The sequence below is a fragment of the Shewanella sp. Koi 1 genome (assembly GCF_052907445.1).
On the sequence record NZ_JBREJM010000001.1, the window covers coordinates 1495767 to 1726452 of the forward strand.

General features: G+C 48.6%; 189 protein-coding genes and 4 pseudogenes (2 of these 193 only partly in view). 121 read left to right on the plus strand and 72 right to left on the minus strand.

Translation table 11 applies throughout. The features are described 5' to 3' along the window. The 3 genes from phoR to ACUZ8J_RS06615 form a co-directional block, all read left to right on the plus strand. Positions 1 to 337: the 3' end of a phosphate regulon sensor histidine kinase PhoR gene (phoR, locus tag ACUZ8J_RS06605; protein WP_446693392.1), read on the plus strand. Its footprint begins 962 nt before the window's first position; only the last 337 of its 1299 coding nucleotides appear in the window; the start codon falls outside the window, past its left edge; the stop codon is at positions 335 to 337. 226 nt (positions 338 to 563) lie between these two features. Beyond that, the gene (locus ACUZ8J_RS06610; protein ID WP_011626766.1) at positions 564 to 1535 is read left to right on the plus strand and encodes a PstS family phosphate ABC transporter substrate-binding protein; all 972 of its coding nucleotides are present in this window, start codon (positions 564 to 566) and stop codon (positions 1533 to 1535) included. Positions 1536 to 2005: 470 nt separating this feature from the next. After that, positions 2006 to 3823: a M1 family metallopeptidase gene (locus tag ACUZ8J_RS06615; RefSeq protein ID WP_446693393.1), complete on the plus strand. Its 1818-nt coding sequence runs from the start codon at positions 2006 to 2008 to the stop codon at positions 3821 to 3823. 599 nt (positions 3824 to 4422) lie between these two features. On the opposite strand, the gene ACUZ8J_RS06620 is transcribed toward ACUZ8J_RS06615, so the two are convergent. Next, a complete protein-coding gene (locus ACUZ8J_RS06620; RefSeq protein WP_011626764.1) occupies positions 4423 to 4908 on the minus strand; it encodes a glutathione peroxidase in 486 nt (161 codons plus the stop codon). Between the two features lie 147 nt (positions 4909 to 5055). On the opposite strand from ACUZ8J_RS06620, the gene ACUZ8J_RS06625 reads away from it, so the two are divergent. From ACUZ8J_RS06625 to ACUZ8J_RS06635, 3 genes are all read left to right on the plus strand, one after another. Beyond that, positions 5056 to 6426: a magnesium transporter gene (locus tag ACUZ8J_RS06625; protein WP_446693394.1), complete on the plus strand. Its 1371-nt coding sequence runs from the start codon at positions 5056 to 5058 to the stop codon at positions 6424 to 6426. 28 nt (positions 6427 to 6454) lie between these two features. Further along, positions 6455 to 6964: a GNAT family N-acetyltransferase gene (locus tag ACUZ8J_RS06630; protein WP_446693395.1), complete on the plus strand. Its 510-nt coding sequence runs from the start codon at positions 6455 to 6457 to the stop codon at positions 6962 to 6964. Between the two features lie 163 nt (positions 6965 to 7127). Continuing rightward, on the plus strand, positions 7128 to 7667 hold the full coding sequence (locus ACUZ8J_RS06635) for a YfaZ family protein (RefSeq protein ID WP_011626761.1): 540 nt from the start codon (positions 7128 to 7130) through the stop codon (positions 7665 to 7667). A gap of 57 nt (positions 7668 to 7724) precedes the next feature. Here ACUZ8J_RS06635 and ACUZ8J_RS06640 read toward each other — a convergent pair whose 3' ends face one another. After that, positions 7725 to 8576, minus strand: coding sequence for a DMT family transporter (locus ACUZ8J_RS06640; RefSeq protein WP_446693396.1), 852 nt, complete (start codon positions 8574 to 8576; stop codon positions 7725 to 7727). Positions 8577 to 8773: 197 nt separating this feature from the next. Between ACUZ8J_RS06640 and ACUZ8J_RS06645 the strand changes: the two genes are divergently transcribed. Beyond that, a complete protein-coding gene (locus ACUZ8J_RS06645) occupies positions 8774 to 10441 on the plus strand; it encodes a diguanylate cyclase (protein ID WP_446693397.1) in 1668 nt (555 codons plus the stop codon). Between the two features lie 105 nt (positions 10442 to 10546). Here the strand turns inward: ACUZ8J_RS06645 and ACUZ8J_RS06650 are convergent, their stop codons facing one another. The 5 genes from ACUZ8J_RS06650 to ACUZ8J_RS06670 all read right to left on the minus strand — a co-directional run bounded on the left by ACUZ8J_RS06650 (position 10547) and on the right by ACUZ8J_RS06670 (position 17269). After that, positions 10547 to 13672, minus strand: a complete 3126-nt coding sequence (locus tag ACUZ8J_RS06650) for an NAD(P)-binding protein (RefSeq protein ID WP_446693398.1) — start codon at positions 13670 to 13672, stop codon at positions 10547 to 10549. A gap of 241 nt (positions 13673 to 13913) precedes the next feature. Then, a complete protein-coding gene (locus ACUZ8J_RS06655) occupies positions 13914 to 14072 on the minus strand; it encodes a hypothetical protein (RefSeq protein WP_011626757.1) in 159 nt (52 codons plus the stop codon). A 288-nt stretch (positions 14073 to 14360) separates the two neighbouring features. Continuing rightward, positions 14361 to 15734 carry an RsmB/NOP family class I SAM-dependent RNA methyltransferase gene (locus ACUZ8J_RS06660; protein WP_446693399.1) on the minus strand — a complete coding sequence of 458 codons (1374 nt, stop codon included), beginning with the start codon at positions 15732 to 15734 and terminating at the stop codon, positions 14361 to 14363. 178 nt (positions 15735 to 15912) lie between these two features. Then, positions 15913 to 16581, minus strand: a complete 669-nt coding sequence (locus tag ACUZ8J_RS06665; protein ID WP_446693400.1) for a glutathione S-transferase family protein — start codon at positions 16579 to 16581, stop codon at positions 15913 to 15915. A gap of 61 nt (positions 16582 to 16642) precedes the next feature. Next, positions 16643 to 17269, minus strand: coding sequence for a glutathione S-transferase (locus tag ACUZ8J_RS06670; protein ID WP_446693401.1), 627 nt, complete (start codon positions 17267 to 17269; stop codon positions 16643 to 16645). A 155-nt stretch (positions 17270 to 17424) separates the two neighbouring features. On the opposite strand from ACUZ8J_RS06670, the gene ACUZ8J_RS06675 reads away from it, so the two are divergent. Next, complete coding sequence (locus tag ACUZ8J_RS06675) at positions 17425 to 18036, plus strand: TetR/AcrR family transcriptional regulator (protein WP_446693402.1); 612 nt, start codon at positions 17425 to 17427, stop codon at positions 18034 to 18036. A gap of 85 nt (positions 18037 to 18121) precedes the next feature. Here ACUZ8J_RS06675 and ACUZ8J_RS06680 read toward each other — a convergent pair whose 3' ends face one another. Continuing rightward, complete coding sequence (locus tag ACUZ8J_RS06680) at positions 18122 to 18829, minus strand: DUF2461 domain-containing protein (RefSeq protein ID WP_446693403.1); 708 nt, start codon at positions 18827 to 18829, stop codon at positions 18122 to 18124. 230 nt (positions 18830 to 19059) lie between these two features. Between ACUZ8J_RS06680 and ACUZ8J_RS06685 the strand changes: the two genes are divergently transcribed. The 7 genes from ACUZ8J_RS06685 (at position 19060) to ACUZ8J_RS06715 (ending at position 25695) form a co-directional block, all read left to right on the plus strand. Then, positions 19060 to 21273 carry a TonB-dependent receptor domain-containing protein gene (locus ACUZ8J_RS06685; protein WP_446693404.1) on the plus strand — a complete coding sequence of 738 codons (2214 nt, stop codon included), beginning with the start codon at positions 19060 to 19062 and terminating at the stop codon, positions 21271 to 21273. A gap of 134 nt (positions 21274 to 21407) precedes the next feature. Next, on the plus strand, positions 21408 to 21971 hold the full coding sequence (locus ACUZ8J_RS06690) for a PhnA domain-containing protein (RefSeq protein ID WP_011626751.1): 564 nt from the start codon (positions 21408 to 21410) through the stop codon (positions 21969 to 21971). Between the two features lie 177 nt (positions 21972 to 22148). Continuing rightward, the gene (locus tag ACUZ8J_RS06695; RefSeq protein WP_446693405.1) at positions 22149 to 22685 is read left to right on the plus strand and encodes a MarR family winged helix-turn-helix transcriptional regulator; all 537 of its coding nucleotides are present in this window, start codon (positions 22149 to 22151) and stop codon (positions 22683 to 22685) included. Between the two features lie 68 nt (positions 22686 to 22753). Next, positions 22754 to 23767 carry a succinylglutamate desuccinylase/aspartoacylase family protein gene (locus tag ACUZ8J_RS06700; protein ID WP_086902337.1) on the plus strand — a complete coding sequence of 338 codons (1014 nt, stop codon included), beginning with the start codon at positions 22754 to 22756 and terminating at the stop codon, positions 23765 to 23767. Between the two features lie 48 nt (positions 23768 to 23815). Continuing rightward, positions 23816 to 24442 carry a fumarylacetoacetate hydrolase family protein gene (locus ACUZ8J_RS06705; protein WP_089067374.1) on the plus strand — a complete coding sequence of 209 codons (627 nt, stop codon included), beginning with the start codon at positions 23816 to 23818 and terminating at the stop codon, positions 24440 to 24442. Between the two features lie 4 nt (positions 24443 to 24446). Next, on the plus strand, positions 24447 to 25055 hold the full coding sequence (locus tag ACUZ8J_RS06710) for a Crp/Fnr family transcriptional regulator (protein WP_446694908.1): 609 nt from the start codon (positions 24447 to 24449) through the stop codon (positions 25053 to 25055). 133 nt (positions 25056 to 25188) lie between these two features. Beyond that, complete coding sequence (locus tag ACUZ8J_RS06715) at positions 25189 to 25695, plus strand: YgjV family protein (RefSeq protein WP_446693406.1); 507 nt, start codon at positions 25189 to 25191, stop codon at positions 25693 to 25695. Positions 25696 to 25703: 8 nt separating this feature from the next. Here the strand turns inward: ACUZ8J_RS06715 and ACUZ8J_RS06720 are convergent, their stop codons facing one another. From ACUZ8J_RS06720 to ACUZ8J_RS06735, 4 genes are all read right to left on the minus strand, one after another. Further along, positions 25704 to 25946 carry a hypothetical protein gene (locus ACUZ8J_RS06720; protein WP_011626746.1) on the minus strand — a complete coding sequence of 81 codons (243 nt, stop codon included), beginning with the start codon at positions 25944 to 25946 and terminating at the stop codon, positions 25704 to 25706. 166 nt (positions 25947 to 26112) lie between these two features. Continuing rightward, positions 26113 to 27390: a sigma-54-dependent transcriptional regulator gene (locus ACUZ8J_RS06725; RefSeq protein ID WP_446693407.1), complete on the minus strand. Its 1278-nt coding sequence runs from the start codon at positions 27388 to 27390 to the stop codon at positions 26113 to 26115. Beyond that, complete coding sequence (locus ACUZ8J_RS06730; RefSeq protein WP_446693408.1) at positions 27380 to 29704, minus strand: ATP-binding protein; 2325 nt, start codon at positions 29702 to 29704, stop codon at positions 27380 to 27382. The genes ACUZ8J_RS06725 and ACUZ8J_RS06730 overlap by 11 nt, the downstream gene beginning before the upstream one ends. 44 nt (positions 29705 to 29748) lie before the next feature. Beyond that, the gene (locus ACUZ8J_RS06735) at positions 29749 to 31068 is read right to left on the minus strand and encodes an ABC transporter substrate-binding protein (RefSeq protein WP_446693409.1); all 1320 of its coding nucleotides are present in this window, start codon (positions 31066 to 31068) and stop codon (positions 29749 to 29751) included. Between the two features lie 319 nt (positions 31069 to 31387). Here ACUZ8J_RS06735 and ACUZ8J_RS06740 point away from each other — a divergent pair, with 319 nt between their 5' ends. The 6 genes from ACUZ8J_RS06740 to ACUZ8J_RS06765 all read left to right on the plus strand — a co-directional run bounded on the left by ACUZ8J_RS06740 (position 31388) and on the right by ACUZ8J_RS06765 (position 36749). Continuing rightward, positions 31388 to 32731, plus strand: coding sequence for an MFS transporter (locus ACUZ8J_RS06740; protein ID WP_197721452.1), 1344 nt, complete (start codon positions 31388 to 31390; stop codon positions 32729 to 32731). Positions 32732 to 32821: 90 nt separating this feature from the next. Beyond that, positions 32822 to 33865, plus strand: coding sequence for a porin (locus ACUZ8J_RS06745; protein ID WP_248966824.1), 1044 nt, complete (start codon positions 32822 to 32824; stop codon positions 33863 to 33865). A 99-nt stretch (positions 33866 to 33964) separates the two neighbouring features. Next, entirely contained in the window at positions 33965 to 34573 is a 609-nt protein-coding gene (locus tag ACUZ8J_RS06750; RefSeq protein WP_232015306.1) for a histidine phosphatase family protein, read from the plus strand. A 69-nt stretch (positions 34574 to 34642) separates the two neighbouring features. Next, positions 34643 to 35233 (plus strand): histidine phosphatase family protein, encoded by a 591-nt coding sequence (locus tag ACUZ8J_RS06755; RefSeq protein ID WP_089067381.1) that lies wholly within the window; start codon positions 34643 to 34645, stop codon positions 35231 to 35233. Between the two features lie 165 nt (positions 35234 to 35398). Beyond that, the gene (locus tag ACUZ8J_RS06760) at positions 35399 to 36208 is read left to right on the plus strand and encodes a hypothetical protein (RefSeq protein ID WP_446693410.1); all 810 of its coding nucleotides are present in this window, start codon (positions 35399 to 35401) and stop codon (positions 36206 to 36208) included. A gap of 124 nt (positions 36209 to 36332) precedes the next feature. Continuing rightward, positions 36333 to 36749, plus strand: a complete 417-nt coding sequence (locus tag ACUZ8J_RS06765; RefSeq protein ID WP_446693411.1) for a DUF3224 domain-containing protein — start codon at positions 36333 to 36335, stop codon at positions 36747 to 36749. A 148-nt stretch (positions 36750 to 36897) separates the two neighbouring features. Here ACUZ8J_RS06765 and ACUZ8J_RS06770 read toward each other — a convergent pair whose 3' ends face one another. After that, complete coding sequence (locus tag ACUZ8J_RS06770; protein ID WP_011623427.1) at positions 36898 to 37446, minus strand: BON domain-containing protein; 549 nt, start codon at positions 37444 to 37446, stop codon at positions 36898 to 36900. 272 nt (positions 37447 to 37718) lie between these two features. Continuing rightward, positions 37719 to 38183, minus strand: coding sequence for a hypothetical protein (locus ACUZ8J_RS06775; protein ID WP_446693412.1), 465 nt, complete (start codon positions 38181 to 38183; stop codon positions 37719 to 37721). 253 nt (positions 38184 to 38436) lie between these two features. On the opposite strand from ACUZ8J_RS06775, the gene ACUZ8J_RS06780 reads away from it, so the two are divergent. Further along, on the plus strand, positions 38437 to 39846 hold the full coding sequence (locus ACUZ8J_RS06780; protein ID WP_446693413.1) for a sigma-54 interaction domain-containing protein: 1410 nt from the start codon (positions 38437 to 38439) through the stop codon (positions 39844 to 39846). A 96-nt stretch (positions 39847 to 39942) separates the two neighbouring features. Here ACUZ8J_RS06780 and ACUZ8J_RS06785 read toward each other — a convergent pair whose 3' ends face one another. The 8 genes from ACUZ8J_RS06785 to ACUZ8J_RS06820 form a co-directional block, all read right to left on the minus strand. After that, positions 39943 to 41640 carry a diacylglycerol kinase family protein gene (locus ACUZ8J_RS06785; RefSeq protein WP_446694909.1) on the minus strand — a complete coding sequence of 566 codons (1698 nt, stop codon included), beginning with the start codon at positions 41638 to 41640 and terminating at the stop codon, positions 39943 to 39945. Positions 41641 to 41794: 154 nt separating this feature from the next. Then, a complete protein-coding gene (locus ACUZ8J_RS06790; protein ID WP_011623423.1) occupies positions 41795 to 41989 on the minus strand; it encodes a hypothetical protein in 195 nt (64 codons plus the stop codon). Positions 41990 to 42011: 22 nt separating this feature from the next. After that, positions 42012 to 42188: a DUF1328 domain-containing protein gene (locus tag ACUZ8J_RS06795; protein ID WP_011626732.1), complete on the minus strand. Its 177-nt coding sequence runs from the start codon at positions 42186 to 42188 to the stop codon at positions 42012 to 42014. Positions 42189 to 42849: 661 nt separating this feature from the next. Continuing rightward, positions 42850 to 44511 (minus strand): eicosapentaenoate synthase subunit PfaD, encoded by a 1662-nt coding sequence (gene pfaD, locus ACUZ8J_RS06800; RefSeq protein WP_446693414.1) that lies wholly within the window; start codon positions 44509 to 44511, stop codon positions 42850 to 42852. A 128-nt stretch (positions 44512 to 44639) separates the two neighbouring features. Beyond that, positions 44640 to 50567 carry a hotdog fold thioesterase gene (locus tag ACUZ8J_RS06805; RefSeq protein ID WP_446694910.1) on the minus strand — a complete coding sequence of 1976 codons (5928 nt, stop codon included), beginning with the start codon at positions 50565 to 50567 and terminating at the stop codon, positions 44640 to 44642. Between the two features lie 8 nt (positions 50568 to 50575). Further along, the gene (locus tag ACUZ8J_RS06810) at positions 50576 to 52996 is read right to left on the minus strand and encodes a PfaB family protein (RefSeq protein WP_446693415.1); all 2421 of its coding nucleotides are present in this window, start codon (positions 52994 to 52996) and stop codon (positions 50576 to 50578) included. Then, the gene (locus ACUZ8J_RS06815; RefSeq protein WP_446693416.1) at positions 52993 to 60927 is read right to left on the minus strand and encodes an SDR family NAD(P)-dependent oxidoreductase; all 7935 of its coding nucleotides are present in this window, start codon (positions 60925 to 60927) and stop codon (positions 52993 to 52995) included. Before ACUZ8J_RS06815 ends, ACUZ8J_RS06810 begins: the two co-directional genes overlap by 4 nt. Further along, entirely contained in the window at positions 60924 to 61793 is an 870-nt protein-coding gene (locus ACUZ8J_RS06820) for a transcriptional regulator (protein WP_374901440.1), read from the minus strand. The genes ACUZ8J_RS06815 and ACUZ8J_RS06820 overlap by 4 nt, the downstream gene beginning before the upstream one ends. A 380-nt stretch (positions 61794 to 62173) precedes the next feature. Between ACUZ8J_RS06820 and ACUZ8J_RS06825 the strand changes: the two genes are divergently transcribed. The 3 genes from ACUZ8J_RS06825 to ACUZ8J_RS06835 all read left to right on the plus strand — a co-directional run bounded on the left by ACUZ8J_RS06825 (position 62174) and on the right by ACUZ8J_RS06835 (position 64664). Then, positions 62174 to 63172: a 4'-phosphopantetheinyl transferase family protein gene (locus ACUZ8J_RS06825; protein WP_446693417.1), complete on the plus strand. Its 999-nt coding sequence runs from the start codon at positions 62174 to 62176 to the stop codon at positions 63170 to 63172. A gap of 168 nt (positions 63173 to 63340) precedes the next feature. Further along, positions 63341 to 63862 (plus strand): hypothetical protein, encoded by a 522-nt coding sequence (locus ACUZ8J_RS06830; protein WP_446693418.1) that lies wholly within the window; start codon positions 63341 to 63343, stop codon positions 63860 to 63862. 61 nt (positions 63863 to 63923) lie between these two features. After that, the gene (locus ACUZ8J_RS06835) at positions 63924 to 64664 is read left to right on the plus strand and encodes a sporulation protein (protein WP_109285372.1); all 741 of its coding nucleotides are present in this window, start codon (positions 63924 to 63926) and stop codon (positions 64662 to 64664) included. A gap of 94 nt (positions 64665 to 64758) precedes the next feature. Here ACUZ8J_RS06835 and queF read toward each other — a convergent pair whose 3' ends face one another. Beyond that, positions 64759 to 65619 carry an NADPH-dependent 7-cyano-7-deazaguanine reductase QueF gene (gene queF / locus ACUZ8J_RS06840; RefSeq protein WP_446693419.1) on the minus strand — a complete coding sequence of 287 codons (861 nt, stop codon included), beginning with the start codon at positions 65617 to 65619 and terminating at the stop codon, positions 64759 to 64761. A gap of 59 nt (positions 65620 to 65678) precedes the next feature. On the opposite strand from queF, the gene syd reads away from it, so the two are divergent. Further along, positions 65679 to 66329 carry a SecY-interacting protein gene (gene syd / locus ACUZ8J_RS06845; RefSeq protein WP_037430032.1) on the plus strand — a complete coding sequence of 217 codons (651 nt, stop codon included), beginning with the start codon at positions 65679 to 65681 and terminating at the stop codon, positions 66327 to 66329. 85 nt (positions 66330 to 66414) lie between these two features. Here the strand turns inward: syd and ACUZ8J_RS06850 are convergent, their stop codons facing one another. Next, positions 66415 to 67188, minus strand: coding sequence for a Zn-ribbon-containing protein (locus tag ACUZ8J_RS06850; protein ID WP_069454603.1), 774 nt, complete (start codon positions 67186 to 67188; stop codon positions 66415 to 66417). Beyond that, complete coding sequence (locus tag ACUZ8J_RS06855) at positions 67188 to 67571, minus strand: hypothetical protein (RefSeq protein WP_188871051.1); 384 nt, start codon at positions 67569 to 67571, stop codon at positions 67188 to 67190. Before ACUZ8J_RS06855 ends, ACUZ8J_RS06850 begins: the two co-directional genes overlap by 1 nt. Positions 67572 to 67718: 147 nt before the next feature. On the opposite strand from ACUZ8J_RS06855, the gene ACUZ8J_RS06860 reads away from it, so the two are divergent. Further along, positions 67719 to 68117: a DUF3192 domain-containing protein gene (locus ACUZ8J_RS06860; RefSeq protein ID WP_446693420.1), complete on the plus strand. Its 399-nt coding sequence runs from the start codon at positions 67719 to 67721 to the stop codon at positions 68115 to 68117. 49 nt (positions 68118 to 68166) lie between these two features. Here ACUZ8J_RS06860 and ACUZ8J_RS06865 read toward each other — a convergent pair whose 3' ends face one another. Further along, positions 68167 to 68400, minus strand: coding sequence for a DUF2789 domain-containing protein (locus tag ACUZ8J_RS06865; RefSeq protein ID WP_011623407.1), 234 nt, complete (start codon positions 68398 to 68400; stop codon positions 68167 to 68169). Between the two features lie 144 nt (positions 68401 to 68544). Here ACUZ8J_RS06865 and ACUZ8J_RS06870 point away from each other — a divergent pair, with 144 nt between their 5' ends. Both ACUZ8J_RS06870 and ACUZ8J_RS06875 read left to right on the plus strand, forming a co-directional pair. Next, the gene (locus ACUZ8J_RS06870; RefSeq protein WP_011623406.1) at positions 68545 to 69183 is read left to right on the plus strand and encodes a GNAT family N-acetyltransferase; all 639 of its coding nucleotides are present in this window, start codon (positions 68545 to 68547) and stop codon (positions 69181 to 69183) included. Further along, complete coding sequence (locus tag ACUZ8J_RS06875; protein WP_446693421.1) at positions 69176 to 69481, plus strand: Mpo1-like protein; 306 nt, start codon at positions 69176 to 69178, stop codon at positions 69479 to 69481. Before ACUZ8J_RS06870 ends, ACUZ8J_RS06875 begins: the two co-directional genes overlap by 8 nt. Positions 69482 to 71137: 1656 nt before the next feature. On the opposite strand, the gene ACUZ8J_RS06880 is transcribed toward ACUZ8J_RS06875, so the two are convergent. Together ACUZ8J_RS06880 and ACUZ8J_RS06885 are read right to left on the minus strand one after the other, a co-directional pair. Beyond that, positions 71138 to 71524: a DUF3301 domain-containing protein gene (locus tag ACUZ8J_RS06880; RefSeq protein WP_089067404.1), complete on the minus strand. Its 387-nt coding sequence runs from the start codon at positions 71522 to 71524 to the stop codon at positions 71138 to 71140. Next, entirely contained in the window at positions 71521 to 72534 is a 1014-nt protein-coding gene (locus ACUZ8J_RS06885) for a DUF3549 family protein (RefSeq protein WP_446693422.1), read from the minus strand. Before ACUZ8J_RS06885 ends, ACUZ8J_RS06880 begins: the two co-directional genes overlap by 4 nt. 146 nt (positions 72535 to 72680) lie before the next feature. On the opposite strand from ACUZ8J_RS06885, the gene ACUZ8J_RS06890 reads away from it, so the two are divergent. From ACUZ8J_RS06890 to ACUZ8J_RS06915, 6 genes are all read left to right on the plus strand, one after another. Next, positions 72681 to 73001, plus strand: coding sequence for a YqcC family protein (locus ACUZ8J_RS06890; protein ID WP_023267376.1), 321 nt, complete (start codon positions 72681 to 72683; stop codon positions 72999 to 73001). Next, entirely contained in the window at positions 72988 to 73842 is an 855-nt protein-coding gene (gene truC, locus ACUZ8J_RS06895; RefSeq protein WP_446693423.1) for a tRNA pseudouridine(65) synthase TruC, read from the plus strand. Before ACUZ8J_RS06890 ends, truC begins: the two co-directional genes overlap by 14 nt. A 395-nt stretch (positions 73843 to 74237) precedes the next feature. Continuing rightward, positions 74238 to 74702 carry a flavodoxin gene (locus tag ACUZ8J_RS06900; protein WP_011623400.1) on the plus strand — a complete coding sequence of 155 codons (465 nt, stop codon included), beginning with the start codon at positions 74238 to 74240 and terminating at the stop codon, positions 74700 to 74702. Next, the gene (locus tag ACUZ8J_RS06905) at positions 74654 to 76135 is read left to right on the plus strand and encodes a PTS transporter subunit EIIC (RefSeq protein ID WP_446693424.1); all 1482 of its coding nucleotides are present in this window, start codon (positions 74654 to 74656) and stop codon (positions 76133 to 76135) included. The genes ACUZ8J_RS06900 and ACUZ8J_RS06905 overlap by 49 nt, the downstream gene beginning before the upstream one ends. A 156-nt stretch (positions 76136 to 76291) precedes the next feature. Further along, positions 76292 to 77167: a formyltetrahydrofolate deformylase gene (gene purU / locus ACUZ8J_RS06910; protein WP_257748892.1), complete on the plus strand. Its 876-nt coding sequence runs from the start codon at positions 76292 to 76294 to the stop codon at positions 77165 to 77167. A gap of 209 nt (positions 77168 to 77376) precedes the next feature. Then, complete coding sequence (locus ACUZ8J_RS06915) at positions 77377 to 79305, plus strand: HD domain-containing phosphohydrolase (protein WP_446693425.1); 1929 nt, start codon at positions 77377 to 77379, stop codon at positions 79303 to 79305. Between the two features lie 152 nt (positions 79306 to 79457). On the opposite strand, the gene ACUZ8J_RS06920 is transcribed toward ACUZ8J_RS06915, so the two are convergent. From ACUZ8J_RS06920 to map, 4 genes are all read right to left on the minus strand, one after another. Then, the gene (locus ACUZ8J_RS06920; RefSeq protein ID WP_011626710.1) at positions 79458 to 79811 is read right to left on the minus strand and encodes a DUF3718 domain-containing protein; all 354 of its coding nucleotides are present in this window, start codon (positions 79809 to 79811) and stop codon (positions 79458 to 79460) included. Between the two features lie 222 nt (positions 79812 to 80033). Beyond that, the gene (dapD, locus tag ACUZ8J_RS06925) at positions 80034 to 80858 is read right to left on the minus strand and encodes a 2,3,4,5-tetrahydropyridine-2,6-dicarboxylate N-succinyltransferase (protein WP_011623395.1); all 825 of its coding nucleotides are present in this window, start codon (positions 80856 to 80858) and stop codon (positions 80034 to 80036) included. 18 nt (positions 80859 to 80876) lie between these two features. Continuing rightward, complete coding sequence (glnD, locus tag ACUZ8J_RS06930; protein WP_011626709.1) at positions 80877 to 83462, minus strand: bifunctional uridylyltransferase/uridylyl-removing protein GlnD; 2586 nt, start codon at positions 83460 to 83462, stop codon at positions 80877 to 80879. Positions 83463 to 83530: 68 nt separating this feature from the next. Continuing rightward, positions 83531 to 84328 (minus strand): type I methionyl aminopeptidase, encoded by a 798-nt coding sequence (gene map / locus ACUZ8J_RS06935; RefSeq protein WP_041408815.1) that lies wholly within the window; start codon positions 84326 to 84328, stop codon positions 83531 to 83533. Between the two features lie 308 nt (positions 84329 to 84636). On the opposite strand from map, the gene rpsB reads away from it, so the two are divergent. The 17 genes and pseudogenes from rpsB to tilS all read left to right on the plus strand — a co-directional run bounded on the left by rpsB (position 84637) and on the right by tilS (position 104466). After that, positions 84637 to 85365, plus strand: coding sequence for a 30S ribosomal protein S2 (rpsB, locus tag ACUZ8J_RS06940; RefSeq protein ID WP_011071784.1), 729 nt, complete (start codon positions 84637 to 84639; stop codon positions 85363 to 85365). Positions 85366 to 85484: 119 nt separating this feature from the next. Beyond that, the gene (tsf, locus tag ACUZ8J_RS06945; protein WP_011623392.1) at positions 85485 to 86336 is read left to right on the plus strand and encodes a translation elongation factor Ts; all 852 of its coding nucleotides are present in this window, start codon (positions 85485 to 85487) and stop codon (positions 86334 to 86336) included. A 69-nt stretch (positions 86337 to 86405) separates the two neighbouring features. Continuing rightward, complete coding sequence (gene pyrH / locus ACUZ8J_RS06950) at positions 86406 to 87134, plus strand: UMP kinase (RefSeq protein WP_011717690.1); 729 nt, start codon at positions 86406 to 86408, stop codon at positions 87132 to 87134. A 30-nt stretch (positions 87135 to 87164) separates the two neighbouring features. After that, on the plus strand, positions 87165 to 87722 hold the full coding sequence (gene frr / locus ACUZ8J_RS06955) for a ribosome recycling factor (protein WP_011717689.1): 558 nt from the start codon (positions 87165 to 87167) through the stop codon (positions 87720 to 87722). 82 nt (positions 87723 to 87804) lie between these two features. Further along, a complete protein-coding gene (uppS, locus tag ACUZ8J_RS06960; RefSeq protein ID WP_011623389.1) occupies positions 87805 to 88632 on the plus strand; it encodes a polyprenyl diphosphate synthase in 828 nt (275 codons plus the stop codon). Between the two features lie 20 nt (positions 88633 to 88652). Next, a pseudogene (locus tag ACUZ8J_RS06965) lies at positions 88653 to 89509 on the plus strand (phosphatidate cytidylyltransferase). A gap of 4 nt (positions 89510 to 89513) precedes the next feature. Beyond that, on the plus strand, positions 89514 to 90704 hold the full coding sequence (ispC, locus tag ACUZ8J_RS06970) for a 1-deoxy-D-xylulose-5-phosphate reductoisomerase (protein WP_446693426.1): 1191 nt from the start codon (positions 89514 to 89516) through the stop codon (positions 90702 to 90704). Positions 90705 to 90753: 49 nt separating this feature from the next. Next, positions 90754 to 92124 carry a sigma E protease regulator RseP gene (gene rseP / locus ACUZ8J_RS06975; RefSeq protein WP_446693427.1) on the plus strand — a complete coding sequence of 457 codons (1371 nt, stop codon included), beginning with the start codon at positions 90754 to 90756 and terminating at the stop codon, positions 92122 to 92124. 31 nt (positions 92125 to 92155) lie between these two features. Continuing rightward, positions 92156 to 94636, plus strand: coding sequence for an outer membrane protein assembly factor BamA (gene bamA / locus ACUZ8J_RS06980; RefSeq protein ID WP_446693428.1), 2481 nt, complete (start codon positions 92156 to 92158; stop codon positions 94634 to 94636). A gap of 65 nt (positions 94637 to 94701) precedes the next feature. Beyond that, the gene (locus ACUZ8J_RS06985) at positions 94702 to 95199 is read left to right on the plus strand and encodes an OmpH family outer membrane protein (RefSeq protein ID WP_023267391.1); all 498 of its coding nucleotides are present in this window, start codon (positions 94702 to 94704) and stop codon (positions 95197 to 95199) included. Positions 95200 to 95202: 3 nt separating this feature from the next. Then, positions 95203 to 96228: a UDP-3-O-(3-hydroxymyristoyl)glucosamine N-acyltransferase gene (gene lpxD, locus ACUZ8J_RS06990; protein WP_446693429.1), complete on the plus strand. Its 1026-nt coding sequence runs from the start codon at positions 95203 to 95205 to the stop codon at positions 96226 to 96228. Positions 96229 to 96260: 32 nt separating this feature from the next. Continuing rightward, positions 96261 to 96725, plus strand: a complete 465-nt coding sequence (fabZ, locus tag ACUZ8J_RS06995) for a 3-hydroxyacyl-ACP dehydratase FabZ (protein ID WP_039978282.1) — start codon at positions 96261 to 96263, stop codon at positions 96723 to 96725. Next, positions 96722 to 97492 carry an acyl-ACP--UDP-N-acetylglucosamine O-acyltransferase gene (lpxA, locus tag ACUZ8J_RS07000; RefSeq protein ID WP_023267394.1) on the plus strand — a complete coding sequence of 257 codons (771 nt, stop codon included), beginning with the start codon at positions 96722 to 96724 and terminating at the stop codon, positions 97490 to 97492. The genes fabZ and lpxA overlap by 4 nt, the downstream gene beginning before the upstream one ends. Before the next feature lie 116 nt (positions 97493 to 97608). Continuing rightward, positions 97609 to 98766: a lipid-A-disaccharide synthase gene (gene lpxB, locus ACUZ8J_RS07005; protein WP_446693430.1), complete on the plus strand. Its 1158-nt coding sequence runs from the start codon at positions 97609 to 97611 to the stop codon at positions 98764 to 98766. Then, positions 98766 to 99395: a ribonuclease HII gene (gene rnhB, locus ACUZ8J_RS07010; RefSeq protein WP_446693431.1), complete on the plus strand. Its 630-nt coding sequence runs from the start codon at positions 98766 to 98768 to the stop codon at positions 99393 to 99395. Before lpxB ends, rnhB begins: the two co-directional genes overlap by 1 nt. 117 nt (positions 99396 to 99512) lie before the next feature. Next, positions 99513 to 102989 carry a DNA polymerase III subunit alpha gene (dnaE, locus tag ACUZ8J_RS07015; protein ID WP_374922086.1) on the plus strand — a complete coding sequence of 1159 codons (3477 nt, stop codon included), beginning with the start codon at positions 99513 to 99515 and terminating at the stop codon, positions 102987 to 102989. A 79-nt stretch (positions 102990 to 103068) separates the two neighbouring features. Next, positions 103069 to 104466 carry a tRNA lysidine(34) synthetase TilS gene (gene tilS, locus ACUZ8J_RS07020; RefSeq protein ID WP_446693432.1) on the plus strand — a complete coding sequence of 466 codons (1398 nt, stop codon included), beginning with the start codon at positions 103069 to 103071 and terminating at the stop codon, positions 104464 to 104466. Positions 104467 to 104516: 50 nt separating this feature from the next. Here tilS and dgcS read toward each other — a convergent pair whose 3' ends face one another. After that, positions 104517 to 105407, minus strand: coding sequence for a diguanylate cyclase DgcS (gene dgcS, locus ACUZ8J_RS07025; protein WP_446693433.1), 891 nt, complete (start codon positions 105405 to 105407; stop codon positions 104517 to 104519). Positions 105408 to 105577: 170 nt separating this feature from the next. Between dgcS and ACUZ8J_RS07030 the strand changes: the two genes are divergently transcribed. The 9 genes and pseudogenes from ACUZ8J_RS07030 to ACUZ8J_RS07070 all read left to right on the plus strand — a co-directional run bounded on the left by ACUZ8J_RS07030 (position 105578) and on the right by ACUZ8J_RS07070 (position 118684). After that, positions 105578 to 107524: a monovalent cation:proton antiporter family protein gene (locus ACUZ8J_RS07030; protein ID WP_109285344.1), complete on the plus strand. Its 1947-nt coding sequence runs from the start codon at positions 105578 to 105580 to the stop codon at positions 107522 to 107524. A gap of 263 nt (positions 107525 to 107787) precedes the next feature. Then, positions 107788 to 109611: a DUF885 domain-containing protein gene (locus ACUZ8J_RS07035; protein ID WP_446693434.1), complete on the plus strand. Its 1824-nt coding sequence runs from the start codon at positions 107788 to 107790 to the stop codon at positions 109609 to 109611. 183 nt (positions 109612 to 109794) lie between these two features. After that, entirely contained in the window at positions 109795 to 113043 is a 3249-nt protein-coding gene (locus tag ACUZ8J_RS07040; RefSeq protein WP_446693435.1) for a DEAD/DEAH box helicase, read from the plus strand. 73 nt (positions 113044 to 113116) lie between these two features. After that, positions 113117 to 113875 carry a PHP domain-containing protein gene (locus ACUZ8J_RS07045; RefSeq protein ID WP_446693436.1) on the plus strand — a complete coding sequence of 253 codons (759 nt, stop codon included), beginning with the start codon at positions 113117 to 113119 and terminating at the stop codon, positions 113873 to 113875. Between the two features lie 37 nt (positions 113876 to 113912). Continuing rightward, positions 113913 to 115007 (plus strand): SDR family oxidoreductase, encoded by a 1095-nt coding sequence (locus ACUZ8J_RS07050; protein ID WP_446694911.1) that lies wholly within the window; start codon positions 113913 to 113915, stop codon positions 115005 to 115007. Positions 115008 to 115353: 346 nt separating this feature from the next. After that, positions 115354 to 116160, plus strand: a complete 807-nt coding sequence (cysQ, locus tag ACUZ8J_RS07055) for a 3'(2'),5'-bisphosphate nucleotidase CysQ (RefSeq protein WP_446693437.1) — start codon at positions 115354 to 115356, stop codon at positions 116158 to 116160. Between the two features lie 62 nt (positions 116161 to 116222). After that, positions 116223 to 117142: pseudogene (gene mak, locus ACUZ8J_RS07060) on the plus strand (fructokinase). Between the two features lie 143 nt (positions 117143 to 117285). Continuing rightward, the gene (locus ACUZ8J_RS07065) at positions 117286 to 117984 is read left to right on the plus strand and encodes a YdcF family protein (protein ID WP_446693438.1); all 699 of its coding nucleotides are present in this window, start codon (positions 117286 to 117288) and stop codon (positions 117982 to 117984) included. 4 nt (positions 117985 to 117988) lie between these two features. Continuing rightward, positions 117989 to 118684, plus strand: a complete 696-nt coding sequence (locus tag ACUZ8J_RS07070) for a DUF2982 domain-containing protein (protein WP_446693439.1) — start codon at positions 117989 to 117991, stop codon at positions 118682 to 118684. Between the two features lie 92 nt (positions 118685 to 118776). On the opposite strand, the gene ACUZ8J_RS07075 is transcribed toward ACUZ8J_RS07070, so the two are convergent. The 6 genes from ACUZ8J_RS07075 to galU all read right to left on the minus strand — a co-directional run bounded on the left by ACUZ8J_RS07075 (position 118777) and on the right by galU (position 125884). Beyond that, positions 118777 to 121065, minus strand: a complete 2289-nt coding sequence (locus tag ACUZ8J_RS07075) for an OmcA/MtrC family decaheme c-type cytochrome (protein ID WP_089067430.1) — start codon at positions 121063 to 121065, stop codon at positions 118777 to 118779. Between the two features lie 490 nt (positions 121066 to 121555). Then, on the minus strand, positions 121556 to 122560 hold the full coding sequence (locus tag ACUZ8J_RS07080; protein ID WP_446693440.1) for a LysR family transcriptional regulator: 1005 nt from the start codon (positions 122558 to 122560) through the stop codon (positions 121556 to 121558). 303 nt (positions 122561 to 122863) lie between these two features. Further along, on the minus strand, positions 122864 to 123310 hold the full coding sequence (locus ACUZ8J_RS07085; protein ID WP_446693441.1) for a bactofilin family protein: 447 nt from the start codon (positions 123308 to 123310) through the stop codon (positions 122864 to 122866). Positions 123311 to 123403: 93 nt separating this feature from the next. Then, positions 123404 to 123889 carry a ferredoxin-type protein NapF gene (gene napF / locus ACUZ8J_RS07090; RefSeq protein ID WP_446693442.1) on the minus strand — a complete coding sequence of 162 codons (486 nt, stop codon included), beginning with the start codon at positions 123887 to 123889 and terminating at the stop codon, positions 123404 to 123406. Between the two features lie 73 nt (positions 123890 to 123962). Then, positions 123963 to 124976: a UDP-glucose 4-epimerase GalE gene (gene galE / locus ACUZ8J_RS07095; RefSeq protein ID WP_109285331.1), complete on the minus strand. Its 1014-nt coding sequence runs from the start codon at positions 124974 to 124976 to the stop codon at positions 123963 to 123965. After that, positions 124976 to 125884, minus strand: a complete 909-nt coding sequence (gene galU / locus ACUZ8J_RS07100; RefSeq protein ID WP_011717661.1) for a UTP--glucose-1-phosphate uridylyltransferase GalU — start codon at positions 125882 to 125884, stop codon at positions 124976 to 124978. Before galU ends, galE begins: the two co-directional genes overlap by 1 nt. Before the next feature lie 322 nt (positions 125885 to 126206). Between galU and phhA the strand changes: the two genes are divergently transcribed. The 7 genes from phhA (at position 126207) to ompW (ending at position 133310) form a co-directional block, all read left to right on the plus strand. Continuing rightward, positions 126207 to 127022, plus strand: coding sequence for a phenylalanine 4-monooxygenase (gene phhA / locus ACUZ8J_RS07105; protein ID WP_011626687.1), 816 nt, complete (start codon positions 126207 to 126209; stop codon positions 127020 to 127022). An 82-nt stretch (positions 127023 to 127104) separates the two neighbouring features. Further along, complete coding sequence (locus tag ACUZ8J_RS07110) at positions 127105 to 127443, plus strand: 4a-hydroxytetrahydrobiopterin dehydratase (protein ID WP_069454624.1); 339 nt, start codon at positions 127105 to 127107, stop codon at positions 127441 to 127443. Between the two features lie 275 nt (positions 127444 to 127718). After that, positions 127719 to 129257, plus strand: coding sequence for a transcriptional regulator TyrR (gene tyrR, locus ACUZ8J_RS07115; protein ID WP_086902394.1), 1539 nt, complete (start codon positions 127719 to 127721; stop codon positions 129255 to 129257). 338 nt (positions 129258 to 129595) lie between these two features. Continuing rightward, positions 129596 to 130582, plus strand: a complete 987-nt coding sequence (locus tag ACUZ8J_RS07120; RefSeq protein WP_011717657.1) for a fumarylacetoacetate hydrolase family protein — start codon at positions 129596 to 129598, stop codon at positions 130580 to 130582. 84 nt (positions 130583 to 130666) lie between these two features. After that, complete coding sequence (gene maiA, locus ACUZ8J_RS07125; RefSeq protein WP_446693443.1) at positions 130667 to 131317, plus strand: maleylacetoacetate isomerase; 651 nt, start codon at positions 130667 to 130669, stop codon at positions 131315 to 131317. A 300-nt stretch (positions 131318 to 131617) separates the two neighbouring features. Beyond that, entirely contained in the window at positions 131618 to 132205 is a 588-nt protein-coding gene (locus ACUZ8J_RS07130; protein WP_446693444.1) for a nucleotidyltransferase family protein, read from the plus strand. Between the two features lie 457 nt (positions 132206 to 132662). Beyond that, the gene (gene ompW, locus ACUZ8J_RS07135; RefSeq protein ID WP_446693445.1) at positions 132663 to 133310 is read left to right on the plus strand and encodes an outer membrane protein OmpW; all 648 of its coding nucleotides are present in this window, start codon (positions 132663 to 132665) and stop codon (positions 133308 to 133310) included. Positions 133311 to 133394: 84 nt separating this feature from the next. On the opposite strand, the gene ACUZ8J_RS07140 is transcribed toward ompW, so the two are convergent. After that, positions 133395 to 134138, minus strand: a complete 744-nt coding sequence (locus tag ACUZ8J_RS07140; RefSeq protein WP_086902424.1) for an SDR family NAD(P)-dependent oxidoreductase — start codon at positions 134136 to 134138, stop codon at positions 133395 to 133397. 117 nt (positions 134139 to 134255) lie between these two features. Between ACUZ8J_RS07140 and ACUZ8J_RS07145 the strand changes: the two genes are divergently transcribed. From ACUZ8J_RS07145 to ACUZ8J_RS07195, 11 genes and pseudogenes are all read left to right on the plus strand, one after another. Beyond that, positions 134256 to 134690, plus strand: a complete 435-nt coding sequence (locus tag ACUZ8J_RS07145; RefSeq protein ID WP_446693446.1) for a YbaY family lipoprotein — start codon at positions 134256 to 134258, stop codon at positions 134688 to 134690. A 69-nt stretch (positions 134691 to 134759) separates the two neighbouring features. Further along, positions 134760 to 135701, plus strand: coding sequence for a homoserine O-acetyltransferase MetA (metA, locus tag ACUZ8J_RS07150; protein WP_086902400.1), 942 nt, complete (start codon positions 134760 to 134762; stop codon positions 135699 to 135701). A 391-nt stretch (positions 135702 to 136092) separates the two neighbouring features. After that, positions 136093 to 137283, plus strand: coding sequence for a thiolase family protein (locus ACUZ8J_RS07155; protein WP_446693447.1), 1191 nt, complete (start codon positions 136093 to 136095; stop codon positions 137281 to 137283). Between the two features lie 134 nt (positions 137284 to 137417). Continuing rightward, on the plus strand, positions 137418 to 138917 hold the full coding sequence (locus ACUZ8J_RS07160) for a CoA-acylating methylmalonate-semialdehyde dehydrogenase (RefSeq protein WP_446693448.1): 1500 nt from the start codon (positions 137418 to 137420) through the stop codon (positions 138915 to 138917). A gap of 164 nt (positions 138918 to 139081) precedes the next feature. After that, complete coding sequence (locus ACUZ8J_RS07165; protein ID WP_086902403.1) at positions 139082 to 140239, plus strand: acyl-CoA dehydrogenase family protein; 1158 nt, start codon at positions 139082 to 139084, stop codon at positions 140237 to 140239. Positions 140240 to 140303: 64 nt separating this feature from the next. Then, positions 140304 to 141077 (plus strand): enoyl-CoA hydratase, encoded by a 774-nt coding sequence (locus tag ACUZ8J_RS07170; RefSeq protein ID WP_446693449.1) that lies wholly within the window; start codon positions 140304 to 140306, stop codon positions 141075 to 141077. Beyond that, on the plus strand, positions 141077 to 142228 hold the full coding sequence (locus ACUZ8J_RS07175; RefSeq protein WP_446693450.1) for an enoyl-CoA hydratase/isomerase family protein: 1152 nt from the start codon (positions 141077 to 141079) through the stop codon (positions 142226 to 142228). Before ACUZ8J_RS07170 ends, ACUZ8J_RS07175 begins: the two co-directional genes overlap by 1 nt. Before the next feature lie 98 nt (positions 142229 to 142326). Then, a complete protein-coding gene (gene mmsB, locus ACUZ8J_RS07180; RefSeq protein WP_047539148.1) occupies positions 142327 to 143229 on the plus strand; it encodes a 3-hydroxyisobutyrate dehydrogenase in 903 nt (300 codons plus the stop codon). A gap of 19 nt (positions 143230 to 143248) precedes the next feature. After that, a pseudogene (locus ACUZ8J_RS07185) lies at positions 143249 to 144006 on the plus strand (SDR family oxidoreductase). A 207-nt stretch (positions 144007 to 144213) separates the two neighbouring features. Continuing rightward, positions 144214 to 144456, plus strand: a complete 243-nt coding sequence (locus ACUZ8J_RS07190) for a hypothetical protein (protein WP_086902407.1) — start codon at positions 144214 to 144216, stop codon at positions 144454 to 144456. 57 nt (positions 144457 to 144513) lie between these two features. Then, entirely contained in the window at positions 144514 to 146547 is a 2034-nt protein-coding gene (locus ACUZ8J_RS07195) for a prolyl oligopeptidase family serine peptidase (protein WP_446693451.1), read from the plus strand. A gap of 121 nt (positions 146548 to 146668) precedes the next feature. Here ACUZ8J_RS07195 and ACUZ8J_RS07200 read toward each other — a convergent pair whose 3' ends face one another. Next, entirely contained in the window at positions 146669 to 147058 is a 390-nt protein-coding gene (locus tag ACUZ8J_RS07200; RefSeq protein ID WP_086902409.1) for a Cu(I)-responsive transcriptional regulator, read from the minus strand. 137 nt (positions 147059 to 147195) lie between these two features. Between ACUZ8J_RS07200 and ACUZ8J_RS07205 the strand changes: the two genes are divergently transcribed. Continuing rightward, complete coding sequence (locus ACUZ8J_RS07205) at positions 147196 to 149472, plus strand: heavy metal translocating P-type ATPase (protein ID WP_446693452.1); 2277 nt, start codon at positions 147196 to 147198, stop codon at positions 149470 to 149472. A 486-nt stretch (positions 149473 to 149958) separates the two neighbouring features. Continuing rightward, positions 149959 to 151551, plus strand: coding sequence for an ABC-F family ATPase (locus ACUZ8J_RS07210; protein ID WP_083757913.1), 1593 nt, complete (start codon positions 149959 to 149961; stop codon positions 151549 to 151551). 137 nt (positions 151552 to 151688) lie between these two features. On the opposite strand, the gene ACUZ8J_RS07215 is transcribed toward ACUZ8J_RS07210, so the two are convergent. The 8 genes from ACUZ8J_RS07215 to ACUZ8J_RS07250 all read right to left on the minus strand — a co-directional run bounded on the left by ACUZ8J_RS07215 (position 151689) and on the right by ACUZ8J_RS07250 (position 163795). Next, positions 151689 to 152219, minus strand: a complete 531-nt coding sequence (locus tag ACUZ8J_RS07215; protein ID WP_248967164.1) for a lipocalin family protein — start codon at positions 152217 to 152219, stop codon at positions 151689 to 151691. 68 nt (positions 152220 to 152287) lie between these two features. Further along, a complete protein-coding gene (locus tag ACUZ8J_RS07220; RefSeq protein ID WP_446693453.1) occupies positions 152288 to 153184 on the minus strand; it encodes a DMT family transporter in 897 nt (298 codons plus the stop codon). 176 nt (positions 153185 to 153360) lie between these two features. Then, complete coding sequence (locus ACUZ8J_RS07225; protein WP_446693454.1) at positions 153361 to 156051, minus strand: FAD-binding protein; 2691 nt, start codon at positions 156049 to 156051, stop codon at positions 153361 to 153363. A gap of 59 nt (positions 156052 to 156110) precedes the next feature. Then, complete coding sequence (locus ACUZ8J_RS07230; RefSeq protein ID WP_446693455.1) at positions 156111 to 157130, minus strand: diguanylate cyclase; 1020 nt, start codon at positions 157128 to 157130, stop codon at positions 156111 to 156113. 458 nt (positions 157131 to 157588) lie between these two features. After that, the gene (locus tag ACUZ8J_RS07235) at positions 157589 to 157966 is read right to left on the minus strand and encodes a DP-EP family protein (protein WP_446693456.1); all 378 of its coding nucleotides are present in this window, start codon (positions 157964 to 157966) and stop codon (positions 157589 to 157591) included. A gap of 18 nt (positions 157967 to 157984) precedes the next feature. Further along, on the minus strand, positions 157985 to 161227 hold the full coding sequence (locus ACUZ8J_RS07240) for an nSTAND1 domain-containing NTPase (protein ID WP_446693457.1): 3243 nt from the start codon (positions 161225 to 161227) through the stop codon (positions 157985 to 157987). A gap of 368 nt (positions 161228 to 161595) precedes the next feature. Continuing rightward, positions 161596 to 162927 carry a DUF4785 domain-containing protein gene (locus tag ACUZ8J_RS07245; protein WP_446693458.1) on the minus strand — a complete coding sequence of 444 codons (1332 nt, stop codon included), beginning with the start codon at positions 162925 to 162927 and terminating at the stop codon, positions 161596 to 161598. 10 nt (positions 162928 to 162937) lie between these two features. Then, positions 162938 to 163795 (minus strand): hypothetical protein, encoded by an 858-nt coding sequence (locus ACUZ8J_RS07250; RefSeq protein ID WP_037416899.1) that lies wholly within the window; start codon positions 163793 to 163795, stop codon positions 162938 to 162940. Between the two features lie 496 nt (positions 163796 to 164291). On the opposite strand from ACUZ8J_RS07250, the gene ACUZ8J_RS07255 reads away from it, so the two are divergent. From ACUZ8J_RS07255 to ACUZ8J_RS07285, 7 genes are all read left to right on the plus strand, one after another. Next, entirely contained in the window at positions 164292 to 164639 is a 348-nt protein-coding gene (locus ACUZ8J_RS07255; protein WP_011626664.1) for a hypothetical protein, read from the plus strand. Positions 164640 to 164873: 234 nt separating this feature from the next. Next, positions 164874 to 165575, plus strand: coding sequence for a TetR/AcrR family transcriptional regulator (locus tag ACUZ8J_RS07260; protein ID WP_446693459.1), 702 nt, complete (start codon positions 164874 to 164876; stop codon positions 165573 to 165575). Then, complete coding sequence (locus ACUZ8J_RS07265; RefSeq protein WP_446693460.1) at positions 165572 to 166585, plus strand: HlyD family secretion protein; 1014 nt, start codon at positions 165572 to 165574, stop codon at positions 166583 to 166585. Before ACUZ8J_RS07260 ends, ACUZ8J_RS07265 begins: the two co-directional genes overlap by 4 nt. A gap of 95 nt (positions 166586 to 166680) precedes the next feature. Next, entirely contained in the window at positions 166681 to 167622 is a 942-nt protein-coding gene (locus ACUZ8J_RS07270) for an ATP-binding cassette domain-containing protein (RefSeq protein WP_446694912.1), read from the plus strand. Further along, complete coding sequence (locus tag ACUZ8J_RS07275; RefSeq protein WP_011626661.1) at positions 167612 to 168733, plus strand: ABC transporter permease; 1122 nt, start codon at positions 167612 to 167614, stop codon at positions 168731 to 168733. Before ACUZ8J_RS07270 ends, ACUZ8J_RS07275 begins: the two co-directional genes overlap by 11 nt. A 243-nt stretch (positions 168734 to 168976) precedes the next feature. After that, on the plus strand, positions 168977 to 170263 hold the full coding sequence (locus ACUZ8J_RS07280) for an acetyl-CoA hydrolase/transferase family protein (protein WP_446693461.1): 1287 nt from the start codon (positions 168977 to 168979) through the stop codon (positions 170261 to 170263). A 244-nt stretch (positions 170264 to 170507) separates the two neighbouring features. Next, a complete protein-coding gene (locus ACUZ8J_RS07285; RefSeq protein WP_446693462.1) occupies positions 170508 to 171338 on the plus strand; it encodes an SseB family protein in 831 nt (276 codons plus the stop codon). A gap of 91 nt (positions 171339 to 171429) precedes the next feature. Here ACUZ8J_RS07285 and ACUZ8J_RS07290 read toward each other — a convergent pair whose 3' ends face one another. Continuing rightward, positions 171430 to 172995: a S8 family serine peptidase gene (locus tag ACUZ8J_RS07290; protein WP_279775364.1), complete on the minus strand. Its 1566-nt coding sequence runs from the start codon at positions 172993 to 172995 to the stop codon at positions 171430 to 171432. Positions 172996 to 173261: 266 nt separating this feature from the next. Here ACUZ8J_RS07290 and ACUZ8J_RS07295 point away from each other — a divergent pair, with 266 nt between their 5' ends. Then, complete coding sequence (locus ACUZ8J_RS07295) at positions 173262 to 173414, plus strand: hypothetical protein (RefSeq protein WP_446693463.1); 153 nt, start codon at positions 173262 to 173264, stop codon at positions 173412 to 173414. Between the two features lie 75 nt (positions 173415 to 173489). On the opposite strand, the gene ACUZ8J_RS07300 is transcribed toward ACUZ8J_RS07295, so the two are convergent. Beyond that, positions 173490 to 174038 carry a DUF1415 domain-containing protein gene (locus tag ACUZ8J_RS07300; RefSeq protein WP_446693464.1) on the minus strand — a complete coding sequence of 183 codons (549 nt, stop codon included), beginning with the start codon at positions 174036 to 174038 and terminating at the stop codon, positions 173490 to 173492. A gap of 27 nt (positions 174039 to 174065) precedes the next feature. Then, positions 174066 to 174659: a LysE family translocator gene (locus ACUZ8J_RS07305; protein ID WP_011623319.1), complete on the minus strand. Its 594-nt coding sequence runs from the start codon at positions 174657 to 174659 to the stop codon at positions 174066 to 174068. Between the two features lie 308 nt (positions 174660 to 174967). Here ACUZ8J_RS07305 and ACUZ8J_RS07310 point away from each other — a divergent pair, with 308 nt between their 5' ends. Both ACUZ8J_RS07310 and ACUZ8J_RS07315 read left to right on the plus strand, forming a co-directional pair. Beyond that, a complete protein-coding gene (locus ACUZ8J_RS07310) occupies positions 174968 to 175570 on the plus strand; it encodes a DUF4136 domain-containing protein (protein WP_088210696.1) in 603 nt (200 codons plus the stop codon). Positions 175571 to 175873: 303 nt separating this feature from the next. Beyond that, positions 175874 to 176272 (plus strand): VOC family protein, encoded by a 399-nt coding sequence (locus ACUZ8J_RS07315; protein ID WP_088210697.1) that lies wholly within the window; start codon positions 175874 to 175876, stop codon positions 176270 to 176272. 212 nt (positions 176273 to 176484) lie between these two features. Here ACUZ8J_RS07315 and ACUZ8J_RS07320 read toward each other — a convergent pair whose 3' ends face one another. Further along, the gene (locus ACUZ8J_RS07320; RefSeq protein WP_446693465.1) at positions 176485 to 177309 is read right to left on the minus strand and encodes a DUF2797 domain-containing protein; all 825 of its coding nucleotides are present in this window, start codon (positions 177307 to 177309) and stop codon (positions 176485 to 176487) included. Positions 177310 to 177446: 137 nt separating this feature from the next. Here ACUZ8J_RS07320 and ACUZ8J_RS07325 point away from each other — a divergent pair. Continuing rightward, positions 177447 to 178037, plus strand: a pseudogene (locus ACUZ8J_RS07325) (alpha/beta hydrolase); the annotation flags it as partial. Between the two features lie 96 nt (positions 178038 to 178133). Then, entirely contained in the window at positions 178134 to 179021 is an 888-nt protein-coding gene (locus ACUZ8J_RS07330; RefSeq protein ID WP_446693466.1) for a DMT family transporter, read from the plus strand. Between the two features lie 60 nt (positions 179022 to 179081). Here ACUZ8J_RS07330 and ACUZ8J_RS07335 read toward each other — a convergent pair whose 3' ends face one another. Further along, positions 179082 to 179582 (minus strand): glycine cleavage system protein R, encoded by a 501-nt coding sequence (locus tag ACUZ8J_RS07335; RefSeq protein ID WP_011623313.1) that lies wholly within the window; start codon positions 179580 to 179582, stop codon positions 179082 to 179084. Positions 179583 to 179781: 199 nt separating this feature from the next. On the opposite strand from ACUZ8J_RS07335, the gene ACUZ8J_RS07340 reads away from it, so the two are divergent. From ACUZ8J_RS07340 to ACUZ8J_RS07360, 5 genes are all read left to right on the plus strand, one after another. Next, positions 179782 to 182040, plus strand: a complete 2259-nt coding sequence (locus ACUZ8J_RS07340; protein WP_446693467.1) for an ABC transporter permease subunit — start codon at positions 179782 to 179784, stop codon at positions 182038 to 182040. 59 nt (positions 182041 to 182099) lie between these two features. Beyond that, positions 182100 to 183758, plus strand: coding sequence for a phosphate ABC transporter permease PstA (gene pstA / locus ACUZ8J_RS07345; RefSeq protein ID WP_011623311.1), 1659 nt, complete (start codon positions 182100 to 182102; stop codon positions 183756 to 183758). A 33-nt stretch (positions 183759 to 183791) separates the two neighbouring features. Then, a complete protein-coding gene (gene pstB / locus ACUZ8J_RS07350; protein WP_011623310.1) occupies positions 183792 to 184610 on the plus strand; it encodes a phosphate ABC transporter ATP-binding protein PstB in 819 nt (272 codons plus the stop codon). 127 nt (positions 184611 to 184737) lie between these two features. Beyond that, positions 184738 to 185448, plus strand: coding sequence for a phosphate signaling complex protein PhoU (gene phoU, locus ACUZ8J_RS07355; RefSeq protein WP_011623309.1), 711 nt, complete (start codon positions 184738 to 184740; stop codon positions 185446 to 185448). A gap of 317 nt (positions 185449 to 185765) precedes the next feature. Continuing rightward, on the plus strand, positions 185766 to 186848 hold the full coding sequence (locus tag ACUZ8J_RS07360) for a DUF3137 domain-containing protein (protein ID WP_446693468.1): 1083 nt from the start codon (positions 185766 to 185768) through the stop codon (positions 186846 to 186848). A 258-nt stretch (positions 186849 to 187106) separates the two neighbouring features. Here ACUZ8J_RS07360 and ACUZ8J_RS07365 read toward each other — a convergent pair whose 3' ends face one another. Together ACUZ8J_RS07365 and ACUZ8J_RS07370 are read right to left on the minus strand one after the other, a co-directional pair. Then, complete coding sequence (locus ACUZ8J_RS07365) at positions 187107 to 187697, minus strand: hypothetical protein (RefSeq protein WP_446693469.1); 591 nt, start codon at positions 187695 to 187697, stop codon at positions 187107 to 187109. Between the two features lie 497 nt (positions 187698 to 188194). Then, positions 188195 to 189124: a DMT family transporter gene (locus ACUZ8J_RS07370; protein ID WP_446693470.1), complete on the minus strand. Its 930-nt coding sequence runs from the start codon at positions 189122 to 189124 to the stop codon at positions 188195 to 188197. A gap of 93 nt (positions 189125 to 189217) precedes the next feature. Here ACUZ8J_RS07370 and ACUZ8J_RS07375 point away from each other — a divergent pair, with 93 nt between their 5' ends. After that, a complete protein-coding gene (locus ACUZ8J_RS07375; RefSeq protein WP_446693471.1) occupies positions 189218 to 190117 on the plus strand; it encodes a LysR family transcriptional regulator in 900 nt (299 codons plus the stop codon). A 52-nt stretch (positions 190118 to 190169) separates the two neighbouring features. Here ACUZ8J_RS07375 and ACUZ8J_RS07380 read toward each other — a convergent pair whose 3' ends face one another. Further along, the gene (locus ACUZ8J_RS07380; protein WP_446693472.1) at positions 190170 to 190565 is read right to left on the minus strand and encodes a VOC family protein; all 396 of its coding nucleotides are present in this window, start codon (positions 190563 to 190565) and stop codon (positions 190170 to 190172) included. Positions 190566 to 190726: 161 nt separating this feature from the next. Here ACUZ8J_RS07380 and ACUZ8J_RS07385 point away from each other — a divergent pair, with 161 nt between their 5' ends. The 3 genes from ACUZ8J_RS07385 (at position 190727) to ACUZ8J_RS07395 (ending at position 194426) form a co-directional block, all read left to right on the plus strand. Further along, complete coding sequence (locus ACUZ8J_RS07385) at positions 190727 to 191332, plus strand: DUF502 domain-containing protein (RefSeq protein ID WP_011717603.1); 606 nt, start codon at positions 190727 to 190729, stop codon at positions 191330 to 191332. Positions 191333 to 191998: 666 nt separating this feature from the next. Continuing rightward, positions 191999 to 193975, plus strand: a complete 1977-nt coding sequence (locus tag ACUZ8J_RS07390) for a BCCT family transporter (protein WP_446693473.1) — start codon at positions 191999 to 192001, stop codon at positions 193973 to 193975. Positions 193976 to 194063: 88 nt separating this feature from the next. After that, the gene (locus ACUZ8J_RS07395) at positions 194064 to 194426 is read left to right on the plus strand and encodes a YajD family HNH nuclease (protein ID WP_011717601.1); all 363 of its coding nucleotides are present in this window, start codon (positions 194064 to 194066) and stop codon (positions 194424 to 194426) included. Positions 194427 to 194451: 25 nt separating this feature from the next. Here ACUZ8J_RS07395 and ACUZ8J_RS07400 read toward each other — a convergent pair whose 3' ends face one another. Continuing rightward, complete coding sequence (locus ACUZ8J_RS07400; protein WP_446693474.1) at positions 194452 to 194685, minus strand: DUF1289 domain-containing protein; 234 nt, start codon at positions 194683 to 194685, stop codon at positions 194452 to 194454. A gap of 309 nt (positions 194686 to 194994) precedes the next feature. On the opposite strand from ACUZ8J_RS07400, the gene ACUZ8J_RS07405 reads away from it, so the two are divergent. From ACUZ8J_RS07405 to ACUZ8J_RS07485, 17 genes are all read left to right on the plus strand, one after another. Then, positions 194995 to 196377: a methyltransferase gene (locus tag ACUZ8J_RS07405; RefSeq protein ID WP_446693475.1), complete on the plus strand. Its 1383-nt coding sequence runs from the start codon at positions 194995 to 194997 to the stop codon at positions 196375 to 196377. 254 nt (positions 196378 to 196631) lie between these two features. Further along, on the plus strand, positions 196632 to 197681 hold the full coding sequence (locus ACUZ8J_RS07410; RefSeq protein ID WP_011717598.1) for a 3-oxoacyl-ACP synthase III: 1050 nt from the start codon (positions 196632 to 196634) through the stop codon (positions 197679 to 197681). A 170-nt stretch (positions 197682 to 197851) separates the two neighbouring features. Continuing rightward, positions 197852 to 198814 (plus strand): alpha/beta fold hydrolase, encoded by a 963-nt coding sequence (locus ACUZ8J_RS07415; protein WP_446693476.1) that lies wholly within the window; start codon positions 197852 to 197854, stop codon positions 198812 to 198814. Continuing rightward, the gene (gene oleC, locus ACUZ8J_RS07420) at positions 198814 to 200625 is read left to right on the plus strand and encodes an olefin beta-lactone synthetase (protein ID WP_446693477.1); all 1812 of its coding nucleotides are present in this window, start codon (positions 198814 to 198816) and stop codon (positions 200623 to 200625) included. The genes ACUZ8J_RS07415 and oleC overlap by 1 nt, the downstream gene beginning before the upstream one ends. 140 nt (positions 200626 to 200765) lie before the next feature. After that, complete coding sequence (gene oleD, locus ACUZ8J_RS07425) at positions 200766 to 201929, plus strand: 2-alkyl-3-oxoalkanoate reductase (protein ID WP_446694913.1); 1164 nt, start codon at positions 200766 to 200768, stop codon at positions 201927 to 201929. Between the two features lie 71 nt (positions 201930 to 202000). Then, positions 202001 to 202240 carry a DUF3624 domain-containing protein gene (locus ACUZ8J_RS07430; RefSeq protein ID WP_446693478.1) on the plus strand — a complete coding sequence of 80 codons (240 nt, stop codon included), beginning with the start codon at positions 202001 to 202003 and terminating at the stop codon, positions 202238 to 202240. A 467-nt stretch (positions 202241 to 202707) separates the two neighbouring features. Beyond that, positions 202708 to 203685, plus strand: a complete 978-nt coding sequence (locus ACUZ8J_RS07435) for a TerC family protein (RefSeq protein ID WP_446693479.1) — start codon at positions 202708 to 202710, stop codon at positions 203683 to 203685. Between the two features lie 442 nt (positions 203686 to 204127). Then, positions 204128 to 204433 (plus strand): hypothetical protein, encoded by a 306-nt coding sequence (locus ACUZ8J_RS07440; RefSeq protein ID WP_088210709.1) that lies wholly within the window; start codon positions 204128 to 204130, stop codon positions 204431 to 204433. A gap of 271 nt (positions 204434 to 204704) precedes the next feature. Next, a complete protein-coding gene (locus tag ACUZ8J_RS07445) occupies positions 204705 to 206426 on the plus strand; it encodes a phospho-sugar mutase (protein ID WP_446693480.1) in 1722 nt (573 codons plus the stop codon). Between the two features lie 153 nt (positions 206427 to 206579). Next, on the plus strand, positions 206580 to 206963 hold the full coding sequence (locus tag ACUZ8J_RS07450; protein WP_279769228.1) for a VOC family protein: 384 nt from the start codon (positions 206580 to 206582) through the stop codon (positions 206961 to 206963). A gap of 182 nt (positions 206964 to 207145) precedes the next feature. Next, a complete protein-coding gene (locus tag ACUZ8J_RS07455) occupies positions 207146 to 207595 on the plus strand; it encodes a GyrI-like domain-containing protein (protein WP_446693481.1) in 450 nt (149 codons plus the stop codon). Between the two features lie 110 nt (positions 207596 to 207705). Further along, positions 207706 to 208383: a helix-turn-helix transcriptional regulator gene (locus tag ACUZ8J_RS07460; protein ID WP_446693482.1), complete on the plus strand. Its 678-nt coding sequence runs from the start codon at positions 207706 to 207708 to the stop codon at positions 208381 to 208383. Between the two features lie 348 nt (positions 208384 to 208731). After that, entirely contained in the window at positions 208732 to 209277 is a 546-nt protein-coding gene (locus ACUZ8J_RS07465) for an efflux RND transporter periplasmic adaptor subunit (RefSeq protein WP_446693483.1), read from the plus strand. A 12-nt stretch (positions 209278 to 209289) separates the two neighbouring features. After that, positions 209290 to 209805, plus strand: a complete 516-nt coding sequence (locus ACUZ8J_RS07470; RefSeq protein WP_446694914.1) for an efflux RND transporter periplasmic adaptor subunit — start codon at positions 209290 to 209292, stop codon at positions 209803 to 209805. Next, entirely contained in the window at positions 209805 to 212849 is a 3045-nt protein-coding gene (locus ACUZ8J_RS07475) for an efflux RND transporter permease subunit (protein WP_446693484.1), read from the plus strand. The genes ACUZ8J_RS07470 and ACUZ8J_RS07475 overlap by 1 nt, the downstream gene beginning before the upstream one ends. A 59-nt stretch (positions 212850 to 212908) precedes the next feature. Next, the gene (locus ACUZ8J_RS07480; RefSeq protein WP_446693485.1) at positions 212909 to 213562 is read left to right on the plus strand and encodes a MarC family NAAT transporter; all 654 of its coding nucleotides are present in this window, start codon (positions 212909 to 212911) and stop codon (positions 213560 to 213562) included. A 208-nt stretch (positions 213563 to 213770) separates the two neighbouring features. After that, entirely contained in the window at positions 213771 to 214700 is a 930-nt protein-coding gene (locus tag ACUZ8J_RS07485; RefSeq protein ID WP_446693486.1) for a hypothetical protein, read from the plus strand. A 73-nt stretch (positions 214701 to 214773) separates the two neighbouring features. Here ACUZ8J_RS07485 and ACUZ8J_RS07490 read toward each other — a convergent pair whose 3' ends face one another. From ACUZ8J_RS07490 to ACUZ8J_RS07530, 9 genes are all read right to left on the minus strand, one after another. Further along, positions 214774 to 215076, minus strand: a complete 303-nt coding sequence (locus ACUZ8J_RS07490; protein WP_088210713.1) for an AzlD domain-containing protein — start codon at positions 215074 to 215076, stop codon at positions 214774 to 214776. Further along, on the minus strand, positions 215073 to 215768 hold the full coding sequence (locus ACUZ8J_RS07495; protein ID WP_446694915.1) for an AzlC family ABC transporter permease: 696 nt from the start codon (positions 215766 to 215768) through the stop codon (positions 215073 to 215075). The genes ACUZ8J_RS07490 and ACUZ8J_RS07495 overlap by 4 nt, the downstream gene beginning before the upstream one ends. 138 nt (positions 215769 to 215906) lie before the next feature. Beyond that, on the minus strand, positions 215907 to 216743 hold the full coding sequence (locus ACUZ8J_RS07500) for an AraC family ligand binding domain-containing protein (RefSeq protein WP_446693487.1): 837 nt from the start codon (positions 216741 to 216743) through the stop codon (positions 215907 to 215909). 169 nt (positions 216744 to 216912) lie between these two features. Then, on the minus strand, positions 216913 to 217563 hold the full coding sequence (locus ACUZ8J_RS07505; protein ID WP_446694916.1) for a Vat family streptogramin A O-acetyltransferase: 651 nt from the start codon (positions 217561 to 217563) through the stop codon (positions 216913 to 216915). Positions 217564 to 217711: 148 nt separating this feature from the next. Beyond that, positions 217712 to 218605, minus strand: a complete 894-nt coding sequence (locus ACUZ8J_RS07510) for a bifunctional transcriptional activator/DNA repair enzyme AdaA (RefSeq protein WP_446693488.1) — start codon at positions 218603 to 218605, stop codon at positions 217712 to 217714. Between the two features lie 13 nt (positions 218606 to 218618). After that, positions 218619 to 219386: an SDR family oxidoreductase gene (locus tag ACUZ8J_RS07515; protein WP_047537685.1), complete on the minus strand. Its 768-nt coding sequence runs from the start codon at positions 219384 to 219386 to the stop codon at positions 218619 to 218621. A 142-nt stretch (positions 219387 to 219528) separates the two neighbouring features. Then, positions 219529 to 219903 carry a hypothetical protein gene (locus ACUZ8J_RS07520; RefSeq protein WP_126511601.1) on the minus strand — a complete coding sequence of 125 codons (375 nt, stop codon included), beginning with the start codon at positions 219901 to 219903 and terminating at the stop codon, positions 219529 to 219531. A 114-nt stretch (positions 219904 to 220017) separates the two neighbouring features. Further along, a complete protein-coding gene (locus ACUZ8J_RS07525) occupies positions 220018 to 220473 on the minus strand; it encodes a nuclear transport factor 2 family protein (RefSeq protein WP_446693489.1) in 456 nt (151 codons plus the stop codon). A gap of 35 nt (positions 220474 to 220508) precedes the next feature. Continuing rightward, entirely contained in the window at positions 220509 to 220973 is a 465-nt protein-coding gene (locus ACUZ8J_RS07530; protein ID WP_011623275.1) for a hypothetical protein, read from the minus strand. A 626-nt stretch (positions 220974 to 221599) separates the two neighbouring features. Between ACUZ8J_RS07530 and ACUZ8J_RS07535 the strand changes: the two genes are divergently transcribed. Beyond that, positions 221600 to 222448 (plus strand): hypothetical protein, encoded by an 849-nt coding sequence (locus ACUZ8J_RS07535; protein ID WP_446693490.1) that lies wholly within the window; start codon positions 221600 to 221602, stop codon positions 222446 to 222448. A gap of 738 nt (positions 222449 to 223186) precedes the next feature. Here ACUZ8J_RS07535 and panP read toward each other — a convergent pair. The 5 genes from panP to ACUZ8J_RS07560 all read right to left on the minus strand — a co-directional run bounded on the left by panP (position 223187) and on the right by ACUZ8J_RS07560 (position 230388). Then, positions 223187 to 224836, minus strand: coding sequence for a pyridoxal-dependent aspartate 1-decarboxylase PanP (gene panP / locus ACUZ8J_RS07540; RefSeq protein WP_446693491.1), 1650 nt, complete (start codon positions 224834 to 224836; stop codon positions 223187 to 223189). 254 nt (positions 224837 to 225090) lie between these two features. Next, a complete protein-coding gene (locus ACUZ8J_RS07545; protein WP_446693492.1) occupies positions 225091 to 226236 on the minus strand; it encodes a glycerate kinase in 1146 nt (381 codons plus the stop codon). A 58-nt stretch (positions 226237 to 226294) separates the two neighbouring features. Further along, positions 226295 to 227653 (minus strand): GntP family permease, encoded by a 1359-nt coding sequence (locus ACUZ8J_RS07550; protein ID WP_011623270.1) that lies wholly within the window; start codon positions 227651 to 227653, stop codon positions 226295 to 226297. A gap of 266 nt (positions 227654 to 227919) precedes the next feature. Then, positions 227920 to 228918, minus strand: a complete 999-nt coding sequence (locus tag ACUZ8J_RS07555) for a catalase family peroxidase (protein WP_446693493.1) — start codon at positions 228916 to 228918, stop codon at positions 227920 to 227922. Between the two features lie 237 nt (positions 228919 to 229155). Further along, on the minus strand, positions 229156 to 230388 hold the full coding sequence (locus ACUZ8J_RS07560; protein ID WP_446693494.1) for a sugar diacid recognition domain-containing protein: 1233 nt from the start codon (positions 230386 to 230388) through the stop codon (positions 229156 to 229158). A gap of 231 nt (positions 230389 to 230619) precedes the next feature. Here ACUZ8J_RS07560 and ACUZ8J_RS07565 point away from each other — a divergent pair, with 231 nt between their 5' ends. After that, positions 230620 to 230686, plus strand: partial view of a M4 family metallopeptidase gene (locus ACUZ8J_RS07565; RefSeq protein WP_446693495.1) — the beginning only. Its footprint extends 1436 nt past the window's final position; the window shows 67 of its 1503 coding nt (coding positions 1–67); it begins with the start codon at positions 230620 to 230622; its stop codon lies beyond the right edge, outside the window.

Sequence of the window (230686 nt, forward strand, 5' to 3'; positions counted from 1 at the left end):
AAGTGCTTGTTCTAATTTGATTTCGAATGCGATTCGCTACACAGAACCTGGCGGGAAAATTACCGTGCAATGGCGCAGTGTGGCAACTGGAGGCCTCTTTAGTGTGACGGATACAGGCGAGGGGATCGCGCCGCAGCATATTAGTCGCTTAACCGAGCGCTTTTATCGCGTCGACAGTGCGCGCTCAAGGCAAACTGGTGGCAGTGGCCTTGGTTTAGCTATTGTGAAACATGCCCTGAGTCACCACCACAGTGAGCTCAATATCAGCAGTGAATTGGGCAAAGGCAGCACCTTTAGCTTTGTTATCCCACACCATTTGATCGTTCGTAAAAAGTAACGGCCGCGAAGACTTAATTTATTTTTATATTTAAAACAGGCCATTAGGGCCTGTTTTGTTTTTATTAGTACTGGGTAATGACCTTTTTTGCAAAAAAATACGAAAAATGTGTTTTGTCATCTAAGTGTCACATCTTGGACATAGAATTGTCATTGTAGCGATTGATACTGGCTGCGTCTGAAGAAACTTAAGTTAGAAATTAGTTAGCTTATTACTGGAGCACATAATGAAACTGAAAAAGCTTGTCGGCGCGATGACCCTCACAGCCGCTGGTGTATTCTCTGCCACTGCAATGGCATCTGTTGATCAATCTCTGCCAACTTACGAGAAAGCAAGTGGTGTATCAGGCAACCTTTCGTCTGTAGGTTCAGATACTTTAGCCAACATGATGACTCTGTGGGCTGAAGAATTTAAACAGATGTATCCTAACGTCAACATCCAAATTCAAGCTGCTGGTTCTTCTACTGCGCCACCAGCGTTAACCGAAGGTACTTCACAATTCGGTCCAATGAGCCGCAAGATGAAGCCTAACGAAGAAGAAGCCTTCGAAAAGCACTACGGTTACAAGCCAACTGCAGTTCGTGTTGCGATTGACGCCTTAGCGGTATTCGTACACAAAGATAACCCAATCAAAGGGTTAACTGTTGAACAAGTTGACGGCATTTTCTCTTCTACTCACAAGTGTGGTAGCAGCGATATCCAACGTTGGGGCGAGTTAGGTCTTGACGGTAACTGGTCAGCAAAAGACGTACAACTGTACGGTCGTAACTCAGTATCTGGTACTTACGGTTACTTCAAAGAGCACGCTCTGTGTAAAGGTGACTTCAAGGCCAACGTAAACGAGCAACCAGGTTCTGCTTCTGTGGTTCAGTCAGTTTCTCAATCACTGAACGCTATCGGTTACTCTGGTATCGGTTACAAAACTGCTGGCGTGAAAGCCGTTGCTATCGCGAAGAAAGGTAACGAGTTTATCGAAGCGACTGCAGAAAACGCTGCTAACGGTACTTACCCATTATCACGTTACTTATATGTCTACGTGAACAAGCAACCAAACAAAGACTTAGCACCAATGGAAAAAGAATTCATCCGTTACGTGCTGTCTAAGCAAGGTCAGCAAGTGGTAGAAAAAGACGGTTATGTGACTCTGCCTAAGAGCGTAGTTGCTAAAGATTTAGAACAGTTAGGCATTCGCCTCTAATTCTTAATCGCTAAACCATTAAGGGTCTCTTCGGAGGCCCTTTTTGTTTTTGGGAAGATTCATTGCTGCTCAAGACTTAAAAAGGGGCATAAAAAAAGCAACCTAATAAGGTTGCTGTAAATTCCAATTCGGAATCCGGGGACGGTCGCGCTAGAAACCATCTAAAGGAGAATGATGATGAACGAAGAAACTCATTGCAAAGATTCGGTTCATAATATCTGACTCAAGGGCGCGAAATTAGTTCAGCAAAAATAGAAAATTTTTGAAAATATTTTTCCTTATAACCTTTATGCATTGAAAAATATGTAAATTTTATTTTTACAACTTCACTCAAGTCGATTCTGGCACGTTATCGACTTCAAGCGTTGTTACAAAATGCGGATGCGGGAAAGGTTTATTCGATTGCGCAGGAGTAAATCAGCGACCGATAATAGGATTAGCTCATTTACCGATAACAGGTCGCTTAACAGATGCCGCCAGAAAACCAACCAGTCCCAATTGAACCCCAAATCAGGGATCACAACCGAGATTACCATTCCTTTGCTAATAGCGACCAAGTACAGGTCACGCACTTATCCCTCGCGCTTAAAGTCGATTTTGCGGCTCGTCGTTTGCAGGGGAAGGCAACGCTGTCGCTGCGCTATCTTGAATCACTGGTTGGCGAGTTATGGCTCGATAGTCGCGACTTACACATTTTATCGGTCACGACTGAGGATGAAACGGCGCTGGCATTTCATCTTGAAGCGGCTGATGAGATTCTCGGGCAAAAATTAGTTATCCAGTTACCCCAAGAACAGTGTGAGCAAGTTTGCATTCGCTACCACACCTCGCCGGAGGCTGAAGGGCTGCAGTGGCTGACGCCTGAACAAACGGCGGGCAAAGCATTACCTTATCTCTTTAGTCAGTCTCAGCCCATTAATGCCCGCAGTTGGATCCCCTTGCAGGATACGCCAAAGGTGCGAATAACCTTCGATGCGCATGTTGAGGTGCCAAAGGGGATGCGTGCCGTGATGAGTGCGATGAATGACCCCGATACGCCGCTCGAGGGGCAATTCCAATTCGAGATGGAAAAGCCCATTCCCACCCATTTGCTGGCTTTAGCGGTGGGCGATTTAGCCTTTCAAGCCATAGGTCCGCGCAGCGGCGTGTATACCGAACCTTGCATGCTAGAGGCCGCGGCTACTGAGTTTGCCGATACCGAGCATATGCTGGATGTGGCGCAATCGCTCTTAGGTCCTTATGCCTGGGGGCGTTATGACATGATCATCTTGCCACCGAGCTTTCCCTTTGGTGGCATGGAAAACCCGCGTCTAGCCTTTTTAACCCCAACCCTGATTGCGGGGGATAAAAGCTTAGTGTCGACGGTCGCCCATGAGTTGGCACACTCGTGGACGGGCAATTTGGTGAGTAATGCCACATGGCGCGATCTCTGGTTGAATGAAGGTTTTACAACCTATTTCACCAATCGAATTGTCGAAGCCGTTTATGGTAAGGAGCAGGCCGAGCTGGAATGGGTCATTGAATTTGGCCGATTAACCGAAGAAATGGCCATGTTACCGCATCACAGGCAAACCCTGCCCGCCAATGTGCAGCAGGCCGATCCTAATTTGGCCTTTAACCGTTTTACCTACGATAAGGCATCGATGTTCGTCCATGAGCTAGAGCATCGCCTCGGCCGCGCCGAATTTGATAAGTTTCTGTTTGCCTATGTGCAGCAATTTGCCTTTAAGGCGATCACCACAGAAGTGTTTGTCGAATATGCGAAAGTCGCTTTAGTCGAAGCCTATCCCGATAAAATTAGCGAAGCTGAGCTGCTGGAATGGATTTATGGCGAAGGGTTACCGCAAGGTTATGTGGGGCCCACATCACGAAGTTTAGATAAGGTCGATAGCGCCTTGGATGACTTCTTACAGGGCAAAGCGGCCAGCGAGCTTAAGGTTAAGGGCTGGCGAGTCCATCATTGGCAATACTTTTTGACCCAATTGCCCGAAGTGGTGTCGCAGGTACAACTGATGGATTTGGACGATACCTTTAAGTTTACCGAGTCTACTAACGCTGAAATTGCCTGCGATTGGTTTAGGGTCGCTATCCGCAATCATTACGACCCCGTGCTGCCCGCCTTAAGTGCGTATTTACAGCGCATTGGCCGCGGTAAGTTTGTCCGCCCACTTTATGCTGAATTGCAGGTTGCGGGTTACCACGCGGAGTTACAACAAATCTATGCCAGTGCGCGGGCGGGGTACCATCCTTCGATTCAAGTGCAACTGGATAGAATGCTGAAGGGGTAAAATACAGATAAAAAAATGGCAACCTAAGGTTGCCATAAAAGAATCAAAGTAGGAGACAAAGGAATGCAGTGCGCTAGCGTGTATTCGATTGTTTCCCAAAAGGGAGATGATGATGAACGACCAACCAATTCGACTCTATGCAATAACTTGAAACTGTTTCATTGAATTAAACGGCGGGTTTTATCCATTTAATCCTTTGCTAAACTTTTCATTTAGCAATCAATTCTGCATCAAAGCGGATTTGTTAATCCTTACATATAGTCAGACTAAGACCTTTTGATAAAGTTCAGTTGGCGGCTAAAAAATTTTAAATTTATTTTTGGGCTTGCTGACATCAGCAAATTGAGTCGCTGGGGAGTAGCTACATTTATTTTACATATAAAACATAGACATAAAAAAAGGCAACCAATTGGTTGCCTAGTGACCTATTCCTAGGTCAAGGGGGCTGCGCTAGAAGCCCCAGGGAGAATGATGAACATGAAAAAGACATTCGCTGTTCAATATCTTTGAGGGGCTTATAGAATTAAAGTTCCATCGAAAATAAAAAATAACTTAAATTTTTTATTTAATAACAAAATTTCAATGGGATAGCGTGCGGATTATTTTAAAAGCGCTTCTATCTTGTCACTAATGGCCTCTGGTTTTGTGGTTGGCGCAAAGCGAGCGACCACTTCGCCCTGACGATTAATTAAGAATTTAGTGAAATTCCACTTAATGCGTTCCGTGCCTAATACGCCTGGCGCCGCTTTTTTGAGGTACTGGTATAAAGGGTGTGTGTGTTCACCGTTTACCTCGATTTTCGAAAACAGTGGAAAGCTCACGCCAAAATTGAGTTCACAAAAACTTTGAATACCTTTCTCGTCGGCTTTTTCTTGGGCGCCAAACTGATTGCATGGGAAGCCTAAAACCACCAATCCCTGCGCTTTATATTTTTGATAGAGCGCTTCTAAGCCCTTGTACTGTGGTGTAAAACCGCACTCACTGGCGGTATTCACAATTAAGATCACTTTGCCTTGATATTGCGCCAGTGCCGTTGGATTGCCTTGAATGTCGTTTGCGCTATGGCTATAGATAGTCGATGTCATCATTACCTCCTTAGGTGTGGTGATTAGCATAAATAATAGCTTGATTGTTATCAATTGATTTGTGCGCAATTTATTTTGCGGGTTTGCTAATCTTCTTCAATATCAATATAGTTACGCTAATTTTTATCTCAGCAGAAGGGCGTTTATGTGACTGAACATGAAGCCGAATACGAAACAAACACACAGGCCGATGTCGGGCAGGTTGTTCAGCAACTCACTGAAGTTGAAGGTGAAGAACAGGCTGAAGTGTTCAGTGAAATCTTAAATGAAGCTGAGCCTGGCACGGTTGCCTTAGTGCTGGAGTCTTTACCCTTAGACGAGCGTTACGAGCGTTGGCAACAGGTTGAGTTTAGTGACCGTGTGACAGTGCTGAGTTTAATGCGCGCCGATCCGCGTATGGGGATCCTAAAGCAGATGCCCGACAATGAGGTGGATCTGCTGTTTGCGCAGCTCAGTCCTGAGGATTTGATTGAGTGGAGTGATTATCTCCCTGAAAGTTTTACCGACCGCGCCTTGGCGCAAATGGGCGAACGTCAGCGGCAGCGCTTCGAGTTGTACGATCAATACTCGGAAAATGAGATTGGTCGTTATACCGATCATCAAATGTTAGTGCTCAGCGATAAGGCGACTGTGGCCCAAGCGCAGCGGTTTTTCAGGCGAATCGAACTCGACTGTAACGACAACTTATTTATCGTCGATGAGGCGGATAAATACCTAGGTACGGTCAAACGTTATGATATTTTCAAGCATGATCCCTCAGAGCCACTGATTTCACTGTTATCGGAAGATAGCCGCGCCTTAACCGCAGATACGACGCTACTCGATGCCGCCGAGGCAATTGAACACAGCCGCGAAATTGAGTTACCGGTTATTGATGAGGCTGGGGAGCTGATTGGCCGTGTCACCCTAAGGGCCGCTACCGCCTTAGTGCGTGAACATTACGAAGCCCAATTAATGGCAACCGCGGGTATGGATGAGTCCGACGACTTATTCGCCCCGATCATCAAAGGTGCGCAGCGCCGCGCCGTATGGTTAGGGATTAACTTACTCACTGCATTTTTGGCCTCGGCAACCATTGGCTTATTTGAGAACGTCTTATCGCAAGTAGTGGCACTTGCGGTGCTGATGCCAATAGTGGCGTCCATGGGCGGGATTGCGGGGAGTCAGTCGCTCACCTTAATGATCCGCGGTATGGCAATGGGGCAGATCTCTGCGGGTAACTTATTCTCGTTAATGAAGAACGAGTTAGGCATTGGCTTAGTCAATGGTACCCTGTGGGCAATTGTGATTGGACTCGTGGCGGGCTGGTGGTTTGCCGACAGCACCATAGGCATAGTGATAGGTTGCGCGATTTTGATCAATATGGCGGTCGCGGCGCTGGCAGGGGTGTTTGTCCCTATGGTGTTGCAGCGTTTTAACCAAGATGCGGCGCTCTCAGGCTCAGTGATTTTAACCACAGTGACCGACGTGGTGGGTTTTTTCACTTTCCTCGGCATGGCGACGATACTGTATCTCTAAGTGGATGTTGGTTGTTTAACTCAATTGTATGAATCAAAACGATATTCAATTTGTCCTTTGCCAAAGCGCAGCCGAATTAGCGGCTGCGGCGGCCTTAATCGATCAACGGGATGACAACGCGCATCCCCTCGACCATCAGGCCTTTGCTCTGTCCCGCGCTGTAATATTGGCGAAAACACTCGAGGGTGAGATGGTTGGCTGCGCGGCGATTAAGGCGGGGTCTGGCCCCGTAGGGGAACTAGGCTATCTGGTGGTCTCGCCTTTGTACCGCCGCCGTGGCATAGCCCAAGGGCTTACCCTTAAGCGGATTGAAGTGGCTAAAGCGCTGGGGATAGCCCTATTATTTGCCACCATTCGAGATGAAAACAACGCCAGCCGAGTGAATTTACTCAAGGCCGGATTTCACTTTTGGCGGAATTATTTAAGTATTAGAGGAACGGGGAATACCGTCGGTTGGTATTACTTAGCCCTCGAAGATGAGCTGGATATCGATGGCATAATGCAATCCCTCGTTGGAGATCGGGTTCCAGCAAGTTAAATGTTTCTAAATTGTTTTCTTTAAGTTTTGCTTGTGTTTTTTACCGGTTTTCGTTTGGTTTCAAATTCAAAAATCTTTTCGACTCTCAGCTAAATATGCAGATTTTCTTTTTTTATTCGGTATGATTCGCGCCATTACCCACAGTCATTATTGAGGTGTTTTTATGGCTAAGTTCAGAGTAGCAAGTGTCTTATTATTGAGTGCAGCCGCGCTGCAGGTGAATGCGTCAGAATTTAATCTTGGGTTAAACAACGATGTGGTTTCTACCGAGTTAGAGCTGCAAGTGAATAAAGATGTCAATGCAGTATTAGGATATATTTATTCAGACGATAGCGGTCATATTGCCCAAGGCGCAATGCACATGACCCATGATGCGGGTGTGCATCATTTTGAAGTTGGCGCTAAGTTAAGCCAGTTATGGGCAGATGATGCGCCAAATGGCAGCACAGTGTCAGTGGGTGGTCGTTATGCCTTGGCGTTAGGGCCAAACATCTCTTTGCATGCCGCTGCTTACTATGCGCCATCGGTATTGTCTTTCGGTAATGTCGATGGTCAATACGAATTGGATTCAAAGGTACAGTACCGTGTGAATCCTAATATGGCGTTCTATGTCGGTTACCGTAAGATTGCCTTCGAATATGATCACGCCCGTGATTTCACCTTCGAAGATGGCGTTTACATCGGCGGTAAGTTCCGCTTCTAATCTCGCCTTATTGAGTGGCCTTAACAGAGGCCACTTCGATGTCAAAGCCGGCCAAGGTTATCTTCGCCGGCTTTTCCATTTGGCTTTCAGTTCGCTGTAGCTTGGCAGGATGGAGGAGAAGATCACCAGTCCTATGCCAATACACACCACAATGCTTAAGTGCTCATCCAAAAACCACCAACCAAACAATGCGGCAAAAATAAGGCCTGTGTATTCCACGGGCGCCATTTGGCTGGCATCGGCACGCCGATAGGCGTGGATGATGAGGTAGGTCATGCCGATATAAAACAGGCCTAAGGTCAAACCAACTTGGGCGACGGGCAGGCTAAAGTCGGCGCCTTCGTACCAGGTTGCCGGTATCAGAAAAACCATGGCAAAGGCATTAGACCAAAAGAGTGTTGAAAAGGGATGCTCATGGGTTGAATATGCCTTCAAAATGAGACTGTTGGTTGCTGAGGTCATCGCTCCCAAAAAGGCTAGACCGATATAGAGGTTAAATTCTGTCGGCTGGCTTATCAGCAAAATCCCTGTAAAACCAATAATCCCCGCGACGGTGCGGCGATAACCAATACGCTCATTTAAAAAGAGGGCGGACATCAGCAACAGTAACAATGGGGAGGTATAAATGACCGCAGTCACAGTCGCCAGCGGTAAGTGCAGCACCGCTAGCATAAAGATGGCATTGCCTAAGCCGATTAACAGTGCTCGGCTCAAGTGCACCTTGTAAAAGGGGCTTAACTTAAGGTTTCCCTGTAGTCGCCAAACAAAGGGTAATACTAAGAGCGTGGCGAATAATTGGCGATACAGCACCAGTTGAAACACGGGGGCATTCGTTTCAAGCAATTTAACCAATAGGTTACCGCTGGCAATCAAAAACTGGGCAGCTAGAATCATCAATAAGGGTGCCATAGGTATCCAAGTTAACGGCTGAAATGGTGGCTAAGCTTTTACGCACTAAGTGAACGACTAAAATATCATCATAAGGTACCCGATTGCCGACTAATTTAGTCTAATCAATTGTAAAAAATAAAATGTAGTCATAAAGTTAACACTCTAAAATGATTTTCTGCCTGGAACTAGACGCTGGTATATAAACCAAGATACCTATGAGCAAAACTAACTTACACAATTTCTGGTGCTTTTTGCTGCTTCTTTGGACATTTAGTCCGTTTGCCTTGAGCGCTGAAATTGCGTTGGATTCCCCCTATTTATTCCACGCCGATGATAAACAACAGCCACCGGCTGATTTTAATCAAGTGACTCAATGGATGAGCCAGCTCGAAGAGGCCAGTTCGGTGAGCCTTGCGGGGGGCGATTATTGGATGGTGTCTCCTGTGATGGTCAACAGTCGCCAAAACCATTGGGTGGTGGATGCCAGTAATTCCATTGTCGAATCCGTCGATTATTGGTTGCTCGGCAGCGATGGTTCAGTGCAGTTTGCCCAGAGTGGTTACTATGCGCCCTATGAGTTTTTATTCGATTATGGCCGTAAAGTTAAGCTCAATATGGGGACGGATTATTGGTTAGTGACTCGGCTGAGTAGCCGATATTTTTCCTCTGCACCTGAGCTCGCTATTGAGTCGGAAGAAGTACACCAACTGACCACGGACCGCATGGCCTTGGCCATAATGATTTGTTTAGGTGGATTGTTTTTTATTGCGCTGTACAATTTGCTGATTTATATATCTATTTTTGATAAAGCCTTTCTATATTACGGCCTGTATGTGTTGACCTATTTTGGTGGTTGGGCCTTGACCTTCCATTTACCAGCGCATCTATTCAACTTTCATCAGCTTGAGTTGCATCATCTGTTTTTTATCAGTTTGCCGATATTTAACATTCTGTTCTACAAACACTTCTTACAGCTTCCCAGCTATTCGCCGCGATTATGGCGCCTTAGCAAGTACCTGTTAATCGCCTGCATTTTAGCCCTGCCAACCAGTGTGTTGTTATTGTCCTATACCGCGATTATTGCCTCAGTACTAATCATGCTGTGGATTGCACTGGCCATTACTTGCGGCAATGTCTGTTTAATGAAAGGTTTTGCGCCTGCCCGTTATTTTATTATGGCTTTTAGCTGCTTATTGCTGCCAGCGTTAATTATTCTTCCGGGCAATATGGGGATCACCCCCGATTTTATCGAACATGCCGAGTTTGCGACGCTGCTGGGCGGCACAGTGGATGCTCTGTTGTTATCCCTCGCCTTAGCGAACAAGCTTAAACTGCTATCCGAGGAACGTAAGGCGCATATCGAAGAGTTAGGAATCGCTTGGGAAAAGGCTAGGCTCGATGGCTTAACCCGAGTGGGTAATCGCTATGCCTTTGATGAGTTTATGAATTCACAATTGGCCTTTGGCAATAAAGTGGTTCAGCCAATGGCTTTGGTGTTACTCAATGTCGACAGCCTTAAAATGGTGAACGATACCTTAGGCCATCAAGAGGGCGACCGTTTACTGCAACACTTAGTACAGGTTTTGCAGGCGACTAATATTGCCCACCTTAAAATTTATCGGATCAGTGGCGATGAGTTTGTGCTGATCCTGCCCGCAAATGGTATGGCAACCTTAACGATCTGCTTGAGGGGGTTAACGACGCAATTTGCTGCTGAGGGGTTAAAGGATTGCCAGTTTAGTTTTGGTTTCGCAATTAATACCCATGTGGCAGAGCCCCACGAGTGGCTTCGCAGCGCCGATAGCAGTTTGTATCAGTCGCGGATGGAAAAGCGCCGTCAGGAATACGCCGATACCCGCGCGGGCGAGATTGTCTCGATTTAGAGTGTCTATTTAAAGGAGCCTCCATTTAATCGAGTGCCTCTTTCAATTTGAACAGATACAAATAGTTGGATAAAAAAGGGGCTGCATAATGCAGCCCCTTGGTATTTAGGCGAAGTCTTTTTCGCCTTTGATAATCGCCGGATGGCCGCAGATGGCTTTGGCAGTATGCATTCCCGCCATAGTCGCTGCTTCCACACAACCGGCGTTGAGCCCGGTTTTAATCCAATCTCCCGTCATATACAGATTGTCGATGCCCGTACCATCCGTGGTGATCCGATATTGAGAGCTGCCTTTCACTGACAGGACATAACGCTCAGAAGGATCCACATTGGCGCGCCAATATTGGCTATCGAATCGCGCCTCACCTTGGCGCTGCTGTTCATCGTGCAACCATTCCCAGGGGAAGCTGTCGCCAACCTGCTGCCACAGCTTATGAATTTCTGTATTGAGTTGATTGATGGCGCCAGCCTTGGCTTCGGCGGTTTTGCGCTGCTGGAAATCGATATCCGTACGCGGAGGATAAGCATCCACAGGCAACGCCGAGCAGAAATAGCTGGCATTTTTCGGCTCTATGCCCCGCCAGTCTTCTTTATCGAGTAATTGATCCATCGATGCCCACGTATCGTAGGGCTCGGTAAAGCCTGATAAGACGGGCTGCTCGCCATCCTCTGAATAATTGGGCCAACCTATACCATTAAGATCTTGATTCATCCACAGTTGATAAGCTTGGGTTGCGACTGTCTGCACTTTATCTACACAGGTTTTGAGCGCCGGACTCTGCGCCACGACCTCACTCGCCACATTGGGAACCGATCCTAATGACAGACCAAAAATCACTTTGTCGAAGTCCACGCCTTTTTGCAGACGTTTTTTCGGTAGCGCCTGACCAAATTGTGCCTCGTACAGATTGTCCCAATCGCTCCAGAAGTGCTCAAGATTAATATCATGGGCTTTTAGCAATGCGGCTTGATCAGGCTCGAGTTGGTCGTAATTTGGCGTGCTGGGCCAGCAGGCTAAGCCTTTAACATCAACGAGTGGATTGTAGTCTTTAACCGACGGTGCTAGTGCGATTTGCTCAGTTATTTCAATCGCTTGAATGCTGTTGTCGCGACATTCTAAATTATCAACCCGATTGAAGAAGTGGAAATTAACCCCGCGCCGCTTCAGCACTTCATAGTAGGGGGTAAAGACCACATCGCCCATACCCGCCTGCATTTTCCACATGACTCCGCCTTGATAACACAGGGCGATACGCAGCATGGAGCGAATAATCGTCCCCGCTTCGACATTGGGCTTGTCGAAGTTGCCTTTTTCGTAGGCAAACACCAGATCATAAAAACCGCGTACCGGCGCGCTATCGACCGTGTATTGTTGGCTGGCGCCGTGTTTAGTTAGCCATTCGCGGTAATCATAGTCGTTGATGGCATCGAAACCCTTTTCAAACACATCATCGGCAAACATTCCTTTTAAGATGCTTAAGCCTAAGTCGACGGCAATATACAGATGGCGTAACTCATCGTTAGTGTCTAAATGGTCGCTAAAGCGTTTAACCAACCTTTGGTGCAGGGCATCGACGGCGGATTCGACCAAACCATCGTCACTCTCGCTGTGAACATGCTCATCGCATTCGCGGCCAATCATTTGATTAAAATGGCATTCGAGCTTGTCACCTAGGGCGTCTAGGGATTCCATCGCATCATCGACCGAATCCTCTAACTTATCCTTCAGCCGTTCAAACCAGCCGATATCGAGCCAGTTTTTCGGCGTCGCCATGGCTTTTTCATCGGCTTCTAGCAGGGAGTCCATGTCCTTTAGCCATTCTTTTATCCAAGCAAAGGCGGCTTTAACTACCTTCCAGAAGGTTAAGGTTTCGGTGCCATCTCCAGGGATCCCTGGGAGTGTGGGGAAGGTGATTGGCCAGCTAACGGAGCGGCCATTAATTTCTTCCTGAAGCACAATAAAATTATGGGGTTTAAAGGCATCGAAGAAGGTCGCTAGCGGCGCTTCGGGCGGGCGGTCTAATTCTTCATAGGCTTTACGCATCAAGGCGCAGGCATTCTGGTAAAAACCAAACCAGATATGGAGGCCATGCTCTTCAATCCGTTGTCCCATTGCGGCATTACGGCCACTTGCGCCCTTGCCGCCGATTCGCCAGCCTAATTGATAGACATCAATCTCATACTGATTCTGCCAGCCGGGTCTGTCGGTGAGATAACAGGCGGCGGTCATGGCGGCGACGCCTCCGCCGAGAATGGCAATTTTTTGTTTTTTGATTTCAGAGTTATCGACCAGCACTTCGCCAGGTGGTACTTCAAAATCAAAGTTCACATGGTAGGGCAGTAATACATGCTGCTCGCCAACCTCGACACCTAGGGTCTCTTTGAGTGGGAAACTGGCGTTATCAAAAATGGTGGCGACAAAGTCATTTTCCAGCAGGGCAACACTGTGCACTTTGTTGACCTGTGCGGGCGCCGCCGTAATCGCCTGATAAACCGCTTTTTGGCCTGACGCATCTGGAAACTGTTTTAAAAACACTTGGTCGATGGCGGGCTTAAACAGCAAGTGAAACAGTTGCTCCTCACCTAGCTTATCCAGCTCTGGAATAAAATCCGTTTGTTCTTTAAAGAGTTGCCAGGTTTGGGCTATGGCTTCTAGCGTGGTGAGCTGCGCCTCGGGCTTAGCATTGCAATTCACTTCAATCAGCGGGTGCATGGCAAGTTCAGTGTCAGGACTAAAGTGTAAGAAGCTCTTTGTTGCCAAGGAGAGGCGAGTTAATGGCTCACCGACCGCGGGCATTGTGTATTCACACAAATACTTGGGATAACCGAACAACTCGCGGCCATTGATCAGGGCCATCGCATCATTCACCCAAATGTGCAGCGGCTGAAAATACACATGGCTGATGGATGCGCTGTTGCTATTGTCTTGGCGACCGACCATGACCCAAGTGATGATGTCGGTTTCTTGGATCCAACCCTTGGCCCTATCGGTCGGGTCTTCTGAATAGGCTTTCTCGATTTGGGTAAAGGTTGTCAGTACATAGGGCGACAGCACTTTAAAGTACATGGCGCTTCCGGCCACTTGGTTGAGCGTTTTATCGATGGAGCGCTGCAGGTTGGCGAGTTTTCCCTTGAGAAAAAAACCGTACATATCGGCTTTATTCAACACTAAGGGGGAGTGCATTAGCATACTGCCTGGGGGATAGATAAAATCGGGGCGTTGTTTTTCCATGGGATCATCCTTTAAACCCGTAAAGATATGTAAGGTAGTTTTTGTCGACAAAAAAGCATGAGTAAACCCTAAAGAGCATAGGGTAAATAGGCCAATTAGCCTATTGATTTTACAATTGAATTAAAAGATGAATAGAGGGAAAAACTTAGATTAACTAGCAAGTTGGATTAACTCCAACTTGCTCGGATTTGACTGGCTTATTAAAGCGCGAATTTGCTAAGGCAAACGGGTAGTTTATCGGTTACTTCGATTTATGCTGATAGAAATCCACCTCTGCATCATCTGAATAACGGCGCTTAGTATCCCTGCGACGTTGTTTTACGCGTTTGTTTTTTTGCTTACCTTTGACGTTATCGCCCCATGGCGCATCATCGTCGTCAAATTCATAGGAGTGTGACATGGTCAAAATTCCAAAAATACCTGTGCCATTCTCAGCACTCGATCTTTTTACCCAAAGGCGAGATTAAGCTAAAGCGAAATATTTCATCACTGATGGTGAAAAGTTTTGTCCAAGAAAGGGGGATACGTCTCGATGGAATTGGGTTGGCGATTTTACGCCGCAATCTAGGGTTTATCTTGATGATTATTAAATGAATAAGATAAAAAGCGCCTTCATATTGTGCGGAGGCAAAAAGAATGGCACTCAAGATATGAGTGCCAAGTTCTGATAAAAAATAAGGAGTTAGTGCTAGTGATTGCGCTGCATGCGCGCGACAAACATTCCATCTGTATTGGCTTCGAAGGGCCACACGGTCAACATTTCTGTTTGTTCACCAGTAAAGGGGTGGCGGATCGGCACTAGGCTGAACTCGGGATGTTGTTGTAAAAAGGCGGAAACCACTTGCTCATTTTCAACGGGTGACAATGAGCAAGTGGCATAGACTAAGCTTCCGCCCAATTTTACCGCCTTGCTGCTGCGGCTTAAAATATCCAGTTGGAGTGCTGCTTTATCAGTGACGGCCTCGATGCTATCGAGCCAGCGCATATCGGGATTGCGGCGCCATGTGCCCGTGCAGCTACAGGGGGCGTCGACTAATACCCCATCAAAATGGTTAGCTTCGACTGGCAGCGCATCACTGCGCCAGCGTGCAATGCTGATACCATCAAACTTTGCCCGCTGGGCACGTTTGCTGAGTTCTTCTAAGGCGTGGGCACGAATATCCGATGAGACTATGCTGCCCACGAATGGATTGTGCTTAGCCGCGGCCGTTTGCATCAGTGATCGCAATTGCAGAGTTTTTCCGCCTGCGCCACTGCAGGTATCCCACCAGTGTTGCCAAGGCTCTGGTGCACAAATTTGACCTATCACTTGCGAGGCTAAATCCTGGATCTCGATTTTGCCCTCTTTATAGAGTGATATTTCATTGAGATTCATGCTCTTAGTGCCAAGGTTTATGGCATCTTCAAAATAGAGGCTGAGGCTTGCATCTATCTCAAGTGCTTGCAGTTGTTTGACTGCTGTTTGGCTGTTGATTCCCTGCGCACGTCCCCAAATCGGTGGACGGCTAGACATGGCTTCGATGAGATTTGGACGCAGCTCTGGGGCAATTGGGCATACTTGCCAAAACCATTCGGGTAATAAATCCGTGAGTTCGAAGGACGCTTGGGGAAATTGCTGCCGTACCAGTGCCAATTTATCCGTTAAGCTGCTAACGCTAAGGGATTGAAGTTGTTGATAATCAACCGGCGATTGGGCGAGCTCATGCCAGGCACTGGCGATATCCTGCCATGGATGAGCTTCGATTAAGGCACTCACGCTGAGCATGGCAAAAAATTGTGACGCCTGTTGATGATCGCCAGTGGCTTTAAACCAGCCCCACCAACGGAACAGGCTAAATAAGGATTCGCGGATGACTTTGCGATCCTTAGAACCGTGCTTTTTATGTTCCCTAAAGTAGTTCGCGAGAACTCGGTCGGCGGGTTGCTTGGTGTTTAAAATCTCATCAAACAATAACTTAATGGTATTGGCATAACTTAATCCGCGTTTTTGCGCGAGGGTTTGTGGTTCGATATTCACTGTAGATGCCATGGTTGCTGATGATAAGCCGTTTGGATTGCCCATAAAGTTAGCCTGAAAAGGGGCTCGGCCGAGTGATGTGCATCCGATGGGATGAATATGGCCAAGCAAATCAATAAGTGGCGCAGAGTGTAGCAGTTTTACGTATCGCTAGCAGTAAAAAAGCCCCAATGCTGAGTTGGGGCTTGATGGGGAAAACGAATGCGCGAGAGGATAGGATGACCTACTTAGTCACCATCTTCTGGATTTGTTTAGCACGCTCTTCGTCACTCAAGACCGAAGGCGGCGGTGTCACTATGCCTTTTTGGCAAGCGGGTCTTAGGGCTAACTCATCTAACCAACGTTGTAAGTGAGTGAGTCCTTCCATGTTGATGCCGCTCCATTCATGGATGCGCACCCAAGGCCAAGTCGCGATATCGGCGATGGTGTACTCATCACCGGCCAGATACTGATGCTTGGCTAACTGAGTATTCATTACCTCAAACAAACGTCGACCTTCTTTTTGGTAACGTTCAATAGCCGCAGGGATTTTTTCGGGGAAGTAACGGTAAAACACGTTAGCTTGACCCATCATTGGGCCAACACCGCTCATTTGGAACATCAGCCATTGAATGACCTGCGAGCGTTTTTTTGGATCGGTAGGCAAAAACTTACCCGTTTTTTCAGCCAGATACAGAAGAATTGCGCCGGACTCGAACACCACAAAGTCATCGTTATCTCGGTCGATAATGGCTGGAATACGGCCATTAGGGTTAATGGCCAGAAACTCAGGCTGCTTCTGTTCGTTAGTGTTGAAATCTAATTTATGCACTCGATAGTCGAGACCCATTTCTTCGAGCGCGATGGAAATTTTAAAACCGTTCGGGGTCGCGGCGGTATATAAATCAATCATAGTTATCCCTTAAGTCTTAACTGGTTAGTGCTTAACTTGGCTGCCCAACAGGGCATCGCTGTCAGTTTTTCGGGGTAAGCGACACTATTGCTGGGCGCTGGGCCACTGTCGCAAACCAAGCTTGAATATGGGGCTGAGTGTTATCCACCAGAATATCTAAGTTTTTAATAAAGCTAATAAAAACGTATGCAGAAATGTCGGCAATCGTAAAGTTATCGCCCGCAACATAACTTGATTTGGCTAATTGTTGGTCTAAGGTCGGTAGGAAGTCAATGACCCGTTGGCGTGATTCTGCGCCCCAGGCTTCGACACAATTTTCCCTGTCTTTGTAGATGCCCGTTAGATTTCTAAAGGCTTGAAAACCTGCGGTAAAACCTTGTAACTCAATGATACGTTGCCACATTTCCACTTTAGCGCGCTCCAGTGGCGTGTTGCCAAATAAGGAAGTGTCACTCGGATAGATCTCGTCGAGATAACGGCAAATAGCGACGGACTCACAGATATGGTTGCCATCATCGAGTTCGAGCAGGGGAATGCGGCCGTTGACACTTTTGGCTTTGAATTCAGGGTTAAGGTTTTCACCGCCGCGAATGTCCACACTCACTCGTGGAATATCGATGCCTTTTTCTGCGAGGAAAATACTCACGCGTCTTGCGCTTGGCGTTGGGGCTAATTCATAAAGCTTCATGCTCTTTCCTTCTGTTAATCTGTAAGTTTGGCCAAATAGGGCTTTAACGGAACGATCGGTTAGGATAGAATTTACGCCATATCTAAACGGTCAGTCAAGAATGTCTTTGCCCTATGATATTCCGTTTAATGTAGGCATCAATGTAGGTTTGGACCATGGCACGCAGTTGTAAATTTGATAGACAAGAAAAGCTCGTTCAGGCGATGGAGCTGTTTTGGCGAAAGGGATTTGCCGAGACCTCGATTGCCGATCTGGTCGAACACTTAGGGATTAATCGTTTCAGCTTGTATAACAGTTTTGGCGATAAGCAGAGTTTGTATCGCGAATCCCTGCGCTTTTATCTCGACCACTATTCCTTCGGCGCGAAGGAGCAAATCCTGCACGCACAGGCAGGGCTGAGTGAAATCTTGACCTATTTAGCACGATTTGTGGCCTTGCAGCGCGAGCAAGAGTACGGCTGTTTTATGCAGAATGCGGTGATGGAAAAATGCCTCGACGATGACTGCGTGCAGCAGGAGTGCCAGCGCTTATTTGCCCAGTTACAGAGTCATTTCGCCGATGTATTAGGCTACAGCCAGCGACAGGGAGAGTTGTCTCAATCGGTTCAGCCTGAGTCGCTCGCGGCATTTTTAGTACTTCAATTACAAGGAATTAGAGTGTTAGGCAAGGCGAAGGAATATGCCCTGTTGGATAACGCATTTGAGGTATTAAGTGAATACCTTAAGAGTTTGGCGTTGACGCCACTTAAGCCCATCGATGTGAAATAGGGCGTAGGTTAAACCGGTAAGCATGAGGCCAAGTGAATGCTTAGCCTCGTTAACTGCAAAACTTATACAAACACTTATACAAAAACTAAAAGTCCAATTCGAGGGCAAAACACAAGTAGGCCATCAATTGACTACAGTGGGCGAATTGTTCGGCGCAATAGCGGGCGGCATCGGCTTGGCAGAGTCGCTCAAAGGGAATTGGCTTTAGTGCGATAAAGTCCTTACGTTTGAGCTCGTCCAGCATTGGGTGATGTTTATCGAATCCCTTTGGCGGGCGCGTCAAACTATCACCATCCATCACAAAGCCTTGACTGCTTAAGGTGTGCAGCGCCTTTTTATAGCCGTTGGGGTTTTCATCGATACAAGTCCTAATCGCATTAAGTACCTTGGATTCGGGATGCCAAATACCAGCGGCAATAAAACATCCATCTTCGGCAATGTGTAAATACAGCCCAGGTGCATGCACATCTTTACCCTGAAAATGCCGAAATTGGATCCCCACATTGGTCTTGTAGGGCGTCTTGTCGTTGCTAAAACGGCTATCGCGCTGCGGACGCATTAAGCTGCCACCGACTTTTTTGGCAACCGCCGTTAATCTTGGGGAAATAGCAACAATATCAGGCTGAATTTGCTCGATAAAACGCAGTGCGGGGGTTCTGACCTTATTTTCATATTCTTCTTGATGGGCTTTAAACCAGTCGCGGGAGTTATTGAGCGCCAGCAGTTTGAGAAAATCTAAGCTGGCGGCCGTAAATGCCAACTCGGTTTGGGGTTGTGCGGTTAGCTTAGTCATGTCCATAAAACCTTTGAGGTGCTTGAGACTGGAATTCCGATCGTTAATCAAAACAGGCTAGTGCGAGTTGAACAAATGCGCGTGGATATTGCAAATTCTTCGAGCATTTCTCTGTAGTGGCTATCAGGTTGCGATTTACATGTAAAGCTAGGTGAGAATCATTCTCATCTTAAGCTTTGATGCCTATAATGCCGCCCTATTTTTTACACTAGGTAACAGGGGATGGGGAGATGGGATATCAACCTAAGAGCAGGATAGCGAAAATAATGATGGGTTGTGCGGGTTTGACGGTATTGCCTGCGTTGCCACTCAATGCCAAGGAGGTATTGGGAGCGCCTAAGGTCGAGCCAATCGAGATATTACAAGTACATGGCCAGCAATATCGCCGAGCGACCACTATGACTAAGCCGGGCGAGGCGATCATCTCGATGGAGCAAATTGAAGAGATGCAAGCGACCACATTTGCCGAAGCCATCGATGATATGGCCGGTGCCCATGTTGATGGTGGAACTCGCAGTGGCGGCGAGCGCATTAACCTATGGGGATTTGGCGAAACCGAAGATTTCAATATTTATGTCGATAACGCCCCCGTGGGATTTGAGCAGTATCGCTATGGCTCGTTCTTCTTAGATCCCGATTTAATCAAGCGAGTCGAAGTGATTAAAGGGGCCCACGATGTCCGCTCGGGTAACGGCGGCTTTGGTGGCTCCATGTATGTAGTCACAAAATCTGCAGATGATTTTTTAAATTACAATCAAAGTGTTGGCGCAAGAGTTAAAACCAGTTACGCCAGCAATAACGACGCCAAAAGTTACACCGGAACCCTTTATGGCCGAGCGAATCGACAACTTTCAGGCTTGTTGCATATCACTCGTCGTGATGCGGGGGATGTGACGCTCGCTAATGGTGATGAATTTGAATACTCAGGTTATGAGCAAAATAATTACCTCGGCAAACTGGATTATGAGCAGGGCGATCATCAATTTATGTTGAGCCTGACCCATTACCTCGACGAAGGCCGAAAACCTTGGGCCAATCGCCGTGGTCCTATGCCCGCGATTTCTGACTACAACATCCGTAAATATGGCTCCTATGAGCAGGCGCTCTATGCCACCACGGCTTATAACACCTATGAAGACAATACTTGGTCGGCGAATTATCGCTATTCACCGAGTAATCCTTTAATTGATACCCAGATTGTGATTTCCCATTCGGCGAATGCGCGCCATTGGATCAGGCCGCCAATCGCGTGGGAGAAAATGACTGTCTCCGTCGGTAACTTCGGCCATGAATCTTGGCTGGATTACAAACGTGACTACATTGACATCAACAACTTAAGTATTGTTGGAGATCATGAGATCACCACAGGGTTGCAGTTCCGTAGTCTCGATAGGGATTCAATGGTCTTTAATAAAAGTTATGAGAAAAATCCTGAGAAAAACTACGGTTGGTACACCCCCTATTATCAGCCAGAAGGGCGTCAGGATACCTATGCAGTGTATTTACGCGATGCGATTAGTGTGACGGATGAACTGATCATCACCCCTTCACTACGGTATGACTTTATCTATAGCATTGGTCGCCCCAACATTGCCCCCGATTACAACGATATCGAGGCAGGGCACGACTACAGTTCGACCCATCATTCGGGCTTTTCACCGCGATTGGGTATCGACTACCAGCTAACAACGAATACTCGAGTGAATTTCGATTACGCCTACAGTCTACAGGCACCAGTGGTCGATGAAATCTATGCGGTGCAATACGCCAAGGCGAGCATTACCGGCACGAGTCGAGATATTGATGTTGAGCGTCTGCACGCCTTTAAACTGGGCTTGATGACGCAGCAAACCCATCTTTTTGCCGCCCAAGATACGCTTTCAACCCAAGTGACCCTCTTTGCTAACTTGGGGCGGGATGATATTGCCCAGCGCCGCGGGGCAAAGTCCGACCCAAATCAAGCGATTCAAAGTGGTTACACCAATCTTGACGGCTATGAGATCTACGGCGCCGATCTCGAGTCCCAATACCGTTATCAGGATTTCTTCAGTGACTTAGCCGTTTCTTGGTTACAGGGCGAGCATCGGGGATCGCTCAGAGACAGCCAAGGCGAGGATGAATACCTTGCTAACATTGCGCCGCTGGATATTCGCCTACGTGTGGGCATGTACATTACCGATGACATTTCAGTCGCTTGGCAAGGTACTTGGTACGATGCGCAGGATAATGTGCCTCAGGGGGATATCTTTAACGCTGAGACCCCAAGTGAGAATTACTTCTTACAAAATATATATTTAGCCTACGAGCCTCAAGAAACACTGAAAGGGCTAAGCGTGCGCTTAATGGCAAAAAATCTGACGAACCAGCAAGTGACGCCGTTTCTGTCGGATGGCATCCCCGCGCCGGGGCGAGATATCAGACTCAGTTTAGCTTATGAATTTTAAGGATTAAATGGCAATTTCAAGGATGGGTAAACAGATAACTCATATAAAAAATAGGGTTATCTTGCCTTCCCCCCTGCCGTGAAAAGCCAATTTATGGCATAATCCGCGTTTTATTACGCATGTAGACAGAAAAAATGACTGAAAATGAATTGCTAACTCGCTGTGGCGGCAAATGTGAACTCTGCGCAAGTGACGTCGAACTCTCTATTTATGACTTACCGGCTTCCGATGGTCATGAAAACGAGATCATGATTTGTGAAAATTGCAGCAGCCAAATCGCAGCGCCGGATACCATGGACATGAACCACTGGCGTTGTCTGAACGACAGCATGTGGAGCCAAGTCCCGGCGGTTCAAGTGATGTCATATCGCATGCTGAAACGCCTAAGCAGCGAAAGCTGGGCGCAGGATTTACTGGATATGCTGTATCTGGAAGAAGATTTACGCGCTTGGGGCGATGCCGAAGCGGCTGCCGCGAGCGATGATACACCACCGACCTTAGACAGCAACGGTGCAGTACTGAACGCTGGCGATACCGTTGTTATCATTAAAGATCTCAACGTTAAAGGCACCAGCTTTGTGGCAAAACGCGGCACCGCGGTTCGCAATATCTCGTTGACCAACAATCCAGAGCATATCGAAGGCCGTGTGAATGGCACGCGCATCGTGATCCTGACCTGCTTTGTGAAAAAGTCTTAATCGACTCGAGTTGAAGCTGTTAGCTTGATACCTGAACCGCCCAATTTGTATTAATTGGGCGGTTTTTTTATGCAGAATGCAATCTTATCTGCCCACGAAAGCCAGCGCATATACAAATCGTTTAATTAGGCGATAAAATGTGAGGCATGTGAAGAATCTTTATATAGAGATAAAGCTATGGTAAACGACTCGCAATCACCCGACGCAAAGCAACAGTCGACTTGCGCTGAAGACGGATTGGATAACATTCTTGGGCAGTGGCAGGCTCAGGGGGTGACAGAGGATCTAGTGCCTATGGCGGTGTTAGGGCGCATCGCGCGCCTGACCAAGTATATGGAAAACGCTATCGCCCTGTGCCATGGCGAATTTGGCTTAGGTCAGGGGGAGTTTGATGTGCTCGCGACCCTCAGACGTTCGGGCGAGCCTTATATGCTATCGCCTTCGCAGCTGTATCAGAGCATGATGTTAAGCTCTGGCGCCATGACCAGTCGCTTAGACCGGCTTGAAAATAAAGGGCTGATTGCCCGTGAGCACAGTAAGGAAGATCGCCGCGCCGTGCATGTGTCACTCACCACCGAAGGCAAGGCGTTAATTGATGCGGCGCTGCCCAAACATATTCAATGCCAAAGCGCATTATTGGCAGGGGTGCCGAGCGCCGAGCGCGAAATATTGCAGCAGATTTTAAAGAAGTGGCTTGCTCACTTTGAACGTTAATCGACCCAGTTTTTGGGCGGGAGACAAACTGTTGTATGGCGTTTTAGGGATAGCATCAGGGAGTGACTATGGTAAAAAAACGCGAAGCGTTTGAAATTGAAGGCAAGCGAGTCATTGCGGGCACGCAAATGGGGATAAAACTTCCCGCCGCTAAACTCTATACCGATACCCAACTCGATATTCATGTTGAAGTGTTCCATGGCCTCAAACCTGGCCCGACACTGTTAGTCTGCGCCGCCATCCATGGCGATGAGCTCAATGGCATAGAGATCTGCCGGCGCTTGCTTGGGCGCGTCAATCCTAAGAATTTGGCCGGCACCCTGATTGTGGTGCCCATAGTCAATGTGTTTGGTTTTATTCAACAATCCCGTTATCTCCCCGATAGACGCGATCTTAATCGTTGTTTCCCCGGCTCGAGCAAAGGTGCGCTGGCGAGCCGTTTAGCCAACCTTTTTGCCACCCAATTACTGGTGCATGCAACCCATGTGATTGATTTACATACGGGTGCTATTCATAGGGATAACTTGCCGCAGATCCGCTGCGACACCAGTGATGCAACCATGTTAGCCATGGCCAATGCCTTCGGCGCGCCACTTATCATGCACTCCAAGGCGCGCAGCGTGTCGATGCGTGGCTATGCGAATCAGCAGGGTATTCCCTGTATTTTGTATGAGGCGGGCGAGGCGCTGCGCTTTAGTGAACTGGCGATTAAGTCGGGTCTTAAGGGCGTACTCAATGTGATGCGCAGCCTTGGTATGCTCAAGGGGCGAGTCAGTAACAAAGTCGCCAGTGTCAGCGCAATACGCAGTTATTGGGTTCGCAGTGAGTCCGATGGTTTAGTGAATATGAAGCTTAAACTCGGGCAGCGGGTCAACAAGGGGTATATCATCGCCCATATTGTGAGCCCGCATGGGGGCGATAGCGTAGCCATTCGCGCGCCAACCGATGGCATTATCATAGGGATCAGCAATATACCTGTGACCAACGAAGGTGAGGGCATGTTCCACATTGCGCAGTTCGAGGGGGATGAAATTGAAATCGCCAACGAACAACTCGATGAATTTTTAATGGAATACGCCTGATATTAACTGTGCCTTAGCTTTACAGCCAATCGCGCAATGAGGAGTCAAATGAAGACTGTTAACGTCGGTAATAAACAGATTTGCCCGAGTAAAATTCTTTGTATTGGGCGTAACTATGTCGACCATATCCACGAGCTGGGTAATGACATTCCCGAAGATATGGTGGTGTTTTTCAAGCCCAACTCGGCGATTAGCACTGTGCTGCATGCTGAGCATTTAGGCGAAGCGCTGCACTATGAAACTGAGCTGTGTTTTATCTATCAGCAGGGGCGTTTTAGCCATGTTGGGGTAGGGCTGGATCTCACCAAGCGAGAGCTGCAAAGTAAACTGAAAGCCAAGGGATTACCCTGGGAAAAGGCCAAAGCCTTCGATGGCGCGGCGTTATTTAGTTCCTTTGTCGCTATCGATGATGCCAGCGCGGCATTTGAATTTAGCTTAACGATCGACGGGGCGTTAACCCAAGCGGGCCATATTGAGTTAATGATCTATAACCCGCAGACTATTCTAGAAGAATTACAACGCTTTACTACCTTGGAAGATGGCGACATGGTGATGACAGGCACCCCAAAAGGCGTCGGCATCATCGCGCCCAATCGGGTATTTAAGGTGGCCTTAGGCCTAAAGGATGCGTCACACCCAACGCCCTTGGTCGAATGTGAATGGCAAAGCCAGTAATGCAATGACGGCGCCCTCTGCATCGGCCCATCAGGCGACTACTGAGCAGGCAATCAACCCCCTTTGGCAGTACTTTCTCTCCTTAGGGGCCGAGCCTGAGCATTTAGCGCCGCTACTCACACAAGCAAGGGCGCTTTCATATCAGACTGGCGAGTGCTTGTTACCCCAAGGCGAGCACCAAACCTTTGCCTATTTTGTGGTGGATGGCATAGTGCGCGCTTGCCACTATACCCAAGAGGGCAGCGAGCGCTGCAAGGAGTTTTACTTCGAAGGTGAGCTTTGTTTCTTATATCGCAGTTGGTTAAAGCAGGATCTTGCGCCCTATCAGTTAGAAACCGTCAGTGCTTGTCGGTTAGTACAAATGCCACTTGCCGTGCTAAACGAGCCATCGATGCAGCGAGTGCAACTTGCGCTACTCAAACAGCAATTATTATATAAAGAACAAAAAGAAGCCTTTTTGCTGCTTAATACACCAGAGCAACGTTACTTACATTTACTCGAGCATTTTCCCCTCTGGGTTGGACGATTAACCCATGCGCAACTGGCTAATTATATTGGCATTACCGCGATTAGCCTGTCGCGGATCCGTAGACGTTTGCAAGATTCAGTATAAACAGCCATCCAATTAACTTAAGTTAATGCACTTTTGGGTCATCCCCTGCATGCTCCTCGGCTACCAGTCTGAGTCATAGCGGAATGTATCGGTTTATTTCATAGGCCGATATCGAACCCTAAAGGAGCCTATCTTGAGTGCTTTTACCCTGTCGCAACTATTGGTGGCAATCGCCATCGTTTTCGATTTGATCTCGTTTCAATTTAAGGCGCGTGAGCGCATCGTCGCCTGCTTATTCGTCTCGGGCATCTTAATCTCCATCCATTTTTGCTTATTGGCACAATGGACGGCCGCAGGGCTAATGGGGATTGCCACTGTGCGTTACCTCACCAGCATTTTTACGACGTCTAAAAAGGCCATGTGGGGTTTTAGCGGGGCAGCGGTGCTGATGAGCGGCTTGACCTACAGCGGGCTTGTGAGCGTGATAAGTTGTATTGGAACGCTGTTTCAAACCCGCGCCGCCTTTTGTCAGACGGATAAAAATCTGCGCTTATTGATGATAGTCGGCACCAGTTTTTGGCTATGCCACAATATCTTAGTCGGCTCACCCGTGGCGGTATTGATGGAGCTGCTGTTTATAGGCAGTAATCTCGTGGGATATTACCGCCACTATTTTCGAGGACAATTACGCTCATCCTAAAGGAAGGCTTAGATACCTGCCACGGCTTCCATATCTAGCTCGATATCGGTACAGCCCTTTGGGCAGAAAATACCCGCGGCTTGGTCGGCTTTAGCCGTCTCCGGCAAGATAACTTTGAGGGTTTGATTGCAGCTTGGACATTGCACAGGCTTGCCTTTAAAGACCCGTTTAATCAGGTTTTTCTGTTCATTAAACGAGTTTGCAGTGCTTTGGTTTAACACGGCAAAAGGGCTAGTCGATGCATTGGTCATAGGCAATTAGATCCTTAAGGATTCAACAGGGATTAACGATTTACTGTGGGGCTACGCAAGGACTTGCCTATCCACCAGAGTGGGGATTATAGCCTGAGTTGGAGCTGGATGGAAAAGCGCAAATCGGCTTACTCATCTGAGCGATGAGCAAGCCGAGGGCATCGATTTATGACTTAGGCTTAAACTTGTCTTTCTCCAAGTTCAGTTTTTTCATTCTTAGGTATAGCTTCTTACGTGGGATCCCTAAGTAATTAGCGGCGTCTGTTACCCTGCCTGAACACAAATACAGAATGTTCTCAATCACTTGCTTCTCATAGGCGTCGACGAGTTCATCGAGCGGTGCCTCGGGGGCTTGCACTAATTTAAGGGCTTCTTCGCCGGGGAGTTTGATAATGCCAACCGCATAGAGCTCGGCGAGGTTTCGCAGCTCGCGGATGTTTCCTGGCCAATGGTGGCGCTTGAGGATCTCTATGTAATTTAAGTCAATTTTAGGGATAGGGATGTCAAAGCGCTTACAGCTTTGGCTCAGGAAGTTACGAAACAGGGGAATAATATCGCTCTTACGTTCGGCCAAGGTGGGCAATTGGATCCGAGCCTGTGAGAAGTAGTAATAGAGCTCGGGCAACAAAGCGCCGGTTTTGACCTCATCGTCGGGATTAGTATCGAAGATACAAATGGTTCTATGACTTTTAGTGTTGAGTCTTTCTTGATCTAGCAGGCGGGTGCATAGCCAGCGTTGATGCTCGTGGCTCAGTTGAGTTAATGAACGCAGCACTAAGGTGCCGTTTTGGACTTTGGCAATGCTGGCCTCTAACTCGGTTAAGCTGGGGTACTCTTTACAATCATGGATTATTAAGCTGTTGTTTTTATGCTGACTTAAGCTATGAAGCACGGAAGCGACTAAATGGCGGCCCGTGCCGATTTGCCCCTCAATCATCACATCTTTATCGATTCTGGCAATTTGGCTCAGTTGCTGGCGGATCTGGTTGATTTGCTCGCTGGTGCCAAAGAGGTGCTCCTTAAAGGTGCTCGAAATCGCTTCCCGCTGTTCAATGATCCCTTGGCGGATCTGTTGTGCGCGCTTGAGCAGCTGTAAAAATTGCGCCGAATCGAGGGGTTTTTCGAGAAAATCGAATGCTCCCCGTTTAACCGCCTCGACGGCCAGAGGAATATCACCGTGGCCAGTGATCATGATGACTGGGATTTCGGGATCGATTTTTTTCACTTCATTGAGTAAATCCATGCCATTCATCGCCGGCATATAAATGTCTGAGACGACAACCCCATTCCAATGTTCATTGAGTAGGGCAAGGGCCTTAGTCGGCGAGTGGGTACCCTTAGCGCTGTAGCCCGAAAGCTGCAATAAATGACGGTATGCCGTCAGTACATCCTCATCATCATCGACGAGTAGCACGGTAAAGGGCGTCGAATTTTCAATCGGCATTGCGGAACTCCAAAATAATCATAGCGCCGCCATCTAAGTGTGATGCCAGATAAATGTCAGCGTTAAAACGTTCGAGAATCGAGCGGCAGATGCTCAATCCTAAGCCTAGACCAACGGCCTTGGTGGTGGTAAAGGGGGTGAAAATTTGCGGCAAAATACTTGGCGCAAATCCTGGCCCATTGTCGTAAATGGCCAGCGTCAGTTTGGCTGCGCTTTGTTCAAGCACAGTCACATAGATATGTTTATCGGTCTGGCTTGCGGTGGCATCCATGGCATTAATCAGAATGTTGAGCAACACTTGCTCGACTTGAACCGCATCCACTTGGATAAGATATTCTTTAGTCAACTCATTATGAATCATGATGTTTTCGTTTCGCGCGCGGGTTTCGACCAGTACCAGCGCGTTATTCACCAGTTGATTGATATCGATACTGACGCTCTCCACCTGCGTAGGGGACTTGCGCGCAAAGTTACGGATAGCCGAAATAATCTTCGCCATCCTGAGGTTCATCTTTTCCGTCTTGCCTAGCATCTCGGTAAGTAACTCAAGTTGATTGGTCTCAAGCGCCAAACGGCAACTGTATAAATAGGTGCTGACGGCCGACAGCGGCTGGTTTAACTCATGGGCAAGGCTGGTCATGGTTTGGCCGACCGCCGCCATTTTGGCCGCTTGGATAAGGTCCGCCTGCGCTTGATGTAAATGCGCTTCCGCCAGTTTGCGTTGCTCAATTTCTGCGGTTAACTCTTGGTTTTTCACCGTGAGGTTTAAGGTTCTGTCAGCCACTAAGCGTTCGAGTTCTCGGGTGTTTAGCTCCTGTTTAGTGATGTCGGTAATCGTCACCATATACTTGGCTTGGCGAGCGTGTTCGAAAGCCTGCAGGTGAAAATGTAAGTACTGCGGCGCGTTATGTTTCACTAAATTAAGGATGCATTCACTTTGTCCTGTCCGGCTCAATTCGCTATCGGCGGCGAACTGCGCCAATAATTGCGGTTGGCAAGCGGCAGGAAACGCCTGCCACAGGGTCAATTGCGGCGCGAGTGTGCTCAGACTCAATAATTGCAATGCATGGGGGTTAGCCGATTCGATTTCGCCATTGGGATGGCAGGTGATCAAGCTGGCTTGAGCGTTATTGATCAGCGTCAGCGCATTGCTTTTGACCATGGCCTGCATATCGACACAGAACTGCCGTAAACAGTCTCCCATGTGGCCGATTTCATCTTTTCCTTGGGTGGTGATTGGCCAATCTAAATGGCCGTCGGCCACATTTTTCAGGTCAATTTCGAGGGTGTTGAGGCGCTTTAATACCCGTTGGCGGATAAGCACAGCCAGCACTAATACACTGATCACAATAGAGATGATAGAGATAAGCACAATTATCAATTTGCCATTGATAATCATCGACTTAGTGTTGGTATTGAGCGAATTAAACGCTTGGCTCGATTGTTCGAGTGTCGCAATATTTTTGAGGTGAAATTGGGTTAACACTTGGGTTAAGGGGTCGGCTAATTGGGATAATGCCAACTGCGCCTGGGTATCCAATTTAAGTAGTCGGATCAATTCACCATTAGAACTAATCAGGGTGATGAGATTCTTCATGATCTGTCTATGGCTGATTGTCGAAGGGAAGCTAGTGAGTTTCTCCACTAAGGTTTCGATTTCAGCGATTTTTTGATCCAGATATGAGAAAGCACTGGTTAATTCCCGGGTGTATCTCTGGTCAATAATCTCATTCACTAGGGTAAATAGCTCAGTCTCCTTGGTGGATAACTCCTGCAGAATAAAGAACTCATTCATCAGGGCATTCGGCGATAGGTTATCGACTGGGTGCGAGAGTAACCGAGTGACGTGCCACTCGACTTCCTGCATCAAAGGTGTCATCTCATCATTCAAATCCTGATGCAACCAAGTGATACGTTTTTGAAGATTATCAAGCTCTTGGCTATAGGCTATTTTTTGCTTTAACAATGTGTCCTGTTGTTCGATTAAACGGGAAAAGTGCTCGAGTGCTAGCCGTTGCTCTGGGAGTAATTGGCGGTCGGGGTTGCTGCTGATATAGGCTTGCTTAATCGTATCGATTTCATTTTTTAAATCGTTCTCAAAATTTTGATAGCCGAGTTCATCATTAATTTTATAACTGTTAGAGATAATGCTTTGCAGGTTTCCACTAGAGCGTTCGAGCATATAAGCGCCATTTAACGGTGGCAGACTGTGCTCGACAATATGATTGATTTTATTACTCAGTTCCTCCCAAATGAGCACTGTCGTAATACCAATAAATAGATTTAAGAACGTCATGCTCGCAAAGGCGAGCATTAATTTGCCGCCTAGGGATGTGGGTATTTTAAAATAATTCGTTTTCATCGTTTTTGGGACGCTAGGCTATTCATTAAACTAATGGCTTGGTCTAATTGTGATTCACTTTCTTTACGCCATTGGTACATTATTTGTTCTATTTCGGTGGCGTGTTTATATTCATTCGCTTGCCGAATAAATTGATGTTGTAACTGTAATGATTCCGCTTCATTAATCGGCACCGCGCTGGCTAATTGCCGCGCTTGGTTGATGATATTTTGCTCATCTGGCGAAATATTATTTGTGGCTTCTGCCTGATGGATCAATTTCCAGGCGAGCTGCAGTTTAGGTAATTGATAGGTAATGACTTGATCAAATAAGGCATTAATAATGGTTGCCCGATTAAATAATAGGTCTTCATTAATCACGGGGTGGGAGCTTTGCGCTAGGCTAGCATCCGTGAGCGAGTGTTTAGCAATGGCGCTGGAGCTGATCAGGGTTTGGCCATTGTTAGAGAGAAAATATTGAATTAGCTTCGCGACATTGGCTTTATTTCGGCCGCGGGGAGTGACTGAAATATAGGTCGGTAAAATCACCGTGTTGGGTAAATAGTTAAAATCGGTGAAGGGGAATTTGTTTTTAGCATCAATCGCATAGCTATCAATCACCACCCCAGCCCCCACGAGTCCGCGGGAGATAGATTCACTCACCCCAAAGCTTCTGGCCGAGACTGAGGCCAAATTGCCGCCCACTTCACGCAGTAAGGCCCAGCCCTGTTGCCAACCTTTTTGCTGCAATACCCCTTCGACCATCATGTGTGTGGTGCCCGAATTGTTAGGGGTGCTCATCATGATATGCCCAGAAAATTGTGCTGCCGCTAGGTCTTTCCAGGTGTGGGGTATGGGTAAGTTGTTTTTCTCCAGGTAGCGCTGGTTATACATGATGGTGATGCCTGAGTAACCTAACGCAATGGTTTTATTGCTCTTTGTTAGGTCGTGTACAGTTAACCAAGCTGGCATCTCGTACTGCTCTAAGGGGGCGACAATCAGTCCCTCATTATCTAAGTCATGGAAGAAGGTTGGACTGGAGGAAATGATCATATCAACCGGATTGATTGATGATTGCTGCACCCATTTTAGGGCAGGGCCGGTGCGGCGGTATACCACTTGAATTGGAATATCGGGATTTAACTGTTTGAATTCTTCGAACAATGCTCCCATTGGTTCTTCAGAAAATGTGGTTAATACCACTATAGGTTCGGCCGCTCTGGCGGAATGAACAAATACGCTTAAGCAGAGGCTAGCGCACAACAATAATAGTGACCTTGAGATGTTAATTTTTATTTTCTGTCGTGGATTTTTTGTCGCCACTTTAATGTCACTCATACCTTTCACACCTTAATTGGTGACTCAACTCGCATATTTTTTAAATTTTTAAATTCTTACTTTGCGACGGTTGAGTCAAATTTGACTCGATTTTTTGGGGTTTGAAATAGCTTAAGTCATCTTTATCGATTTCGCTTTGTACTAACACATAGGAATTAGCTTTCTAAGGACGAGTTTGTGTCAAAACTAACCCGTTTTTACCAATTTGTTGCGAGTCTGACTGGGTATTAGTGTGTCTGTGAAAATGATGTTACATCGGGTTTTGGTATGTGCATCGTTATTTTTTGGCTAACTAGACTTCCAACTTTTGGAGCAAGCTATGATAAAAAAATTCTTCCAAACCGGTGCCGACCGACCAATTATGGACGAAACGCCCGAAAAAATTCGTTCGATTTATAAAAAATACCAGTGGCAAGTTTTTATTGGTTTAGTGTTCGGCTATGCCATGTTTTATGTAGTGCGTATGGCGTTGAGTGTGGTGAAAAAACCTATGCTCGACTCGGGTATAGTGACCATTGAAGAATTGGGCTTAATGGGCTCTGCGTTCTTCTTTACCTATGCCATAGGTAAGTTTTCCAACGGTTTCTTAGCGGACTATGCCAATATTGGCCGCTTTATGTCTGTATCGCTCATGCTCTCCTCCATTACCTGTATGGCCATGGGGATGGGCGTTGCCGGTTTATTCTTCGTGATCCTGTGGGGGATGAACGGCTGGTTCCAATCCGTGGGCTCTGCGCCTTCATGTGTATCGATTTTCCAATGGTATTCGCCTAAACAACGGGGCAGTGTGTACTCCATTTGGGGCGGTTCACGTAATATTGGTGAAGCCATCAGCTGGATTTTAACGGCATCATTAGTCAGTTTCTTCGGTTGGAAGATAGGTTTTATCGGCGCTGGTATTGCCGCATTTGCCGCCGCTGCCTGTATGTTAGTCCTGTTAAAAGACCGCCCACGTACCTACGGTTTACCCGATCCTGCAACGGCATATGGCGAAGAACCCGAATCAGTAAAAGGTCATGATCCCGCCGCTATTCGTAAGGCGCAATTCTTTGTATTAAGACAACCTGTGGTTTGGATTATCGCCTTGGCGTGTGCGGCGATGTACTCATCACGTTATGCCATGAGTTCATGGGCCGTGTTGTACCTGCAGTCTGAGAAGAACTATTCCCTGATCGACGCGGGGGTGGCTATGTCTTCTTACCCCATCGCGGGATTCTTCGGCGCCATCCTATCTGGGGTGATTTCAGACAAAATCTTTAACGCTAACCGTCACATTCCGACCTTCTTATACGGTCTGGCCAATATCATAGGTATGAGCTTGTTATTCTGGGGCTCAGATAGCCGCATGATGGATGCCTTCGGCCTAGGTTTAATCGGCTTCTCTATCGGTGGTTTGGTGGTGTTTCTCGCGGGTTTAACGGCCTGTGACTTAATGCCTAAAAACGCTGTTGGTGCAGTTAAAGGCTTTATCGGACTGTTCTCTTACCTCGCAGCCTCTATACAAGAGATTGTTTCTTCTAAATTAATCCTGGTTACTGAAGTGGCTGGTGTTAAGCATTATGACTTCGGTAGTGCGCAATATTTCTGGATTGGTACTTCCGTGCTCTCGATTGTGCTGGCCGCTTCGGTATGGCGCGCGAAAAAAGTCACTGTCGTTGATTGATTAGCCTGACGAGGTCATGGCTAATCACCATGACCTCTTTAAAAGCGTTTCTTCTCAATCATTAATCTCAAACTAAGTAAGAGAAACACGATGAAAAAAGTCATATTAACCGCTTCAGTGCTTGCTGTGTCTTCATTACCTGTAATGGCCGATGAGTCACCCGCAGTTTATGGTCGTTTGGATTTATCCGTGACCCATTCCGAATTAGGTTCAACCGTTTATAGCGGTACCAGTGGCGTTGATGTGGGGGAAAGCGGCACCTATCTTGAAAACAATTCTTCCAATATTGGCGTTAAGGGTAAATCGGCACTCAGTGATGGCATTAATGTCATCTACAAGATGGAGTTTGGCGTTAACAACACCTCTAATCGGGCGAACGATTCCAGCAAGGTATTCTCGGCGAGAAATACTTACCTAGGTGTCGAAACGGCCTACGGCACCTTGCTTGTCGGGCGCAACGATACGGTTTTCAAAACCGCCGAAGGCAAAGTCGATATTTTTGGAACGACCAATGCGGATATTAATCAATTGGTCTCAGGGCAGACGCGTAGCGCCGATGGTATTTGGTATTACTCGCCTAAGTTATTCGGCCTGATGGATATCAACGCAACTTATTTATTACAGGATAACTATGGCGCCGATAATGAGCTGTATGCCCTAAGTACCACGCTTGGGGATAAAGATCTTAAAAAGGCGCCTTATTATGTAGCCGCCGCCATCAATAAAGGGATCGCCAATATCGATGCCTATCGGTTTGTGACCCAAGTTAAGCTTGGCGACATGAAACTGGGCGGGATCTTTCAACATACCGAAAGCTTAAAATTTTCCAATATGGAGGGTAACTCCTATTTCATTAATGCCACCTACGACCTCTGGGGCACCACATTAAAGGCCGAGTTTGGCCAAGACAATGCGGGTTTGGGCGGTTATTTTTCTAAACTCGTTGGCCCAAATGAGCAGATTACGGATGTGGACATCAGCCAATTTACCCTTGGCGCAGAGAAAAAATTGACCAAATCGACCCGTGTGTACACTCATTACGCTATGTATGAGGGCGAGTATCAAATGTCAGGCATTACCCAAGACATTGGCGACGATAAGGTCTTCACGGTCGGTGTTCGCTACGTTTTTTAAGCGTTTCCGTTTTGTAAGCGTTTCAACTCAAGCCGAGTGCGTTAGCAAATAGGCACTCGGCTCACTTTCCAACTTAATGGCGTAGTAGAGGTGATTAAATTGGCCAATCTATATTTAATTAGTCAGGGAGACGCAGCAGTAGAAGCATTCCAACCGTCAGTACCTTCTCAGGCAACCTTGTCCAGCCTTGGGGAGGTGCATGTGAATATGCTGGCGCACTCCTTAAGGGACACACGTTTTGAGATGGTGTATGCCTGTTCTTCACCCTTATCGATGGAGACGGCTGAAATTTTAAACAGAAATAGAAAGCGCGCTATCTCTGTAATCAAACGATTAGCCTTAGCCGATTTTAAGTCCGACTTTGACATTAACGGCGAATGCTTTGATTTATCCCTGTGTATTTATACTATGATGGCGCAATCCCGCGGCTTTTGTTCTTCCATCCATGCGCAATTGAAAATAGTCGAAAAACGCCTGTTAGAGATTGTCGAAAATATCGGAGCCTTATACAAAGGCAATGTGCTTATTGTGATGGAACCCTTGATGGTGAAGTTATTAACGAACCATTTCTTAAGCGAGCAAAACGTTGAAACTAAGTGGAATTCCATCCGGCCAGCCAGTTTGAGCATCTTACATTCCGATGCCAAGGGATGCCATTTGATCCTCAATAACGATATATCCCACTATCAATGCCAAAGTGTTGCCTAAGGCATTGGTAACATTAGGTATTGGCAAAATACGCATTGACATCATTTATCTGATTTTTAGGTTATTACATTGACTAGCAAAACGATTTATTTATTACGCCATGGGCAAACACAGTTTAATGCAGAGCTACGTTTGCAGGGACATTGCAATTCGCCGCTCACCGAACTCGGTGAGTTACAGGCGAAAACCGTGGGTTATGTATTGAGTGAATATGTTCAAGAACCACAGGACTGGGCATTTTATGTGAGCCCCTTAGGGCGAGCGGTGCAAACCGCTGAAATCATTTGCCAACAAATCGGCTTTCCCGTTGAACGTCTACAACAAGATGAGCGTTTAAAGGAGCTTGGTCTTGGGGATTGGGAGCAGCAACGCGTGCCCGAAATCAAGCAAAACCAGCCTGAGTTAAATGCGCTGGCCGATTGGTATACCTATGCGCCGAATGCTGAGACGTTCGCCAGTATCAGTGAGCGCATTCAAGATTGGTTGCAGGATCCGACCGTACCCGAGCGAGTGATCATCGTATCCCATGCCTTGTCTGGCGCAGTGTTCCGCGGGATTTACGCTAATCTGGATTATCAGGCGCTGTGGTCGCAGGAGATGCCGCAGGACGCCTTTTTTAAGCTTGAAGATGGCAAGGTGACCAAAATTCAGTGCCTGTGATTGGAGCGGGCAAGATTAGCTGAACTTAACCTGACAAATTGCCAAATAGTGTTATTTTTTTACACTTTTCCCGCTCCGCTTTGACTCAGTATCTGTAATACTGCTCCGACATTCACAGAGCTTGAGTTAGGTAAAAAGCGCGTGTAAAGCGCATTGGGGGAGCGGATGAGTATGTTTGTTAAATTAACGATAGCGGCGACTATCCTTGTGCTCAGTATTCTTGCCGCGGGCATTTATCGTTTTAACATGACCAATGATGATATCTACATGGTCATGGAAGATGGCCAAGTACTGCAATACGATGAGGCCATGGCCCAGGCCGATGCGAAGGCAAAAGCCAAAGAGGCGGCATTATCTTCCAGCGAAGATGCCATCGAATCTGTGGTGCCAAGCGAGGTCAAACCGGTGGCGAATGCCTCCGAGGTGATGCTGAAACTCTTTAGTTTGAATACGGCCAATCCCTTTGAAGTAAAGCTGCCCGATAGCCAACTGTCAGTGGTATTGACGCACTTTATTAAAATCAAGCAAACGGAATTTGCGCTGGGGGATTATCAACAAGGTGAAGAAAAGGGTCGGGTATTGCTGGATTATATGCGGATTACGCCGCTTAATTTTGACCCAGCATTAGAGCCCGATACCCAAAGCGATGCGCCATTGCAGGACGATCCTAAGCAGCAAACCATGCCCTTTGTGGCGCCTTATATCGTCACGAACCAAGGTTCGGGGGTATTTTGGTACCTTGGCTTGTTTAGCTTAGATTATGCTCAAAATCGATTAGTGCACTTAGGCAGTGTGTTTATTGGCGATCGTATCGAAGTCGATAATATCGAGCCTGTGTATCCCTTTGAGACGCCGTATAAAGTTGCGATTACCTTCCGCGATAGGGCGGCGGGCCAACCTATGGCAGAGGAGCCTAAGGTGGCTAAAATCCTTGAAGTCGGTGTGAGTGAGTCGGAAATCAAAGCACTGCATTAGGTTTATATCTGGGCTTATGCTAAGTTAATTTTACCTCAGCTACGGCTGAGGTATTTATTTCACCTAGCGGCTGGGAAAGCTAAGGTTTTGGCATAAAGCATAAAATTAAAACAAGGAGCGTGTCATGGAAATGACCAAAGTCACGGGCAAATTTGATGTTAAGCTCAATCCCGAGAGTGCCTATGCCACAGGTGTTGGCGGCGTGAACTTGGGCAGAATGACCTTAGATAAAAGCTTTTATGGTGAGCTTGAAGCCCGCAGCCAAGGCGAAATGCTCAGTGCCATGACGGCGGTAAAAGGCTCGGCGGGATACGTGGCGATAGAGCAAGTCGTAGGTAAACTGTGCGGCAGACAGGGCAGTTTTGTGCTGCAACATTTTGGTATTATGACCGATGGGCAAAACCGCTTACACCTTGAGGTTGTCCCCCATTCTGGCGCGGGTGAACTGGTGGGGTTATATGGCACTATGGCGATAAGCATCGAAAATGGCCAACATTTTTATGAATTTAGCTTCTACCTCGAACAGGAAGCCGAAGCCTAAGGCACGATTAACATAACATTGCGCCAATAAAACAAAACCAGCCGAAGCTGGTTTTGTGGTTTTTGCCCGAGTGACTAATACCAACAGCTGAGTTACCAACAGCTGAGTTATCAAGAGCTGAATTAGCAAGGGCTGAATGTCAGGACCATTATGAGGTTTTGACTTTGATTTTATCGACGACCTTTTTCACATCATCGGTATTTTTAGCAATGGTCAGGGCTAATTGACGCTCGGCATCGCTAGCCACTTCACCCTGTAAGGTCACTACGCCATCGGCAACATCAACATTAATTTGGGTACCCGATACGTCGGTCGAGAACAACAGACGGGTTTTTACGACCGTTGCGACTTTAGAGTCGGTTAAGGTCTTCACCACCTCATTGGTGCCTTCGTCTTCTTTCATCACGGTTAACTTGTTATCGACCCCTTTTACGCCATCTAAGCTTTTGATGAGCTCAGCGGCGAGCGCCTTATCGACACTGCTCTCCACTTGACCGGTTAAGGTGACATGGCCGTTTTTCACGTCGGTCATAATGTCAAAGGAGTTGAGGTTAGTATTGAGCAACAAAGTCGTTTCGGCCTTGCCATCGAGCCAAGCATCTTTGGCATCGTCTTTCCAATCCTGTGCGGCGGCCACATTTAAACTGATAGAACCGACAAGTAAGGTGGTTAAAGCTAAAGTTGTCGTGTTTTTCATAATGATATCCTCCGTTGTTATCTCGAAGGAAATAAAGCGTGAATCGTGCCAATGTTTTTATCCTACTGATTTTAAATGTGATTAATTGGAAAGATGACTAGTTTTAGGTGTTTGGCTCAATCGGCAAATCGGCGCTTTTTACCGACAAAATGTAAATATTACCGAGGGTGATTAAGCGGTTTGGCTTAAGTGGGATAGGCGTTAAGCTCAAATAGATCGCAGGCAACAAAAACGCGGCTCAGTTGGCCGCGTTATTGGATGGCATTGCCGCCTTACAGGGCTTGGCTACGCAGGTGTAAGGTATCCAAATGGATTTGTAGCCAGGCAATATCCTCGGCCAATTGGCTGATTAACCTTGGGTGATTGGCCTTTTTAATTAGCTGTTTGAGGTGATTAAGGCGCTGACGCTCAAGCTCGCAGAGTACGGCGAGGGCATCGGCGAGTTGCTGTTTAATAAGTAAAGCATCGACATCGGCATAGGGCCGAGTCTGCGACGGCGGCACCGAATGCTGGCCCATTTGTTGTAATGTTTGGGCGAGCAGTTGCTTAAATCGCGCCTGCATCCCTTGATACGTCTTGATTTGGGCAATAAAAATGCGTTTTAGGCTGTAGTCATCGACAGTGGTATTGGCCCGAGTATAAAAATCCACGCCAGTTTGGGTCAGCTCGATTAACTCATTAACCAGCTTAATATCGGCGCTTAACTCGGTCTGATGTTGCGCAACATTAGACGTCATAACGACCTCCTGTGGTAGTTTGGGCTGCTCCGCCGACACGGATTGCCCAACATTTTATGGAAATTTCAGTTTCATTCAGCTTCTATGCATATTTCGTTCACTTTTTAATGATAAGTTAATGGATTGATTTAACTGATGATATTTATCCATTGTCGCCAGTGCCTCGCTTATTATCGGCAACTCTTACCGTTGAGATTGTTAAAATTTCACGGCTGGCATACAGTGGTGCTTCATTCACAGGGAGTGGCACAAGATGATCCGACCAACGCTTTTCTATCATCTACAGGACTTCGAGACCGAGCAGGCATTAGTGCAGCTCGAGGGCGCGCAGACCTACAACAAGCTACGCAGTACCGATGATTTATCTTGGATTAGTCAGCTGGAGGCCAATCGTATCGATGTGGCGATCATTGAGCTGCCCCGTCTAAGCCGTGAAGATTACTTAGCCTTACTCGAGTCCAGCGCCATTGCGGATGTGGAGTTTATTTTCCTCTCCGATGGCCTACCGAATCCTCACCTCGATAAACTCTTATCCAAATACGCGGGCTACCATTTCCGTAAGCCCATCGATATGTCGTTGCTGTGCGAAACCTTAGCGGATTTTGCCCAGCATTTGGTTGCCAATACTTCGACGCGCATTCGCCCCTTTGCCAGCGAATTAGACCAATATGGTCTGCTGGTGGGCTCCTCATTACCTATGCACCGTTTGTATCGCACTATCCGCCGCGTGTCGGCTGCCGAGAGCAATGTGTTGATTATCGGCGAGAGTGGCGCGGGTAAAGAACTGGTCGCCAATACCATTCACTTAGCTAGCCCGCGGGTGAATAAGCCCTATATTGCGATTAACTGCGGCGCCTTGAGCCCAGAATTAGTTGATAGTGAACTCTTCGGACATGTAAAAGGTTCTTTTACCGGCGCGAATCGTGATCATCAAGGGGTATTTGAGCAGGCTGAAGGCGGCACCTTATTCCTCGATGAAGTCACCGAAATGCCCCTAGAGCATCAAGTTAAGCTGTTAAGAGTGCTCGAAAATAATGAATATCGTCCCGTCGGCAGCCCTAAGGTGCTCAAGGCCAATGTGCGTATTGTGGCGGCGACAAACCGCGATCCTCTAGTGGCGATTGAGCAAGGACAACTGCGGGAAGATTTGTACTTTCGCTTAGCGCATTTCCCCATTCAAGTGCCGCCATTGCGGGAGCGTGGGGAAGATATTGTCGGACTTGCGAAGCATTTTCTGGCCTATCGCAATGCGGCGGAAAAACAGAGTAAAGTGTTCTCGCCCTCAAGTTTAGAGGCGATTGCGGCCCACGCTTGGCCGGGGAATGTGCGCGAGTTAAAGCATGCTATCGAGCGCGCTTATATTCTGGCGGACCATGAGATTACCCCTGAGCATTTACAGCTTACGCCCAGTTTGGATAAGGAGGCGGCTGCGGAGGAAAATGTCGTGATCCCCCAAGGTATGCGCCTTGAGGAGCTGGAAAAAATCGCCATTTACCAAGCGCTTGAAACGAGTCAGGGCAATAAGACCGACACCGCCGAGCAGCTTGGGATCAGCGTTAAAACCCTCTATAACAAGCTCAGTAAATATGAGCAGGAGTCAGACGCTCAAACTGTTGTTGATGCCATTAGCGAAGATTCCGTTAGCAATAGCGTCGCCAAGTAGTAACCTACATTAAATGCCTGAAAATAAGCTAATGCATTGATTCAGTTTTGATTCAGCTTTGATTCATAGTTTGATTCAGAGTTGATTTTAAAAGTGTTAGCTTATTTTTGATTCTGACTGCGGTTCAGCATTTTGTGCTTGATAGGGCACAAACACCTTCAAAGAGGCGGGCAGGATATCGATATTGAGTTCCTCCGGCTCACAAATCTCGCCATCAATCACATACTTGCATGGGGGCTGACTGCTGATCTTCACCCTTTTAGCATGGGCATGTTTCACTTTACCCGTGTTGGCCGAGGGCTCAGAGTCGCTATTGGCGGCCTCTTTAATCCAGCCGGTAAAAGCCAGTTCAGCCAGACTGATAAGCTGTTCATTCGGCTCATTATTTGAATCTAACCAAGTGATATCCAACAAGCCGTCGGTCATATTGGGTTCGCCCTTACCTTGGGCGAGTAAGCTGGTAAAAGGTGCGGCATTGGCAACCACTAGGCTGTGGGTTTGCACTGCCATTGGGGCTTGGTCATCTAAAGTCAGCTGCAACTCGAGGTTGGTGTCGGTGTTCACCGCGCGCCACAAACCATCGAGGTAGGCGAGTTGGCCGAGGGCATTTTTACGCTCACGGCTCGCCGACTCAATCATTTGCTGCTCAAACCCAATGCCGACCAGCAGTAACACCAGCCGCTCATTGCAACGCGCCGTGTCTATAGTCTGTGTCTGGCCTTGGATAATATTATCAAGGGCTTGGGAGACGGCATTGAGCTTACTGCTTAAACCAAAGAGGGCGTGTGACAGGGCATTAGTGGTGCCTAGCGGGATAATGCCTAAGGTGATATCGGTGTCGATAATCTCCGCCGCGACCTCTGTGACTGTGCCATCGCCCCCGCAAGCGATGATGATATCGGCGCCCTGAAGTCGGGCTTTTTTCGCTTGGGTTTGGGCGCTAATCTCTGGCGTGGTGAGCGCTAACTGCACCTCAAAATAGCGTTTCAGCTCAGTGCAAATTTGTTCGCCATGGCTCTGCCATTTACCCGCGCCAGAGACGGGATTGGCGATAATCCAGGCTCGCTTATGCAGTTTGATTTCCCCTTGAGTGTACATCTGCTCCAGCGCTTTAAGTTGCCAGCGATTTAACCCTGCGGTTTTACGAATGCTTTTAATCTGTTGCAGCACCTCGGCGAAGCTGAGCTCGGGACGGCGGCACACAAGATAAGCGGCCAGCACCATTACGGAGCGCCCGCGGCCGAGCGCACAGTGGATTAATACCCGCTTTTGGGCGCGTACTTGACGGTGTAACCAGTTAATCGCCTGATTTAATTGGGCGCTAGTTGGCACGCTGTGGTCAAGAATAGGCATATTCAGATAGTCGATATGATCCTCATACAGGGACACATCGAGGCCGTCGAATTCGGCGGTGACATCTAAAATGGCGGTAATGCCATAACGATTCAGTTTAGGTAAATCGGCAGCGCTTAAGCGGCTACCCAAGTACAGATATTTATCAATGGCTTGCATTGAAGGCACGCTATCGCTGCGCCGTGCCCAGAGATTATAGAGTCGGCATCCTAATAAAAATGGAATAAAGCCCCAACGGATATACCAGGGGATGGATCCATCCTGACGTTTTCTAAAAATACTGGCGAGATTAAACCAATAGGCCGAGCCGACAAGGGCGAGGGATAGGCTGCTCCATGCCCAAATAAAGGTGAGGATGGGAGAGTGTCCTGTTACGGCGAAATAGCCAAATAACAGCGCTCCGAACAGGTAGAAATACTTAATGTGGATCCTACTCAGCATTGGCATCTCCTCCATCGATAAACGGCGAGCCTCAGGGAAACCCACTTTATCGTGACCAATAGCTGTCACGATAAAGTGGCTCGGTAGTACTCAATTGAACTGTGGTTCCTCTGATAGGCTCGTTTGCGGGACTCACTACTCGCCGTCATCCGTTCTAGCAGCGGGTATCTTTCGCTTTAACGCCTTCTTTCAGTTCTTCACAGGCATCTTCAATCGCATTGCCGGTATCTGTGATGGCTTCATCGATTTTTTCGCCTGCGTCCTCGGCGTGGTTGTCGCTACAGGCTGACAGTCCAAAGGTTAATAATAGGGCTAAAAATGCAGTGGTAATCATGGTCATAGGTTTCATATCTATTCTCCTTTTATCCAATTTAAGCGCGTGGTGCCTTGCCCTTAAGGGCGTTGACCAGCAGGGAAATCACAAGTAATACAATAAATAAGAAGAAAATAATCTTTGCGATCCCCGCTGCGGCGCCAGCGATCCCCGTAAATCCAAACAGTCCGGCGATAATGGCCACAACCAGAAACATTAAGGTCCAACCTAACATAGCCACCTCCTTTGTCTTATTTCGGTTTTTCTGTCTACTTCACTCTGCATGTTTACGTCGAGTGAGCTAGTTGCTGGGGGAATTGAATAAGCTAGGTTACGTCTAATATCCCGTTATCACTCAATCCCGCAATAAACTCACAAAGGAGATATTGCGAGCTTAATGCCAACTTTGAGATTATTGGCTAATTTACTGATTATTAGTGTAATTTTTAAATGCTGTGTTGGCGGGAGGATTGGCTGATATAAGCGCGATAGGCAATTTTTACCTGCGATTCGGTAAGAGTTGCAGTGGGGAAATCGAGGGGAAATCGCGTCCATCAAAGTTCGTTTCTGTAATCCATTTTAAAATCAGGTCGTATGTATTTGATAGTTTGTAGGCGAGCATTGTCACGGCAGTGGACATCGGAAAAAGGGATTTTTCCGTTGAGCCCCCAAGGATGGGTTTACGGCGTGCCACTGAAGTGACAATGCAGAGCGGAAACGGAACTCCAATCGGCTTTTGGCATTATTTATTCGATTGATTGAAAGCGACAATGCCGAGCGGAACTAAACCCGTAATAGAGCCAAAAATGAAACCCCAAATTTATCCCCCCAATTTAACCCAAAAAAAGCGGGTTAAGTTTTCACTTAACCCGCTCGATAAGGTTTAGCAAAGCGAATTAGCAGCGTTGCAGTGGTTTCCAGCGTTGCAGGCTGACTGGAATACTTACCCCTTGGGATAACAACAGGTTAATCCGTGCTTGATAGGCCGCGCCCTGCATTAAATGTTTAGCCAAATCCACTGCATTGCGCTCGCGGTAATCATCTAAATAACTGCCTTTTGCCCAAGCATTAAAGGCGCCGAGGGCGGGTCCTGCCCAAATCTGGTAATCCATTTCGCGGCCAACTTCGCCCGTGTTTGACCAGCGGCTCGAAAGACCCAAATACCAGCGGAAAATCAGTGCCATTTTGCGTTTTGGATTATCCAGCGCGCGTTCAATTTGCTTAGGATCGCGCTCATTAAAGTGCGCCACAGTACCTGCCCAAATCTCATCTAGTGAGGCGCGAAACACTTGCTCTTCCAGCTTTTGTCTTTCCTCTGCCGGAATCGCCTCAATCGAGTCGTAGCGGGTGTAAATCTCGTAGAGCTTATTAGCGCGCATTGGGAATAGAGTGCCGCGCTTAACCACTTGTAACTTAACGCCCATTTCGAACATATCGGCGGCGGGCGCCATAGTCACATCGGCCATTTCTGTGGTGGCGAGTAACTTACGGGTATGTTCGCTGGCTCCCGCCTCAACACAGGCTTGATTGATTGAGCCAGTGACAATATAGGCCGCGCCCATATTGAAGGTCGCCAGCGCCGCATCGGGCGTGCCGATACCCCCACCTGCGCCCACACGGATCGGTGTTTTGTACTGGTACTTGGCTTGAATGGTATCTTTGAGCGCCAAAATGGTCGGCAATAATGTGACCAGAGGGCGATTGTCGGTGTGGCCGCCAGAGTCGGCTTCGGCGGTAATGTCATCGGCCATAGGGACAGATTGCGCCATTAGCATTTGATCTTCGCTGATAAGCCCTTCGTTCACTAATTGTTGCAGCATCTTAACCGGGGCGGGCTCCATAAACTTGGTCGCCACCTCGGTACGGCTGATTTTAGCAATCACTTTATTGCCAATCACAATCTCGCCGTTGGCGTCGCGACTCAGGCCTGCGGCGCGGTAATAGACGATTTGCGGCGTTAAGCCCAAGAAGGCCGAAGCCTCAACTGTATGCACTTGATGCTTGAGGAAGAGTTCGACACTGCCACGCTCAAGCGCTGGCTCGCTCGGGCTGTGAATGAGGTTAAAGGCGTAGGGGCCATTGGGCAATGCCGCTTGAATGCGTTTAATCGCGGCTTCAACGCGCGATGGAATTAACCCTGCCGCGCCAAAGGAGCACAGAATGCCCGCCTGACCTAAGGCGATAACTAACTCTTCCGAGGCGATGCCGTTGGCCATGGCGCCCGCGTAGTAGGCGTATTTCACCCCATGCACGCGGCGAAAATTACTGTCGCCCAAGCTTTGGGTGCCAAGGGCGGGGGCGAAGGCACTCACAGGATGCAAACCATTGCTTTTGTGTAAGCTATTGCTGGGTTCTGCAAGACCCACCACCTCGGCGCTTTGAGCTATGCCTAGGCCTTTTTCGGCATGATTGACTAAGTAACAGGCTTGATTGAGATCTTTAAGTTTTTTGCCAAGGGAATCGATATCGAAACTGATGGCGGCTTCATCAACCTGCCATGGCCAAGGACTGAGTTTTTTATTATCGAGAGAGTTATTATCGAGTGTGGTATTCGTCATTTGGGCTATTCACTTTTAGGTGTTTGGGGCCTGAATTTGTTTGCCGCAGTGGGGTTATTCCCTTGCACTGCGGCTGTTGTGTACTGTTTAAGCTAACTTTGGCTAATGCCGCAAGTTAGGCGCTAGCGCTATGCCTCTTCGATACAGATTGCGATATCGGTTACCTCATAAATGCGCAGGCCATCCTTACTCAGGTTGGCATCGCCTTTGATGATGCGTTTTCCGTTTTTATCTTCAATGCTGGTGATATGCACATCCAGCGACATCTGTTTGTTTAATGGATTAATTTGACCGCGATACTTCCATTTAATTTCTGACAGAATTTGGCCAAATTTCGGATTATTAAAGCCTGCGCCTAGGTCTTGGTCTATGGCATAGGTTTGCAGTAATTCGATAATCGCCTCGACGCCGAGTGAGCCTGGCATCACTGGATCTTGATGGAAATGGAACTGGAAGAACCAATCGCTAGGGTCAATAGTGCGCTCGGCGTACAAGTATCCCAGTCCCTTCTTACCGCCAGTTTTTACAATTTCGGCCTTATCGATAAAGTTCAGCTGCCCACCCGCGAGGCGGTAGTGTGGTTTGCCCTGCGGCGCCACAAAACTGCGGCCGTTTTTATCTAACAGATTGATTTGGCTGTCGGCTTTAATACCGCGCTCAAGGTGCCAGGCTTGGGTAATTTTACCGTTGTCGATACCCAACTGGTTTTTAAGCGCATCGGCCTTAAAGTAACCGAAAACCGCATTACCACGGTAGAAGGGCTCGCCATCGCAGCTCAGTTCGAAACTAAAGTTTTGAATGATATTGCTGCCAGCAATCACAGTGGACAGCAGGCGCGAATCGTTGACTATGGTTTTACCGCGTAAATCCACTTCGCGCAGTAATTTGCCACTGCCGTCGAGGTTGCGGAAGAATAACTCCTGCCCCGGGAAGCCTAAGGTCGTGCCCATATAACCCGAGATAAAGCCATTGGGCTGTAGGGAGATTTCCATCAACACAGAGTAGGGCATCACACTCGGGTGGCTGTTTTTAGCGTAATACCACGCGTTGCTGGGCACTTCATACTCGGCAATACAGGAGGATGGCTTTTTCAGCTCGCCACGTTTGCCCTCAATGGCCACCACTCGGGTGGTGAGTTGCAGATCGCCGCAGGGCGTACGCGGCGGGATTAAGCCACGGTAAATACTAAAATCGGGGCCGAAGCAGTTTTCAATATCGCCGGTGGCAAACTCAAACAAATGATAAGGCGTAAACGGCAGGGTGTCGGGCACGCGATTGGCGTACTTAGAGCCTGCTGGCGCAATCGGCGCGCTTACATGCTTAAGCGGCACAACGCCTTTATTCACGGGAGCTGAAACATCTGGGATTTGCGCCATCAGTGGCGCTTGTTCCGCGAGGATTGCGATATTTGCTGCTTGGACATCATTACTCTGTGAAGAATGGCTTTGCGAATAGCTGCCCTGTGAAGAATGACTCTGCGAAGAACCGCTGTGCGAATAGCGGGTGCAATCTGCTTCTTCTTTAATCATCACCCCGAGGTTTTGGAAATCCACCACCACTTTGCCATTGAGCAGAATATCGATATTCGCCTTGGCATAGGGGCGAGGGCTCATGCCAATTTCGATGACTTCCATCCGATAGGTGAGCGTGCCAGATTGTGGTAATACCTGACCGCGGCAGCGCACTTTTTGCGATGCGTTTTCAAGGGGTTGGAAACGACCGTTATTAACGCCAAGGTGCATACCAATATGCAGCATAAAGAATTGCAGTAACTGACCACAACCTTCGGCCATGAGGGAGCCGGCCATCACTTGGTCGCCCTTAAAATGGCAGGGGAAATACCAATGGTCGGGGGCTAATTGCTTGTGACCTTCAATCAAGCCTAAGCCCCATGCGCCGCCATGCACTTCGAGCTTGCTAACTTGCTCGATCATCAGGAATTTTTCCGAAGCGAAGCACAGTGAAGGCTGGAGGCCAAACTTTGCCTGGTGGGCCGCATGTTCACCGCCAAAACAGCCGCCAATGTCAGCGCTCAGTAGACGGTGGATTTGCTCGTAGCTGAAAGCCGTTTGCGCGCAGTTAAGTAGCGGCGTGAAGCGTGGCTGATTGCCGTTTCGCGCATATTCATTGGCCAGTGCAATTTGTGCCTGCTCTCTTGCCTTAATTTCGGCCTCGGTGCGGATCACTCCTTTGCCATCGGCCAGTTCTTTATCGGTAAAGAAACCCGCGCAGCCGCCGTCCATCTTGAGGATCAGCTTATCGCCCACGAAACATTCGTAGGAGAAGAAAAACAGCAGGGTATCGCCATTACGGGCAAAGTGGTTGATGGAGATATCGTAGCGCAGGGTGTCACCGCCGCGGGGCAGATCCCCAAGGAAGGTGAGGGTGCAGTCGAGCAAGCGATAGACGCGCTCGCCTTTGTTTTCAAAATCGATACCTAAGTAGCTGATCAGCATTAAATCGCACTGACCCGATTCGACCGCCACCGCCCAAGGAATTTGGCCATCGACCAAGAAGGGCGCATCCATGGGAATGTCGTACTCTGTGGTCATAGTGCTCGGCTGATAGCGGTTCATTTGCGCGTTGAGCTTAGTCACCCGCGAGACTAGCAGATAATCCGAGGTTGGCAGACGCACGCGGCGTGCGTAGCTGTCGATAATGGCGTAATCGGCGCCAAATACCTTAGCAATGTCGCCCTCGGCATATTCCACCAGATCCTGATAGTTCCAAATGCAGGGCTTAGCTGCAGGAATAGGTGGCGTATAGGGAGCGACATTCGCGTGATCTGGTTTTAGTTCTGGGACGGATACCGCTTGCTGCGCCGCAGCGGGAGCGGCATTGGCGCTGGTGGCAACATGAGGTGCAACAGACCCCATTTGTGTCGTCTGGGACAATTGCGCTTTTAACAGCGCATCGGCTAGTTTGAGCCCTTGCTCACGGCTCTGTAAAAAGGCTAAGTGCGCCTCGCGGGCCAATTGCTGGTTTTGTAACAGTGCCGCCCTATCCTGCGCCAAGGGCGCCGCCGAATATTGGTGTGGTGCGTTAGATGACATACCGCTCTCTACTGCTAATGGTGTGGCAAATGGGGTGGCGTTTTCAGCCGTGGTATCAAGTGCTGCGCGCACTGTGGCTACAGTTTGTGTCGCCTGCGGTGCGACTTGCAGCAACTGGCGCATCTTGCCTTGGATGGCGGCAAGTGCGGGCAGCGGCGTATCCACAATATGTTGATAGATATCGCGGCCACCGAGCGTCACCGGTTTGATTAAATGTTTTTGCTCACTTAAGGTTAAATCTTGCTCAAGGCGCTGTTCTAGTTGCGCCGCCTGCGTTGCCGTTTGGCTTAACAGCAGCAGTGAGCTCACTCCTTGGCTTTGGGTAGACACTAATGCCTGTTTATCGGCGTTTTTATCCGAACCCGCAGACCCGTTCTTTAGGCTTAACAGGGTATTCAAAAGACTGGCCATACCCGCAGCGGCAAAGTTATGCCCAAGGGTATTGGCGACTCGATTGCATGGCGTCCCCATAAGATTAAGCTGCGCTAATAGCTGCTCTGCGGGCAGTTGCTCTTCTGGGGCAATACATTGCTCAACCATATGAATGGCAGCGGGTACTGAAGGATTGGCGATAGCCGTTTCGGTTATCAACGAATCAAGCAGCTTAGGCAGCTGATGATGTGTGCCAAATGCTTGACCACGAATTTGGCCGTAACCCTTTTGAGAACTGTTACTCGCTTGTTGACTGTTGCTCGCTTGCTGGTTTGTCAGCACGATAGCGCCCGCGCCTTCACCCACCTTCCACTGTGGATTCGCGCTGTTGGCATCGAGATCAACGGCGACCTCGGCGTTTTTCAATATAACCTGTTCAACACTGCCGCTTAAATCCACGGCGGCAATCACTACGCCATCGAGGGCCTCTTGGGACAGTAAGTTTTGCGCCACATCGATACAGCGAGCGACCGATTGCTCGGCGGCTGAGATGGTAAACGCCGGGCCGTTAAAGTCCCACAGCGAGGCGATGCGCGACGCCATAATATTGCCAATAAAGCTGGTGTATTGATTGAGCTTGGCGGCATCGAGCACGCTGTCCATGGCGATGGCTTCGAGGGCAAGGTATTCATCATTGGAGAGGTGAACGCCTTGCTGCTTTAAGCTATCTGCAAGTTGGGTGTGTAAATTCACCCGGCCACGGAATTGGTGCAGCTCAAGCTCGGTTTCCATCGCCACTAACACCGCGACCTTGCTGCCCGCGGTTAACTTGGCATCGCGAATCGCTTCGTCGGCGACTTTGATCAGCAACAATTGCTGGGATATCAGCCTGTCATCCTCATTAGGCGGTACTTTAAAGCGTAAAAAGTCGAAGTCAAACTGCTCGATATAGGCGCCTTTGGGCGCGCGATTTAGGCCAAACTGGTTAAGGATATCGGGGTGTTTATCTAAGCCTTTCCAGCGGTTAGATGGCAGCGGGATAAAGGCATCCGTTTGAGCTAATAACGCCTTATCCAGCGCATTGATGGAGGCCAAAGGCCCAAAATGCGACGCCATGCCGATAACGGTTAATGCTTGCTGCTGATAAACAGGTTTGTTGGCTTGCTTCTCGGCGCTGTGAGTTGTTGGTTGATAGGATTCCAACAATAGATGGGCATTACAGCCACCAAAACCAAATACAGATACCCCCGCATGGCGGCGATCATTGCCTGTTTTATCGGGCCAAGCCTGACGCTGTGTGGGAATATTATTACCGCTAAACAGCCCCTTAGGTGATGAAATCGGCGCCGTTAAATTGATACTTGGCGGTAGATGACCTGAACGCATGGCAAAAATCATCTTCATGATCCCTGGCATGCCGGCAGCTGTGAGTAAGTGCCCAAGGTTGGATTTAGCCGAACCTATTAGCGGCGCCTTAGTGCCGCCGAGTTTATCTTCGAAAAAACGCTCCATCGAGGTGAGCTCAACCTTATCCCCCAGTGGCGTACCGGTAGCGTGGCATTCAATCACTTCGATATTGCTCGGGTGGGTGTTGGCGGCGGCATAGGCGCGCTCGAAGGCTTGCACTTGACCCTTACTGTTGGGGCTTAAGACAAATTGCCCCTTGCCATCGTTCGATAAGCCAATACCACTGACCACGGCATAGATATTATCGCCATCGCGCTCGGCATCCTCTAAACGCTTAAGCACTAATACGCCTGCGCCTTCGCCTGCGAATAAGCCTTTGCTATTGCTATCGAAAGGCGCCGAAATCCCATGGTCTGGATAGGCGTGGAAAATCGAGAATCCCATATTGATAAAGAAGGGATCGGCGCCCGATACCGCGCCCGCGAGCATCATGTCGGCCTTACCCGTAGTTAAATAATCGCAGGCCAATTTGAGGGCATAGACAGAACTGGCGCAGGCGGCATCGAGGCTGAGCTGTGCACCGCCAAGGCCGAGGGCATCACTTAACAACTTAGAAGCCGTGTGGGCAATGGCGCCATTGGCGGCCTGTTGCGTGCCCACCATCGACGCATTGGCGAAGGATTCTAGAGCAAATTCGGGTTGATTAAGCTTGGTTTTTAATGCCTTTTCAACCGCTTGATGGTAAATCGGTAAAAACAGTTCATTGGAGCTTGCGGTCGGGAACGACAGGGTGCCCATTACAATCCCTGTGCGCTCAAGTAATGGTGCCGTTAAATCCACACCCGCATCCAGCAGGGCTTTTTTACTGCAATCTAATGCCCATAAAAAGCTTTCATCGAGCCCGTCAAAGGCCGCTGGCGGTAACTGATAACCCTGCGGGTCAAAACGAAAGTTGCGGATATAGCCGCCCTTGTCGCAATAAAAACGGTCAGCTTGGCCTTGAACACCTTGGTAATCTGCTGGATTGGCATTGAGTTTGGCCGCATCGATTTGGCTGCGGGAATCTTTTTTATCCAGCAGATTTTGCCAAAACTGCTCAGGTGTGTCGGCATCGGGATACTGAACGGCAAGGCCGACGATGGCAATCTTTGGCATCGCCTTTGAGCTTTGGCGCTGGTCGTTTGGCACTGCGGTGCTGTTTTGCTGAGTCGGGTGAGCATGCATTTGAGAACTCAAAGGGGTTCTCCTTCTTGGAATACGTTTGAAAAATGGCCTAATGCGCTGGCGCTGGCTGAATGTGGCGCTATCGTTTTCGCTGTAGTCTTATCTGCAATCTTATCCGCAACAGGAGTGGCTGACTGAGCTGCCGATTGAGGCATAAGCGGCGCAAGGGAAAGTGGCACTCTATGGCTGATAAGTTGAGCTAAGCATTTGAGTAAGCAAGTGATCGTATCGCTGCCCTTGGCATTACATGCCATGGCTAATATCGGTTGCCCCTGTGTTTGAACGCCATCGGCGCTCAACTCCAGTTGGCGGCCGATTTTATCGATAAGAGTGCTGGTTTGCCGATCGGCGCCCACCTCAACAAATAAACGCGCACCTTGTTGATACGCGGTGTTAATCAGCGCGGTAAAATTCAGCGGCGCACAAAAGGTGTCGGCAATACTCTTGGCAATGCTTTGGCTGTCGATACTGACGGCGCTTTGCTGCGCCGCGCTAATGAAACGCACCTGAGTCTCGCAGGCATTCGCCTTTAAGCACAAGGTATAAAACCTTTGGATAGCACTGTGCTGTGACTGCGAGGGCGGGGTATGCATGGCAGTGACTTTATTGCTGGCAATGCCACGCTTATTTAGCCTTTTAAGGAGTTGTAAGCAGCTTGCTTCGCAGCCCGCGAGAATACAGGTATTACCCTGTTCGATGGCTAGATAAACCCGTGGAAAATCATTCAGCAGGGCATTAATTTCGGCGCGAGAGGCGCGCACTAAAAAGCTGTTCCACACTAGCGGAGCATCTTCACTCAACTGCCAATCGCGGCGCACCGCAAGCAGTGGGCCTGAAATCTCCTGATTGAAGATGGCGCTGTTTTGGGTGGCGTTAATCAGGGCATGTGGCGTTTGCCAAATATCCAAACTCGCCCACATGGCCGCTTCACCCATGGAATAGCCCAGAGCGAGTTGCGGTTGGATATTAAAGACTCGAGTTAGCAGTCGACTAAAAAGGTAACTGGCGCCAACACCGCTAATCGCAAGTTGGCTTAAGCTCATCTTTGCCGAATCTTTTTCTGTGCTTTTCGTATTATTTGTGCCTTGGTAACTCGCCTCGGCCTGCAGCATGGCGGCTAAATCCCCTTCACGTTCAAGCTCACGATAAAGCTCAGGGAAATAGCTATGTAAGTCGCTGAACATATTCGGGTAAACCGTGCCTACGCCAGGGTAGACAAAGGTTAAGCCCGTATCGCCGAGGGGCGTTGGCGTAAAATAACTGCCCGCAGGGGTCTTAAAGGCTAGATTGGCCAATGGCATTAACGCTGGCGTTTGGGCTGGAGTAGGAGTCTGTTGCGTCTTTTCAATATAAGCGCGCATCGCCTTGGCTTCTTGCATTAGCTCTTCAAGGGATCCTGCCATCAGTACTAAAGCCAATTTATCCTTTGCTTGATAGCGCATAAGCCAATCACAGCCTTGGGTACTAAGCCAGTCCGTATCAGGTAAGCACGCCGATAAATCTAATGAATCAATCAGTTGTGATAATTTTGCCGTTAAAGACTCAAGCGTGTTGCCGCTAATGGGAATTAACAGTCTGTTGGCATTGAGTAACGGCTGGGCGATAAGCCGAGTGCCTTGGGTCAAGATAAGGCTCTGGGCGGTGCTCGCTTGAGGGGGCTTATCCAAGAGATTACCCAAGAGATTTAGGCTTAATACCCTTGCCTGATGGGGCTTGGTAAACCAATAGCCGTTTTGTGCGGTTTTTACGGGCTTTTCAGCGCGCTGTTCAGCGTGTTGTTCAGCGAGTAGTTCAGCAAGTTGTGCTGCATCAGTCGCATCAAGCATTGGTTGAATGCCTTTGAGACTGCGATGACTTAACGCCTCAACCGCTTGAGATAATACATTCAACTGACTGGCAAGATTGCCTGCCTGCGCGTAGCCATTAACCGCTTGAGCACAATCGCGTTTCGCCAAGCTAAAAGCGCTGTTTAAGCAGCGCTCGACGGTATTTGCATTGATAGTATTTGTTTCTTCGGCTGTTTCAGCTTGGATTTGCGCTAATGCTGAAATATAAGCCTCGGCATGCAGGTGTAACTGCGCTGCCATCAGCCCATCGAGCAGATACAGACTACGTGCTTGCTGCTGATATTCAAAGCGAATTTCAACGAGCTGTTTTTGCGCAATATGGGCGAGTTGCTCTGTGAGCAAGGCGACCAGTGTTGGCTCATCAGCTGGCTCATTAATCAGTGGCTTATCTTCAACATTGAGCTGAATTCGACAAGCCATTAACTGCTGCAGTTTACTGACATCGGTTTGTGCATGGCTAAGCACACTCTGCATCCAGCCATCACCAAGCCATACTGCTATTCGCAGTGGTTTGGCATTGGGATGTGGACTGTTTAGTGCCGCATTGCTTAATGCGGCATGTACGCTTGGGTCGAGTGTCACTTAACACTTACCTCTACAGTGCTTTGGACTGCTACCTGCACTTGCATTTGTTGCTGAGGTTTATTGGCCAAAAACGCTTGGTTGAGCGTCTTACTGATCGTGACTTTTGCTCGTTTCATCTCGCAGCTTAATCGACCATCTTGATGATAAAGCGCAATATTGGCCTCAAGTGAACGGGACGAATGCTTGATAACATCCAGCACTAATACTGCCTTCTCGCCAAAACCTAAGGGCGAATAGGACACAAACTCGCCAATGGCACTGGGTAAGCTTGCCGCTTGATATTTAAGGCGCGCCCACACGAGCATGGCCTGCAATAACAGATCTTCGGCAAAGGGTTGTGTGCCTTTATCCTCAAGATTTGGCGCAAACTCGCCGCAGTCAACTAATGCCACCGCTGGCAGGGCTACCTTAGCGATAAGCTGCTGGTCATCAAAGGCGAGCACTTCGCTTATGCCTTGCAGCCTTGGACCATGGAACAGGGTGCCATCGCTGTAGAGCGATTCACGATCCGCGATAGCGGGTTGCTGCGCTATCCCCTGCATCAGAGAATGTAACTCACCAACCTCGAAACGCGGTGCATCTGGCATATCATCCGTCTGCGCCACTAACACAGCCTGATACTGCGGGCGACCTTCAAAGCTTATCAGCGCGGTTAACGCCTCAGTCGATTGCTGTGTAGCGTCAGCAAGCGGCGTCAGCATCAATTCGAGCTCAATAGGCGCATTGCGTGCAAGCAGCGCCTCATCGAAGATAATTCCCTTGAGTAGTCGATAATCGCTGACACTCACCGCCTTACCTAAATGGGCCTTGGCGGCCTCACGCATCCAATCGATGGCGCATACCGTTGGCAACACCGCATGACCGTTGATGCAATGATCCTCAATAAAGCTCATGCGTTTAGGGTCGAGGCTGCGCATGACGCGAATACTCTGCGGCACCGTTTGGGCCATAGGCTGCGGATCTAACGCCGTGGTTAGATCCGCTTCAGGCTTTTTTGCTGATGCAGCTTCAACGGCATTGGCTGTATTGCCCTGCATATCGGTTCCAATCAACAGCTGCGCCCCTGTATCACTCAATAATTGGCTGGCAAATAACTCGGCACCCGCTTTGAGTGGAATGACATAAACTCCACGGTCGATAAACATTTTTTTCAGCGCAGGATTGACCATGCCGCCATCCCAAGGACCCCAATCGAAGCTCATCACCTTGGCTTGTGGCAATTGCTGCGCGAGTTGTAGCGCGGCCTTATTGAGAATGTCATTAGACATGGCGTAGTCGCTCTGGCCGGTATTACCGTAAAAACCCGCCGCCGAAGAGAACAGGGCGATGAGCGTTAACTGGCTAAGATCCAGTGCCGACAGCAGATTGTTAAGTCCGGTCACCTTAGTGCCATAAACCCGCTCAAGTTCGCTTAAGGTTTTGTCTTGAATATGTTTATCGGCAAGTACACCCGCGCCGTGGATAATCCCTGTGATGGGCGATAGGGCGCTGATAGGCGCAATAGTGCTGGCAATGGCGGCAGGATCGTTAACATCCAGGCTTAAGTATTCGGCGCTGGCGCCAACCGCTTCAAAGGCCTGCAAGGCATGGCTGATTTCAAGGCTGCTTTGTACTGGCCAAACTAAGGCATCCACTTGTTTGGGGGTGGGTTTATTACCCAGGCTTTGCAAATGTCCTATGGCAGCGGCTTTCAGCTCGTTGCGATTTTTACCCTGAGCCCAAGCAGGGATCCCCTGATGGGCGCTGCGACCCACGAGGATAAAATGTGCCTTGCAGCGTTTCGCTAAACTTAAGGCGCACTCGAAGGTGACGCCCTTAGCGCCGCCTGTGACGAGGATTTTGTCAGCAGACGAGAGAGACGCGCCACTGCGGCGAAGCACGGCATTGCCCGCAACTAAGGTCGTGCGCTCAAGCTCGCTATCAATACCGACTTCGACTGGCGCATCTTGGAGGTAGTATTCCTGCACTACCGCATTGGCGACCGTTTTAGCATCCAAGTTTGGTGCGATATCCAGCGCGCGGCAGACCACTCCCGGCCACTCGTGATTTAAGGTTTTAGTGAGTCCAGAGAGCGCCGCTTGGTTGAGTTCACTCTGACTGATGAGGGCGCCAGCCGACTCGTCCATGCCAATATAGCCAAAGCCACCGTCGATACGGCTGACGGTGACAAAGCGGCAGTAGTCGCGCTCAGTTAAAAGTGGTTGTAAGTGTTTGGCGAACAAGAAGGCTTGCTCGACCGAGGCTTTGGCGTCGTCTGCCAGCACTAAGCCTGCACCTTTATTGGTAACGGACTTATGCTGTGGCTGCAGATGAATAAAACCGGCGATTTGGCCAAGCACTTCAATCTGATTGATGACCTCACAAATGCTTTCATCATCAATCGCCTCCAGCGTGAAGCTAGCAATATGGCTATCGAGTGGCGATGCGCTGGTCACAACCGTTTTGGGTGAGCGTACAACCGCGACCTTAACGCCTTGGGCGTGAAGCTTTTCGGCAATCACCCCCGCGTTGTGGCCATCGTCGCCGATAACGACGTAACTGTTTGCCGTCAGTTGAACATCACTAGTCGCTATGATGCGCGCTAACTCAGCCGCCGCTGGCAACTTTTTTAGCATCACCTCACTATGGGGCGGCAGGTCGATGGTTTCCTCGACGGTTTCTGCAGTTGCCTCTTGAATCTCTTGAATTGGCGCAGCATGGTTTTGCTGCGGCGCCTCACTTGATGCTTGCGAACCCGCATAGAGGGCGACAATCTCACCCAAGGTGCGACACTCGGCTAAATCCTCTGGGCTGAGTTCTGGCAGGTTTGGCAGTTGATCTTGTACTGTGCCTAAAATTTCCACGCGCTTAATAGAATCGATACCAAGGTCAGCTTCCATATCCATGCTCAGTTCCAGCATTTCAACGGGATAGCCTGTTTTGTCGGCCACGACCGCCATCATAGTGCGTTCAATCGCGTCATTAGATAGCACCGCACTTGCGGCTACTGCACTTGCGAGAACTGCATTTTGTGTCGCATGGCTAACTGAGGCTGCAGCTGTTACAGGAGCCGCTTGGCTAAAGAGCGCGACAATTTCCCCTAGGGCGCGGCACTCGGCGAGATCTTCAGGGCTCAGTTCTGGCAGGTTCGGTAACTCGTCCTGTACTGTGCCTAGAATTTCCACGCGCTTAATAGAATCGATACCAAGGTCGGCTTCCATATCCATGCTCAGTTCCAGCATTTCCACGGGATAACCAGTCTTGTCTGCCACGACCGCCATCATAGTGCGTTCAATTTCATCATTAGAAACCGCGCTGGTGGCTACTGCACTTGCGAGTACTGCATTTTGTGTCGCATGGCTGACTGGTGCAGCAGCGGGTACAGGAGCCGCTTGGCTAAAGAGCGCGACGATTTCCCCTAGGGTGCGACACTCGGCTAAATCTTCTGGGCTGAGTTCTGGCAGGTTCGGTAACTGGTCTTGTACCGTGCCTAAAATTTCCACGCGCTTAATAGAATCGATACCAAGGTCGGCTTCCATATCCATACTGAGTTCCAGCATTTCAACGGGATAACCTGTCTTGTCGGCTACCACCGCCATCATAGTGCGCTCAATTTCATCATTAGAAACCGCCGCACTTGTGGCGACTGCACTTGCGAGTACTGCATTTTGTGCCGCATGGCTAACTGTGGCCGCAGCTACTACGGCTGTCGATACTACAGGAGCCGCTTGGCTAAAGAGCGCGACAATTTCCCCTAGGGTGCGACACTCGGCTAAATCTTCAGGGCTGAGTTCTGGCAGGTTGGGTAACTCGTCCTGTACCGTGCCTAAAATTTCCACGCGTTTGATAGAATCAATACCAAGGTCGGCTTCCATATCCATGCTCAGTTCCAGCATTTCTACGGGATAGCCAGTCTTATCGGCCACGACCGCCATCATAGTGCGTTCAATTTCATCATTAGAAACCGCCGCACTTACAGCGACTGCACTTTGTGTCGCATGGCTAACTGTGGCCGCAGCGGTTACAGGAGCCGCTTGGCTAAATAGCGCCACAATTTCCCCTAGGGTGCGACACTCGGCTAAATCTTCTGGGCTCAGTTCTGGCAGGTTGGGTAACTCGTCTTGTACTGTGCCTAGAATTTCCACGCGCTTAATAGAGTCGATACCAAGATCGGCTTCCATATCCATGCCAAGTTCTAACATTTCCACGGGATAGCCTGTTTTATCGGCAACCACTGCCAGCATGGCGGTGTCGATTTGCTGCACGACTGACTTTTCGGAAAGCGCGCGAGTTGCTGTCGCCACAGTTTGCACTTGTGGTTGTGCGACTTGTGGTTGTGTTACTTGAGGTTGCGGAACTTGGGGCTCATTCACAGGCGCAATAGTCGTTTTTGGCTCTGCGGTTAACGCTTGAACCACAGGTGTCTGTGCTGGAACGACAGGCGTTGCCGCTGTAACTGCCACTGGTGCAACCGCCACAGGTGCCGTTTGAATGGGGGCTTGAACCTGTGGCGCTGTCATTTGGCCGAGTAGGGCTAATGCCGCTTGGCTGCTGCTGGTCTGCAATTGCATAAATTCAGCATGGCTCTTTAGGGTTTGTGCCTGATGCTGGTGGAACAGCTCCATCGAGCGTTGCAGGCTCTCCGGAATGGCAATGCCAAGGCTTGCCATTTTGGCTTGCTCAGCCATCAGGGCACTGACGGTATCGCCGTATTGCTGCGGGATCGCTAAAAATTGTTGATGTAATTGCGCGGCCTGGGTTTGGGCGGCAAAAAAGGCGCTCAGGGCATCTTGATTCGCCTGTCCAGTGGTAAGGTTGGCAGTCTGTGCAGGCGTTTGCTGTTGAATATTATTGTTATTTTGTGCCACTGGCTTTTCCACTTCGACAACCTTTTCTAGAATTTTTTCGACAATCACTGGTTTTTCAACGACTTTTTCAACCACTTTCTCAACGAGGCGATCCACATACTGCACTTGGCTGGTAATTTTGCCCGATTGCAGCGAATCGACCATTTTATTGCGGGTCGATGGGCTGATGTAGTTGGTCGCGTTGAGCTTGATATTCATGGCTGAAGGCGTTGCTGGCGCAATCAATTCGGCTTGATAAGGGTCGATTTCCCCCTGTGTTACCCCCGCAACCGCCAGTTGCACCGCAGCGCTGCGCAGTTGGCTGTCGGAGTCGGCTTTAGGATTCGGGTTAATGCTGATAAGGCACAGCTCGTTTAACTGCGCGGCTAAGGTATTTTCTGTCAACTTTTGCAGAATGTTTTTCGGGCCAAACTCGACAAACACCCGTGCACCAGCGGCATACATGGCTTCTAGTTGCTCGCTAAAGTGCACCGATTGCAGCATATGATCTTTAAAGGCGGCTTTGATGGCGTTGGCATCGGTAGGGTGTAGTTGACCAGTGCCATTGGCATACAGGGCAATCTTTGGCGTGTTGAACTGAGCCTTATCGATGGCTTCGCTAAAGGGCTTTTGCGCATGGGCAACCAATGGCGTGTGGAAGGCGCCGGAAACGGGCAGGGCAATTGCCTTAAAGCCTAACTCGCCAATGGCCTTAGCGGCCTGTTGTGTCGCTGTGGTAGCGCCTGCAATCACCAGTTGAGTGGGTGAGTTGTAGTTGGCAATTTTGACGTCGTCAAACTGCGCAAGGCAATCGTTGATAGCCTCAATATCTTGTTTTTGCTTAAGAATAACGGCATACATGACGCCAGCATCACGACTGGCGTCGGCATCCTGAGGTGACTTCGCCATTGCCTGTCCACGTTCAAAGGCAAGCTTGATGTAGTCATCCATTGAGATAACGCCTGCGGCGCACAGGGCCGAGAGTTCACCAAAGCTATGGCCTGCGAGCATATCCGGGGCGAAACCCGCCTGAGTCAACAGGGCGTACTGCGCCATAGAGATCGCGCCGATGGCGCTTTGGGCATAAAGGGTATTGGTTAACGCACTTTCCTGCGCTTTTCTCGATTCATCATCGAAGGCGGGGATCGGGTACAGCACGCTTGAAAGCGAAGCCTCACCACGGTCGCTAAACACTTTATCGCTGGCGTGGATATGGCGGCGAAGCTCGGGGAAGTTGTTGGCAATTTCCAGTCCCATATTCAGGTATTGCGAGCCTTGGCCGGCAAATAAGGCTGCGACTTTATTGTTATCCTTGACCAGTGCTTGGGCGCGGAAACTTATCCCTGAGGGTAGTTGCCAGCTCTCGGCGCTATTGGATTCTAGCTGCGCTATCGCTTGGGTTAACAGAGTCTGTAACTGGGCATAGTCCTTGGCGATAAAGCCAAGACGGGCCGATTGCGGCGCTAGTTCACGCAGGGCGTAGGCTTTTGCAAAGGCAACAAAATGCGCCTGAGAAAGTTCTGCTTTGGCCGCAGTTGCTTGCTGCAATGCGGTTTTTAACTCACTCAGCAGCGCGGTTTTGTCGGCGGCGGCAAACAGCCAGCTTTGTGCCACGCTGCGCTGGCGATAGGCGTCATTGCGCGCGTGTTCGGGGTGATATTCTTCGAGCACTAAATGGAAGTTAGTGCCCCCAAAACCGAAGGAGCTGATCCCTGCGCGGCGCGGCGTATCGTCACTGCGTTGGATCCAAGGGCGCGCCTCGGTATTGAGATAAAAGGGCGAGCGGGCAATGTTTAATTTAGGATTAGGCTGACTGACGTTAATCGTTGGCGGTAAGACTTTATGGTGCAGTGCCAATGCTGCCTTAATCACACCCGCCGTGCCCGCGGTGGACTTAGTATGACCGACCTGAGATTTGACTGAGCCTAGGGCGATATGCTGTAACTGTTCATTATCCTTCGAGAATACTGAGGTTAAGCCATTGAATTCGGCCACATCGCCTGCTGCTGTGCCTGTGCCGTGGGCTTCAATCAAGCCAACGGTTTGCGGCGCAAAGCCCGCGTCATCATAGGCGCGCTCTAATGCCTTGGCTTGGCCTTCGGGGCGCGGTGCATAAATGCTCTTAAATTTACCGTCCGATGAGGCGCCTACGCCTTTGATTACCGCATAGATACGGTCGCCATCGCGCTCGGCATCGTCGAGGCGTTTCAAGGCGACCATGCCGATCCCTTCGCCAATCATCATGCCCTTAGAATCGATATCGAAGGGCTGAATCTGCTCGTTGGTGGTAAAGGCTGGCGTCTTTGAGAAACTCATATACATGTAGGGCGAGTTGTCGGTACAGACACCGCCGGTGATCATCATGTCGCTGCGTCCCTCGGTCAGTTCGGTCAGCGCCATACGCATGGCGGCAAGCGAACCTGCGCAGGCGGCATCGACGACGCAGTTCATTCCGCCTAAATCGAAACGGTTGGCGATGCGTCCGGCAATCACGTTACCGAGGGAGCCGGGGAAAGAGTTTTCTTCCCAGTGGACATATTGATCTTGGAATTTTTTGATCAGCAGCTCGCTATCTTCATCGCTCAGGCCACTGCTTTTAAATACTTTTTTCAGCACCGGATATTGCAGGCGCGCATTGAGGCTATGGCTTAACTTTTGACCACCGCCAATCCCGAGGGTGATGCCGATGCGGTCACGGTCGTAGTCGTCTGGCAGATTGGCATCCTGCAGGACTTCCTTGGCGACGACCAGTGAGAGTAACTGCGAGCTGTCGGTGAGTTCCAAAATATTGGGCGGCAGACCAAACTCCATCGGATTGAAGTCGACCTCTGGCATAAAACCACCGCGTTTGCAGTAGCTCTTATCGGCCTTGGACTTATCCGCATCGTAATAGTCATCAATCGACCAGTGGGATTCGGGCACGTCGGTAATGGCATCAATTTTGTCGCAAATTAAATCCCAAAACTTATTCAAATAGCGGGAGTTAGCAAAGATACTCGCCATGCCAACGATGGCAATCGGCATATCTTTTAAGCGTTTATTCAGTCTCTTATCGGCTTTTTCATCGGTTGATAATTGAGGCTGTGATGGGGTATGGCTCATAACGAGTCTCCACTGGCAAAGCGTTTGGCCGTTGCCTTATTAAGGGATTTAGCGATGGCTTTTGGGGTTTGCACGCCAGGAAAGCGGGCTAAAAAAGTGTGGTAGTTGCGTACCAGCAATTTACGCAGATGAAACGGCCCATCCTTCAGCACATAGGCAATGTAGCGATTGGCCGCTTGGGTGTTACTGTCTTGATAAATATCGATATAAATCCAATCTGCCTTGCTATCTATGCCAAGGAGTACCGATTTAGGTTCGGCCTCGGTCAATTGCGGCGGCAGGGTGAGGGACACCACTTGCACTACGGTATCACCATCTGTGCTTGGTAGGGCAAGCGCCTTGGCTAAGGTTTCGGAGTTGACCGTGTAGGTCTGAACATCGCTGCCTTGGCTGATAGGTAATTGATTGAAATACTGCTTAGGCACAAGCTCTTGATCAAACTCATCGAGGCGCGAAACCCCATATCGCTTAAGGCAGCGGGCCAACCCCGAGCGGGACACATTGGGGTTAATAAAGGTTTGAGTGGCCTTGAGCAGCCTGTCTAACGGCAGCTTGAGCTGATATCTCAGTCCTACCACGACGTATTCTTCCATCGGAGTGAGGGTGGTATTGAGGTGATGCGGCGTATTCGGGCTGTCGTTCACTGACTCGCGCTTACGCCATTTACGTACTGTGGCTTCGGTAATATTTAAAATTTTGGCGAGCTGACTCACGCTCAATTCAGATTGCTGAATAAAGTGTCGCATCTCCGGCGTAGTCGTGGCATTGCGGTGCCTTGCCGTTTTGGGGGCGGATTTGTGCTCCGAGCTTGGCTTATCAGCCTGAGCATGATCCGCGGCTTGAGTACCCATTTTTCGAGAACTCATGTTGTTAGTGCTGTCCCATCTTTATTATTTTCATCCAACATAATCTATCGGGACTGCTTAAACTTGCCTGCCAAAGCGGAGTGTGGACTCATGCTTAATCTAGGCTTAAAACCCGTGAGCTATGTGTTTTGTTACGCACAATGGTGATGCAGATTACCTGAGGTTTCGGCTCGATACAATCATATGGGACTTGAAATGGTTTTTTAATGTTCAAATGACTCTGTTCAAAGGAGCCCAACTCCTGTTTAGCACAGGGGATACGTTTAAATAATCATTTAAATTCATAAGATTAGAAACAAAATTGAGATACTGCTCGTCAGGCGAGTAGAACTGAGTAGAATAGGGCAGCCGTTAAACTTAAGTGTTGTTGGGATAAATTAATGAATATTGAGCTTTTTTTTATACCATTAACCGAAATGGATACGGCCAGTACGAATGCGTGTATGGCGCTCTTGAGTGAGGATGAGCGCGCCAAAGTGGCACGTTACCGGGCGCCCAAGGCGCAAATGAACGGCTTATTGGTGCGAGCGGCGCTGCGCTGCGTCTTATCTCAAGGACTGCAATCTCGCGGTGGAACCTCACCTTGCTCCTCCCAACGACAGATTGCCCCCCAAGATTGGTGTTTTGAGTATGGGGCAAAGGGCAAACCCAGTCTTAACCATGAACAGTTTCTGAGTACTGGCATTGAGTTTAACTTGAGCCACAGTGGTGACTGGTTATTGATTGCCTTGGCGCAAGATGATGACAAGGGAGAAACCGCTAACACAGCGCAGCCCCGTTTAGGCTTGGGTGTGGATATCGAGCGCTCCCGCGTCAGCACTCATATTTACCCGATCCTTAATCATTATTTTTCCCCGATTGAAGTCGAAGGCTTATTAGCCCTTGAGGGCGAGGATGCGCAGCGGCAGCGCTTTTTTGATCTTTGGGCACTCAAGGAATCCTATATCAAGGCAACGGGTTTGGGCCTAGCGCAGTCGCTGAAATCTTTTGGTTTTGACTTAGCCCCAAACAGTTTGCTGGCGGTTGATGGTGGCGCGCTGCAAACTGTCGACTCCCCGAACTGGGTTGAACTCAAGCTACAAGAGAACTTTGCTTCACCGAGCCAAGCTAAGCCCTGTTCTTATCTTCAACTCCCATCGCGTATTCCACTTTATTCCAATATTAAGCTGCTGATTGAACCTGAAACTGCACTCAATGCCACAAGCTCCCATGCCCAGCATTGGCGGAGTTATTTTGGCCGACTTGATGAGGAATATCGTTTTGGGCTCAGCTTGGTTGATGGTGACAGCTTAGTGCAGGATAACAGGTTGGCGAAGGTGACTATTTCGATGCAGCTGACCAGTATCACTGCATTACTGGCGGTATGCTCCGCCATCTAGTGCGGCCTTCGCACTAAGGCTTAGATAGCCTTCGTTCTTGAATTACTGCTTTTAATTCAGTTTCTTGTCCCTTCACTGACTTTGTTATTCCTCCGTTCATATTTCATTTTGGATTAAACCTAGCTCGCTATAGTCACGCCAGAGAACTCACTGACAAGGTTGTTAATCATGAAATTCAAATGCCTTTTATCGACCACCACTTTGCTACTGCTCGGTGGCTGTGGCTACTTTGGTGGCGATGAAAAACAGCAATTAGAGCAGGCATGGCTTGCTCAAGATCCCCAACTACAACAAGTGGTTGAGCAAATCCGCAGCCGCGGGCTCGATGTGGTCGCTCAAAGTGCGGCGGCGGGCACAGTATCGGCCTGTGTGGCCGAAAAACTTAGCCAAGATCCCCTCGGTAAATTAGTGAGTGTCGAAGGCGCCTTAGTAGAGTCGGCAAAGGTGGCCGAATTACTCGGCGATTTACAGCAGGTGATGGAACAAGAGGTGAGCTTCGATCAAGTCGCAAGCCTGTTACAAAAGGGCGCGGATGCGGCGGCCTATGCTAAAAGTTTGATCGAACAGCAGGGTGTCGAGCAAGCCATGCAAAGCCTTAAGCAAATGGCACTCGCCAGTGAACAATTTGCTCAGCAGGATTTAGGCGCGCATTTCCAGCAATTATTGCTCGAGTGCAAATCTGCTCATTAATTGAATAACCGCTGTATTACGGCTGCTTATCCGCGCAGCCTTAGCAACATAAGGAAATCCCATGTTTAAAAAACTGCTGGCCTCTGTCGGTATCGGTGGTGCGACGGTCGATACCCAATTAGATGATAATCGACTGCTGCCAGGTCAAATCTTTAATGCCACTATCGTCGTTAAAGGCGGTAATGTGCCGCAGCAGATCTCCGGCCTCGACTTAGCCCTAATGACTAAGGTGAAAGTGAGTAGCGATAACGGCGACTATTTTAAGAACCATCGTTTGGCGAGCTGGCGCTTAACTGAGTCCTTTGAAATTCAAGCGGGTGAAATTCGTGAGATCCCGTTTTCAGGTAAATTGCACCCCGAAACCCCTTTTACTCAGCTCCCTGTGCGCAATAATCAATCCCAGGTATGGTTACAAACGGGAGTGGACATAGATACCGCGCTCGACCCTAGCGATATCGATGCGCTGGTTATTATGCCAACGGCGATTGCCGAGCATGTGTTAAAGGCGATGGAGGGCCTTGGTTTTGTGTTGGTGAAAGCCGATGTGGAGCAAGGTTTCCTCAATACGCGCGCCTTTCGTTCCACTTCGGGTTGTTACCAAGAGCTAGAGTTTAAGCCGCGCAATATGGGCTTTAATCGTTTGCGTGAGATAGAGGTTTCTCTGGTGTGCGATGCCGAGCAAACCCATGTATTGCTTGAGCTTGACCGCGCATTCCGTGGCGATGGTTACTTGTATTTCAGCCTGCCAAACAATGCCACGTTGAGCCAAGTGCAAGAAATTTTTAGCGCGAATTTGGGTTAAGTGCGGGTACAGTTTAAGTTCTGAGCTTGGTTGAATAGCTTACAACGGATAATAAAAAAGCCCTGATTATTCAGGGCTTTTTGCTGCAAGTTGATTACTGTCTTGCTAAGCGGTGGCTCTCGCCTGGGTGCTCAAAATCACTGCGGTAAGGGTTAATGTCTAAGCCGCCGCGACGGGTATAGCGGGCGTAAACGGTTAACTTAGTGCAGTGGCAGTAATGTTTTAAATCGACAAAAATCCGCTCGACACACTGCTCATGGAACTCGTTATGCTGACGGAACGAAATCAAATAGCGCAGTAACTTTTCGCGATCGATTTTTGGCCCTTGATAACGGATCATCACACTGCCCCAATCGGGTTGAGAGGTAATTAAGCAGTTTGATTTCAATAGATTAGAATTGAGTGTCTCAGCGACAATCTGTTTTTCATCTGTGCTGTTTTCAAGATAATCAGGATTAAAATCATAATCACTGACTTCAATATCCAGATCGTCAATGCAAGTGCCTGGCAGTTCGACGACACGTTGAATTCCAAAACTTTTAGGCTCAATAATCTTAACGTTAACATCGCCTTGGGCACATTCACTTAGATCTTTAACTAAGGTTTTTTGCACCGCATCGATATTGTCGAACTTGGTTTGATTAAAACTGTTTAAATACAGTTTGAAGGATTTTGACTCGATCAGATTTTGGCTTGCATGACTTAGCTGAATGTCGGCGATAGCCACCATAGGTTTACCCTTGGCATTTAGCCAAGACAGCTCATAGGCCGTCCAGATATCGGCTCCGTGGAAAGGTAAACTCTCCGCAGTCAGGTTGATAGCGTTACGGTTAAGTGAGCGAGGAACCCCTTGCAGCAGCGATGCATCATACTCGGCTTGGTAATCAGTAGCTTTACCTAAAGTTAAGCTCGCAAGTTCTTTTGCATCACTATAGGGATCGTGATTCTGTGTCATCAATACTGTTTCCATGTCAAAATAGGCGCACATTATACCCGAAATTGGATTGTGCTTAAGTGTCTTGTCTGCCTGCTCTCGATAAATTTTTGCAAAACTATCATCAGTCTTACCTATCAACTTTAGGCGAATTACCGCGATATTACCCGCGAGGTGAGCCATCTTTGTGCATTCAAGGAGAGTTTGATGAATCATCCGATGAGGCGGTGAGCTGGTTACCTGTTAAACGTGAACAAGTAGGCAGCTTTGCGAATGTTGAGCATGCACTTGAACTTAAATTATGGCCTGATATCAATTACTTCTATGGTGAGTATTTTGCGGCGCCCGTGCTATTTGATTCACCATGGGGCACAGGAGAATTACTACAGGTATGGAACGAGGCGGATTTTGACGCGTTGCAGCAAAATATTATCGGTCACTTAATGATGAAGCAAAAACTTAAGCAACCGCCCACCTGGTTTATTGGTTTGCTTGATGAGGGCGATAAGATGCTAACGGTGGATAATGCCGATGGTAGTGTATGGGTGGAAATCCCCGGCGAGCTTCCCTCTACCCAATTGGCGCCGAGTTTAGCGGCGTTTATTGAGGCGTTATCGCCACGTATCGCGCCGCCCGTGAAACATGAAGAATTGCCTATGCCAGCGCTCGAGCATCCTGGGATTTTTGCCAGCTTTAAACGTATGTGGCACAACCTGATTGGTAAGCGTTAAGCGCGTTGAAATGCAGCAAGGCCTAAACATAGTAAACTCGACATGCATATCTAGCCTGTCGAGTTTACGCTTCAATAAGGCAAGGCTATTGATGGTCCCAAGACAAGTTAGACACTATGCGGCAAGGTTCGCAGCGAAAGTGAAACATATCCAATAATGGCTCATCGAGCTTCCAGGTGTGACTGCCACAACGCGGGCAGGGGCGTGCCAGCTCAGATTGCAGATCCTGCCCCCCGACACGATACAAATAATAGTAAGTGGGAATTTTAGTAAGGTATTCGATTCGACCGCGTAAATCCCAACCTCGTCTAAATAAATCACTGTTTGGGCTCGATAATTCTTCTAGCGCTGCAAACTCTGCCTTAGTGGCGGCCGCCATTTGTAACTCATCACAGGCTTGCCACTCGGTTTGCCAGCGGATAACTCGCTTATGATCGCCATTAAAGGTCGCAGGGATTTGATACAGCGGAATAGGCAATAAGTTATCACCACTACGCAGGGGGGAACACATATGCACATAGCTAGTGTAGAGCAACTGCCAGCTGGGTGGCTCAGTGTTACTGACCTCAGAATTAATATCCTGACCGATAAACTTTTCACGTGGCGCCAGTAGTTTAGCCTCGGTTAATTCCGCCAGCGCTTTTTTCACCCAAGGGCTGTGGTAACGATGGGCCAAACTGTTTTTTTCCGGCGTGAGTAGGCGTACTCGAAATTCGCCCTCATTAAAGGCTACGGCAAATTCGCGGCCGAGGATTTGGCCATTAGCGCGATAGGCTTCGAGTAATTGATTGATGGCACGTTCTGCCGCACTGATGGTGGTATCGGCAAAGCATTCAAAGCGCAATTCGGTGACAAACATTAAGCGGATTTTCCTTGGGATTCGAGTTGACTGACACGTTGTTTCAGCTCGATAAGTTCATTTCTGAGTTGCATGATCTCGTTGTTTTTTAACGCGAGGGCCTGTTCAATGCCTTGTTGCAACTGGGCTAACTGTTGCGCCAATGTGGCGACTGTGAGTGGCGAAGCATCGGTGGTATGTGTTTCTTCAATCACGGGCTGTGATTGGGCCGCTAAACGTTCCCGCTCGGCTTTAGGTATCGATTTAAATTGCTGTAATCCTTGGATTAATATCGGCATAGGGATTTTGTTACCGACACGGCTTTTTATCAGGGCAAGGCTTGGTGTTTTACCGCTGGCTTCGAGTGCGCAGGCTGCTGCTAACACTTGGTCAATGGGACTCATAATAAGTGAAATTCCTTAATGTATATCGTGTTTTTCACTAACTTACTGTGATGTGGTTATTTTAGTTTTTATAAATCAATGTATTGCTGTTTGGCATTGATTTTGCTTTTTAACAATTTTTATAACAAGTACACAGGAAGTCATAATATGAACGCAAATATTAATCGCAAACTCATCGCGGTCACGTTTTTAGGGTTAGCAAGCTTAGGTCTTAGCGGTTGTGTGGTCAATGTCGGCGATGGTGAATCTAAGTGGGATAGCAGCGAATCTTGGGAAAAAACACAGGATAAAAACCGCACTAATCTGACTAAGCTCAGCCTTGGCATGAGCAAAGACCAAGTGATGACGCTAATGGGAGCAGCAGACTTTAGCGAGTCCTATTTACAACAAAGCGCAGGACAAGCAGACAAAGAAGTGTTGGTCCTCTTTTATCGCACTCAGCACTCCCATAGCGATGGTAAAACCACTAAGGATGAATGTACGCCAATCGTCTTAAGTAACAGTGTGTTAGTCGGTTGGGGCGACACCGCCTACAGCAAAATTTAACAACTCAACGCAACTCGCCATGAAGTGATTCAGTGTCAGCCCTAAGCCATTAGGGCTTTCTTAATTGCACATCGAGCTGCTCGATAAGTTCGGTCCACTGGGCATCGGCCTCTAATGCCTCGGTCAGAAAACTCTTTTGCGCCTGCGTCCAAAATGGCGCTTCGGTTAAGTGTGTCTCTGGGGGAAGTTGATGGGTCGCAATAAACTGCCCTATGGCTTGAGCTTGATTGGCTAATCCCAACTGTTCAAATAGATGACTCAAATCGACTGGCGTTGTATCCATGCTCGCATCCTCTCTGTGTGTCTTTATTTAGGGTATGCAACTCACTGAAAAATGCAATCTATGATTAAAATTTGCACTTTTTAGTTTCCTTGATACAGTGATAATTACTCCTAAGAGTGTGATCTAAATCAAGGAATTCTAATAATGGACAATAATACCTTGGATGAGTGCCGTGCAGTTTATCTCACCGCCGAAGATTTACGCCTCGCCGCTTCGATTCTCTACAACGCCTATCATGACGATCCTTTCTTTGTGGATGCTTTATCCACTTCAGACAAATTCGCCTACGAACAAAAATTACGTGCCGCAATCCGTGAAGAGTTGAATGCGCTCTGGCAGGAGAAGCAAGCCTTAATCGGGCTGTTTGACCAAACACGCTTAGTCGGTGTTGCCTGTGTGGTCACTCAGGAAGTGCCCCTCGGGGAGGGCCGCTATTGGCACTGGCGACTCAAGATGTTGCTTGGTACGGGCTGGCAATCGACTCAGGCGATGATGAAGAAAGAATCGAGCATCGTCGAGCTGCTACCGAGCGAGCACTGCGGGATCCTACAATTTATCGCCCTTGCGCCCAATGAGCAGGGAAAGGGGTTAGGTCATCAACTTGTGCAAGCCGTAGTAAGTTGGTGCGATGAGCAGCCCGAACTTGAGGGGATTGGGGTCTTTACTACTCAAGAAGCCCATAGCCAGTTATTTATGCAACATGATTTTGTTTCCCTAGGAGAATTGAGCATTGGCAATGTAGCCGGACAATTACTTTTTTACACGGGCCAACAAGATGAATGAACCTTACCGCTCCTTCGCTGAGTTTTACCCTTTTTACCTCTCACAGCACCAGGACTTAAGCTGCAGGCGATTGCACTTTATTGGCAGTTTTTTAGTGCTCCTGTTATTCGTCGCTGCGCTGTTTTTCACAAATGGTTGGCTTTTACTGTTTATCCCCCTAGTGGGATATGGTTTTGCTTGGGTGGGACACTTTGTGTTTGAGCATAATCGCCCCGCGACATTCCAATATCCCTTGTACAGTTTGATGGGGGATTGGGTGATGTTTGCACAAATTCTCACCGGTAAGTTGAAGTGCTAATTGTCCCTCACCAGTGAGAAGCTGACACCCGTGTGAGAGATCGCTTACAAAGCCTGTAGGATAAAATGTTTTCTTACTGACTGTTTTGTAATCACAGCTTTTAAAGTGTATTTAAAATCATGGTGTTATGTTTTAATAAAGCTTGGTTGTATGAAAAGTGCGCTAGTGTGTGTTCTTTAACCGAAACAAAAATAGCGAGAACCACGTAGAATTAACTCATCGCCAAAGCAAATGGACAGAAAGGATTGCAATACAGGCGAGAGGGACGCAAGAAGCGACGAATTCAGGTTCTTGGATTTGAACCACTGACAGTAGGAAAACTGTCATCTGCCTAGGATAGGCTAAGGAAAAGCAAGGCTGCTTTCTCATGGATGATAGAGGACGTTGTATCTGCTGGGATAGCAGGTTTCAGGATGAAAAAGGACAAGCTTAAGGATTAAGCGTTACTGGATGCAGGAAGTATCGAGTAAAAGGATAAGTATAAGGGTGAACAGCTTGTACTAAGGTGAGGAAAGGATTCAGCAGGACGCGATAGGGATGAGTCACTGGATGTGACAGGAGCCGAAATAGGATATTCGGGTCAAAGGATTGAGTGTAGTGGAGACTTCACTGCACAGGGAAATAAAGGGATTGAAGGACGCTTGCAGGGAGCAAACGATCGCAAGGAAGGTGCAGGGAGCACAATCAAGCAGGATGGCTTGCAGAGGATAAATGGGGTGCACATAGTGCGCCCCTTTCTTTTTTCTATTCTCCTACGCCTATTTTTACGATACGTCATAATGTCCACTTTTACGTGCGGTATATCTTAAAATAAAATCTATCGGACGATTTTTACTCTTTTATGCGGTCGCTATTTCCTTTTCTGTGTTTAAGCGTCTCGGGATAAATCAATGTTTGTGTTTTTAAATGGCATAAATTGCCCGACTTCTTGTGAGATATATCTCACAAGGCTGTAAGTGATTTGTAAGTTTTTTGACTGACAATGACTACCTAGTTTTAGGTAAGTCACATCTAATCAATATGTTAAGAAATTTTTTCCATTGTGAACTTAATATGGCGGCTTACATTTTTATCTTTTGCGAAAGCCACCCTGCCATGGCTGTCGTAGAATTCATTTGTAGACGGAACTACAGCGAACAGGAAGTTAGCAGTCAGGATGACTGGACAGTGTTTAAGGAATAAACACTCGTGGAGTGGTAAGGAGAGACTTTCAGGATGAAAGCGATGCGAACCACGGAAGGAAAGACTATCAGGGATAGATAGCCTAATTGCACAGGATTGCAATGGCACATGGAGTGCAACAGAAAGGATGCTACTGAACCTATTTCACGGATGATGCTGGAACCGCTCAGGAAAGAGCAAGCTTGGTAAAAGGAACGCCAAGAGATAGGGAAGTACGTTGAGTACAGGGAAATATCACGGATTGAACAGGGATGATGCAGGACGCAAGTTGACGCATGGATGGTGCAGGGAGCACGAAAATAGCGGGATAGCTTAACAGAGAACAGAAGGGCGTGGTCTTATGACCACGCCCTTTCTTTTTTGGTATTCGTGCAGATAAAGCTGATTGAGTACGGATGTAGAGCCGAGCTATGGCTGAGTCTTATCTATATGACTCGGCGTTGTCTATTCAACTCAAAGGTCTACGGCAGTCAATTAATGGCATTTGCCCGAGCTACAGCTACTTTGGCTGCCGCAACCACCAAACTTGCCTTTGGCCATTGGTGCTTCTTGCCATTCTGGCTCTGGGAAAATAGGCCATTCAATCTTTTGCACTTTTTTCCCTAGCATCCATATATGGCCGCGGTATTGGTTAATGCCATCGGTGCTGAATTCGAATAGGTATTTTGCCCTCCAACAGATCCCTGTCGTGCCGCCAAGGCTGGGGCGAGCCGTTTCCATTGCGATGGCTAAGAGTTGTACTTTTTGTCTACAACATTCTTTTTCGGCAAAAATACGGCTTAATTCTGCCATTTGACGTAATTGCCAAAAGAAGGCAGCAACCACAATTAGCGCAATAATTAACAGCAGATCTGACATCATTTACTTGTAGCCTTAAACAAGCCACCAATGGCCTGTGATAGTTGAACACTCCGATTGGGATTCCTTAATTCACCCAATAAGTGATTGCGTAAACTCGGTATCGCCACAATATCAGCAAAGATCTGATTAAAAAAGGCCTGGGGTTGTCGCGCCAATGCTTCGAGGTAAATACTGCGACTCAGCTCTTGCTTTAATACCGTCCAGTTTCGGCCTGCGATACTGATGAGTTCATTGGCCTCTAAGCGCTCGGTTTGCTGAAGATGGGCGAGGGCTTGTTGGCTCAATTCGGTATGAGAGGCGAGTGCGCGTAAGTAATAGGCTTTGAACTCGGGAGGAGCTGCCACAAACTTAGCATAAAGTTTATTCGCAAGTCCTTCTGTTAAATGCAGATGTTCGAGACATTGGCACAGGGCTATTTGCACTTCAATCGCACTATTGTCAAAACTGGCAAGGAGTTGCTGCTCGTGATCTAACTCACCAAGGCGAACACACACGTCGCTCAAACCTTGCAGGCCAATATGCTGCCATTCACTCGGTGCAATTTGTCCCGAGAGATATTGCACTGCAAATTCATATTGAATAGAAGCGCTTAACCCTAATTGTTTACGCACTAAGGCGTTAAATACCGCCAGTTTTTCTTGGCTGGGCTTAAAGCTAAACGGATTGTTAGCGAGGCGATCCTGTTGCTCATCGGTTAAGGGTTGAGTCGGATCTTGCCCCAGTGCCGTTAATACCATTTCAATAAACTGTGAGCGCGGCGCAGGCGAAAGCAGTCCTTGTTCGTCTAACGGTAGTTTTAGGAACCAAATAAAGTGCTGTTGGCTCTCGTTCCAAAACACGATGGCAAATTGGGCATGCCCTTGTATGGGGTAAGGGTAGGGCGTGACTAATGATTCGATTTGATGGAAGGCCAGCATATCGATGTGCTGCACTCTTCGTCCTAATTCATAGACTTGGAATTGGGTTTTGGCGGTCGTTAAAAATTGGCTAAGCGTGGTAATTTCAGTCATTTGGCTGCCATATCAATCAAAAAGGCTCAATAAATTGGCGACATTATAGGGGGAAGTTGTGCGCGATGGTATGATTGCCACACTTTTATCGCCTCAGTCGCAGCGCTTAATTGTCGAATGACCGTGGCTTAATGGACCTTATATCGATGCTTTACAGTCAAACTCAATCCAAACTAGCCCAAATTGCCCACGAGCTACAAAGTGCCGGGCTTTGGTCTACTCGTGCGCCCAGTGATGAAGCCATGGCCAGTACGGCGCCTTTTGCCTGTGATCTGATGTCGTTAGAGCAATGGTTGCAGTTTATCTTTATTCCACGCATGCAAGCCCTTATCGATGCGGGGCAACCTTTGCCAAGCAAAATTGCGATAGCCCCGATGGCGGAACATGTGTGGTCCGAACAAGCGGCGTTAGCGCCTTTAATCGGTGTCTTAAATGAATTGGATATGTTGTTAAATGAACCTAGATGATGATTGGCTGGATATGCCAGAGGATAAATACAATCCAAGCGAGAGCGGCGAGCAGTCAGAGCCTGCGCCTGAACTGCGTATCTTGTATCAAGACGAGCACTTGGTGGCTATCCACAAACCCGCGGGATTATTGGTTCATCGCAGCTACTTAGCGCGGCGTGAGCGCTTTTTTGCGATGCAACTGACTCGGGACTTAGTTGGTTGCCATGTGTTTCCGGTACACCGTTTAGATAGACCCACCTCGGGCGTGTTGTTATTTGCTAAAAGCAGTGAGGTGGCCAACGCCCTATGCGAGCAATTTGCCAACCACAGTATTGAAAAACAATATTTGGCCTTGGTGCGTGGCAATATGCACGAGAGTGGTGTGTTGGATTATGCGCTCAAAGTCGAATTAGATGAGGTGGCAGACAAGTTTGCCAATCAAGATAAGGCTGCGCAGGATGCTGTGACTCAATATGAGCCGCTATTAAATACCGAAATTCCTTATCCGTCGGGGCGTTACGCTACTAGCCGTTTCGCGTTAGTGAAACTGAGTCCAAAAACGGGGCGTAAGCACCAACTCAGACGCCATATGGCGCATTTACGTCACCCGATTATTGGCGATACCACCCACGGCGATGGTAAGCAAAATGCGTTTTTCCGCGCACATTTCGATATCAACCGACTGTGGCTGATTGCGAAAAAGTTAACCTTCACTCACCCGGTGACACTTGAGCGCTTAAGTATTGAAACCGAGCTTGAGCCAGAATGGGAAACCGTGTTTGCAGGATTGGGCTGGGACGATGCCGCGCTTTGTCGAGAGCCAAGTGTGTTGATTGCAGAGCAATCGACGACCGTTTAAGGCAATGCTTGTTTGGGCGTTTAAGGCGAGTGCTCACTTAAGCTTGCATCGTGGCTATCTGCTTAGTTGCTTGCAATTCGTTGCAACATTCAGCGGTCTTAACTACTGGTTGGTTTGAGACTGGATATCAAGCTGGCTAAGTTGGCGTATTCCGCCGGAACGGTTAGCGGGAATTGCAGATTTTGCTGGGCGGCGTGAAAGTAATGTTTGCGTCTAATTTGGGTGGTTTTATGTTGGTGCTTGAGGTGTTTTTGCCTATTGCTCTGTCGCATCAGTTTGCTTCCTCATGCTCAATAACTTGATTTATAAAATTTTTACCTTGTTGCTTGCCCTAAAGCCTCACAATAAAGTAACTTCAGCTAAGTTGCGTTTACGCATGTGGCACGGAGTATATCATGAAAAAAGTTAATCTGGTGTTTGGCACAGTGTATGGTAGCGCACAATTTACCGCCGAAACCTTAGAAAAAGCGCTGACAGAACTCGGTTATGACGCCAAATTGTGGCAACCGAATGAAATAAGTCAATTTACGCCGCCACAGGATGAGCTGTTAGTGGTAGTGACTTCGACCACTGGGCAAGGGGATTTACCCGACGATATTCAGCCCTGGTACTATCATCTTAAGGAGACAGCGCCTTATCTGCCTGAGCTGAAATACAGTGTGATAGCACTCGGCGATTCGAGTTACGATACCTTTTGCGGTGCGGGTAAATCGGTAGATGAATTGCTCAGTGAGTTAGGTGCTAAACCCGTTGTGGCGCGTCTTGAAATTGATGCCTGTGAAACCATGGAACCTGAGGTCGAAGCGATAAAATGGCTGGAAAGCTGGAATCAAATCGTCAAATCCGAACGCGCTGCTTAGGTCATTTCGTTACTCAACAGTGGTTTAAATTTGCCCAGCGTTTAAGTCAGGCGCTGTTAATCCCTATTGCCATTTTGCCCGCGGCGGGTGTGATGCTGGGCTTAACCGTGAGTCCAATCCCTTTTATGCCTGAGGTGCTAACCGTATTGATGCTGGCGGTTGGCAAGCTGATTTTTGCCATCATGCCCATGTTGTTTGCGGTGGCGGTGGCGATAGGGTTTTGCCGCGATCAAGGCATCGCCGCTTTTACTGCCGTATTTGGTTATGGGGTGATGACGGCCACCTTAGCCGCCTTAGCGGATCTTTATCAACTGCCGACCCAATTACTACTTGGCATGGAAACCTTAGATACAGGGATTGCTGGCGGCATGTTGATTGGTGGCGTGACTTGCTTTGCCGTGCGCTGGAGCCAATATATTCGCCTGCCTGCGATTTTCTCCTTTTTCGAGGGGCGGCGCAGCGCCTCTTTATTGATCATTCCGTTGGCGATGGGGTTAGGTTATATCCTTGCCCATGTGTGGCCGCCGTTATCTCTGCTCATCGAGCGTGTGTCCGACTGGGCGGTTTACCAAAAACCGGCCATCGCCTTTGGTGTTTATGGCGCGCTCGAACGTTTACTCATTCCCCTTGGTTTGCATCATATCTGGAATGCACCTTTCTATTTAGAAGTTGGCCAATACCAGTTACAGAACTCTGAAGTGGTTCGGGGTGAAGTGGCGCGCTATTTAGCGGGCGATCCGCAGGCGGGGAATTTAGCGGGCGGCTATTTGATTAAAATGTGGGGATTGCCCGCAGCGGCGCTGGCGATTTGGCGCTGTGCCGATCCCTCGGAGCGTAATCGGGTCGCGGGCATTATGCTTTCCGCTGCGGCGGCCAGTTGGCTAACGGGCGTGACTGAACCGATTGAGTTTGCCTTTATGTTTGTGGCGCCGATTTTATTTCTTATCCATGTGGTGTTGTCGGGGCTGGCATATTTTGTCTGCATCTTACTCGATATTCACCACAGTATTGTGTTCTCCCATGGGTTGGTGGATTTCACGCTGTTGTTTTCCCTGTCGCGCAATACGGGCTGGTTTGCATTCTTAGGGCCGCTGACGGCGGTGATTTATTACCTGCTGTTTAGGGGCAGTATTTTGGCATTTAATTTAAAGACGCCAGGACGACTCGAACCCGATGAACCCCATGGTGCCAAAGAGAGCTTAAGGGCCATCATTGCGGCATTGGGCGGTCGCGAGAATATTGTTGAGCTCAATGCTTGTCTCACCCGTTTACGTTTAAGTGTGCACAGCCCTGAGCTCGTCAATAAAGTGCGACTCAGCCAGCTCGGTGCTAAGGGCGTGATAGTGATGGGCAAAGGTGTACAAGTGGTGTATGGCACCAAAGCCGAAACCCTACGCAAAGTCTTGCAGCGTTATTTAGATACCCGGCGTTAATATTGAATCTTATTGAAATTAATCGCTGCTTTATTGTGTTTAATAAAGTTAACTCACAATAAATTCACTTTTTATCACAAAAAATAAGCTTTTCATGCTGTGTGAGTGAATGGGCTATGGCACACTCAAATAAGGGACCATAGAGGAGATCAGATTTTGCAGTCACAGCATGAAGTAGTATCGAACGCACAACCCGCCTTAGCACGTAAAATCCTGATGACAGATTGCGCCGATGCCCAAGGGCTTATCGCCAAAATCACCAGTGTTTGCTTCAATCATCAGCTTAACATCATTAAAAACAGTGAGTTTGTGGATAATGCTCAGGGGCGATTTTTTATGCGTACTGAGCTCGAAGGGCACTTTAACAGCGAGCAATTATTGCAGGATCTGCGTGAGGTGTTACCCGCCCAAAACCATATGACCTTAGTCAGCGCAGGCAAAAAGCGCATCGTCGTGTTAGTTACAAAAGAAGCCCATTGTTTGGGCGATCTGCTGATGAAGGCTTACTATGGCGGCTTGAATGTTGAGATAGCTGCCGTGGTGGGTAACCATGATGTGTTAAGGGAATTGGTTGAAAAATTCGATATTCCTTTTCATCTCGTGAGCCACGAAGGGCTCGACAGAATTCAGCATGAGCAAGCGTTATTGGCCGCCGTGTCACAATACACGCCCGATTATTTAGTGCTCGCAAAATATATGCGGGTGCTGACGCCGGATTTTGTTGCCGAATATCCAAACCGTATCATCAATATCCATCATTCTTTCTTACCAGCCTTTATTGGTGCAGCACCTTATCGCCAAGCCTGGGAGCGAGGGGTAAAAATCATCGGTGCGACGGCGCATTTTGTGAATAATTGCCTCGATGAAGGACCGATCATTAAGCAGGACGTGATCCCCGTCGATCACAGTTATAGCGCGCTTGAAATGGCCAAAGCGGGGCGCGATGTCGAAAAAAGCGTCCTCAGTAAAGCGTTACAGCTAGTGCTGAATGAGCAAGTGGTGGTTTACGGTAATAAAACCATTGTTTTTTAAGGCTAACTTGCTTGTATTAACTTGAAATATAGCTGCGGACTTGCCGATTAAGACTTTAGGATTAACAGGCTGCCTTGGGCTTGCTATCAGTAAGGTTACTTGCAATATTTAAGACGTGATCACCTAGTTGCTGTACCTTGAGCTGAACCTCAAGCACTTGATTTGGGATTGTTGTTCGGCCAGTGCATCCATCATGGAAGGGGTGTTTGATGTCTATGAGCCGTAGCCTCATTATAGGAATAAAAGACCTGCCCGAGGATTTACCTTTGTCTTGGGCACGGCTAGATAGTCAGTTTCGGGTGCAGTGCATGAGCCGGGCGTTTTATCAGTGTTGCCATCGCTCGGCGGCACAGATCATCAATCAGCCGATTTGTCAGTTATTCACTGAATTTAATGCCGAACTTTGCCGCGATATTCTTCAACGTACCGATAACTACATCGGGCTGGTACTGCGGGATAATCAGGGCATGCGGGTGCATTTTGCCCTGTACGCTATTCCTGAGCTGGGCTGGCAACTCTTCCTCTCAGAAATCAATTTCGAAGAATGGCCACTCAAAGGACTGCATGCCGATTATCGCCAAGCGATTCAAGCGAGCGATGCTTGGTTGCAACATATTGATGATGTAATCCAATCTCCACAGGAACAAGTGTTTAAGGTCGCTGTCGCAAAGGCGATTGCGTTGATGAACAGTCGCTACGGTTTTATTTTACTGCATAACGATAAATCCAAGTCACTCACCCTCGCGGCCCGTTCGGACTATCCCGCGCCTAAGGTCAATCAGGCCGAATTTGTCGAAGAAAATACCCAAGCCTCAGAGCTGGAAAGTCAGTTATGGCAGGAGTGTGTTAAAGATTACAAACCCATTATTGAGAATACGTTAGCGGATAATCGGCCAGATAATTTGTTGTTTGACCGCTTACTGCTGGGGGAGCGCTATCTTGCTGTGCCTATGGTGTTCCATAACCGCTTAGCCGGGATAGTGTGTGTCGTGGGGCGAGACGAGCCCTATAGCCGCAATGATGCCCGTTCGCTCCTGACCTTCGCGAGTATTTTATGGCATTCGATTGAGCTTCCCCGCAGTCTGCGGGCGGTGTCGCGCCAATCAAAAATCATCAAGGCGCAAAAGGAGCAGTTATCCCAATCCTTGACCCAGCTTATCAGCGCGATTTCGGAGGCGCTGGAATTAAAGGATGCCTATACCGCTGGGCACCAAAAATCGGTTGCCCAGTTAAGCTATTTGATTGGTGAAAAACTCGGGCTTGAACCGCAGCGATTAGAAGGGCTTAAAATCGGTGCGCTGGTACACGATATTGGTAAGCTTGCGATCCCGTCGCAGATTTTGACTAAACCCTCTAAATTATCTAAAGAAGAGTACGCATTAATCCAAACTCATCCGTTGCATGGGGCCGAAATTGTTGCTGATGTGGAATTCCCTTGGCCGATTAAGCAGATGATTTTGCAGCACCACGAGCGGCTCGATGGCTCGGGTTATCCCTTAGGCTTGAAGGATAAAGCGATCCTTTATGAGGCTAAGATCATTGCCGTGGCCGATGTGGCCGACTCTATCTTGTCCCATCGCCCTTATCGTCCTTCTATGGGGTTGGCTAAAATGACTGAGGTATTAAAAGCAGGTCGAGGCAGCTTGTTTGACGCAAAAATTGTCGATACTTGCTTAGAGATTTTAATCAATCGAGAGCTGAGTATCAGTGACCATGTCGGCGCTGCGGTATTGGATCCTGTGGTGTCTGTGACACTCGACCATGAGCTTGCCGATGTCAAACGTTTATTAACTGCGGCCCATGCCAAGGTGGCGGTGGTGCTCGATGAGAGCCATAAAATCATCGGTGTGATCACTCAGCGCCTTGTCGATTATTGGCTTAGCCCCTTGATTGGCACTGCGGCGGAGCGGGAACACGACAGGGCATTCCTGCGAAAAAAAGCCCATCAAATTATGGAGCACTCAGTGCCTTTGATTAGCGATGTCGCCACCTCTGAAGATGCCTTGCAGCTGCTTAACCAAATGGATACTGAGTTTTTGGTCGTGGTGAATAAAGCTCAGCATGCGATAGGTGTGATTGGTTGGCGAACCATCGCCATGGCCAATAAGGACCGCCAAGAGGCGGAGCGGTTGATTTGACAACTTTGTTTGGATTTATCTGCGTTGGCTACATGAACTGAACCCAAGGTGTCTGCCGCATGTGCTCCAAATCGTCATTAATCGTTCATCCCTTAAATCGATAGCAATAAAAAGGCGTCAAATTGACGCCTAATCTTACCGTGACGTTCAAATTAAAAATTAACGGCATACACCTCATCCATTGAATTTTGGGCGATATCTTTGATGGTGACAGTACCTTGTACATAACGGCCAATACGTTTAGCGGTTTTGTCTGCGCCTTGGCTGAGGGCGAACTGATGGAAGCTTTCGCCGTTACAGACCAAACGAGGGAATATCCGAGCTTGGTTGATGCGGTATTCCTGCATAGTGTTGCTAAATGAGATCAGATTATTACTGGCTCCAGCCTTACAAACCGCCACTAAAGTATTTTCTAACTGTGGATCCATGGCGGCAAAAGCGTTTGAGCCTATTCCTATAGTGCAGAGTAGGGCGGCACCGCCCAATTTTACCAATGTTGCTTTCATCTTTAGCTCCTTGACGGGTGAGTAGACCCTTTGAGTAAAGTCTGTTTTTACCGGCCTTGCAGAGGGATTTGGCCGCAGAAGTGTATCTAAATGTGGGGTTGGGAACAGAGTGTGTCTCGGTGTAACTTGATGTGTCTTTGAGCCCTTTGGAGTGTGTTTTTACCATAAAAAATGCCAAGCATTAGCTTGGCATTTTGGCATGGTGTACAGCATGAATATGGCTTAATCGACGATACGTAACAGTTCGTTGATACCCACTTTACCGCGGGTTTTCGCATCCACTTTTTTAACGATAATCGCAGCGTATAGGCTGTATTTACCGCAAGCCGATGGCAGGTTACCCGATACTACGACCGAGCCAGCTGGTACGCGGCCATAGTGGATTTCGCCCGTTTCACGGTCATAGATACGGGTGCTTTGGCCGATATAAACGCCCATTGAAATCACAGAGCCTTCTTCAACAACAACGCCTTCGACAATCTCAGAGCGTGCGCCGATAAAGCAGTTGTCTTCAATAATGGTCGGACCCGCTTGCAGCGGCTCGAGTACGCCACCGATGCCAACACCGCCAGATAAGTGCACGTTCTTACCGATTTGCGCACATGAGCCAACGGTTGCCCAAGTGTCAACCATAGTGCCTTCGTCAACGTAGGCGCCAAGGTTCACGTAAGAAGGCATTAACACAGTGTTTTTACCGATAAAAGAGCCTTTACGTACGGTTGCCGATGGCACCACACGGATGGCTTCGGCTTTAAAGCGGGCTTCGTCATACTCGGCGAACTTTAACGGTACTTTATCGAAATATTTGGTTTCGGCACCATCGATAACCGCGTTATCGAAAATACGGAATGACAGTAATACCGCCTTCTTCAACCATTGATGTACATGCCATTGGCCATCGATTTTCTCGGCGACGCGCAGTTCACCTTTATCGAGCATATTGATGACATTTTGCACATCGTTACGCACGCTTGCGTCAACAGTGCTTGGTGTGATGTCGGCACGCGCTTCAAATGCGGCCTCAATACGTTGGCGTAAAGCCTCCATTTACTTCTCCCGTTTTGGTTAATTGGTTGACTCTGTGTTGATGGCGCTCAGCGCGCTAATCAAGGCTTCCTTGAGCGTGTTCTCTTGGGTTTCATTGAGTTGCAAGCCATCATTGGTTTGCAAAATAAAAAAGTCTTCGGCTCGCTCGCCAATGGTGGTGATTTTGGCGGCCAGCAAGGTCGTGTTGCAGCGATAAAAAATATCGCCCACTTTAGCTAATAATCCCGGCGTATCCAAGGCGATGAGTTCCATCATACTTGTACCATGACGGTTACTCTCAAGGAAACTCACCTGAGTGGGAACATTAAAAGGTTTCATCTTGCGTGACAGCTTTCTAAAGCGTGGCAGCTTAGGGTTATCGCTCGCAAGCGCCTTTTCAAGGGCCTTACGGATACTCTGAATGCGTGAGAGTTGGCTCACGGGGGCGCCGTCTTGCTCGAGGATAACGAAGGTGTCAAGGGCGTAATTATCCTTCGACGTCATAATGTTAGCGTCGTGGACGTTGATGTTTTTATTGTCGAGCACCGCCATCACGGTGGCGAACAGCTTAGGCCTGTCCTGACAGTAGACAAAGAGCTCTGTGCCGCCGCGTGTGGTGTGTTTGGACACCAGCACCAGTGGCTCATCTAGCTGTTTATGCTTAAGGATAGCTTCGGCATGCCAAGCGACCTGATTCGGCTGGTGGCGCAAAAAGTAGTCGGCCTTAAAGCGTTGCCAGAGGGTATCTAAATCTTTTTCTTTCACGCCACGGCGAAGCAGGTCTTTCTTGGCCTTGGCTTGGTATTCGCGCACCCGCGCGCGGATATCGACGGGTTTTTCTTTCCCCCGCGCCAGCACCCTTTGGGTGGAGAAATACAAGTCACGCAGCAGTGAGCCTTTCCAGTTGTTCCAGGTCTTCTCGTTGGTGGCGCAGATATCGGCGACGGTTAAGCAATATAAATAACTTAAATGCACCGCATCGCGCACTTTGCTGGCAAAGTCGGCCACCACATCGGGATCGGAAATATCGCGGCGTTGGGCAGTTACCGACATCACTAAGTGATTTTCGACCAGCCAAGCGACTAAGCGGCCATCGTGGTCGTTCAAGCCGTGGAGCTTACAGAAGGCGAGGGCATCACTTGAGCCAAGCTTGCTGTGATCGCCGCCGCGGCCCTTGGCGATATCATGGAAAATTGCGCCGAGTACCAACAAACCTTTTTTCGGTAACTGATTGATAAGCACTGAGCCTAGAGGAAACTCTTCCTTCTGCTCCGGCTGTGAGAAGCGCTCGATGTTGAGCAGCAATCTGTGGGTGTGTTCATCCACCGTATAGGCATGGAACAGGTCAAACTGCATTTGGCCTTCGATATTGCGCCATGCGGGCAAATAGGCCGACAGCACCCCGTGCTTATGCATCAGCGATAAGGCCGCGATGCCACGAGGATGTTTTAAGATTTCCATAAAGGCTTGGCGGCACTGCGGATTTTCCTGCAAGGGTTGCAGCTGTGCTCGGCGTGCGCGCCTTAGCGATCTCAGTGTCGGCGCATAAATGCCTTTAATATTGGAGTTTTTAGCGACATGGACAAAGAGGCGTACAATTTCTTCGCCACTATCGAATAAATCGTCCCTTAGGGCCTCGATAAAGGCACCGCGGCGTTGATAGTTATTGTCAATCGCTTGAATTTCTAAGGCCTTGGTTTGGCCAAGAGTCGCCCGCTTAAACAGTTGCAGCAGCATTTCGTTCAGCTCCATCACCCGGCGTACCGTGCGATAGTAGCGTTTCATCATCTGCTCAACGGCAAGTTGAGTGGCGTCTTCATAACCCATCAGCTCGGCTACTTGGCGCTGAACATCGAACAGCAGGCGATTTTCATCGCGCCCGACCGCCATATGCAGGGCAAAGCGCAGCTTCCACAGAAAATGCTGACACTCGAGCAGCTCTTCTAACTCGGCGGGTTCTAAAAATTCGTATTGAACCAGTTCTTCTAGGCGTGAGGCGCCAAAGTGGCGCATGGCAACCCAGGCGATGGTTTGAATGTCCCGCAGGCCGCCTGGGCAGCTTTTGATGTTGGGCTCAAGATCGAAGGCGCTCGCCTTGGCATGGCGGGCCGTTTGTTCATCTCGTTTGGCGATAAAGAACTGGCTCGACGTCCAAAAGTCGCTCTGGCGGATGGCGTCATAGAGTTGATCAAACAGGGATTCTGGGCCTGAGAGTAGCCGAGCCTCGAGCAGGTTAGTGGCGATGGTAATGTCTTCTCGACCCAGATTTAAGGTATCGCTGAGGGTGCGAACACTGTGGCCAATTTCAAGGCTGGCGTCCCATAAAAAGGCGATAAATTCGCTCAGTGCGGTTTCAGCCGCCTGCGATAACTCACCTTCGAACAGGAATAATAAATCGACATCCGAGTGCGGATGTAACTCGCCGCGACCATAGCCGCCAACGGCTATCAAGGCGATAGGATATTGGTCCAGACCGTGCTGTTGCCAGGCCTGTTTGACGAGGGAATCGACGAACTGACAGCGCTGCGTCACTAGCTCTTCAATCGGGGTTTTGGCCTTGAATCTTGCTAAAAGCGTTTGATTCTGTTCGATTAATGATTGTTTAGCTAGCAGAGCTGTATTCATCGAGTCCCTTGTTTGGATGAGTTAGGTGTTCAGTAATCCTCTGAGTCCTAACGTACTAAGTATGTCGCTTAGTGATTAATGATACGCGGGAAGTCTTCTTCATCACGCAGAGTCAGGACTTCTACACCGGTTTCGGTCACTAATAATGTATGTTCCCATTGGGCAGAGTTTTTACCATCGGAGGTGGTGACAGTCCACTTATCGTCACGGTCTAACACTGTGGTGTGGCGACCAGCGTTGATCATCGGCTCAATGGTAAAACACATGCCAGGGCGTAAAATGGTGTTATCGCCATTACGGTAGTGCATGACTTGCGGCTCTTCATGGAACCCGGCACCAATACCGTGACCACAATAATCTTGCACGATGGAATATTTCTCAAGACCTGTTTTGCTGGCTTTGATGAATTTTTCGATAGTATTGCCGATTTCTCCCAGTTTTAACCCCGGGCGAACCTTACGAATGGCCAGGTATAAACTCTCTTGCGCGATACGGCACAGGCGTTTGTCCTTAGGGCTGACTTCACCGATTAAGAACATTTTAGAGGTATCACCGTGGTAACCGTCTTTGATGACTGTGATATCGATATTGAGAATATCGCCATCCTTGAGAACGCGGTCACTCGGAATACCATGGCAAATAACGTTGTTTAACGAAGTACAAATCGACTTAGGAAAACCATGGTAGTTGAGCGGGGCAGAAATCGCGCCTTGCTCTTCGGTATATTTGGCGCAGATATCGTTTAGTTCATTAGTGCTCACGCCAGCCTTAACATAAGGTGCGATCATTTCTAATACTTGTGCGGCCAGCTTACCCGCTGCGCGCATTTTCTCGATTTCTTCTGCTGTCTTAATGACTATACTCATTGCGTTTTCTCTTGTGTCTTCGATGTCTATTGGCGGCATCTACCCGATGCAAAAATTTGTGCTTTAGGGCTATTTATGGTATAAAGCGCGCCGTTATGTTTAAGTCTTGCAGGATGTATAAGGTCAGCTTTTGCTTATCTTAACTCAAGGCAAGACTAAAGATGGCGGCCATTATACATGGCAATTTATCTAAATACTAAATCACACACGTGTCGACACATTCTTCGGGGTGCCCTCAGCTGTTAACTGCGGGGTCGAAGACATGGGATACGTGGAGGTCTAACCCCCTAAATTTTAAGGTAATAGAAATGACTACAGTTTCAATGCGCGATATGCTCCAGGCCGGTGTCCACTTCGGTCACCAAACCCGTTACTGGAACCCAAAAATGAAGCCATTCATTTTCGGTGCTCGCAACGGCGTTCACATCATCAACCTAGAGCATACTGTGCCAATGTTCAATGAAGCACTGGCTTTCATCAGCAACGTTGCTTCAAAGAAAGGTAAAGTATTATTCGTTGGTACTAAACGTGCTGCTGGCGAAGCGATCAAAGAAGCTGCTATTTCTTGCGATCAGTACTACGTTGATCACCGCTGGTTAGGCGGTATGCTGACTAACTGGAAAACCGTTCGTCAGTCAATCAAACGTCTGAAAGAACTGGAAAGCCAATCAGTAGACGGTACTTTCGACAAGCTGACCAAGAAAGAAGCGCTGATGCGTACTCGTGAGCTTGAAAAGCTGGAAAAATCTTTAGGCGGTATTAAGAACATGGGCGGCCTGCCAGACGTATTATTCGTTATCGGCGCTGACCACGAGCATATCGCTATTAAAGAAGCTAACAACCTGGGTATCCCTGTTGTTGCAGTTGTTGATACTAACTCTGCTCCAGACGGTGTTAACTACATCGTTCCTGGTAACGACGACGCAATGCGCGCTATTCGCCTGTACACTACTTCTGTTGCTGCAGCTGCTAACGCTGGCCGTGGTCAAGATTTAGCTGTTCAAGCTGAGCAAGACGGTTTCGTAGAAGCCGAATAATAATAAGGCGGGATGAGTTTCATCACCCTTATTAACCAAGATTTTGATTGGTTAACAGGGGCCATTCGGCCCCTGTTTTATATCTGCAAATTAGTCGAATTTTTAGAGAGGATTTAACAATGGCAATTTCTGCTGCCCAAGTTAAAGAACTGCGCGAGCGTACTGGCGCAGGCATGATGGATTGTAAAAAAGCGTTAGAAGAAACCAACGGCGACATGGAGTTAGCAATTGACAACATGCGTAAGTCTGGTGCTGCTAAAGCTGCTAAGAAAGCAGGTAACATCGCTGCTGACGGTACTATCCTGATCAAAAACGGTGAAGGTTTCGCAGTACTGTTAGAAGTAAACTGCCAAACTGACTTCGTTGCTAAAGATGCGAACTTCTTAGGTTTTGCTAACGCTGTTTTAGACGTTGCTGCAGCGTCTAAAGTGTCTTTAGAAGACTTAAAAGCCCAATTCGAAGAAGCCCGTGTTGCTCTGGTTGCTAAAATCGGTGAAAACATCAACGTTCGTCGCGTTGAGTACATCGACGGCACTCAATTAGCTTCTTACCGTCACGGTGAGCGTATTGGTGTTGTAGTAACTGGTGAAGCGGATGAGGAAACTCTGAAGCACTTAGCAATGCACGTTGCTGCTTCTAAGCCAGAATACGTTAACCCAGAAGACGTTCCAGCAGACGTAGTTGCTCGTGAACAAGCTCTGCAAATCGAAATCTCTATGAATGAAGGCAAGCCTGCTGAAATCGCAGAGAAAATGGTTGTTGGTCGTATGAAGAAGTTCACCGGTGAGATCTCTCTGACTGGTCAAGCTTACATCATGGAACCAAAGAAAACTGTTGGCGAATTCTTGAAAGAGAAAGGCGCTAAAGTCACTAACTTCATTCGTTTAGAAGTGGGTGAAGGTATTGAGAAGAAAGAAGAAGATTTCGCAGCTGAAGTTGCTGCTCAAATCGCCGCTTCTAAAAAGGCTTAATCGCCAACGCTAAATACCCCCAAGACCGCAGCAATGGCTGCGGTCTTGTTATGACCAGGACAAAAAAATATGAGCACCAATCCAAAACCTGCATTTAGACGCATTCTTCTAAAATTAAGTGGCGAGGCACTGATGGGCGACGAAGGCTTCGGCATCGACCCTAAAGTGTTAGATCGCATGGCTCAAGAAGTGAAAGAGCTGGTAGAGTTAGGCATTCAGGTGGGTGTGGTCATTGGTGGTGGTAATCTATTTCGCGGTGAAGGCCTAGCAAAAGCGGGCATGAACCGTGTGGTGGGCGATCACATGGGTATGCTGGCAACGGTTATGAACGGCTTGGCCATGCGTGATGCCCTGCACCGTGCCTATGTTAATGCTCGTCTGATGTCGGCAATCCCGTTAAAAGGGGTATGCGACGACTACAATTGGGCTGAGGCTATCAGCTTATTAAAATCAGGCCGTGTAGTGATTTTTGCTGCGGGTACTGGTAACCCATTCTGCACTACCGATTCTGCTGCTTGCTTACGCGGCATTGAAATCGAAGCAGAAGTCGTGCTAAAAGGCACTAAAGTTGACGGCGTTTATTCTGACGACCCGATGAAAAATCCAGAAGCAGTGAAGTACGATGAATTATCGTACACTGAAGTACTGGACAAAGAATTAAAAGTAATGGACTTAGCAGCCTTTACGATGGCGCGTGATCATGACATGCCAATCCTAGTATTCAACATGAACAAACCTGGTGCACTACGCCGCGTGGTCATGGGTGAAGAAGAAGGCACATTGATCAAAGCGAAATAAGTTATTTAATGACCAAGAAGGACATTTAACGTGATTGCAGATATTAAAAAAGATGCTCAAGAACGCATGGGTAAATGCGTAGAAGCGACTAAGAACCAAATGGCGAAAGTACGTACTGGTCGTGCACACCCAAGCTTACTGGACTCTATCCAAGTGTCTTACTACGGCACTATGACCCCGCTGAACCAAGTGGCGAACGTGGGTATTGAAGATGCGCGTACTCTGTCTGTGACTGTATTCGACCGTAGTGCAATCCAAGCGGTTGAGAAAGCGATTATGAGCTCAGACCTTGGCTTAAACCCAATGTCAGCTGGCGCAACCTTACGTATTCCATTACCCGCACTGACTGAAGAACGTCGTAAAGACTTTATCAAAGTGGTTCGTGCAGAAGCCGAAGGCGGCCGTGTGGCGATTCGTAACGTACGTCGTGACGCGATTTCTGAAGTGAAGAAACTCGAAAAAGCCAAAGAATGTACTGAAGATGATGTTCGTCGCTTTGAAGACGAAGTGCAAAAGTTCACCGATGCTCACATTAAGAAGGTCGATGAGATTTTAGCGGCTAAAGAAATTGAGTTGATGGAAGTCTAATCTCAGGCGCTATAAGCTAGAGTTGCTACGCCGTGTAGGGGTATACTACACGGCGTTTGTCTATTTTAAAGGGTTGTAATAGATGTCATCCACAGTGGAATTTGATCCGCAATCTAGGTCAACTGAGCAGGATGCTTGTGCTCAGACAAGCTTACCGGAGGTATTACCCGAACTCGTTAAACAGTCATTACCTAAACATGTTGCGATTATTATGGATGGTAATGGACGTTGGGCTCAAACCCAGGGCAAACCACGAGTGATGGGGCATAAAGCCGGCGTAAAGGCGGTGAGACGTGCGGTGAGTGCGGCCAGTCAGTTAGGGATACAATCGCTGACGCTATTTGCGTTTTCCAGCGAGAATTGGCGTAGACCCGATAAAGAAGTCAGCTTGCTGATGGAATTGTTTTTTACCGTGTTACAACGGGAAATTAAGTTACTCGATAAAAACCAAGTCCGATTGAATATCATCGGCGATATCAGCCGTTTTTCTGCGCGTTTACAAAAACAAATTCGTGCCGCAGAAGAAAAAACTGCAGGCAATAGTGGATTGATATTGAATGTAGCGGCCAATTACGGTGGCCGTTGGGACATACTGCAAGCAGCGCAAAAGTTAGCTGAAAAGGTGGAAAATGGCGAAATGACCAGCAGTCAGTTCACCGAAGAAGCCTTGAGTGAACATTTGTGCATGCAAAATCAGAGTGAAGTTGATTTAATGATCCGTACGGGTGGGGATTACCGGATCAGCAATTTTGTGCTCTGGCAGGCTGCCTATGCTGAATTGGTGTTTATGGACACCCTTTGGCCTGATTTTGATGAACAGGCTTTTCATGAAGCGATTGCTACTTTTGCCAGTCGCCAGCGCCGTTTTGGTTTGACCGGAAGTCAAATTGATGAGATGCGCGCATTGTAAAACGTCATGAGGGATTTTTTTTGCTAAAACAACGTATAATAACAGCAATTTGGTTAATTCCATTAGTTTTGGGAGCGATCTTTTTACTCCCCGTAGAGACTTTGCTTGGGCCTTAGTGGCCGTGTTTCTGATTGCCGCTAAGGAGTGGGGCAGGATCATCGATAGTCAATGTGATGTGACTCAATGGAGTTTTACTTGCACCGTCGGTATTTTACTTATCGCCTTGAATTTAATTGTTCCCGCCGACACCATTTGGCTTAGGGGACAAATTCATCCTATCTATCTTGCCGTGATTGCCATCGGCGCATTCTGGTGGATAGTGTCACTGCTGTTGGTGGTCACTTACCCTAAGAGTGCCAAACTCTGGCAAAAGAACCCGATGCTAAAGTCCATGTTTGGACAACTCACCTTAGTGCCGTGTTTTGTGGCGCTGATTGCACTCAAATCCATTAGTTCGCATATATCGCCTTACTATGGCGCATCATTGGTATTACTGGTGATGCTGATTGTCTGGGCGGCCGATTCGGGCGCGTATTTTGTCGGTAAAGCGGTCGGCAAGACCAAGCTGATGCCTGCGGTGAGCCCTGCTAAAACTCTAGAGGGTTTATTGGGCGGCCTGATGACAACACTGATTGTTGTCGCTGGCGTGATGTATATTTCACCTGAGCAGGAATTAGGGTTAGTGGTTGCGGTTACCATTTTCGTGGCACTGATTTCGGCGCTTGGCGATTTATCCGAGAGTATGTTTAAGCGTGCCGCCTGCATCAAAGACTCTGGCACGATTCTACCTGGGCATGGTGGCGTACTCGATCGCATCGACAGCCTCACTGCGGCCTTGCCGGTGTTTACCTTAATCTACATTGCATTTTGGATGTAACGCTATGCAAAATATGGTGATTTTGGGCGCAACTGGGTCGATTGGTGCCAGCACTTTAAGTGTGATTTCGGCTAATCCCGATGCCTATCGTGTTTACGCTTTAGTGGCGAATGCGAGTGTCGATAAGATGCTCGCCCTGTGTGTGACCCATCGCCCCCAAGTCGCCCATATGGTCGATAGTCAGGCCGCATTAGCGCTACAAGCCAAGCTTCCCCCCGAGCTTAATATCCAAGTCAGTAGCGGTGAGGATGAACTCATCGCCTTAGTCACAGCCACTGAAGTGGATACTGTGATGGCCGCTATCGTCGGCGCAGCGGGGCTTGTGCCCACCTTAGCCGCCGTCAAGGCGGGTAAGCGTGTATTGCTTGCCAATAAAGAAGCCTTGGTGATGTCAGGTGAACTCTTTATTGAGGCCACTAAAGCCTCCGGCGCGACTCTATTGCCGGTTGATAGTGAGCACAATGCGATTTTCCAATGCTTACCCGAAGAAGTGCAGGCCAATTTGGGCCGCTGTGATTTAGGCGCATCGGGAATTTCCCATATTTTACTGACCGGCTCGGGCGGCCCCTTCTTGACCGCGGAGCTTGCAAGCCTTGCATCGATGACGCCAGCACAGGCCTGTAAACATCCAAACTGGTCGATGGGGCCGAAAATTTCAGTCGACTCCGCCACTATGATGAATAAGGGCTTGGAGTTTATTGAAGCGCGCTGGTTGTTTAATACCCAGAAAGACCAATTAAAGGTGGTTATTCATCCGCAGAGCGTTATCCATTCGATGGTGCAATACCGCGATGGCAGTGTGATCGCGCAAATGGGTAACCCGGATATGCGTACACCGATTGCACATTGTATGTCCTATCCACAAAGAATTAGCTCTGGCGTTGAACCTTTGGATTTTTTCAAAGTCGGACAGTTAAGCTTTTGTGAGCCGGACTTTAATCGCTTTCCTTGTTTGGCGTTAGCGATCGCCGCTTGTGCCCAAGGCCAAGAAGCAACTACGGTACTCAATGCCGCCAATGAAATCGCCGTTGAGGCATTTTTACAGGGGCAGATTGGTTTTACCCATATCGCTAAGGTGAATGAAGCTTGTTTATCATCAGTGCCTAAACGGGCGATGACCAGCATCGATGATATTATCGCCCTCGATGCGCAAACGCGGATATATGCCCGCGAACAGTTAGCGAAATTGGCTTAATTCCCATAGATGAGGAATAAGCGAATTTGACGATGACATAAGGAGTGGAATGTTAGATTTTTTGTGGAACTTAGGTTCGTTTATCGTTGCGCTTGGGCTGCTTATCACCGCCCACGAATACGGCCATTTCTATGTTGCACGCCGCTGTGGCGTGAAGGTTGAACGTTTCTCGATTGGTTTTGGTAAGGCGATTTGGCGCAAAGTAGGTCAAGATGGCACTGAGTACGTCATCGCCATGATCCCGTTAGGCGGTTATGTCAAAATGCTTGATGAACGAGTAGAAGACGTACCCGATGAGTTAAAGGACCAAGCCTTTAACCGTAAAAGTGTATGGCAACGGATTGCGATTGTAGCCGCAGGTCCGATTGCAAACTTTATCTTTGCAATTATCGCACTGTATTTAATGTATATAATTGGCGTGCCATCGCTCAAGCCTGTGATTACCTCAACCACACCTGGCACAGCGGCGGCGCAAATCCAAGTGAATGAGCCGATGCAAGTGACGGCAATTTCTGGCCAGCCTGTACGCAATTGGGAAGAAGTGAATTTAGCGCTAGTTGGCCATATCGGCGATGACAGCTTAACCGTCTCCCTTGCGCCGCTAAATGGCTTGCAGGGTTTAGACACCACAGCTCGCACTTACACCCTTGATACCCGCGAGTGGCGTTTCGACCCAGAAAAAGAGTCGCCAATTACAGCGTTGGGTCTGGGCGTGTATCGCCCTGCGATTGAGCCACAAATTGCGCTCATCAGCGAAGGCAGTGCGGCGGCTAAGAGTGACCTGAAGGTCGGTGATACCTTGGTTGCCATCAATGGCCAAAATTACACCGATTGGCAAGCTTTTGTTGACATTATTCAACATTCTGCCAATGTGCCTGTGGAGTTAACAGTGCGCCGTAATGGCGAGCAGTTTGCCATCTCCGTGACACCTGCAAGTGTTAAAAATAGTGATGGCAAAGAGGTAGGCGTGCTCGGGGTGAGCCCTGCTCAGGCACAGTGGCCTGAGAATATGCGCCTGCAACTCGAATATGGCCCAATCGAATCTTTTGCTATCGCAGCCGATAAAACATGGCAACTTGTTGCTGTGAGCTTTAAGATGATTGGCAAATTATTTACTGGCGATGTGTCAGTGAAAAACTTAAGTGGACCTATCTCAATCGCACAGGGTGCGGGCAATAGTGCAAACTATGGCTTGGTTTACTTTCTCGGTTTCCTCGCGCTTATCAGTGTCAATTTAGGCATCATTAACCTGCTGCCATTGCCTGTGCTCGATGGGGGACACCTGCTGTATTACTTCGTTGAGGTAATCACTGGTAAACCTGTGTCTGAAAAGGTGCAGGAAATAGGATTCAGATTTGGGGCAGCATTGCTGCTGATGTTGATGAGCATCGCGCTCTTCAATGACTTTGCCCGACTCTGAGCAAGGACAGACTAATAATTAGAAGTGCTCTATGAGATTGAATAAACTTTTTGCCTCGATGTTATTCGTCGGTGCGTCGTTTTCAGGGACTGTGTTGGCGGATACTTTCCAACCCTTTGAAGTGACCGACATCCAAGTTGAAGGTTTGCAGCGAGTCGCACTGGGTGCTGCCTTGTTAAGCTTACCAGTGAAAGTGGGTGACACTGTTGACCAGTTAAAAATTCAACAAGCCATTAAAAGCCTGTACGCATCGACTAACTTTGAGAACATCTCAGTCAGTCATGATGGCGGTGTGTTGATTGTCAAAGTCACTGAGCGACCAACGATCAGTGCCGTGACCTTTGAAGGCAACAAAGACATTAAAGATGAGCAGTTACAGGAAAGTCTGGACGGCTCAGGCGTGAAAGTCGGCGAGTCCTTAGACCGTACTATGCTGACGGGCATCGAGAAGGGATTACAAGACTTCTACTACGGTGTAGGTAAATACGGCGCGAAAGTCGAAGCGCAGGTGATTAACTTACCCCGTAACCGTGTCGAACTCAAATTCAAGTTCACTGAAGGTTTAGCGGCTGAAATTCGCCAAATTAACGTGGTTGGCAACAAAGAGTTCACTGATGCCGAGCTTATCGGCATGTTAGAGCTTAAAGACTACGTGGCCTGGTGGGATCTGTTCGGTGAGCGTCGTTACCAGAAGCAAAAGTTGCAAGCCGACCTTGAAACCATTAAAACCTATTACCACAACAAGGGTTATATTCGCTTTGAAGTCACCTCGACTCAAGTGGCGATGACGCCTGACCGTAAAGGTTTGTATATCACCATCAACGTCAACGAAGGTGAGAAGTACAAGGTTAAAGACGTTAACCTCACCGGCGACTTAATGGGCCGTGAAGAGTTAATGAAATCGATTCTGCCAATTAAGGCGGGCGATATGTACAACGGTGGTGATGTGACCTTCACCGAAGAGATGTACAGCAAGTACTTAGGCCGTTTTGGTTACGCGTACCCTGAAGTCAAAACCTACCCTGAAATTGATGATAAAACTAAGGAAGTGACCTTAAACATCAATATCAAGCCGGGTAAACGTGTGTATGTTCGCTCCATCAACTTTACGGGCAACACAGTCACTAAAGATGAAGTGATGCGCCGCGAGCTGCGTCAGATGGAAGGTGCTTGGTTAAACTCGGCGCAGGTTGAGCAATCTAAAGCCCGTCTAAACCGTTTAGGCTTCTTCGAAACCGTTGATACCGAAACCATTCAAGTGCCAGGTACCGACGATTTAGTCGATGTGGCCGTGAAGGTTAAAGAGCAGCCTTCAGGCTCATTCAACGCGGGTGTGGGTTACGGTACCGAATCTGGTTTAAGTCTGCAGTTTGGTGTGCAGCAAAATAACTTCCTCGGTACAGGTAATCAAGCGGGCGTGAGTTTAAGCACCAACAAGTACTCTAAAAACGTTAACTTATCTTACACCGATCCTTACTGGACCAAAGATGGAGTGAGCTTAGGTGGCAGCGTTTACTGGAACGAGTTTGATGCGAACGAGGCCAACCTTGAACGCTACAAAAATAGCTCCTATGGTGTGGCATTAAACTCTGGCTTCCCAATTAACGAGTACAACCGTATCAACGGTGGTATTGGCTACCGCCATAATACGATTTCAGAAATTTCAGCCTATGAACAGGCGCTGCGTTTTTACAATATTTACCGTGAAGATGATCCAAATGCCGACTTAAGTTTTGATAACTTCGAGCTGAGTTTAGGTTGGTATCGCAGTACCTTAAACCGCGGCACCTTCCCAACGGATGGTTCGTCGCAGCGTTTAAGCGGTAAAATGACAGTACCAGGCTCAGATCTGCAGTACTTTAAGACTGATTTCGATACCAACTTCTATTTCCCCATCAACCGCAGCCACAGTTTTGTGCTGTTAGCGCGCGGTCGTTTAGGTTATGGCAACGGCTATGGTCAATTTAATGATAATGACCAAATCCTGCCATTCTGGGAAAACTACTATTCAGGTGGAAGTAGTTCACTACGTGGCTTTAAGTCTAACTCGGTTGGTCCGCGTTCATTCTATCTCTACCGAGGCAGTGAGCCTTGTGCGCCTGATCCATCGGGTGACGGTTGTAGCTTACCGGGCGATCCAAATAGTATTCAGGTCAGTTCTGGTCGTTCAATCGGTGGTAACGCCATTGCAACGGCCAGTATGGAGCTGATTGTGCCAACGCCATTCTTGGATGAGGCTTACACTAACTCTGTTCGTACCAGCTTCTTCATTGATGCGGGTAACGTATGGGATACTGAGTTCGATTTTGCTAAGTATCAAACGCTGCCAGCGGAAGAGTTTGATAAGTTGCAGGACTACAGCGATCCTGGCCGTATCAGAGCCTCTTGGGGTTTAAGCTTACAGTGGTTGTCTCCTATGGGACCAATGGTATTCAGCTTGGCGTGGCCGATTAAAGAATACGAAGGCGATCAAACAGAGATCTTCTCGTTCAATATTGGCAAAACTTTTTAAAAGGCATACACTCGGCAGGTTTTGCTGAATATAACAAAGGTAACAAGGAGTCTATTTTGAACAAGATGGTAAACCGTGCCCTGGTGACGTTGGCTTTATTAGGTGCACCTTTAGCGGCGCAGGCAGAAAATATTGCTGTTGTTGATATGGGCGCTGTATTTGAACAGTTACCTCAACGTGAGCAAATCACTCAATCTCTCAAATCTGAGTTTGGTGATCGCATGTCTGAAGTTCAGAAAATGCAAGAAGAAATGCGCTCTCTGATGGAGAAGCAGCAACGTGATGGCGCGTTAATGAATGACACGCAAAAAACCGAGCTGGTTCGCAAGATGGAAGCGTTAAAATCTGAATATCAGTTGAAAGGTAAAGCGTTGGATGAAGACCTACGTCGTCGCCAAGGTGAAGAGCAAAACAAACTGTTAGTTAAGGTGCAAAAAGCCATTAACACTATCGCTGAAAAAGAAAAATACGATTTAGTTTTACAGCGTGGTGCCGTGATTTATGTTAAGCCAAATGCTGACATTAGTGGCAAAGTGGTTGAAGCCTTAAGCAAAGGCAAGTAATTAATGAAAAGTGTGACTTTAAAAGAGCTAAGCCTGTTATTAGACGGCGTTGTTCAGGGCGATGAAACGTTAGTGATCAACAGCGTTGCGACACTTGAACATGCCAAATCTGGTCAAATCTCTTTTTTAGCCAACAGCAAATACCGTGCTCAGCTTGAGTCAACTCAAGCGAGTGCGGTGTTATTGTCGGCTAAAGACGCGCAGGACTACTCAGGCACTGCGTTAGTCGTAAAAGATCCCTATGTAGGGTTTGCCCGTGTGGCACAGTTTTTAGATACTACGCCCAAAGCGGCTGTGGGTATCCATCCTTCGGCACAAATCGATCCATCAGCCCAGTTAGGCGAAGGGGTGGCAATTGGTGCCAATGTGGTGATTGGCGCGAATGTGATCCTCGGCCAAAACGTGCAAATTGGTGCAGGCTCTGTGATTGGTCAAGACTCCATCGTAGGCTCTAACACCCGTCTGTGGGCCAATGTGACCCTCTACCATAATGTCCATTTAGGCCAAGATTGTATTATTCATTCTGGTGCCATTATTGGTTCTGACGGTTTTGGTTATGCTAATGAGCGTGGTCAGTGGGTTAAGATACCGCAAACTGGTGGTGTCCGTATCGGTGATCGCGTTGAAATCGGTGCGAATTCAACCATCGACCGCGGTGCTTTAGGTCATACCGAGATCCACAACGGTGTGATCATCGACAACCAAGTACAGGTTGCCCATAACGATATTATTGGTGAAAATACCGCGATCGCTGGCAGCACGACCATTGCTGGCAGTGTCACTATTGGTAAACACTGTATTATTGGTGGTAACTGCGCAATTGCAGGCCACTTGAGCATTGCCGACGGTGTCCATCTTTCTGGCGCGACAAACATTACAGGTAACATGCGTGAACCTGGTTTGTATTCTTCTGCGACAGTGGCAATGGAAAACAAAGTGTGGCGCAAAAATACAGTTCGCTTCCGTCAATTGGATGAACTGTTCCAACGCGTGAAAACGTTGGAAAAGAATTCAAATACACCAGAGTAATTGCCCCAAGGCAATTTTGAGGAACTAGGTTCGTGTCTAATCAAATGAACACTATGGATATTACGGAGATCCTTAAGTATCTACCCCATAGATATCCATTTTTATTAATCGATCGCGTTTTGGATTTCACCCCAGGTGAGAGTCTCCATGCGATTAAAAACGTGACGATTAATGAGCCCTTTTTCCAGGGGCATTTCCCTGTTCAGCCTGTTATGCCAGGCGTGCTGATTTTAGAAGCTATGGCACAGGCCACTGGATTGCTCGCATTTAAAACAATGAGCGATGACGTGCCGCCTCCAGGTGTGTTGTACTATTTTGCTGGTATCGATAACGCGCGTTTTAGACGTGTGGTTGAACCCGGCGACCAAATCCATTTTGAAGTCAAAATGATTAAAGAGCGCCGCGGGATTGGCGTTTTCTATGGTGAGGCCAAAGTGGATGGTGAAGTGGTTTGTTCCGCTGAAATCATGTGTGCCCGCAGAGAGATTAATCAGTGATAGATACATTAGCGTTTGTGCATCCCGATGCAAAAATTGGTAAAAACGTCACCATAGGTCCATGGAGTTATGTGGGCGCGGGTGTCGAGATTGGTGATGATTGTTGGTTAAGTTCCCACGTAGTGGTGAAGGGCCCAACCATTATCGGTAAAGGCAACCGTATTTTCCAATTCGCCTCCGTGGGTGAAGAATGCCAAGACAAGAAATACGCTGGCGAGCCGACTCGACTCATTATTGGCGATAACAACGTTATCCGTGAGCATGTGACCATTCACCGTGGTACGGTTCAAGACAATAGTGAAACCCGTATTGGCTCAAACAACCTGTTTATGAACTACGTGCATATCGCCCATGACTGTGTGGTTGGTAATAACGTGATTATGGCTAACAATGCCTCTATCGCGGGCCATGTGCATGTGGGTGACTGGGCGATTCTCGGAGGTATGACTGGCGTTCACCAGTTTGTGCATATCGGGGCCCATGCCTTTACTGCGGGTTGTTCGTTACTGCTACAGGATGTGCCACCCTTTGTGATGGCGGCGGGACAACCTGCCATTCCCCGTGGCTTAAACAGCGAAGGTATGAAACGCCGTGGTTTCTCAAAGGAGAGCCAATTAGCGGTGCGTCGTGCCTATAAAACCTTATATCGCAGCAGTTTAACTGTTGACGAAGCGGTTGAAGCGCTTGCCGAGGATGCGCAGAACGATGAACAAGTTAAGTCGTTCATTGAGTTTGTTAAATCATCGGGTCGCGGCATTATTCGTTAAGAGTCTTAGACTCTACACTATGCCATTCATAGGCACTGCTCGTAATATTCTGCTTTAGATAATGCCATGGCAGAGATGCGCTGCGGTGCCATTCACTTGTCAGATATGATTGGTTTATGAGCAAAAAATCTCAATTAGTGTTTGCAATGGTCGCCGGAGAACTCTCCGGCGATATTTTAGGTGCAGGTTTAATGGCTGCACTGCAAAAAACACACCCCAACGCCCGTTTTGTCGGTATTGGTGGACCTCGTATGGAAGCCTTAGGCTTCGAATCCCTGTTCGCGATGGAAGAATTAGCCGTGATGGGGATCGTCGAAGTGCTATCACGCTTACCGCGATTACTCCATGTGCGATCATCCCTGATTAAGTCCATCACCGAACTTAAGCCCGATTGCTTTATCGGTATCGATGCACCGGATTTTAATATCGGTCTCGAGCTTAAGTTAAAGGCGCAGGGGATTAAAACCGTTCATTATGTGAGCCCTTCGGTATGGGCATGGCGCCCTAAGCGTATTTTTAAAATCGCTAAGGCCACCAATATGGTGTTGTCGTTATTACCCTTTGAGAAAGCTTTTTATGATAAGCATCAGGTGCCTTGCACCTTTGTTGGCCATACCTTGGCAGACGATATTCCGTTAGAGAGTGATAAGGCAAGTGCTCGTCAGTTGCTTGAGCTCGATCCTGAAGCTGAATACCTCGCCATTTTACCCGGCTCCCGTGGCGGTGAGTTAAAGCAATTGGCCGAGCCGTTTGTTAAGGCGGCATTGCTTATTAAACAACAATTTCCTGATATTCGCTTTGTGACGCCTTTAGTGAATCAAAAGCGCCGTGAGCAGTTTGAGCAAGCGTTAAAAGACTATGCACCGGATCTGGAAATCCATATGGTGGAAGGCAAATCACGCGAAGTGATGGCCGCCGCCGATGGCATTTTGCTAGCCTCGGGCACGGCAACGCTTGAGGCCATGCTGATCAAACGTCCTATGGTGGTGGCGTATCGCGTGAGTCCAATGACCTACCGTATTGCTAAGCGTATGATGCAGGTGAAGCGTTTCTCCTTGCCGAATCTGTTAGCGGGGCGAGATGTCGTGCCAGAGCTTATCCAGCACGATTGCACGCCGGAGAAGATTGCCGCTGCGGTTGGCGTTGAGCTGAACCGCGACTTTGCGCCAATCAAAGCTGAGTTTGAGCGTTTGCACCAAATGCTGCGCTGCGATGCCAGCCAAAAAGCGGCTGAGGCGGTGTTAGCACTGGTCGATGCTAAGGATGTGAACTAATGGCGGTATTTAAGATGTTGACCGACGCCGATATGGCCATCTTCTCAACAGGTTTAGTAGCGGGCGTGGATGAAGTCGGCCGTGGCCCGCTTGTTGGCGATGTTGTCACCGCTGCGGTTATCCTCGATCCCAATCGTCCTATTGCTGGCTTAAATGACTCTAAAAAACTCACCGAGAAGCGCCGCGAGGCCTTGTTCGATGAGATTTGTGAAAAAGCTTTAAGCTATCATGTGGGGCGGGCAACACCTTCGGAAATCGATGAGCTGAATATCCTCCATGCCACAATGCTGGCGATGCAGCGCGCGGTTGCAGGGCTTGCTCGTGCGCCCGAGTTAGTTTTAGTCGATGGTAATCGTAGTCCGGCGTTTACGCACCAAGGGCTGTCTTTGACCAGTCATAGCATAGTCAAAGGTGATGGCCTGATTGCCAGTATCAGTGCGGCGTCGATTATTGCCAAAGTGACCCGCGATCGGGAGATGGATGCCCTCGATGCCGCTTATCCCCAGTATGGGTTTGCTAAGCATAAGGGGTATCCGACTAAGGCGCATTTTGACGCCATCGCCGAGCACGGCGTGTTCGACCAATATCGTAAAAGTTTCAAACCCGTCAAGGCATTACTGGAGCGATAACATCGATTGGGTGTTTTCACTTCAGCTTGAGAGCAAAGTCACTAGCCCAAGGGCTGTGACTTTGTTAGTCTGCTTTTTTAGTGATTGTTAACCTGCTATTCAAAGATAATTCTAATTATGTCCGATCCTCGTTTTGTGCATCTTCGTGTCCACAGTGACTTCTCTATGTCCGATGGTGTGGCTAAGGTCAAACCCATCCTCGCTCAAGTTGAGGCGAAGGGCATGGCTGCGGTGGCCTTAACGGATCAAAACAACCTCTGTGGTCTGGTCAAGTTTTATGGTGGCTGCCATGGGGCGGGGATCAAGCCGATTATCGGCGCGGACTTTTGGATGCAAGTGCCGGGTTTTGATGGCGAGTTTTGCGCCTTAACCATTATTGCGATGAATAATGATGGCTATCAAAATCTCACTCAAATTATCAGCCAAGCCTATTTACGTGGCCATGTTCAAGGGCGCGTGGTGATTGACCAAGAATGGCTTGTCACCTACAACGAAGGCATTTTGCTGCTATCTGGCGGTCGGGAAGGGGACGTCGGTAAGGCACTGCTTAAGGGCAACAATACCCAAGTCGAGTCCTTATGCGAGTTTTATCAGCAGCATTTTGAAGGGCGTTATTACCTCGAGTTATTGCGCACGGGGCGCACCGATGAGGAGCGTTACCTACACATGGCGGTGGGACTGGCGCAGGAAAAGGGCATCCCAGTGGTGGCCACCAATCAGGTAGTGTTTTTAAAACCCGAAGACTTCGAGGCCCATGAGATCCGCGTTGCTATTCACGATGGTTTTACGCTCGCCGATCCTCGCCGTCCTAAAAAGTACAGCGAGCAGCAGTACCTTCGTAGCGAAGAGGAAATGTGCGAGCTGTTTGCTGACATTCCTGCCGCGCTCGAAAATACCGTTGAAATCGCCAAGCGCTGCAACGTTACCATTCGCTTATACGAATACTTCTTACCGAACTTCCCCACCGGCGATATGTCGATTGAGGATTATCTGGTTGATTGCTCTAAGAAGGGGCTTGAAGAGCGTTTAGAGTTCCTATTCCCCGATCCACAAGTGCGCGCCGAGCGCCGCGGTGAATATGACGATCGTCTCGATGTGGAGCTTAAGGTTATCAACCAGATGGGCTTCCCCGGTTACTTCCTTATCGTAATGGAGTTTATCCAGTGGGGTAAGGATAACGGCATTCCCGTGGGGCCGGGTCGTGGCTCGGGCGCGGGCTCGCTTGTGGCCTATGCCCTTAAGATTACCGACTTAGACCCCCTCGAATTTGACCTACTGTTCGAACGCTTCTTGAACCCAGAGCGGGTATCTATGCCCGACTTCGACGTCGACTTCTGTATGGATAGACGCGATGAGGTGATTGACCACGTGGCCGAACTCTACGGCCGTGAGGCGGTATCGCAGATCATTACTTTCGGTACCATGGCGGCCAAGGCGGTTATCCGCGACGTGGGCCGTGTACTCGGTCATCCCTATGGCTTTGTGGACCGCATTTCTAAGCTTATTCCGCCAGAGCCTGGCATGACACTCGCTAAGGCCTTTGAAGTGGAACCTGCGCTGCAGGAGTCCTACGATGCCGATGAGGATGTGAAAGATCTTATCGACATGTGTCGTAAACTCGAGGGGGTGACCCGTAACGCCGGTAAGCACGCGGGGGGCGTGGTGATTGCGCCCACCAAGATCACCGACTTCTCGCCGCTTTACTGCGACGCCGAAGGTAAAAACCCGGTAACCCAGTTCGATAAGAACGACGTGGAAACCGCCGGCTTAGTCAAATTCGACTTCTTAGGGTTAAGAACCCTCACCATCGTCGACTGGGCGCTGGAGATGATCAACAAGGTGGAGGTTAAAAACGGCCGCCCACCAGTGCGGATTGAGGCGATTCCCCTAGACGACCCGGCTTCGTTCCGCTTGCTGCAACGCTATGAAACCACTGCGGTATTCCAGCTCGAATCCCGTGGTATGAAGGATTTGATTAAGCGTCTGCAACCCGACTGCTTCGAAGATATGATCGCACTGGTGGCACTGTTCCGCCCGGGGCCTCTGCAATCGGGCATGGTGGATAACTTTATCGAGCGTAAGCATGGTCGTGAAGAGGTGTCTTACCCTGATTCTCAATACCAGCATGAATCCTTGAAGGAGCTGTTGTCGCCCACCTACGGCATTATTTTGTACCAAGAGCAGGTGATGCAGATTGCGCAGGTGCTATCGGGTTATACCTTAGGCGGCGCGGACATGCTGCGCCGCGCTATGGGTAAGAAAAAGCCCGAGGAGATGGCCAAACAGCGCGGTACCTTTAAAGAAGGGGCGATTAAGAACGGCGTCGATGGCGAGTTGGCGATGAAGATCTTCGACTTAGTGGAAAAGTTTGCGGGCTACGGCTTTAACAAATCCCACTCCGCTGCGTACGCGCTCGTGTCCTATCAAACCCTGTGGCTCAAGACTCACTTCCCGTCGCAGTTTATGGCGGCGGTAATGTCCGCCGATATGGACAACACAGACAAAATTGTCACTCTAGTGGATGAATGTGAGCGCATGGGACTGACCATTATCCCGCCGGATGTGAACAAAGGTCTGTTTAAGTTTACCGTCGATGATGATCTACGCATCGTTTACGGCATCGGCGCCATCAAAGGTGTGGGTGAGGGGCCGGTTGAGTCGATTCTTGAGGCGCGTAAGGACGGTCCCTTTAAAGATTTATTCGACTTTTGCGCCCGTATCGATCTTAAAAAACTTAACAAACGGGTGATTGAAAAGCTTATCTGCGCGGGTGCCTTAGATGCGCTTGGGCCACACCGCGCCTCTATGATGGCCACCTTGCCTGAGGCGATAAGCGCCGCCGATCAGCATGCGAAGGCCGAGGCCATTGGTCAGCATGATATGTTTGGTTTGCTTAACAGTGACCCTGAGGACAGCAAGCAACAGTTTGTCGAATGCACTCCGTGGCCCGATAAAATTTGGCTCGAAGGGGAGCGTGAGACCTTAGGTCTATATTTAACTGGTCACCCGATTAATCAATACCTTAAAGAGCTTAAGCATTACACTTCTGGACGCTTAAAGGACGTGCATCCAACCGATCGCGGCAAAACCGTGAAGGCGGCAGGCCTTGTGGTTGCAACTCGGGTGATGCTCACTAAGCGTGGCTCGAAAATGGGCCTGCTGACGCTAGATGACAAGAGTGCGCGCCTCGAAGTGATGCTCTTTACCGAAGCCTTTGAGAAGTTTAACCATCTACTTGAGAAGGACAGGATCCTGATCTGTGAAGGTGAAGTCAGCTTCGATGATTTTGCCGGTGGCAACCGCATGACGGCGCGCAATATTATCGATATCAGCGAGGCGCGCAGCCACTTTGCCAGCGCCTTAGAAATCGATTTAGACGCCTCGCAGTTAAATCCAAGCGTCCTCGAAAGTATCGAGCAATCGATAAGCCCGTGGCGCAATGGTGCCGTACCTGTGGTGATTAACTACAGTCAAGCGCAGGCCAAAGGCCAATTTAGGTTAGCGGAACATTGGCGAGTCAATCCCAGTGATGAGTTGGTGTTTGCCCTTGAGAGCCTGCTTGGGCCAAATAAGGTGCGGATCCTGTTCCCCTAATTGATAACCTGACAAAGACTTGGGGTTGGCAGGGGATAATTGAGCATCTGCGAGTGATGGATTTTATAGGGTGAGTGCAATGGCGGCAGTGGAACTGAGTGCCCATATAGCGCGATTTTTAGCGAGCTTACCGCTGCAAGCGGGGAGCAAGTTAGTCCTCGCTTACAGTGGCGGCGTCGATTCTGAAGTGCTCGCCTACGGTTTGAGTGAATTCGCCAAACATCACCCCGAGTTATATTATCAACTGATTTATGTGCACCATGGCCTGAGCCCTAATGCCGATGCTTGGGCTGAGCACTGCCAAACGCGTGCCGCCAGCTATGGTTTGCTAATCACGGTCGAGCGGGTGCAACTGACCCTAGGGCCGAGAGTGAGTGTTGAAGCTGAGGCGCGAAAAATGCGTTATCAGGCGATATTGCAGCACCTTAAGCCTCAGGATGTGCTGCTGACCGCCCACCATGAAGATGACCAACTCGAGACGATTCTCCTCGCCCTCAAACGCGGTCAGGGCCCCAAAGGATTAGCCGCCATGGGGCAAATTCAAATGCTCTCACTCGGCGAGAAGGGGGCTTGCCTGCAAGCGCGTCCCTTACTCGATATTAGCCGTGAGCAGATTGAAGCTTTCGCCCAAACGCAGCAGTTAGTGCATATCGAAGATGAAAGTAATCAAGACGATAAATACGATCGTAACTTTTTACGCCTCGAGATTATCCCACGCCTAAAAGCACGTTGGCCCAGTATTGCCACCACCGCAAGCCGCAGCGCCCAGCTTTGCGCCGAGCAGCAGGCCATAGTGGATGACGAGGTGAGTGAGCGTTTACCTAAGCTGTTAACCGAGGCGCTCTTTACCCAGCAAACCGTGCTTAAGCTTGATGCGCTCTCTACGCAAACCAGCGAATGGCAAGGATTACTGCTGCGGGGCTTTATCGAATCCCAAGGCTTTGCATTGCCTTCCTATGTGCAGCTACAGCAAATTCTGCAGCAGTTAATGGGGGCAAAAGAGGATGCCAAAGTGCAGCTCCTGATTGGTGACTGCGTGCTGCGCCGCTTTGCCGGCACGCTTTATCTGGATACGCTAAACACTGCATCCACCGCGCCGCGAATCACGGCGCGCGAACTGCATCAAGAAATTCTGGCTTTACTGACTCAAGCATCAACAATGGTTGAAGATAAAATTGCGCCATTTACCTTAGCGACCATGGGGCCTCGGCTGCGATTACCCAATGCGGATGAGGTGGTGAGCCTGCGTTATCAGTTGCCGGGACAATTTCGCTGTCAGCCGCATTTTCGCGATAAGGGACGAGAGCTTAAAAAACTCTGGCAAGAATGCGCAGTGCCGCCATGGTTACGTGCTGAGGTGGGGTTCTTGTTCTATAACGAGCGTTTAGTGATGGCGCTGGGACTCTGGGTCGAAAAGGCATTTTGTGCCCAAGGGGATGACGTCGGGCTTAAGTTTGATGGGCAGGCTATCGGATAGCAAAGTCTATTTGCCATGCTTTATCGCCAGTGAGCAGCATCCATGCTCGATTAAGACAGTTGGGTTGGGCTTAACTTGTAGCAATTACGGCCCGAGGCTTTGGCTTGATACAAGGTTTTATCTGCTTGCTCATAGAGTTGTTCAGCTTCCATGGTATCGCTCGCCTCAGCGGCTCCCAAGCTACTGCTTACGCCAAATTGATGGAAACTCGCATGGGCATTGGTCGCAGTGACGATACGTTCGCACAGTAAGCCCGCCGCATGAATATTACCTTGCACTATCACCACAAACTCGTCGCCCCCAATACGGAAGGCCTGATCGGTACTGCGAATACTGCTGCGGATAATGTCTCCAAACTCCTTCAAAATATAATCACCGCATTTGTGACCATATCTATCGTTAAGCTGCTTAAAATTATCCAAATCCAATACGATAAGTGACACAGCGCCCTGCTTTCTTTGGGCTCTGGCCACTGCATTTTTCAAACTTTGAGTGTAATAGTGACGATTACCAAGGCCGGTGAGGGAATCGAACATCGCCTGCATCGACATCTCTTGATACTGCATGGCATTTAATAATGGCTGCAGCAGCAAGGGCTCAATCTCTTGCAGGATAATGGTTTGCGAAGGCGTGAGCGGCGTCAGCAGTTGATACTGCAGTGTCAGTGGGGTGCCGCCACAGATGATCTGTCGTTTTAGACTGATCCCATAACGTTTGCCCCAACTTAATTTTTGTTGTTCGGCTTGCAGGCGAACACCTTGGACGGGCAGATGTTGTCCTAGCACTTTGCCGTAGCAGGCAAAGACTGTCCGCGGATCTAAGCTCGCGTGCAGCTGCTGGATCACTTGCACTAAATCCAGTGGCGTAGATGCAGGAGTGTATGCCTCTGTTTGATAGTTATATTCATCAGGATATAAGGTTGTCGCTAAGCCAAAGTCCATTATGATTACCCCAGCAAATGAAATGGCGATTGGAACTCTTCCCGTTATTAAGCAATATGTGTGCCGTGTTGTTTGCGAATAAAATTTGTCTTTGTATGTCACTCAGTTAAGCTTAAAGCACACTTCCATATTTTTGACACGCCAGTTATTTGACAGGAGTTATCTCGCCTATGGAGCATGGTTTCTTAATCCAGATATTGCTGATGCTAGTGATTGCGATCGTCGCGATTGCCTTGCTGCGGCGTATCGGCTTGCCGGCGATTTTGGCGTATTTATTAACCGGAGTGGTGAGTGGCCCCAGTGGGTTCCATTGGTTTACCCAGCAGCAAATGCAGTCCGTCGCCGAGCTTGGGGTTGTGCTCTTGATGTTTACACTGGGACTCGAGTTTTCGGTCCCTCGGCTGTGGGCCATGCGCAGAACCGTATTTGGATTAGGTAGCGCGCAGGTGGTGGTGACCACAGTGTTGACTATGCTGATTGCCTTAGCCTGTGGCTTGAATGGCGTAGAATCCCTCGTCATCGGCGCGGCGATTGCACTTTCTTCCACCGCGATTGTACTCAAGCTGCTTAACGAGCAGGGCTGGCTAAGGCGCCGCCATGGTGAGCTGTCGGTCAGTGTGTTGTTATTTCAGGATTTAGCCGTCGTTCCTCTACTTATTTTACTGCCATTGCTTGGGCAGAATGATGAGCCCTTGATGTTAGCGGCAATCGCCTTGGCGCTGCTGAAGGGGATTCTTGCTTTCTTCTTGCTGATGGCCTTAGGTAAATGGGCTTTACCTCGACTGTTTGATGAGGTGGCAAGATCCCGCTCCAATGAACTCTTTGTACTCTCTACGCTCGTTGTGGCCTTAGTCACGGGGGCTTTTACCCAGTGGTTAGGTTTATCTATGGCACTAGGGGCCTTTATGGCGGGAATGCTACTTGGCGAGAGCCAGTACCGCCGCCAGCTTGAGGCGGATATTCGGCCGTTTCGCGATTTACTCATGGGGCTGTTTTTTATCTCCATCGGTATGATGCTGGATTTCGCACTCGTTATTCAATTTTGGTGGCAGATTTTACTTATTCTGCTGGCGGTAGTCGTTGGCAAGGCGCTGATTATCCATGGCTTATTGCGACTGGTTGGAGAGCCTTTTCGGATTGCTATCAGCACGGCCTTGAGTTTGGCGCAGGTCGGTGAGTTCAGTTTTGTAGTGTTAGCCCTTGCGGTAAGTTATGGGCTATTGAGTAACGAGACCAGCACTATGTTGGTGATGGTCGCGGTATTGTCTATGAGTATTGCCCCTTGGTTGGTGCGCCATAGCGTGGATATTGCCAAGTGGCTATTGGGGATCCGCCAGTCCGGGCATGTGGATGAAGTGGTGCCGATTATTACCGACGATCACGATCTGGTGCTGATTTTAGGTTACGGCCGTGTTGGCCAAACCATAGCCCGGTTTTTAAAGACAGAAGCCGTGCCCTATTTAGTGCTCGATCTTGACCCCACTCGGGTGTCCGAGGCGCGCCGTGCGGGGGAGCCGATTTATTTTGGCGATGTGTGCAAGCGGGCGATCCTTAAGCAAGTGGGGATTAAACACGCCAAAATGATCGTGATCACCTTCTGTGAGACCCGCAGTTTAGAAGAAGCCTTACCCCTGTGTAAGCAGTTGGCGCCAGACGCCAAAATTCTGGTCAGAACCCGCGATGACAGTGAGTTGGATATGCTGCAAAAGGCGGGGGCGAATCAGGTGATCCCTGAATCCCTCGAGGGCAGTTTGATGTTGGTCTCGCAGGTGTTGCATCAATGTGGTGTGCCGCTGGCGCGGATCCTCAAGCGACTGGAGTCGGAGCGGCGCAATCATTATCAGTTTTTACACGGTTTCTTTTCGGGTACCGAAACGGACTTTACCTTAGAGTCGCTTCATGCCGTGTTGTTACACCGCGGCGCGGATGCCGTGGGCAAGCAAGTTGCCGATATTGATTGGGAATTGCTTCGGGTTGAGTTAAGAGCCATCCGCCGCAGCGGCGCGGAAGTTGAACATCCTGAGCAGGATTGGGTCTTTCGCGCCGGTGATATTTTACTGATTGTCGGTAAGCCCAGAAGGCTCGAGAAAGCCGAGGCCAAGCTATTACATGGATAGCTTGGGTTACATAGCGAGTGACTCATGGCTTACAAAAGCAGCCGCAATCCTAACTTTTAGATGTGCTCGTCGAGCACATTGGGTTAACCATTAGCTATCCGCTTATTCTACCAAGTGTTTTTACCCACAGAGGTGCTGTACTAGCCAATACCAATTGCAATGATTCGTTACGTTATAAAATTGTTGCCTAACTGTGATGGTGATATTCTCGCAGCCAAATTATCTTGGGCGTATGGTCCCGACAATGGCAAGGAGCGTGAATATTGAAAACGGTATTAAAACGAATTGGACTTGGCACACTTGCCATAGTGCTGTTGCTCGGGGCGCTCGCCGCCCATGAATGGTTTGCGAAAAAGCCTTTTTTCTTCCGTGCATTTTTAGATAGAAGCATGGTCAAAATGGCATTCGAAAGCCCAGAGACCTTAACCTCCTTGGGATTTTTAGAATCTGTTGGCATCACTGGTCATAATGCCTTGCTCGATGATGATAGCCCTGCGGCCATGGATAAAACCTTTACCCAAGTCCGTGCCTTAAGGGATACCTTACTCAGCTACCAAGATACCGATCTGGATGATAATCAGCGCATTTCGAAGGACATCGCACTGTATCTGGCGGATTTTGCCTTGGCCTCTGAATCCTACCGTTACCACAATTACCCTGTAAATCAGCTGTTTGGTGTGCAAAATGGTTATCCAAGCTTTATGCAGGCTCAGCACCAAGTTCACTCGGTTGAAGATGCCGAAAACTACCTATCACGCTTAATTGCGGTGAAGACTAAATTTGGCCAAACCCTAGAAGGATTAAAGCTTCGAGAGGCTAAGGGCATTATTCCGCCTAAGTTTGTGATTGAGCGGGTGCTAACCGAGATGAATGACTTCATCAATGCGCCCGTCGAAGACAATATTCTCTATAGCTCCTTTAAGACTAAGCTCGCCGACACGCAAATCAGTGCCGATGAGCAGGCGCGTTTGCTGGAGCAGGCAAAAGCCAATATCGAGTCCGACGTTAAACCAGCATATCGACTCTTTATCGATTACTTCACGGCGTTACAAGCCAAAGCGGGCACGGACGATGGCTACTGGGCTTTGCCAAATGGTGATGTGGCCTACGAGCAGTTGCTAAAGTTTTTTACTACCACCAATTACAGCGCCGATGAAATCCATGTCAAGGGATTAGCCGAGGTGAGCCGTATTCAGGACGAAATCATGACGATTTTGGCCGCGCAGGGATACGACACCAGCCAAGGATTTTCGGTGGCAATCGAAGCGCTGGCCGCCGATCCAAAATTCTATTATGAAGACTCAGATGCGGGCCGAGCGCAGATCTTAGTGGATTACCAAAAAATCCTCGATGAAGTGAATGCGGGCTTAGACAATGCCTTCCGTATTCGCCCGAAAGCGGGAATGGAAGTGGTGCGCATTCCTGAATTTAAAGAGAAAACTGCACCGGGCGCTTATTATCAGCAGCCAGCGATTGACGGTAGTCGTCCGGGACGTTTCTACGCCAACCTGTTCGACATCAAAGCCACGCCTAAATACGGCATGCGTACTTTGGCTTACCATGAGGGGATCCCTGGGCATCACTTCCAAATCGCGGTGGCGATGGAATTGGAAGGACAACCGCTGATCCGCAAGATGGCGCCTTTTACGGCCTATATCGAAGGTTGGGCACTCTATTCTGAACGTTTAGCTTGGGAACTCGGTTTTCAGCAAGATCCCTTCGACAATATAGGTCGCTTACAGGCGGAGCTGTTTCGGGCCGTGCGTCTGGTTGTCGATACAGGAATTCACCACAGTCGCTGGACCCGTGAGCAAGCCATTGACTATATGAAACAAAACACTGGTATGTCCGACCGCGACGTGACTGCAGAAATCGAGCGTTATATCGTTATGCCTGGCCAAGCAACGGCCTATAAGGTAGGCATGATGAAAATTCTCGAGCTGCGGGAAAAAGCCAAACAAGCCCTAGGCGATAAATTCGATTTACGGGATTTTCACGATGTAGTGCTGAAAAATGGTGCCGTTCCCTTAGATATTCTAGAAAAATTAGTTGACCGTTATATCGCCGAAAAACGCAGTCAAGCCTAAGCTTGCGTAAGCTAACGACCCGCAGGTGAGCCTGCGGGTATGTTATCCGGCTCTCGTATGTGAGTCCTATTCTGGCTTTCCCCATTCGGTTTCAATACAATTCTCCCTTACACGTTGATAAATGCCTTAGACAATCATGGTTTATTGTCCGTCGAGGTATTTTTGAGTTTCAAGGTTTTGCAGATGAATCGCTTGTCCCCCCAAGAGCCAATCCAATTGACTCAAACGGCTATTGAGTCCTTATTCACGCCGCCGACACTGATGCGCGCCCGTGATTATGTGATGCAGGGGAGGGTGTTAAGCGCGAAAGCCAATGCCGATTTTCGCCATATCGAAGGCACAGTCACGGGCACGGAAACCACGCCCTATCGTCAGGATATTCGTCTGGTCAGTGTCAATCATAAGCTAGTGATGAATGGCTTTTGTTCCTGCCCCGCCAGCGGCAACTGCAAGCATATGGCCGCGGTGCTCTACAGTCTGCTTACGGACAAAACCGTTGAAGATCAACGTATCGCCCAGTGGTTACACCTACTCGATGAAGCCGATGACCCCAATGTGAATGATGTCGAATCCCTCTACGATGACAGGGTGCTGTATATCCTTTCAAAGGACGATAACGGGGTGTTTATCGAGCTTAGGCGCGGCAAGCTTGGCAAGAAGGGCGGTTACAACAAGGGCACTAAGATTGCGCTCTCGGACGTGCAATATTATATGCCCGCTTGGATTGGCGCCGAGGATGTGCTGATCTTAAATCTTATCATGTCGACCAGACGCCACGGCGCTTCACGCCTGTATCTGAAGGCGCAGTTAGGGGCGGTAGCGATTGAGAAAATGCTCGCCACCGAGCGCTGTTTCTGGGAGGAAAGCCGCCTCGCATTAACCGTGGGCGAGGCCATTACACCGCAATTTCTCTGGCAAGATATCGACAGCGAACACAAGCAAATGCGCCTAGTCTTGCCCGATCGGGATAACTGGGAACTCGTGCCGACAGAGCCGCCTTACTATATCGAGCTGGATTATTTTCACATCGGCGCTATCGATACCGACATTAGCGTCGATAAGCTGCGGCTACTTAGCCAAATGCCGCCCGTGCCGAGCACCCAGGTTGAACTGGTGAGCCATAGATTGATCAAGCATTTTTCGGCGCGCACTGTGCCGCCGCCAAGCGCCATCGATTTTGTCGAGTTGAGGGATAAGTTACAGCTTCGTTTAACGCTTAAGGTTGTCCCCGCAGGCACAATGCCACCTGGCAGTTCTGAGTCAGCAGCAATGGGGACTGGCATCGCCCAGCCGTATCTGGCGCTGGAGTTTGTCTACGGGGATCTCATCTTAAGTGGCAATGCCGCTAAAGAAGCATTAACCCTAGTGACTCAAGGCGGCACCACCTATCAAATTAACCGCGCGCTTGAAGAAGAGCAGCAAGCCGTGTCCAAACTGCAAACCCTTGGCTTTAGCCGCTTTTCCTTGGAGGGCGCTGTAAATGGGGCTTCCCTCTGGAGCTTAGGTCACTTGCCCGATGCGATTCGGGAATGGCTAGCGTTTATCGATGAAGAAGCCCCAAGATTACAAACTCAAGGCATCGAGGTGCGATTTGCCCCAGAGTTTAGCCTTAAGGTGGTCGATACGCCGTTAACGGTTGAGCTGGATGACAGCCAAGAAGGCTGGTTCTCCTTGTCGTTGCATGCCGATATCAATGGTCAACGCTTGCCTATGTTGCCGCTGGTGGCCGCTTGGTTAAAACAACATGGCGAGCCCGCCGATGATGCCGAGTTATTGCTACCTAGTCCCTCTGGCGAATGGCTTAAAATTACAGCCAGTGTTATCAAGCCATTAATGAGCATTATTCAAGAGTTGTTTGAGCAGCATCGCGGCCACAGTATCGCCTTACCTAAGTACCGTGCGCATTTACTCAATGAATTAGCCGAAAGCGAGATTAGTCTGCTCAATGGTGAAAGGGTGCGTCAGCTCGCGACAAAGTTAGCCGAATTTAATGGTGTGGTTGCGGTCAGCGCGCCGACAGGACTGAATGCACAGCTGCGGGCTTATCAGCAGCAGGGCCTAAATTGGCTTTGTTTTTTAAAGGAATATCAACTTGGCGGCATCTTAGCCGACGATATGGGGCTTGGGAAAACCATTCAAACCTTGGCGTTTCTGTTAAAGCAGCAGGAGGCTAAATTAGCAGGGCAACCAAAATTGCCGAGCCTGATTATTTGCCCAACCAGTTTAGTGGGGAACTGGGCGAAGGAGGCGGCCAAGTTTGCGCCATCGTTAACCTTGGCGGTGATCCATGGCGCCCAGCGTGGGCCGCTGTTATCGCGATTAAGCGAGTTTGATATTGTCGTCACTACCTATCCCCTTATGGTGCGGGATTACGATTATTACCAAGCTCAGCCATTTGAGCATATTGTGCTCGATGAGGCACAGCAGATTAAAAACGCCCAAGCCAAAGTGAGCCAGCAAATTAAGGCATTGCAAGCGCCGTTTAGACTCTGCCTTACCGGCACGCCCCTTGAGAATCATTTAGGTGAACTCAAGTCATTGATGGATTTTTGTTTACCGGGACTCTTGGGAACAACGGCCTATTTCAATAAGGCGTTTCGCTATCGGATTGAGCGTTATGGCGATGGAGAGCAGGCGAAGGTGTTGAGCCAACGTATCGCCCCCTTTGTGTTAAGGCGAACCAAGGCCGAGGTGGTGACTGAGCTGCCGCCTAAAACCGAGATCCATCAAACCCTAGAGCTTGAGAAAGATCAGCGTAATCTATACGAAAGTATTCGCCTGAGTATGGAGAAAAAAATTCGAGAATTGTTTGCGACCCAAGGCGTGGCGGGCAGTCATATCGAGTTTTTAGATGCCTTGCTCAAATTGCGCCAAGCCTGCTGCGATCCGCGATTAGTCAAACTCGAACAGGCGCAAAAGGTTAAAAATAATGCCAAGCTAAACTGGCTTAGCCAAAACCTGCCGGAAATGGTACTGGAAGGTCGCAAGATTTTAATCTTCAGCCAATTTACCAGTATGTTGATATTAATTGAGGAATTGCTGCAATCCCTCGACATCGATTACAGCAAACTGACGGGGCAAACACGGCTGCGTCAGGGGCAAATTGATAAGTTCCAAGAAGGTGATACGCCGGTATTTTTAATCAGCTTAAAGGCGGGGGGCACTGGGCTTAATCTCACCGCGGCGGATACGGTTATCCACTACGATCCTTGGTGGAATCCGGCCGCAGAAAAGCAAGCGACGGACAGGGCGCACCGCATTGGCCAAGAAAATCCAGTGTTCGTTTACAAGCTGATTGCCGAAGGCACGGTAGAAGAGAAAATCCAAGAAATGCAGCAGCATAAGCAAGGTTTAGCGGATAGTATTCTCGAAGGAAAAGGCAAAGGCGCGTGGCAAGGCAGCGCCGATGAATTGCTCTCGCTATTCCACTAGCTGAGCCTAAGGGACGTTAACCGACTAATGGTTAACGCATACAGATCACAATAGTACAAGACAGAGGTGACCCATGCAGTACCCAGTCGATACCCATACTCATACCGTGGCATCTACCCATGCCTATAGCACTATCCACGATTATTTGGCGGTGGCGAAGCAAAAGGGGATCCGTCTGTTTGCCACAACCGACCATGGCCCGGCAATGGCGGATGCACCGCATTTTTGGCATTTTGTGAATTTACGTGTGCTCCCGCGTATGGTTGATGGCGTGGGGATTTTGCGCGGCATCGAAGCCAATATTAAAAACCGCGAGGGTGAAATCGATTACTTTGGCGATTATTTGTCGCAGCTCGATATTGTGTTGGCAGGGTTTCATGAACCAGTATTTCCGCCTTCGGATAAGGCCACCCATACCGAGGCGATGATTAACGCTATTAAAAGCGGCAAGGTCGATATTATTACCCACCCGGGTAATCCTGCTTATCCCATTGATATTGAAGCTGTAGTCACTGCTGCCGCCGAATATGGGGTGGCGCTTGAAATCAATAATTCCTCCTTTGAAGTCTCTCGCAAGGGCAGCGAAGCTAACTGCACCGCGATTGCTAAAGCGGCAAAAGAATTGGGGGCCACCTTAGTGATGGGCTCGGATTCCCATGTGGCTTTTAGTCTCGGCGGGTTTGACCGTGCCTTAAGTATCATTGAAGCGGTTGATTATCCGAAAGATAAGCTGCTCAACCGTTCGCCGATGGCACTGCTTAACTTCTTAGCTCAGCGGGGGCATAAAAGCGTGGCCGATTTAATGCCGCTGTTTGGCGACGATATCGCTTGAGGCGCCGACGTTGAGAATGCAAAAGGATATCAAGGCGATGCATGCGCCTAATGGCGAGCCAAAATCAACAGTAACAGTACTGTTAACTGGCGCAGATAGCCAACTCGCTAAGGCTCTATTACGTACGCTTGCCAAGGCGGCAATTAGATTCGATGGCCGCGTCTTTCGTGTGCACGCGCTAAGCCATGCTCAGTTAGATATCACAGATAAACAGAGCGTTGCCGCTGCCTTTGCTCGCTTTAAACCTGAGTGGGTGATCAACTGCGCCGCCTACAATGCGGTCGATAGGGCGGAAACGGCGGCCGATGAGGCTTATCGTGTCAATAGCCTTGGGCCTGAGTTATTGGCAAGCGAATGTGCGCTTACGGGCGCGCGTTTGGTGCATCTCTCCAGCGATTATGTCTTTAGTGGCGAGCCAGTGGAGGCTGCTGCACAGGCATTAAATCAGTGCGGGATAACCAATAGTGGCTTAACTGAAAGCGGCTTAATTGAACGCGGCTTAATTGAAGGCGGCTTAACCGAAAGCGCCACGCCTGCGCCCTTATCTATCTATGGCCGGAGTAAACTCGCGGGGGAGCACGCGGTGCTGCGCATCTTGGCTGAGCGCTCGGTGGTTATTCGCACCGCATGGCTCTACGGTGTCGATGGACATAATTTTGTGAAAACGATGCTGAGGTTGATGGCTACTATACCTGATGCTCAGCCACTTACCGTGATAAACGACCAAATAGGTTCGCCAACATGGGTAGATGCACTTGCGCATCTTATTTGGCAGTTGATAGTGAGTCCGTTAAACGTCGGTTGCGGATCAGGATTATTCCACTATGCCGGGCAGGGGCAATGCAGTTGGTATGAATTTGCCCTCGAAATCCAGCGCCAAGCCTTGGCACTGAAGTTATTAGATAAAGCCGTGCCGATTAGCGGCATAGATAGCTTGAGTTATGCGGCAAAAGCGCTTGATAAAGGCAATAAACTGGCACTAAGACCCTGTTACAGTGCGTTAAATAGCGGTAGAGTACGCCAGTGCTTAACTGGGCAAAATACGGCATTAACCCATAGCCCCGAGCTGTGGCGTGACTGGCGATGGCAGCTTAAGGCTATGCTTGAGGATTATGCCGCGCAAGTTCATTAAGCGTTATCTCTCATAATAAATGGTTGGAGATGAAGCCCTTAGTCTTGGTCTAAGGCAAGTGTTAGCTTCAAGTGGCCTCATCTTACTCCGCCGTTTTCTTTCTTCCCTCTGCGGTGTTTTCAAGGCTGTGAATACGAATGCAGCCTAGGTCATGTCTCTTTTCAGCGTATTCAGCTTGGCTTAGACTCGACTTATTTAGCGTTTATGCCCATGGCGTAAGCCTTGCGCCTGAGTGAATTAGTCTGTGCCTTAGTCGATTTTGCTCGATGTATGATGAATTTGTTCTTAATTATCAATTGCTGCCAGTGGCATAATGCCGAAAAGCAAATCGAATACAGGTGGCTAAGTGACAGATAATACAGCGATGGCAGCGCATTTTTCGAAGGCCGATTTACTGCGGGTGGTGAAGATTGCCCATGCGGCAGGCGACGCCATCATGGCGATTTATGCCCAAGAAGATTTTGCCGTTACGCAAAAGCGTGATGAGAGCCCAGTGACGGCGGCCGATTTGGCGGCTCACAAAGTTATTTTAGCCAAGCTTACCGAGCAATTTGCGGGCATTCCCGTGATGTCGGAAGAAGCGGCTGATATTGCCTGGGATGAACGTCAACACTGGCAGACCTATTGGCTGATTGACCCTTTGGATGGCACTAAGGAATTTATTAAGCGAAATGGTGAGTTTACCGTCAACATTGCGCTTATCCATCAAGGTGTTGCTATTGCTGGTGTGGTTTATGCGCCCGTGCTCAATACTGTCTATTTTGGCGCCAAACACTTAGGCGCTTGGCGACAGGATGGGCAACAAGAGCGAGAGCTACAGGGCTGTAACCCACCAAGACAAGTACCAATTGTTGTCGGCAGTCGTTCGCATCTAAGCCCTGATGTGGCGGAATATTTAAAGGATTTCGGTCAACACGAGATGTTAAGCGTTGGAAGCTCGCTGAAGTTTTGTATGTTGGCTGAGGGCAAGGCCGATCTCTACCCCAGATTAGGGCCTACGAGCGAATGGGACACGGCTGCCGCGCAGGCCGTGCTGGAAAGCGCAGGCGGCAAAGTTGTGTGTTATGACTCAGGTTTACCCTTAACCTACAATCAAAAACCTGACATATTAAACCCTTATTTTATTGCCACGGCGCCAGGCTGGGCAGAATAACGAACAATGCCAAGGGCGTCTGTACTGACGCCTTGGTCGAATAACAGTGGAGTAAGTCATTCATGATACGCATGGGCATCGATTTAGGTGGCACAAAAATAGAACTCGTCGCCTTAAGTGAGGAAGGTAATGAACTTTTTCGTAAGCGTATCAATACCCCTCGGGATTATCAGGGCACCCTGAATGCCATCGTTGATTTAGTGAATGAGGCGGAAGCGACTTTAGGTGAAAAGGGCACGGTTGGCGTGGGGATCCCAGGAGTTATTTCTCCCTATTCAGGATTAGTCAAAAATGCCAACTCGACCTGGATCAACGGTCATCCCCTCGATGTGAATTTAGGTGAGCTGCTCGGCCGCGAAGTGCGGGTTGCTAACGATGCCAACTGTTTTGCGGTATCCGAGGCCGTCGATGGCGCTGCTGCGGGAAAATCTGTGGTGTTTGGGGTGATCATTGGCACGGGCTGCGGCGCAGGTGTGGCCATTAACGGCAAAGTCCACGCGGGCGGTAATGGCATTGGCGGCGAGTGGGGCCATAATCCGCTGCCTTGGATGACCAAGGAGGAGTTTAAACTACCCGTTGTTTCTGCGGTAATCCCGATTGTATCGAAACCTTTATTTCGGGCACTGGCTTTGTTCGCGATTACAACGAGGCCCTAAGCCGTGCGGTGAATGTCCAAGCTGCGCCTGCTAAATCTGGCACTGAGATCATGGCCTTAGTCGATGCGGGGGATGAAATGGCGATCGCGGCCTTTGATCGTTATATGGACAGACTCGCGCGCTCACTCGCCCATGTGATTAATATGCTCGACCCGGATGCGATTGTCCTCGGCGGTGGCATGTCTAATATTGAGGCGATTTATCCAAGATTACCTGCATTATTAACTCGTTATGTTGTGGGAAGAGAGTGTCGAACGCCTGTCGTACAGAACCTTTATGGCTGCTCTTCGGGTGTGCGCGGCGCCGCTTGGTTATGGGAAAAATAACCCAGTAACGTTATGTTTTCCCTCGTGACAACGCATCGCCTTGGCGATGCGTTTTGCTTTCTTTTGATGTTATGATTGCGCTCCTTTGAATAATTGGGCACTAACGCATGTTTTGGGTTAAGAAAGTTGTCTCTCAGGCAATCATGCCAATTCCATTTATCCTGTTGTTATTACTGCTGTCTTTGTTGATTTGGCGCAAACCTAGGTTAGCAAAATGGGCGATTGGCGGTGCGTTTTCGCTCCTCCTAGTGCTCAGCAGTCAATTGAGTGTCGACTATCTCGTTAAACCGCTCGAGGCTCAATATCCCATTAATTCCACGCCTATTGCGGGTACCTGTGTGGTCATGGTGTTGGGCTCTGGGCATGCCGATATCCAAGGTGCAACGGCGGTACAATCTTTATCGACGGTCGCCTTAGCGCGGCTAACGGAAGGGCTAAGGCAACTCCAATTAGGTCAAGACTGCACTTTAGTGGTCAGTGGTTGGGAGGGGGAGCTAACGCTGCATCCCCATGCCGAAGTGATGGCAAAGGCGGCGGTTGAACTCGGTGTCGATGCATCACGTATCGTTCAATTGCCTCTGCCGCGCGACACGATTGAAGAGGCGCACTATTTTAAAGAACACTTTAGTAATCAAGCTGTACGGTTAGTGACCTCGGCTTCCCATATGCCAAGGTCGATGGCGATTTTTAGCGGTCAAGGATTAACGGCGAGCGCCGCACCGACGGATTTTAGGGCCAGAGATGGTTTCTACTGGCGCTTGACTGCGGATAACTTGCTCGCCTCGCAACGGGCGATACATGAATACATAGGCCGTTTATGGCTCTGGATTAAACAGGAATAAAAATATGACGCTAGAGTCCGATGTTGTCTCGGTTCGCCCGCTCTCAAAACGTAATGGTGTAACCTTAACGATTGTGGGCGCCAGTGCCTTTGTCTTAGGCTTTGGCCTATTTGTACTATTTCCCGAGCTATTTGCTGTGGGCTTAGTGTTTTTCAGCTTAGGTGCGATTGCGTTGATATTGGGCTTGGCGAAGGTGTATGAACCTGAGACCACCTTGAGCATGGATGAGCAGGGACTGACCTATTTTCATCGCCGCGGTAAAGTCGCAATAAACTGGAGCAACATTCAACGGGTAGATATTCCTCGAGTTACTCAGGGTGTTGATACTATTGAGCTTTCTTATATTGGCATTAAGCTCAAACAGCTAAATCCGATCCTCGATAATATTTCATTGCGCCTTGCGGCGGGTTTATTGACTGAGCAGCGGCCGTTATTGGTGACTGCAGCCTCACAGCAGGAAGATTTGGCGACCTTAGAAACCTATCTTGGCGCCGAATTTAGCCCGCTCGTCATCGAGGGAGACCGTTACCGCGGCGTGTTGGCGATGTTTGGTCATCGCTGCGTGATGCTTAATACTCACCTTGGCTACCATCTCTATATTCCCCACGACAGTTTAGACCGTGACCCGAGAGAATTTATTAAGCTCTTAAGGCAACGTATCGCACAAAGTGCGACTCAAGTTGATGCCACAACTCATTAAAAGTACCGATAAAAAAGGGGCTCCGAAGGAGCCCCAATAAGTTGCAGAGAGGAAGTTCGGGTTGTGCAGGGGGCAACCCGGAGGTACTAGTACTAGTGTGCTACCTCTGCGTGTACCTTATCTATGCCATAGGTTTTACCTTCAGCATGGCAGGTCGCGCATGATTCTACTGGTAGGTTAGGATCAGTTACTGCATCCGCTTCTACAATCGCACCATTACTTCTAAAGTGAGCTACTGCTGCTGCATCTGAGTGAGCGTGACAGGTGCGGCAGGATTCAGCCACAGGGCTAATGTAGTTGCTGCCCACTTTGATAGAACGTTTGCCAGAAGTTAAGCCACCATCAGCTGCGAACAGCGTTGCACCATCTTTGTGACAGGCTGAACATGCGGTTTCAGGTGATGGATAACCTTCAAGTTCGCCAGCTGCATTGCGGAAGATGCCTTCGACAACACCAAAGTTACCACTGTGGAAACGGTGAGCCACGGTGAACAGATCTTTGTTGTTGAAGGTTACATCAGGGTTAACGACTAACTTACCATCTTCGCCTTTGTAGCCTGTTGCACCATGGCCAGAAGCGCCAGTGGTATCGTTGTGACAGTTCATACATTGATCGAAGGTGTAAACCCCGTGTCTGTAGCCTTTCGCATAGTCCAAGCTGCCATGACAAGCGTTACATTTTGCTTCTTCAACGGTAATCCGCGCTGGATCCTTCATACGAGCTACGGCTGGAGTGCCACCGCTTAAGTTGAAGAATTTAACCGCAGAAATGTTACCTACAGGGCTAGTTGGGCCATATTCAAGTCCGTCGGTATTACAGCTCACCGCTTTACCTGCTTTCGCACAGAAGTTGGCTTCAGAACCAACATAGATAGTGCCAGTTGCTTGTGCATCTGGAATATCTTTCACGAAGGTTAATACACCACCTGATAGGGTACCGTTTTCCAGTTTCAGACTGATGGCTGTAGGTTTAACATCGCGCCATGAGTACACAGTACCATCTGTAGCGACATTACCTAGCAGCAGACCGTTTGCCGCAAACATACCTGTTGGGTTGCTGGTGGCATTGTAGGTTTTTAGGCTAGTACCATCGGCAATAGGTGCGCCATTGAGTGTGACATTGGCTTTCAATGTCAGAGTTTGCATACCTAATGTTGCTGAAGTACCTAGCGTTGCACTGGTAAAGTCGACCGTCATTAATGGGCCGTATTCAGCACGTTTACCGACACTGTGAACCGCTTCTGGCGTTAAGCTACCGCTGCCATGACAGGATTTACATTGAGTGTCATCGGCTTGAGCTAAACCAAATTCTGAGTGGTTTTCACCGGTTGCGAAGTTGACATTGATATGACAACCCACGCAAGCCTGAGCGTAGATATTGGTGTTATAGCTTGGTGCACCATCGTGACAGGATTTACATTCTTTCAAGTCTGATGGGAAACCAATTTCACCGAAGTATTCTTTCGCTTCGCCAGACAGGTAGTCTGCATTGTGTTCACCGGCATGGATACGGTGGATCATCGGCGCGAAATCGAATACCCAACCTTCTGCGAGTTGCGCATCGCTTGGGACTTGGTCTGGGTTATGGCAGGTTACGCAGTTTTTAACGTCTTGGTAGTTATGGTGGGCTTCAATCTTAGCGATATGGCCGTCCACTTCACCGTGACAGTTTTTACATGCAGCGCTCGATACAGTGTCTTTGCCTGATGCGGCAAGCTCATCGGTGGCAGGGATAAAATCAACAGGTACCGAGAGCACTTTATCTGACAAGGCTACGCCAGCCGTGTTGACAATGTTGTAAGCGCGAACGAAGACTCTATGCACCGCATTTGGATTATCGTTTGGATTGATGATGGGCGCAGCGCCATCATAGGTCCAAGTTGCAGTGTACGTTCCTGGGTTTTCGGTATCTTCGGTTAAGGTACACGCATTCTTAGTGCCGTTTAGGCCATTGAGTGTACAAGTTAATGAGCTGCCCGCATTGTTTGCCATGGCATTGTTTTGCCACTGAATGGGAGCGCCCGTGCCCGAGGTGTTTTCATTCGCCGTTAACGAGTAAAGAGCAATTTTGTCGAGTCCCATGAAGGGCACATCTTTGCCAGAGCTTTTTCCGGTTAAGGTGAATTTGACACTAAAGCCTTCGCTGCTAGTGACTTTAATGTCTGCAGGGCTGAGGGTAAATTTCAGATCGGTTATAGATTCAGCGGTTTTAGCAAACGAGCCAGCGGGTAAACCAGGTGTGCCAGGCGTACCTGGCGTTCCAGGAGTACCTGGTGTGCCGGGGGCACCATCTTGCCCGTCTTTGCCGTCCCCGCAGGCGGTTAAACATAAGGCACTAGTGAGTGCTAGTGCCAGTAGAGATTTATTGTAGTTTTTCATCATCGCGTCCCTTTTTCTTTCTATAAGACTGCGTGTGCAGTGACTCTACTATAGGTCGATTCACCTACTTATAAAGTGGTATTTATAAGTTTGTATCCGATATGTGAACGATGATTTAACACAGCAAAACGGCAATTCTATATTGTGAAATTGAATATTTCTCAATTTAGAATTCGATGCTAAAAACATGAGCTGCGCAGCAAAATTTTGTTTTTATTTTGAGTGATTTAATCGGATTAATTTTCGATTAATTTTCACGGAGGAGACTGTTGAAACTTGTATGTATGGCTTTTTATGACTCTCGGTAAGAAGTACAAAAGAGTCAAGAACACCGCATTTTTCGAGCTGGGCGATTAGGGCATGTGGGGTAAAATCCGGCTCGAAATGCCGTTAGTTAACAGTCGATGCATTTGGTTAACATCGAATGGTTAACAGTAAAAAGCGTCCATGCTTTAGGGTGTTGGGTTTTATCTGAATTGCTATTTTGTAAGCGCTATTGAACAGTGCGTGGGCTGGCAGTTTGAGGCGTCTGTGCGGTCAGTGCGGTTAATAATGAACTGACCACTAATTCACATTGATTTTGACTATAGCGCCTGTGGCTGCGGGGCTTTTCGATGAGAAAATACTGCGGCGGCATAATAGTGTCATGCAAGCGCTGCTGCTCAGAAACGGGCAGCGGCGCCAATTTCAGTCCTGGCATATGTTTGACTGTATGCATATCAATACTCGAGCAGAAGGCGACGCTCTGCATGGTGAGTAAATGGGCATACCATTCTTCCCGATCGATCACCCTTTCAATCGATGGCAACAGCAGTCCTTGACGTTGGCAAAACAGCTCGAGTGGGTCAATTCGGCTATTGAATCCTTTAAGTTCGAGGCACAAAAAGGCATAGCGGCAGATTTGTTCTAAGCTTATTTCCAGTTGGCTTTCCCACAGGGGATGCTGCTTTGAGGCCACAACATAGACATTGGAAATACAGCCTAAGCGGGAGACGCTGAGCTCCTTGGTGTCGGTCTGCTCTATGGTGATGCCAAAGTCTAATTCTCCTGCGTGGATTAACTCAGGACTGTTTTCCTGCCATTTATGTAACCTCACTTGGCCTAGTTCACTTATCGCCTCGGGTGTACTGAGCTGCGGCGCCAAAAAGCTTAATAATCCATTACTCGCGGCGATATGTAGCGGCCGCTCAACATGGTTAGCCGCATTTTGAATTTGTAGTGCCGATTGCTCTAGGTAGTACACCGAATCAGTAAATTGGCAAATGGCGACATACAAACTTTCGGCGAGGGGCGTCGGTTTCAAGCCCTGTTGACGGCGATAAAACAGCTCATCGTTAAAGGTGAGACGAAGTGCATTCAGGCAGCGGCTAATTTTAGGCGCCGACACATTGAGCGCTTTGGCGGCACTATTTGCGTGTCCGTTATCAAAAATGCTTTTAAATACCAATAAGGTGAAGACATCCAGTTCGCAGATTTGTTTTAGTAATGGGTTGCTCATTTGGTCTCGCCTTGTATGAGTCTTAGTCTGCAATGGCCCTGTGCTCCTATTTACAAGACACACGGGGACACTTTGTTAAGCGGCAGAAATCATGCACGAAATGCATTGCTGGTAGGCTAGGTTAGCAGTTGCCGTACGGCGTAACTGTGATCTTACTCGTTAAATTAACAATTGCTTAACGATTGTTTGCTCAAGTGGACAATGATGGCGGTGCTGACCGTGCAGACTTGCCAGTAAAATCTTTACGCGGCTGAAGGGGCATCATCTCGATTGGCTGTGAGCACTTATTAGCGAAGGAGACCGTTACTCCTGCTCGGGCGACAATGTCGGCACAGGGGGGATTCGCGTGCTGCTTGAGGCTGCAGACGGCAGGCTATGGGCATGGATAGTCTGATGGTCTTCTTTAATCCTTAATCCAATAAACTGACCCCCTTCACTGATCTGCATTGAGGTGCAAGCCACATCGCCATCGACATCGACAATACCATGGGCTTGGATGACTAAGCGCTCGCAAATCAGGCGACCTTTAAAATAGCCATCGATAATCAGTTCGCGGCATTTGACCTCGCAGTGGAGCTTTCCTGTGCGCTCAACAATGACATTGGCCTGCGATAAGATTTGCCCTTGTACGTCACCGCCTATCAATACATCTCCGGCAAATTCGATATTGCCCGTAAGCTTAGTCCCTTCGGCGATAAAACTCAGTGCTGGGGAAGCGCTTCGGGTAAAGGTAAATTTTTTGCCAAACATGGTGATAGGAAACCTAGGTAATTGGAGAAGGGTTAGAGCGCGAGATAGTAACCTAAATACGCCGTGAAGCCCAGTAACACTCACGGCATAAGGTTATTCTACAGGCTTAATCCTGATGGCTTGGCTCGGGCAGGGGGCGACACAAGCTCCGCAGCCCGTGCAGAGTGCTGTATCAATCTTTGGCATCGGGGCATTACCCACGCTTAAGGTAAAACTAATGGCGCGAGGCTCACAGGCATCTTTACAACTTTGGCACCAAATACCCTGATATGTTAAGCAGTTATCTTGTACTACGGCTTTGTGTTGCCATGGGGATTGGTTCAGATCAAAGAGCTTTTCTTCCGGACAGACGCTGGCACATTGTCGACAAAAAGTGCACTCATTGTCCTTAAAGGAGACTTCGGGAAAGCCGCCATCTCCCTTGTAGATAATCTTAGTTTCGCAGGCGTTGATACAGGCCGAGCATCGAGTACAGATGTCAGTAAACTCAATGCCTTCACGCACCCATGGTGGTCGAATTGCCGAGGATTTACGGCGGCTAAAGAGATTACGGCGGCTGTGATTGATGCTTTCTGTCATAGGTCTTACTGAGTTTGATTGTGATAAGGGATAATAAAAATGGCTTGGGAGTTACCGCAAGCCATTTAGATGATTAGCCTTTATAACCATTGGGATTGGTAGATTGCCAATGCCAACTGCTGTTAGCCATATCCTCTAGGCTGTGAGTCGCCTGCCAGCCCAAATCGGTTTTAGCATGATCTGGGTTTGCATAACAGGCGGCAATGTCACCCGGACGGCGCGGCGCAATTTGATAGGCAATCGATTTACCACAGGCCTTTTCAAAGGCCTTGACCATATCGAGCACACTGTAGCCTTGGCCTGTGCCTAGGTTATAGGTGACAAGCCCTGGTTTGGTGGCTAGCTTTTCAAGGGCTTTGAGGTGTCCAAGGGCTAAATCCACCACATGGATATAGTCGCGAACGCCAGTACCATCGTGGGTTGGATAATCATTGCCAAACACACTTAATGCTTCGCGTTTACCGACCGCCACCTGCGCGATAAATGGCATTAAGTTATTTGGAATATCGTTAGGATCTTCGCCAATCAAGCCGCTGGCATGGGCGCCAACGGGGTTGAAGTAACGTAAACGGGCGATATTCCAACTCGGATCGCTATGGTGTAAATCCGCCAGTATATGCTCCACCATCAATTTAGACTGACCGTATGGGTTAGTGGCACCCGTGGGGAAATCTTCGGTAATCGGTAGGCTGGCAGGGTCGCCATACACAGTAGCAGAAGAACTAAAGACGAGATTTTTCACCTTAAACTCTGCCATCACTTGGCAAAGAATTAAGGTACCAGTCACGTTATTCTCATAGTATTTCAGCGGTTTAGCAACTGACTCGCCGACGGCTTTTAATCCTGCAAAATGGATAACGGCATCGATGTTATGGTCGCTAAAGACTTTCTGCAGTAAGGCCTTATTGAGAATATCGCCTTGGTAAAAGGTGACCGATTTACCGGTAATGCGCTCGACACGGTTAAGGGCTTCGATGCTTGAATTAGACAGGTTGTCTAAAACAATCACTTCGCTCCCCGCATTGAGTAATTCTACTACGGTATGAGTGCCGATATAACCGGCGCCTCCGGTCACTAAAATCGTCATTATTTAATTCCTTTTACTACTGTTTTTAAATATTGAGCAAAATCTTCACCGATTTCGCTGTGGCGCAGGGCGTATTCTACGTTAGCGCGCATATAGCCTTGCTTGTTACCGCAGTCATGACTCTTACCTTGCATGTAGTAAGCGTTTACGGTTTCTTGCTTCATTAACATTGCAATGGCGTCAGTTAATTGGATTTCATCACCCGCGCCTGCAGGGGTTTTAGCCAGCAATGGCCAAATGGCAGCGGGTAACACGTAACGACCCACTACGGCTAAGTTAGACGGTGCTTCGTCAACCGGTGGTTTTTCAACGAGTTCGACCAATGGCTCTGACTCACCAGGTTGTAGATCGTGGCCATTCACATCCGCAATACCGTATTGATTCACTAGATGATGTGGCACGCCTTCCACCATGATTTGGCCTACTTGGGTTTCATCAAACAGACTCACCATGGCGGCCAAGTTGTCGGTTTTCAGGTTGCAGCTGGCATCATCGATAATCACATCCGGCAGTAACACGGCAAACGGCGCGTCACCGACGACGGACTTCGCACATAAAATCGCATGACCTAAGCCTTTAGCTTGGGATTGGCGCACGCTGATCACAGTCACGTCTTTCGGGCAAATGGATTGTACCGCTTCGAGTAATTGACGCTTCACGCGGCGCTCTAATTGCGCTTCTAATTCAAAACTGGTGTCGAAATGGTTTTCGATAGAGTTTTTACTGGCGTGGGTCACGAGGACAATTTCTTTGATCCCCGCATCAATGGCTTCACTAACCACGTATTGGATCAATGGTTTATCAACAACGGGTAGCATTTCCTTAGGAATTGCTTTGGTCGCAGGAAGCATACGAGTGCCAAGTCCAGCGACGGGAATAACGGCTTTACGAATTTGATGTTGTTTCATTGCGAACCTTCAGATTAAGGAGAGGCGGTTATTGGGCAATATTGTAAATGACCCACGCAGAAAAGCCATTTGCAAACACCGAAATTTGTCGGTTTTTCTGCATATTATCAGTCTATCGTCGTCATTTTTGAGCGGCAGTGTCAAGGTTTGCCACCGGTCTAACTGAGATCCGGTTTGGAATGACCAAGGATTTAATCGCCTTGTAATATTTGCTTTACGTTTGCGTCACATTATCGCGTAAACAATAAACTGTGAGGGAGTTAACAAAAATCGAGGCTTAGATCACTATGGAGGCATTAGCGTCAGCCATGAAGTGAATTTTATGACTAAAGAGATAGCGCACACTGCGCCCTATGTTGCGCGAAGTGCAGATGATTCTGGGTTTATCCATTACCCGCAGGAAGAACATGATATTTGGAGCCAATTGTATGCTCGCCAAGCGGTTAACCTACCGGGGCGTGCCTGTAAGGAATATCTCCAAGGGCTTGATGCCTTGGCGATGCCGAAGGACCGCATTCCACAATTGGCTGAGATTGATAAAGTCTTGCAGGCCACGACTGGATGGAAAACCGCGGCCGTGCCGGCTTTGATTTCCTTTGGCCGCTTCTTTGAGCTATTGGCCAACAAGGAATTTCCGGTTGCGACCTTTATCCGCCGCAAGGAAGAGTTTGATTATCTGCAAGAGCCGGATATTTTCCATGAGATCTTTGGCCATTGCCCCTTGCTGACTAATCCTTCTTTCGCCCATTTCTCCCATATCTATGGTCAATTGGGCTTAAATGCCAGCAAGGAAGACCGCGTCTTTTTAGCGCGCCTGTATTGGTTTACCGTCGAGTTTGGCTTGCTCAAACCTCAAGATGGCGAATTGTGTATCTACGGCGGCGGTATTTTAAGCTCTCCCGGCGAAACCTTGTATGCGATGGAAAGCCAAGTGCCTGAGCGTAAGCCCTTCGATCTGTTAGATGTGCTGCGTACGCCTTACCGTATCGATATTATGCAGCCGATTTATTATGTGATTGAACATATTGATATGCTGGATGAAATTGCCAAGATGGACATCATGGCCTATGTGGCTAAGGCGCGTCAGTTAGGCTTATTTGCCCCTAAGTATCCGCCCAAGACCAAGAAAGCCAGCTAATGGCTGACCATTAAAAAACGAATTGAATAAAGCGTAATAAGGGCAACGGATTGATCCCCTAATGTTGCCAAGAGGAGTATGTATGACAGCGTTAACCCAAATGAAATGTGAAGCTTGCCAAGCCGATGCGCCGAAAGTGACCGATGCAGAATTGGCCGAACTTATCCGCATGATCCCCGATTGGGGCGTGCAAGTGCGTGATGGCATCATGCAACTGGAACGGGTTTACAAGTTTAAAAACTTTAAGTTAGCGATGGCGTTTACCAATAAGTTAGCGGATCTGGCCGAAGAAGAATTCCACCACCCAGGCATTTTAACCGAGTGGGGCAAGGTGACTGTGACTTGGTGGTCACACTCAATCAAGGGGCTACATAAGAATGACTTCATCATGGCAGCCAAGACCGACCAGTTGTTAGATTAAAAAATTCAATTTTAAAATCAGCGCTTTAATTGTATTTAGGCGCTGATTTTTTCTTCCTGTTACAAATACGCTGTAAACTAGACTTGCCACTTTGAGCGTAACCTTCTAACGTATACACGCCCAGCTATTTATCCTGCCTTTTACGTTTGCGTAAACTATAGAGGCATCATCAAACGAATGTCTTACGAGGCCAAGCCTAAGGGTATTAACCTCGAGATAATAGCTCTGCACGGTTTATCCCAGAATTCGAATCAAAATAGGGAATATCAGTCATTATGCGCTTGGAAGTTAGCTGTCAAGATCGCGTGGGTTTAGCGAAAGACATCTTAGTCGTGTTAGAACGTTATGGCATTAATCTCATCGCCATCGATGCCAGTAACCAGGGCTTTCTCTACCTGCAATTTGCCGAGGTCAGTTTTGATACCTTAAGTGCCTTGATGCCGCAGATCCGCAAAGTGGAGAGTGTTCACGATGTGCGAACTGTGTCGTTTATGCCTTCGGAGCAGGAACACTACGCCTTAAAAACCCTACTTAAAACCCTCCCTGACTCAGTGTTCTCCATCGACGTGAAGGCGCGCATTCGTATCGTCAACGAGTCGGCGCTACTCAATATGGGCATGGGGGAGCACGAAGTGCTCGATGAATCCTTAAACCATTGGGTGCAAGGGTTTAACTTCAGCCGCTGGCTCAGTGAGAGCCAAGTGTTGCCGCAGGCGGCGCGGGTCAACATCGGCCAAAACGAATATCTGGCCGAAATGTTACCGATTTATTTACCCGATGAGGATGAAAAGACCATCCTTGTTGGCGCTGTGGTATCGCTTAAATCGCCGGCGCGGGTCGGTAAACAATTCAATGCATTGCAAAATCAAACCGCAGGCTTTGAAAACGTGTTAGCCAGCAGTGACAAGATGAAAGAAGTGCTGAAACAAGCTCGCCGTATGGCGCAGCTCGATGCGCCGCTATTAATCACTGGCGAGACTGGCACGGGCAAAGAATTAATGGCTCGAGCTAGCCATGATGCCAGTATGCGCCGCGAGAAACCTTTTATCGCCATTAACTGTGCTGCACTGCCCGATAGCGCCGCCGAAGAAGAACTGTTTGGCTACGTTAGCCAAGGCAAAGTGATCAAGCGTGGCTTTTTTGAAGAGGCGAAGGGCGGCACAGTATTCCTCGATGAAGTGGCCGAAATGTCAAAGGCGGCGCAGGTTAAACTGCTGCGGTTATTACAGGATGGCACCTTTAGACGCATTGGTGGCGACGAAGAAGTTCGCGCCGATGTGCGGATCATCTGCTCGACCCAGAAAAACTTAGCCGAGTTGTGTCAAACCGGTGAGTTTAGGGAAGATTTGTACTATCGCATCCATGTGCTTAGCTACCATATTCCGTCACTGCGCGAGCGCAAAGTCGATATCATTCCGCTGACGGAGATGTTCCTCGAGCACTACAGTCAACAACTCTCGAGCCCAGTGAGACGAATTTCGGCCCAATGCCGCGATCATCTCTTAACCTACGCTTGGCCGGGTAACGTGCGTCAGCTTAAGAATGCGGTCTTCAGGGCGGTATCTATGTGGGACGGTTCGGGCGAGTTGACCGTTGAGCAACTTAAGTTGCCATCCTACGCCGAAGGTTTTGGCTATTTCGATAATGCCTTTGAAGGCAATCTCGACGATGCGATGAAGCAATTTGAGGCCAGCTTGCTGCGCCGCTTATATCCGGCTTACCCCAGTACTCGCCAATTGGCGAAAAAATTAGGGGTGTCCCACACGGCCATCGCCAACAAACTCAGGGAATACAAGATAGCCAAGCCAAAGTAATTTTGCTTTAAGCTTAGGATGTAACAGTATCGTTCCACTTTGTTGCCGACTTTTTCACCATATCGTTCTGCGAAATAGTGACAAGCGGCAGCAGGGTATGAAACGTAATGATTAGTTTACAAAATGTGAAATAATAGGGTGAAATGTGATTTTGCTCACGCTATAGGAATCCGCCGTCGCTTCGGGTATTTCTACGCGCAGCAAACCCTAACGCCGAGTCAAAAAAGGCTAGATTGCCCGCACTCGTTGTCACCAATTCCCGTTAGCTGAGCGTATCGGCTAACCATAAATAGATAAAAAAGCGCAGTACGCCGAGCCGTAGAAGCACAGGAGCAGATATGAAACTTGCCAGTTATAACAATGGTCGCCGTGATGGCCAGCTGATGTTAGTGAGCCGCGATCTTACTCAAACGGTTGCCGTACCCGCGATTGCCCACACTATGCAACAATTACTCGATGGTTGGGATCTGCTCAAGCCACAATTGCAAGAATTGTATGATGCGCTGAACGAAGGCAAATTACCGAACGCGCAAGCCTTCGATGAAGCCAAATGTTTATCACCTTTGCCACGTGCGTACCAATGGGCTGATGGTAGCGCCTATGTCAACCATGTGGAATTAGTCCGTAAGGCGCGCGGCGCTGAAATGCCTGAAACCTTCTGGACCGATCCGCTGTTTTACCAAGGCGGCTCTGACAGCTTTATCGCGCCAAAGGCGGATATCCCGCTGGCGAGCGAAGACTGGGGCATCGATTTCGAATCGGAAATCGCCGTGATCACCGATGATGTGCCTATGGGGGTGAGCGTTGAAAATGCTACCGCGCACATTAAGCTGTTGATGTTAGTGAACGATGTGTCACTGCGTAACCTGATCCCCGCAGAGCTGGCCAAAGGGTTTGGTTTCTTCCAATCCAAACCTTCGAGCAGCTTCTCTCCTGTCGCCATCACGCCAGATGAATTAGGCCACCGCTGGGAAGATTCAAAGGTGCATTTACCGCTTATCACCCATTTGAATGGCGAATTATTCGGACGCCCGAATGCGGGTGTGGATATGACCTTTAACTTCAGTCAGTTAGTTTCTCATGTTGCTAAAACCCGTCCATTAGGCGCTGGCGCAATTATCGGTTCTGGTACGATTTCTAACTATGACCGCAGTGCCGGCTCAAGCTGTTTGGCCGAGAAACGTATGCTCGAAGTGATCGCCGACGGCAAAGCAAGCACGCCGTTTATGCGTTTTGGTGACACAGTGCGCATCGAAATGCTCGATGATAACGGCGCCTCTATTTTTGGCTCTATCGATCAAAAAGTGGTTGAGTACAAGGCGTAAGGCTTTTGTGTTTACACAGTGACAGATAATATTGACGGGGCTTTTAGCCCCGTTTTTTTCAGGATGACATAAGGACAGAGTGAGATGAAACTATACGGTTATTGGCGCTCTAGCGCCGCCTATCGTGTGCGTATTGCCCTCAATCTTAAAGGCGTGAGCGCCGAGCAGTTGTCGGTGCATTTAGTGCGTGATGGTGGCGAGCAGCATAAGGCGGATTATATCGCCCTAAACCCGCAGGAGCTGGTGCCGACCTTAGTGGTCGATGATGAGCAGGATGGTGATGCCTTATCTCAATCCCTCGCCATTATCGAGTATTTGGATGAACTTTATCCAAAGACGCCGCTACTGCCTGCATCGGCACTTGAACGTGCCCATGTGCGTGCCATGGCGTTAACCATCGCCTGTGAAATTCATCCACTCAATAACCTGCGGGTATTGCAGTATTTAACTCAGAAGCTGAACGTCGACGAAGAAGCCAAAACCGCGTGGTATCACCATTGGGTGGCGAGCGGTTTTGCGGCGCTCGAAACTCAACTTGCGCGCCATAGTGGCCGTTATTGCTTTGGTGACAAAGTGACGCTGGCGGATCTGTGCTTAATACCGCAGGTTTACAACGCGCAGCGTTTTAATGTGGATTTAACGCCGTACCCCAATATCATGCGGGTATGGGCTGAGTGTAATCTGTTGCCAGCTTTTGCGGATGCGGCGCCAGAGCGTCAAGCCGACGCGGTTTAAGCCATTTTGTGGTGAGTATCGTTTGTCCAAGATAAGGTTAAGCTTATCGCCATACTAACCTGGATGATAAGACTCATTTTATGAGTCTTATCATAGCGATGGCGTTGATATGGTGGTTATTGGAAGATGATTTTCAATAAATGAATAGGTTATTGGCTTTTTTGTCATCAAGTGGTTAAGTGCAGTATTGCTAATAACGATCTCTAATAGCGATTTCAATAACGATCACAAATGGCATAAATCGACGCCCAGTGATTGGCCATTCTTATGTTCAAGCCAAGATAGCCGCGGATTTTAGGCATGACTGAAACGGAATTAGCTGCAGTATTACGTACATGGCTAAGCCAAGATAAGCATCGGATGAGGGCGCTTGAATTGGCGCAGCAATGCGCCCAAGTGCATCGTTTGCCGCAGTGGTGCTTGGCGGCGGGGTTTGTCCGCAATTTGGTGTGGGACAAATTGCATGATATTCAGCAGCGTCCGTTAAACGATATCGATCTGATTTACTATTGCCCCTTGGATACTCGTCCCGAGCGGGATAGGGCGATAGAAGCATACCTGCAAACTCTGGCGCCAGAGTTACCTTGGTCGGTAAAAAATCAGGCTCGCATGCACCTTAAGAATCACGACAACCCATATCAATCGACACAGGATGCGATGACTTATTGGCCAGAACAGCAAACTGCCGTCGCCGTGTACCTTGCGCCAATGCCTAACCCATCCACTTCCGTCATCGATAGCTTACAGCTTATCGCCCCCTTCGGTTTAACCTCATTATTTGCCTTGCAGTTAACCCATAATCCCAAGCGTGCGTTGGCGGTGTTTGAGCAGCGCCTTGCCGCAAAGGGTTGGCTTTCGCAATATCCGCGGCTGACGTTGGCCGAGTAAGAGCATCAGTCGTTAACGTCAGACTCCTTCACCCGTTAGTGACTCAAACCCATATCAAGCTCACTAGATAAACGAGTTTGAGTGTGATGACTCCTGGCTTGATTGAAGTCTGTGTCGAGTTTATTCCTCCCTATTTTTATGCCCGCTTGTACCTCAATAGGCTGAGTTTTCTTAAAACCGATGTAAATATTTTGTAAGCGGCGCGATGGCTCAATTACTCCTTGCGGAGGTATTTAGCTGTGGCTAATGAATGCGGTAAGTCACAAAAAATGAACTGGTATTATCAATAAATGTTTAGATAGCGTGACACGGATCCCATGGCTTATACCTCAAAATAAGTATCGCCACTTAATCTTGATTTGGATCAATAAGGTAAACGAATTTATCTGGCAGTGTAGGCGTCAATTGTTAAGGATGTAATGTAAAACAAAAACCTATGTTGTACATATGGAGTATGATGATGAATAAAACTACTATTTCTACACTGATCGCCGCCACCCTGTTAGCCGCTGGTTTCTCTGCTTCTGTTTCTGCCCATCAAGCGGGCGATATCATTGTTCGTGCTGGTGCTGTGGTTGTCGCACCCAATGAATCAAGTGATGATGTCGCGGGCAATGGTGAGTTTCAAATCAGTAATAACACCCAACTGGGCTTGAACTTTGGCTACATGTTGACCGATAACTTCGGCGTAGAGTTATTAGCAGCGACTCCATTTAGCCACGATGTGTCTTTAAAAGGCGTTGGTAAAATTGCAGAAACTAAGCACTTACCGCCAACCTTAGTTGCACAGTATTATTTCGGTGATGCTCAATCTAAATTACGTCCATATGTGGGTGTTGGTGTGAACTACACTAACTTCTTCGACAATGAATTCACCAACGATTTAAATGGTGCCTTAACTGACTTAAGCATGAGCACTTCTTGGGGCTTAGCGGCGCAAGTGGGTTTAGACTACCAAGTGAATAAAAACTGGTTAGTAAACGCCTCTGTGTGGTACGCGCAAATTAGCAGCGATGTGAAGTTTAAATTAGCGGGCGATACAGTGGTTATCGATACTGATATTAACCCATGGGTTTATATGGTCAGCGTGGGTTACACTTTCTAATCATCTGATTTTAAAGTAACAAAAAAGGAGCCAGTGGCTCCTTTTTTGTTTTTCGCAGTTTATAAAGCTAAACGCGGCATAACACTACTTTTTAGCCTTTTTCGGCTTCCAGTGGCGCGTGTTGTAGATAAACTCTGGCAACAATTTCGTTAGCCAAGCCACTAAGCGCCAACGCTTGGTCACATACACGCGGCGTTTACCCTGCTGCATGGCCTTAATGATTTGCGCCGCCACTTGCGGGAGTGGGGCAAGCCATAGCGTACTTTGCTGCATGGCGGCCTTATCCAGTAAACCGAGTTGGATATCGGTAATGGTAATGGGCAGCTTAAGCCGCTGGGCATGCATGCTTAAGCCTTCCAAATAGTTTTGCGCAAAGGCTTTAGAGGCATGATAAGCCACACTTGGGCCGCCGCGCAGACCGGCAATCGAGTTGATGGCGGCAAGCTGGCCATAACCCTGCTCGCGAAATAATCTAAATGCCGTATTGCAGATAGCGGCAAAGCCCCGCACATTGACATCGATAATGTCCTGCTCAGGTAGCCATGGCAGCTCAGGATCATAGCTATTGAGTCCGGTATTCACTAAGACTAAGTGGGCGCCACCTAAGTCGTGCCAGACGCTTTCGAGTTGCTTGATGATGGCGCTTGGCTGCTCAATTTGCAGTGAAAAGACCTGAACTTTAGTGGGCAGGGTCGAGGCAAATTCGCGGAGTGATTCGACATCTTGGGCAAAAAGGGCTAATTCAACCTGCTGATCGGCCAATTGTTTGGCAAGTTCGCGGCTTAAATGTGAGCTAGCGCCCACAATTATCGCAGTTGCTTGGGTCATAAATTTTTCGGCAACGAAATGGTGGCTTATCATAGGAAGATATGCCCAGCATGACAAGATTTATAGCTTGGGCGTATAGACATCCAGAAGTCTTTATGTATGATTAGGAGAAATGAAATGAGACAAGGGTTAAGGATTAGCGGACTGACATCTGCATGGCAAAAATTAGCGGCTATGGTGTTATTCGCCGTCACCACGGTGATTTCAGGTTGTGCCACACCTAATGCGATTGTCGAGATTAAAGGTGAGGCCATGTACCGCGAGCGTATCGCATTGCCCGCCGATGCCAAGTTGATAGTGCAGTTGCTTGATGTCTCTAAGATGGATGTGCCCGCCGTAGTCATGGCAGAGCGCGTTTCCCAAGGGGCGAAAACCCCAACGCCGTTTAGTTTTTCGATGGGGCGTGATCAGTTTGAAGCGGGGCATACCTATGCCATTGGGGCAAGGATAATGCTCGGTGATAAGTTATTGTTTATTAATACTCAAGCCTATCATGTCGACCTCAATTCGACAGAGCCTATGACGATATCGCTTGAGAAAGTCGGTCGCTAATTTGTTTGCTCTTTGATGAGTGGCATACGCGCGCCGGAACCTTTGATTGTTGAATAGAAGAGGCGCGGTATGCCAGTTAAAATTCCAGATCATCTGCCTGCAGCAGGGATTTTAGAATCTGAAAATATTTTCGTAATGTCCGAAACCCGGGCAGCCAATCAGGATATCAGACCGATGAAGGTGCTGATCCTGAATCTGATGCCCAATAAAATCGAGACAGAAACCCAGCTTCTACGCCTATTAGGTAACACGCCTTTGCAGGTGGATGTGGATTTACTGCGTATTCACGATAAAGAGTCGAAGCACACCTCAATCGATCATATGAACACCTTCTACCGTGATTTTGAGGATGTGCGCCATAAAAACTACGACGGCTTGATCATCACGGGCGCGCCCCTTGGGCAAATCGATTTCGAAGAGGTCACTTACTGGGATCATATCCGCGAGATTATCGATTGGTCACAGCAACATGTTACCTCAGTGCTATTCCTCTGCTGGGCAGCTCACGCTGGGCTTTACCATCTCTATGGTTTAAATCGGAAAATCCTGCAGCAAAAGCGTTCAGGGGTGTTTGTGCATCGCCGCACTTGTCAACATTTCCCGTTGCTGCGCGGATTCGATGATGAGTTCTTTGCGCCGCATTCCCGCTTTGCCGAGATGGATATCGAGGAGCTTAAACAACACACTGAGTTACAAGTACTGGCGGAATCCGATGAGGCAGGGGCTTACTTAGTTCTTAGTCGTAACAATCGTAACCTGTTTGTGATGGGTCATCCCGAATACCAAAAATCTACCTTAAACGATGAATATCACCGGGATTTGGCGCAGGGATTAAATCCCAATGTGCCGCAAAACTATTATCGTAATGACGATCCTAAGGCCGATGCCATTGCCCGTTGGCACAGTCATGGCAGCTTGCTCGTCAGCAACTGGCTCAACTATTACGTTTACCAATTAACGCCCTATGACTTAAGCGATATGTCGGCCGTCACGCCGTGGGAATCGCAATAATTCCCTCTTAACATTCGGCGTCACACTGTCTTAGTGTTTGTTTTGGCATTTATTTTATTGCTCTCTTAAATCGAGTGGCTTTGGCTAACCAAGGTCACTCTGCTTTTCAAACTGTGTTCGCTAGATCGTTTTGTAAGCCTCTTTTATCCCGCCACTTTTATCTCGGTCTAAATTGATTATGGGCTTGGCAACTTCAGCCTCACCGCATTAACGCTGTATTTCACTCCCTTGACTGTAAATCCTGACTGACAATTTTTGTGGGATTTTCTCGACACATTAGACCAAGGAATACTTGCTTTACGTTCGCGTAAACGTCAGAGTGGTTTCATTGTCATTATTTATCCGCCGCTGGCGAGTGTTACCGCCAAGGCACATTTAGCTTGGAGTCCCCATGAGTACTGAACAATTTAACCAAGAGATCGTTATTGTTGCCGCAAAACGCACCCCAATGGGTGGCTTTCAAGGCAGTTTGTCTGGCGTAACGTCTCCGAGCTTAGCGGCCACCGCCATCAAAGCCCTGTTAGCTGACACCCAAGTAGCGCCTGACAAGGTCGATGAAGTGTTAATGGGCTGCGTATTGCCAGCGGGTCTGGGTCAAGCGCCAGCGCGTCAGGCGACCTTAGGGGCAGGTTTACCTCTGTCTGTAGGCGCAACGACCGTAAACAAAGTTTGTGGCTCTGGGATGAAAACCGTAATGCTTGCCCACGATTTACTCAAAGCGGGCAGTGCTAAGTTGGTGGTTGCTGGCGGTATGGAAAGCATGAGCCAAGCCCCTTACTTGCTAGATAAAGCGCGCTCAGGCATGCGTATGGGCCATGGCAAAGTATTAGATCATATGTTCCTCGACGGTTTAGAAGATGCCTACACCGGCGGCGCTATGGGCACATTCGCCCAGAAAACCGCCGATGAATACGGTTTAACCCGCGAGCAAATGGATGCGTTTGCTTTAAGCTCACTGGAAAAAGCCAACGCGGCCATTCAATCTGGTGCCTTCAAGGCGGAGATTGTGCCCGTCACGGTAAGCGACCGCCGTGGTGATGTGACTATCGATACCGATGAGCAGCCAGGTAACGCCCGTCCTGAAAAAATCCCCGCACTGCGCCCCGCCTTTGCTAAAGACGGCACTATTACGGCGGCAAACTCAAGCTCAATTTCCGACGGTGCAGCGGCGCTGATGTTAACCACCCGCGCCAATGCCGAACAGTTAGGCTTAGCAGTGCTCGCCACCATCAAGGGGCACACAACCCATGCCCAGGAGCCAGCACTCTTTACCACGGCGCCCGTTGGCGCGATGGCAAAACTGTTAAGCAATGTGGGCTGGTCAAAGGATGAGGTTGATCTGTTCGAAATCAACGAAGCCTTTGCCATGGTGACTATGCTGGCCGTTTCTGAATTAGGTTTAGACATGGCAAAAGTGAACGTGAACGGCGGCGCCTGTGCCTTAGGTCATCCTATCGGTTGCTCGGGTGCACGTTTGCTGGTGACCTTAATTCATGCACTTAAAGCCCGTGGGCTTAAGCGCGGCGTAGCCTCACTCTGTATCGGTGGCGGTGAAGCCACAGCTATGGCTATCGAAGTCTAATCAAAGGCTTATCGCGAATCACGGCAAAACAATCAACAAGACCAAGACTGAGCTGGCAAGGGCAAACATCCCGCTGAGGATAAACATAATATCGCACCGCCAGCTCGACCCTAAACAAGGAAAAGGATTGCAACATGACCACACAAGTTAAGCATTACATCGATGGCGAATTCACCACAGGCACTGGTACATCACAAATCGTGGTGACCAATCCCGCCGATAACGTGCCGATTGCCGTTATTAATAGCGCTACGGCCGATGAAGTCCACGCGGCCATCGCCAGTGCCAAGGCGGCTTTTAAGACGTGGAAAGAAGTACCTGTGTCTGAGCGTGCCCGTGTCATGTTGCGCTACCAACACTTGTTAAAAGAACACCACGACGAACTGGCGACTATCCTTGCCAAAGAAACCGGCAAAACCTTTGAAGATGCTAAGGGCGATGTGTGGCGCGGAATTGAAGTGGCGGAACATGCCTGCAACATTGCTTCATTATTGATGGGCGAAACCGTTGAGAACGTCGCGCGTTCAATCGATACCTACAGCTACACTCAGCCTCTTGGCGTGTGTGCGGGCATCACGCCGTTTAACTTCCCTGCGATGATCCCACTGTGGATGTTCCCACTGGCGATTGCCTGCGGTAACACATTTATCCTCAAACCATCTGAGCAAGACCCTATGACGCCGCAGCGCTTAGTTGAGCTGTTTGTTGAAGCGGGTGCGCCAAAGGGCGTATTACAGCTGGTGCATGGCGATAAAACTGCGGTCGATATCCTACTGGCCGATCCTGCGGTAAAAGCCATTTCCTTCGTCGGCTCTGTGGCTGTAGGTCAATACATCTACAAAACCGGTACCGATAACTTAAAACGCGTGCAAGCCTTTGCTGGGGCAAAAAACCACTGCGTGATCATGCCTGATGCGAATAAGCAGCAAGTGATCAACAACTTGGTCGGTGCATCGGTCGGTGCAGCGGGGCAACGCTGTATGGCGATTTCGGTCGCGGTATTTGTTGGCGCGGCCAAAGAGTGGATCCCAGAGCTCAAAGAAGCGCTGGCGAAGGTCCGCCCAGGTTTATGGGACGATAAAGAAGCGGGTTACGGCCCGCTGATAAGCCCTGCCGCCAAAGCGCGCGTGCTTAAACTTATCGCCCAAGGTAAGCAAGAGGGCGCCGAGTGTTTACTCGATGGCAGCGACTTTAGCGTGGCAGGTTTCGAGTCGGGTAACTGGGTAGGACCGACCATGTTCACTAAGGTCACCACCGATATGAGCATCTACAAAGAAGAAATCTTTGGCCCTGTGCTTTGCTGTATGGAGTCCGATTCATTAGAAGATGCCATCGAACTGGTTAACGCCAGTCCCTACGGCAATGGTACCTCTATCTTTACCGCAAGCGGCGCCGCAGCCCGTAAATATCAACACGAAATCGAAGTTGGCCAAGTGGGCATTAACGTGCCTATCCCAGTGCCATTACCTTTCTTCTCGTTCACGGGTTGGAAGGGCAGTTTCTACGGCGACCAACACGCTTACGGTAAGCAAGCGGTACGTTTCTACACTGAAACTAAGACCATTACCTCTCGCTGGTTCGAGTCGGACATTGCCGTGGCCGCAGGTCCAAATATGAGTATTAACTTGCGCTAAGCGGTTTTAAAAACAGTTTGAACGCATTGTGACACAGCAGGTTTTTCAGTCTAAACGTGGCGCCAGTTAGTGCTCATTGATGATAAGCCTGCCGATAAATTCACTGTGTATTACGCAAAAGATATTGACGAAAAGAAATGGCCAAAGAGTCATAGGAGAGCCAAATGGATTTTAATTTCAACGAAGACCAACGCCAATTTGCCGATCTGGCCCGCCAGTTCGCGGCGGATGAACTCGCCCCCTTTGCCGCCAAATGGGACGAAGAACATCATTTCCCTAAGGATGTGATCCAAAAAGCCGGTGAGCTGGGTTTCTGCTCCCTGTATTCCCCCGAGTCGGAAGGCGGTATGGGGCTGTCGCGCTTAGATGCCTCGATTATTTTCGAAGAGCTATCAAAGGGCTGTACTGCCACAACGGCTATGCTGACGATTCACAATATGGCCACTTGGATGGTCACCACTTGGGGCACTGAGACGCTGCGTCAAGCATGGTCTGAGCCTTTGACCACGGGGCAAATGCTGGCGTCTTACTGCCTAACTGAGCCCGGTGCTGGCTCGGATGCGGCATCACTGCAAACCAAAGCGGTGCGTGAGGGTGATGAATATGTGGTATCTGGCTCTAAGATGTTTATCTCGGGCGCAGGTTCAACTGAGCTTTTAGTCGTAATGTGCCGCACTGGACAAGCTGGGCCAAAGGGGATTTCGGCCATTGCCATTCCTGCCGACAGTGAAGGCATTATCTATGGCAAGGCCGAAGATAAGATGGGCTGGAACGCGCAGCCGACGCGCTTAGTCACCTTCGATAATGTGCGTGTGCCCGTTGCGAACCTGCTCGGCGAAGAAGGCCAAGGCTTTACCTTTGCGATGAAAGGCTTAGACGGTGGCCGTATCAATATCGCTACTTGCTCTGTCGGTACGGCGCAGGCGGCTTTAGAGCGTGCAACTCAGTACATGAATGAGCGTCAGCAATTTGGTAAACCGCTGGCAGCCTTCCAAGCACTGCAATTTAAGCTTGCCGATATGGCGACCGAATTAGTGGCCGCGCGTCAAATGGTGCGTTTGGCCGCCTTTAAGCTCGACAGTGGCGACCCAGAAGCTACCGCCTATTGCGCGATGGCGAAGCGTTTTGCCACCGATGTCGGCTTCCAAGTTTGTGATGCTGCGCTGCAAATTCATGGCGGATATGGTTATATCAGGGAGTACCCCTTAGAGCGTCACTTCCGTGATGTGCGTGTACACCAGATTTTAGAGGGCACTAACGAGATTATGCGCCTCATTATCGCCCGTCGTTTACTCGACGAAAATGCCGGACAAATCCTCTAAGCTGCCCAGATGGGACTGTAGGATTTGGCGATAACCGATTGGAAATATAAGGGAGCCGAAACAGATGGAATATTTAGTTGAGCGTATCGAAGGCCACACGGCGATTCTGACGATGAATAATCCGCCGGCCAACACTTGGACCGCCCAGAGTTTGCAGGCGCTCAAGGCCAAAGTGCTGGAGCTTAATGCCAACAAGGACATTTACGCGCTGGTGTTAATAGGCGAGGGCAACAAGTTTTTCTCCGCGGGTGCCGATTTAAAACTGTTTAGCGACGGTGATAAGGGCAATGCGGCGAGCATGGCAAAACACTTTGGCGAAGCTTTTGAAACCTTAAGCCAGTTCCGCGGCGTGTCGATTGCCGCCATTAACGGCTATGCCATGGGCGGCGGCTTAGAAGTCGCGCTGGCCTGTGATATTCGTATCGCCGAAACCCAAGCCGTGATGGCATTGCCTGAGGCCACCGTTGGCCTGCTGCCCTGTGCGGGCGGTACCCAAAACCTGACCGCTTTAGTAGGCGAAGGTTGGGCAAAACGCATGATCCTCTGCGGTGAGCGGGTGAATGCCGCCCAAGCGCTGAATTTGCGTTTAGTCGAGGAAGTGGTTGAAACGGGTGAAGCCTTAAATGCGGCGATTGCACTGGCCGCCAAAGTGGCGAATCAGAGCCCAAGCAGTGTGACTGCCTGTAAGACACTTATCCAAGCTGGGCGTCAAATGCCGCGCAGCCAAGCCTTACCGATAGAGCGTGAACTGTTTGTCGGATTGTTCGATACTGAAGATCAGGCCGAAGGCGTGAACGCGTTTTTGGAAAAACGTAAAGCTGATTGGAAGAACCGCTAATGACAAATTTAGTAGATAAGGCTGCACACACGTCCACCACACAAAATGTGGTTTTTCAAACCTTAGCCACCGCCTCGGGTAAATTAGTTGGGGTGGTGACGCTCAATGTTGAAAAAGCCCTCAACGCCTTGGATCTCGATATGGTTCGAGCCATGACGGTGCAGCTCAATTTGTGGAAAAAAGATCCGTTAATCGCCTGTGTGGTACTCGATGGCAGCGGAGAAAAGGCGTTCTGTGCGGGTGGCGATGTGCGCGCGTTATACCACGCGTCTATTGCCGCTAAGGGACAAGTGACTGAGGTCGCTAAAGTATTCTTCGAAGAAGAATATCGTCTCGATTATCTACTGCATACCTATGGCAAACCTGTGCTGGTATGGGGAGATGGCATAGTGATGGGCGGCGGTCTGGGTCTGATGGCGGGTGCGAGTCATAGAGTCGTGACTGAAACCTCCCGTATCGCCATGCCCGAAGTCACCATTGGGCTTTATCCCGATGTGGGCGGCAGCTATTTCCTCAACCGCATGCCGGGCAAAATGGGGCTGTTTTTAGGGCTAACGGCCTATCAAATGAATGCCGCCGATGCCTGTTACGTTGGCCTTGCCGATCATTATCTGAATCGTGACGACAAAGAGCTGATGTTCGATGCCATGGCGACCCTCGATTGGAGCGATACGCCAGCGCTGAACCATCAAAGACTCGACTCTATGATCAACGAACTGTCGAACCAAGTGGACATCCCTAAGGGTGATAGTTTACTGGCCGAGAGCCAAGAGATGATCGACCGACTGATGGCGGGCAGCTTGACGGATATCGTCAGCCGTATGTCAACCTTAAGCACCGAAGAAGCTTGGTTAAATAAAGCCTGTGCGACCATGCTCGCGGGCAGTCCTATCAGTTGGCATTTGGCGTATATCCAAACCCAACTCGGCACCAAACTCAGCCTAGCACAATGTTTTAAATGGGAATTAACCGTCAGCGTTAACACCTGCGCTAAGGGCGATTTCTGTGAAGGCGTACGGGCACTGCTGATCGATAAAGACAGACAGCCCAAATGGCAATTTGCCGATGTACAATCCGTGCCAAACAGCATTATCGAGGACATATTGACCTCACCTTGGGGAGAAGAACATCCCTTAAGCCAATTAAGCTAACAATCAATGGCAGGCAGAGCGAGTGCTTTGCCTGCCATTTTTGTCTGGAATAACAACTATCTGGAATAATAAAGACACCAGAACACAGGAGTGATGGCATGAGTACAGTAGCATTTATCGGTTTAGGTAATATGGGCGGCCCAATGGCGGCCAATTTATTAAAAGCGGGCATGACGGTACGTGTCTTCGACTTAGTGCCAGCCGCCATGCAAGCCTTGGCCGACCAAGGCGCTTTAGTGTCGAGCACGGCATGCGGCGCAGCGGCAGGCGCCAATGTGGTGATCACTATGCTGCCTGCGGGTAAGCATGTTCGAAACTTATACTTAGGCAATGGTAGTGAGAAGGGCCTACTCGACGTAGTCGCTGGCGATACCCTGCTGATTGATTGCTCGACCATTGATGCCCAAAGCGCCCAATTGGTGGCGGCCGAAGCGGCTAAGAGTGGTATCGAATTTATCGATGCGCCAGTATCGGGCGGTACCGCGGGCGCGGCGGCAGGCACCTTGACCTTTATCTGTGGTGGCTCGGACATCGCCTTCGAACGTGCGCAACCTGTACTTAACGCTATGGGCAAGAATATCTTCCATGCGGGCGGCGCTGGTGCCGGTCAGGTCGCTAAAATCTGCAACAACATGCTGCTATCTGTGTTGATGGTCGGCACATCTGAGGCGCTACAAATGGGGATTGACCATGGTCTCGACCCTAAAGTGCTGTCGGACATTATGAAGGTCAGCAGCGGCGGTAACTGGACCTTAGAGAAGTACAATCCTTGCCCGGGCGTAATGGAGAATGTGCCTTCTTCTAAGGGCTATCAGGGCGGCTTTATGGTAGATTTGATGGTTAAAGATCTCGGCCTCTCTCAAGAAGCAGCATTATTGAGCAATTCGAGTACACCCATGGGCTCACTCGCGCGCAGCTTGTATGTGAATCATGCAAGACAAGGCAATGGTCGCCGAGACTTCTCCAGTATTTTTGAACAATTTGCACCACTTAAAAAATAGATAAACAAGGGATAACCAGATGGATTTAAAAGATAAGGTTGTCGTCATCACTGGCGGCGCGGGTGGTTTAGGCTTAGCAATGGCGCACAATTTTGCGCAGGCGGGTGCTAAGTTGGCGCTGATCGATGTTGATCAAGAAAAACTGAGCGCGCCTGTGCCGATTTAGGCTCAGCCACCGAAGTCCAAGGTTATGCGTTAGATATTACCGACGAAGAAGATGTGGTCGCAGGTTTTGCTTACATATTGGAAGATTTCGGCAAAATTAACGTATTAGTGAATAATGCCGGCATCCTGCGCGATGGCATGTTAGTCAAAGCTAAAGACGGCAAAGTGACTGACCGTATGTCATTCGACCAATTCCAATCGGTGATCAATGTTAACCTTACTGGCAGCTTCCTCTGTGGCCGTGAGGCGGCTGCTGCGATGATCGAATCGGGTCAAGCAGGGGTGATTGTCAACATTTCTAGCCTCGCCAAAGCGGGTAACGTAGGCCAATCTAACTACGCGGCTTCTAAAGCGGGTGTGGCGGCCATGTCTGTGGGCTGGGCAAAAGAGTTAGCCCGTTACAATATCCGTAGCGCAGCGGTAGCACCCGGGGTGATTGCCACTGAAATGACCGCGGCGATGAAGCCAGAAGCGCTTGAGCGTTTAGAGAAGCTTGTGCCCGTTGGCCGTTTAGGCCAAGCGGAGGAGATAGCTTCTACCGTACGCTTTATCATTGAAAACGATTATGTAAATGGTCGTGTCTTTGAAGTGGATGGCGGTATCCGTCTGTAATATGGTATCTTATTGATATTAAAAAAAACCGAGCATCTGCTCGGTTTTTTATTGAGTAAAGATTTATGTGTGGCGGATGATTTTCGCGCCGCACAACGGTGGAACGGAGTTGACATTTACTGGCTATCCTTCAACAATCGCACTCCACTTTTTTTACATAACTTTACAAATAGGGTTGACATTATAGTGATGGAGTTGATTATCTGAATGTCATGGCAGGATAAGGCCCTTTGGCTTGAAAAAATCACTAAGCGCATGATGCTGATAGTCGGTGTCTTGGGTGTGATAGTGATCTACGGCGGCTTCTTCTTTCTTCTTTTCACAGGTCGTTCGGTCGCGGTGATCCCGTGGTTTTTTCTGCTGTCACCTTGGATTTGTATTTACTTTGGTCTCACGCAAGTGCAGCAGGCCAATGTCATCAAGTGGTTTATCAGAAAAGTTAAAAAATAAGCCCAAAAGGGCAGTAGCATATTTCGGTTTGTTCAGTTGGCAAACTGGGGGAATACAATGGGGTTAGGACGCTATTTACCATATCTGCTGAGTGCAGTTTTGCTGCTGGGCGGGTGTGAGCGTACGGATACACAGGATTTACCCGCCAAGGAAAATGGCGATATTAAAGTTGCACCCTATGGCAGTTGGCAATCGCCCTTGTCTGCGGCCTCGGTGTTTGAGCAGGCCGATGATATTGCAGAGTTGCAAAGCGTGGGGGACGCGATTTATTTTGCCGAATCCAGCGGCAGCGCACAGGGCAAAGTTGGCATTAAACGCCTCGATGACCTTGGTAAAGTGACCGAAGTGGTTCCCCCTGATTTTAATGTCAGATCTACCGTGCATGAGTATGGCGGCGCAGCATTCTTAGGCATAGGCCAGAGCTTGTTTGCCACTAAATTGCAGGACCAACTGTTTTATCGTTTCGCCCCGAATCAACCGCCATTACCGTTAACCCCCAATGGTACCCGTCATGCAGATTGCGTGGCGTATCCCAAGGGCTCGCGGATTATTTGTGTGCGCGAAGACCATCGTCAGGGCGGCGAACCTAAAGCCAGCCTAGTGACCATCAATCTTAACTTTGCCGGTGAAGGCGATACCTTTGTCACTGACCATGATTTTATTTCTTCCCCCACTATTTCCCCCGATAACACGCAATTGGCGTGGATCACTTGGGAGCATCCCTACATGCCTTGGGATAACAGCGTGCTTTGGCTTGGGGATCTTGACCGTAAGGGCCAGTTAAAAAATATTCGTAAGGTGAGTACGCCCAAGGATTCTTCGGTGACTCAGCCCTTATTCGGCCCCGACGGCAACTTATATGTGGTGTCCGATCTCAGTAACTGGTGGAATATTTACCGCGTCACCCCAAAAGAAACCTTAGAGCCGGTACTGAGTAAAAATGCCGAGTTTGCCGTGCCCGATTGGCGCTTAGGCAATCATAACTATGCCTTTGAAAATGCCTCGACCTTGATTGCCAGCTATGTCGAAGGCAATCGAGCTGCATTGCTGCGGATGCACTTAGATTCGGGATTAACCGAATCCCTTGCCGTTGATTTTGCTGAGATTACTCAGGTGGTGAAGGGCGAAGATGGGGTTTATTTTGTCGGCGCTAAGGCGACGCCAGAGAAGGGCATATATCGAGTTGTCGGCCGTGGTACTGAGTTAGTCTATGCCCCTGCGCTGCCGAATCTTGACCCTAATTATGTGTCGCGGGCGAAAAATATCGCCTTCGCGACGGGTAAAAATCAGCAGGCCTATGGTTATTTTTATGGTCCGGTGAATCCTAATTACATTGCGCCCCACGACACTCGGCCGCCGCTTATTGTGATGTTACATGGCGGGCCGACGGCGCGCGCATCACTTGCCTATCGCAGTGAGATCCAATTCTGGACCAGCCGCGGCTTTGCCGTGTTGGATTTAAACTTCCGTGGCAGCAGTGGTTTTGGCCGCGCCTATCGCCAGAGCCTGTATGGCAAATGGGGGGAAAGCGATGTGGAAGATGCCGTCAATGCGGCCAAGTATTTAGTGGCTAAGGGCTGGGTCGATGCCAATAAACTTGCGATTCGCGGCATTAGTGCGGGTGGCTTAACCGTGATGTCTTCATTGGCGTTTTATGATGTGTTTCAAGCGGGGGTGAGCTACGAGGGCATCAGCGATTTTGAGCAGCTCGCTAAGGGCACACATAAGTTTGAGTCGGGTTATTTAGATCAGCTTATCGGCCCCTATCCCGAGAATAAGCAACGTTATCGTGAGTTATCGCCACTCAATCACTTAGATGGCTTGAATGAACCCTTGCTGATTTTCCAAGGCTTGAGAAACAAGATTGTACCGACGGCCCAGTCGCGGCAAATTTATGAGGCACTGAAAGCCAAAGGCGTGCCGACGGCTTACATCGACTATGGTGATGATTCCGATGAGGGGCGAACGCCTGAGCATAAAGCCGCTGGCTTAGAAACCGAGTTAGCCTTTTATGGCCAAGTATTCCATTTTACCCCTGCGGGTAAGTTGCCAGCCTTACAGTTGGATAATGTGGCCGCGCTAAAGCACTAAAACAAATGTACTAAACAAAAGCACTCACGCCTTGGCGTTTAAGTCTTAGCGACAACCCCATAAAAAAGCCTGCATCCAAGCAGGCTTTTTTATGGCTGGGTTAATGCAGATGATTAAGCATTTAGTGCTGGTGGTTAAGGCTATCAATAATCGCGCAGTGGGGCTGGTCGCCACCTTGGCACTCGCTGACCATTTGCTGTAACTGGCTACGAAGATTCTGCAATTTACCAATTTGCTCCTCAACATAGGCCAAATGGTTGCGGGTGAGTTGCTTCACCTCTTCGGCATTGCGGCTGTCGTTATTGCGAAGGCCAAGCAGGAGTTTGCAATCCTCGAGACTAAAACCTAAGTCGCGGCACTGGTGGACAAATTTCAGCGATTCGATATCACGATGGCGATACACCCTGTATCCCGCCTCGTTACGCTCACCGCAGACAAGGCCGATATCGTGGTAATAACGTATGCTTTTGACGCTTAAGCCTGTGTGCTTTGCGACTTCACCAATTTTCATACTGACCTCGGTTCTTATCTGTTCTAAAGACTCGTGCAGACAAGTGTGAGACTTGCCACACAAACACCCTTGACTCTCCCGTGATGGGAGACTTTATCTTAATCCTATAGCGGTTAAGTTCAAGTGAGGGATCTTCCATGTCGCAGATAAAACTCTATGTCGCCACCATGAATTGTGCTGGTTGTGTGGCCAAAATTGAAAAGGCCTTTGCGGCCGAGCCGAATGTGAGTGCCCGTATCAATCTCGCCGATAAGCAAGTGACTGTGGATGGCAAGATGAGCAGCGATGCGGCGCTGGCCGTGATGGATAAGGCGGGTTATCCCGCCCAGTTGATTGTGGACGCAAAGGCGGCCGCTGAGGAAAAACGGGTCGAAGATGCGGCGGAGTATCGCCTGCGGATGCGTCAGGCCATCGCCGCGCTCACTGTTGGTATCCCTATGATGTTATGGGGATTGCTGGGCGGCGAAATGATGATTAATAGCCCTAGCATGCAGCTTGGCTGGGGCATTATGGGCTTAGTTACCTTGGCACTTTTAGTCGGTACCGGGCGCCATTTCTATCAGGGAATGTGGCGCGCGCTTAAAGCCAAAACCACCAATATGGATACTTTAATCGTGTTAGGTACCAGCACGGCATGGCTCTATTCCATGCTGGTGGTGCTTATCCCGAGTGCGTTCCCAATGGACACTCGCCATGTGTACTTCGAGGCGAGCGTGATGATCTTAGGCTTGATTAACTTAGGTCACGCCCTTGAACTCAAAGCTCGGGGCAAGACCTGCGAAGCGGTGCAGCGCTTGCTCGGCCTGCAATCTTCTACCGCGATTCGTATTGGTGAAAATGGCGATGAAGAGGTGGAAATCGATAAGCTTAAACTGGGGGATAAACTCAGACTTCGCCCGGGCGACAGGGTCGCACTCGATGGCGTAGTAGAGTCCGGCCAGTCATTACTCGATGAGGCCATGCTGACGGGTGAACCGATTCCTGTGCCTAAGCATGTGGGGGATAATCTCAGTGCGGGGACTGTCAATGGTAACGGCAGTTTAGTCTACCGAGTGACCGCTGGGCAGCAGGATACGCGCCTTGCCAAAATCATCGCACTGGTGCAGGAGGCGCAAACCTCCAAGATGCCAATCGGTCGTCTAGCCGATAAAATTTCGGCGGTATTTGTGCCAACAGTCGTCGTAATCGCCTTACTCGCGGCGGCGATTTGGTATCTTGTTGGGCCAGAACCCGCGCTCAGCCATGCACTTGTGGTGCTCACTAGCGTGCAGATCATCGCCTGTCCCTGCGCCTTAGGGTTAGCGACACCTATGTCTATCATGGTGTCCGTTGGCCGCGCCGCTCAAATGGGCGTGTTGGTTAAAAATGGTGAGGCACTGCAAAGCGCCAGCAAGGTCGATTGTGTGGTGCTGGATAAAACCGGCACAGTGACTCAGGGTAAACCCCAAGTGACTGATATCCATTGGATTGAAGGTAATGACCAAGCTCCTAATGACCAAGCACTCAGTAATGAAGACAAGCGCGCACTGCTTGGCGCTATCGCCAGTCTTGAGCAGCATTCGGAGCATCCGCTGGCCAGTGCAATTGTCAGCCATGTTAAGCAAGCCTCGATTCCATTGCCCGTGACCGAGATTTTTACCAATCATCAAGGTAAGGGCATCGAAGGGCGAGTCGATGGCGCCGACTTTTTAGTGGGCAATCAAGCCTTAATGGCGGCATTTAATGTGCAGTCAACTGAGGGCGTGACAGGCAGCCACTCAGGCTTTGCGGTAGAAGCCGCCGCGCAATTTGCTAAACAGGGCAAGACGGCGATTTATGTCGCCAAGGCGGGCAAGTTAGTGGCCACTATCGCCATTGCCGATCCGATCAAGGCCGACGCTAAAGCAGCGATCAGCGCCATCCGCTCACAGGGGATTCGCGTAGTGCTGCTGACTGGAGATAATCCACAAACGGCGCAGGCGGTGGCAGCACAGGTAGGCATAGAGGAAGTGATTGCGGGCGTGTTACCCGAGCAAAAGCAGCAGCATATTAAAGCCTTACAACAGCAAGGCCATGTGGTTGCCATGGTGGGGGACGGTATCAACGATGCGCCTGCCCTGATGAGCGCCGATGTGGGGATCGCCATGGGATCGGGCACTGAGGTGGCGATCGAAAGCGCGGATATGACTCTGCTGTCCCATCAGCTGATAGTGATTGCTAACTTATTGGCACTTTCCCGCGCGACCATTCGCAATATTAAACAGAACCTGTTTGGGGCCTTTATCTACAACAGTTTAGGTATTCCTGTGGCGGCGGGCGTCTTGTATCCGCTCACGGGTATGCTGTTAAGCCCCGTGATTGCCGGGGCTGCGATGGCGCTGTCTTCCCTAACTGTGGTCACCAATGCGAACCGATTAAGACAGCAAAAGTTATAACGCTTGCGCTCGCGTGAGTGATAACACTTTGCCTCGCAAATCAGCAGGCGAGTGAGTAAGTACTCCCAATACAGCCCACATTTTGCGGGCTGTATTGTTTGAACATAAATATCAACCTCAGCCTAAATGCCTGCCCAAACTCAAGCACAAACCCAGTCCAAACTTTACATCCAACTCGTGAATCATTTTGCGGATTCATCCTGCTGTCATCCCATTCCATTAGCTTGAATCATCCGGTAAAAATGTTGCTGAAATAAGCCGTTAGCTTAGGTTAATACCAGCACTAAAATAAGCGTTATAGCCCGTTATTTTGCTTGACGATTCGCGGCTAAGTAGGCCTTTTTAGTTGATAATTTAGCCCAAACTGCTATAGTGCCACGTTTATTTTTACCCCCTCAGGTTAGACAGCTTGGCTTTTGCAAATAGGGTTATACTTAGTTGCCTTGCCAGACGTCCGGCCAACCTAACTCGATTTGGAAGTTCATTTTGATCACTACAGCGAATATCACCATGCAGTTTGGCTCTAAGCCACTGTTTGAAAACATCTCAGTTAAATTCGGCGGCGGTAACCGTTACGGTCTTATCGGTGCGAACGGCTGCGGTAAATCAACCTTCATGAAGATCCTTTGCGGTGATCTAGAGCCGAGCAGCGGTAACGTATCCTTAGACGTCAACGAGCGTCTGGGTAAGTTAAGCCAGAACCAATTCGGTTATGAGGAATTTACCCTCATCGACACAGTGATCATGGGTCACCGTGAACTGTGGAAAGTGAAGCAAGAGCGTGACCGTATCTATTCTTTACCTGAAATGAGCGAAGAAGACGGCATTGCCGTGGCAAACCTTGAGATGGAATTTGCCGAAATGGACGGTTACACCGCCGAATCTCGCGCTGGTGAACTGCTACTTGGTGTGGGTATCGGTATCGAAAGCCATTTCGGTCTAATGTCTGAAATCGCCCCAGGTTTAAAACTGCGAGTATTATTGGCGCAGGCGCTGTTCTCCGATCCTGATGTGCTGCTGCTCGACGAACCTACCAACAACTTGGACATCGACACTATCCGCTGGTTACAGGACGTACTGAACCAACGCGATAGCACCATGATCATCATTTCGCACGACCGTTACTTCTTAAACTCAGTCTGTACCCATATGGCAGACTTAGACTACGGTGAACTGCGCGTTTACCCAGGTAACTACGACGAATATATGCAAGCGGCCTCTCAGGCCCGTGAGCGTCTGCTGGCCGACAACGCCAAGAAGAAAGCGCAAATCTCTGAGCTGCAAACCTTCGTGGCGCGCTTCTCTGCGAACGCTTCTAAGGCAAAACAAGCGACTTCGCGCGCGCGTCAAATCGATAAGATCAAGCTGGAAGAAGTTAAAGCCTCTAGCCGTGTTAACCCATTCATTCGTTTCGATCAGGAAAAGAAACTGTTCCGTAACGCATTAGTGGTTGAAAACTTAGCCAAAGGTTACGACACGCCGCTGTTTAAAGACTTAAACCTTATCGTTGAAGTGGGTGAGCGTATCGCCATCCTCGGTGAGAACGGTGTGGGTAAAACGACCTTACTGCGTACCTTAATCCATGATATTCCTCAGGATGAAGGTCTGATCCAATGGTCTGAAAACAGCAATATCGGTTACTACGCGCAGGACCATGAGTCAGATTTCGAAAACGACATGACCCTGTTCGAGTGGATGAGCCAATGGCGTAAACCAGAGGACGACGACCAAGCGGTACGCGGTATTTTAGGTCGTATGCTGTTTAGCGCCGACGACATCAAAAAGTCAGTCAAAGTGCTGTCGGGTGGTGAAAAGGGTCGTATGTTATTTGGTAAGCTCATCATGCAAAAACCAAATATCCTGATGCTCGACGAACCAACCAACCACATGGATATGGAATCGATCGAATCATTAAACAACGCGCTGGAAAAATACGAAGGTACCTTACTGTTTGTGAGTCACGACCGCGCATTCGTATCGTCACTGGCCAACCGTATCCTTGAAATCACCCCGAACGGCGTGAATGACTTCAAGGGCACCTACGATGAGTTCCTCGTGAGCAAGGGCATCGAAGGCTAATCACTGGCTTTAATGATTAACTCGCCTTAAGTGTTCAGATAAAAAAACGCCGCTTATTAGCGGCGTTTTTGTTGCTGGCTTTTAGCTTGAGCATTGGCCCTGAGTATTAGCCTTGAGTGTTGGGCTTAGCTGAGCCGTTATGGCTTAACTTCGGCTTTTTGTTCGACATAAATCAAGCTGTTGGTATCAAAGCCGCGGGCGCTCGCCATCTCGACAAATTGCTTCATCACTTCTGGGGATACGGTCGGGGTTCTTGCCAATAGCCATAAATAATCCGTATCAGGCCCAGAGATAAAGGCGTATTGGTAATCTTGCTGGTCGAGCCCAAAGACCACATAGGAGCCATAAAATGGCCCGAAGAAGGAGACCTTTAAATAAGCTTCGCCATCGCCGTTGACAAAATAGGCCTTACCCTCGGCCTCTTTCCATTGCTGGGTATCATTGGAATAACCCCGATTAATCACCTTCACCCCACCATCGGCTTTAAGGCTGTATTCGGCGGTGACTTGGGTTAATCCGCGCTCGAAGGAATGGTCGAGCCTCGCAATTTCATACCATTTGCCTAAGTAACGCTCTAGCTGAAAATCCTTAACGGGCTCGACATTGCGTGGCATGCCCAAACAACCCGATAACACTAATACACTGATAAGTAAGAGTAGTTTTTTCACTTAAGACTCCTGTTAAACCCGAGTGTCTATTATTAGTTATATGGCTAATTGTGCGTTTAACTGTACGCTTAAGTCGGGCAATCCTTCAAGGTTTTGCTGGCCGAGTGGCGCTGGCTTAAGTAACCCTGTGCCATACCCGCCAACATAATCAGCGCCACCCCCAGCATTTGCTGCGTTGTGAGCGCCTCATCAAATAACCACCAAGCGAGTGCGACCACGACCACAGGTTCGACGTAGGAGAGGGTGCCATAGGTGACCGAAGGCAGCTGCGCAAGGGCTTTTACCGCAAACAGAATGGCTAAAAATCCCGGAAAGAAGCCAATCGCCAACAGCCAAGCAAATTGATTCAGACTCGGCACTAAGGGCGTCGTTAACACTAAGGGCAGTAAGCAGAGGGCGCCGACACTGAGTTGGACTAAGGTGCTTTGATAGGGCGAAGCGGCGCTCGGTTTACGGTTGATTAAGATAAAGCCGCAATAGGTCAGCAAGGCGAGCAGGGCATAAAAATATCCCATGATTTCATTGTCGTAGAGTGACTGACTCGAAGTCACGGGCAGCATCAGCATAAAGCCTAGCAAGGCGAGCACCACACTGGCGATGCTGGAGCGTTTAAGCCTCTCGTGAAACACAAAATGGGCAAAGAGTGACGCCAGCACAGGGGCGAGATAGATAATCATGATCACCGTTGCCATTTGGGTATATTCAATGGCTTCGATATAAAAAGCCATAAATCCCGCCAACATAGCGCCATTTATCAAGGTGCGCTTGCTTGGTTTGTGGCGAATTTGCCGTCCCTTACCCGTTAACAACATATAGGCCATTAAAAACAGCGCACCGAGTAGCAGGCGGTAAAAGGTAATATGTTCGGCGGGTAGGGCGGCAAAACGGGCGAATACGCCAATGGTGCCCATTAGGCTTGCGGCCAGTAGGGCAAGCACTATGGCCAGTGCGGGTGGCGGTGTCATGTATCACCTTTAATGCAAATAATTCAACGACGAAGGGAGCTGAGTTTGCCTTAAAAATGCCGCCTAGGCGAGTGCTATTGCGAACGCTGTGTTGGCGCGGTGTGATAAAGATGTAGACCGCCCGACACAAGCCGAGATTGATGGTTTGACTGCGCTAGCAAGTCATCAATCCTCAGCTACACAATCGACTTACGCGAGCGAAAATGATTCAAGGGGTCTTGGCAATAACTGGCCTTAACCTGCTGCAACATTTGGTAATTTTGCCCAAAGTAGCGTGCGGTCGGTATGGTATTGTCCTTAAAGCTGATAAAGGCGCCAGCGCTATTGGCAATGCTGGCATCGCGGCAGGTGTCTATCCAGTCGAGCGCCTTATTCACTCGGGGATACACTGAGTTCACCTGCATTAAGGCTTGCTCTTGGAGTTCGCTATTCCACCATGCCTGATACTGAATAATGTAGGCCTGCTCCTTGTAGGGGAAGGCGCTCTGGCTTTTTTGTACCTCACCAAGCGTGCGATAAAAATCACCGGCAATTGCGCTTAGGGTGACATAGGTAAACAAGCCTAATTGCCGATTGCCATCAATCAGTTGGGGTGAGGTGAGGCTGTCGATAAGCGCGATGTGTCCCTGTTTTAATCCCTGTGCATGGGCCAAGCGTGATGTCACCCTATGGGGCGCGGGTCTGAGTAGATCCTGTGAGTGATGGCGCTGATTTTTATAGAGTTGTATGTCCTTATCATTAAGCAGTTCAGCCAATCTATGGTTTAAGACGGGTTGTAAATCCTGAATCGCTTCGCGGTTCCAGCTCTCCATCAATTCATCGCCATAGGATTGGGTTAAGCCGCCCATGGCCGCCATTTGTACCCGGTTAGGTTTTAAACCGACCTCACTAAACTGGGCTTTAATAAAGTGCGCAAGGCTTGCGGGATTGCCCTCCCAATAGCCGTACATAATGCAGTTATGTTTAGCCTCTTGGGGCGCCTGCACCACAGTGTTTAATGGCGGTTTTACCCCTTGCAATAGGGCGGGTTTGGCTTGAATTTTAAGGTTAGTCCCGAGCAAACAAGGCAGATTATCGGCCAGAATAATCTGCTCCCAACGCTCCAATAATCTTAAGGTCGGGGTGGTTTCTTGCAGTTGTTTGCTGTCCTTTTGATACGGGTTCCACTCCAGCTCAAATTTCAACAGGCTTGGGGGCAGTGCAAAGGTCTGCACAAAAAAACGGGTGACAATACCGTAGCTTAAGCCGCCTCCGCCCTTGAGCGCCCAAAGGAGTTCGGGCTTATTGGCCGCCGAGACCACTTGGGTTTCACCTATGCCTAACACGATTTCCGCCTGCACTAAGCTTTCGCAGCACATGCCGTATTTGCGGCACCAAGGTCCCCAACCGCCGCCCATAATAAAGCCCGCCAAGGCATGGGAGGCGCTGGTGCTGTGGGGCAGCATTAAGCCCTTTTGGGCGAGAAAGTGGGTTAACGCCTGCATGGTACAACCTGGCCCAATGGCGACAATGCCACTGATGGGATCGAGCTCTATGCTGTTCATCGAGGATAAGTCGATCACTATGCTATTGGTCTCGCCACTTTCCCCTTCGTGATCATGGCCGCTGGAGCGCACGCTAATGGCAAGGTGATAATCGACCGCCGTCTTATAGACCAGTTTTACCTCTTGGCTGCTGCGGCATTTGATGATGGCAAGAGGTTTTTTTTGCAAGCGGCGATTAAACAGTTGGCAGGCTTTTTCGTAGGCCAACATCTGTTGTCCCGTACTCACCCAAAAATCCTGCTCTGCATAATACTGGCCATCGGTAATGATATGGTCGCTGGCAATATGGCTGCGCACTTCGTTAATAAAGCGCATAAAATGCTTAGCTTGTCGGGTGACCACATTTTCACTGATACGGATCTCGGCCGTTAATCGGCTCGAGGTCGACTGGCTGATAAAGCAATCAAATTCCAGTTCATTGCTCAGTTGTAAATCAATGTGCGAGCGATGGGGCGTGAGGGATTTTAAAATATCGAAGCTCAGTTTGATATCGGCACTTTCTTTCGCTTGATAATTCGCCTTATAAATAAAATGTGGCCAGTTATCACTGCTAGATTCAATCATATACGCACAGCGTTCATGGGCAGGAATAATACTGGGTAGCTGCTTATTAAAGTGGTTGCTGTTTAAGTTCTGCTTATTAAAACTATATTCGGTGTCATTAAAAATAATGAGCATGACTTCCTGTCTTGCCAATTGAGTTGGCATTAAGTGGAGTTCGTGCTTTGCATGTTTTTTCGGATAAATATATAAATTACTGTCAATCAGCGCCGCTTGCTGATGTGGATGTAAATAACAATCTAAAATTTCGGCTTCGGTTAAACAGGTTTCAATCAAATTAATATTAACAACTTCACCATCAAAAGCATTCATGGTTTGCGTGGCGGCTTTTAATTTAGCCTCATCCGTTAAGGGGATTGAATGCTGCTGTAAATGGATTTCATCACCGTCGATAAAACAGCTTAATTCATGGTATTGGTAGGTAATGGATAATAAATGCCAATAACCATCATTTAAGCCGCCTAAGGTGGAAATAGTGTCAATCTGTAATAACTGGCTATTAACTCGAATCTCAATATGGCCGAGTGGCGTAACTTGTACGATAAAGCTGGGATAATTGGCTTGGTCGCAATATTGAAATACAGTCCCGCCCTGCAGGGTTTTCACCCACGCCTGAAAGGTAAATACATCGAGTGTGTGACTGAGGGGCAATGGCGTTAAGGAAAGTGAATTCATTGAGGCGGTTGTCTCTTGGCTCTGTGCTTGAGCCACAGTGTTGATTAACGTATCCGAAGCGCTATGGGGTGTTTTCGGCGGTTTCATCGGCAACATCCTTGTTTAATTTCTATCCCTGACAATTGCTTAAGCTCAATCGCGGCGACCTACAGTGAGGCGTTTATCCGGTCACGACCATCGGCCTTGGCGCGGTAAAGCGCGGTATCGGCGGCGCACACCATGGCGAGTGAGGTACGGAACTGACCATTGACTTCACTGGCAATCCCTTGACTGGCGCTTACTGAGACATAATCCCTGAGCCCTTGGTCAGTAAAACGAATGTTATTAATCCCTTGCTGAATTTTTTGCGCTATGGTCAGCGCCATTTTGGCATTGTGATTAGGCAGGATCAGCGCAAACTCTTCGCCGCCGTAACGGGCCGCAAGGCCGATGTCGATAGGCACAATAGTGGCGATCACTTTGGCAATTTTTCTAAGGCATTCATCACCTTGGATATGACCAAACTGATCATTAAACACCTTAAAATAATCCACATCGATAATGACTACGCTGATAGGGCGCAGTTTGGCGGTGCATTCTTCCCAGTGCTGTTGCAGCATTTCATCAAAATAGCGACGGTTCGCCAGTTGGGTGAGGGAGTCGGTGGCGGCCAACTTGCGCAGCTTTTGGTTTTCCGCCTTATGCTGAGTTAAATCGTGCATTACCATCACAAACACAGGTTCATGGCTGGGAATATAAGAGATAGACAACTCCACATCTTTGGCCTTGCCAGAGGCGCAGATCAGCGTAGTTTCCTGCGCTGGGTGCTGCACGGGGTGACCACAGTTGGTGCCTAATTGCACATCGTGGCTCAGAAGATTGTCATAGCGCGCTTGATGATGTTCGGTCAAAAAATTGCGCCAGTCTTGGCCCTTTAAAGTCGCCTGCGGGCAATCGAGCAGCTCGGCACTGCGCTGATTGCACGAACGGATAAAGCCATTGGCATTCACTAAGATCACGGCTTCGGTTAAATGTTGAATAAAGAGCTCAATGGTCTCGAGGGAAGAATGCTCGAAAAAGTTCAGCGGTAGCTCGGCACTCTTTGCAGGTTGAGTTGCGGGCAATGCAGCATCATCGACAATGGATAAGGCGGGTTGTTGGCGAGCCAGTTTCGGTGAGTTTGTCATTGTTATCTTTCTCCGTGAACTTTAATCATCTGCGCTAGGCGCTTTTCTGAGGATGACTTTATTCTGGCGGAAGAAAAGATACCTTCTGCTTACCTTCTGGTTTAAGTTGTTGTTTATAAATGTTTTAAATTTTACCTTCTGAGTAGTTTTGTCTGCGATTAGGAGCGTGGTTAGCTGGGGGCTTGCTTACAACTCGCAAAATTTGGGCTAAATAGTCCCTAATCTGAAGCCTCAAGATTGAGTCGAATACTAGTTATTGGGTCAATTTAATGCAATGTAAGCCCATTAATTTGCTTGGGGTGTAATGCTTGGCTATGGGGTTTCCCTCGACACCATTTGCCACCTTGCTTGTGTTTAAATGCAATGACTCGCTCCAAACAGACAAGGTGAAGATAATCTAAAGACGAGTAGAAGAGGGGACAAAGCACAAAAGACATGGCTGTCCCCACTTGGTTTTTTTATACTTCAGGTCGATTCACTACTTGAGGATCTGGACTCAGTAGCATTAGTGTGTTTGTTGTATTACTTAAAACAAACTGGAATTTTGTTGTTCCTAGAGTTTTGTCTAAATCCAGTAGTTGTATTAAGGAACCATCAGTGCTTAGTGTTACAGCATCCACAATATGATCGAATGGGGTTTGGAAAGCCGCACCAATGAACTTTAGTCCTTGGTTTGTTTTGTCTATTAGTTGATAAGTGATAGTTCCATTTTGCGTAATAACTACGTTGCCACAACATGGTGTATCGTCAAAGTTAAAATATTGGAATGATGGAACATCATTGTCTAGAGTTACGACAACTTTATATAAATTAGCTATTCCAGTTGTTTGGGACATTTTAGTTCTCCGTGTTAGTTAAAATCTATAATTTTTAATTCCGCTTTTTTTTATAAAATTAAGTATTTCATCGTTACCTTCTAACTCCCCTAGGCAGTCTAGTGATTTTATATAGGTTTCGGCATGTTGAGGGGTTTTGTTTGATTTAAATATTTTGTCAATATTTTCCAATGCTTTTTTACAGTATTTAGAGGTGTTCTCTTCATCACTCTTATTTTTGAGTACACTAGCTTTCATCAAATAACTCTCAGATAGTAAAGCTAAGTATGGAGTATTGCTTAAGCTCTCTGAAGATAATTCTTTATAGTTGTTGATTGATTTGTCAACATAAACTTCACTTTCAGAAAATAAATTTTTTGATTGAAGATTGTGAGCTAAGGCTAAGTAGTACTTTGATAACAATTCTTTTTTTTGCCTTGGTGAGCTAAAAGAATCACTTTCAATTTGATTTTTTATGGCTGTCGAATCAGTACTGTCAATAGATATATCTCTGTTTAATTCAATAATTTTTATAGCTAAATCATGCTGTAGTTTTTTCCATGTATCATTTTGGGGGTCTTGTTCGAGTGCTCTTTTTATTGCGATTAGCCCTTGCTGAGCCTTAACTAAGGCTTGGCTCTCATTATTTTGATATTTCAATAAGTCAGCCAGTAAAAAATAGCTACTTGCTAATCTATCTAATGAATAGGGGTTTAGTGAAGTTTTTTGCAATTCACTTTGTAGTTGTTCATGAATAGAAATTGCTGATAAAAAATCACCTGTCGCACTAGTTGCACTAGCTAGCCAAGAACGGGTGTCTGCTATGTCTGCTTGAAGCTGAGTGTTATTTTGATCTTGTTGGTTCGCAATAAGTTTTAGCCTCAAGGACTCTTCAAACTTTAGCTTTGCTTCAGTAAAGTCCTGTTGCCTCATAAAAAGTGAGCCTAGGGAGTTATATGCATATGATAGTTCCATCAATGCATCCTTATCATCGGGTGCTAAGGAATACATCTTTTGACTGTATTGCAAATACAGTTCAAAAAAAGGTTCGACCGATTCCCACTTTCTATCATCGTATTCAATTTGTCCCAACCAAAAGGCATTGGCACCTAAGGTTTTTAGTAGGGCTAAGTTGTCTGGCTGCAATTCGAGCAGCGGCAGCATTTTTTCCTGCGCGGCGAGTAGGGCGCTGCGGGCTTCATCGATTTTATTGCGTGAATAGGCGACTTCGCCCATGGCCTCTAAGGTCTGCCCATGCTGGAAGCGGGCGTCGAAGCTTAAGTATTTTTCATCGTCTTGGCTGGAGAAATCCGTGAAATATTCCAATGCCTTATTGCTGATGCCGTCGAGTAAGTCCATCCGGCCGATGCCGCGCATCTTATCGGCGAAGTCACCCACCATAAACCCGAGTAGATCTTCGGCGGCGAGGCGTTTTTGCTGGGCCAGCTTTTCGGCTTCGATACTGCGAACGCTCATAATGACTGAGGTTAAGGTGAGTACGCACAGCAGGGCGACGGTGACGCGCCTCGTCCAGCGCAGCATAGTGGCGCGTTTGCTGGAGGCGGCAATAAAGTCGGTTTCCCGCTCGTCTAAGTCAAACAAGGGGTTTTGCCTAAGGCTTTGGGCCTCTTTTAAGGGTTTACCCTCGGCCAGCAAATAGGCGCTGTGTTTGGCTTCGCTGAGCCAGCGCTGGGATAAATGCTGTAGTCGGCTCTTAATACTGAGGCTGTCGTTATGTTCGCTGATCCACGCCGTCGCCCTTGGCCAGCGGCGCAGCAGGGCTTCGTGGGCGATGCTAAAACAGGGTTCACCATTTTGCAGATGGGACACAAATAAGCGGCTATCGACCATGGCTTGCACTAGGGCGGTTTCGGCCGCGCTTTGCAACTGCGACCAGCGGGCGGTGCGGCTGGTGATGGATTTTTCATCCTCACGCAGGGTGACTAACAGGGACAAAATCCGCGGCAGACTGGCTTTTTCGGCCTCAGTTAAATGGGAGATGGCCTGCTCGGCATTTTTACCGATAGCGCCTTCGATGCCGCCCAAGGTGCGATACACAGAGACCAATAGTTTGTCATCGTCACTGCGTTGTAAATACAGCGCCTGTAAGGTGTATTGCAGCATGGGCAGCGCATCTGGATTGCTGGCGGCATCGCTACAGAGCATTTCATCGAGCGGCATGGCGGTGTCGCTATCGATTTCCCAAGTTAAATTGGCGGCAACGGCTGGCAGGCGGATCATCTGCAGCAGCTCGGTGCGAGTGGGCGGCGCTAAGTCGAAATGGGCACCGCGCGCTTTGCCTGCCATCAGACTGGGGTAATTGACCAGCAACGGATAAAAGTCGTTGCGACAGGCACTTAAAATCAACACCGCATGGGAAGTGGCAAGGCGCTCTAACAACTCGATAAAGGCGCTGCGCTCGGCATCGCTAAACAGCGGCGATGATAATAGCACCTCTAATCGGTCGATAAATAAGCCAAAGTGTGGCGTAGCATAGGTCTGATTTTTAAGACTTTGTTTGCATATCTCGACAATGCTTTGCGGATCTTGCTCAAGCTTGGCGGCAAGCGTATCTGCGCTCATGCCCTCAAATACTGGGGTGTCGTTTAGCTCCCAATCGAGCATGGCACTGGCCAGATCGGTGAGCAGTTGTCCCTTGCTGACATCGGCAAAATCGAGGCTGCTATAGGCCACAACCCCAACGCCATTAAAGCCATTGGCGGTCATGAGGTTAGGCAATACACCGGCATTAATTAAGGAGGATTTACCGCTACCACTGGGGCCTAAAATTAAGCAGAAGGCGCGGCCAAACTGGATTTGTTGGCTAATGCGATTCAGCAGCGTGCTAATTTGTTCGCTGCGGCCGAAGAACACGTCGGCATAGTTGGCGCTGTAGGCTTGCAGGCCCGGAAACGGCGAACCACCTTGCCAGGTTTGTGGCGTGGCGCTGGCCTCGTGGCCGACGGGAAAACGCACTTCGGCTAAGGTGCGATAACCACGTTTGCGAATGGTCTCAATGTAACGGGATTCGGTGGCACTATCGCCTAAGGCGCGACGTAACTGGTTGATAATCTTATGCAGTGGATTGTCGCCCGTGTCGACCCCAGGCCAGCAATGGCTGACAATTTCGTCACTGCTGACCACTTCACCGGCGTTTTGGCAGAGAAACAACAACACATCCATTGCCTTAGGTTCAAGTTGTTTAACTTGTTTACCAAGGAGTAGGCTGTTGGCGCTGGGATTGACTTGCCATTCACCAAAAAAAAATGTGCTGTCACTCATAGGATTTCCATTGCTTGAGCATCGACTAAGGCGGAGGAGTCGCGGTGCCATTAGCCATTGTTATTTTTATATCCCATTTGCATATGTTGCTATGGGGTTTTGCGTCAAAACATTGGCATTATGCCTAGACTCCTTGTTATTTAAAAGAAGTAAGCTTTTATAATCAATGTAAATTTTATCTTGAAATTGTGACAGCATGTTGTGCTGATACCCATGTGTTGTCACAGGGTTGGGGGATTGCGCGATAATTGCACTTTCGCTTGGGTAAACGCTTGGCTTGGCAGCATAAACCCAGATGACGGGAAAAAAAAGAGTGCCCAAGGTGGGCACTCAAAGCGGTTGGGAAGGGAGAAATGGGTTAAATTGAGTTAACGCGTAAGCACCAGTGCGTTGGCCTGAAAACTTAGCCGTGCCATTTGCCCTTGGTCTTGCAACTCTAGTTCGTTGAGCTCAAAGGGCGGTTGCAGGCCTGAGGCTTGGATGAGCGTTGGGTCAAACATCAGCTTAAGTTTGGGGGATTCGGGCGTTAACCAAGTTGCCGCTTGGGTGCGCATGATCGCCACTTTTTGGCCCTCGGCATTGGTGCCCGTGAGCACGCCACTTAAACCAAAGCGTCCCGCCTCGGCGACAGTTAGCTCAAAGTTGACTTGATTCGGCACGCCTTTATCCCAAACGGTCAATACTTCGGGCTTGATGCTGGCCGAGTTCACATAGGACTTAAACGCGGTTTTCACCGTGCGCTGCACTGGGCGGCCATCGACCTGAGTCTGGACAGTGACTTCGATTTCACTCAGCCCCGCATTGCTGCTGGCAAGGGGCAAGTCCGCGGGCACTAAAGCCTGCCATTCATCCCCCTGTTTCACCATGGCCAGCGCTTGCTCTGTGCCATCGGCTTGCTTGAGTTTGGCCTGAGGCGCAAATTGATTATCGCTTTGGCTTAAATTGAGTTTAACCCCAACCGTTTGGGCATCGGCCGCAATTGCGCTGGGCGCCTTGATACTCAGTTGATAGGGCGAGCCTTTTTCCTTCACGTTGACCAGATAGTTGGCCTTAGCGACTAAGGGCTGGCTGACTTGCAGGCGATATGCTCCGGCCGTGGCCTTTTCAGACATTTGCAGGGCGCTGGAGTCATCGGCTAACCCCGCGCTCGCTAAGGCGTCGGCGCTCACCAGCGATTTAACCAAGGATTCTGTTGCTTGCGGGCTGCTGGCGTTTTTACCCTGCGGCGTTTGGCCTATCCGCTGAATTTGCACTCGCTCAGGGGCTACGGCATCGGCATGCATTAAGGCGCCTGTGCTGACATCGCCACGGGGCGCAATCCGCACTAAACTGCCCGCTTGGCTTAAGTTGAGCTGCACGCCGGCATTAAGCTCGGCGCCGGTGACATTTAGCCAATACTCATCACTTTGGCTTGCCTGCTCAAGCACGGGTTGACTGGCTTGGTATTGGCCATAGAGCGGAGTGATAAAGCTGACGTATTCGGTACTGGTATTAATCGGCGCGAGAGTTGGCGAGGCGATATTAGTATCGACAAGGTCGCTCTGCGTCGGCGCGGCTAAGGTTAAGCCCTTGGCATACATTGGGCTGGCTTCTTTTTGTGGCTCAGGCGTGGGTGACTCATCCTGACAGGCACCGAGCAGGCTAGCAAAGATGACCAAGCTGACCGCTTTGCTTAAGGTGCGGAGTGTAAAAGGTGGCATAGTGGGCTCCTTAAATATGATTGCGGATCAGCGTGTCTAAGTTAAAGCAGGCACGGCGACTCTGCTGATGGCTTAACGGTTCTTGGCCTCGGGTCTTTTGTTTATCGGTGAACCAGACTGTGCCTGCGGCTTTTTGGGAGCTGCAATTTAAGAAGCCGTCGGAGCAGCTATCGAGCCAGTTTTGGGTAGTTTCGAGGGCGACCTGATATTGATAGCCAGCGCAGTAGCTGTCGCTGTCCCAAATGGCGGAATCCACATCCGAGCCGACAACCACCTCGAAGGGCTTACCTAAACTCGGACGACCAGCGGTGCCATAGAGCCAAGTGTTGTTGTAGTTTGCCATCCAGCCGACTTGCTGCTGTTTGACCGCATTGCTGCCATAGCCTAAGAGCCAACCTAGAGTCGTTTCGAACACATTGCCTTGATTGACTGCATCGGCCAGCGGCGTGCCGCCACTCGATGGCGCGAGGGCGATGACTCTGGAGGTGGCTTTGATCACCGCAGGATAACGGCTGTCCCAGGTGGGGTTTGATAAAATCCAGCGCACCACATTACCGCCATTAGAGTGGGTGAGCAGGATTAAATCATCAATATTCTTCGCTTGAATAAAGCTATTGAGCTGAGTGGCGAGGCAACCCGCGGCGGCTTCTTCCCACATATATTGGTCGAAGTCACAGTTGATGACAGTGTAATTATTGGGGACGGGGATCCCTTGGCGCACTGAGTTAACAAATTCCGAAGTCCAATAGTCGGCTAACGCATTGGTTTGTTTTCCGGTTCCGTGAACAAAGGCGATACCTGTTGCGGCAAAAACCGCGGGACTGACAGCTAACAGACCCAAGAGCATTAAGGTGTTTTTTATCTTCATGGGTGTTTCTCATCTCTTAGTGATTGAGCACGGCCTTGCAGTCCATTGCTAACGGCCATTGAGTGTCGGGTGAATGGCGTTAAGTCGCAGCGTTCGGCATGGCAAGCGTTTGTCAGGTTTAATCAATACGGCGAAACCTGGGAATGGAAGCCTAAAACACATCATTACTAGGCTTTAGCATCGGGGGTAAACTGGCCTGACGTCCACTCTGGGTTATTAACCTAGTCGCAACATTTTCTGCTGGCAAGCAAAAATTCACCATACAATTTAATGACATAGCGACAATCTTTTGACTGTGTTTTAATAGAGGTGATGGACACGCTAATTACTTGATCAGCAAACGCTAATAAAACGCATGGCGTATTAAGCTGTTTAAATTTGCCTAAAGCTGTGGGAAATTATTTTTATTAACACTGATAGGCTAATCAGTTTATTGTTCTGTATATCAAGATGTTTACACTTTCAGGAGGCACTTTTGGCTATTACACAACAGGAAATGAGCCGCTGTTTAACCGAGTTGAATTGTCGCAGCAATTTTACGGTGAAGAGCATTACCGAATACATGTTGCCGGAAACCAAGGAAGCATTTTATCTGCATATGGAGGGCAAAACCGCGCAGCTGATTATTCGCCCGGCCTTTGAGGTGTTTTCCAGCGAACTAGCCACCTTAGCGGGCGTACATGCTAAGTATGACTATTACCATAATGCGGAAATGACGCGTTTTCCCAAGCGGTTACATAAAAGCCTTAATGAAACCCACTACGGATTGGCGTTTAGTTTCGATACCCTTGAAGCTGTGCAGCAATTTATCGCACGTTTAAGCGCCATCGTTAAAGGGGCGTAAGCTGTAGCCTAAAATCTCAGCCTTCAAGCCTGAGCCTTAAGCTTAAGCTTAAGCTCAACTCCTGCGTTTAAGCCGTTAAGTGAGAGGTAAAAGTGGCTTAAGCGGCTGAAACCTCTACCTTAAGCCTTTTAGGTTAAATTCCTCAATTTGAATCAAAATGAGGAATTTAACTGCTGCCTTTTCCAGCAGCTTTTCAGTATATTCATCAATAGATGAATTCTGCTGGAGCTGGTTATGTCGCTTATTCCCAACCGCCCCTGTGGGGTGGTGCCATTTGCTACCCATGCCGACACCTCCCAGGCGGCAGGTCGCCCTAAGGGCAACTCAGATGCGCGCCAACGGCTGATCACCGCCGCCGTCAGCCTTTTTAGTGAACGCAGCTATCCCACAGTGTCGACCCGTGAAATTGCCCGAGTAGCCGAGGTGGATGCGGCGCTTATCCGTTATTACTTTGGCTCTAAGGCTGGGCTGTTTGAGCAGATGGTGCGCGAAACCCTCGAGCCTGTAATTACCCGTTTACGAGAAGTGTCCACGGCGCAAGCGCCTAATAATGTGGGCGATTTAATGCAAACCTATTATCGGGTGATGGCGCCCAACCCCGGATTACCACGATTGATTGTCCGTGTGCTGCAGGAGAGCGATGGCACCGAAGCCTATCGGATCATGCTGTCTGTGTTTGAGCAAATGCTGTCCCTCTCGCGCCAATGGCTCGAAGCCTCATTTGTTAGCGCAGGCATTCTCAAGGAGGGGCTAGATCCGAATTTTGTGCGACTCAGTTTTGTCAGTTTGATGGTGTTTCCGCTGATCGCGCCTCCGGTATTGATGCGTCAGTTTGGCCTATTTAGTACCAGTGGCACGGATTTACAACGGTTAGCGCTACACAATATGCAGGTATTCACGCAGGGGGTGATGCGTGAACCTAGGAGTGAATTATGATTTTAACCAATAGGTTAACAGTTAGGTCGGTTAAGGTAAGGCAACCTTCTCCCCGAGGATGGGGCAAGCTTGTGGCGAGTTTATTGGGCGCGGCGCTGTTACTGCAATTGACGGCCTGCGGCGATGAATCGCCCCGCGTGCTGGGCACTGTCGAACGCGACAGGTTAACCCTCACCGCGCCCGTGGGGGAGCTGATCAAGCGGATTAATGTGGTCGAAGGCCAGCAAGTGCAGGCGGGGGAAGTGTTACTCGAGCTGGATAGTACAGCCGCTCAGGCGCGCTTTGGCCAGCGTCAGGCCGAGCTTAAACAGGCGCAGGCCAAACTAGAGGAAGCCGTGACGGGGGCTCGCTCGGAAGACATAGATAAAGCCCGCGCGGCCCTCGATGGCGCCAATGCCAGCGTGAAAGAGGCGCGGCAGAATTTTGAGCGTACGCAACAGTTATTTAAGACTAAGGTGCTCAGTCAAGCGGACTTAGATGCGGCGCGCGCGGCGCGTGATACCAGCCTTGCCAAGCAGGCCGAAGCCGAGCAGAGCCTTAGACTGCTGCAAAACGGCACCCGCAGCGAGCAACTCGAACAAGCCAGAGCCGCAGTCGAGGCGGCCATGGCTGGCGTGGCGCAGGAGCAAAAAGCCCTCAAGGATTTAAGCCTAGTGGCAGCAAGACCCGCAGTGGTGGATACCTTACCTTGGCGGGTGGGGGACAGGGTGGCCGCAGGTAGTCAACTCATTGGTTTATTGGCAATTGAACATCCCTATGTGCGGGTGTATCTGCCAGCAACTTGGCTCGATAGGGTCAAGGCGGGGAGCCAAGTGAAGATCCTTGTCGATGGTCGCACCCAGCCTATTGCAGGCACTGTGCGTAATATTCGCAGTCAACCGGCTTACACCCCTTTTTATGCGTTAAATGAGCGTGATAGGGCGAGACTGATGTATCTCACCGATATTGATATTGCGCCAGAGGGAGAGGATTTACCCACGGGAATGGCCCTTGAGGTACTGCTGCCATGAGTGCTCAACAGGCTTCAGCAGAGATATCGAACGTTGGGACATCTGCTGCAGAAACATCAATCGCGGCTACTGAGTTTGCTATCGAAACCCGCGGCATGACCCGCGCCTTTGGCGGCATCAATGCGGTCGAAGATCTCGATTTAGCAATCCCTAAGGGCACGATTTATGGATTTTTAGGCCCCAATGGTTGCGGTAAATCGACCTCCATTCGGATGTTGACTGGGCTGCTGAGCCCGACCTCGGGGGATATTCGGGTGCTGGGCGAAACCTTGCCCGGCGCCGAGGAAAAACTGCGCCGCCGCATAGGCTATATGACGCAAAAATTCTCCCTCTACGACAATTTGTCGGTACGGGAAAACCTGGAGTTTGTGGCACAAATTTATGGGCTGAATCGCCGCCAAACCAAGGCGCGTTTAGCCGAGTTATTAAGTCTGTACGATTTGGCGGGGCGCGAGAAGCAAATGGCGGGCTCCATGAGTGGCGGGCAAAAGCAACGTTTAGCCTTAGCCGCCGCGACCTTGCATCACCCCGAACTGTTATTTCTCGATGAGCCGACGTCGGCGGTCGACCCTGAAAATCGCCGCGAGTTTTGGGAACGGCTGTTCGATCTCTGCGCCCAAGGCACCACGATTTTAGTCTCGACCCACTATATGGATGAGGCCGAGCGTTGCCATGGTCTTGCGATTTTAGAGCGTGGGATAAAACGCGCCGATGGCTCGCCGCTACAACTCATGGCGGCCATGGGCGCGCGGGTCATTGAAGTGTCGGGAGAAGATTTACGTAAGCTTAAACAGTCGCTTATCAGCGATGCCAACGTGTTATCGGCGGCGCAGATTGGCAGTCGTTTACGGGTATTAGTGCAAAGTTCGATTGCAGATCCGCTGGCTTGGTTAAGCCCTAGGGTTGCGGGGCGGGCGCTGACCGAAGTGCGTCCAAGCCTTGAGGATGTGTTTGTGACTTGCACGGGCGGACGTGCCCAGCTAACGCCGCCAAACGGCAGTCAGGCCACGACAGTGGAGGCTCAAGATGCTACGTAGAATTTGGGCCGTGGTCGTCAAAGAACTCAGGCAGTTATCGCGGGATCGCATGACCTTCGGCATGATAGTCATGATCCCCTTAGTGCAGTTGATGCTGTTTGGCTATGCCATCAACACCGATGCGCGCCATTTGCCCGCAGGTTTAGTGAATTTAAGCGACTCCGCCTATAGCCGCGCCTTGGTCAAGGCGGTAGAAGCGACTCAAGTCGTTGATTTTAAGCATCGCTATCTGAGTGCTGCCGAGGCGGATGCGGCCATCACTCGGGGCGAAGTGAAAGCCGTGCTGTATTTAGGCGCCGATCTCGACGAGCGTTTAGTGCGACATCCCGCCTTTGCGGGACAGGCCTATTTTGCCGAGCCTGTGGGGCAATGGTTGGTGGATGGCTCGGATACTGTGGTCGCCTCCACCATTCGCAGTTTAAGGCAAATGCCACTGGATGAAATTGCGGGCAGGGCGGTCAAATCGAATCCCCCTAGTTTTGAGGTGGTGCAGTACTTTAACCCTGAGCAGCGTTCTGTGGTGAATATCGTCCCCGGCCTCTTAGGGGTCATTTTGACTATGACCATGGTGATGTTTACCTCGGCCGCAATTGTGCGCGAGCGAGAGCAGGGCAATATGGAGTTTTTAATCACCACGCCGGTGAGGCCGCTGGAGCTAATGCTTGGGAAAATCACCCCTTATGTATTAGTGGGCTTTGTACAACTGGCGATTATTCTCACCGCCGGACATTTACTGTTTGCAGTGCCGATCCGCGGCGGTTTGGATTCGATTGCGCTGGCGGCCATGCTGTTTATCTGCGCCAGTTTGACCTTAGGCCTAGTGATTTCGACCATAGCGAAAACCCAGTTACAGTCGATGCAGATGACGGTGTTTATCCTGCTGCCGTCGATTCTGTTGTCGGGTTTTATGTTCCCCTACGAGGCCATGCCCGTGGCGGCGCAGTGGATTGCCGAGGCGTTACCCGCGACGCACTTTATGCGTATGTCCCGCGCGATTGTGCTGAGGGATGCCGAGGTGAGTGACTTGCAATTTGATGCGCTGTGGATGATTGGCTTTACCTGCCTAGGGCTGCTGGTGGCAAGCCTGCGATTCTCTAAACGTTTGGATTAAGGTGCGGGCTCTCGCTTTGGGCGTGAGTTTTGACTTAACGCAAAGTATTGGTAAAGAATCGGACTAAGTCGTTGAAATGGATGTTAGTTACTTTAGAACTCGCTTACACTGCTGCTATTAAAATGTTCCTTTGCGGTATTGGCTTTGCGGATCCCTTGGGGGAGTGGAGATGCAAAGCGTGTGGCGCATCCTCGCCACAACATGCGCAAAGGAATGGGGATCAGCTAAGCGAAGGAATTCTGTATGCCTGCGATTGTGTGTCAAAGTGCCCTTGAAGCGGTATCGCTCATTCAAAGTGGCGAAACCCTGTGGACCCATTCCATGGGGGCGACCCCCAGAGTCTTATTAGATGCGCTGGCAAAACATGCGCTCACCCTTGAAAATCTCACCTTATTACAGCTACATACCGAAGGCGCCGAGTCTTTAAGTCATCCCGATCTGCGTGGTCATCTGCGCCATCGCTGTTTCTTCGGCGGGGTGCCGACTCGGCCATTATTGCAAAGTGGTGATGCGGATTACGTGCCGATTTTCCTCTCGGAAGTGCCTAAGTTATTTCGCTCCGGCGAGCAAAAAATTGATACCGCGATTATCCAAGTGTCGCCGCCCGATAAACACGGTATGTGTTCCTTAGGCATTTCGGTAGAGGCTACCTTAGCTGCCTGCCAAGTGGCGGGTAAAATCATCGCCCATATCAATCCGCAAATGCCCCGCACCCACGGCGATGGTTTTATTCATATCGACCGTTTTGCCGCCGTGTATGAACAGAGCGCGAGTTTGCCCATCCATGCCTTTGCCACCGGCGATGCCGTGAGTTTGGCAATAGGTAAAAATGTGGCCGAGTTAGTGCGCGATGGCGATTGTTTGCAGATGGGCATTGGCGCGATTCCCGATGCGGTGTTGTCTTGTCTGACCGAACACAAAGACTTAGGCGTGCATACCGAACTATTTTCCGACGGGATTTTGCAGCTGGTCGAAAAGGGCGTGATTAACAACAGCAAGAAACGTTTTTACCCCGGAAAACTGGTCACAGGTTTCGCCTTAGGAAGCCAGAAGTTATACGACTATGTGGATGATAATCCTGCGGTCATTTTTATGGATATCGAGCAGGTGAACGATACCTCTATTATCCGTAAAAACCCTAATGTGATGGCGATTAACTCGGCGCTGCAGGTCGACCTTTCGGGCCAAGTTTGCGCCGATTCAATAGGCACTAAGATTTATTCGGGTGTTGGCGGGCAGATGGACTTTATTCGCGGCGCGGGGTTATCTGAAGGCGGCCGCTCTGTGATTGCCTTGCCAAGTACCGCCTCGGGCGGCAAGATTTCCCGCATTGCTCCTGTGCTATCGCCCGGTGCTGGGGTGGTAACGACGCGTGCCCATGTGCATTACATAGTGACCGAGTATGGCGCGGCGAACCTGCGTGGTCGCTCCCTGCGCGAGCGGGCGCAGGCGCTGATCAATATCGCTCATCCAGATTTTCGTGAGCAGCTTTGCCGCGATGCCTTCGAGGTGTGGGGATTAAGTCTCTAATCAATCCTTGCCTTGTCCCTAATTGCCCAGTCAGTGAGTGCCGAGTTTGCGACTGCGTAGGCTCGGTACAGTACTAAGTGCCTGCTTTGATGCCAATTGTGGGATGTTTTGCTCGATTCGACGCCCTCAATGTTTTACCATGCCCACGCGATTTAATCTGGTCAGTGTGAATCGAATGGCTAAAAATTATTTTTAACTCTTTGATAGTAAAGGACTGAACCGCTTAATAACAGGAAGTTTGCCAATGTTGTACACCCTAGAAGCGACAACCCCACTCGAACAAATTTTTGTGAAGGCCCTCCAAGACAATCTGTATGCGGCCGAGTTTTATCAACAACTTAGCCAATCAACCCTGTTTATCTTGAGTGAGAGTAGCACTGAGGCGCCCGAGGCGGGTGAAGGTGCGATGGCTATCGGCATCACCCAGTGGTATGTCCCCCTCGAGGATGGCAGTGATCATCCTTTTACGCCGATTTTCACATCTCAAACCGCCGTCGATAAGGCCATCGAATTGATGAAGAGCGAAGGCACTGCGCACCATGGGGTGATGACGCTCGATGCCGAGACGCTGCTCCAAGTGTTGCTACAATCGGGGAGCGATATGGCGCTGAACCCTAACAGCAATATGTCGAAATCCTTAGATGCACATGAAGTACGCTTGATGCTGTCATCACAGCTTGAGTTGGTGGAGCACAGGGGCGCGCTCTCGTTATTTGGCAATATCGAGCCCCATGAGTATCCGCATTTCGCCCAGCTCAAAGCGTTGCTCGCGAACTATAAAGCCGTCGAGAAGGCCTATCTGTTGGAATCGTCACGCTTGGATTTTATTCGAAGTACGTCGGACCATGCCTTAAGCCTAGTGATCCAATTACCCGCTGAAAACTCAGAGGATATTAATCGTATTCGTGGCGATGTGAAGTTGCTCGAGCGTCAACTGGGGCAGGACAGCTGGCCTATCAAGGTGCATCATTTACATGGCGACAGCGTCGAGCCTATTGCTACATTTTGCCAAGCCAAGAGCGCGCCTTTTTACAGCCGCTCACTGCTGAGCAGTATTAAAGGGTGGTTTAAGTAAACCCAGTCGATAATAAAAAACCAGCACAAGTGCTGGTTTTTTATTGGGATTACCTTGGCTGATTAGCTTGGCTGATTATCTTGGCTAAATACTATTTGCCAGAGCAGCCATAGGTGGTGAGGTAAGCATCGGCCGCTTTCGCGTTGACGATACCATAACCGAAGTAGTTATCCTTACCCACAGTGCCCGCATCCATTGCTGTTGCTTTGAGTGCATTACGGATTTGTGTACCAGTACATTGTGAATGGTTAGACCATACCAGTGCCGCCATACCCGATACTGCTGGTGTCGCCATTGAAGTACCGCTCATAAAGCCGTAGTCAACCGAATCGATTGAAACCGTTGCGTTTTGTGCCGCGATTAGGCTAGCTCTATCTTCAAATGCAGCGCCAACTGCTGGAATGGTGGTGGCGTTGGTATCACCCAAAGTGCCGTAGAGCATGCCCGCGACGTTGTTGATTACGATTGCGCCGACACCGCCTGAGTTTTCGCAGTTAAGTACTTTATCGTGGAAGGAAATCACGCCGCGATCGATAACACAAATCTTACCGTTCGCGCCAGAATCCACGGCTTGAGCCGTGCCCATAAAGTAGGTATTTCCTGTGGCTGAACCTGGGTTTTCCATTGCAGATGATGCGACTGTCGCGCCATCGGCGGTTAAGGTTGAGGCCGTTGCCATGCCTGCAGGGTAGGTTGATAGGGTATCGACACCGCCTGCGGTAACTTCAACACAGATGCCATCATCGTTGACGGCTTTTTTACCACGACCGCTCACGCAGCTTGGGTATTGGGAGAAGTCGGCAATCTTATTGTTGGCATCGTTAGCACCGATCATCATTACCGATGGGTAACCTGCTGGATAAGAGCGTACTGAGTTACCGTCGTTACCCGCAGCCGCGACCACTAAACCACCCGCCGCAGTAAAGGCGTCGAAGGCATTCTTTTCAGTATTGTTAGCTGCGCCGCCACCTAAGCTCATGCTGATGATCTTAGCGCCAGCATTGCTACATTTGTTGGCAGCATAGGCTAAGTCAGAGGAGTAACCCCAGCCCGATGCGTTGAATACTTTTACGATGTGCATAGGTACGCCAGGCGCCATACCGACTACACCGATATTGTTGTCTGCCGCACCAATAGTACCCGCCACGTGAGTGCCGTGTGGGCCACCATTTTGGAACCAGTTACCCGTGCCTGGGTCGTTGTCGCCTGTGATGTTGTTCCAGTTAAAGTCAGGGTTTGAGCTATCTAAACCAGAGTCAATAATACACACCTTCATGCCCGCATTTGGGTTAAAGGTCACTTCGTTGGCATGGGATTGATATACCGCATAGGGCGTGACTTGCTGGGTCATTGGATTGCCCGCATCGTCGTTATACAGCGCCATAGGATGCCGGCGAACGTCTTCTTCAATCAGGGTGATATGTGGATTGTTCAGCAGGCCTTTTACTTGGGCGAGATCTTTACCGGTAAAAGTCGCTGCAATAAATTCATCCCCTTCAAGATTGATTTCAGCACCTAATTTTTTAGCCAGTGCCTTCACAATGCCTGCATGACCCGCTTCGACTTGGATGACATAACGATTATCGTCGGCATGGGCTTGGGCAATAACGCCCACAGATAAGGCAATAACGGCACTCGCGATTTTGGTTAATTTCATTGTGCTTGCTCCATTTGTTATCAAGGTTGTAAGACCTAAGCGACACGGAGCATCTACTTGCGCTCCTATGGACAGACGGGCGTCTGCTGACTTAGGCGATTTCAACCTAACACAGGAATTTGCTTTTAACAAATAAATAACAAAGGTAGCAATTTGTAAACATTTTGAGCTGTAAACAAAGAATGACAATCATGGTAGCGTTAACAGCCAAGCTATGTTGAGGAGAATAGATTGGCTCATTCACTCTAAGATAATGAATTATCACTATGTTTTTATCTATGCTGGCAGAAATCAAAACCAACACTCACTTCGAAGATGAGTATCTGTTTATCGTCCTTAAAAAGGCCGATGAATGGCGTATCGATAGCTATAAGAATCGTCGCTATGGCAATGAGAAATGGAGCGTAGAAATCCTGTGATTGGGTGTAAAGCGGTGCGACCTTTCTCAATGCTTATGTTTAGACGTTGTTGAGTTTATAGATTTGAAATAAAAGCTATTTCCCCATGCACTCTGCGAGTAATTTAATAAAAAAATCGCTGCCTTTACGCTCACAAAATTGAATATTGCGCTCGGGAATTGATTCGGGGTCGTTGTAGTTAGCAAGGGCTAACTCCATACTGGCCTCGCGAATAATATGCAGGGTTGGGTAGGGGGCGCGGTTGGTAAAATTGGCGGCCGAGTCCTGTGGTTCATCCTCGAAGCAATAGTCGGGATGAAAATGCGCGAGTTGATACACGCCTTCATAGTCGTTGTCGAATAAGGCGTCGTTCGCCATATCGACGAGATCGAGGTAAGTGTAAAAGCCCTCAAAACCCCGCGGCAGAATAAACAGCGTGGTTTCGGCTTCGGGATGGGCATCTAGATATTGGCATTCTTCAATCAATGCCTTAAGCACTAGCTTGACTTTGGTTTGTTCAACAACGAGATAGCGAATACTGCCGCGCTCGACCTCACGTCTGGCGAAGGGGCAAATATTGTATTTCATGATCACTTTTTTCACCCAGTTATCGGTTTGTTCAATGATCAGATCTATCTCATTCATGCTAGTGCTTAACTCTTACGGCCAAAATTAGGGGGCGATCATAGGGATGATAGACGCCACAAGCAAGATGGCCATAGTGATATTAAAGATCTTCTGCTGGCGCTCATTTTTCAAAATACGTTTAAGCGCCACACCAAACCCAAGCCAGACCACGGCGCAGGGAAAGGCGACGCATAAAAACACTGTGGCGATAGTGACCACTTGCGGTGTGAGATCCTGTTGCACCGAGGTAAAAGTAGCAATCGCGCCCACCGCCATAATCCAGCCTTTTGGGTTAACCCATTGAAATGCGGCGGCTTGCAGAAAGCTAAAGGGTTTAGCGATGCTCTTGCCCTCCATCTTGCTACTGCTGTTGGCAATCAGCCAAGACAGGTAAAGGAGATACACAATCCCAATCACTTTAATCACTTGGTGGATTATCGGGTAGGCTTGAAATAGGGCGCTTAAGCCTAGGCCGATGGCGAGGATCATAGTGGGAAAGCCAAGGCTAATCCCCATCAGATGCGGAATACTGCGTTTAACGCCAAAGTTGACCCCAGAGGTCATCAGCATAATGTTGTTAGGCCCTGGGGTGATCCCCGATGAGAAGGCAAACAACGCGATAGCGAGTATTAACTCCATAGATCTATTTCACACCTTTTGTTGTCGTTTTTTGCATTGTGATTGTGACTGAATTTGTCGCCTAGTGGCACGAGTCGGTACGGACGCTAGGCGAGGCATTCTAGCGGGTAAATTGGGCGGCGCCTATACGCCCTGCGGGCTTTATAAAGTAACAAATCATAACGTATTGGCCGGAGTTGAGTGCCTTTGTGCTATTTTGCCGCAATCCTTGTCGATGACCATGATTTAACACTATGATGCATATCGACTTTCAGTCTGAGAAATAGCAACTATCCTTAAGCTGTAAAAATCGCAATAAAGGAAAGAGCATGTATTTATCACAAACCATTGGGCGTTTATTGACGCTATTAACCATCAGTTTGGCCGCGTTGACGGCCTGTGTGAGTGTGGATGATTCGCAGGCGCTGCGAACCACGATTGTGACTTCGGGGGATTTGAGCCTATTACCGCCGAGTGCCATGACCTATACCTGGCATCCCACCCTACAGAAGATCTTTGTTGACAGTCGGCTCGATAAACAGCAAGTGCAGCAACATATGCAAGATACGCTGAAAAAAGTGCTGCTGACAAAAGGGTATCGCTGGGTCGAAGATCCGCAGCTTGCTGATTTTCAAGTCGGCTTTGGCGTTGCCATGGGCACACAAATGTCGGACGAGCAGATACTCGCCGCCGCAGGCCTAGTGCCGGGGTTGTCAAACCAAGGTGTTGATCCTAAAAAGTACGATAAAGGCTCAGTGCTGATTAGCTTTTTTAAGCCGACGGGAGTCGCAGGCCAACCCACAGAAATGGTCTGGCGAGTCCTTGCCCAAGGCTTTGCCAACATTAAAGATATGGATGAAGTTAAGGCCCGCTTCGATGGTTTAATCGATGAAATGCTGTTATCGCTGCCCGTCACCCATGCGGTGCAATAGTGCGGTTATCCCAGCTCGGTTGCAAACTGACTCATATAAACAGATAGCTAAAAACAGATGGTTATAAACAGATAGCTATAAGGAGAAGGTTATAAACTGACAGGCTTAAGGCTGAAAGCTTAAGGTCACTGTCATAAGGTATCCTCATAAGGCGAGTAAGATACTCGCCTTATGCTCTTGTGGGAATAGAGGTTTAGGATGCCGCAATGATTGGCTAGACTGTTCTCTGAGCTATTTACAGTTACAGGTATTTTTACAGGACAGGATGTGACGTCCGCAGAGGATTTTTAAAGGGAGATTATGATGGCACAGAGTATCTTTGTTAATTTAGCGGTTGAAAGTGTTCAACAATCTCGGGCTTTTTACGCTGGCTTAGGATTTGGTATCAATGAGCAATACAGCAATGAGCAGGCTGCTTGCGTGGTGATTGCCGACAATATTTATGTGATGCTGCTGGCGAAGCCTTTTTTCGCTGGCTTTACCGATAAGGCGATTGCCGATGCCCGCACCACGACAGAAGTGCTCAATTGTCTAGACTGCGACAGTCGGGAACGTGTCGACCAACTGGTTAAGCTCGCGGAGCAACATGGCGGCAAAGCCTATCGTCAAGCGCAGGATCAAGGATTTATGTACGGTCACGCGTTTGAAGATCCCGATGGACATATCTGGGAACTTGTTCATATGGCAGCGCAAGTGGGTTAGGGCATCCTCTTGCACATTCCTCTAAACCAAGCTTGTCCAATAATAGCGCGCGTTGCGTGAGGCTCTTAAGCTTTGCACAACGCTTCTATGCCAAATCAAGCTATCTAGCCGCTTCACTTGGCTCATCTCACGGTTTTGCAATAAGAGCAATAAGTGTGCTGACTGCCATAGCGGCGCTCAACACACTCAATTGACGAGAGTTTTACCTGATCTTAGTCAGTTAACCCTACACTCACTTCATAGGCCGTGAATTTACGAATGTTAATCACGCCGGTATCGAAGATCAGATACTGACCTTTAATCCCCTGTAAAATCCCGCTTACCACCTCATTTTTATCGAAGTTGTGGGAAGTGATCTTCTTCGGAAAGGTGTCGATGGGATAGTGAATCGACTGAATCGTTTCATCTAAACGCTCGATACTGTAATCGCCTTTTTGCATGCCGATTTCGTGCAACTTAGCCTCAATTTGCGGGATCAGTTCCGCCGCCTTAGCATTTAAATCGATATCGTCGGCGTGGCCCTTAAGCATGGTTTGCCAGTGGGTTTTATCGTTGATGAGTTTGGCTAACTCCACTTCCACTAGACCCGAGATTTGTCGTGTGGACGCTTTAAAAATCGGTAAACCTTGAGTCGCGCCCTGATCTATCCAGCGAGTAGGCAATTGTGTGTGGCGAGTGATGCCGACTTTGATGCCTGAAGTATTGGATAGATAAACATAATGCGGCACAAAACAATGGCTTTGCGCCCACTCTGGCTCGCGGCAAGTACCTTGGTCAAAGTGACAGGTTTCGGGCTTCATAATGCACATATCGCAACTGGCGAGCTTTTGCATACACACAAAGCAATGGCCTTGCGAATAGCTCTTTTTGGTCTTTTTACCGCAGTTACAACAGAAGATGTTACCCGTGTGGGTCAGGGTCAATGGCTTGCCAATTAAGGGATTCAGTGGCAGCAACTCGTCGCCAACAACCAGTTGATACTGTACTTGTTGCGCCTCATCTAAGTGTGCGCGCAGCTTTTTTAGCGTTCCTAACATAGGTATTCCTAGTTTTTTATGGTGTCACTGGGTTTGGTAAGACATCCAGCGCACTTATGCATTCGTCATTGCGTGGTGTGCAGTATACAAGATTATCCCGCCGAGTTTAGATAGGAATTCTCGATTGAGAGCCTGACCCCATGCGTTGGTTTTTGAGTATCGCCAGTGAACCCAACGAGATGGCCAGCGCCTTTGCAGCCCAAATCACCCAATTGCAAAATACCTTGGGTAACAGCCCATCAGTGAAGTCTCCTTCGGCCCAAATGTTGCGATGGTTTGATATACGATTCCCCGAAGAAACCCATGACAGTACCCCGCTTATCGGCAATGTTGAGGCGTTAAAGACGCTGTTTGCGGGCTGGAATGCGGTGCCCGAAGTCGCGGTGATGCCGCTAAAGGAATTAAAACAGTTCTATCGTCAGCAAACGGCGGTCTTCGGCTATGAGTTTCCGCTCTCTGCCCAGCAATATAATGTCTATGGCCTCAAGGCCAGTTATGAGCAAAAAACGGCGTGGGGCGTGGAGATTTTACAGGAGGGGACAAAGGTGTTTCCTATGTCTGAGGTGCTTTGGGATAGCTTAACAACCGCCTACGATCTTGATGGTCAAACCGCTCTGGCGATTGAGGCTTCCAACAAAGCGGTGCAGTTGGCAAAGCAATCCGACTCAGTGTTTTTAAATGAAATCTTGAGTCAGGCCAACAGCCTACAACGCAAGACTCGTCAGTAGGGCTTGGCGTAAAAGCTAACAGTATCGCAACATATTTGGACAAGCGCCCAGCATCTGGGTAATCTTGTCATCCTTTTTAATCATAGAGACTGTATCTTGCCAGCCAATTTTTTACTCCTGCTCGCCGCCGCCATTTGGGGCTTTGGTTTTGTCGCCCAAACCTTGGGAATGGAGCATTTATCGCCCTTTGCATTCAACGGGCTACGTTTCTTAATTGGTACTGTGTCACTCGTTCCTCTGGTGTGGTACTTGGCTCGGCAGGGTAAAATTCATCTCGGCACGCCCAAAGATTTTGCCATTGGTTGTGTTGCGGTGGGCGGACTGTTATTTGCTGGCGCATCGCTACAACAGGTAGGACTGCTTTATACCACGGCCGCCAATGCGGGCTTTATCACTGGGCTTTATATCGTGTTAGTGCCGATATTGGGCTTAGCCCTGAAACATGCTACCGGCGCAAATACCTGGGTAGGCTGTGGTATCGCCGTGGTGGGGCTGTATTTTTTAAGCATTAAAGACGGCTTTCACCTCGGTTATGGCGATACGCTGCAATTGATTGGCGCACTGTTTTGGGCGATGCATATTTTGGCGGTGGATCATTTTGCCAAGCGGATTTCGCCCGTGTTACTCGCCATGATGCAATTTTTGGTGTGCGGCGTATTAAGCCTACTGGTGTCGGCGGCCATTGAGGTGACGACTGTCGATAAGGTGATTGCAGCTTGGGGCTCACTGGCCTACGCGGGGCTGATTTCAGTCGGTATTGCCTACACTTTGCAGGTGCTGGCGCAAAAGCATGCTCATCCTGCGCACGCAGCGATTATTTTGAGTCTAGAAACAGTGTTTGCCGCCATCGGCGGTATTGTATTCCTTGGGGAAAGCTTAGGACTGCGCGCCTTGTTTGGGTGCGGCTTGATGCTGCTGGGGATGTTGATTTCCCAAGTGCCGCTGCGCTATTTAATTAAGTCTCGGCACCAGAAAGTCAGTTAACTCGCCATAAAAAACGCCGCAGTGAGTGCCCGCGGCGTTTTTTGTTGAAGGGATTGAAGGTTAACGGCTGAGTTTATCCAGCACTAAGTCATCACCGAGGGAGTAGAGGGACTGCACCAGTTGTTCCTCTTGGGCGAGGTCAGTTAAACCTAAGCCAATGGTGGCGCGAAACAGGGCGATACCGGTATGGCCTGCGGTCTCAAACTGGCTGCTAAACTGTTCGATATTGATACCAAGTGCGGTGATGCGATTGGAAATATCCAGCACTAATCCGGGTCTGTCGTAGGACACTAGGCTGTAGGTGAGCCGCTTAACGGGTTTGAGGGCGACCGAGGTTTTTGAATAGGTGAGGGTGAGGCCGTCGATACATTCCAAGGCTTCAATCAGCTCGTCCATTTTCAGGGAGGGCACCTCGAGTAACAATATGGCGGCAAAGATCCCGTCGATATGGCGCAACTCTGAGTCTAACCAGTTACCGCCATGGCGACTCACGGCGTGGGCGATTTGCTCGACTAATCCTTTTCTATCAGGTGCTTGAAGCGTGATTAAATATCGTAGCATGGCGACTGACTCCTATTTTTTGTAAAAGGCACCTGTTTTAAAATCGGGTGTAACACAACTGTCATCTTTGCGTCATATAATTCAACGCACTTAGAATGAAGGGTGTTGTTATTGCTCAGTTTATGCTCAAACAGTGTAAGCATAGCATTTCGCAATTCCTAGCGAAAAAACTCACAGGCTTTAATAATAGAGGTTCTTAATGGAAAGTCAGGTCATTCAACCTGGTTCTGCGCCGCAAAGTATGCTGAAAGGCGGACGTTCAAGTCGCAGGGCATTTAAGGATAAAGCGGCTCAAATTGGGGTCACGATTGGCGGCACTATGGTGTTTGTCGCCTTATTGTTGATCTTCTTCTATTTGCTGTACGTGATTAAACCCATTTTCGACAGCGCAGATGTGACTCCCGTTAAAAGCGTGAGTTATCAACATGCTGAAGTCGCGACCCTGATGGTCGGTGCCGACGAGCAAAATGAGGTTATGTATCGCGTGGCCGCCGATGGCCAAGTGGATTTCTACACTGTTGCCGATGGCAGTTTACTCTCCAGTTTTACACCGCCATTACCTGCGGGTGTGAGCGTAACCAGCGCCGCGATTGCCGCGCCGAGTGAGCAACGCTTCGCACTGGGGTTAAGTAACGGTCAAGCCTTAATCGTAGGGATTGAGTTTGGCTTAAGTTACCCTAACAACAAGCGCCTTATTACCCCAAAACTGCGTTACAGCGCGGGTGAAGCGCCGATCACTATCGATGAATCGGGCAGCGCTATCCATCATTTAGCCTTTAGTTACAGCAACGATAAAATCAGCTTCGCCTACCAAGATGATAATGGTGCTTGGCGTTTAAGCCGTCTCGAAGGTCAAGAAAACATGATGACCGAAGAGGTGGAATGGACCACCACGGGCGCACTACTGCCCGATGCACCTAAAAAAGTTGCACACCAATTGATGACGCCAGACCAACGCCAATTGATGCTGCAAATGGGCAACAAGGTGTTTATCTACAATATCCGTGATATTGAAAGCCTGGATTTAATGCAGGTCATTGATGCGGAAAAGGAAAAGTCTAAGGTTAACAACATTGCCTTACTTGCCGGTGCCAGCTCGATTCTGGTGAGCTACGACTCAGGTGTGGTGACCCAGTACTTCCAAGTGAATGGTCCAAAAGGCCGTTTATACAAAGAGATCCGTGAGTTTACCGACTTAGCCCCAGTGGCCTCGATTGCCTCTGAGTTCTACCGTAAAAGCTTTGCCGTGGTGAGCCCAGAGGGTGAGTTATCACTCCTGTACACCACCAGTGAGCGCGAACTGTTTGATGAAAAGTTTGACCTTAAAAACCCAGGCGTGATGGGCTTTAGCCCGCGTTCTAACGGTCTAGTGGTTGAAGCGAACAAGCAACTGAATATCTTCCACGTGGAAAACTCGCACCCAGAAGTGTCTTGGAGCGCGCTGTGGAATAAGGTGTGGTACGAAGGTTACCCTGAGCCTAAGTTTGTGTGGCAATCCACCTCGGGTAGCGATGACTTTGAAGCCAAACTCAGCTTAATGCCATTGGCCTACGGCACCATGAAGGCGGCGTTCTACGCCATGCTGTTCGCCGTGCCATTAGCGATTGCGGGCGCCATCTACACTGCTTACTTTATGTCGCCAAAGGTGCGCGGCATTGTTAAGCCAACGATTGAAATCATGGAAGCCTTACCTACGGTTATCTTAGGTTTCCTCGCCGGACTTTGGTTAGCACCGCTGATTGAAGAACATCTACCGGGCATCTTAGTGCTGCTGGTACTGCTGCCGACGGCGATTCTGGTGTCGGCGTACTCTTGGAGCAAATTACCCGGCACTTGGAAACAACGTCTGCCTGAAGTCTATCAAGAGCTGATGCTCATTCCGGTTATCTGCTTTGTGGGTTGGTTCTCCTTTGCCATCAGCCCGATGATCGAAGTGGCGCTGTTTGATGGCAACACTCGTCAATTTATCACTAACGAATTAGGCATCACCTTCGACCAACGTAACGCGCTGGTAGTAGGTATCGCCATGGGCTTTGCGGTTATTCCAACGATTTTCTCGATTGCCGAAGACGCGATTTTCTCTGTGCCACGCCATTTATCCAACGGCAGTTTGGCGCTGGGCGCGACGCCTTGGCAAACCCTGACACGTGTTGTGCTGTTGACCGCAAGCCCAGGGATTTTCTCTGCGGTCATGATGGGTCTTGGCCGCGCTGTGGGTGAAACCATGATCGTACTGATGGCAACGGGTAACACCGCCATCATGGAATGGAGCGTGTTTGAAGGTATGCGTACGCTGGCGGCTAACATCGCGGTGGAAATGCCAGAGTCGGCGATTGGCAGCTCGCACTACCGTGTGCTGTTCCTCGCGGCCTTCGTTCTGTTCGTATTTACCTTCTTCTTTAACACGATTGCCGAAGTGGTAAGACAGCGTCTGCGTGACCGCTATAGCTCGCTGTAATGGAGATAAGATAATGATACTAAATACTATTTCGCCAATGACCTTGAGAGGTTTGTGCAATGGGTAAGTGGGTAAAATCAGGCTCGCCATGGATTTGGATGACAGGTGGCGCGGTGAGCATCAGTTTGATTGCAGTATTAGGCCTGTTACTGCTCATTGCATGGCGCGGATTAAGCTACTTTTGGCCTGCAACGATTTATCAATGGGAACTCGAAGATAACACAGGCGCGCGTTCAACCTTAATCGGTGAGATTTACGATAGGGAAGAAGTGCCGACCGAACGCTTAACCGCCGCGGGCCACGTGTTTAAACAGCCACCCGGTGAGTTTGTGACGCGTTACTTAGTGAAAACCGGTAACCGTGAGTTTGTGGGCTTAGATTTCCGTTGGATTTTAGCAACAGACATTATCAGCCGTAGCGAGCCTGCCGATGTGGCCATGCTCGAGCGTGCTAAAAACGGTAACTTTTATGGCTACCCTGTGGCCGTAATTGAAAACGGTAAACGCTTAGAGTTGAAAAACGATGCGCTTGAATCCTCCTTAATGGAGCATATCGATCGTGCCGTTGCCCTGTCTGACAAAGCGTTATCACTGCAAAAACAAGATATTGGTGCGATTAACTACAACATCGAGAAACTGCGTTTAAAAGAGCGCCGTTACGAGTTAGATGGTGAGCTGACCGATAGCCGTAAGCTGGAGTTAGCGGCCGCGAAGGAAGCGCTCCAAAAAGAATACCATGTGCTTGAAAAAGAGCTGTTTGCCCTGCGTGATGAAGCGGCTCGCGACTCTGTTATCGTGCGCGATATGCGTGGTGTTGAGGTTGAACTTAAGCTGGATTCGGTTCTCGATGTCACCTACGTCAACCACTTAGGCTTGATGGGTAAAATCGGCAAATGGTTTGTCGGGCTTGGCCGCTTTGTCAGCGATGACCCACGCGAAGCCAACACCGAAGGCGGCGTGTTCCCTGCGATTTTCGGTACCGTGTTTATGGTGCTGTTGATGGCGATTATCGTGACGCCATTTGGAGTGATTGCCGCAATCTACCTGCATGAATATGCCAAAAAAGGCCCAATCACTAAGATGATCCGCATTGCGGTAATCAACTTAGCGGGTGTGCCATCGATTGTGTACGGGGTGTTTGGTTTAGGGTTTTTCGTATACATGATGGGTGGCTCGATTGACCAACTGTTTTACGCCGAAGCCTTACCGTCACCCACCTTTGGTTCACCAGGGGTGATTTGGTCGGCGCTGACATTAGCGATTCTCACCCTGCCAGTGGTGATTGTATCGACCGAAGAAGGCTTAAGCCGTATTCCTAGCGCAGTGCGTCAAGGCAGTTTGGCACTGGGCGCGACTAAGGCCGAAACCCTGTGGCGGATTGTGATCCCGATGGCAAGCCCTGCGATTATGACGGGTCTGATTTTAGCCGTGGCCCGCGCTGCGGGTGAGGTGGCACCGTTAATGCTGGTGGGTGTAGTGAAATTAGCACCGACATTGCCACTGGATTTAAACTTCCCGTTCGTGCATTTAGAACGTAAATTCATGCACTTAGGGTTCCATATTTATGATGTGGGCTTCCAGAGTCCTAACGTTGAAGCGGCACGTCCTCTGGTATACGCCACCTCCTTCTTGCTGGTAACAGTGATTGTGGCACTGAACTTAACCGCGATTAGTGTGCGTAACCACTTACGTGAAAAATATCGTTCGCTTGAGCATTAATCAGCGATTATCCTGAAAGTATTAGGACTGAATATGATTTCTATAGATTCGACAGCCATGAAAACCAACAACTTTGACTTAGCAAACTTGAGCCAGAACGATACCGCACTGGAGATCCGCAACTTAGACCTGCGCTATGGCGACAAGCAAGCGCTGTTTAATGTGTCGATGAAGATCCCGAAGAAGCAAGTTACGGCGTTTATCGGCCCCAGCGGTTGTGGTAAATCCACCTTATTGCGCTGCATTAACCGCATGAACGATCTGGTCGACAACTGCCATATCGACGGCGAGATTTTACTGCACGGTCAAAATATTTATGACAAAAAAATCGACGTTGCCGCCCTGCGCCGCAACGTAGGTATGGTGTTCCAGCGTCCTAACCCATTCCCTAAGTCGATTTACGAAAACGTGGTTTATGGTCTGCGTCTGCAGGGCATTAACAACCGCCGTGAACTCGACGAAGCGGCCGAGCGTTCGCTACGCGGCGCGGCGATTTGGGATGAAGTGAAAGACCGTCTGCACGATAACGCCTTTGGCTTATCCGGTGGTCAGCAGCAACGTCTGGTGATTGCCCGTGCGATTGCCATCGAGCCCGAAGTATTACTGCTCGACGAACCCACTTCGGCCCTCGACCCAATTTCAACCTTAACCATCGAAGAGCTGATCACTGAGCTTAAGACTAAGTACACAGTGGTTATCGTTACCCACAACATGCAACAGGCGGCGCGGGTGTCGGATCAAACGGCCTTTATGTATATGGGCGAATTGGTGGAATACGCCGATACCAACACCATTTTCACCACACCGAAAAAACGTAAGACCGAAGATTACATTACCGGCCGTTATGGTTAATCATCTTGCCTTTGGTAGTGGTGATGTGAGTGATAAGCGATAAACGAAATAAGCCACCGCCTAGAACTGAGTTAAGCATTGCAAACTCCATCTAGGCGTTGATACAGTTGAGTAAAAGGTTGGCCAAATGGAAAATATGAATTTAAACAAACATATCTCTGGGCAATTTAACGCCGAGTTAGATGATATCCGTAACCGTGTACTCGCCATGGGTGGCTTGGTTGAGCGTCAGTTAGAGCAAGCCATCGACGCCTTAAGCACCTTAGATGCTGAATTAGCGCAAAAGGTGATCACTGGCGATCACAAAGTGAATGGCATGGAAGTCTCGATTGATGAAGAATGCACCCGCATTATCGCCAAACGCCAACCAGCGGCGAGCGACTTACGTCTGATCATCGCGATTTCAAAATCGATTGCCGATCTTGAACGTATCGGTGACGCCTGCGTGCGTATTGCCAAGGCCGCATTAGATAAGCGTTTGAATAATCAGCAACCGCTATTAGTCAGCATTGAAAATATGGGCCGCCATGCGATTCGTATGCTGCACGCAACGCTCGATGCCTTAGCCCGTATGGATGCTGATTCGGCGCTGGAACTTCACAAAGAAGATGCCAAGCTCGACCGTGAATACGAAGGCATTATCCGTCAATTAATGACCTACATGATGGAAGACCCACGCTCAATCCCCGATGTATTAGACGTACTCTGGGCTGCCCGTGCGGTTGAGCGTGTCGGCGACCGTTGTAAAAATATCTGCGAATACATTATTTACTACGTGAAAGGTAAAGACGTTCGCCATACTTCCTACGAAGATATGGAAAAGGATTTAAAGGACTAAACGCCTTTTATCACAGGGCTTTATCCACAAACGCTCTGCCTAACCGCAGAGCGTTTTTTTGTGTTTCTTTGGGGGGATAAAGTGAACTGTAAGTCAGACAATAAGTTTGGTTTACGCCTCTGACCTATAAGAGGGGTTACCAATTAGCAAGTTTATCTTTTTGCATAAAATCGTTGTTTGAAATTTGTTATTTACAATAAATAACCCTTTGTTTAATCTGACACTCGCTATAGGTTAATCTCGGCGTTAACCGACACTCGAGAGTAGAAACAGCACAATGGAATGGGTGCTGTATCGGCGATTACAGGGATAAGTAGATGAGCCAATTGTTGTATTCTTTAAAGCAGGGGTTCGAAGCCCTGAAAAGTATTCGCAATCATATAGTGGAAGCGAATTTACCCGCAGATTTCCCTCGACCCGAATTACCGCCGATATCAGAAGAGGCGAAAGCGGCACTGTTGCAACTACTCGAGCCGCTAGAAGCTTATCGAATTGAAAAACTTGAAACGAAACTTTCTCGGAAGAAATGGGCCAAGCGGTTAGGCTGGCTCCTGTGCTTGCCTGCGCTGGTTGTTGATTTGATGTCGTTAGCCTCAAATAGTGACCCAAGCATTCTGAGCTTGATTGTTCTCGCAGGCATCTTAATGTGGGTTCAGTTGCCTGAAATACAATTTAAGCGCCATTATAAGAATAAAATTTTATCTGTTTTACTCGATAAATTAGGGGATTACCAATATAGCCCAGATTCCTGTGTCAATCTGGATGCCGTGGCTGATTTTGAACTTATGCCCAGTTTTAGCAAGAAAGAAGCTGAAGACCATATTCGCGGCAAGGTAGAAGATGTTAGCTTCGAGTTTTGCGAGTTAACCTTAAAATCCCGTGGAAGCAAGTCGGATAAAATTCAATTTAAGGGTGGGGTGGTGATTATCTCTATGCCCTTTCATTTTGAATCTCACACCATTGTTAGCCAAGACTATGGTTCCCTGGGGAATGCTATTTCAGGCATCAAGCAACCCAGAGTTAAACTAGAAAGTGTCACCTTTGAGGCCATGTTTGAAGTGTATTCACACGATCAACATTATGCGCGTTATTTATTGTCACCCGCAGTGATGGAACGATTGGTTGAGTTGGAGCAATTATTCCGGAAAACTGCACGAGGTTCAGGGATAAGCATAGAGTTTAAAAATAATACAGTGCTTATTATGGCGAGCTATTTTGGTAATTTATTTGATAATGTGGACATCAACTTGCCCACACAGGATATGTCAAAGATCCCATTATTACAGCAGGAGCTGGTCCTCATCACTAGCATTATCAAGCAGCTAAAACTTGATTATCTCGCGGCACAAAATGTGGCAGTACAAAAAATGCATGCGAGGATGGAGACATTAGCGAGTTAACGATAATAGTGTGCTGAGCGGTTATCTATTCGCATAGTTTTATACAGAGGATGAAACAGCAAGTATTGTTCTTTATCACGCCGATGATTATTTGAGTCATTGGACAGAAGATTCGCCAGCGCAATGCTAGTCATCACTTGAGCCTCATCGCTAGGTTCGGATATAACGTGAGCTGTTCAAAACTTATCAGAGGGCGGTGAGCGCGCGGCATATAAACCTCCTTGTTATTAACGCTGGGTGTCCAGTTTTATAATTTAATCAAAAGTTCCTTTTATCAGGTATTCTGGTAACCACATCTGACCAATCCAAATTGGGATATTTTTTCCTAAGCATAGGAATATCTCTATTTTTGTTTTCAAAAATGTTCCAGTCATAATTTTCTGTGGCAGCGAACTCACCTATATAGTTTATTGAGTTTTCTTTTACTGAAAAAGTAATTGACAAATTATCTTCGGGACTCCAATGTCGATAGAATTCGCCTCGCGTCTGAAATAGCGTGTAGTTGTAGATTTCATACGTCCCCGCAGGAACAAGATAGGCGAATATATTTCCAGAATATTTACTCTCTCGATAGTCGAAGTCATACGCTATAAACGGTGCTGTAGTAGATGCTTTACCTTCAATATTGAATTCAAAAAATTTTTCAGAATCCACTTTTCTAATGTTTATTCCCCAACGATCATATATAGCCGCTGCATTGCGCCTAGACAACGAGCCCACAATCAGAGCATACCCATCTCTATTTAAATCATTTGAAGATATATCTACCGGAAGATTGGGTCTTCCGGTCATTGCGCAGCCGCAAATAAATAAAGAGATTAGAATTGAAAATATTATTCTTAAGTTCATAAGCATTCTTGAGGTGTAGTGTTAACATTTTACTAGTGTGTATGTGCGTTAATCACGTTAGAACTGTGAAAATATGCACAATTAACTATTTGTATGCAAAGAACTTATCAGCTTTTCATTAAATGTACCATATTGAAAAAAGAACATGTGTGTTTTTCAGAACGATTAATATGCCCTTGTTTATGTAATTTATTGAATTTAATATACTTTGATTTATTTGTGCGAAGTTAATGTGCATTGTTCAACCTTAAAATCACCTATAACAGTGAAAAACCATAGTCATACATGGTTAGCCGCATACAAGGTAAGATTAAAACAGGATTATCATTGAGAATTTCTAGGGTAATTTGAGTGGACTCATTTGAATAAAATCGCTAGTTGAAACTCTTTTTTGGGGGGGCAAAACAGCCCAATAGCTGAAATGACTTATCCGATGCGCAAAAGCCAATAATAAAGGCGGGAAACTTCCCGCCTTGATTATGTTATTTGAGGATTCGCTAGGATTCAGGGCACACTTTGGGTTCGCGCTTAAACCGTACAATTCGTGGTAGTAGTAAGCCTGCGATAACCACGATAATCCCTAACAGTTGCAACTCGGTAACGGCTTGGCCGAGCATAAACGAGGTTAATACGGAGAAGATGGGGACAAAGTTAAAAAACAGTGATGCGTTGGCTGAGCCTAACTGACGCACACCATTTAACCACAACAAATAGCCCGCCACCGTACCAAATACGCCGATATAGACCACTTCAGCCATGCCTAACGCAGAACTATTTACTAGCTCTGCGAAGGGATGCACCTCTGGCGAGGCCAAACATAAAGCGCCAAGCACGGCGGCGCCACTCAACATGCCGATAAAGGTATAAGGGATGACTGGCATCCAGCGGCTGATACCTTGGCTGAAATAGGTGTAAAAACTCCAGGCCAGCATGCCGCCAAATATTAATTTATCTCCGTGGTTTATCTGCATTGAGAAGAGGGTTTCAAGGTGCCCATTGGTGATCACCATCAGCACGCCAGTCAGGCTCACCAGCAAACTAAAGCACTGGGCAAACGATGGCAGAGTACGCAGGGCAACACAGGCGATTAATGATGTGATCAGCGGGCTAAGGGCCATGATTAATGAGCCGTTCGTCGCATTCGTTGACGCTAATCCCGTAAACAGGCCAAGGTTAAGTCCGCCTATTCCTACCGCGCTGACCAAAATAATCCACAGCCATTGATTGATGCTTAAGTGCAATTTTGGCATGCGGACGAGCTTGAGGTAGATAGCGAGACAGGCCGCGGCAATCACAAAGCGCCAGAACACTAAGGTCAAGGCATGCACTTCGCTTAACACTTGTTTACCAATGGGAAAGCAACTTCCCCAAAAGAAGGTGCAGATAATCAGCAGGATAACTGCTTTTATCGTTGGATCAGATTTCATCGCCACTCCAGATGACTTGTCAAATACTGAGCCTTAGTGTATTGATTTCAATAATTGGATAAACAAGCAAAAGTAAGACGGTAAATACCAATAATGAAACCTAACTATTCGTTGGACGATCTGCGCTGTTTTTGTGCTGTGGCACGCTCAGGGAGTTTTAAGGAGGCCGCCCAATCCTTAGGTATGCCGCTCTCCACTTTGAGTCGTCGTATCCGCCGGCTAGAGACCGATTTGCAATTAAGATTGCTCAATCGAGACGCTCACCGCGTCATATTAACCAGCATTGGTGAGCAGTATTTTGAGCGCTCAGTAGCCTTGTTTGATGAACTCAATAATATTGATGAAGACTTGCATCGGGATAAGTACCAGCCACAGGGGAAAATCCGTATTTCCGCGCCCATCAACTCAGGCACTCATTTCCTGCGGTCGATTTTTTATGATTTTCTGCTGCAATATCCCGATATTCAGTTGGATTTGAGCTTTTCAAACTCGCTTATCGATATTGAAGCGGAAGGCATGGATGTGGCGTTTAGAGTGGGCAATCCAGTGGTGGAAAACTGGATTGCTAGACCGTTAAAACAGATTCACTTTATTTTGTGCTCTCACCCTGACTACGACATATCGAGCATCACTTCACCAGATAAGTTATGCGGTCACCCAACCATCATTTGTCGCCCTATGATACCTTGGCAATTGGTGCACAAAACCACTGGCGAAGAGTTTGATTATCACCCGAACAAGGGGGGCAGGCTGGAGGTAGATGAGCTGATGCTACTAACCCACGCCATCAAAACAGGAATAGGTATCGGATACGTGCCGGATTATTTTGCGCTACCTATGATAGCGCAGGGGGAAGTGAATCATGTTCTCCCTGACTGGAGTAGCAAAGCCCGTACTTTATCCATGCTATATCGGGACCGCGACCACCTCCCCATGCGGGTGCGGTTGTTTATCGAGTTTGTAAAATTGCACTTAAGTAGGACTCTTAAGTAGAGCTCGCTTTATCCCGCCTGCTAAGGTACACCGACATTTGAGCGCGTTGAGGTCACAGCGCGCAGGCGGGCAGATATTCGGATAATTCCAATAGATTCAAATCGGGGTCACGGATATACACTGAGTTGATGCGGCCTGTGGCGCCAGTGCGCAGTACTGGGCCTTCAATAATCGCAACTTCAAGGGTGTTTAAGTGGCTGATCACTTCTTCGATATTGTGGCTGACCACAAAGCAGAGATCGGCACTGCCGGGCGTGGCAAGGTTTGCCTTAGGTTCAAATTCGGCGCCTGCTTGGTGAAGATTGATTTTTTGATCGCCAAAACTTAAGGCGATTCGGCCCTGACCAAATACGGACTTTTTCATCCCTAACACGCGTTGATAAAAGTCGACGCTGGCCTCGATATCTTTCACGGTTAACACTAAATGGTCTAGGCGGGTCACGCGCATATTCTTTCCCTCGATGCCGTAGCGGTTTGTTATTGGTTTTCTCTGCGCCTTACCTTACATCAAGTGCTGGTGCAAAAGTGACTCTGTGGTAGCATTTAACGCGCTTTTTAGCGTAAATAATTTATGCCTTTTTTTATCCCATTGGATTTGATGAGATTGTAATGAAGAAAACCTTAGCCCGTGGTTTGATGAACCTGCTGCCGATGGCGTTAAGCCTGTGGTTGTTTTGGTCATTGTTTGTATCGTTAGATGGTTTAGGGATTTTTATTTTAGAGTTGGTAGGGATTAACCAACATTTTGTCGGCGCGGGCTTTATCTTAGTCGTGGCCATAGTGTTTGCGGTGGGCCTGTTGTTTTCGGTGAGCCCTATTGTGTGGCTCTATGGCTGGATTGAACGTCAGCTGATGCGTTTTCCGCTGTTTAAATCTGTTTATGGCAGTATTCGTGATATCGCTTCCTTAATGAACCGTGAGGGTAAACCCAATACTCAGCAAACCGTGTTGGTTAAACAGGCCAATGGCGGGTTTGTGGTGGGTTTTATTATGACGGATACACCGCCGCAACCATTGCTCGATGCCTTACCCGAAGGGGATTGGGTGCCTGTGTTATTCCAACTCAGTTACCAAATGGCGGGGGTCACTAGCTTAGTTAAACGTGAAGATTTGATTTTAGTGGATTGGTCTTTTGAAGAGGCGATGCGCTTCAATTTAACCGCGGGGATTTCGCAAACGCCGGGCGCGGCAACGGTAAAAACTAAAGCTGAATAAGTTGGCTTTGATTTTTGAGTTAGTTTTTTGCGTCAAATAGATACATTTTTGTGATACAATCCGGTGGCGACTTAATAGGTTGCCATTTTTTATGCTAATTCAGTGGATACTGTTTAGCATTATCTGTGTCTCTATTGAGTCAGTTCTCGACAGCATGTGGTCTCTGTTCGAAGGCGTCTCAGTAAGGCTTAAGCAAGGCCGAATCGTTATTTATTACCGGTTATTTGCTACTGGTTAACCGTTAGCCGCTAATCGCGCTTTGCATTCCTCATCCTCGATATCATTAATATCGAACCGCTTACATGCATTATGTCGCCATGAAGGTTAAACCCTGCGATTCGGTCGCATGGTGTTTATGCTCGTTGCCTTTGAGAGGGCGGCTGGTTCTTAAAGCGCATTGTACAACTGCGGTTTAGCTGTTTATCGAGCAAACGGTTACTGACTTTGCTATTGCGTAAAAGCGCCGAGCAAACAGGCTAAGGTGAGGAAGTGTTCCAACATGAGTATGACATCACAAGGCATTGCCGATCGCGAGTCCTTGTCATGGATTATTTGTGCATATTTCATCCTGATCACATACTGCTGAGGCAAGAGTTATCTATTATTGTGCTATCTCTTCAAAATTGAAGGGGTTTCAATAGGAATTGCCTGATACAAGGGAGTTTTATGTCTATAAAGTCGAGTATAAATCCACCGGTTTTTTATTCGTCGGTCTTTTTTATCACCTTAATGGTGATGATCTGCGCCATTTGGCCGACCGAGGCCAATCACTTTTTCAAATCCATGCAGTCGTGGCTAGAAGCCAAAGCGGGCTGGTTATATATCCTTGGTGTGGCGATTTTTCTGATTTTTATCATCTTTGTCATGGTCAGTCGCTTTGGCGACATTAAGCTCGGCCCCGACCATGCTGTGCCCGATTATAGCTATAAGAGCTGGATTGCTATGCTGTTTTCGGCGGGGATGGGGATTGGATTGATGTTCTTCGGCGTCGCCGAACCCGTGATGCATTATTTAGCGCCGCCCGATGCAACGCCTGAGACCTTGGCCGCCGCCAAAGAAGCCATGAAGATCACTTTCTTCCACTGGGGCATACATGCGTGGGCGATTTACGGGGTGGTTGCCCTGAGCTTGGCCTATTTTGCCTATCGGCATAAGTTGCCCTTGTTACCCCGCAGCGCACTCTATCCCTTAATCGGTGAGCGTATCCACGGCCCGATTGGCCACTGCGTCGATACCTTTGCGGTATTGGGGACAATGTTCGGGGTCGCGACTTCCCTAGGCTTTGGGGTATTGCAGGTTAACTCGGGCCTAAGCTATTTATTCGAGCAGTTGCCGAATAACACTACAGTGCAAGTGTCACTGATTATTGGCATTACCTTACTCGCCACTCTGTCGGTATTTTCAGGGCTCGATAAAGGGGTGAAGCGCTTAAGTGAGCTTAACTTAGGCTTGGCCCTTATCCTGTTGCTGATTGTGTTAATTCTTGGCCCAACCGTGATGTTGCTGCAAGCCTTTGTGCAAAATACCGGCAGTTATCTCAGTGATATCGTTAATAAAACATTTAATTTGTATGCCTATCAGCATAAGGAAGACTGGCTTGGCGGTTGGACGCTACTCTACTGGGGCTGGTGGATTTCGTGGTCACCTTTTGTCGGCACCTTTATTGCGCGGGTGAGTCGCGGTCGCACCATACGTGAGTTTTTAGTCGGCATTTTATTTGTGCCTTCGGCGCTGACCTTTTTGTGGATGACGGTATTTGGTAACTCGGCCATCGATGCCATTATGAATCAAGGCGCGACCTATCTAAGCGAAGCGGTGAATACTAATGTGCCCGTGGCTTTGTTTGTGTTTTTTGAACATATGCCTTTCCCACATCTCCTGTCGGGCATTGGGATTTGTTTAGTGGTGACCTTTTTTGTGACCTCATCTGACTCGGGATCCTTAGTAATCGATAACCTGACCTCGGGAGGCGATAACAATGCGCCTGTCTGGCAACGGGTGTTTTGGGCATTGCTGCAGGGCGTAGTGGCCTCGGTACTCCTCATCGCGGGCGGTTTACAGGCACTGCAAACCGCCGCTATTGCCAGTGCGATGCCATTTTTATGCGTGATGCTGCTGATGTGTTTAGGGCTATACAAGGCGCTGAAAGACGATTGGCTTAAGATCAACAGCGTGCAGCTCCACACCACCAGTGTGCAATACGCTAAGACCAATATCAGCTGGGAGGAGCGTATTGAAGTTTTAGTGTCGCATCCCACCGAAGATGAGGCGCGTATCTTCCTCAATAATGTCGCGACACCAGCGTTATCTAAGGTGTGTCAGCAATTTATGAGCAAGGGCCTGACGGCGGATCTTGAGTATCTCGACGGCAAAGTACGATTGGTGATCAGCAATGAAGCCTATCAACCCTTCGTTTATGGTGTGCGGATGCGCTGCTTTGAAATCGTCAATCCCGTCGGTGAAGAGTTAGAGCTGGGCAATAATTGGTATTATCGCGCCGAAGTGTACTTAGAACAGGGCGGCCAGCACTATGATGTGATGGGCTATACCGAAGAGCAGCTACTGGCGGATGTGGTTACCCAATACGAGAAATACCTGCATTATTTGCACTTGTCCAATGCCGACCAAGGGCATGTCACCTAAACGCTTTGCGTGTTAGAAATATTGCCCCAAGGAATAACTCGGATTATCCTTGGGGCACTTTTTTAGGGGTCATCAGTTAGGTGTGAGCATGTCAGCAAATCCAGGCCAGAGTAAGTTAGATCAAGTCTTAGCCCAAGAGCGGGAATACCGTGCAAAGCGTGAGGGCGGTTACCGCGAGCAGGCGCTCAAATTGTATCCTTGGATCTGTGGCCGCTGTACCCGCGAATTTACCTCAAAAAATTTAAGCGAGTTGACGGTTCACCACAGAGATCACAACCACGATAACAACCCATCCGATGGTTCTAATTGGGAATTATTGTGCCTCTACTGCCACGATAATGAACATTCACGCTTCGAAGAACTGATCCGCTACGGTAGCACCACCGAAACCAAGCAAGCGGCGGCGACCTATAATCCCTTTGCCGATTTAAAGGCGATGATGAAAAAGTAGCGATAAAAGTAAAAAGCCTGATATATCAGGCTTTTTTTGCAAGTCGTGCCTCGGCTTCCAGCCATTTAGCGCGGCTTAGCACCTGTTGATTTTCGTCGCCTTCGAAATGGGTTTTGCGGGCGGGAAGTTGCGCGATAATCGCGGCATGTTCTGCATCGCTACTATCGCGCCAAGCGACAATCTCATCGATATGGCGAAAACAGCCCATGCAATAATCTTCATCATTTAAGCCGCAGCGGGCAACGCAGGGGGAGAGCATACTTTTCCTCTTAACAGGTTTTCGTCATCGGGTTCAATGGGTGAGGCCGCTGCGTTAACTGTTGCTGCGTGAAGGCGTAACTCCCATGCATGCCAGCGAGTAAAGCAGGCTGACAAAAATTGTGGCGATACTAGCAGCTTTAGGCGCCATTTGGGCAACAATATTCAGTAAAATGCACCTTGATATTCGTAAAGGCTTAATGACGGCACTGTTTTCAAACTGGTTTTAAAACAGTGCTGTTGTGAAGACGTGGCGGCTAAGCCCAATAAAATAGTCAAATGGAACACATCAGAGTAAAGCAAATTCAGCATGGCAATTAAGCTCGATAATCATAAGCAGGCAAGGGATATATCCGAGAGTCAGGAGAGGCTCAGGGCGCACTTTATCCAATTGGATAAGCTACTTGAGCAGAGCCGCGCCCTGTGGCAAGTGCGTGCCTTTGAGGCAAAAGCACTGCCTTGGGCGGCACAATTCCCAAGGCTTGCAACCACCCTTTGGGCGCTTGATGATGCCGTGCTCGATACTTTGGATGCCGAGCAATCGGCGTTAGTCGATGCCTTATCTCCCGCACTTAAGCAGGATCTTGCAGCGTTAGGCTTAGACTGGGATCTGTCTTTACTCACATTGTTCTTTGCCGAACTTTCGCTGGGCTCAGATGTTGATTCAAATATAGGCTCAGATATTGGCTCTGACATCAGCTCTGATGATATTGAAACTGCTACTTCACCTCGTATTGATCTTACCGAGATGGCTCACTTTAGCGCCCATATAAAAGGCCGTAAGTGGGAGCAGATCACTGCCTTTGTGCAGCATTTACCCGATGTAGGATTACCCGTGCTCGAGTGGTGTGCGGGCAAAGGGCACTTGGGCCGTTTGATTGCCAAGGCACGTGGTGTGGATGTGTTAAGCCTAGAGTGGCAGGCGATGCTCTGTGAAGAGGGCCAAGCCTTTGCCGATAAATGGCATTTATCACAGCGCTTTATCTGCGCCGATGCTTTCGCTATCAAGGATAAAACTAGCGACAATTCCGCTCATCAAACCAATCCTTTTTGCGCTCAGCAACAGGCGGTGGCGCTGCATGCCTGTGGCGATTTGCATGTGCGTTTACTGCAATTGGCCGCGGCGGCGGGCACACAGGCATTGGCGATTTCACCTTGTTGCTACCATTTAATTCAAGCTAATCAATATCAAGGCTTATCGACACTCGCCAAAGACAGCGCGCTGCGTTTAAGTCGCCATGACTTGCAATTGCCTTTACAACAGAGCGTGATCGCAAATCCCAAGCAGCAGGCGTTGCGACATCAGGAAATTGCTTGGCGGCTGGGGTTTGATGCGCTGCAACGAAATTGCCGTGGCATAGATGCTTATTTACCTTTGCCCGCCATAAAGCAAAGCCAGCTGAGCGGCGAGTTTGCTGAATTTTGCCATTGGGCGGCGGCGCAAAAGGCGGTTACCTTAGCCGCAGATTGTGATTTTGGCGCTTGGCTCGAGATAGGCAAACAGCGACAAAGGTTAACCCGGCGCATCGATTTGGCCGCGCATTTATTCCGCCGAGCGCTGGAGCTGTGGTTAATTCTCGATCGCTGCTGTTTTTTGCAGGAAAGTGGCTATCGGGTAACCCTGAGGGAATTTTGTGCAACCAGCGTGACGCCGCGAAATGCGCTGATTTTGGCGCAAAAATCGAGCGATTGAAAAATAATCTGAATGATGAGGCCATACTTGCCTGTTTTTTATGAAGTATTTCTTTATTAGTTCATTTTGAATTAACGGATAGGCGGCATGATCTGCACAAGGGCTTATAAGCTCTGTGAGACAAGTCTAAGACGAAAGATGGTTTTTTATTGAATCATCGGGCTTTTCTTGTTCAAATGTCGCCTTAATGACAAATAACAACTAAAAACTGACCTAAAAGATCAGTGATCTTAGTGAGCGAATAAAACAGTTTCATGAAATATTCCCGCGTATTTATTAATAGTCTTGCCTATGAACTGGCACCTGTGGTGGTTTCCAGTAGCGAGCTAGAATCTCGCCTCGCGCCTCTATATCAAAAATTTCGCATTCCTATGGGGCAACTTGCGGCGTTAACGGGCATTACCGAACGCCGTTGGTGGCCTAAAGGGCATCAATTATCCGATGGAGCGATTAAAGCGGCGCACAAGGCGATTGCAGAAACGGGAATAGAAGTCGCCGAACTGGGCGCTGTGGTGTATACCGGCGTTTGCCGTGACCAACACGAACCCGCCACCGCTTGCCGGATTGCGGCGGCATTAGGTGTGTCGAAGGACACGGCGATTTACGATATTAGCAATGCCTGTCTTGGGGTGTTATCGGGCATTTTAGACATTGCTAACCGTATCGAGCTTGGCCAAATTAAGGCGGGCATGGTGGTATCCTGCGAATCGGCGCGGGATATTGTCGATGTGACCATCGATAATATGCTGGCCGATCCGACCATGCAGAATTTTGCGCAGTCGCTGGCAACCTTAACTGGCGGCTCTGGCGCGGTGGCGGTGATCCTGACCGATGGCAGTTTGCCGCTGACGAATGTGCGTAAGCATCAGCTACTTGGCGCCTCCCATTTATCCGCGCCGCAGCACCATCAACTGTGTCAGTGGGGCTTGCAGGAAGTGGGGCACAATATTTACCGTGAGTTTATGCGTACCGATGCGGTGACCTTGCTCAAAGAAGGGGTCGAGCTGGCAAAACACACGTGGGAGCATTTCCTCGCGCAGCGGAATTGGTTGGTTGAACAGGTCGATAAAGTGATCTGTCATCAGGTCGGCGCTTCAAACCGTAAACAGGTCTTGAGTGCGTTAAATATTCCGCCTGAAAAAGAATTCCCAACATATCAACTGCTTGGCAATATGGGCACAGTTTCTTTACCCGTCACTGCGGCCATGGCACATGATCAAGGCTTTTTACGCCCAGGGGATCAGGTGAGCTTTTTAGGCATCGGCAGTGGTTTGAACTGCATGATGCTGGGAATTAAGTGGTAGTTTTCCAAGATTGTTATCTGCCTTAGCCGACGCTTGAGCGCAAGGTTTGCTAGGGCATTTTTATGCTTATTGGTTTAGCGATGGGCATTAGCGATGAGCAGAGGTAAAGGCGAATTTACCTGCACAGGCTACCAATACAAAAACAATTAGAACAAAAGATAGGAAGCGTCATGTTAGACACTCTGTTGCCGTTTAAACGTCATTTTCTTAGCCGTAATGGCAACAAGCTGCATTACATCAATGAAGGCCAAGGTGAGCCTGTGGTCATGGTGCACGGTAATCCAAGTTGGAGTTTTTATTACCGTAATCTCGTGAGCGCCCTTAAGGATACTCACCAGTGTATCGTGCCCGACCATATTGGTTGTGGCCTGTCGGATAAGCCGGATGACAGCGGTTACGACTACACTCTTAAGAATCGCATTGACGATTTAGAGGCGCTGCTCGATAGCCTAAAGGTAAACGAAAACATTACCTTAGTCGTCCACGACTGGGGCGGCATGATTGGCATGGGCTACGCGGCGCGTTACCCTGAGCGCATTAAACGTCTGGTGATTTTAAATACCGGCGCCTTCCATTTACCCGAGACTAAGCCTTTACCGCTGGCGCTGTGGATCTGCCGCAACACGCTGCTCGGCACTGTGTTAGTGCGTGGTTTTAATGCCTTTTCATCGATTGCATCCTACGTTGGGGTGAAGCGTCAGCCGATGTCCAAGTACATCCGTGAGGCCTATGTCGCGCCGTTTAACTCATGGGCAAATCGCATTTCGACCCTGCGCTTTGTGCAGGATATTCCGTTAAAACCGGGTGACAGAAACTATCAACTGGTGTCGGATATCGCCGCCAGTCTGCCAAAGTTTGCCAAGGTACCGACACTGATTTGCTGGGGTTTACAGGACTTTGTGTTCGATAAGCACTTTTTAGCCAAATGGCGCGAACATATGCCCCATGCTAAGGTGCATGAATTTGCCGATTGTGGTCACTATATCCTCGAAGATGCGAGCGATGAGGTGATTACCCATATCAAACACTTTATGGCTGAGGCGCAAACGCCAGAGCCTGAAGTGCAGCACGTTGAAACGGTGCTGGTCACCGAGCCTGAGGTAGAGACTCAAGCGCCACAGGCCGCACATTAATGGTTAGGGTGGAGGATGCGCTGCTCGGTCATGGGATATCTGCCGTCGAGCAAGCAAGCGATGCCAATATCTGTCGGCATTTAAAGCAGGCCGCCCATCACATACCCCATCATCTCGCGGTTGCGGTGCAACAGGGCAAGGGTAAATCCCTTGCCAACCTGACTTACCAAGAACTCGACTTTATTAGCCTAGATAAACAAAGCGATGCCATCGCCTTCGCGCTCAATGCCCATGGGCTGATGCGGGGGATGAAGGCGGTGCTGATGGTCACCCCGAGTCTGGATTTTTTTGCGTTAACTTTCGCCTTGTTCAAGGCGGGGATTATTCCCGTGCTGGTTGACCCGGGCATGGGGATTAAAAACCTTAAGCAATGTTTTATTGAAGCTGCGCCCGATGCGTTTATCGGTATCCCTAAAGCCCATCTCGCCAGACGCTTATTAGGCTGGGGTAAGGGCAGCGTGCAGCATCTAATCAATGTGGATGGCAATCCCAGCGGGCTTGCTGGCACGCTATCGCGCTTACTCACGGGCGCGCCAAGTTTAGCGTCGATACTCTTATCTACAGCTAAGTCGTCTACAGCTAAGTTGTCGGAACAGGGCGAGTACCCGATGGCGCTGCTAGAGCATGACGAGATGGCGGCGATTCTCTTTACCAGCGGCAGTACGGGGACGCCGAAGGGCGTTGTTTATAGCCATGGTATGTTTGAGGCGCAAATCAAAGCGCTGAAGCAGGATTATGGCATTGCACATGGCGAGCGTGATTTGGCGACATTCCCGCTATTTTCTCTCTTTGGTCCGGCGCTCGGTATGGCATCGATTGTGCCAGAGATGGATGCCAGCGAACCGATTACGGCTAATCCTGAGTTTTTATTTGCCGCCATTGAGAAATACCAATGCAGCAATATCTTTGTTAATCCGGCCTTGCTTGAACGTTTAGGTCGCGCCGGTGAGCAAACCGAATCGAAAAACCAGCATAAACTCAGCAGTGTGAAACGCGTGATTTCCGCTGGTGCGCCCGCGACCATTGCCTCCATTGCCCGTTTTAGCAAAATGCTCAGTGACGGCGTACCTGTACTTAATTCCTACGGCGCTACCGAATCCTTACCCATCAGCATGATCGCCAGTGACGAGCTATTTACCACAACTCAAACCACAGATAATGGCGGTGGGATTTGTGTTGGTCGCGCCATCGATGGTGTCAGTATCGAGATTATCGCCATCACTGAGGATAACATCCCTGAGTGGGATAATCGGCTGTGCCTTAAGGTGGGCGAAATTGGTGAGATAGTGGTGACAGGCCCAATGGTGAGCCAATCCTATTACCGTCGCGAGCGAGCAACGACGGCGGCCAAAATCTGGGATCGCGAGCGGCAAACCTTTAGGCATCGAATGGGCGATCTTGGCTACCTGGACGGCAGCGGCCGCTTGTGGATGTGTGGGCGTAAAGCCCATCGAGTCGATGCCACTCAAGGTGGGCAGTTTGCTAAACGTTATTACTCGATTCCCTGTGAGCGGATTTTTAATACCCATCCAAATGTGAAGCGTTCGGCGTTAGTGGGGATCAAAGTGAAGGGGCAAGGCGGCGCGAGTGAGATTGAACCACTCATCTGCATCGAGCTTGATCAATCCTTGGTATGTAATAAGAGTGCGCAGCTTTATCAAGAACTGATGGCGATAGCCGAGCAGTATAATCAAACTCAGGGGATCAGGCGTTTCCTTATTCATCCCGACTTCCCGGTGGATGTGCGCCACAATGCCAAAATATTTAGAGAAAAATTAGCCGTTTGGGCGCAATCACAAACCAAAGGTTGATGCTGATTTAAGGGAGTTTTAACCTTACTCATCTAGATTTTCTGTTGCTTTGTTGTGGCATGGGGATGAAATACTATCCCTTTGCATATAAGCGCTGGACTTAACACTGTAAACGGCACTGGGTGTCTCGGAATAGCATGATGACCGAAAATTGTTCCATTTCTCTCGCCCCAAAAGACTTAGTAAATGCGGTGTTACAGCCAGCACGCCTAAACCAAGTGGACGGTGACCAAGCATGTATCAAACTGAGTCTTGACCCGCGTGAGCAAGCCGCGCTTGATGCCTTGGCCGCTAAGGTCAGCCATGCGTTTGTGACTGGCGCGGGTGGATTTTTGGGTAAGGCTATTTGCCTACGTTTGGTTGCTGCTGGGATTAAGGTGACAGGCTTTGCCCGTGGCCTTTACCCTGAGCTTGAAGCCCTTGGCGTGACTATGGTTCAGGGGGATTTAGCCAATCCTGAGCAAGTCAAACTGGCGATGCAGGGCTGCGATATCGTGTTCCATGTGGCCTCAAAAGCGGGTGTCTGGGGTGATAGAGACAGTTATTTTTGCCCCAATGTGAAGGGCGCGGCCAATGTGATTGCTGCTTGTAAAGCGCTTAAAATCAATAAGCTAGTTTATACCAGTACCCCGAGTGTCACCTTTGCGGGCGAGGATGAGTCGGGTATCAATGAATCGACGCCCTACGCCAGCCGCTTTTTAAATTATTATGCTCACTCCAAGGCGATTGCCGAGAAGATGATGCTCGATGCCAATCAAGCATCGATAACCGCATCGACGTATGCGTTAAAGACGGTTGCCCTGCGGCCGCATTTGATTTGGGGGCCTAATGATCCGCATCTGGTGCCTCGGGTGCTAGCCCGTGGTCGTTTAGGTAAACTAAAGCTGGTGGGACGTGAGGATAAATTGGTCGATACCATTTATATCGATAACGCCGCTTATGCCCATGTCCTTGCCGCCCTTGAGCTTTGTCAAGCAACACCCAAGTGCCAAGGTAAAGCCTATTTTGTCAGTAACGATGAGCCTGTAACTATGGCCAAGATGCTGAACCTCATCCTAGCCTGTGATGGGTTGCCGCCTGTGACCGCGCGCGTGCCACAGACCCTAGCCTATGTGGTGGGCGCTGTGTTAGAAACGGCGTATCGACTGCTTAATAAGCAAGAAGAGCCGATCATGACGCGCTTTGTCGCTAAACAGCTTTCCTGTAGCCATTATTTCGATATCAGCGCGGCAAAACGAGACTTTGGCTATCATGCCTTAGTGTCGATAGAAGAGGGTATGAAGCGACTTAAGGCATCGCTCTAGTGCTTATTTAGCACAGGGTAAACTTGGTGATATCCTATGGCATCACGGTAACCTAATGGATTAAAGCGTTAATGGCCTGCGACGATTGTAATACTTCGATTTTTTGGCAAAAAATTGGCCGCTGCAAACGCTGCATGTGGCAGTTGACGCTGCTGTCGCTTATCGGTTGGCCTTTGTGGTGGTATCTCTACAGTGACGCTCCTCGAGAGGTCAACTCCATCGCCTTACTGTTTTTCTGCATCGCCTTTAGTGGCCTGTTGTTACTGCATCTTGTGGTATTAGTCGCGCGTCGTCTGCTCGGGCGTGAGTAGTTTTTCACTTCCCATCGAATCTCCTTTTTATCCTTTGTGGTGAGCGGTCACACTCGCCATTTACGCTATTTGAAACGGCCATGCTTGCCCGCGAACTTTTTCATTTTCGCTTAATGCTCAAGTGGTACACAGTGCGCTGAAACAGCTCGCTTTTTATCGTCTTAGCGAAAAATACTGTCGATTGGTGCTGAGGCGTGATGAGTGATGAGCTCACGTAATTATTTTACTCCGTGATCCCGTGAGTGTTAGGGCTAGGCTTAAATCTAACCAAGGTACGACAAATGCTCTGGTGATAGGGTCTAGTGTGACGAGTTGTGTTGGCTGAAGAGTATGGATTTAAACAAATTTTAATCTGACATTTTAAGCTTTTTACCCTGTTTCACTGTTTTTGGTATCGCCAAGTACTAAGATCGAATGTGGCGATGGAGCCGAGAAAACTCGGTATTTTTTAGGTTTTAGGGAGTGTTATGGAGTTTTTAACCACGCTATTTGTGGGTTACCCGATATGGGTTTGGTTAATGTTTTTTGGCTTTGTGTTGGCATTGTTAGCCTTCGACTTAGGTGTGCTACACAAAGAGCAGCACGAAATTACCGTGGCAGAGAGCCTTAAATTATCGGCCTTTTATATCTGTATGGGTCTGTTGTTTGGCGCCTGGTTATGGTGGTACAAGGGCTCGACCGCGGGGATGGAATACCTCACGGGTTACCTTATCGAAAAGTCTTTATCTATGGATAACGTCTTCGTTATCGCACTTATTTTCAGTAGCTTAGGCATTCCCCGTTTATATCAACACCGAGTGTTATTCTGGGGGATCATGGGCGTTATCGTGCTACGTGCCATTATGATTGGCTTAGGTGCGGCACTGGTTGCGCAATACCAAGGCGTGTTGGTGTTATTCGGCCTGTTCTTGATTTTCACCGGTGTTAAGATGCTCTTTTCCGATGATGAGCATGGAGATATCCAAGATAATAAGTTTTACAAATGGTTACGCTCCAAAATGCGTTTTACGCCAAGCCTTCATCAAGAGAAGTTTTGGGTAAGGGGAGAGGAGCATCAACTCAGCAAAGGCTGGTGGGCAACGCCTCTGTTCTTGGCGTTGATCTTAGTCGAAACCGCAGATCTGGTGTTTGCGGTGGACAGTATCCCGGCGATTTTTGCGATTACCCAAGATCCCTTTATCGTCTATACCTCTAATATCTTTGCTATTTTAGGTCTGCGGGCATTGTATTTCGCCCTCGCTGCCATGGTGCATCGTTTCGAGTACCTCAAGTATGCGCTATCGGTCGTGTTAGTGTTTATCGGCGTCAAAGTCGGACTGGTGTACTTTAATCACGAAGGCATTGTGGACTTTAAAATCCCAACGGCCTTATCCCTTGGCGTCACCTTCGGCCTCTTGCTGGCGGGGGTATTATTCTCCCTGTGGAAGACGCGCGAGCAGAAGTAAGTTAATGTTTTTCTATCTAAAACTGGCGCCATAGTGCGTAGTTTTTATTCGGTCATCCCAAAGAATGGTTGTGAATTGCCTAGTTTATCGGCCGATGAAATAATTTCTATTTGCGGTTTTTAGGTTTGGTAAAAGTGCGCAAACTGTTCTATTTTTCGTATAGACAGACGTTTGGCTCGGGCTTTCTTTCTACCTGAGTAATCGTTCGCCTAACAGCGCACTGAGCCAAATATAAAGAGTCTGTTTTCATCAATTTTGCACTAATAACAATAAATTATTAGCACCATCAACTTTGTGACTTAGCTCATTATCTGCCGGAATGGGGCGACAGTTTGGCTCATTCTGAGATATTGACCATTACGCCACGCCATCATTACAAATAATCGAACAAATGACAGCGAGCCAGGCCGTTAATGCCGAGGTTCGCACGAGGAGAAAGATCATGTCTATGGTGAGTGCGAAGGAATTTGCTCATTGGCTAAAGAAACGCTTCGAGGGTGTCGAAAAGGGCGTGAGTTTAACTCGAGAAGATATCAATCAGCTGACCGGACGCCAAAATTTTTCATTGGTGTTTGTCCATGATATTCACTACGAGTTGATGCGTTATGGCATCGCTTTTGTGACAGACACGGGGCGCGATACTTATTACCTTGTGCGGGTTTTCGATAAACCTTGGCGCAATCAATTGGAGCAGGACTCTGAAAAGGAGCTGTTCTCTAACGTAGTGTCGATTAATTTACTGCGTTAAGACGGCAATTCGTGGCATTTATCAGTGCAATTTTGCTTGAGGTGGTGAGGGCTTTAGACGCACCACTGCGCGCTGCTGCGCAAGTTCGACAGCCCCTGTTACACAAGGATTAACAGGGTTAATAAATCGCATCTTTGCGTGACTTCCCGTCTACTAAGTTCGTTACACTCTCCCTCTTTACACTTAAATCCGCCGTGAAAGTGCAAATTCGCTTGTTCTTCGGCATGGATTTTCCTAAGGTGATTGAAAATGATTTTCACTGAGGCCCCCTATGAATACCCATTTGCAATTACAGGTTAAGCATTGGCTCGAAAATGACCCAGATCCCCGCACTCAGGCACAACTGCAAGCCTTAATCGATGCCGGAAATGACACCGAACTCGAGGCACGTTTTGCGGGACGTTTAGAATTTGGAACCGCCGGATTACGCGGAGTGGTGGGCGCAGGTCCTATGGGGATGAATCGCTTGGTTATCCGCCAAACGTCTGCAGGGCTTGGTGCCTATCTACTTGAACAAATTAAAGATGCCGCCGAGCGCGGAGTTGTGATTGGTTACGATGGCCGCCACGATTCACGCACTTTCGCCCATGATACCGCCAGTGTGCTCACCGCGATGGGCATTAAAGTGCGCCTCACTGCCAAAGTGGCGCCAACGCCGCTGGTGGCCTTTGGGGTTAAGCATTTTAATGCCGCCGCCGGTATTGTGGTGACCGCCAGCCATAACCCGCCACAATACAACGGCTACAAAGTGTATTGGGAAAACGGCGCGCAGATTATCCCGCCCCATGACTCAGGTATCGCCGCTCAAATTGAGCTGGCGGCAACCCAAGCAATTCCGTTTATGGATCAGGTGGAGGCAACCAAACAAGGCAAGCTTATCTGGTTGCAGGACGATTATTACGAAACCTATCGCCGCGGCGTGATGCACGCCAATGTGCTGCAAAATAACACCGCGCCCGAAAAAGTCAGTCTTGCCTATACCGCTATGCACGGTGTGGGTGCTGAAATGGCGGAAACCGTGCTCCAAGACGCAGGTTTTACCCAAGTGTATTCGGTGGCGGCGCAGCGCGAACCTGATGGGGATTTCCCAACGGTTAATTTCCCGAATCCGGAAGAAAAGGGTGCGATGGACTTAGTCATCGCCGAAGCGAAAAAGCATGGTGCTATGCTAGCTTGTGCCAATGACCCCGATGCCGACAGATTCGCGGTTGCTGTACGTAAGGATGATGGCGAGTATCAAATGCTAACGGGCGACCAAGTGGGTGTGCTCTTTGGCCATTATCTGTTAAGCCATGCAGCTAAAGACCAACGACTGGTGGGCACGACTATTGTGTCCTCCAGTCTATTATCTAAAATCGCCAAAGGCTTTGGGGTTGAAAGTTATACCACGCTCACTGGTTTTAAATGGCTGATGAATGTGGGGATTGCGCAGAGTCAGCCTGATAATCAATTCCTGTTTGCCTACGAAGAGGCGCTGGGTTACACCGTCGGTAACATGGTGTGGGATAAGGACGGCCTGTCGGCCCTAGTCGCCTTCGCCCAATTAACCGCCGAGCTTGCCGCAAAAGGGCAAACCATTTGGGATAGGCTCGAGCAGATATACCGCGAGCAGGGTTTCCATCTCAATGCTCAAGTTAGCATTGCCTTAAAACCCGACACGCCCAATATCGGCGCCTATCTGCGTGAACAGCCGCCGCTGGCAATTGGTGAACATGCCGTGGTGTCGACCGATGATCTCAAGGCGTTAGAGCGACGCTTTGCCGATGGCAAGGTTGAGAAAATCAATCTGCCCGCCAGTGATGTATTAACTTATCGCTTAGCCAATGGCGCGCGGGTGATAGTACGGCCATCGGGCACAGAGCCTAAAATCAAGTGTTATTACGAGGTGGTCGAGCCAATGACGGCGCAAGACACCTTGGCCAGCGCCCAAGCGCGGGCAACTCAGGCGATGGAGGCGTTTATTTCAGCCCATCAGGCGAGCCTACCTAAATAAGCGCTTTTAGCGCACTCAATAAAATCAGCTTCACTCAAAGGCTACTGACATGATGTTGTCAGTAGCCTTGTTTTATTCTTGTTGTCGTCCGCTGGTGAATAACATTTATAACATGATGAATCATCGGCATTTTTCAACAAGGAGAAAGTGAAAATGTTATCAATTGCACCGTTAGTCTGGGGTGAAATTCCTGTCAGTGATATGGATCGTGCCATCGCTTTTTATCAACAACATTTCGGCGTTGAATTTAAACGTGACGATATGGAAGACATGCAATACGCGACGCTGGTAACAGAGGAGGAAGGCGCAGCCAGCATTGGCCTCGTTAAATGCAGCATGAGCAAACCGTCGATGGAAGGCAGCACTGTATACCTGCATTTCAGCGCACAATTGCAACCTTTAGTGGATAAACTCGTGGCCGCCAATGTGACTATGTTATTGCCTGTGACGCCTATCAAAGACGGCAGTTGTGGTTATATCGCCCTGTTCGTGGATAGCGAAGGCAACAAGGTCGGCCTCTGGTCGCAAAATCAGTAATGTAAACTCTGCAGAGTCGTGCCTTGGCACGGCTCTCGGTACTGATGTTTAGTACTGATGTTTACGCCGATCTTTAATTCGAGTGGATACTGTCAGTTCTGCGGATAAGAGCGATATGCAGTAAGGTCTCGCGATAGCCTTAAACAAGCAACAGCAAATTTCAGTGATGAAGGTAAAGGATAATGGAACAGGTTTTTATGGCGGCTCAACCTATGCTTGGGCTGAGTACGCGCACCAACAATAGCGCCGAAATGGCGGGTGAGGGCGGCAAGATTGCAACGCTTTGGCAGACATTCTTTGAATCATCACAACTCACGACGATGCTCGAATCTCCCATGTATGGGGTTTACTACGACTATGAATCCGATATGACGGGAGACTATTCGGTTTTAGTGGGGAAAAGTGTTGAGTCTGTCAGCGAGACCGGCCCTTTTACGGCGTTGCAGCTGCGAGAAGGAAATTACCTTAAGTTTAGCGCCGAGGGGGAAATGCCCCAGTGTGTGGTAGATCTTTGGGGACAGATTTGGCGCTACTTTAGTACACCTGATTGTCAGCATCAGCGTGATTATCAAACGGACTTTGAGGTCTATCGAAGCGCCGATAAGGTCGAGATTTATATCGGGATTGTGTAGGCTGAATCCATAACGCTTTGCCAATACAGTATCGCTTGGGCGTGTAAGCTTTAGCGGTTAAGATCCCTTAACTTTCGCAGCCAAGCCAATTTGAGGTGTGATTACTGTCCATGCGCCGTGCTGACCGCCTATTTCAAATAGTGCAAATTCTCAAACATCGACGATTAACGACCGCCCAAGAACTGGCGGATCGTTTAGAAGTCTCGACCCGCACCGTATACCGCGATGTGCAGGATTTATGTTTGAGCGGCATTCCCATTGAAGGGGAGGCAGGCGTGGGCTATCTATTGCGCCACGAAGTGAATGTGCCGCCACTGATGTTTAACGAGGCCGAATTAGAGGCGATTCAAGTTGGCATGCGTATGGTGCAAACATGGGGCGGCAAAGAGCTCGGCAGTGCGGCGCGTCAGGCGATGATAAAAGTGGAAGCCGTGCTACCTAAGCGTTTGCAAGCCTATCAATCCTTGATGTTCTCGCCGGATTTTTATTTAGATTCCAACGAGTTTCAGTTTCTCGATCCGCTGCGTAATGCGGCTCAGCGCCGTGAGTACGTCAAACTCTTCTATCAAGATGTGAATAAAGCCCTGACCGAGCGCGAAGTGCGGCCGCTCGCCATCTATTTTTGGCGAGGCACTTGGACCTTGCTGACCTGGTGTGAATTACGCCAAGATTTTCGCAACTTTCGGGTCGATCGTATCACAGGATTATTAAGGCTTAACTGCCATTTTGAACCGACGCCGGGGCAGGAATTAGAGGATTATATTTGCCAGATGGAGAATCGTGCTTAATTTTTCTGCTTTTATGCACTTGCCATTTGAGTTTTATTGCAATTTAGTTCCTATTTTCGATGTGTTATTTCTTTTTATCAAAATCGAGCATTTCAACATTTACGCAAGATTATCGTTTGGGATGATGTTGTGGTCAGATTTGTTATTAATGATAGGCTTGGTTCGGCAAAATACAGTGTTGTTAATTAATTGAAATAAAAATGCTAAAGCGTAACTTTACAAAATATCAGTAAGTTATAGACTTAAACCAGCAAAATTAAATTGTAAAAACTCGTCCTTACGATCATTAAGACGTTGTCGTTGGATTAATAAAATCTCTGCAATTAATCACTGGGTAAGGGGCAAGGAATGAAGGGGCTGAAAGGTTTTCAGTATGTAGTTTTTTTAGGTGTGATCGCTTTAAATCTAAGTGGTTGTGGGGAAAAGCAAAGTGTTCCCCAAATGACGGCGGATATCTCTAGGCCAGCTTTAATTTCAACACTTCAGCCTCAAGGCGTTTCACAAACTCATTTTACGGGCGTTGTTCGTTCAGCCCAGCGCGCTGAGTTGGCTTTTAAGCTATCGGGTAAGTTAGCCTCAATGGCCTTTCAGGAAGGAGATAAAGTTCAGCGTGGGCAAGTGTTAGCCAGTTTAGATAATGCCGAACTCAAAACGGCTTTGGATTCGGCCAAGGTAGAATATGCTCAAGCGCAAACTGATTTTGACCGCGGCAATAAGATATTCTCAACCAGTCAGGCTATTTCTCGTAGTGATTTAGAACAGTTAAAAGTGAAGCGTGATTTGGCCGCTAATAAGGTCTCTAAGGCACAACAGGATGTGGATAATGCGATAATCAAAGCGCCATTTGACGGCATAATCGCTCAAAAATTAGTGAATAACTTTGCCACAGTGTAGCCCAATCAACCTATTTATGTGATGCATAATCCTCGTGATTTAGAGGTGATGATTAATGTTCCCGGTAAGTTATTTTTAGAGCCAACGAGTGGTCAACATGCTATCGCTGAAATTGAGGGATTAGCAGATCAACGTTTCAATCTGACTTACCGTTACTATGCCGCTGATGCTGATCCCATTTCGCAAACTTACCAAGTTGTGTTGGGGTTTGATGACCCCTCGTCGGCGCCTTTGCTGCCGGGAATGACGGCTAAAGTGTATCCGGTGATGGATGCGTCAGCCGCGGCCAAATCTATTATGGTGCCGATTGATGCAGTAGTGCCATCGAATACTGGCTCGCAATTTGTTTGGTTGGTTGGACAAGACAGCACTGTTAGCCAACAGCAAATCAAAGTAGGTAATCTCCTCGGTAGTCAAATACAAGTGACTGAAGGCCTCAGTGCTGGCGATAAGATTGTGGTTGCTGGTGTTCATGCGTTAACCCAGGGGATGAAGGTACATCCAATGAATGCTGAGGAGTCGAATTAATGGATATTGCTCGTTATTCGATTGCCAAGCGAACCAGCGTTTGGGTGATCATATGTTTGCTGCTGCTCGGTGGCTACCTGAGTTATCAACAATTGGGGCGATTTGAAGATCCTGAGTTTGTGATCCGTCAAGCGGTGGTGATTACACCTTATCCGGGGGCGACCGCTAAGGAAGTGGCAGATGAAGTGACCGATGTTATCGAGTCTGCTGTTCAAGCATTGCAAGAAGTAAAGGAGATTAAATCCGTCTCCAAACAGGGCATGTCCGAGGTCACGGTTGAAATTGACTTGCAGTTTGCCCGCTCCAAAGGCGAGCTCGATCAAGTATGGGATAAGTTACGTCGCAAAATCGCTGATGCGCAAAGGCAATTGCCCAAAGGCGCGGGGCCTGCGATGGTGAATGATGACTTTTCCGATGTCTATGCGCTGTTTTATGCCGTGACAGGAAAGGGATATTCAGACAAGCAATTATATGACTATGTTGATTTTTTGAGTAAGGAGTTGGCTTTAGTCGATGGCGTGGCAAAAACAGCCATTTTAGCCAATCGTCAGGAAGAAATTTATCTCGAGTTTTCTGCTGAGCGCCTGACGTCATTAGGGGTGACCGCCCAGCAAATTTTTACCGTTCTACAAAAGCAAAATATCGTCACCGTGGCCGGTGAATTACCCGCGGGCAATATGCGTTTAGCGGTTATCCCAAAAGCGGCGGTTAACAGTATTGATTCGCTTAAAAATTTGCCACTTGGAGTGGGGAGTCAAGGCCAAACATTACGGCTCAAAGATGTGGCCAATGTGGTTCGTGGCTACAAGGAGCCCATGAGTTTGATGATGGCCTACAATGGCGAACGTGCCATCGGGTTAGGGATCTCAAATATTAGCGGCGGTAACGTGGTTAATATGGGGGATGCGGTTAAAGCACGACTCGCTGAACTTGAAAACCAGCGCCCCATAGGCATGGAATTAAATGTAATTTCTATGCAATCTGATTCGGTAAAGGCTTCGGTTGCTAATTTTGTGGATAATCTTATCGCCGCCGTAGTGATTGTGTTTATCGTGCTCTTGCTATTTATGGGGGTAAGATCGGGGATCATTATTGGCTTTGTGTTGGTGCTGACGGTTGCGGGTACCCTGATTATTATGCTGATGGATGATATTGCCATGCAGCGTATCTCCTTAGGGGCTCTGATTATTGCGCTCGGGATGTTAGTCGACAATGCCATTGTGGTCACCGATGGCGTATTAGTGAAACTGCAACAGGGCGAAGCGCGTGAAAAGGCGATAAGTGATGTGGTTAACGCCACGGTTTGGCCACTCTTGGGCGGAACCTTAGTCGGTATTCTCGCATTCAGCGCCATTGGTTTATCACCCAGTGATATGGGGGAATATGCGGGGTCCCTGTTTTGGGTAATCCTCTACTCTATGATGCTCAGTTGGGTATTTGCGGTCACGATTACACCTTTATTATGTCATCAATTTTTGCATGTTAAGCCGCAATCAGCTGAGCAGGACGAAGGCAAAATTCTTACATCTTATCGTGCGATGCTTATCTGGGTGCTTGGTCATCGCAAACTGACCGGACTTGGATTAATCGGCCTGTTAGTCTTGGCATTAGTTAGCATGGGTTTGGTTCCGCCAGGATTTATGCCTGAATCACAAAGACCACAGTTTGTTGTTGATGTTTATTTGCCGCAGGGCACGGATATTAACTACACCCATTCTGTGGTTGGTCGTATCAGTGATGAGGTTGCCAAAGAGCCTGCGGTGACTGGGATAACCAGCTTTATCGGTGGCGGAGGGCTGAGGTTTATGCTGACCTATTCTCCTGAGCCTCGTAATCCCGCATATGGGCAATTGCTAATTGATGTGGACGATTATCAACACATCTCTTCGCTGGTGGAAAAACTGCAAACGGGCCTTTCTGAACAATATCCTGATGCGTCTATCAAGGTATGGAAATTTATGCTCGGCCGCGGCGGTGGTAAGAAAATTGAGGCAGGATTTAGTGGTCCAGATCCAAAAGTTTTACGTGAGCTAGCTGAACAAGCTAAAGCGCTGATGTTGCAAAGTCCCGAACTGATTGCTGTACAGGATGACTGGCGTCAGCAAGTGCCAGTGTTGGTGCCACAGTATAATCAAACGGTAGTGCAGCAAATGGGGCTTACCAGTGTTGAGCTTAATCAGGCTTTGGCTCAGTTACTTACCGGAACAACGATTGGTTCATACCGTGAAGGTGATGATTTAATACCCCTCGTTGTGCGTGCCCCCGAGAGTGAACGTCGATTTGAACGGGCCATTGATAGTTTACAGGTATATAGTCCTGTAGCAGGTCGCCCTGTGCCACTGAGTGAAATGGTCAGCACTATTGCCGTGGAGTGGCAAGATGCGATAGTCCGCCGTATCGACAGACAACCCACTATTCTCGTTCAGGCCGATCCCGCTCCTGGAGTGCTCACTAACGAGGCATTTTCACAAGTTCGTGGGCAGATTGAGTCAATCACCTTACCTCCAGGATACCGTCTCACTTGGTATGGTGAGTACAAAGCTTCAAATGATGCCAACGAAGGATTAGCTTCTTCGGCGCCTTTTGGCTTCGCCGCAATGATCCTCGCGGTAGTGTTTATGTTCAATGCGTTACGTCAACCCTTGGTTATTTGGCTAACAGTGCCATTGGCTGTTATTGGGGTTGTGGTTGGTTTAGTGCTGTTTAAGACACCATTTGAATTTATGGCGATTCTCGGGTTTTTAAGTTTGATTGGTATGATGGTGAAAAATGCTATTGTGCTGGTTGATCAGGCCGATTGTGAAATTAGAGCGGGTATTCCCCCTTTGGAAGGACTCATTCAAGCATCGGTTAGCCGTGCTCGTCCAGTCGTGTTGGGGGCTCTCACTACGATATTGGGTGTTGCGCCACTCATTATGGATCCCTTCTTTAAAAGCATGGCGGTAACTATCATGTTTGGCCTATTGTTCGCAACCGCGCTCACGTTAATCGTGATCCCATTGTTGTATGCTTCACTGTTTAAAATACCTCATCCCAATGCTTAAATGACAATTAACTTATGATCAGACGGGGGCTTATAGCCCCCATTTTTTGGAGTTGGACTATGTTTTTTCAGGTGACATTACTTGCCTATACTGCTTTATTACCTATGGTTAACCCGCCAACGACAGCGACATTATTGTTGGGATTAACGAAAGATCAGGACTCTGCTTTTATCCGTCGTCAAGTGAACTTGGCGGCGATTTGGTTGTTTCTCACCTTATGCATTACCTTGTTTGTAGGTTCTTCAATCCTAAATACTTTTGGCATTTCCATCCCTGGCTTAAGGTTAGCCGGCGGTTTAATTATTGGTGTAATTGGTTTTAGAATGTTATTCCCTGCGCCTGCTAATGAGAGTAATCAACAAAGCCAAGAGAGTATTGCTTTTGTGCCATTAACAATTCCTAGCATGTGTGGCCCAGGGACAATGGCGATAGTTATTAGCGGTGCAGCACAAATTTCTGATTTACCAACAGATTATGAAAGAATGCCAATCTATGCGGGGATGGTGGCCGCGTTTGCATTGATTAGTCTTACTAGTTGGATAGTGCTAAGAATGGCGCAGCCAGTTTGCCGTTTTATGGGTAAAACGGGTATTGATGCATTAACCCGTATCATGGGCTTTTTACTCATCAGTATGGGGATGCAATTTATTATCAATGGTGTAAAAGAGCTGTTAGCGGATCCAGCATTTCGTATTATTTGCACAATGCAGTAACGCTTAGCCTTTTACAATAAATAGAGGCATGACGCAGTAAAGCATTTGCATGTGATTGCTGTGTTGTGCGATTTATAGTGCCAAGATAGACAACTTGATTTGCTTTCTGGATTCACAAAATGCACAAAAATAGTGCAGTCTATTACTCGCTGTTGATACGTTCTGCTAGAATCAAACGATAGGGACAGCTTTCATATATGTAGTGGGCATGTACATGATGATATTTAGGCATTTTAGTTTTTTAATTATGCTGGTTTATATTGGTACATGCTTTTTTCCTTCACAGTCATTCGCAACTGACGCTTTTATCATTAATCCTCCCGAGTCCGATAATGATCATAGATATCAATATACCTATGATCTATTGGCATTGGTTATTGATGCAACTAAGGATGATTTTGGTGAGGCAACGCTAGAGATGTCTGGTGTTGTGATGAGTCGAAATCGAATCTTTAGGGAGTTATTAGAAGGTAAAAATATTAATGTAATGGCAGAAGCCTCTAATGCTACTTGGGATCAGCAGCTTATTCCCGTAAAAATACCAATCCGCAAAGGGATCCAAGGATTTAGACTATTTATTATCAAGAAAGATAATTTACCACTGATGGCGAATGTAAAGACTTTAGCAGAGTTAATGACATTAGATACGGGCTCGGGTAGTCAATGGTCGACTAAAGTTGCCATGCAAAAAGCAGGATTCAATGTGATAGAGAGCACTCAATATGATAATTTATTCAATATGTTATCTGTTGGGCGTTTTGTTACATTTGGTCGTGGAGTTAATGAAATCTTTCAGGAAGTGGAGCAATTTAATAAAAAATATCCCGATTTAATCGTAGACGATAATATTTTACTTTATATTCCATTAGCCACCTATTATTACGTATCACCAAGTCAACCTCGTTTAGCAAAAAGAATACAAGTAGGCCTACAGCGAATTATTGAAAATGGACAGTTTGATACATTTTTTTACCAAAGACACTGTGATTTTTTATTAAAAAGCAATATTAATCACAGGATCGTTTTTAAGATTAATAATCCACTGGTTTCTGAGGCGGAAATGACATCTATTGTTGGCAAGGACTTCTTAATCAATCCAAGTAGTGACTTCTCGACTTTATGTAAAAAATATCATTAAGTCACTATTCTCTTGTATTTTAGCTTTGTCTTAACGGTATTTTTACGGTTGTATACACGGTAAGATTGACGCCTTAATGAATAGTGAAAAATAATCCCATACTCAGCACTGTGGTCAATAGGGTATTACGCGTGACAAATGCTAATACCGTTGCGACCACAGCGCATATCAAGTAGCTGTTATCTAAGCTTAAATCGAGTTTTCCCTCCTGCACGAATACGATAGGTGCAAAGATGGCCGTGAGTACGGCGGGCGCCGAATAACTCAAAAAGGTCTGGGTATTTTTACTCAGCCTGAGAGGCAGTTTGGGCTCAAGCAGTAAATGCCGACTGATAAACACCACCGCCGCCATTGAAAAAATCATTAACCAGATCATAGTGTTTCCTCAGCTTGGGTGGCAGTCGTGTCGTTTTTTGGGGCTGGCTTATCTTCGCCCGTGACTTTGGCATAGAGCACGCCAGCGCTCATTCCCGATAGGGCGGCAATTAACAGTCCCGCCTGAATATCCAGCACGGCGCACACCACAGCTAAGGTGAGCGAAACCAGCACACAGACTAAGATGGACGGCTTTTTTACTGTGGGGACCACGAGGGCAATAAAGGTCGCGGCAATGGCAAAGTCGAGCCCTAATTCCCCTAGGTTATCGATGGCATTGCCGGCGATAATGCCGAGCAGGGTGGCGAGGTTCCAACCGAGGTAAAAACTCAGGCCGCCGCCCAGTGCGTACCAAGGATCGAATTTATGCAGCTTGCCTTGGTTGGCAATGGCAAAGAGTTCATCGGTCAATAAAAAGCCCAAAGTGAGGCGCCATTTCAGTGGGAAGGGGCTGATTTGGCTGCGCATCGCCATGGCATACAGCAAGTGACGCGAAGTGATCAGCAAGGTCGTGATTAAAATGCTCCACAGACCAATCCCCGCCTTAACCATACCGAGTGCGACCAATTGTGCGGCGCCCGCAAAAATAATCGCCGACATGGCCTGACTTTCTATTGGTGTCAGTCCAACCTCAATCGCGAATGAACCTGCGAGGATCCCCCAAGGTACGACGGCAATCGTGAGTGGCAACATAGCGAGTGTGCCCTTGAAAAACGCCTTGGTCTTACTGGATGAATGGGTATGGACAATATACGGCTCAGACACTCTGGCTCCTCACAACGGCTGGGATAAAAAGAATATAAGGGGTTAAGGCTAACGTAAAATCAGGGTTTAAGCTTGGATAATATTGCGGCCAATCCCCTTGGCAAATTGCCCAGGGGTGATCCCGACAGTCTTTTTAAAATGGCGGTTTAAATGGCTTTGATCATGAAAGCCGCACTCCACGGCAACATCCAGTAGCTTAATACCTTGGCCTATTTTTTGTTTTGCCAGTCTGACTCTAGCTTGAGTCTGATAGGCGTGGGGCGGAAGACCATAACAACGTTGGAATTGTCTGAGCAAATAATAGGGGCTTAATCCCGCGAGTGTGGCCAACTCTTCAAGGGAGATATTGGCCGCGGGATGATCGTCAATAAAGGATTTCACTAAGGCTAATGCGGGTTTAGAGTTTGCCCCCAAGTGTTCACTGGGATAATTTCGGCCATGGCGCGCCATAAGTTGCGTCAGGCTCGAATAGACTAGACTTTCACGCAATAGCCGATTGTCCGAGGTATCTAAGGTGCTAAAAGTGAGGCGCAGCAATTCGGCAAGCTCGGGATCCTGCACTACGGGTTGTGGAAAATAGGGCGCGCCGCGAGCTGAAGTGAGCTCTTGGGTAATATTGGCAAATTGGGTGGGGATGGGATACATGGCACGATAGGACCAGCCGTCCTCGGTGGCGCTACAGCCATTATGTACTTCGTCGGCATTGACAAGAATAATGCTGTGCTTTGGCGCCACATGGTTGCCACCCGTGCGATAAAAACGCTGAGCGCCCGTTTCAATCACGCCAACCGTGTAACCTTCGTGGGTATGGCGACTAAAATTTTGCTTATGGTAGTGGGCGTTAAGTAATTCAAGGCCCCCAAGTTCATTGGCGATGTGGTAGGCCGCATGTTCAGTGTTCATTCGGCCTCCTTTATCGACTGGATGAATGGGCGAGTTGGTTTATCAAGACCAAGGCGTTTAATGCTTGTTTTGCCAGATAGTAACCCAGAACGCTTCGACACTTTTGTACAAAATTGCGCTTTGCCGTGTTTTTGGGGAAGTTCTGTGCGTTGTTTTCTGACACCAACGCTTAGGACCGCGTATGTATCCCATCGGCCAAGCGGGCTAATTGGCTAAGATCGGCGCCCACAATGGCAGGTAAATGCTCGCTGATTTTCTCAATCGGCCAGTCCCACCACGCAATGGTGAGTAATTTGTCTATTACTTCGGGCTCGAATCGCAATTTAATCACAGTCGCGGGGTTACCGCCGACGATGGCGTAGGGTGGTACATCCTTAGTGACCACGGCTTGGCTGGCAATAATGGCACCGTGGCCGACGTTGACGCCGGGCATAATGGTGGCGTTATAACCTATCCACACATCATGGCCTATGCGGGTGTCGCCCTTAAAGGGTAAATCTTCGGGCTTAGGTGCCGCCTTCTCCCAACCATTGCCGAAGATATAAAAGGGATAAGTGGAAAAGCCTGATACCTGGTGATTGGCGCCATTCATAATGAATTTAACGTCCCGTGCAATGGCACAAAATTTACCAATAATCAGCTTATCGCCAATAAAGTCAAAGTGATAAAGCACATTTGACTCAAATCTCTCAGGCCCCGCAGGGTCGTCATAATAGGTGTAATCGCCGACGATAATGTTGTCACGGCTAATAAAGTTCTTCAGAAACCCTACTTGAGGAAAGCCTTTTAAGGGGGATTTGTCATTCGGGTTAGGTCCCATTTGGGATGGGGAATGCGTTGGCATGTTTGCCTCCCTGATGATTTAATGGTTAAGAATTGGGTCGTCGCGCAGTTAGAATTAGAGCTAAGTTAAGAGTCGAGCGCCGTTAAGCACTGGAATGCTCAGTTATACCTGCTGGTGGATCTTTTTACTCACAATAGGCCGCTTCCCTTGCCAATATGGCATGTTTACGGGTTTCACCCCAGCGATAGCCGCCAAGTTCACCACTTTGACGTAGCACTCGATGGCAGGGGATAAGTAATGCCACCGGATTGGCGCCAATCGCTGTACCGACCGCGCGTGAGGCCTTAGGCTTACCAATGGCCTTGGCAATATCTCCGTAGGAGGCGACCTCTCCCTTAGGTAAATTCAGTAGGGCGCGCCACACATTAAGCTGAAAATTAGTGCCTTTTACCCAGAGTGAGAGCGGGGCAGGCTCGCCTTGGTGAATTGCCTGAGTATTGGGCGCTGTTAAATTCAGCGCTGCGGCACTCGAGCCCGCAAAGTACTGGCTAAAAAGGTGATCAATTAAGCTTGCTGTTTGCGCTGTGTCCTCATAAATGGTGGCCTGACTCCAGCTCTGCTTTAAACGTTCTAATGGCAATTGAATTTGCTGCATATCGACAAAATCAAACTGGCAAATGCCCCGGGCCGTTTGGGCGATAAAGGCCAACCCGAATGGCGTAGGATGATAGCCATAGGCAATGCTGATCCCTAAACCCTGCTGGCGATATTCGAAGGGGGTGACCGCCTCGAGTTGCACAAAATGATCGTATAAGCGCGAGCCACTGCTCAGGCCTAGCTCATAACTGGCACTCAAGGTCGAGTGGGACGGCTGCTGCAATAACTGTTTTGCCCGCTCTAGGGTTAAGGCCTGCAAGTAACGTTTGGGAGTGACCCCCGCCCAGCGACTAAAGAGCCGCTGGAAATGGAATTCACTTAAATGGACGTGCGCCGCAATCTCCGCCAGTGAGGGTTGATGACACACATGCTGACGAATAAAGTCAATAGCACGCGCAATTCGCTCGTAATCTTGGGTCATCGTTATCCATTCCCTAGGTTTTACAGATGGACACACCACCATCGACCAATAAGGCTATCCCTGTGGTAAAACTGGCCGCATCGGAGGCGAGATATAGCGCCGATTGGGCGATTTCCGCGGGATCTGCGAGGCGCTTGAGGGCATGAAGATTCTTCACAAAGGCCATGGCCTCTGGAGTATTAGCAAACTCCCGCCCCATGGGGGTATCTGTGCCGCCTGGTAATAGCGCATTGACTCTAATCCCGCGCGCGCCATACTCAACGGCCAAGGATTGGGTTAAGCCAATCATCCCCGCTTTGCTCGCCGCATAGGCCGCCGTTTGCGGAAAGCCTATGGTATAGCCAACAAAGGAAGATGTAAAAATAATCGACCCTGCGCCACGTTTAAGCATTTGTGGTAATTGATATTTTGCCGCTAAAAATGCACTGGTAAGGTTGGTTGTTAGGGTGTTTTCCCATTCGGCACGGCTAAGCGCATCCGAATCTACGCCTAACTCACCATTTATACCGGCATTATTAAAGGCGATATCCAATCCACCATACTGCTCAACGGCAAGTGCCACTAAATCACTGGCATACACCTCGTCGGTCACATCGCCCGCCAGATAAACCGCTTCACCGCCTTGGGTGATTATCTCATCCACCAATGAGGCCAATATGGCTCCGCGGCGCGCCCCCAGTACCAGTTTTGCGCCTTCACGGGCAAAAAGTTTTGCGGTGGCATAGCCAATCCCCGAACTTGCCCCAGTAATGATTGCGACCTTTCCCTGTAACACTGCCATAGATATGTCTCCATTAATTGCCTCGGCCAATATGCGCCGATAGAGACATAGTGAAGGGTTAGGGGATGCAACTCGACCCGAATCTTGCGCTTTTACTCTCGGCGCTAAAGTCGTGGAAGTTGGAGCGGATTATCACAGAGTTTTAGGCGATGCCAGCAGCATAAATCAGCAGCAAAGACAGCGGGACGGAAACAACACCGATTAAGCGAAATTGATTTTTAAACGCTTGGGCTGACCATAGGGCAAATTTACGATGTTTACTCGGCGGCGTGCATGCCAAGCCGATTCCCACACAGAGTAAGACAATGCCTATCGCCAAAAAGATCTGTGGAAATCGGGTATCGGCGCAATATTGGATAAAAATCACACCCGCAATAATACGGCTGACGACTTCAACAATATGGAAGTAGGGCCGCTCGCTAAATGCAATAATGCCATCAGCGAACGCCGCAGGCCTGACGATCATCACAAGGCTGAATAACAGCATCAATAGGCCAAAAGCCGCAATAAAATACATCGCCATTCCTTGTCTTGAGAGGTGTATTAACAACTTTATTCAATGGTTTAATCGGTACTTTTCAACTCAATAGCCTTAAGCCCGTATCGGTTTCCCCTCTTTATCGCACAAGCCTTACCACAGCTCTTTTACAAGGGAGATTTTGCCATCGGTAAAGCCAAATAAGACGAGCAGGGGCTGCTCTTGCTGCCAGTGTCCATCGGGTTGAATGCTGCCGTGGGCATATTCGACGGCGACATGGTTTTTACCCACAATGTAATTTAATACCCGCTGCTCCTTTGGCTGTTGATAGGCGCCGCGAGCAATATTGCGGATAAAGGCACTGCGCCAACTGGCCCTATCAAAATTAGCGCCATATTCGAGGTGGATATAATTCACATTGGGATGCAGTAATCCCAGAAAATCATCGACATCTTGTTCGCTAGAACCCGATTGGCTGACCTTATCTAAGGCTTTAAAGTAGGCATGAATTTGCGGTAATTGGCACTCGGCATCACAAGTTTGGCTCGCATTTGCGGAGGAACTCAGCAGACAACAGAGGGTGAGCAACATCGATAAATAGTATTTCATCGCAACTCCTTTGCATTGGTTATTTTGTATTTGCTCTACTTTAACTTGAGTCGTAATTGTTCAATCTGCCTATCGATAGACGCAACCTGTGTATCTGCTTGCTGCGCCACAGCAGACATTTCTTGCGCCAAGCTTTGCTCCCAAGTCGCACCCGCAAGATTGTTATTGGCGTAACTTCTATCGTTTCTCAGCTCGACAATACGTTTATCCCTTTGGTCGATAATGAGTTTTCGGTCGTTCTCTAGTTTAGTGATTTCACGGCTAATACGTTGTTTATCAATAAAATCGGTTATTTCTTGTTTTTTATCCGAGTGAGTAACAGCGTTTGCATGGGCAATATCAGGGCCTTTAACGACGCTACCGACGCCGCTGAGATCTACGGGTTGGCTATTTTCATCACAGGGATCGGCCTGATATTTCCCGTCGGCACATTGGTATACGGCGGCATTGGCCGAAAAAGGCAGGATAAGTGTCACTAGCAATAATGATTTTCTGTCCATAGAACACCCCATTGTCGATTTTGGCTAGATTACTCTGTCATGGTGTAAAAACCAACAGTGAGGTCATGGGGCTTTACCCCACCCCCGAATCCCGCTAAGCCGTTGGTATGGCTGATAGTCTGTTATTTGCAATTAGGGCATTTTAACAATGAGAGTCTTGTTTAACTGTTGTTGAATCTGTCTTCGTTAAATTTTTTAAAAGCAAAGTCAAAGTCAAAGTCAAAGTCGTGGGGCTTCACCCCACACCCGACCAAGGAGGACTGCTCGTCCTATCCTCCTTGGATGCTCCAAGACGCCCCAACGGAGTTGAAAGCCCCTTGGGCATAAAGCGTTCTTATGCTATCGCGTCAGACGCTCGTCCCTGATTCGACTGACGCTATCTCGGCATCCATGCCTCGCTCACGCAACGACCGCAAATGCCCTGCGGCAACTCCGAGGGGAGGTGAACTCCTTCAGCTTTTGTGTTGTTTGCAAGTCATGCAAAGCAAACCGAGTAATGCTTACAACCACTTTTAGAAATTCAACAATGGGTGTCTCGTTAAAGCATTTTCGTCATAAAATCGCTAGTAAAAGACATAATGTTGACGTTATCATTGTGTTAAATCTGGAGAAATTTTGAGACGTGTATGTTTGAGCAATTTACTAATTCAATTAAAGCTACTTTATATGACAGAGTATCAAGTCCATTATCGAGTAGCTTTTTAGTTTCTTGGTGCTTATGGAATTATAAGATACTAATTGTTCTGTTTTCTTCAATGGAGCCATATCAAAAATACAGCACAATTGATATATTTATCAGTACAAGCCTTTTCTCAACACCTTTTTATGAGCCGTTAGGTTATTTAATGTCAAATGGATTTGTATACCCGTTACTTTCCGCTTTGGTTTATATTTTTATCTATCCAATCCCATCAAAATACATTTACAAATATCACATTAAACAACTGTCCTTATTGAAGCAGGCCAGAAATACAATTGAGGAATTAGAAGTATTAACTGTTGATGAGTCGTTGAAAATTAAAAGGTACGCCCTTGGTCAAGAGCGGGGCTTTATCGAGACTATAAAAATCAAGGATGATGAGATTGCAGAGAAATATAAAGAAATTGAGAGTATTAACTCTCGTTTAATTGATAAAGATATTAAGATTAATGAGCTAACTGGTCAAGTAGGGAGCTTGACAGAGAGTGTTAGTAAGCATGTAGATGAAATCACACGTTTTCATGATGAGGTGGCTAATCTTATATTGGAAAATAACAATATGAAAGATGAGTTACTTGCTCTTACTGATAAGCTCCATAGATGGGAAGGGTTATATTCTGATAGCTCTAGTAGTGATAACTCTGAAAATGAAAGTCATAAGCTATGGGACAAATTCAATTCAGTTACTGAAACTGAAGTCTTTAAAAGTATTGTAAATATTGCTAAAAGTGAACTACCGATGTCATCAGTAAATTTGGAATTTATGAAAGACTAGGCGCAATAGGTTTGAACAGGGTATCTATTGATGATGCGATGAATAAATTAGCCTCCAAAGAATTAATTAGTTTTTATAGCGGGAGCAATGTTGGTCTAAGCGCTGACGGATTAGATCTAGCTGTAAGACTAAAGTTAGCTTGATGTAAAAATTTAAAAATAAGCGTACCCGTTAACGGGTACGCTTTTCTCTCGCCAAAATTCCCCGTATACCTATAAGCGCACTTAGCCAACGCTGTGAAGCGTAGGCGCGTTAACCCGCCGTGAGGCGCTTATAGTCTGCCGTGAGGCAGCGTATCTCAAGGGGAAAAACCATGCTTAAAAAATACCTGCCTTTTGTGGTGATTGCTGTCGGCGTGTCTATGCCGCTAATCGCGTCATGTCTGTTCACTATTTGATTGGTTAAGGGAGAACAAGCGCAATAGTTAAACTCCCATCTTTTCAAACGTTGCCGTGATAGCACCGAGGTTTGCTAAGCCGAATTCGATTGTGGACGTGACCTTCGATGATATGGATATCATCGCAGAGCCGCCATGGATGGCTTCACGGCGTGTCACGGAAGCAATGGAATTCGGCGTGTCCGTGACTAGCTCAGAAGTGCTTGGATCATCTTTCTATTCTTAACCTAACATTCCGCCATTCTAGTTATACAAACAAAAACCGCCGCAAAATATTTCCGGCGGTTTGTGATTAACACTCTGTATTTAAATGAGATTTAAAGCTTACGCCAACTCACTCGCTATTCGTTGACCATAGCTAATAGCGCAGGTAAGAACTCTTTATCCAATGCGGCAATTTCACCTTGCTCGATAAGCACTTGATTAAGAATCTCATGGCTAGTCAAAGGATTAGCTAATACCACGCGAAACACCACTGTGGGTTGTCTAAAGTAGCGGGCGGGTTGAATGCGGGTGCGGGAGACAAAGGATTTACCCTGTTCGCGTTGGTGTTTTTGAATAAATTGGGTTAGACCATCGAGCAGCTCATTAAAGCGAGCGAGTTTGGTCTTATCGCCTTGTTCAATCGCAACTTGCATCGCTGCCTGCACACTCGCAGGAACATAACGATAGGTAAGCAGGCACAGCTCTGGCGCGGTGACTAGCTCAAAGTCAGGGTGTGCGTCGATTTGCTCGGCAAAATAACGGGCTTTTTCAAGGCTGTTGTTGATCAGAATCTCGTAACCATCGCGGCCGATAATCTGCAAACAGGCGTGCACTAACATCGCCATGCCGGGGCGTGAGCCTTCGAGCGTTTGGCTGCCTAAATCCTTAGAACCTCGGCGCAGAATATATTCGGCGTGGTGGGCAATGGCATGGGCAAACTCTGGGTTTTTAAATAGCACCATGCCCGCGCCCATGGGGACATACATTTGCTTATGGGCATCGATGGTGACTGAATCAGCGAGTTCAATACCATCAAGTAAGTGACGGTATTTATTGGATAATAAGCTTGCGCCGCCCCAAGCTGCATCCACATGGAAGTGGCAGTTTAGCTCAGTTGCTAAGGCGGCAAGTTCGCGCAGTGGGTCGATATTGCCCGTCTCGGTCGTGCCTGCCACTCCAACAATCGCCATGACTTTGATGCGCTTATTCGCCAGTTCGGCGGCGACTTCGCGCATTTTGGCAACGTCGACTTTGTTATTGCCATCGGTTGGGATGCTGATGATATTGTCGCGACCGATACCGAGCAGATCGACGGCCTTACCTAAGGAGTAGTGGCCGCGCTCGGAGACCAGAATCGCTAAATCATCGAAGCCATAGTGGCGCAGCGCCTTGATTAAGCCTTCGCGGGTCACGCCTTTAAAGTCGCCATCGGCCTTGAGTAATTGGTTGCGGGCAATCCACAGGGCAGTGATGTTAGCCACTGTGCCGCCTGAACAAAATGCGCCGAGGGAATGGTTGGCGCTGTGCATCCAATTACGATAAAAATCATCGTTTTGAGCGTAAATCAAATGGTGCATCATGCCGAGCACTTGGCGCTCAAGCGGTGTAAAGGCTTTGGAGGTTTCGATTTTGACCAAGTTTTGATTCAGCCCCACCATCATTTTCGACAGTGGTAACACGAAATAGGGCAGTGCCGAGGTCATATGGCCGATAAAACTGGGCGCCGCCGTATGTACCGAATGCGCCACGAGATTTTGCATTATTTCGTCGGTGTAGTCGGAGACAAAACGCGGCTGGCTTGGAATTTCAAAAGCTTGAAAATCGGTCTCGATTTCGGAGAGCGGCTTTTCTAGCGCGGCAATGCTGTCACCCAAAAAGCCCGCTAAGTCCTCGGAAAGCTTCTGCTCGATGATGCTTAAAGTGGATTCCGCATCTTCGGGCACAGTGAAAATTCGCATCAAACTGTCTTCGGATGCGATGGCTTGGCGAGGGAGTTTTTGGGTCATGGGGCTTGCCGTCTATTAATTCTTATAGTGAAACCGCAAAGGTGATTAAGAGTATAACCAAATACATGGCGCTTAAACCCGTTTACGGATTACCAAAAAGGGAGCTCACTTTACTGCAAGGCCTTTTAGGCATCAAGCACTAAAACACCGCCTAAGTCTGTGCTTGGGTTATAGAATAAACAAAGGCGCTATGAATAGCGCCTTGGGTGTGTGTTGTTAGGCTATCTAAACGCTATCGGTACGCTAAGGTAAAGTTAGCGCTTGCCCAACATCAAGACGGCGCCAATATTACGGGCGGTATTGGTCAGATTCGTTTTGGCGTTCGCCAGCACATCGTCCAGTGGACTTAAGTGTGGAATGATGGGGAAAATCGCCGCCATACCTTGCTCGAGCACGGCATTAGCATTGTCGCCAAGGCAGCCCGCAATCCCGATAGTCGGAATATTTTGCAGCTGCGCTTGCTTTAATACGCCCATCGGGGTTTTGCCAAAGATTGTCTGGCCATCGATTCGGCCTTCGCCGGTGATAACAAGATCCGCGCCGCGAATTTTGTCTGCCAGTCCTACCGTTTGCATCACAATCTCAACACCGGGTTTAAGCTCGGCGCCTAAAAAAGCCATTACGCCAAGTCCCATTCCGCCTGCCGCGCCCGCGCCAGCTTGATTGCGGTGATCGGTGACGCCACTTTGGGCGATCACATCGGCATAGTGACTTAGTGCTGCATCTAAGGTGCTCACCATCTCGGGTGTTGCGCCTTTTTGCGGGCCAAATATGGCCGAAGCACCACGCTCGCCGCACAGCGGATTATCGACATCGCAGGCCACTTCAAAGGTGCATTCTTTCAGTAGTGGATGGGCGTTGCTCATATCGATACTGGCAAGCTGAGCAAGTGCGCCGCCGCCAGCACTTAAGGTTTTACCTTGTTTATCCAGCAGTAAAATATCCAGCGCTTGGGCCATACCAGCGCCGCCATCGTTGGTTGCACTGCCACCCAAGCCTAAAATAATGTGTTTTATCCCGCGATTGAGCGCATCACAAATTAGCTCGCCCGTGCCATAACTGGTGGTGATGAGCGGGTTACGCTGATCCCTTGGTACATGGTGTAAACCCGAGGCGGAGGCCATTTCAATCACCGCAATCGTGCCTTTCGCTTGCTGGCCTAAAATGCCGTAATGGGCTTTGACTTTATGGCCGCGTGGCCCCATGACCTCTAAATTGACAATGCTGCCGCCAGTGGCATCGACCATAGATTGCACTGTGCCTTCGCCACCATCGGCGACGGGGATTTTGACAATCTCACAGTCTGGGATCACTTGTGTTAAGCCTTGTTCGATCGCATTAGCCACATCGAGTGCGCTTAAGCTCTCTTTAAAGGAATCGGGGGCGATAACTATCTTCATTCAAAATCCTACAGCTTTTTGGGCGCACGGATGCGCCCAAGGATGAGAAAAGTGCGGCTTAGAGCAGCACTAAGCTTAGTACATACACGGTCAGCATTGCGGTGACGCCTTGGATAAGGGTCGCCATGGTTTGTGCTTTATAGGCTTGTTTAACGCTCATGCGGCTAAATTGAGTCACCACCCAGAAGAAGCTGTCATTGGCGTGGGAGACTGTCATGGCGCCGGCACCAATCGCCATTACGGTTAACACGCGGCCCATATCACTGCCAAGACCAATATCGCCCAGCATAGGTGCGACTAAGGCCGAGGTTGCCACTAGGGCGACGGTGGATGAACCTTGCGCCGATTTCAGTGCGGCGGCGACGATAAAGGGCATGAAGATACCCACCCCTAGCGCCGACAGTGAGCTACCCAGATAGTCGCCGATAGGTGTGGCTTTTAAGACGGCACCGAAGGCACCACCGGCACCGGTAATTAAAATAATCGGTGCTGCGGCAACTAAGCCTTGGCTGATGCGCTCGCTAAACTCGGCAATCTTGTTATCGCTTTTCAGTAACAGCAGTGACAGGAACAGACCGATAAGCAGGGCGTTAACGGGTTGGCCAAGGAAGACTAACAGGCTGAATAGGCCTTCTTTGCCCAGTGGTGCAGACGGGAAGTTGGCGATAGAGCCTAAGCAAATTAATAGGATAGGCACAAAAATCGGTGCAAATGCCTTTAATGGGCTAGGGAGTGTGCCATAGCTTTGTTTTAAGGCTTCAAAATCAGCAGCTTGTGCTTTGAGTTCTTCCGCACCTTCGCCATCGGGTTCAACACTGGCAAAACGGTTCGCCCATAACATCCCCGCAAGCGCGGCAACGGCAGCAACAAATAAGCCGACACCAATCACTAGGCCTAAGTTGGACTCTAACCCTAAGTTACCCGCCGCGGCGATAGGACCAGGTGTGGGCGGCACGAAGGTATGAGTGGCATACAGGCCTGTGGCTAACGCCACGCTCATGGACACGCTCGAAACCTTCATGCGGTTGGCCATGGATTGTTTAAGCGAGTTTAAAATCACGAAGCCAGAGTCACAAAACACCGGAATCGACACTAAATAACCGATGATGGACATAGTGAGTGTTGGGAAGCGTTTGCCCAAGACTTTGATCACCACGTCCGCCATGGTAATGGCGGCGCCGCTTTTTTCGAGGATGATACCGATAATGGTACCTAACACGATCACCAGACCGATATAGCCGAGGATATTACCAAAGCCTGTGGTGATGGTTTTGGCAATATCGCCACTCGGTAAACCGTAGGCGAAGGCGGCGATAAAGGCGGCCAGAATTAAGGTTAAAAACGGATGGAGCTTAAATTTTGAGGTCGCGATAACAATAAATGCAATCACGCCGATGAGGATGAGCACTAAGTTCATATGTTTTCCCGTTCAGTCTTGGCTGAAGTTCTTAAGTGGTTTTGGCTGTTTTTGTAGGGCGCAGTCTTTATTTGATCCCAAGTCCAAATAAAGGCTGCTTTAAGGTCAGCCTATTATTGAACACTGTCAGTTGAATAGCTTTGGGTAAATCGACGGAATTACGGGCGGAAATGGCCCTTATTTTGTGCGTGCGCACAAAATAAGGGCCGTGAAATCGAATGTAATGCTAAGAATATTGTTGAGCAAACGCGAGCAGCGAGCCACGCTTATTGACGACGGATAAAGGACTCGACATATGCCGCGGTGCGGGCATTGAGGATGGGGTCATCCGATGCTGCTATGCCTTTGGGTAGGAGCAGAGGATTAAAGATGCTTCTATCACATTGTTGCACTTGAGGATCGCTGTCGCGCTTACCATCAATCACTACTTGGCCGACGAGAATGCGTGGACGGTTTTCGGGCCAAAGCACTGTCGGGTTATTAATCTCATCGCCTTGTTCCGCTAACTGAATATACAGATCCCACTTGGCAGGTTGAGACTGAATTCTATTGAGTAACTCAGGTTTGAGAAAGTCATCATCGAGCTGTGCCAATGCTTGTGGAGTGAGGGCTTGCGTGCCCGCGACGGGTTCAAAAATCCATTTACCTGCAATGCTGTTATTTTGCTTGTCGGTAAACAGAAAACTGTTCACCCCAAAGTACTGGCTATTGGCAAAACTCGGGCTCGGCGGCAATTGTTTTAGATAGTCGAAAAAGGCTTTGGCATCGGACTTATTATCGATAAGCCATTGCTTACCTTCGGCGCCTTGCTTGCTCTTGGTTTGGAACAGATAAAAGTCCTCTAGGTTACTGGCAAAAAACATCGGCACATTGGTGGTAACAAAGTTGAGGTTTTCCCGCTCGCCATCGATTTTTAATGACATGAAGCGCCCCGGGGTTTTATCGGACAGCTTAGGATTAGTGCCGCCGAGGGAAAAACGAGCGGTCACTTTGATGGGATTTTGATTAAAAAAGGGAATGTTGAGTGAATCGTGCAATTGGGGATTGGGGGCAAAGTAGCCCGAGGTACAAAACCCTTTTGTATGATTACGCAGTTTAACTTTTTTACCCGCCTCGCGACTCGCTGCATCTGGCGTGCCGTTCACTGCATCTACTAATTCTGGAATGGTACGCTCCGCCGCGCTGGCAAGTGGGGCGACAAACACTGAGCTGACCATTAGGCACGCTGTGGCGAATGAGCTGAGTTTGGCATGATATGGCTGCATGGATTTCCTTCCTTAACAATTTAACCGTATGGGTGTCTTGTGCATTGATAGGAAAGGACGAGGCGAAATTATCTTTCACTCATTTTGTGAATATCTGGCCAGAGGACGGCAAAACTAAGCCAAGACTGCTGGATTATGCCTGAGCTTGTATGAGTGAAATATCTTGGCTAATTTCAATTCATTCATTGAGTTAACGCTTGCTGATGTTGAGTTTTACGCTAGTGGTGATATGGGGCACTACTCGAGTCGGTAATTTGAGGTATCTATCAACTGCCCAAGATAAAGGCTTAACAATCCGTGGAGGGAATGGATGTCACTCTTGGTGAGTTGCTGAATTTTATCTAACCGATACCTTAGGGTATTTCGGTGAATAAACAGCGCATTAGCGCATTGCTGCGCATCACCAAAGTGAGTGATATAGGCGGCTAGGGTTTTGCGTAGCTGACCATTTTTATCGGCCTTGGCTAATTGTTGGTAGGGGCTGGCCAGCGCTTGACCACGCCAATCATGCTTGAGCCCAGATAACAGCACTTGCAAGGAGTAGTCTTCAAACAGGTATTTAGTGCCCTCGGGGTTAAGCTGCTTGCCTAAGTTCAAGGTTTCCTGCGCGGTTTGGTAGGAGCGGGCAATGCCGCCTTTTTCAGGGAAAAAATGTCCAAGAGCGATTTTAAAATGTAAATCCATTTGCGCCGGTAAACGCTGCAGCAGTTTATCGATACGCTGGTTCTCAAGCTCGGGATCCCATTGTTTACCATCCAGAAACGCCGGTTTTAAGATCACCAGTTGCGACATCGAGGTCATGGCTATCAAGTTGCCGCGATCGGGATTTTGCAGTAAATGCAGCACTTGCTTGAGGATTTCGCTGACTCTGGGATTACGCTCGTCTGCGCTTTGCTCGCTCTGGACTACTGAAGTAAACCCAGCGGATTTTTGCTGGGGTGGCGCGGATTGTTTTTCACTGACTTCAATTATGGCGGCCACTCGCGGCAAATTGATATCGATGTCGAGTTGCTTGGCCCAGCGATGCAATTGCTCATCGTCATCGGTTTGCGCCTTAATCAACTGCAAAATAAATTCTTCACGCTGACGATTTTCCCACTGCAGCTGATCCTGCTGGTTGGCTTGTTCGACAATCATTTCGGCGGTCATTTTTAGCAGCTCACCGTAGTGGGTTAACTCGGCTGGATCGCCAGTAATACCAATCACACCAATAATTTGCCCTTGATAATGCAAGGGTAAGTTGATGCCGGGTTTGACACCATGTAAACCAGAGGCCACTTCTTCACTCAGTTCCACATTGCGGTTTTGGGCGATAGCGAGCAGCGCACCCTCGTGGGTCGAGCCAATACGTTTGGGATCGCCGGAACCTAAGATCACGCCCTGACCATTCATCACATTGATATTGTGCCCAATGATTTTCATGGTGCGACTCACAATTTGTTTAGCGATGTGTTGATCCAAAACGTACATAACTCACCTTAATTTTCAAAGGATTGATACAGAGGTTCGCTTAAACGGCGACGCCATAAGGGTAAAGGCAAACGACAGAAAAGGGCAGGTGTTTTTTTATCTTCTATACTGAGAATTGAACCTTACTCTTGTTAACCTATTTTTAACATTTGAGTTGGGGAAAGGTTATGGCGGTATTTTGTTCCCTTAAGTGTCATTTGTCCCTTTGTGGACAGGGCGAAGGATATCACGATGAAAGTCTATCTCTTACCTTCTGTACTCAGTATGTGCGTTGCGGCAAGCCTTCAGGCGCAGGCCG

Coding starts and splice junctions, on each gene's coding strand:
- ACUZ8J_RS06610 (WP_011626766.1), top strand. CDS start 564: ATGAAACTGAAAAAGCTTGTCGGCGCGATGACCCTCACAGCCGCTGGT.
- ACUZ8J_RS06615 (WP_446693393.1), top strand. CDS start 2,006: ATGCCGCCAGAAAACCAACCAGTCCCAATTGAACCCCAAATCAGGGAT.
- ACUZ8J_RS06620 (WP_011626764.1), bottom strand. CDS start 4,908: ATGACATCGACTATCTATAGCCATAGCGCAAACGACATTCAAGGCAAT.
- ACUZ8J_RS06630 (WP_446693395.1), top strand. CDS start 6,455: ATGAATCAAAACGATATTCAATTTGTCCTTTGCCAAAGCGCAGCCGAA.
- ACUZ8J_RS06635 (WP_011626761.1), top strand. CDS start 7,128: ATGGCTAAGTTCAGAGTAGCAAGTGTCTTATTATTGAGTGCAGCCGCG.
- ACUZ8J_RS06640 (WP_446693396.1), bottom strand. CDS start 8,576: ATGGCACCCTTATTGATGATTCTAGCTGCCCAGTTTTTGATTGCCAGC.
- ACUZ8J_RS06645 (WP_446693397.1), top strand. CDS start 8,774: ATGAGCAAAACTAACTTACACAATTTCTGGTGCTTTTTGCTGCTTCTT.
- ACUZ8J_RS06650 (WP_446693398.1), bottom strand. CDS start 13,672: ATGGAAAAACAACGCCCCGATTTTATCTATCCCCCAGGCAGTATGCTA.
- ACUZ8J_RS06655 (WP_011626757.1), bottom strand. CDS start 14,072: ATGTCACACTCCTATGAATTTGACGACGATGATGCGCCATGGGGCGAT.
- ACUZ8J_RS06660 (WP_446693399.1), bottom strand. CDS start 15,734: ATGGGCAATCCAAACGGCTTATCATCAGCAACCATGGCATCTACAGTG.
- ACUZ8J_RS06665 (WP_446693400.1), bottom strand. CDS start 16,581: ATGATTGATTTATATACCGCCGCGACCCCGAACGGTTTTAAAATTTCC.
- ACUZ8J_RS06670 (WP_446693401.1), bottom strand. CDS start 17,269: ATGAAGCTTTATGAATTAGCCCCAACGCCAAGCGCAAGACGCGTGAGT.
- ACUZ8J_RS06675 (WP_446693402.1), top strand. CDS start 17,425: ATGGCACGCAGTTGTAAATTTGATAGACAAGAAAAGCTCGTTCAGGCG.
- ACUZ8J_RS06680 (WP_446693403.1), bottom strand. CDS start 18,829: ATGACTAAGCTAACCGCACAACCCCAAACCGAGTTGGCATTTACGGCC.
- ACUZ8J_RS06685 (WP_446693404.1), top strand. CDS start 19,060: ATGGGATATCAACCTAAGAGCAGGATAGCGAAAATAATGATGGGTTGT.
- ACUZ8J_RS06690 (WP_011626751.1), top strand. CDS start 21,408: ATGACTGAAAATGAATTGCTAACTCGCTGTGGCGGCAAATGTGAACTC.
- ACUZ8J_RS06695 (WP_446693405.1), top strand. CDS start 22,149: ATGGTAAACGACTCGCAATCACCCGACGCAAAGCAACAGTCGACTTGC.
- ACUZ8J_RS06700 (WP_086902337.1), top strand. CDS start 22,754: ATGGTAAAAAAACGCGAAGCGTTTGAAATTGAAGGCAAGCGAGTCATT.
- ACUZ8J_RS06705 (WP_089067374.1), top strand. CDS start 23,816: ATGAAGACTGTTAACGTCGGTAATAAACAGATTTGCCCGAGTAAAATT.
- ACUZ8J_RS06710 (WP_446694908.1), top strand. CDS start 24,447: ATGACGGCGCCCTCTGCATCGGCCCATCAGGCGACTACTGAGCAGGCA.
- ACUZ8J_RS06720 (WP_011626746.1), bottom strand. CDS start 25,946: ATGACCAATGCATCGACTAGCCCTTTTGCCGTGTTAAACCAAAGCACT.
- ACUZ8J_RS06725 (WP_446693407.1), bottom strand. CDS start 27,390: ATGCCGATTGAAAATTCGACGCCCTTTACCGTGCTACTCGTCGATGAT.
- ACUZ8J_RS06730 (WP_446693408.1), bottom strand. CDS start 29,704: ATGCTCGCCTTTGCGAGCATGACGTTCTTAAATCTATTTATTGGTATT.
- ACUZ8J_RS06735 (WP_446693409.1), bottom strand. CDS start 31,068: ATGAGTGACATTAAAGTGGCGACAAAAAATCCACGACAGAAAATAAAA.
- ACUZ8J_RS06740 (WP_197721452.1), top strand. CDS start 31,388: ATGATAAAAAAATTCTTCCAAACCGGTGCCGACCGACCAATTATGGAC.
- ACUZ8J_RS06745 (WP_248966824.1), top strand. CDS start 32,822: ATGAAAAAAGTCATATTAACCGCTTCAGTGCTTGCTGTGTCTTCATTA.
- ACUZ8J_RS06760 (WP_446693410.1), top strand. CDS start 35,399: ATGAGTATGTTTGTTAAATTAACGATAGCGGCGACTATCCTTGTGCTC.
- ACUZ8J_RS06765 (WP_446693411.1), top strand. CDS start 36,333: ATGGAAATGACCAAAGTCACGGGCAAATTTGATGTTAAGCTCAATCCC.
- ACUZ8J_RS06770 (WP_011623427.1), bottom strand. CDS start 37,446: ATGAAAAACACGACAACTTTAGCTTTAACCACCTTACTTGTCGGTTCT.
- ACUZ8J_RS06775 (WP_446693412.1), bottom strand. CDS start 38,183: ATGACGTCTAATGTTGCGCAACATCAGACCGAGTTAAGCGCCGATATT.
- ACUZ8J_RS06780 (WP_446693413.1), top strand. CDS start 38,437: ATGATCCGACCAACGCTTTTCTATCATCTACAGGACTTCGAGACCGAG.
- ACUZ8J_RS06785 (WP_446694909.1), bottom strand. CDS start 41,640: ATGCTGAGTAGGATCCACATTAAGTATTTCTACCTGTTCGGAGCGCTG.
- ACUZ8J_RS06790 (WP_011623423.1), bottom strand. CDS start 41,989: ATGAAACCTATGACCATGATTACCACTGCATTTTTAGCCCTATTATTA.
- ACUZ8J_RS06795 (WP_011626732.1), bottom strand. CDS start 42,188: ATGTTAGGTTGGACCTTAATGTTTCTGGTTGTGGCCATTATCGCCGGA.
- pfaD (WP_446693414.1), bottom strand. CDS start 44,511: ATGACGAATACCACACTCGATAATAACTCTCTCGATAATAAAAAACTC.
- ACUZ8J_RS06805 (WP_446694910.1), bottom strand. CDS start 50,567: ATGCATGCTCACCCGACTCAGCAAAACAGCACCGCAGTGCCAAACGAC.
- ACUZ8J_RS06815 (WP_446693416.1), bottom strand. CDS start 60,927: ATGAGCCATACCCCATCACAGCCTCAATTATCAACCGATGAAAAAGCC.
- ACUZ8J_RS06820 (WP_374901440.1), bottom strand. CDS start 61,793: ATGAGTTCTCGAAAAATGGGTACTCAAGCCGCGGATCATGCTCAGGCT.
- ACUZ8J_RS06825 (WP_446693417.1), top strand. CDS start 62,174: ATGAATATTGAGCTTTTTTTTATACCATTAACCGAAATGGATACGGCC.
- ACUZ8J_RS06830 (WP_446693418.1), top strand. CDS start 63,341: ATGAAATTCAAATGCCTTTTATCGACCACCACTTTGCTACTGCTCGGT.
- ACUZ8J_RS06835 (WP_109285372.1), top strand. CDS start 63,924: ATGTTTAAAAAACTGCTGGCCTCTGTCGGTATCGGTGGTGCGACGGTC.
- queF (WP_446693419.1), bottom strand. CDS start 65,619: ATGACACAGAATCACGATCCCTATAGTGATGCAAAAGAACTTGCGAGC.
- ACUZ8J_RS06850 (WP_069454603.1), bottom strand. CDS start 67,188: ATGTTTGTCACCGAATTGCGCTTTGAATGCTTTGCCGATACCACCATC.
- ACUZ8J_RS06855 (WP_188871051.1), bottom strand. CDS start 67,571: ATGAGTCCCATTGACCAAGTGTTAGCAGCAGCCTGCGCACTCGAAGCC.
- ACUZ8J_RS06860 (WP_446693420.1), top strand. CDS start 67,719: ATGAACGCAAATATTAATCGCAAACTCATCGCGGTCACGTTTTTAGGG.
- ACUZ8J_RS06865 (WP_011623407.1), bottom strand. CDS start 68,400: ATGGATACAACGCCAGTCGATTTGAGTCATCTATTTGAACAGTTGGGA.
- ACUZ8J_RS06870 (WP_011623406.1), top strand. CDS start 68,545: ATGGACAATAATACCTTGGATGAGTGCCGTGCAGTTTATCTCACCGCC.
- ACUZ8J_RS06875 (WP_446693421.1), top strand. CDS start 69,176: ATGAATGAACCTTACCGCTCCTTCGCTGAGTTTTACCCTTTTTACCTC.
- ACUZ8J_RS06880 (WP_089067404.1), bottom strand. CDS start 71,524: ATGATGTCAGATCTGCTGTTAATTATTGCGCTAATTGTGGTTGCTGCC.
- ACUZ8J_RS06885 (WP_446693422.1), bottom strand. CDS start 72,534: ATGACTGAAATTACCACGCTTAGCCAATTTTTAACGACCGCCAAAACC.
- ACUZ8J_RS06890 (WP_023267376.1), top strand. CDS start 72,681: ATGCTTTACAGTCAAACTCAATCCAAACTAGCCCAAATTGCCCACGAG.
- truC (WP_446693423.1), top strand. CDS start 72,988: ATGAACCTAGATGATGATTGGCTGGATATGCCAGAGGATAAATACAAT.
- ACUZ8J_RS06900 (WP_011623400.1), top strand. CDS start 74,238: ATGAAAAAAGTTAATCTGGTGTTTGGCACAGTGTATGGTAGCGCACAA.
- ACUZ8J_RS06905 (WP_446693424.1), top strand. CDS start 74,654: ATGGCTGGAAAGCTGGAATCAAATCGTCAAATCCGAACGCGCTGCTTA.
- ACUZ8J_RS06915 (WP_446693425.1), top strand. CDS start 77,377: ATGTCTATGAGCCGTAGCCTCATTATAGGAATAAAAGACCTGCCCGAG.
- ACUZ8J_RS06920 (WP_011626710.1), bottom strand. CDS start 79,811: ATGAAAGCAACATTGGTAAAATTGGGCGGTGCCGCCCTACTCTGCACT.
- dapD (WP_011623395.1), bottom strand. CDS start 80,858: ATGGAGGCTTTACGCCAACGTATTGAGGCCGCATTTGAAGCGCGTGCC.
- glnD (WP_011626709.1), bottom strand. CDS start 83,462: ATGAATACAGCTCTGCTAGCTAAACAATCATTAATCGAACAGAATCAA.
- map (WP_041408815.1), bottom strand. CDS start 84,328: ATGAGTATAGTCATTAAGACAGCAGAAGAAATCGAGAAAATGCGCGCA.
- rpsB (WP_011071784.1), top strand. CDS start 84,637: ATGACTACAGTTTCAATGCGCGATATGCTCCAGGCCGGTGTCCACTTC.
- tsf (WP_011623392.1), top strand. CDS start 85,485: ATGGCAATTTCTGCTGCCCAAGTTAAAGAACTGCGCGAGCGTACTGGC.
- pyrH (WP_011717690.1), top strand. CDS start 86,406: ATGAGCACCAATCCAAAACCTGCATTTAGACGCATTCTTCTAAAATTA.
- uppS (WP_011623389.1), top strand. CDS start 87,805: ATGTCATCCACAGTGGAATTTGATCCGCAATCTAGGTCAACTGAGCAG.
- ispC (WP_446693426.1), top strand. CDS start 89,514: ATGCAAAATATGGTGATTTTGGGCGCAACTGGGTCGATTGGTGCCAGC.
- rseP (WP_446693427.1), top strand. CDS start 90,754: ATGTTAGATTTTTTGTGGAACTTAGGTTCGTTTATCGTTGCGCTTGGG.
- bamA (WP_446693428.1), top strand. CDS start 92,156: ATGAGATTGAATAAACTTTTTGCCTCGATGTTATTCGTCGGTGCGTCG.
- ACUZ8J_RS06985 (WP_023267391.1), top strand. CDS start 94,702: ATGGTAAACCGTGCCCTGGTGACGTTGGCTTTATTAGGTGCACCTTTA.
- lpxD (WP_446693429.1), top strand. CDS start 95,203: ATGAAAAGTGTGACTTTAAAAGAGCTAAGCCTGTTATTAGACGGCGTT.
- lpxB (WP_446693430.1), top strand. CDS start 97,609: ATGAGCAAAAAATCTCAATTAGTGTTTGCAATGGTCGCCGGAGAACTC.
- rnhB (WP_446693431.1), top strand. CDS start 98,766: ATGGCGGTATTTAAGATGTTGACCGACGCCGATATGGCCATCTTCTCA.
- dnaE (WP_374922086.1), top strand. CDS start 99,513: ATGTCCGATCCTCGTTTTGTGCATCTTCGTGTCCACAGTGACTTCTCT.
- tilS (WP_446693432.1), top strand. CDS start 103,069: ATGGCGGCAGTGGAACTGAGTGCCCATATAGCGCGATTTTTAGCGAGC.
- dgcS (WP_446693433.1), bottom strand. CDS start 105,407: ATGGACTTTGGCTTAGCGACAACCTTATATCCTGATGAATATAACTAT.
- ACUZ8J_RS07030 (WP_109285344.1), top strand. CDS start 105,578: ATGGAGCATGGTTTCTTAATCCAGATATTGCTGATGCTAGTGATTGCG.
- ACUZ8J_RS07040 (WP_446693435.1), top strand. CDS start 109,795: ATGAATCGCTTGTCCCCCCAAGAGCCAATCCAATTGACTCAAACGGCT.
- ACUZ8J_RS07045 (WP_446693436.1), top strand. CDS start 113,117: ATGCAGTACCCAGTCGATACCCATACTCATACCGTGGCATCTACCCAT.
- ACUZ8J_RS07050 (WP_446694911.1), top strand. CDS start 113,913: ATGCATGCGCCTAATGGCGAGCCAAAATCAACAGTAACAGTACTGTTA.
- ACUZ8J_RS07065 (WP_446693438.1), top strand. CDS start 117,286: ATGCCAATTCCATTTATCCTGTTGTTATTACTGCTGTCTTTGTTGATT.
- ACUZ8J_RS07070 (WP_446693439.1), top strand. CDS start 117,989: ATGACGCTAGAGTCCGATGTTGTCTCGGTTCGCCCGCTCTCAAAACGT.
- ACUZ8J_RS07075 (WP_089067430.1), bottom strand. CDS start 121,065: ATGATGAAAAACTACAATAAATCTCTACTGGCACTAGCACTCACTAGT.
- ACUZ8J_RS07080 (WP_446693440.1), bottom strand. CDS start 122,560: ATGAGCAACCCATTACTAAAACAAATCTGCGAACTGGATGTCTTCACC.
- ACUZ8J_RS07085 (WP_446693441.1), bottom strand. CDS start 123,310: ATGTTTGGCAAAAAATTTACCTTTACCCGAAGCGCTTCCCCAGCACTG.
- napF (WP_446693442.1), bottom strand. CDS start 123,889: ATGACAGAAAGCATCAATCACAGCCGCCGTAATCTCTTTAGCCGCCGT.
- galE (WP_109285331.1), bottom strand. CDS start 124,976: ATGACGATTTTAGTGACCGGAGGCGCCGGTTATATCGGCACTCATACC.
- galU (WP_011717661.1), bottom strand. CDS start 125,884: ATGAAACAACATCAAATTCGTAAAGCCGTTATTCCCGTCGCTGGACTT.
- phhA (WP_011626687.1), top strand. CDS start 126,207: ATGACTAAAGAGATAGCGCACACTGCGCCCTATGTTGCGCGAAGTGCA.
- ACUZ8J_RS07110 (WP_069454624.1), top strand. CDS start 127,105: ATGACAGCGTTAACCCAAATGAAATGTGAAGCTTGCCAAGCCGATGCG.
- tyrR (WP_086902394.1), top strand. CDS start 127,719: ATGCGCTTGGAAGTTAGCTGTCAAGATCGCGTGGGTTTAGCGAAAGAC.
- ACUZ8J_RS07120 (WP_011717657.1), top strand. CDS start 129,596: ATGAAACTTGCCAGTTATAACAATGGTCGCCGTGATGGCCAGCTGATG.
- maiA (WP_446693443.1), top strand. CDS start 130,667: ATGAAACTATACGGTTATTGGCGCTCTAGCGCCGCCTATCGTGTGCGT.
- ACUZ8J_RS07130 (WP_446693444.1), top strand. CDS start 131,618: ATGACTGAAACGGAATTAGCTGCAGTATTACGTACATGGCTAAGCCAA.
- ompW (WP_446693445.1), top strand. CDS start 132,663: ATGATGAATAAAACTACTATTTCTACACTGATCGCCGCCACCCTGTTA.
- ACUZ8J_RS07140 (WP_086902424.1), bottom strand. CDS start 134,138: ATGACCCAAGCAACTGCGATAATTGTGGGCGCTAGCTCACATTTAAGC.
- ACUZ8J_RS07145 (WP_446693446.1), top strand. CDS start 134,256: ATGAGACAAGGGTTAAGGATTAGCGGACTGACATCTGCATGGCAAAAA.
- metA (WP_086902400.1), top strand. CDS start 134,760: ATGCCAGTTAAAATTCCAGATCATCTGCCTGCAGCAGGGATTTTAGAA.
- ACUZ8J_RS07155 (WP_446693447.1), top strand. CDS start 136,093: ATGAGTACTGAACAATTTAACCAAGAGATCGTTATTGTTGCCGCAAAA.
- ACUZ8J_RS07160 (WP_446693448.1), top strand. CDS start 137,418: ATGACCACACAAGTTAAGCATTACATCGATGGCGAATTCACCACAGGC.
- ACUZ8J_RS07165 (WP_086902403.1), top strand. CDS start 139,082: ATGGATTTTAATTTCAACGAAGACCAACGCCAATTTGCCGATCTGGCC.
- ACUZ8J_RS07170 (WP_446693449.1), top strand. CDS start 140,304: ATGGAATATTTAGTTGAGCGTATCGAAGGCCACACGGCGATTCTGACG.
- ACUZ8J_RS07175 (WP_446693450.1), top strand. CDS start 141,077: ATGACAAATTTAGTAGATAAGGCTGCACACACGTCCACCACACAAAAT.
- mmsB (WP_047539148.1), top strand. CDS start 142,327: ATGAGTACAGTAGCATTTATCGGTTTAGGTAATATGGGCGGCCCAATG.
- ACUZ8J_RS07190 (WP_086902407.1), top strand. CDS start 144,214: ATGTCATGGCAGGATAAGGCCCTTTGGCTTGAAAAAATCACTAAGCGC.
- ACUZ8J_RS07195 (WP_446693451.1), top strand. CDS start 144,514: ATGGGGTTAGGACGCTATTTACCATATCTGCTGAGTGCAGTTTTGCTG.
- ACUZ8J_RS07200 (WP_086902409.1), bottom strand. CDS start 147,058: ATGAAAATTGGTGAAGTCGCAAAGCACACAGGCTTAAGCGTCAAAAGC.
- ACUZ8J_RS07205 (WP_446693452.1), top strand. CDS start 147,196: ATGTCGCAGATAAAACTCTATGTCGCCACCATGAATTGTGCTGGTTGT.
- ACUZ8J_RS07220 (WP_446693453.1), bottom strand. CDS start 153,184: ATGACACCGCCACCCGCACTGGCCATAGTGCTTGCCCTACTGGCCGCA.
- ACUZ8J_RS07225 (WP_446693454.1), bottom strand. CDS start 156,051: ATGAAACCGCCGAAAACACCCCATAGCGCTTCGGATACGTTAATCAAC.
- ACUZ8J_RS07230 (WP_446693455.1), bottom strand. CDS start 157,130: ATGACAAACTCACCGAAACTGGCTCGCCAACAACCCGCCTTATCCATT.
- ACUZ8J_RS07235 (WP_446693456.1), bottom strand. CDS start 157,966: ATGTCCCAAACAACTGGAATAGCTAATTTATATAAAGTTGTCGTAACT.
- ACUZ8J_RS07240 (WP_446693457.1), bottom strand. CDS start 161,227: ATGAGTGACAGCACATTTTTTTTTGGTGAATGGCAAGTCAATCCCAGC.
- ACUZ8J_RS07245 (WP_446693458.1), bottom strand. CDS start 162,927: ATGCCACCTTTTACACTCCGCACCTTAAGCAAAGCGGTCAGCTTGGTC.
- ACUZ8J_RS07250 (WP_037416899.1), bottom strand. CDS start 163,795: ATGAAGATAAAAAACACCTTAATGCTCTTGGGTCTGTTAGCTGTCAGT.
- ACUZ8J_RS07255 (WP_011626664.1), top strand. CDS start 164,292: ATGAGCCGCTGTTTAACCGAGTTGAATTGTCGCAGCAATTTTACGGTG.
- ACUZ8J_RS07260 (WP_446693459.1), top strand. CDS start 164,874: ATGTCGCTTATTCCCAACCGCCCCTGTGGGGTGGTGCCATTTGCTACC.
- ACUZ8J_RS07265 (WP_446693460.1), top strand. CDS start 165,572: ATGATTTTAACCAATAGGTTAACAGTTAGGTCGGTTAAGGTAAGGCAA.
- ACUZ8J_RS07270 (WP_446694912.1), top strand. CDS start 166,681: ATGACCCGCGCCTTTGGCGGCATCAATGCGGTCGAAGATCTCGATTTA.
- ACUZ8J_RS07275 (WP_011626661.1), top strand. CDS start 167,612: ATGCTACGTAGAATTTGGGCCGTGGTCGTCAAAGAACTCAGGCAGTTA.
- ACUZ8J_RS07280 (WP_446693461.1), top strand. CDS start 168,977: ATGCCTGCGATTGTGTGTCAAAGTGCCCTTGAAGCGGTATCGCTCATT.
- ACUZ8J_RS07285 (WP_446693462.1), top strand. CDS start 170,508: ATGTTGTACACCCTAGAAGCGACAACCCCACTCGAACAAATTTTTGTG.
- ACUZ8J_RS07290 (WP_279775364.1), bottom strand. CDS start 172,995: ATGAAATTAACCAAAATCGCGAGTGCCGTTATTGCCTTATCTGTGGGC.
- ACUZ8J_RS07295 (WP_446693463.1), top strand. CDS start 173,262: ATGTTTTTATCTATGCTGGCAGAAATCAAAACCAACACTCACTTCGAA.
- ACUZ8J_RS07300 (WP_446693464.1), bottom strand. CDS start 174,038: ATGAATGAGATAGATCTGATCATTGAACAAACCGATAACTGGGTGAAA.
- ACUZ8J_RS07305 (WP_011623319.1), bottom strand. CDS start 174,659: ATGGAGTTAATACTCGCTATCGCGTTGTTTGCCTTCTCATCGGGGATC.
- ACUZ8J_RS07310 (WP_088210696.1), top strand. CDS start 174,968: ATGTATTTATCACAAACCATTGGGCGTTTATTGACGCTATTAACCATC.
- ACUZ8J_RS07315 (WP_088210697.1), top strand. CDS start 175,874: ATGGCACAGAGTATCTTTGTTAATTTAGCGGTTGAAAGTGTTCAACAA.
- ACUZ8J_RS07320 (WP_446693465.1), bottom strand. CDS start 177,309: ATGTTAGGAACGCTAAAAAAGCTGCGCGCACACTTAGATGAGGCGCAA.
- ACUZ8J_RS07335 (WP_011623313.1), bottom strand. CDS start 179,582: ATGCTACGATATTTAATCACGCTTCAAGCACCTGATAGAAAAGGATTA.
- ACUZ8J_RS07340 (WP_446693467.1), top strand. CDS start 179,782: ATGGAAAGTCAGGTCATTCAACCTGGTTCTGCGCCGCAAAGTATGCTG.
- pstA (WP_011623311.1), top strand. CDS start 182,100: ATGGGTAAGTGGGTAAAATCAGGCTCGCCATGGATTTGGATGACAGGT.
- pstB (WP_011623310.1), top strand. CDS start 183,792: ATGATTTCTATAGATTCGACAGCCATGAAAACCAACAACTTTGACTTA.
- phoU (WP_011623309.1), top strand. CDS start 184,738: ATGGAAAATATGAATTTAAACAAACATATCTCTGGGCAATTTAACGCC.
- ACUZ8J_RS07360 (WP_446693468.1), top strand. CDS start 185,766: ATGAGCCAATTGTTGTATTCTTTAAAGCAGGGGTTCGAAGCCCTGAAA.
- ACUZ8J_RS07365 (WP_446693469.1), bottom strand. CDS start 187,697: ATGAACTTAAGAATAATATTTTCAATTCTAATCTCTTTATTTATTTGC.
- ACUZ8J_RS07370 (WP_446693470.1), bottom strand. CDS start 189,124: ATGAAATCTGATCCAACGATAAAAGCAGTTATCCTGCTGATTATCTGC.
- ACUZ8J_RS07375 (WP_446693471.1), top strand. CDS start 189,218: ATGAAACCTAACTATTCGTTGGACGATCTGCGCTGTTTTTGTGCTGTG.
- ACUZ8J_RS07380 (WP_446693472.1), bottom strand. CDS start 190,565: ATGCGCGTGACCCGCCTAGACCATTTAGTGTTAACCGTGAAAGATATC.
- ACUZ8J_RS07385 (WP_011717603.1), top strand. CDS start 190,727: ATGAAGAAAACCTTAGCCCGTGGTTTGATGAACCTGCTGCCGATGGCG.
- ACUZ8J_RS07390 (WP_446693473.1), top strand. CDS start 191,999: ATGTCTATAAAGTCGAGTATAAATCCACCGGTTTTTTATTCGTCGGTC.
- ACUZ8J_RS07395 (WP_011717601.1), top strand. CDS start 194,064: ATGTCAGCAAATCCAGGCCAGAGTAAGTTAGATCAAGTCTTAGCCCAA.
- ACUZ8J_RS07400 (WP_446693474.1), bottom strand. CDS start 194,685: ATGCTCTCCCCCTGCGTTGCCCGCTGCGGCTTAAATGATGAAGATTAT.
- ACUZ8J_RS07405 (WP_446693475.1), top strand. CDS start 194,995: ATGGCAATTAAGCTCGATAATCATAAGCAGGCAAGGGATATATCCGAG.
- ACUZ8J_RS07410 (WP_011717598.1), top strand. CDS start 196,632: ATGAAATATTCCCGCGTATTTATTAATAGTCTTGCCTATGAACTGGCA.
- ACUZ8J_RS07415 (WP_446693476.1), top strand. CDS start 197,852: ATGTTAGACACTCTGTTGCCGTTTAAACGTCATTTTCTTAGCCGTAAT.
- oleC (WP_446693477.1), top strand. CDS start 198,814: ATGGTTAGGGTGGAGGATGCGCTGCTCGGTCATGGGATATCTGCCGTC.
- oleD (WP_446694913.1), top strand. CDS start 200,766: ATGACCGAAAATTGTTCCATTTCTCTCGCCCCAAAAGACTTAGTAAAT.
- ACUZ8J_RS07430 (WP_446693478.1), top strand. CDS start 202,001: ATGGCCTGCGACGATTGTAATACTTCGATTTTTTGGCAAAAAATTGGC.
- ACUZ8J_RS07435 (WP_446693479.1), top strand. CDS start 202,708: ATGGAGTTTTTAACCACGCTATTTGTGGGTTACCCGATATGGGTTTGG.
- ACUZ8J_RS07440 (WP_088210709.1), top strand. CDS start 204,128: ATGTCTATGGTGAGTGCGAAGGAATTTGCTCATTGGCTAAAGAAACGC.
- ACUZ8J_RS07445 (WP_446693480.1), top strand. CDS start 204,705: ATGAATACCCATTTGCAATTACAGGTTAAGCATTGGCTCGAAAATGAC.
- ACUZ8J_RS07450 (WP_279769228.1), top strand. CDS start 206,580: ATGTTATCAATTGCACCGTTAGTCTGGGGTGAAATTCCTGTCAGTGAT.
- ACUZ8J_RS07455 (WP_446693481.1), top strand. CDS start 207,146: ATGGAACAGGTTTTTATGGCGGCTCAACCTATGCTTGGGCTGAGTACG.
- ACUZ8J_RS07460 (WP_446693482.1), top strand. CDS start 207,706: ATGCGCCGTGCTGACCGCCTATTTCAAATAGTGCAAATTCTCAAACAT.
- ACUZ8J_RS07465 (WP_446693483.1), top strand. CDS start 208,732: ATGAAGGGGCTGAAAGGTTTTCAGTATGTAGTTTTTTTAGGTGTGATC.
- ACUZ8J_RS07475 (WP_446693484.1), top strand. CDS start 209,805: ATGGATATTGCTCGTTATTCGATTGCCAAGCGAACCAGCGTTTGGGTG.
- ACUZ8J_RS07480 (WP_446693485.1), top strand. CDS start 212,909: ATGTTTTTTCAGGTGACATTACTTGCCTATACTGCTTTATTACCTATG.
- ACUZ8J_RS07485 (WP_446693486.1), top strand. CDS start 213,771: ATGTACATGATGATATTTAGGCATTTTAGTTTTTTAATTATGCTGGTT.
- ACUZ8J_RS07490 (WP_088210713.1), bottom strand. CDS start 215,076: ATGATCTGGTTAATGATTTTTTCAATGGCGGCGGTGGTGTTTATCAGT.
- ACUZ8J_RS07495 (WP_446694915.1), bottom strand. CDS start 215,768: ATGTTGCCACTCACGATTGCCGTCGTACCTTGGGGGATCCTCGCAGGT.
- ACUZ8J_RS07500 (WP_446693487.1), bottom strand. CDS start 216,743: ATGAACACTGAACATGCGGCCTACCACATCGCCAATGAACTTGGGGGC.
- ACUZ8J_RS07505 (WP_446694916.1), bottom strand. CDS start 217,563: ATGGGACCTAACCCGAATGACAAATCCCCCTTAAAAGGCTTTCCTCAA.
- ACUZ8J_RS07510 (WP_446693488.1), bottom strand. CDS start 218,605: ATGACCCAAGATTACGAGCGAATTGCGCGTGCTATTGACTTTATTCGT.
- ACUZ8J_RS07515 (WP_047537685.1), bottom strand. CDS start 219,386: ATGGCAGTGTTACAGGGAAAGGTCGCAATCATTACTGGGGCAAGTTCG.
- ACUZ8J_RS07520 (WP_126511601.1), bottom strand. CDS start 219,903: ATGTATTTTATTGCGGCTTTTGGCCTATTGATGCTGTTATTCAGCCTT.
- ACUZ8J_RS07525 (WP_446693489.1), bottom strand. CDS start 220,473: ATGAAATACTATTTATCGATGTTGCTCACCCTCTGTTGTCTGCTGAGT.
- ACUZ8J_RS07530 (WP_011623275.1), bottom strand. CDS start 220,973: ATGGACAGAAAATCATTATTGCTAGTGACACTTATCCTGCCTTTTTCG.
- ACUZ8J_RS07535 (WP_446693490.1), top strand. CDS start 221,600: ATGTTTGAGCAATTTACTAATTCAATTAAAGCTACTTTATATGACAGA.
- panP (WP_446693491.1), bottom strand. CDS start 224,836: ATGACCCAAAAACTCCCTCGCCAAGCCATCGCATCCGAAGACAGTTTG.
- ACUZ8J_RS07545 (WP_446693492.1), bottom strand. CDS start 226,236: ATGAAGATAGTTATCGCCCCCGATTCCTTTAAAGAGAGCTTAAGCGCA.
- ACUZ8J_RS07550 (WP_011623270.1), bottom strand. CDS start 227,653: ATGAACTTAGTGCTCATCCTCATCGGCGTGATTGCATTTATTGTTATC.
- ACUZ8J_RS07555 (WP_446693493.1), bottom strand. CDS start 228,918: ATGCAGCCATATCATGCCAAACTCAGCTCATTCGCCACAGCGTGCCTA.
- ACUZ8J_RS07560 (WP_446693494.1), bottom strand. CDS start 230,388: ATGTACGTTTTGGATCAACACATCGCTAAACAAATTGTGAGTCGCACC.